At 66.9% G+C, this 219799-nt stretch carries 185 protein-coding genes, 1 pseudogene and 1 riboswitch (1 of these 187 cut by a window edge); of the genes and pseudogenes, 91 read left to right on the top strand and 95 right to left on the bottom strand.

The annotated features are described in order from the left end of the window. Positions 1-618 precede the first annotated feature (618 nt). The 9 genes from rpmH (at position 619) to ACKY0W_RS22245 (ending at position 7052) form a co-directional block, all read left to right on the top strand. Positions 619-762, top strand: a complete 144-nt coding sequence (gene rpmH, locus ACKY0W_RS22285; protein WP_024442093.1) for a 50S ribosomal protein L34 — start codon at positions 619-621, stop codon at positions 760-762. 17 nt (positions 763-779) lie between these two features. Further along, the gene (gene rnpA, locus ACKY0W_RS22280; protein ID WP_409435865.1) at positions 780-1178 is read left to right on the top strand and encodes a ribonuclease P protein component; all 399 of its coding nucleotides are present in this window, start codon (positions 780-782) and stop codon (positions 1176-1178) included. Further along, positions 1178-1501, top strand: a complete 324-nt coding sequence (gene yidD / locus ACKY0W_RS22275) for a membrane protein insertion efficiency factor YidD (RefSeq protein ID WP_409435864.1) — start codon at positions 1178-1180, stop codon at positions 1499-1501. The genes rnpA and yidD overlap by 1 nt, the downstream gene beginning before the upstream one ends. Before the next feature lie 43 nt (positions 1502-1544). Continuing rightward, entirely contained in the window at positions 1545-2585 is a 1041-nt protein-coding gene (yidC, locus tag ACKY0W_RS22270; protein WP_409437895.1) for a membrane protein insertase YidC, read from the top strand. Between the two features lie 54 nt (positions 2586-2639). Next, entirely contained in the window at positions 2640-3197 is a 558-nt protein-coding gene (locus ACKY0W_RS22265; protein WP_409435863.1) for a protein jag, read from the top strand. 80 nt (positions 3198-3277) lie between these two features. Beyond that, positions 3278-4003: a 16S rRNA (guanine(527)-N(7))-methyltransferase RsmG gene (gene rsmG, locus ACKY0W_RS22260; RefSeq protein ID WP_409435862.1), complete on the top strand. Its 726-nt coding sequence runs from the start codon at positions 3278-3280 to the stop codon at positions 4001-4003. Next, positions 4000-4998, top strand: coding sequence for a ParA family protein (locus ACKY0W_RS22255; RefSeq protein ID WP_409435861.1), 999 nt, complete (start codon positions 4000-4002; stop codon positions 4996-4998). The genes rsmG and ACKY0W_RS22255 overlap by 4 nt, the downstream gene beginning before the upstream one ends. Positions 4999-5041: 43 nt before the next feature. Then, positions 5042-6040, top strand: a complete 999-nt coding sequence (locus ACKY0W_RS22250) for a ParB/RepB/Spo0J family partition protein (RefSeq protein WP_409435860.1) — start codon at positions 5042-5044, stop codon at positions 6038-6040. A gap of 223 nt (positions 6041-6263) precedes the next feature. Further along, positions 6264-7052 (top strand): acetyltransferase, encoded by a 789-nt coding sequence (locus tag ACKY0W_RS22245; protein WP_409435859.1) that lies wholly within the window; start codon positions 6264-6266, stop codon positions 7050-7052. Between the two features lie 30 nt (positions 7053-7082). On the opposite strand, the gene ACKY0W_RS22240 is transcribed toward ACKY0W_RS22245, so the two are convergent. The 8 genes from ACKY0W_RS22240 to ACKY0W_RS22205 form a co-directional block, all read right to left on the bottom strand. Then, positions 7083-8303 (bottom strand): N-acetylmuramoyl-L-alanine amidase, encoded by a 1221-nt coding sequence (locus ACKY0W_RS22240; RefSeq protein ID WP_409435858.1) that lies wholly within the window; start codon positions 8301-8303, stop codon positions 7083-7085. A gap of 167 nt (positions 8304-8470) precedes the next feature. After that, positions 8471-8800 (bottom strand): thioredoxin, encoded by a 330-nt coding sequence (trxA, locus tag ACKY0W_RS22235; protein WP_308485036.1) that lies wholly within the window; start codon positions 8798-8800, stop codon positions 8471-8473. Continuing rightward, positions 8797-9798 carry a thioredoxin-disulfide reductase gene (gene trxB / locus ACKY0W_RS22230; RefSeq protein WP_409435857.1) on the bottom strand — a complete coding sequence of 334 codons (1002 nt, stop codon included), beginning with the start codon at positions 9796-9798 and terminating at the stop codon, positions 8797-8799. Before trxB ends, trxA begins: the two co-directional genes overlap by 4 nt. An 85-nt stretch (positions 9799-9883) precedes the next feature. Then, positions 9884-10315, bottom strand: coding sequence for a hypothetical protein (locus ACKY0W_RS22225; protein WP_409435856.1), 432 nt, complete (start codon positions 10313-10315; stop codon positions 9884-9886). Between the two features lie 124 nt (positions 10316-10439). Next, a complete protein-coding gene (gene sigM, locus ACKY0W_RS22220; RefSeq protein WP_409435855.1) occupies positions 10440-11012 on the bottom strand; it encodes an RNA polymerase sigma factor SigM in 573 nt (190 codons plus the stop codon). 86 nt (positions 11013-11098) lie between these two features. Continuing rightward, positions 11099-14482, bottom strand: a complete 3384-nt coding sequence (gene murJ, locus ACKY0W_RS22215; protein WP_409435854.1) for a murein biosynthesis integral membrane protein MurJ — start codon at positions 14480-14482, stop codon at positions 11099-11101. Continuing rightward, positions 14479-16770, bottom strand: a complete 2292-nt coding sequence (locus tag ACKY0W_RS22210; RefSeq protein WP_409437894.1) for a hypothetical protein — start codon at positions 16768-16770, stop codon at positions 14479-14481. Before ACKY0W_RS22210 ends, murJ begins: the two co-directional genes overlap by 4 nt. A gap of 62 nt (positions 16771-16832) precedes the next feature. Beyond that, positions 16833-17597 (bottom strand): NUDIX hydrolase, encoded by a 765-nt coding sequence (locus ACKY0W_RS22205; protein ID WP_409435853.1) that lies wholly within the window; start codon positions 17595-17597, stop codon positions 16833-16835. Positions 17598-17914: 317 nt separating this feature from the next. Between ACKY0W_RS22205 and ACKY0W_RS22200 the strand changes: the two genes are divergently transcribed. From ACKY0W_RS22200 to ACKY0W_RS22190, 3 genes are all read left to right on the top strand, one after another. Next, on the top strand, positions 17915-19372 hold the full coding sequence (locus ACKY0W_RS22200; protein ID WP_409435852.1) for a CCA tRNA nucleotidyltransferase: 1458 nt from the start codon (positions 17915-17917) through the stop codon (positions 19370-19372). A gap of 25 nt (positions 19373-19397) precedes the next feature. Then, a complete protein-coding gene (locus tag ACKY0W_RS22195; protein ID WP_409435851.1) occupies positions 19398-19928 on the top strand; it encodes a pullulanase in 531 nt (176 codons plus the stop codon). A 102-nt stretch (positions 19929-20030) separates the two neighbouring features. Continuing rightward, on the top strand, positions 20031-20906 hold the full coding sequence (locus ACKY0W_RS22190) for a PE-PPE domain-containing protein (RefSeq protein ID WP_409435850.1): 876 nt from the start codon (positions 20031-20033) through the stop codon (positions 20904-20906). 106 nt (positions 20907-21012) lie between these two features. On the opposite strand, the gene ACKY0W_RS22185 is transcribed toward ACKY0W_RS22190, so the two are convergent. Next, positions 21013-21786: a TIGR03084 family metal-binding protein gene (locus tag ACKY0W_RS22185; RefSeq protein WP_409435849.1), complete on the bottom strand. Its 774-nt coding sequence runs from the start codon at positions 21784-21786 to the stop codon at positions 21013-21015. Next, entirely contained in the window at positions 21773-23077 is a 1305-nt protein-coding gene (locus ACKY0W_RS22180; protein ID WP_409435848.1) for an MFS transporter, read from the bottom strand. Before ACKY0W_RS22180 ends, ACKY0W_RS22185 begins: the two co-directional genes overlap by 14 nt. A 128-nt stretch (positions 23078-23205) precedes the next feature. Here ACKY0W_RS22180 and ACKY0W_RS22175 point away from each other — a divergent pair, with 128 nt between their 5' ends. Next, the gene (locus ACKY0W_RS22175) at positions 23206-23811 is read left to right on the top strand and encodes a YqgE/AlgH family protein (RefSeq protein WP_409435847.1); all 606 of its coding nucleotides are present in this window, start codon (positions 23206-23208) and stop codon (positions 23809-23811) included. 27 nt (positions 23812-23838) lie between these two features. On the opposite strand, the gene ACKY0W_RS22170 is transcribed toward ACKY0W_RS22175, so the two are convergent. Then, complete coding sequence (locus ACKY0W_RS22170; protein WP_409435846.1) at positions 23839-24288, bottom strand: hypothetical protein; 450 nt, start codon at positions 24286-24288, stop codon at positions 23839-23841. Between the two features lie 25 nt (positions 24289-24313). Beyond that, positions 24314-25240 carry an LpqN/LpqT family lipoprotein gene (locus ACKY0W_RS22165; protein ID WP_409435845.1) on the bottom strand — a complete coding sequence of 309 codons (927 nt, stop codon included), beginning with the start codon at positions 25238-25240 and terminating at the stop codon, positions 24314-24316. 183 nt (positions 25241-25423) lie between these two features. Here ACKY0W_RS22165 and leuS point away from each other — a divergent pair, with 183 nt between their 5' ends. Both leuS and ACKY0W_RS22155 read left to right on the top strand, forming a co-directional pair. Then, positions 25424-28300, top strand: a complete 2877-nt coding sequence (gene leuS, locus ACKY0W_RS22160; RefSeq protein ID WP_409435844.1) for a leucine--tRNA ligase — start codon at positions 25424-25426, stop codon at positions 28298-28300. 5 nt (positions 28301-28305) lie between these two features. Next, positions 28306-29814, top strand: a complete 1509-nt coding sequence (locus tag ACKY0W_RS22155; protein WP_409437893.1) for a hypothetical protein — start codon at positions 28306-28308, stop codon at positions 29812-29814. Positions 29815-30065: 251 nt separating this feature from the next. Here ACKY0W_RS22155 and ACKY0W_RS22150 read toward each other — a convergent pair whose 3' ends face one another. Genes ACKY0W_RS22150 through ACKY0W_RS22130 form a run of 5 tightly spaced genes read right to left on the bottom strand, consistent with a single transcriptional unit; the run spans position 30066 to position 33545 of the window. Further along, on the bottom strand, positions 30066-30659 hold the full coding sequence (locus ACKY0W_RS22150; protein ID WP_409435843.1) for a hypothetical protein: 594 nt from the start codon (positions 30657-30659) through the stop codon (positions 30066-30068). Further along, positions 30656-31270 (bottom strand): hypothetical protein, encoded by a 615-nt coding sequence (locus ACKY0W_RS22145; RefSeq protein WP_409435842.1) that lies wholly within the window; start codon positions 31268-31270, stop codon positions 30656-30658. Before ACKY0W_RS22145 ends, ACKY0W_RS22150 begins: the two co-directional genes overlap by 4 nt. 24 nt (positions 31271-31294) lie before the next feature. Beyond that, a complete protein-coding gene (locus ACKY0W_RS22140; protein WP_409435841.1) occupies positions 31295-31984 on the bottom strand; it encodes a sensor domain-containing protein in 690 nt (229 codons plus the stop codon). Positions 31985-32010: 26 nt separating this feature from the next. Further along, positions 32011-32826, bottom strand: a complete 816-nt coding sequence (locus ACKY0W_RS22135; RefSeq protein WP_409435840.1) for a sensor domain-containing protein — start codon at positions 32824-32826, stop codon at positions 32011-32013. Then, positions 32823-33545: a sensor domain-containing protein gene (locus tag ACKY0W_RS22130; RefSeq protein ID WP_409435839.1), complete on the bottom strand. Its 723-nt coding sequence runs from the start codon at positions 33543-33545 to the stop codon at positions 32823-32825. The genes ACKY0W_RS22135 and ACKY0W_RS22130 overlap by 4 nt, the downstream gene beginning before the upstream one ends. Before the next feature lie 156 nt (positions 33546-33701). Between ACKY0W_RS22130 and ACKY0W_RS22125 the strand changes: the two genes are divergently transcribed. Both ACKY0W_RS22125 and ACKY0W_RS22120 read left to right on the top strand, forming a co-directional pair. Next, complete coding sequence (locus ACKY0W_RS22125) at positions 33702-34364, top strand: sensor domain-containing protein (protein ID WP_409435838.1); 663 nt, start codon at positions 33702-33704, stop codon at positions 34362-34364. Positions 34365-34404: 40 nt separating this feature from the next. Continuing rightward, the gene (locus ACKY0W_RS22120) at positions 34405-35076 is read left to right on the top strand and encodes a sensor domain-containing protein (protein WP_409435837.1); all 672 of its coding nucleotides are present in this window, start codon (positions 34405-34407) and stop codon (positions 35074-35076) included. 15 nt (positions 35077-35091) lie between these two features. Here the strand turns inward: ACKY0W_RS22120 and ACKY0W_RS22115 are convergent, their stop codons facing one another. From ACKY0W_RS22115 to ACKY0W_RS22075, 9 genes are all read right to left on the bottom strand, one after another. Further along, a complete protein-coding gene (locus ACKY0W_RS22115; protein ID WP_409435836.1) occupies positions 35092-35757 on the bottom strand; it encodes an SDR family oxidoreductase in 666 nt (221 codons plus the stop codon). Further along, the gene (locus ACKY0W_RS22110) at positions 35757-36269 is read right to left on the bottom strand and encodes a MarR family winged helix-turn-helix transcriptional regulator (RefSeq protein WP_406759512.1); all 513 of its coding nucleotides are present in this window, start codon (positions 36267-36269) and stop codon (positions 35757-35759) included. The genes ACKY0W_RS22115 and ACKY0W_RS22110 overlap by 1 nt, the downstream gene beginning before the upstream one ends. A gap of 57 nt (positions 36270-36326) precedes the next feature. Next, the gene (locus tag ACKY0W_RS22105) at positions 36327-37073 is read right to left on the bottom strand and encodes an amino acid ABC transporter ATP-binding protein (protein ID WP_409435835.1); all 747 of its coding nucleotides are present in this window, start codon (positions 37071-37073) and stop codon (positions 36327-36329) included. After that, a complete protein-coding gene (locus ACKY0W_RS22100) occupies positions 37070-38851 on the bottom strand; it encodes an ABC transporter substrate-binding protein/permease (RefSeq protein WP_409435834.1) in 1782 nt (593 codons plus the stop codon). The genes ACKY0W_RS22105 and ACKY0W_RS22100 overlap by 4 nt, the downstream gene beginning before the upstream one ends. After that, on the bottom strand, positions 38833-39630 hold the full coding sequence (locus ACKY0W_RS22095) for an LLM class F420-dependent oxidoreductase (RefSeq protein WP_409435833.1): 798 nt from the start codon (positions 39628-39630) through the stop codon (positions 38833-38835). Before ACKY0W_RS22095 ends, ACKY0W_RS22100 begins: the two co-directional genes overlap by 19 nt. 53 nt (positions 39631-39683) lie before the next feature. Next, positions 39684-40568: an alpha/beta fold hydrolase gene (locus ACKY0W_RS22090; RefSeq protein WP_409435832.1), complete on the bottom strand. Its 885-nt coding sequence runs from the start codon at positions 40566-40568 to the stop codon at positions 39684-39686. 24 nt (positions 40569-40592) lie between these two features. Continuing rightward, on the bottom strand, positions 40593-41684 hold the full coding sequence (locus ACKY0W_RS22085; protein WP_409435831.1) for an inositol-3-phosphate synthase: 1092 nt from the start codon (positions 41682-41684) through the stop codon (positions 40593-40595). Positions 41685-41763: 79 nt separating this feature from the next. Then, a complete protein-coding gene (locus ACKY0W_RS22080) occupies positions 41764-42306 on the bottom strand; it encodes a PadR family transcriptional regulator (RefSeq protein WP_047321095.1) in 543 nt (180 codons plus the stop codon). Positions 42307-42432: 126 nt separating this feature from the next. Beyond that, positions 42433-43284, bottom strand: a complete 852-nt coding sequence (locus ACKY0W_RS22075; protein WP_409435830.1) for a DUF1707 domain-containing protein — start codon at positions 43282-43284, stop codon at positions 42433-42435. A 111-nt stretch (positions 43285-43395) separates the two neighbouring features. Here ACKY0W_RS22075 and ACKY0W_RS22070 point away from each other — a divergent pair, with 111 nt between their 5' ends. The 7 genes from ACKY0W_RS22070 (at position 43396) to ACKY0W_RS22040 (ending at position 61571) form a co-directional block, all read left to right on the top strand. After that, positions 43396-43821, top strand: a complete 426-nt coding sequence (locus ACKY0W_RS22070; protein WP_409435829.1) for a DUF5318 family protein — start codon at positions 43396-43398, stop codon at positions 43819-43821. After that, a complete protein-coding gene (locus tag ACKY0W_RS22065; RefSeq protein WP_409435828.1) occupies positions 43814-46279 on the top strand; it encodes a transglycosylase domain-containing protein in 2466 nt (821 codons plus the stop codon). Before ACKY0W_RS22070 ends, ACKY0W_RS22065 begins: the two co-directional genes overlap by 8 nt. Positions 46280-46470: 191 nt before the next feature. Then, on the top strand, positions 46471-48885 hold the full coding sequence (locus ACKY0W_RS22060) for a transglycosylase domain-containing protein (RefSeq protein ID WP_409435827.1): 2415 nt from the start codon (positions 46471-46473) through the stop codon (positions 48883-48885). 23 nt (positions 48886-48908) lie between these two features. Further along, positions 48909-50525 carry a glycosyltransferase family 87 protein gene (locus ACKY0W_RS22055; RefSeq protein WP_409437892.1) on the top strand — a complete coding sequence of 539 codons (1617 nt, stop codon included), beginning with the start codon at positions 48909-48911 and terminating at the stop codon, positions 50523-50525. 114 nt (positions 50526-50639) lie between these two features. Then, on the top strand, positions 50640-56984 hold the full coding sequence (pks2, locus tag ACKY0W_RS22050; RefSeq protein ID WP_409435826.1) for a sulfolipid-1 biosynthesis phthioceranic/hydroxyphthioceranic acid synthase: 6345 nt from the start codon (positions 50640-50642) through the stop codon (positions 56982-56984). Between the two features lie 69 nt (positions 56985-57053). Beyond that, positions 57054-58469, top strand: coding sequence for a condensation domain-containing protein (locus tag ACKY0W_RS22045; protein WP_409435825.1), 1416 nt, complete (start codon positions 57054-57056; stop codon positions 58467-58469). A 102-nt stretch (positions 58470-58571) separates the two neighbouring features. Next, positions 58572-61571, top strand: coding sequence for an RND family transporter (locus tag ACKY0W_RS22040; RefSeq protein ID WP_409437891.1), 3000 nt, complete (start codon positions 58572-58574; stop codon positions 61569-61571). Between the two features lie 9 nt (positions 61572-61580). Here the strand turns inward: ACKY0W_RS22040 and ACKY0W_RS22035 are convergent, their stop codons facing one another. Both ACKY0W_RS22035 and ACKY0W_RS22030 read right to left on the bottom strand, forming a co-directional pair. Continuing rightward, complete coding sequence (locus ACKY0W_RS22035; RefSeq protein WP_409435824.1) at positions 61581-62672, bottom strand: PE-PPE domain-containing protein; 1092 nt, start codon at positions 62670-62672, stop codon at positions 61581-61583. 160 nt (positions 62673-62832) lie between these two features. Continuing rightward, a complete protein-coding gene (locus ACKY0W_RS22030; RefSeq protein ID WP_409435823.1) occupies positions 62833-64572 on the bottom strand; it encodes an AMP-binding protein in 1740 nt (579 codons plus the stop codon). Between the two features lie 222 nt (positions 64573-64794). Between ACKY0W_RS22030 and ACKY0W_RS22025 the strand changes: the two genes are divergently transcribed. Both ACKY0W_RS22025 and ACKY0W_RS22020 read left to right on the top strand, forming a co-directional pair. Then, positions 64795-65520: a sensor domain-containing protein gene (locus ACKY0W_RS22025; RefSeq protein WP_409435822.1), complete on the top strand. Its 726-nt coding sequence runs from the start codon at positions 64795-64797 to the stop codon at positions 65518-65520. A 33-nt stretch (positions 65521-65553) separates the two neighbouring features. Further along, entirely contained in the window at positions 65554-66351 is a 798-nt protein-coding gene (locus tag ACKY0W_RS22020; RefSeq protein ID WP_409435821.1) for a sensor domain-containing protein, read from the top strand. 6 nt (positions 66352-66357) lie between these two features. Here ACKY0W_RS22020 and ACKY0W_RS22015 read toward each other — a convergent pair whose 3' ends face one another. Then, on the bottom strand, positions 66358-67038 hold the full coding sequence (locus tag ACKY0W_RS22015) for a sensor domain-containing protein (protein ID WP_409435820.1): 681 nt from the start codon (positions 67036-67038) through the stop codon (positions 66358-66360). 153 nt (positions 67039-67191) lie between these two features. Between ACKY0W_RS22015 and rpsF the strand changes: the two genes are divergently transcribed. From rpsF to ACKY0W_RS21990, 5 genes are all read left to right on the top strand, one after another. Further along, on the top strand, positions 67192-67482 hold the full coding sequence (rpsF, locus tag ACKY0W_RS22010; protein WP_406759529.1) for a 30S ribosomal protein S6: 291 nt from the start codon (positions 67192-67194) through the stop codon (positions 67480-67482). Between the two features lie 77 nt (positions 67483-67559). Next, the gene (locus tag ACKY0W_RS22005; protein WP_406759530.1) at positions 67560-68069 is read left to right on the top strand and encodes a single-stranded DNA-binding protein; all 510 of its coding nucleotides are present in this window, start codon (positions 67560-67562) and stop codon (positions 68067-68069) included. Between the two features lie 32 nt (positions 68070-68101). Beyond that, positions 68102-68356, top strand: coding sequence for a 30S ribosomal protein S18 (gene rpsR, locus ACKY0W_RS22000; RefSeq protein WP_024442719.1), 255 nt, complete (start codon positions 68102-68104; stop codon positions 68354-68356). A 33-nt stretch (positions 68357-68389) separates the two neighbouring features. After that, entirely contained in the window at positions 68390-68848 is a 459-nt protein-coding gene (rplI, locus tag ACKY0W_RS21995) for a 50S ribosomal protein L9 (RefSeq protein WP_406759531.1), read from the top strand. 487 nt (positions 68849-69335) lie between these two features. Further along, positions 69336-72416: a replicative DNA helicase gene (locus tag ACKY0W_RS21990; protein ID WP_409435819.1), complete on the top strand. Its 3081-nt coding sequence runs from the start codon at positions 69336-69338 to the stop codon at positions 72414-72416. A gap of 155 nt (positions 72417-72571) precedes the next feature. Here ACKY0W_RS21990 and ACKY0W_RS21985 read toward each other — a convergent pair whose 3' ends face one another. Next, on the bottom strand, positions 72572-72940 hold the full coding sequence (locus ACKY0W_RS21985; protein WP_409435818.1) for a hypothetical protein: 369 nt from the start codon (positions 72938-72940) through the stop codon (positions 72572-72574). A 619-nt stretch (positions 72941-73559) separates the two neighbouring features. On the opposite strand from ACKY0W_RS21985, the gene nhaA reads away from it, so the two are divergent. The 4 genes and pseudogenes from nhaA to ACKY0W_RS21965 all read left to right on the top strand — a co-directional run bounded on the left by nhaA (position 73560) and on the right by ACKY0W_RS21965 (position 78211). Continuing rightward, positions 73560-74717 (top strand): Na+/H+ antiporter NhaA, encoded by a 1158-nt coding sequence (gene nhaA / locus ACKY0W_RS21980; protein WP_409435817.1) that lies wholly within the window; start codon positions 73560-73562, stop codon positions 74715-74717. A gap of 407 nt (positions 74718-75124) precedes the next feature. Further along, a pseudogene (locus tag ACKY0W_RS21975) lies at positions 75125-75301 on the top strand (DUF4236 domain-containing protein); the annotation flags it as partial. A 279-nt stretch (positions 75302-75580) separates the two neighbouring features. Continuing rightward, positions 75581-76825, top strand: a complete 1245-nt coding sequence (locus tag ACKY0W_RS21970; RefSeq protein ID WP_409437926.1) for a hypothetical protein — start codon at positions 75581-75583, stop codon at positions 76823-76825. Between the two features lie 495 nt (positions 76826-77320). After that, the gene (locus tag ACKY0W_RS21965; protein ID WP_409437890.1) at positions 77321-78211 is read left to right on the top strand and encodes an alpha/beta fold hydrolase; all 891 of its coding nucleotides are present in this window, start codon (positions 77321-77323) and stop codon (positions 78209-78211) included. A gap of 25 nt (positions 78212-78236) precedes the next feature. Here ACKY0W_RS21965 and ACKY0W_RS21960 read toward each other — a convergent pair whose 3' ends face one another. The 4 genes from ACKY0W_RS21960 to ACKY0W_RS21945 form a co-directional block, all read right to left on the bottom strand. Continuing rightward, entirely contained in the window at positions 78237-79253 is a 1017-nt protein-coding gene (locus ACKY0W_RS21960; RefSeq protein WP_409435816.1) for a CobW family GTP-binding protein, read from the bottom strand. Positions 79254-79311: 58 nt separating this feature from the next. Further along, positions 79312-80829, bottom strand: coding sequence for a serine hydrolase domain-containing protein (locus ACKY0W_RS21955; RefSeq protein ID WP_409435815.1), 1518 nt, complete (start codon positions 80827-80829; stop codon positions 79312-79314). A gap of 44 nt (positions 80830-80873) precedes the next feature. Then, positions 80874-81857, bottom strand: a complete 984-nt coding sequence (locus ACKY0W_RS21950) for a PE-PPE domain-containing protein (RefSeq protein WP_409435814.1) — start codon at positions 81855-81857, stop codon at positions 80874-80876. An 82-nt stretch (positions 81858-81939) separates the two neighbouring features. After that, on the bottom strand, positions 81940-82938 hold the full coding sequence (locus tag ACKY0W_RS21945; protein ID WP_409435813.1) for a PE-PPE domain-containing protein: 999 nt from the start codon (positions 82936-82938) through the stop codon (positions 81940-81942). A gap of 289 nt (positions 82939-83227) precedes the next feature. On the opposite strand from ACKY0W_RS21945, the gene ACKY0W_RS21940 reads away from it, so the two are divergent. The 4 genes from ACKY0W_RS21940 (at position 83228) to ACKY0W_RS21925 (ending at position 86590) form a co-directional block, all read left to right on the top strand. Continuing rightward, positions 83228-84211, top strand: coding sequence for a PE-PPE domain-containing protein (locus ACKY0W_RS21940; protein WP_065041914.1), 984 nt, complete (start codon positions 83228-83230; stop codon positions 84209-84211). Positions 84212-84275: 64 nt separating this feature from the next. Next, positions 84276-84608, top strand: coding sequence for a helix-turn-helix transcriptional regulator (locus ACKY0W_RS21935; protein WP_065041934.1), 333 nt, complete (start codon positions 84276-84278; stop codon positions 84606-84608). Positions 84609-84620: 12 nt separating this feature from the next. Beyond that, positions 84621-85106, top strand: a complete 486-nt coding sequence (locus ACKY0W_RS21930) for an SRPBCC domain-containing protein (protein ID WP_046286302.1) — start codon at positions 84621-84623, stop codon at positions 85104-85106. Between the two features lie 104 nt (positions 85107-85210). Continuing rightward, complete coding sequence (locus ACKY0W_RS21925; RefSeq protein ID WP_409435812.1) at positions 85211-86590, top strand: acyl-CoA dehydrogenase family protein; 1380 nt, start codon at positions 85211-85213, stop codon at positions 86588-86590. Here ACKY0W_RS21925 and ACKY0W_RS21920 read toward each other — a convergent pair. Then, positions 86573-88102 (bottom strand): bifunctional phosphatase PAP2/diacylglycerol kinase family protein, encoded by a 1530-nt coding sequence (locus tag ACKY0W_RS21920; protein ID WP_409437889.1) that lies wholly within the window; start codon positions 88100-88102, stop codon positions 86573-86575. The two genes, ACKY0W_RS21925 and ACKY0W_RS21920, sit on opposite strands and share 18 nt — an antisense overlap. Positions 88103-88299: 197 nt before the next feature. On the opposite strand from ACKY0W_RS21920, the gene ACKY0W_RS21915 reads away from it, so the two are divergent. From ACKY0W_RS21915 to ACKY0W_RS21905, 3 genes are all read left to right on the top strand, one after another. Beyond that, positions 88300-89946 carry a PfaD family polyunsaturated fatty acid/polyketide biosynthesis protein gene (locus ACKY0W_RS21915; RefSeq protein WP_409435811.1) on the top strand — a complete coding sequence of 549 codons (1647 nt, stop codon included), beginning with the start codon at positions 88300-88302 and terminating at the stop codon, positions 89944-89946. Between the two features lie 259 nt (positions 89947-90205). Further along, a complete protein-coding gene (locus ACKY0W_RS21910; protein WP_409435810.1) occupies positions 90206-96892 on the top strand; it encodes an SDR family NAD(P)-dependent oxidoreductase in 6687 nt (2228 codons plus the stop codon). A gap of 21 nt (positions 96893-96913) precedes the next feature. Next, positions 96914-104179: a beta-ketoacyl synthase N-terminal-like domain-containing protein gene (locus ACKY0W_RS21905; protein ID WP_409435809.1), complete on the top strand. Its 7266-nt coding sequence runs from the start codon at positions 96914-96916 to the stop codon at positions 104177-104179. Between the two features lie 231 nt (positions 104180-104410). Here the strand turns inward: ACKY0W_RS21905 and ACKY0W_RS21900 are convergent, their stop codons facing one another. The 9 genes from ACKY0W_RS21900 to ACKY0W_RS21860 form a co-directional block, all read right to left on the bottom strand. Continuing rightward, a complete protein-coding gene (locus tag ACKY0W_RS21900) occupies positions 104411-104902 on the bottom strand; it encodes a hypothetical protein (protein ID WP_409435808.1) in 492 nt (163 codons plus the stop codon). Next, positions 104899-105327, bottom strand: coding sequence for a nucleoside deaminase (locus ACKY0W_RS21895; RefSeq protein WP_409437888.1), 429 nt, complete (start codon positions 105325-105327; stop codon positions 104899-104901). The genes ACKY0W_RS21900 and ACKY0W_RS21895 overlap by 4 nt, the downstream gene beginning before the upstream one ends. A 479-nt stretch (positions 105328-105806) precedes the next feature. Continuing rightward, on the bottom strand, positions 105807-106439 hold the full coding sequence (locus tag ACKY0W_RS21890) for a sigma-70 family RNA polymerase sigma factor (protein WP_409435807.1): 633 nt from the start codon (positions 106437-106439) through the stop codon (positions 105807-105809). Between the two features lie 338 nt (positions 106440-106777). Beyond that, a complete protein-coding gene (locus tag ACKY0W_RS21885) occupies positions 106778-107488 on the bottom strand; it encodes a nitroreductase family protein (protein WP_409435806.1) in 711 nt (236 codons plus the stop codon). After that, positions 107485-107874 carry a Rid family hydrolase gene (locus ACKY0W_RS21880; RefSeq protein ID WP_409435805.1) on the bottom strand — a complete coding sequence of 130 codons (390 nt, stop codon included), beginning with the start codon at positions 107872-107874 and terminating at the stop codon, positions 107485-107487. Before ACKY0W_RS21880 ends, ACKY0W_RS21885 begins: the two co-directional genes overlap by 4 nt. A gap of 49 nt (positions 107875-107923) precedes the next feature. Further along, positions 107924-108853, bottom strand: a complete 930-nt coding sequence (locus tag ACKY0W_RS21875) for an NADP-dependent oxidoreductase (protein WP_409437887.1) — start codon at positions 108851-108853, stop codon at positions 107924-107926. A 138-nt stretch (positions 108854-108991) separates the two neighbouring features. Then, complete coding sequence (locus ACKY0W_RS21870; protein WP_409435804.1) at positions 108992-109426, bottom strand: cupin domain-containing protein; 435 nt, start codon at positions 109424-109426, stop codon at positions 108992-108994. 20 nt (positions 109427-109446) lie between these two features. After that, positions 109447-110367, bottom strand: a complete 921-nt coding sequence (locus ACKY0W_RS21865; protein WP_409435803.1) for an NADP-dependent oxidoreductase — start codon at positions 110365-110367, stop codon at positions 109447-109449. Between the two features lie 97 nt (positions 110368-110464). Next, complete coding sequence (locus ACKY0W_RS21860; protein ID WP_409435802.1) at positions 110465-111913, bottom strand: MFS transporter; 1449 nt, start codon at positions 111911-111913, stop codon at positions 110465-110467. A 376-nt stretch (positions 111914-112289) separates the two neighbouring features. Between ACKY0W_RS21860 and ACKY0W_RS21855 the strand changes: the two genes are divergently transcribed. The 12 genes from ACKY0W_RS21855 (at position 112290) to msrA (ending at position 126129) form a co-directional block, all read left to right on the top strand. Then, on the top strand, positions 112290-115055 hold the full coding sequence (locus ACKY0W_RS21855) for a helix-turn-helix transcriptional regulator (RefSeq protein WP_409435801.1): 2766 nt from the start codon (positions 112290-112292) through the stop codon (positions 115053-115055). Positions 115056-115510: 455 nt separating this feature from the next. Further along, positions 115511-117775 (top strand): LuxR C-terminal-related transcriptional regulator, encoded by a 2265-nt coding sequence (locus ACKY0W_RS21850; RefSeq protein ID WP_409437886.1) that lies wholly within the window; start codon positions 115511-115513, stop codon positions 117773-117775. 164 nt (positions 117776-117939) lie between these two features. Continuing rightward, positions 117940-119178: a thiolase family protein gene (locus ACKY0W_RS21845; RefSeq protein WP_409435800.1), complete on the top strand. Its 1239-nt coding sequence runs from the start codon at positions 117940-117942 to the stop codon at positions 119176-119178. Positions 119179-119227: 49 nt separating this feature from the next. Next, positions 119228-119626, top strand: coding sequence for a GNAT family N-acetyltransferase (locus ACKY0W_RS21840; protein ID WP_409435799.1), 399 nt, complete (start codon positions 119228-119230; stop codon positions 119624-119626). Between the two features lie 120 nt (positions 119627-119746). Next, a complete protein-coding gene (locus ACKY0W_RS21835; RefSeq protein ID WP_409435798.1) occupies positions 119747-120205 on the top strand; it encodes a DUF5709 domain-containing protein in 459 nt (152 codons plus the stop codon). 169 nt (positions 120206-120374) lie between these two features. Next, positions 120375-120848 (top strand): YkgB family protein, encoded by a 474-nt coding sequence (locus tag ACKY0W_RS21830; protein ID WP_409435797.1) that lies wholly within the window; start codon positions 120375-120377, stop codon positions 120846-120848. A 15-nt stretch (positions 120849-120863) separates the two neighbouring features. Then, positions 120864-122273: a dihydrolipoyl dehydrogenase gene (lpdA, locus tag ACKY0W_RS21825; RefSeq protein WP_409435796.1), complete on the top strand. Its 1410-nt coding sequence runs from the start codon at positions 120864-120866 to the stop codon at positions 122271-122273. A 148-nt stretch (positions 122274-122421) separates the two neighbouring features. Further along, entirely contained in the window at positions 122422-123192 is a 771-nt protein-coding gene (locus tag ACKY0W_RS21820; protein WP_409435795.1) for an SDR family NAD(P)-dependent oxidoreductase, read from the top strand. Between the two features lie 128 nt (positions 123193-123320). Next, the gene (locus ACKY0W_RS21815; RefSeq protein ID WP_409435794.1) at positions 123321-124097 is read left to right on the top strand and encodes an SDR family oxidoreductase; all 777 of its coding nucleotides are present in this window, start codon (positions 123321-123323) and stop codon (positions 124095-124097) included. A gap of 181 nt (positions 124098-124278) precedes the next feature. Beyond that, a complete protein-coding gene (locus ACKY0W_RS21810) occupies positions 124279-125049 on the top strand; it encodes an SDR family NAD(P)-dependent oxidoreductase (RefSeq protein WP_409435793.1) in 771 nt (256 codons plus the stop codon). A 37-nt stretch (positions 125050-125086) separates the two neighbouring features. Continuing rightward, on the top strand, positions 125087-125581 hold the full coding sequence (gene msrB / locus ACKY0W_RS21805; RefSeq protein WP_409435792.1) for a peptide-methionine (R)-S-oxide reductase MsrB: 495 nt from the start codon (positions 125087-125089) through the stop codon (positions 125579-125581). Continuing rightward, positions 125575-126129, top strand: a complete 555-nt coding sequence (gene msrA, locus ACKY0W_RS21800; protein ID WP_409435791.1) for a peptide-methionine (S)-S-oxide reductase MsrA — start codon at positions 125575-125577, stop codon at positions 126127-126129. Before msrB ends, msrA begins: the two co-directional genes overlap by 7 nt. Positions 126130-126545: 416 nt before the next feature. Here the strand turns inward: msrA and ACKY0W_RS21795 are convergent, their stop codons facing one another. Continuing rightward, a complete protein-coding gene (locus ACKY0W_RS21795) occupies positions 126546-127340 on the bottom strand; it encodes a DUF1906 domain-containing protein (protein ID WP_409435790.1) in 795 nt (264 codons plus the stop codon). Positions 127341-127534: 194 nt separating this feature from the next. On the opposite strand from ACKY0W_RS21795, the gene ACKY0W_RS21790 reads away from it, so the two are divergent. Continuing rightward, entirely contained in the window at positions 127535-128362 is an 828-nt protein-coding gene (locus tag ACKY0W_RS21790; RefSeq protein ID WP_409435789.1) for a carotenoid biosynthesis protein, read from the top strand. On the opposite strand, the gene ACKY0W_RS21785 is transcribed toward ACKY0W_RS21790, so the two are convergent. Both ACKY0W_RS21785 and ACKY0W_RS21780 read right to left on the bottom strand, forming a co-directional pair. Then, on the bottom strand, positions 128359-129570 hold the full coding sequence (locus ACKY0W_RS21785; RefSeq protein ID WP_409435788.1) for a PPE family protein: 1212 nt from the start codon (positions 129568-129570) through the stop codon (positions 128359-128361). The two genes, ACKY0W_RS21790 and ACKY0W_RS21785, sit on opposite strands and share 4 nt — an antisense overlap. Before the next feature lie 14 nt (positions 129571-129584). Then, on the bottom strand, positions 129585-129884 hold the full coding sequence (locus tag ACKY0W_RS21780) for a PE family protein (protein WP_409435787.1): 300 nt from the start codon (positions 129882-129884) through the stop codon (positions 129585-129587). A gap of 289 nt (positions 129885-130173) precedes the next feature. Beyond that, a riboswitch (M-box (ykoK) riboswitch) is annotated at positions 130174-130346 on the bottom strand. A gap of 468 nt (positions 130347-130814) precedes the next feature. On the opposite strand from ACKY0W_RS21780, the gene ACKY0W_RS21775 reads away from it, so the two are divergent. The 5 genes from ACKY0W_RS21775 to ACKY0W_RS21755 are packed head-to-tail and all read left to right on the top strand — an operon-like array spanning position 130815 to position 134710. Beyond that, on the top strand, positions 130815-131789 hold the full coding sequence (locus ACKY0W_RS21775; protein ID WP_409435786.1) for an acyl-CoA thioesterase: 975 nt from the start codon (positions 130815-130817) through the stop codon (positions 131787-131789). Then, on the top strand, positions 131789-132208 hold the full coding sequence (locus ACKY0W_RS21770; protein WP_409435785.1) for an SDR family oxidoreductase: 420 nt from the start codon (positions 131789-131791) through the stop codon (positions 132206-132208). Before ACKY0W_RS21775 ends, ACKY0W_RS21770 begins: the two co-directional genes overlap by 1 nt. Before the next feature lie 24 nt (positions 132209-132232). Beyond that, a complete protein-coding gene (locus tag ACKY0W_RS21765) occupies positions 132233-133153 on the top strand; it encodes an LLM class F420-dependent oxidoreductase (RefSeq protein ID WP_409435784.1) in 921 nt (306 codons plus the stop codon). A 28-nt stretch (positions 133154-133181) separates the two neighbouring features. Next, the gene (locus tag ACKY0W_RS21760) at positions 133182-133982 is read left to right on the top strand and encodes a DUF1906 domain-containing protein (RefSeq protein ID WP_409435783.1); all 801 of its coding nucleotides are present in this window, start codon (positions 133182-133184) and stop codon (positions 133980-133982) included. Continuing rightward, complete coding sequence (locus tag ACKY0W_RS21755; protein ID WP_409435782.1) at positions 133979-134710, top strand: hypothetical protein; 732 nt, start codon at positions 133979-133981, stop codon at positions 134708-134710. Before ACKY0W_RS21760 ends, ACKY0W_RS21755 begins: the two co-directional genes overlap by 4 nt. Here the strand turns inward: ACKY0W_RS21755 and ACKY0W_RS21750 are convergent. Both ACKY0W_RS21750 and ACKY0W_RS21745 read right to left on the bottom strand, forming a co-directional pair. Then, positions 134660-135277 (bottom strand): TetR family transcriptional regulator, encoded by a 618-nt coding sequence (locus ACKY0W_RS21750; RefSeq protein ID WP_409435781.1) that lies wholly within the window; start codon positions 135275-135277, stop codon positions 134660-134662. The two genes, ACKY0W_RS21755 and ACKY0W_RS21750, sit on opposite strands and share 51 nt — an antisense overlap. Continuing rightward, complete coding sequence (locus ACKY0W_RS21745) at positions 135258-136097, bottom strand: SDR family NAD(P)-dependent oxidoreductase (protein ID WP_409435780.1); 840 nt, start codon at positions 136095-136097, stop codon at positions 135258-135260. The genes ACKY0W_RS21750 and ACKY0W_RS21745 overlap by 20 nt, the downstream gene beginning before the upstream one ends. Before the next feature lie 120 nt (positions 136098-136217). Between ACKY0W_RS21745 and ACKY0W_RS21740 the strand changes: the two genes are divergently transcribed. From ACKY0W_RS21740 to ACKY0W_RS21720, 5 genes are all read left to right on the top strand, one after another. Then, positions 136218-137084 (top strand): LLM class F420-dependent oxidoreductase, encoded by an 867-nt coding sequence (locus tag ACKY0W_RS21740; RefSeq protein WP_409435779.1) that lies wholly within the window; start codon positions 136218-136220, stop codon positions 137082-137084. Continuing rightward, complete coding sequence (locus ACKY0W_RS21735) at positions 137081-137575, top strand: nuclear transport factor 2 family protein (RefSeq protein ID WP_409435778.1); 495 nt, start codon at positions 137081-137083, stop codon at positions 137573-137575. The genes ACKY0W_RS21740 and ACKY0W_RS21735 overlap by 4 nt, the downstream gene beginning before the upstream one ends. After that, positions 137572-138351 (top strand): SDR family NAD(P)-dependent oxidoreductase, encoded by a 780-nt coding sequence (locus ACKY0W_RS21730; RefSeq protein WP_409435777.1) that lies wholly within the window; start codon positions 137572-137574, stop codon positions 138349-138351. The genes ACKY0W_RS21735 and ACKY0W_RS21730 overlap by 4 nt, the downstream gene beginning before the upstream one ends. 90 nt (positions 138352-138441) lie before the next feature. Then, positions 138442-139674 (top strand): acyl-CoA dehydrogenase family protein, encoded by a 1233-nt coding sequence (locus ACKY0W_RS21725; RefSeq protein ID WP_409435776.1) that lies wholly within the window; start codon positions 138442-138444, stop codon positions 139672-139674. Beyond that, complete coding sequence (locus ACKY0W_RS21720; protein ID WP_409435775.1) at positions 139674-140798, top strand: acyl-CoA dehydrogenase family protein; 1125 nt, start codon at positions 139674-139676, stop codon at positions 140796-140798. The genes ACKY0W_RS21725 and ACKY0W_RS21720 overlap by 1 nt, the downstream gene beginning before the upstream one ends. Positions 140799-140807: 9 nt before the next feature. Here the strand turns inward: ACKY0W_RS21720 and ACKY0W_RS21715 are convergent, their stop codons facing one another. From ACKY0W_RS21715 to ACKY0W_RS21670, 10 genes are all read right to left on the bottom strand, one after another. Next, positions 140808-141122 (bottom strand): DUF732 domain-containing protein, encoded by a 315-nt coding sequence (locus ACKY0W_RS21715; protein ID WP_409435774.1) that lies wholly within the window; start codon positions 141120-141122, stop codon positions 140808-140810. A gap of 55 nt (positions 141123-141177) precedes the next feature. Further along, positions 141178-142353, bottom strand: coding sequence for a sodium-dependent bicarbonate transport family permease (locus ACKY0W_RS21710; RefSeq protein WP_409435773.1), 1176 nt, complete (start codon positions 142351-142353; stop codon positions 141178-141180). A gap of 51 nt (positions 142354-142404) precedes the next feature. Further along, a complete protein-coding gene (locus tag ACKY0W_RS21705; protein WP_409435772.1) occupies positions 142405-143730 on the bottom strand; it encodes a PPE family protein in 1326 nt (441 codons plus the stop codon). A 68-nt stretch (positions 143731-143798) separates the two neighbouring features. Further along, complete coding sequence (locus tag ACKY0W_RS21700) at positions 143799-145067, bottom strand: PPE family protein (RefSeq protein WP_409435771.1); 1269 nt, start codon at positions 145065-145067, stop codon at positions 143799-143801. A gap of 475 nt (positions 145068-145542) precedes the next feature. Further along, positions 145543-146571, bottom strand: a complete 1029-nt coding sequence (locus ACKY0W_RS21695; RefSeq protein WP_409435770.1) for a fused (3R)-hydroxyacyl-ACP dehydratase subunits HadA/HadB — start codon at positions 146569-146571, stop codon at positions 145543-145545. Between the two features lie 51 nt (positions 146572-146622). Then, positions 146623-148296, bottom strand: a complete 1674-nt coding sequence (gene cydC, locus ACKY0W_RS21690; protein ID WP_409435769.1) for a thiol reductant ABC exporter subunit CydC — start codon at positions 148294-148296, stop codon at positions 146623-146625. Continuing rightward, entirely contained in the window at positions 148283-149896 is a 1614-nt protein-coding gene (cydD, locus tag ACKY0W_RS21685; protein ID WP_409435768.1) for a thiol reductant ABC exporter subunit CydD, read from the bottom strand. Before cydD ends, cydC begins: the two co-directional genes overlap by 14 nt. A 56-nt stretch (positions 149897-149952) precedes the next feature. After that, entirely contained in the window at positions 149953-150996 is a 1044-nt protein-coding gene (gene cydB / locus ACKY0W_RS21680) for a cytochrome d ubiquinol oxidase subunit II (RefSeq protein ID WP_409435767.1), read from the bottom strand. 20 nt (positions 150997-151016) lie between these two features. After that, on the bottom strand, positions 151017-152486 hold the full coding sequence (locus tag ACKY0W_RS21675) for a cytochrome ubiquinol oxidase subunit I (protein ID WP_409435766.1): 1470 nt from the start codon (positions 152484-152486) through the stop codon (positions 151017-151019). A 115-nt stretch (positions 152487-152601) separates the two neighbouring features. Continuing rightward, on the bottom strand, positions 152602-153174 hold the full coding sequence (locus tag ACKY0W_RS21670; RefSeq protein ID WP_409435765.1) for a TetR/AcrR family transcriptional regulator: 573 nt from the start codon (positions 153172-153174) through the stop codon (positions 152602-152604). 148 nt (positions 153175-153322) lie between these two features. Here ACKY0W_RS21670 and ACKY0W_RS21665 point away from each other — a divergent pair, with 148 nt between their 5' ends. From ACKY0W_RS21665 to ACKY0W_RS21655, 3 genes are read left to right on the top strand one after another with little or no spacing between them, the layout of a single operon-like run. Further along, the gene (locus tag ACKY0W_RS21665) at positions 153323-153784 is read left to right on the top strand and encodes a hypothetical protein (protein ID WP_024441647.1); all 462 of its coding nucleotides are present in this window, start codon (positions 153323-153325) and stop codon (positions 153782-153784) included. Then, positions 153781-154224 (top strand): MmpS family transport accessory protein, encoded by a 444-nt coding sequence (locus tag ACKY0W_RS21660; RefSeq protein WP_409435764.1) that lies wholly within the window; start codon positions 153781-153783, stop codon positions 154222-154224. Before ACKY0W_RS21665 ends, ACKY0W_RS21660 begins: the two co-directional genes overlap by 4 nt. After that, a complete protein-coding gene (locus ACKY0W_RS21655) occupies positions 154221-157055 on the top strand; it encodes an RND family transporter (RefSeq protein ID WP_409435763.1) in 2835 nt (944 codons plus the stop codon). Before ACKY0W_RS21660 ends, ACKY0W_RS21655 begins: the two co-directional genes overlap by 4 nt. Here the strand turns inward: ACKY0W_RS21655 and ACKY0W_RS21650 are convergent. After that, on the bottom strand, positions 157042-157638 hold the full coding sequence (locus tag ACKY0W_RS21650) for a TetR/AcrR family transcriptional regulator (RefSeq protein ID WP_409435762.1): 597 nt from the start codon (positions 157636-157638) through the stop codon (positions 157042-157044). The genes ACKY0W_RS21655 and ACKY0W_RS21650 overlap by 14 nt on opposite strands. A gap of 92 nt (positions 157639-157730) precedes the next feature. Here ACKY0W_RS21650 and ACKY0W_RS21645 point away from each other — a divergent pair, with 92 nt between their 5' ends. Then, positions 157731-158903, top strand: coding sequence for an aromatic ring-hydroxylating oxygenase subunit alpha (locus ACKY0W_RS21645; RefSeq protein WP_409435761.1), 1173 nt, complete (start codon positions 157731-157733; stop codon positions 158901-158903). A 13-nt stretch (positions 158904-158916) separates the two neighbouring features. Here the strand turns inward: ACKY0W_RS21645 and ACKY0W_RS21640 are convergent, their stop codons facing one another. Together ACKY0W_RS21640 and ACKY0W_RS21635 are read right to left on the bottom strand one after the other, a co-directional pair. Next, positions 158917-160056 (bottom strand): epoxide hydrolase family protein, encoded by a 1140-nt coding sequence (locus tag ACKY0W_RS21640; RefSeq protein WP_409435760.1) that lies wholly within the window; start codon positions 160054-160056, stop codon positions 158917-158919. Continuing rightward, positions 160043-160645, bottom strand: coding sequence for a TetR/AcrR family transcriptional regulator (locus tag ACKY0W_RS21635; RefSeq protein ID WP_409435759.1), 603 nt, complete (start codon positions 160643-160645; stop codon positions 160043-160045). The genes ACKY0W_RS21640 and ACKY0W_RS21635 overlap by 14 nt, the downstream gene beginning before the upstream one ends. 81 nt (positions 160646-160726) lie before the next feature. On the opposite strand from ACKY0W_RS21635, the gene ACKY0W_RS21630 reads away from it, so the two are divergent. From ACKY0W_RS21630 to ACKY0W_RS21620, 3 genes are read left to right on the top strand one after another with little or no spacing between them, the layout of a single operon-like run. After that, positions 160727-162490: an N-acyl-D-amino-acid deacylase family protein gene (locus ACKY0W_RS21630; protein ID WP_409435758.1), complete on the top strand. Its 1764-nt coding sequence runs from the start codon at positions 160727-160729 to the stop codon at positions 162488-162490. Between the two features lie 36 nt (positions 162491-162526). Beyond that, entirely contained in the window at positions 162527-163030 is a 504-nt protein-coding gene (locus tag ACKY0W_RS21625; protein WP_409437885.1) for an SRPBCC family protein, read from the top strand. Continuing rightward, a complete protein-coding gene (locus ACKY0W_RS21620; RefSeq protein ID WP_409435757.1) occupies positions 163031-163975 on the top strand; it encodes an oxidoreductase in 945 nt (314 codons plus the stop codon). Here the strand turns inward: ACKY0W_RS21620 and ACKY0W_RS21615 are convergent. From ACKY0W_RS21615 to ACKY0W_RS21600, 4 genes are all read right to left on the bottom strand, one after another. After that, positions 163944-164564, bottom strand: a complete 621-nt coding sequence (locus tag ACKY0W_RS21615) for a TetR/AcrR family transcriptional regulator (RefSeq protein ID WP_409435756.1) — start codon at positions 164562-164564, stop codon at positions 163944-163946. The genes ACKY0W_RS21620 and ACKY0W_RS21615 overlap by 32 nt on opposite strands. Before the next feature lie 132 nt (positions 164565-164696). After that, positions 164697-165209 (bottom strand): YkgB family protein, encoded by a 513-nt coding sequence (locus tag ACKY0W_RS21610; RefSeq protein ID WP_409435755.1) that lies wholly within the window; start codon positions 165207-165209, stop codon positions 164697-164699. 44 nt (positions 165210-165253) lie between these two features. Beyond that, on the bottom strand, positions 165254-165901 hold the full coding sequence (locus ACKY0W_RS21605) for a nitroreductase family protein (protein ID WP_409435754.1): 648 nt from the start codon (positions 165899-165901) through the stop codon (positions 165254-165256). A 34-nt stretch (positions 165902-165935) separates the two neighbouring features. Then, entirely contained in the window at positions 165936-166484 is a 549-nt protein-coding gene (locus ACKY0W_RS21600) for a carboxymuconolactone decarboxylase family protein (RefSeq protein ID WP_409435753.1), read from the bottom strand. Positions 166485-166623: 139 nt separating this feature from the next. Between ACKY0W_RS21600 and ACKY0W_RS21595 the strand changes: the two genes are divergently transcribed. The 3 genes from ACKY0W_RS21595 to ACKY0W_RS21585 all read left to right on the top strand — a co-directional run bounded on the left by ACKY0W_RS21595 (position 166624) and on the right by ACKY0W_RS21585 (position 169526). Next, entirely contained in the window at positions 166624-167247 is a 624-nt protein-coding gene (locus ACKY0W_RS21595) for a TetR/AcrR family transcriptional regulator (protein WP_409435752.1), read from the top strand. Positions 167248-167349: 102 nt separating this feature from the next. Beyond that, a complete protein-coding gene (locus ACKY0W_RS21590) occupies positions 167350-167982 on the top strand; it encodes a DsbA family protein (protein WP_409435751.1) in 633 nt (210 codons plus the stop codon). 86 nt (positions 167983-168068) lie between these two features. Further along, positions 168069-169526, top strand: a complete 1458-nt coding sequence (locus ACKY0W_RS21585) for an aldehyde dehydrogenase family protein (RefSeq protein WP_409435750.1) — start codon at positions 168069-168071, stop codon at positions 169524-169526. 3 nt (positions 169527-169529) lie between these two features. On the opposite strand, the gene ACKY0W_RS21580 is transcribed toward ACKY0W_RS21585, so the two are convergent. After that, complete coding sequence (locus ACKY0W_RS21580; protein WP_409435749.1) at positions 169530-171578, bottom strand: MMPL family transporter; 2049 nt, start codon at positions 171576-171578, stop codon at positions 169530-169532. Between the two features lie 68 nt (positions 171579-171646). Here ACKY0W_RS21580 and ACKY0W_RS21575 point away from each other — a divergent pair, with 68 nt between their 5' ends. Continuing rightward, complete coding sequence (locus ACKY0W_RS21575; RefSeq protein ID WP_409435748.1) at positions 171647-172273, top strand: hypothetical protein; 627 nt, start codon at positions 171647-171649, stop codon at positions 172271-172273. Between the two features lie 76 nt (positions 172274-172349). Beyond that, positions 172350-172964, top strand: a complete 615-nt coding sequence (locus ACKY0W_RS21570) for a hypothetical protein (protein ID WP_409435747.1) — start codon at positions 172350-172352, stop codon at positions 172962-172964. A gap of 1 nt (position 172965) precedes the next feature. On the opposite strand, the gene ACKY0W_RS21565 is transcribed toward ACKY0W_RS21570, so the two are convergent. From ACKY0W_RS21565 to ACKY0W_RS21545, 5 genes are all read right to left on the bottom strand, one after another. Further along, positions 172966-173637, bottom strand: a complete 672-nt coding sequence (locus ACKY0W_RS21565; protein ID WP_409435746.1) for a maleylpyruvate isomerase family mycothiol-dependent enzyme — start codon at positions 173635-173637, stop codon at positions 172966-172968. Beyond that, on the bottom strand, positions 173630-174070 hold the full coding sequence (locus ACKY0W_RS21560) for an SgcJ/EcaC family oxidoreductase (protein WP_409435745.1): 441 nt from the start codon (positions 174068-174070) through the stop codon (positions 173630-173632). The genes ACKY0W_RS21565 and ACKY0W_RS21560 overlap by 8 nt, the downstream gene beginning before the upstream one ends. Next, positions 174067-175416, bottom strand: a complete 1350-nt coding sequence (locus ACKY0W_RS21555) for an NAD(P)/FAD-dependent oxidoreductase (RefSeq protein ID WP_409435744.1) — start codon at positions 175414-175416, stop codon at positions 174067-174069. The genes ACKY0W_RS21560 and ACKY0W_RS21555 overlap by 4 nt, the downstream gene beginning before the upstream one ends. Before the next feature lie 85 nt (positions 175417-175501). Further along, a complete protein-coding gene (locus tag ACKY0W_RS21550) occupies positions 175502-178456 on the bottom strand; it encodes an RND family transporter (RefSeq protein ID WP_409435743.1) in 2955 nt (984 codons plus the stop codon). Next, complete coding sequence (locus tag ACKY0W_RS21545) at positions 178453-178899, bottom strand: MmpS family transport accessory protein (RefSeq protein ID WP_409435742.1); 447 nt, start codon at positions 178897-178899, stop codon at positions 178453-178455. Before ACKY0W_RS21545 ends, ACKY0W_RS21550 begins: the two co-directional genes overlap by 4 nt. 123 nt (positions 178900-179022) lie before the next feature. Here ACKY0W_RS21545 and ACKY0W_RS21540 point away from each other — a divergent pair, with 123 nt between their 5' ends. Continuing rightward, on the top strand, positions 179023-179640 hold the full coding sequence (locus ACKY0W_RS21540) for a TetR/AcrR family transcriptional regulator (RefSeq protein ID WP_409435741.1): 618 nt from the start codon (positions 179023-179025) through the stop codon (positions 179638-179640). Positions 179641-179936: 296 nt separating this feature from the next. Here the strand turns inward: ACKY0W_RS21540 and ACKY0W_RS21535 are convergent, their stop codons facing one another. Both ACKY0W_RS21535 and ACKY0W_RS21530 read right to left on the bottom strand, forming a co-directional pair. Beyond that, positions 179937-180386 (bottom strand): hypothetical protein, encoded by a 450-nt coding sequence (locus tag ACKY0W_RS21535; RefSeq protein ID WP_409435740.1) that lies wholly within the window; start codon positions 180384-180386, stop codon positions 179937-179939. A 53-nt stretch (positions 180387-180439) separates the two neighbouring features. Then, on the bottom strand, positions 180440-181081 hold the full coding sequence (locus ACKY0W_RS21530; protein ID WP_409435739.1) for a class I SAM-dependent methyltransferase: 642 nt from the start codon (positions 181079-181081) through the stop codon (positions 180440-180442). 54 nt (positions 181082-181135) lie between these two features. On the opposite strand from ACKY0W_RS21530, the gene ACKY0W_RS21525 reads away from it, so the two are divergent. The 4 genes from ACKY0W_RS21525 (at position 181136) to ACKY0W_RS21510 (ending at position 188353) form a co-directional block, all read left to right on the top strand. After that, on the top strand, positions 181136-181936 hold the full coding sequence (locus ACKY0W_RS21525) for a rhomboid family intramembrane serine protease (RefSeq protein ID WP_409435738.1): 801 nt from the start codon (positions 181136-181138) through the stop codon (positions 181934-181936). Positions 181937-182082: 146 nt separating this feature from the next. Further along, positions 182083-184158 (top strand): acyltransferase family protein, encoded by a 2076-nt coding sequence (locus ACKY0W_RS21520; protein WP_409437884.1) that lies wholly within the window; start codon positions 182083-182085, stop codon positions 184156-184158. Positions 184159-184300: 142 nt separating this feature from the next. Continuing rightward, positions 184301-187822 (top strand): carboxylic acid reductase, encoded by a 3522-nt coding sequence (gene car / locus ACKY0W_RS21515; protein WP_409435737.1) that lies wholly within the window; start codon positions 184301-184303, stop codon positions 187820-187822. A gap of 354 nt (positions 187823-188176) precedes the next feature. Next, positions 188177-188353, top strand: coding sequence for a hypothetical protein (locus ACKY0W_RS21510; protein WP_409435736.1), 177 nt, complete (start codon positions 188177-188179; stop codon positions 188351-188353). A 139-nt stretch (positions 188354-188492) separates the two neighbouring features. On the opposite strand, the gene ACKY0W_RS21505 is transcribed toward ACKY0W_RS21510, so the two are convergent. The 3 genes from ACKY0W_RS21505 to ACKY0W_RS21495 are packed head-to-tail and all read right to left on the bottom strand — an operon-like array spanning position 188493 to position 191911. After that, positions 188493-189248, bottom strand: coding sequence for a L,D-transpeptidase family protein (locus ACKY0W_RS21505; protein ID WP_409437883.1), 756 nt, complete (start codon positions 189246-189248; stop codon positions 188493-188495). Positions 189249-189296: 48 nt separating this feature from the next. Beyond that, a complete protein-coding gene (locus tag ACKY0W_RS21500) occupies positions 189297-189779 on the bottom strand; it encodes a hypothetical protein (RefSeq protein ID WP_409435735.1) in 483 nt (160 codons plus the stop codon). 20 nt (positions 189780-189799) lie between these two features. Continuing rightward, positions 189800-191911 carry an elongation factor G-like protein EF-G2 gene (locus tag ACKY0W_RS21495; protein ID WP_409435734.1) on the bottom strand — a complete coding sequence of 704 codons (2112 nt, stop codon included), beginning with the start codon at positions 191909-191911 and terminating at the stop codon, positions 189800-189802. A gap of 173 nt (positions 191912-192084) precedes the next feature. Between ACKY0W_RS21495 and ACKY0W_RS21490 the strand changes: the two genes are divergently transcribed. Beyond that, the gene (locus tag ACKY0W_RS21490) at positions 192085-193131 is read left to right on the top strand and encodes a S1C family serine protease (protein ID WP_409435733.1); all 1047 of its coding nucleotides are present in this window, start codon (positions 192085-192087) and stop codon (positions 193129-193131) included. 17 nt (positions 193132-193148) lie between these two features. Continuing rightward, positions 193149-193826, top strand: a complete 678-nt coding sequence (locus ACKY0W_RS21485; RefSeq protein WP_406756648.1) for a YoaK family protein — start codon at positions 193149-193151, stop codon at positions 193824-193826. Between the two features lie 154 nt (positions 193827-193980). On the opposite strand, the gene ag85C is transcribed toward ACKY0W_RS21485, so the two are convergent. Further along, positions 193981-194973 (bottom strand): diacylglycerol acyltransferase/mycolyltransferase Ag85C, encoded by a 993-nt coding sequence (gene ag85C / locus ACKY0W_RS21480; protein ID WP_409435732.1) that lies wholly within the window; start codon positions 194971-194973, stop codon positions 193981-193983. A 201-nt stretch (positions 194974-195174) separates the two neighbouring features. On the opposite strand from ag85C, the gene ACKY0W_RS21475 reads away from it, so the two are divergent. Together ACKY0W_RS21475 and ACKY0W_RS21470 are read left to right on the top strand one after the other, a co-directional pair. Then, on the top strand, positions 195175-196398 hold the full coding sequence (locus ACKY0W_RS21475; protein ID WP_409435731.1) for a CoA transferase: 1224 nt from the start codon (positions 195175-195177) through the stop codon (positions 196396-196398). A 17-nt stretch (positions 196399-196415) separates the two neighbouring features. Beyond that, positions 196416-196871, top strand: coding sequence for a MaoC family dehydratase (locus ACKY0W_RS21470; RefSeq protein WP_409435730.1), 456 nt, complete (start codon positions 196416-196418; stop codon positions 196869-196871). Here the strand turns inward: ACKY0W_RS21470 and ACKY0W_RS21465 are convergent. Together ACKY0W_RS21465 and glnA are read right to left on the bottom strand one after the other, a co-directional pair. Next, positions 196859-197896: a MinD/ParA family protein gene (locus ACKY0W_RS21465; RefSeq protein ID WP_409435729.1), complete on the bottom strand. Its 1038-nt coding sequence runs from the start codon at positions 197894-197896 to the stop codon at positions 196859-196861. The genes ACKY0W_RS21470 and ACKY0W_RS21465 overlap by 13 nt on opposite strands. Before the next feature lie 117 nt (positions 197897-198013). After that, positions 198014-199438: a type I glutamate--ammonia ligase gene (gene glnA / locus ACKY0W_RS21460; protein WP_409435728.1), complete on the bottom strand. Its 1425-nt coding sequence runs from the start codon at positions 199436-199438 to the stop codon at positions 198014-198016. Positions 199439-199702: 264 nt separating this feature from the next. On the opposite strand from glnA, the gene gltB reads away from it, so the two are divergent. Both gltB and ACKY0W_RS21450 read left to right on the top strand, forming a co-directional pair. Next, on the top strand, positions 199703-204316 hold the full coding sequence (gene gltB, locus ACKY0W_RS21455; RefSeq protein WP_409435727.1) for a glutamate synthase large subunit: 4614 nt from the start codon (positions 199703-199705) through the stop codon (positions 204314-204316). Beyond that, positions 204309-205760 carry a glutamate synthase subunit beta gene (locus tag ACKY0W_RS21450; RefSeq protein ID WP_409435726.1) on the top strand — a complete coding sequence of 484 codons (1452 nt, stop codon included), beginning with the start codon at positions 204309-204311 and terminating at the stop codon, positions 205758-205760. Before gltB ends, ACKY0W_RS21450 begins: the two co-directional genes overlap by 8 nt. 16 nt (positions 205761-205776) lie before the next feature. Here ACKY0W_RS21450 and ACKY0W_RS21445 read toward each other — a convergent pair whose 3' ends face one another. The 5 genes from ACKY0W_RS21445 to ACKY0W_RS21425 are packed head-to-tail and all read right to left on the bottom strand — an operon-like array spanning position 205777 to position 210053. After that, entirely contained in the window at positions 205777-206598 is an 822-nt protein-coding gene (locus tag ACKY0W_RS21445; RefSeq protein ID WP_409435725.1) for an ABC transporter permease, read from the bottom strand. Then, on the bottom strand, positions 206595-207764 hold the full coding sequence (locus ACKY0W_RS21440; protein WP_409435724.1) for an ABC transporter substrate-binding protein: 1170 nt from the start codon (positions 207762-207764) through the stop codon (positions 206595-206597). Before ACKY0W_RS21440 ends, ACKY0W_RS21445 begins: the two co-directional genes overlap by 4 nt. After that, complete coding sequence (locus tag ACKY0W_RS21435; RefSeq protein WP_409435723.1) at positions 207761-208501, bottom strand: ABC transporter ATP-binding protein; 741 nt, start codon at positions 208499-208501, stop codon at positions 207761-207763. Before ACKY0W_RS21435 ends, ACKY0W_RS21440 begins: the two co-directional genes overlap by 4 nt. Then, positions 208477-209523 carry an acyl-CoA dehydrogenase gene (locus ACKY0W_RS21430; RefSeq protein WP_409435722.1) on the bottom strand — a complete coding sequence of 349 codons (1047 nt, stop codon included), beginning with the start codon at positions 209521-209523 and terminating at the stop codon, positions 208477-208479. Before ACKY0W_RS21430 ends, ACKY0W_RS21435 begins: the two co-directional genes overlap by 25 nt. After that, positions 209520-210053, bottom strand: a complete 534-nt coding sequence (locus tag ACKY0W_RS21425) for a DUF4242 domain-containing protein (RefSeq protein ID WP_409435721.1) — start codon at positions 210051-210053, stop codon at positions 209520-209522. The genes ACKY0W_RS21430 and ACKY0W_RS21425 overlap by 4 nt, the downstream gene beginning before the upstream one ends. 87 nt (positions 210054-210140) lie before the next feature. Here ACKY0W_RS21425 and ACKY0W_RS21420 point away from each other — a divergent pair, with 87 nt between their 5' ends. Then, positions 210141-210749 carry a TetR/AcrR family transcriptional regulator gene (locus ACKY0W_RS21420; RefSeq protein ID WP_409435720.1) on the top strand — a complete coding sequence of 203 codons (609 nt, stop codon included), beginning with the start codon at positions 210141-210143 and terminating at the stop codon, positions 210747-210749. 338 nt (positions 210750-211087) lie between these two features. Here ACKY0W_RS21420 and ACKY0W_RS21415 read toward each other — a convergent pair whose 3' ends face one another. Next, positions 211088-211948, bottom strand: coding sequence for an LLM class F420-dependent oxidoreductase (locus ACKY0W_RS21415; RefSeq protein ID WP_409435719.1), 861 nt, complete (start codon positions 211946-211948; stop codon positions 211088-211090). Positions 211949-212052: 104 nt separating this feature from the next. Between ACKY0W_RS21415 and ACKY0W_RS21410 the strand changes: the two genes are divergently transcribed. Further along, entirely contained in the window at positions 212053-212475 is a 423-nt protein-coding gene (locus ACKY0W_RS21410) for a hypothetical protein (protein ID WP_409437882.1), read from the top strand. A 22-nt stretch (positions 212476-212497) separates the two neighbouring features. Here the strand turns inward: ACKY0W_RS21410 and ACKY0W_RS21405 are convergent, their stop codons facing one another. Next, on the bottom strand, positions 212498-213133 hold the full coding sequence (locus tag ACKY0W_RS21405) for a TetR/AcrR family transcriptional regulator (RefSeq protein WP_406756663.1): 636 nt from the start codon (positions 213131-213133) through the stop codon (positions 212498-212500). A gap of 76 nt (positions 213134-213209) precedes the next feature. Here ACKY0W_RS21405 and ACKY0W_RS21400 point away from each other — a divergent pair, with 76 nt between their 5' ends. Further along, a complete protein-coding gene (locus ACKY0W_RS21400; RefSeq protein ID WP_409435718.1) occupies positions 213210-214688 on the top strand; it encodes a flavin-containing monooxygenase in 1479 nt (492 codons plus the stop codon). On the opposite strand, the gene ACKY0W_RS21395 is transcribed toward ACKY0W_RS21400, so the two are convergent. From ACKY0W_RS21395 to ACKY0W_RS21360, 8 genes are all read right to left on the bottom strand, one after another. Then, positions 214685-215404: a YggS family pyridoxal phosphate-dependent enzyme gene (locus ACKY0W_RS21395; RefSeq protein WP_409435717.1), complete on the bottom strand. Its 720-nt coding sequence runs from the start codon at positions 215402-215404 to the stop codon at positions 214685-214687. The two genes, ACKY0W_RS21400 and ACKY0W_RS21395, sit on opposite strands and share 4 nt — an antisense overlap. Before the next feature lie 13 nt (positions 215405-215417). Next, positions 215418-215891 carry a ribonuclease E activity regulator RraA gene (gene rraA, locus ACKY0W_RS21390; RefSeq protein WP_409435716.1) on the bottom strand — a complete coding sequence of 158 codons (474 nt, stop codon included), beginning with the start codon at positions 215889-215891 and terminating at the stop codon, positions 215418-215420. A gap of 6 nt (positions 215892-215897) precedes the next feature. After that, a complete protein-coding gene (locus ACKY0W_RS21385) occupies positions 215898-216377 on the bottom strand; it encodes a hypothetical protein (protein WP_409435715.1) in 480 nt (159 codons plus the stop codon). 100 nt (positions 216378-216477) lie between these two features. After that, positions 216478-217014 carry a copper resistance protein CopC gene (locus tag ACKY0W_RS21380; protein ID WP_409435714.1) on the bottom strand — a complete coding sequence of 179 codons (537 nt, stop codon included), beginning with the start codon at positions 217012-217014 and terminating at the stop codon, positions 216478-216480. After that, complete coding sequence (locus tag ACKY0W_RS21375; RefSeq protein WP_409435713.1) at positions 217011-217697, bottom strand: YcnI family protein; 687 nt, start codon at positions 217695-217697, stop codon at positions 217011-217013. The genes ACKY0W_RS21380 and ACKY0W_RS21375 overlap by 4 nt, the downstream gene beginning before the upstream one ends. Next, positions 217694-218353, bottom strand: coding sequence for a DUF6474 family protein (locus ACKY0W_RS21370; protein WP_409435712.1), 660 nt, complete (start codon positions 218351-218353; stop codon positions 217694-217696). Before ACKY0W_RS21370 ends, ACKY0W_RS21375 begins: the two co-directional genes overlap by 4 nt. A gap of 64 nt (positions 218354-218417) precedes the next feature. After that, positions 218418-218816 (bottom strand): transcriptional regulator, encoded by a 399-nt coding sequence (locus tag ACKY0W_RS21365; RefSeq protein ID WP_406756671.1) that lies wholly within the window; start codon positions 218814-218816, stop codon positions 218418-218420. Between the two features lie 342 nt (positions 218817-219158). Beyond that, a protein-coding gene (locus ACKY0W_RS21360) for a TMEM165/GDT1 family protein (protein WP_409435711.1) crosses the window boundary here: on the bottom strand, positions 219159-219799 show its 3' portion. The gene runs 49 nt beyond the window's last position; 641 of the gene's 690 nt are visible here — the last part of the coding sequence; its start codon lies off the right edge, out of view; it ends in the stop codon at positions 219159-219161.

The following is a 219799-nucleotide window of genomic DNA, read 5'->3' as shown; positions in this document are numbered from 1 at the left end:
AGCCCCATCCCCCTGGTTCGACGCCGTCTGGACTGGCACCGTGGTGCATGGATGCCGTACCCGGACATGCTATCCACACAGTTATCCACAGGTGTGGATGAGGTGCGCATTCCGCGGTGAGGCCCTCTAGGCCGGTTGCTCAGCAACGGTTACTCCAGACAAAAGACGCAATATCTGAAGCGCCAGCCGCTTCGTGATCTTCGGTTCGTGGTCGAGAACCGCTCCGGTTCCGAAACGGCGCTGGCAAGCAAGTTAACAGGTTTCTGGGCGGACGACTACTCATTTCGCCGAGATGAATCGAAAGATAACGAGCGTCTTGAGACCGACCGATACGGGTGTGACCAGTGTGAATAGTGGGCCAGTTTCAGAGGGGGGCGAGTCGAGCACCGGACGGTGATGACGCCGGGGTTTGACCCGGCGAACCTGCGTCAGTACCCTCGAACAGTCGCCCGAACGCTGGCGATACGGCAGCGACCGGCCTTTGGCCGGAGCCCGCGCCGGTTACGAGCAAGACGCAGAAGTTCACCGAGCTTACCGAGTGCGTCGCGTGCGGCAGGCACAACGGGCTTCCGGTGTGTCGGGCTTACGCGACGCAAGATGCAATAAGGAGAGTGTGCCGTGGCCAAGGGCAAGCGGACCTTCCAGCCCAACAACCGTCGTCGGGCCCGTGTGCACGGGTTCCGGCTGCGGATGCGTACCCGCGCCGGTCGTGCCATCGTCACCGCCCGGCGTAGCAAGGGCCGGCGTTCGCTGACCGCCTGAGCACAGGCAGCTCGGCGGTGCTCCCGGCTCAGTACCGGATGAGACGATCGGCCGACTTCGGTGCAACGGTCAAGCATGGCCGAAGGGCAGTGCAGCCGGACGTCATCTTGTACGACCGAGTCATATGCGACCGACGGACGGACGTGTCCGAGGAGTCGGCGGGTGATTCCGTGACGGCACTGACGCCGCGCGTAGGTCTGATCATTGCCAAGTCGGTCGGGTCTGCGGTTGACCGGCATCGGGTGGCTCGCCGACTGCGCCATGTAGTCCGTGAGGTGTTGGCGGACCTGGAACCTCAAGAGCACCTGGTGATTCGGGCACTGCCTGGCAGTAAGGGTGCGACTTCGGATGTGCTCGGCATCCAGTTGCGTGCGGGCTTGCGGTCGATCCGCCGAGCAGCGGGGGCGGTGCGCTGATGCACGGAATCGCGGTCGCGCCAGTGCGCGGATTGATATTCGTCATCGAGCTGTACCGGCATCTGATCTCTCCACTGCGCCTGCCCAGCTGTCGCTTCATGCCGACCTGCAGCCAATACGCGGTGGACGCATTGACCGAATACGGATTGATTCGGGGCAGCTGGTTGGCCGCGGTACGGCTGGCGAAGTGTGGGCCGTGGCATGAAGGCGGATGGGACCCCATTCCCGAACGGTCCCAGGGAGCTGCCGAGTGCGGCTGCTCGACCGGAGACGCCCTGAACAAGCGCGACAATCGAGCGGAGGGTGAATACCGTGTCCTTTGATCCGGGCAGCCTGGACTACGTGTACTACCCGGTGTCGGGCATTATGTGGTTGTGGTACAAGGCTTTTGGCCTTCTACTGGGACCGGCGAGCTTCTTCACCTGGGCCCTGTCGGTGGTCTTCCTGGTGTTCACGTTGCGGGCACTGCTCTACAAGCCGTTCGTCAAGCAGATCCGGACAACCCGCCAAATGCAGGAGCTGCAGCCGCAGATCAAGGCGTTGCAGAAGAAGTACGGCAAGGACCGCCAGAAGATGGCGCTGGAGATGCAGAAGCTGCAGCGTGAGCACGGCTTCAACCCCATCCTGGGATGTCTGCCGATGCTCGCTCAGGTCCCGGTCTTCCTGGGCCTGTTCCATGTGCTGCGGTCGTTCAACCGGACCAGTACCGGGATCGGCCAGCTGGGACTGTCGCCGGATCTGAACCGTCAGCTGGGCAACTACTTCTTCAGCGCCGCCGACGTGGGCAACTTCCTGGACGCGAACCTGTTCGGTGCCCCGCTGGGCGCGACGATGATCCAACGGACCGGGTTGGATGCCTTCACCGAGTTCAACCGGGTCTCCGTTATCGCGGTCGGGGTGCCGATTATGATCGCGGCCGGTATCGCGACGTACTTCAACAGCCGGGCGTCGGTAGCGCGGCAGAGTCCCGAAGCCGCGGCGAACCCGCAGACCGCGATGATGAACAAGCTGGCGCTCTACGTCTTCCCGCTCGGCGTCGTGGTCGGTGGGCCGTTCCTGCCGCTGGCGATCATCCTGTACTGGTTCTCCAACAACATCTGGACGTTCGCCCAGCAGCACTACGTGTTCGGTCTGATCGCCAAAGAGGAAGAAGCGAAGAAGGACGAAGCGCTGCGCCGCCGCGCCGCCAACGCCCCGGCCCCCGGGGCTAAGCCGAAGCGGGCCGGTCGGGCGGCGACCACGGAGGCCGCGTTCGACGCCGAGGCTGCCGCGGAGGAGTCGAGCACGACCGAGGCGCAGGCCGGCGAGACCGGGAGCTCTGAGGGCGCCAAGCGGAACACCGGCCGGCCCGCTGCACGCGGCGGACGCCCCGGTGCCGGGGCGAAGCCGAAGAAACGCAAGCGGTGACGGGCCGCGACAAGCCAACCGGCGCGTGAGCCGCCGGGCACGGAGGGAGACGACATGACTGACACGACCGATTCGGACACCACGGAGCGCGAGGCTGTGGATTCCGAGGGGGAGACCCAGGAGGGCCAAGCCGCCCCCGGGGTCGACCTGGAAGATCGACTGGTTGCCGAAGGTGAGATCGCCGGCGACTACTTGGAAGAGTTGCTCGACCTGCTGGACTTCGACGGGGACATCGACCTGGATGTCGAAGGTCGTCGCGCGGTGGTCAGTATCGACGGCGGTTCAGACCTGACCAAGTTGGTCGGCCGCAAGGGCGAGGTGCTCGACGCGCTGCAGGAGCTGACCCGGTTGGCGGTGCATCAGAAGACCGGTGAGCGCAGCCGGTTGATGCTCGACATCGCCGGTTGGCGCCGTCAGCGTCGCGACGACTTGACCGCCCTGGGCGACGAGGTGGCCCGGCGAGTCTTGGAGAGCGGTTCCGACGAGGAACTGGCCCCGATGAGCCCGTTCGAACGTAAGATCGTCCACGATGCGGTGGCCGCCGTAGCCGGTGTGCACAGCGAGAGTCAGGGTGTCGAGCCGTCGCGTCGAGTAGTGGTTCGGCGGGACTGACGAGACCCAGCGACAGGGAATCACAGCCATGTGATTCCCTGTCTGCGGTCCGACCCCGGGAAGCCGGAGGAATGTTTCACGTGAAACATGTCGAGGGAACACCGGCACCCGAGCCACCCCCTGAGGCGGCGGAAGTATTCGGCGACCGGCTTTCTGTCGCCCAGCATTACGCGGCTCTGCTGGCGGGTGCCGGCGTAGAGCGCGGGCTGATCGGTCCCCGGGAAGTCGAACGGCTTTGGGACCGCCACCTGCTCAACTGCGCGGCGGTCGGCGAACTGCTGGAGCCTGCGGAGCGAGCGGCAGACATCGGAAGCGGCGCCGGCCTACCGGGGATACCGGTGGCGATTGTGCGGCCGGACGTTCCCATGATTCTCGTGGAGCCACTCCTTCGACGCAGCGAGTTCCTGCGTGAAGCGGTCGCCGAGCTCGGTCTCGATAACGTGCAAGTGGTGCGGGGGCGGGCCGAGGATCCAGCGGTGCGCGAGGCGGCGGGGGACTGCGATGTCGTGATGTCGCGAGCGGTCGCGAGCCTGGACAAGATCGGCCGGTGGAGCCTGCCGCTACTACGGACGGGCGGGCGGATGCTGGCGATGAAGGGGGAGCGGGCACAGGCCGAGGTCGAAGAGCACCGGGGCGCGATGGCGAGACTAGGCGCCAAGGACGTAAGGGTGGTGAGATGTGGCGTGAACTATTTAACCCCGCCCGCGACCGTGGTGCTGGCACTGCGGGCAGAGCCTCAAGCGAGGCGCCCACGCGGTCGGATGGCGGGCAGCCAGGCGCGACGGTCGAGCAGGAGGCAGGCATGAGCAGAGCAGTCCCCCCCAGCGTCACGCCCCGGCCGGCGGCCGCCAAGCGTGGCGGTTCCGCGGAGGTGGTTTCACGTGAAACATCGCCCGGGCCGGTTTCACGTGAAACATCGCCAGATTTTGTCGACACCCCGATCGGAGCGGCGGCCGAACGCGCGATGCAAGTGCTGCACACCAATAACCGACTGCCCCGCCCGAAGCGTCGGCGCGTGTTCACCGTGGCCAATCAGAAGGGCGGCGTCGGCAAGACCACGACGGCGGTCAACCTGGCCGCGGCCCTCGCCGTGCAGGGGATCAAGACCCTGGTGATCGATCTCGATCCGCAGGGCAACGCGAGCACCGCGTTGGGTATCGCAGACCGCAAATCGGGGACGCCGTCGTCCTACGAAGTTTTGATCGGGGCCATTCCGGTGACCGAGGCGCTCCAGCAGAGCCCCCACAACGAGCGGCTGTACTGCATCCCGGCCACCATTGATCTGGCCGGCGCCGAGATCGAGTTGGTGAGCATGGTGGCGCGGGAGAACCGACTGCGGAACGCCCTGACCGATCTGGACAGCTTCGACTTCGACTACGTCTTCATCGACTGCCCGCCGTCGTTGGGCCTCCTGACCGTCAACGCGTTGGTCGCCGCACCGGAGGTGCTGATCCCGATCCAGTGCGAGTACTACGCACTGGAAGGCGTGTCCCAGTTGATGCGCAATATCGAGATGGTCAAGGCGCACCTCAACCCGCGGCTGGAAGTGACCACCGTGCTGCTGACGATGTATGACGGGCGCACCAAGCTCGCGGACCAAGTCGCCGACGAGGTGCGCCGCTACTTCGGCGACCGGGTGCTGCGCACGGTGATCCCGCGCAGCGTCAAGGTGTCGGAAGCGCCGGGCTACAGCATGACGATCATCGATTACGACCCCGGCTCGCGCGGGGCGATGAGTTACCTGGACGCCAGTCGGGAGCTCGTCGAGCGCGACCTGGCCGACGGCGGCGGACAACCGTGACCGCCGATGTACGACGACCCGGAGAAGAACAGGAGCGCCACCGATGACCGGACCGTCGCGTAAGAAAGGCGGCTTGGGCCGCGGCCTGGCCTCGCTCATCCCGACGGGTCCCGGTGAGGGCAATGAGGCCCAGGGCGACCGCAGCGCCGACCTGGGCCCGCGCATGGGCGCTGCCGCTGCCGATGTAGTCCTAGGCGGCTTGGGCGGCACAGTGCCGGCGGCCACGCCCGACGTGGGCGCGGTGTACCGCGAGATCCGGCCGGCGGACATCGAGCCCAACCCACGCCAGCCCCGGCAGGTTTTCGACGACGAGGCACTGGCCGAGCTGGTGCATTCGATCCGGGAATTCGGGCTGATGCAGCCCATCGTGGTCCGGGCCGTGCCCGGCTCGTCGCGCTACCAGTTGGTCATGGGGGAGCGGCGTTGGCGGGCTTCCCAGCAAGCCGGTCTGGAGACCATCCCAGCGATCGTCCGGGAGACCGAGGACGACAACCTGTTGCGCGACGCGCTGCTGGAGAACATCCACCGGGTACAGCTGAACCCGTTGGAAGAGGCGGCCGCCTATCAGCAATTGCTGGACGAGTTCGGGGTGACCCACGACGAACTGGCCACCCGCATCGGTCGTTCCCGCCCCTTGGTGACCAACATGATCCGGCTGCTGCGTCTGCCTATCGCCGTGCAGCGCAGGGTCGCCGCCGGCGTCTTGTCGGCAGGCCATGCCCGGGCGCTGCTCTCCCTGGAGGCCGGATCCGAGGCCCAAGAGGAGCTTGCCGCGCGGATCGTGGCCGAGGGTCTGTCGGTACGGGCCACCGAGGAAGCGGTCACTTTGGCCAACCGGGGTGGTGCCTCGACACCGGTCGCTCCGCGGCGCAAGCCCATCCAGATGCCCGGACTGCAGGACGTCGCGGAGCGGTTGTCGACGACCTTCGACACTCGTGTGACGGTCAGTCTCGGTAAGCGCAAGGGCAAGATCGTGGTCGAATTCGGATCCGTCGACGATTTGCAGCGGATCGTGGCGATGATGGACTCCAAGACTTCCTGAGGCGTTGTAAGCCCAGGTCCAGGGCCACACGGCCGTTACGTCACTGTGACGCTACGGTGACCCCGGGCCGGTGGCGGAACTGAAACATGTTGATTAACAGCAGCTTTCGAAATTTCAAGGGGCCGACCCACCGAATGACGCCGCGGGTGGCATCCGGCGGCTCGACCCTCCTATCCTTAAGGGGCTGCCGTCGGCAGCAGCACGGGTTGAGACCGGGAGTCCAGTGTCTGTCCGAATCGCACCCCTGAAGCTCGAGGGTTTCGAGCAGCTTCCCAAGCACGCGCGCCGCTGTGTCTTCTGGGAGGTGGACCCGGCCACCCTCGGTAGCGACGATCACCTCTCGGACCCTGAGTTCGAGAAGGAAGCCTGGCTCTCGATGGTGATGTTGGAGTGGGGGACCTGCGGTCAGGTCGCCACGCCGTCGTCCGCCGCACGCGGGATCGGGGATCCGCCGTGCCTCGGCTACGTGCTGTATGCGCCACCGCGTGCGGTACCGCGAGCGCACCGATTTCCCACCGGGCCGGTTTCAGCCGACGCCGTGCTACTGACTTCGATCGGTGTCGATCCGGCTCCGATGGCAGACGGCCTGCCCCGGGAACTGATCTCCCGGGTAGTAGAGGAGTTGATGCGGCGCGGGGTCCGTGCCCTGGAGGCCTTCGGCCGTACGTCCGCGGTCTCCGAACTGCTGGATGCCGACACCGTGCCGCCCGACGTCGCGCCGGTGTTGGAGGCGGTCGGTGACTGCTCGGTGGAGCACTGCATCATCGCGGCGGACTTCCTGACCGACGTCGGGTTCACCGTGGTGGCGCCGCACCTGTACTTCCCGCGGCTGCGACTGGAACTCGACAAGGGCCTGGGGTGGAAGGCAGAAGTCGAGGCTGCGCTGGAGCGCTTGCTGGAGAGCTCACGGTTGGAGCAACCGATCGGTGCGGGCGCCCCCGCGGTGTCCGGCTCGGCGACCGGGTCAATGCGGCGGTCCCAGCTGGGGCTCTCCTGCGTTGAATCTCGCTGAACCGCCGGGGGTCAGGAACCGCGCCGGGGGTCAGGAACCGCCGAGCTGACCGGTCCGCTCGACCGACAGCTCGTGGGCCAGCAGTTCGGCGAAGGTGAAGGTTCCGGTCGGCCGGTCGTTCTTGCCGAGTAGATAGAGCCGCTTGACCGCGGCGAGCATGCCCTCGGCGATGGCATCGCGGGTTGCCGGAGAGGCCAGCATCCCGCGATCACGTGGGCTGGTGATGTAACCGACGTCGACCTCGACCGTGGGCATGCGGGTCAGGCGCAGCAGGTCCCAGGTCCGGCCATGTGCCCGGCAGTCCTGTAATCCGGTGCGGGCCACGATCTCTCGCTGGATGAAGTCCGCAAGATTGCGGCCAATGGTGGACACCGAACCATGCGAGTTGCCGAAGTGGAATGACGCCACACCGTTGGCCGCCGGGCTGCCGTGGGTGGCGCAGCGCAAGCTGATCATAAGGTCGGCGCCCACGGCGTTGGCGGTCGCGGCGCGCTCGGCGTCCGACGGATTGCGGCCGCTTGGACGGGACAGGAAGGTGTCCATCCCGATGGCCGTCATCCGGCCTTCCAAACGACTTGCCAAGTCCCACAAGATATCTGCTTCACTGATCGGACCCGAGGGGGTCTGGGTGATCAGCCCGTGGTCACGACCACCACGGCCCGGATCGATGACGATCCGCTTGCCGGACAGCCGAGGTCCGGACCGCCGCACCAGCTCCTCCTCGCGGATCGCGTGGGGAGAGCCGCCGGACACCCGCGAGGCTAGGAAGTTCAAGGAGCGCAACGTTTCCGGCCCGCAGATACCGTCGGCGTACAAGCCGTACTCGCGCTGATAAGACATCAGCGCGTTGTGTGTCTGGATGCCGAAGTAGCCGTCGACCAGACCGGTATAGAAGCCCAGATCCTGCAGACGCGCCTGCAGCGTGGCGACGTCGTCGCCGTACATCGGCGCCCCGAACTGATGGTTGAGAATGCGGGCGCCCAGGCGGTAGGACGCCTCCTTGAGCGCACGGTAGGTGGCCTCGCCGATCACGCCGTCGACGAGCAGCCCACGCTGCTGCTGGAAGGCACGCACCGCCTGGTCCAGGGCGTCGTCGAAGACATCCAATGCCACGTGTTTGCCGGTGCTCAGGTCCGCATCGGGGCTGTCCACCAGCCCAAGGGCGGCCAACGCTGCCCGGATCTCCACCACGGCACCGCTGCGGTCGCCACGACGCAGGCCCTGCTCGGTGCCGCGATGCCGACCCGACATTACTGAGCCCCTCCGGTTGTCGCTGTTGGCAATGGACCGTCGCTGGTGGTTGCCAGCAGATTAGCCAGAATTGTCTCAGATCCCCGGCCAATTTTCGAAAACGGCAAGGCAACAAACGGCACCTAAGAGCCGAGGCTCACAAGCGCGTCGGACGGTGCCCGGAATCGCTAGGTGGCGTCGGCGAGCTCGCGCAGCAGGGCCGCTTTGCCCTTGGCGCCCACGATCCGCTTCACCGGCTGACCGTCCTTGAACAGGATCAGGGTGGGGATGGAGACCACGTTGAAATCCCGCGCGGTGTCCGGGTTGGCGTCCACGTCGAGCTTGGCGACGGTGAGCTGGTCAGCCTGCTCCGCGGCGATCTCCTCCAGCACCGGGGCCACCATCTTGCAGGGGCCGCACCAGGTCGCCCAGAAGTCCACCAGTACGGGCTTGCTGCTGGCCAGGACATCGGCGGCGAAAGTGGCGTCGGAGACGTTCACCGTGGCGTGGTCGGTCATCGAGGTGCTCCCATCAAGGTTTCGGTACCGGTTTCGTGGGCGTCGGCGGTATCGGCCGCGTCTTCGGATTCTGCCAGCCAGCGTTCGGCGTCGATGGCGGCCGCACAGCCGGTCCCGGCGGCGGTGATCGCCTGCCGGTAGGTGCGGTCCACCAGGTCGCCGGCCGCGAACACCCCCTCCAGGGAGGTTCGGGAGCCCGGCTGCTGGACCAGCACGTAGCCGTCCGGGTCCAGGTCGACGGCTCCACGTACCAGCGCCGAGCGGGGGTCGTGGCCGATCGCGACGAACACCCCGGTCACCGGCAGGGTGGTCTCCTCGCCGGTCGCGGTGTCGCGCACCCGCAGCCCGGTCACGGTCGCCTCACCCTCCACGGCCACCGGGACGCTGTTGGTGAGGAACCGGATCTTGTCGTTCTCGCGGGCCCGGTTGAGCATGATCTTCGAGGCCCGGAACTCTTCGCGGCGGTGCACCAGGGTCACGCTGCGGGCGAAGCGGGTCAAGAAGGTGGCCTCCTCCATCGCGGAGTCGCCGCCGCCGATCACGGCGATGTCCTGGTCGCGGAAGAAGAATCCGTCGCAGGTCGCACACGAACTCACCCCGCGGCCGAGCAGTTCCTGCTCACCGGGGATGTTCAGGTAGCGGGCCGCAGCGCCCATGGCCAAGATGACCGCTCGGGCGCGGTGCGTCTCGCCGTCGGCGGTGACCACGGTCTTGACCGGTCCGTCCAGATCCACCGATTCGACGTCCTCCATGCGCAGGTCAGCGCCGAAGCGCAGCGCCTGCTCGCGCATCTCGTCCATCAGCTCCGGGCCCATGATCCCGTTGCGGAAGCCGGGGAAGTTCTCCACCTCGGTGGTGGTCATCAGCGCACCGCCGAAGGCGGTTCCCTCGAAGACCAGCGGGGCCAGTTGTGCCCGCGCGGCGTAGATCGCGGCGGTATACCCGGCCGGGCCGGAGCCGATGATGATCACATCGTAGGTGGATGGTGTCTCAGACATCGAGGGCCTTTCCGCGGGGATCTGGTTACTGGGGCTAGCAACGTCAGCGTAGGCGGCGATTGTTCCCGAACCTCGACGGACGGGTCTAGGGCCGCCGGATGGTCGTGTCGGCCAGCAGTCCGGTGTCTGCGGAACTGCAGTGTGGAGCCACCGCCAAGGCGCTGATTGTGCCCTCTGGCGTGCCCGGCAGCAGCAGAACGACCCCGGGGTGACCGTTGATCGTGATCTCACGGGCCCCGAGCACGCGCGTCGAGGCCGGGTAGCCCAGCCCGGCCAGGCAACCGGTCCGGCGTGCCGGATCGGCCAGTGGGCCGTATTCGGGGCGTCGGTCCAGCAGCTCGAGGAGCTCTGGTTCGGACAGCGGCAGCACCGCCGTCGGCGCGGACGCCACCGTTATGGCGTCCAACGAACGGGGGCCGCTGGGAGTGTCGCCGGGGAACCGGATCAACGCGGTCGTGCCGACCCCGATCGCGATCACCGCGGCCGCACCGCCGGCCCAGGCGGCGATCCGATTCAACCGGGGTAGCGGCCTGCTCGAGTGCGCCGGTGGACCGCAGGGGGCCCGGGATTGTTCGTCGCCCGCATCAATTGGCATGCCGCCGCTTCCGCTCGCTCTGGTAACCCGCCCTCCGGCGCCAAGGCTATCCGGCACGGGCCGGCCGGACCGCAGCGCCGGGCCCGGGGTGCAGGGATCGTCCGAGCAGTACGGCCAACCGGGCACGGCCGCGGGCGCAACGACTCTTGACGGTGCCCGGGGCCACGCCGAACGCGTGGGCGGCGTCGGCCACCGAATATCCCTGCATGTCGACGGCGACCACCGCTGCGCGCTGCTCGACCGGCAGCCGGCGTAACGCGGCGCCCACCTCCAGTGCGGTCTCGATCTCAGCGGTGCGATCACCGACGACGGGGTGCGTGACGAGCAGCTCGGTGTGAGCAACCTTGTTGCGGCGCAGGCGATCCAGGCAGGCGTTGATCACGATCCGATGCAACCAGCTGCCGACGGCGGCGTTGTGGCGAAACGATCCCGCCGCCCGATGCGCCGACAACATCGCCTCCTGCAGCGCGTCCTCGGCGTCTTGCGGACAGCCGGTGGTGAGCCGCGCCAGCCGGCGAAGCCGGCGGTGGTGGCGGCTGTAGAGCTCGCCGAACGCGTAGCGGTCACCGGCGACATGCGCGGCCAGCAGTTCGGCGTCGCTGCGGTCCCGGTGCCCCATGGGCGGACAGTAACCAGCGGTGGCGTCGTCGGCACTTCACCCAAACGAGCTGTGCACAGGCGGGCTGGGCGGTATCGGCGACCCGCTTAGGAGGAGGCTCCCTGCACGGTGATCTCAGAGATCTGGGTGCGGCTTTCGCCACCGGTGTTGCCCATCGTGGAGATCCACACCAGCAGGTTCGACGTCGGAGACGACGAGTCGGCGGTGATCTTGTTGGAGCCGGGCTGCAGCGCCTTTGCGGGCGCCAGCAAGGTGGTGTCTTCCAGACGCGACGGCTTCGGGGTCGGGGCGGACCGCAGCTCCACTCGAGTGCCGGTACTGGACACGTTGAGCGTGACGGTGCCGATCACCGTGGGCTTGGGCAGTTGCAGCATCAGCCCGACGCCGTTCTTGAAATTCGGGAAGGGCACCGGATCGGAGTAGGTGTCCGTCGACCAGGCGGTGGCCGGATTCCCGTCGATCGCCAGACCGGCGTCCTGGGGCCGGTCTGCTTCACCACCGGGGGAGAAGACCGTCACCTGGACGGGCTTGACGATGCCACTGGGCCCGGTCGTGCCTGGCTGCGACGACGCTGACGGACTGCTCAAGCCCAGTTCAGTCTTGTCCAACCCGTTGACGTCACCGAAGATCCGGTTGAGCACCGAGGCCAACACCAGCAGCGCGACCAGGATGACGGCCCCGCCAATGCCCAGGCCGATCAGCACCCGGCGGCGTCGCTCGGCCCGCGTCTCGTCGTCCGGTGGTGTGGGTGCCGGACGAGGCGCGGGCTGCTCCTCGCCGACCGTGCCCAACAGCTCGGTCTGCTCGTGCAGGGCGGTCGCCTGCTGCAGCAGGTTCGACAGCGTCGACGCGCCGCGGATCCCGCCGTCGGGCTGGATCGCGTGGCTGGCTGCCGCCGAGATCTGGAACGGGATGTCAGGGTTGATCGAGTCGGGCTTGACCGGGTTGCCGGCATCGTCCCGATCCGCCGGTTCCAGTCCGCCGTCGGCCCCGGCATCGGTCAGCGGCCACCGGTTGACCAGCAGTGCATACAGGGTGGCACCGATCCCGCGGATGTCGTCCTCGGGCTTGGTGTCGGGCAGCGTGGCGGGGAAGGCCAGCGTGACGTCGCCGTCGATGCTGACCCGCACCCGGGCCGGGTGGTCGATCGACAGGGCCACGCCGCTGTGGTGGGCGGACTCGGCCGCGGTGGCCAGCGACCGGATCGCCCGCGCGGCGCCGATCGGTGATGGCGACGTGCCGGCCACCTCCTGCAGCGAGGCGCCGCGCACCCATTCGGAGACCACCAGCCCGCCCGCACCGACGCGCACCACGTCAAGCACGCGGGCGATACCGGGCAGGTTGATCTGGCTGAGCCGCTGGGTGCGCGACAGGACGCCGGTGAGCTGGTCATCGGCCATGGTCTGATTCGGGTCGACGAAAGTCAGCGCGACCTGTCGATCCAGCGCGGTGTCCAGTGCCTGCCAGAACTGCAGCACCGCAGTGCCGCCGTGGCGTACCAGCAGCCGGTAGCGGCCGCCGGCGATGCTCAGGCCGGGTGTCAGCAAGCTGTCATTGCCGGCTGACTCGGGGGCCTCGGCGGCCCGCTGAGACTGCTGCGGAGCAACGGTCCGCGACGCGGCCGCAGACCCGGCGCCCTCGGAAGGAATGTCGGCCACCTCCGCGCCTTTCGGTGTCCGGCCACCGGCGATGTGCTCCGGCGGCGTATGCGCGACGGGATCGTTGGGCACGTCCCCGCCGGTTGTGGGCAAACGGTTGTGCTCAGCGTACGGGACGGCGAGATCGGGAGAAGGCGGGTTGGGCATGCTGATTGAGGCTCCTCGGGCACCTATTCTTCGGCGCACCGCGGCCAGGGCGGCAACGGCCTCGGGCACCTGCGCGCGGACCATGACCGCGCCGATGATCGGCAACATCACCAGCGCCATGACCAGCAGACGCAACATCGATCCCGCCGCGCCGTGGTCGGTCAGCATCCGTAGGCCCAGCACTCGATCCAGCACCTCGGCGACCAGCCCGGCCAGCAGCGACGCCGTCAGCGTCACCAGCACGGTGCGGATCACGTCCGGCCCCACCAGATGCCCACTGACCGGGCGCAGGGAGCGCCGCAGCAGCACGTGCCCGAGGACTGCCCCGGCAAGAAAGCCCAGACCGTTGGCCAGGCCGAGATAGGCGGCCACCAGATCCGGGTTGTCGGTCAGGTGCGGGGCCGCCACCGACGCGACGATCTTCACCGCGGTGATCACCACGATGATGGCGATGGGAGTCCACGGTTGTTCCCGGGCGTAGAAGACCCGCAGCTGCAGCAGCACCATGGCGTACGGGATCAACGTGAAGGCCGACATGGCGACCGCGGCGCCGAGGTAGCCCGCGTCCACGTTGCCGAAGTTGCCGTAGGCGAACAGCGCGCTGCCGATCGCCGGACCGCCGACGGTCATCAGCGACACGATCGGAATAAGGGTGATCATCATCAGCCGGGTGGCCAGCGACAGGTCGGCCAGCACCGCGGGGTCGTCGCCGGCGGCGGCGTTGCGGCTCAACCGGGGCATCACCACGGTCAGCACCGTTACGCCGATCATGCCGAACGGCAGCTGCAGCAGCAGCCAGGCGTAGTAGTAGATCGCCGGGCCGGACGCGGCAGCGGTGCTGGCGATCTGATTGGTCACCACCAGGCCGACCTGGCTGATCAAGACGTAGAGCACCATCGCCGAGGCCATCGTGCCGAAACGCTTGAGCCGGTCGTCGATTCCCCACAGCGGACGCAGGCTGATCCGCTCGCGGCGGATCGCCACCAGCAGAACCGCGGCCTGAGCGACGACACCCGCCGTGGTGCCCAGGCCGAGTACCAGCAGCTTGGCGTTGCCCATCCGCACCGGGTCGACCGACAGTTCCCCCGGTACCAGCAGGTAGGCCCCCAGGGCGGCGATCGCGACGACGTTGTTGACCACCGGTGCCCAAGCCGGTGCCCCGAAGATGTTGCGGGTGTTCAGGATTGCCATGAACACCGAGGACAACCCGTAGCAGATAACCTGCGGTAGCAGCAGATAGGCGAAGGCGATGGTCAGTGGCTCGTTGACCTGGGGGTCGCCGCCCAGCATCAACCGCACCAGCAGCGGTGCCGCCGCCACCGACATCACCGTGGTGGCCAGCAGCAGCGCGGTGGCCAGCGTGACCAGCCGTCGTACGAACGCGGCACCGCCGTCGGCGTCGTCGCGTTCGGCGCGGGCCAGCACCGGCACGAAGATCGCGGTGAACGTCGCCTCCAGCACCAGGGCGGCGATCTGATTCGGCAGCTGGTTGGCCACCGAGAAGGCGCTCGAGAGCGCCGCGCCCAGAATTGCTGCCAACAGCACCACCCGGATGAACCCGGTGATCCGACTGACCAGCGTGGCCAAGGCCATTCCCCAGGAGCGCGACACCACCGCGGCGTCGGTCAGCTCGGCGCGTGCGGGTTGCTGCGCCGGCGTGCTCATCGGTCTCCGCCTGGGTTGGAGGGGGGCGCGGGCAAGTCGGCGCGGTCGGGTTGGCCGCGGAAACGGTGCCAGAGCCGACGCCCGGTCAGCACCGTCAGCGCCGCGGCGGCGGTCATGGTGATCAGGAACAGCACCATGCCGTAGGCGTTGGAATGCACCGACAACCGCACGGACTCACCCAGCGGCAGACCGTCGGGAGTTTGCAGCGCCGCGTCGACGACGAAGTGCTGGTTGACGCGCACCTCGACCGGAACCCGCAGCGGCAGATACCCCGGCGGCAGTTCCAGTTCCCCGACATCGGTCACCGTCATTCCGGGTGGGGCCTCGACATGCAGCCGTACTCGGATCGGTACCGCCAGATCGTTGCGCAACGCCAGCGGCAACGGGCTGTGCTCGGTGGCCAGCGTGTAAGAGTCGGCGGGGTTGACGATGGTGACCGCGCCGATCAGGTCGGTGACGGTGTTGCCGATGATCGCCAGCCGCTGCGCCGCCAGGCCGTTGCGGACGTCGACCGGCTCGGACTGGGTCAGCGCGCGCAGCATGCCCTCGGCCAGTGGCGCCGTGTACGCCTCGCCGGTCAGGCCGGTGCGGGCGTCGGTGGTCAGCGCCGAGGTCAGACCCGACAGCCGACCGATGTCGTTGGCCACCGCGCCGATGACGTCGGGGCTGAAGCCGCCGGCCGGTTGTTGGGGCGGTAGCGGATGTTCGGGCAGGGCTGTGACGGCACGCGATTCGGCGATCACCGCGGTCAGCGGCCGGGCCACGGCCAGTCCGGACCGCAGCGCGGTGGCCAAGGTGGTCAGCACGGCCTGGGCGTCGTCGGCGCGGGGCTTCCAGTACGCCGGCGGCATCAGAATCTCGTCGCGTAGCGCGCCCGGATTCTCCGGGGATTCCAGTCCGCGCCACAGCATGGAGCCCAGGGCGTCCTGGCGCCGGGCCAACGCCGAGTCGTGACGAAGCCGGACGGCCAGCGAGCCGTCCTGGTAGCTGGGTGCGACCGGATCGGTGCCCATCGCTGCCAGCGCGGCACCGACGGCGGGGTCGTAGGGCACGGCCACCAGCTGTGGGGACAGCCGCCGCGGGGTGAGGTCGGCGGTGGCGGACGCGCCGGCCGCGGTGTCCTGGGCCGCGCAGTCGCCGGCGGTGATCACCACCGTGTCGCCCTGCGCACCGATCAGGTCCGCGGCGCCGGCCGTGAGCCGGCCGTCGCCGAGCAGGACCGCACCACGGGTCGAGGTCACCTCGAGGATGCGGTCGACGATGTCGGCGGGCTTGTGTACCGCGATCTCGTCGAGCCGTGCGTCGCCCACCCGCGCCAGCGCGTCCAGGTCGGCCTGTGCGTAGGGGGTTGCCGTGACACAGGTGTGGTGCGCCAACCGGCGCAGCCGTTCCAGCCAGGTCCGGGCGGCGTCGCGGCCGGTGCCCGGATGCGAAGTGGCGCTGTCCGGGGAGTCGGCGACGACGTACCCGCTGGTCATCGCGTTGACGGTGACGACCAGGTCGGGGTCGACGGCCAGACACAGTGCTTGGTTGACCACGCCGTTTGCGTCGACTGCGGGACTGGTGGCGAATTCGGCGGCGGACAGCAGCGCATCGAGGCGCCCGCCGGGGGCCAGCGATGTCGCCAGGTCATCGTCGGTGAGCTGAACCGGCAGGGTGCCGCCGGGCGCCCCGGGGGTCAGCCGGGGCCGATCGGCCAGCGGCCAGAACATGGTGAGCCGCACCGGCTGGGAGATGTCGGGGGCGACGGCGCCGGCGGACAGGTCGGAGTCCGCGTCGGGCTTGGGCAGCCCGGTCACCGGGAGCAGGAAGCGGGCGTCGTCGAGCCGGGTCGGCTCGCCGTAGTCGGGCGTCCCGTTGACGTTGACCAGTACCGGATAGATGCCGGGGTGGTCGACGTTCAAGGCCGGTTCGCTCGCCGAGCGCAGCGGCGCCGACAGCGTGAAGCGGGCTTCCTGACCGCGCTGCAGTTCGGTCGCCACGGTGCTGAACGTGCCCACCGGGCGGTACTGGTCGTTGGCCCCGCGCAGGTTGGTGCGCAACCCGGCCGAGGAGGCGACGGCGCCGGCCTGCTCGAGGCGCACCATCACATCGCGGACCGGCCGGTCCCCGACATTGCTCACCGTGCCGGCGACGGTGACCAGGGGGGCGCTGGAGGTGGTGACAACCTCCGGGGTGACGCGGTCGATCCGGATCTGGACGAACGGAGCCACGTCGGGTTCGCCGGCGGGAGCGTGCGGGGCGGCGCCGCCGAGCGCTGTGCCGAGGGTCATCAGGAGGGCGGCCATCACCGCCGGGAGGGCCGCCAACCGCCTCGGCGAGTGACCCTCACCGCTTCGTCGCGTGCGGGTCACGGGTCTAGCCTGCGACCGTTCTTCCGGTCCGGCGAGTTCTCGCCTGTGCGAGTACGGCGGGCGCGGGAATGCGTCTGCGGGCGTCGCCAGGGTGCGGTCACCGGAAGGGGCGGCAGGGCGGCCGGGCCGTCGGCCTGCAGCCGGTCGATCAATTCATCGGCGACCAGCGCCAAGCGTCGTTCGTCGGCGTAGGCCAAGCGGGACGGCAGCTCCCGGATGGGCACCCACGCCACTTCGGCGACCTCCACGTCGTCGTCGCACAGCTCCCCGCTGGAGAACCGCAGCAAGTAGTGGTGCACGGTCTTGTGCACCCGGCGACCGTCGGTGACGAACCAGTAGTCGATGCTGCCCAGGGCGGCCAGCACGCTGCCCTGCACGCCGGTCTCTTCGGCGACTTCGCGGATGGCGGTCTGCTCGGCGGTCTCACCGACTTCGATATGTCCTTTGGGCAGTGACCACAGCATCCTGCCGCGCCGGTCGACGCGCCCGATCAGTGCCGCGACCTGTCCTTCCCGCGGACCGTCGATGCCGTCGACGACAAGTCCGCCCGCGGATGTCTCGTGCACCGTGCGCAACCGTTCCGGCCCGTGCCGCGCGGTGCGGGGCCGGCGCTGGGCCGCCCGACTGGGCGTCGCGCTCGGGATGGGGCTGGCATCGGTGGCCGGGGATTCGGCGTGGTTGATTTTCGGACCAGACGTGCGTCGACCACGGCGCCGCCTGCGGCGCCGTCCCGAATTGGCTTCTCCGCCGTCGGCCGACACCCATGCGATAGTAGCTGGCACGCTTGGGCCGACCTGCCTCCCTCGCCGGTGTCCCGCGCCGCCCGGTTTCGTTGTGTGCAGTCCGCCGAGTGTGCGGAATCCTCGGCGCGGCCCGCGAAAAACCTACGAAATCGCATACTCGGCAGCGGGCGGGTGATGACTTGCCCGGCTTCGCCGTCCTCGCGACCACCGCTGGGTTGATGGCGGTGGCCCGCTTCGCCCGGCTTCGCCGTCCTCGCGACCACCGCTGGGTTGATGGCGGTGGCCCGCTTCGCCCGGCTTCGCCGTCCTCGCGACCACCGCTAAGCTCATCGAACGTGCCTGATGCCCATCGCGACGACGCCGACCTGCTGACCACGGCGGCCGTTGAGCTGAACCGGCACGCCGAGTTGCTGCGCAGCCTCGGCGCGATGTTCGCCGAAGCCGGCCAGGAGATCTACCTGGTCGGGGGATCGGTCCGCGATGCGCTGTTGGGCCGGCCGAGCCCGGATCTGGATTTCACCACCGATGCGCGCCCCGAACAGGTGCAGCGCATTCTGCGGGGGCGGATCGAGGCGATGTGGGACACCGGCATCGACTTCGGCACCGTGGGCGCAACGCTGGGTGGCCAACGCGTGGAGATCACCACCTTCCGGGCCGACAAATATGACCAGGTCTCCCGCAATCCCGAGGTGCGCTTCGGCGATTCGCTCGACGAGGACCTGGTGCGCCGTGACTTCACGGCCAATGCGATGGCGGTCCGCATCACCCCGGCCGGACCGGGGGAGTTCCTCGACCCGCTCGGCGGCCTGGCGGCCCTGCGGGATCGTGTGCTCGACACCCCGACCGCACCGCAGGATTCCTTCGGCGACGACCCGCTCCGGATGTTGCGCGCCGCGCGGTTCGTCTCTCAACTCGGGTTCACCGTGGCGCCACGGGTGCGGGCCGCGATCGAGGACATGGCGCCGCAGCTCGCTCGCATCACCGTGGAACGCGTGGCCGCCGAATTGGACAAGTTGTTGGTGGGCGCCGACCCGGTGGCCGGTCTGGACCTGATGGTGGCCACCGGGATGGGCGATGTGGTGCTGCCCGAGGTCGGCGGCATGCGGATGGCGATCGACGAGCATCACCAGCACAAGGACGTCTACCAGCACTCGCTGACCGTGCTGCGCCAGGCGATCGACCTCGAGGACCGAGGACCCGAAGGCGGTCCCGATCTGGTGCTGCGCTGGGCGGCGTTGCTGCACGACATCGGCAAGCCGGCCACCCGCCGGCACGAAACTGACGGAGGAGTCAGTTTTCACCACCACGAGGTGGTGGGCGCGAAGATGGCCCGGAAACGGATGCGTGCGCTGCGCTACTCCAAGCAGATGATCGACGACGTGTCCCAGCTGGTCTACCTGCATCTGCGCTTCCACGGTTACGGCGACGGCAAGTGGACCGACTCGGCGGTGCGACGTTATGTCACCGATGCGGGACCGCTGTTGGGACGGCTGCACAAGCTGGTCCGGGCGGATTGCACCACCCGCAACAAGCGGCGCGCGGCGCGCCTGCAGGCCAGCTACGACCAGCTCGAAGAGCGGATCGCCGTCCTGGCCGAGCAGGAAGACCTACAGCGGGTGCGGCCGGACCTGGACGGCAACGAGATCATGGCGCTGCTCGACATCCCGGCCGGCCCGCAGGTGGGCCGCGCGTGGAGCTATCTCAAGGAGCTGCGCCTGGAGCGCGGGCCGTTGACTCGCGAGGAGGCGACCGCCGAGTTGCTGTCGTGGTGGCAGACCCAGGGGAACCGATAGCGGCAGCTGCGCGTCTGAGCAGGGTATGGACTACTGCCTGGGCGACGGTGAGGGCGCGGCCACGATGTGGACCGGCGCTGCGGACTTGGATCTTGACGGGGACGGGTTGGCCGACGCCATCAGCCTCGATTTCGACGGCGACGGCCTCCGCGACGACGCGCTAGTGGATCTTGACGGGGACGGGGTCGCCGATCATCTCCTGCTGGACCTCGACGACGACGGCACCCCGGAGGCCTCCTTCGTCGACGACGGCTCCGGCACCTGGGGGCACGGCGCGGTGGCGGTCTCGGCGGATCGATCGGGCGGGCTGCGCTGGCTGGGACTCGACGACGTCGAGCACACCGGCGGTCCGCTGGTGGATTTCGACGGCGACGGGCGTGTCAACGACCGGCTGCTGGACTCCGACGGCGACGGACGGGCCGATCGGGTGCTGATCGGCAGTGAGGCGGGTCGCTATGGGGCGGCCTACGTCGATACCGACGGTGACGGGCGGTGGAACGTCAGGCTCACCGACGCCGATGGTGACGGTGCCGCCGACGGCGCCACCGTGTTGTGAACTGCCGGGCATCTAGGGGTATCGCAGAACGGCGAAGCCGGAAATACTGAACCCCGGCGACATCTTTGCCTCGGGTAAGACACCCCACGGGGGGAGGCACTAATGAAGAAGATGCGGGTCGGTGCTCTCCTGGGGGCACCGCTGGTGGCCGCGCCGACGGTGATCGGGGCGGTCGGTGGCGCGGGCGTGGCCGCCGGTGCTGAGCACCGGATCCTCGAGTACGGCCTGACCGCAGAAGCCCTGGTCATGATCCCGGCGATGAACCAGGATTGGCTTGACCTGAGCAAAGAGCTCTACCTGGTGCCGAGCGGATTCGCCCCAGACGGGACGGCGACGTTTCTGCAGGTGCCGGAGACCAACGACCTGAACGCCAGCCTGGCCGGTGCCACCGGCATCCTGACGGCCGCGATCGAGGAACGCTGGGACGCCGGCGATTTCAGTGCCGCAGACCCGCTGTACGTTTTCGGCTACTCCCAGGCGTCGGTCGCCGCAGGCCAGGCTCAGCTACTGCTCGCCGCATACGGGATACCCACGGATGCACTGCATTTCGTGTTGGTGGGTGACAGTGCCGCGGAGGGCGGTTTCTTGAGCGGGTTCATGGACACGCTGCTCAGCTGGTTTCCGGAGTCCTGGCATGACGGCGTGACGGCGATGGCTACGCAGATCTTCACCTGGCTTCATATCGATGACGCGATGGGCCTCACCACCCCGAGCGACCTGTACCCGACCGACGTCTACAGCCTGTCAAGCGACGGATTCGCCAATTGGGATGGCGGACAGAACTTCCTAGGCATGTTCGTCGACCACCTGGCGTACCTGGGCTTGTCGCCGGAGGAGATCGCCAGTGCTCAACTCGACCCCGACCTCGGCTCGGCGCTGACTCAATACTTCGTGATCGACGGTGCCAACGTGGACATGTTCCAAGCCCTGATGAACTCGTTCGTGATGATCATGGACGGGCTGGTGGGGTTGCTGTAGCGCGCTCAGCGCCCCCGCGGTGCTGATGCGGCTCCGGCTCTCTTCGCGCAAGCGCTCATCGACCGGAGCTCGGCTGATTCGGCTCCGGCTCTCTTCGCGCAAGCGCTCATCGACCGGAGCCGGGAGGTCCCGCGAAGGCTTGGGCGATCTCCAACCAGCGCTGCGCGTCGTCGCCGTGGGCGGAGACGTCCAGGTCAGCCAGCGCGCGCCGTTGCGTGACCAGAAAGCAGAAGTCCTCGGCGGTGCCGGTCACCCGCTGGTCAGCGTTCACCGGGCCCCATGCCCACACCCCGCCCTCGGGCGCGTGTAGTTCCACGTGAAACGGTTCGGCCGGCGGCGTCAGGTTGTGCACGCTGAAGGCGAAATCCCGGGTCCGCACCCCCAGATGCGCGATCGACCGCAACCGCGCCGTCGGGCGTCGCCGCACCCCGAGAGCGTCGGCCACGTCCAGACCGTGCGCCCAGGTCTCCATCAACCGTGCGGTAGCCATCGAGGCGGCGCTCATCGGCGGGCCGAACCACGGCAGCTTGCGCCCGTCGACCACTTCGAGCAGCGCCTCGTGCAGCTTCGCGCGGGTGGAGCGCCAGTCCGCCAGCAGTTCGGCCGGCGGCAGCTGGGCCAGGTCGGCGGCGCCGGCGTCTACGAATCCGGCCGGATCCTTCATCGCTTCGGTGAGGGCGGCGGCAAAACCCGCCTCGTCGGTGATGGCGGTCAACGACACCCGGTCGGTCCACAGCAGATGACCGATCTGATGGGCGATCGTCCAGCCGGCCGCCGGTGTGGGCGTGCCCCACTGACTGTCGACAAGCGGGGCCACCAGGGCGTCGAGTTCGTCGCTTTCGGCACTCAGGTCGGCGACAATCGATTCAGTTTCGGCCATGTTCGTACTTTAGGCCCACCGGTTCGCGGCGCCGCCCGACGAACGCGTGCCCGGCCAAACCGGCCAGATACAGCAGGGTGCCGGCCACGATCAGCGACGGAGCCTGTCCATCGGGGGGAATCAGCGCCGCGGCCCCGGCCACGGCGAGGATGAACGACAGCCAGAACAGCGAATCCTGCACCGCGAAAACATGTCCGCGCAGGGCGTCGTCGACGTCGATCTGCATCGCGGTGTCGGCGCACAGTTTGACCACCTGCCCGGCCACTCCGAGCAGGAAACCGCACGACACCAGCACCGGCAGGTACAGCCCGACGGCGGCGAGCTGAATGACCGCAGCCGCCGCCAGGGCACCGTTGGTGGTGGCGTAGCGGCCCCAGCGGTGCACCGCCGGCGGGGTCAGCAGCGTGGCCAGAAACGACCCGGCGCCGGCTGAGGCGACGAACAAGGCCGTGGTTCCCAGGCCGGACACCGTGTGCTCGCCGACGTGCCGGACCAGCACCAGCACCAGCAGGGTGTTGATGCCGAAAGCCATCCGGTGCGCGGCCAGTCCGCACAGGGTGGCGGCCACGGTGGGCCGGTCGCGCACCGTGCGGATGCCGTGCATCCAGCCCGTCGTCACCGCATAGAGCACCGAGCCGTGAATTGCGCGCTTGGTGTCGTCGGGTCCGAGCACATGGGCCTCGAAGCGCACCGAGAGAACCAGAGCGACCGCGACCGGCAGGGCCACCGCGGCGATGATCGACGCCGCACCGCGATCGTCGGTGCCCACCAGCCAGCGCGGCAGCAGCATGAAGTTGGCGCCCAGAAAAGCAGCCACCGCACCGGTCGCGATCGCCAGCGCGTTCATCGTCACGACCTGGTCGCGCGGCACCACGTGCGGCAGCGCCGCCGACAGCCCGGAGGCGATGAACCGGGTGAAGCCGTTGGCGATCAGGGCCGCGCACAGCACCGGCAGATCACCGGCGCCGACGGCCAGAAGCGCCGCGATCCCGAGTACCAGCACCAGCCGGGCGATGTTGGCCACCACCATCACCTGGCGGCGGTCCCAGCGGTCCAGCAGGGCGCCGGCGAACGGCCCCAGCACCGAATACGGCAGGAACAGCACGGCGAAGGCGCCCGCGATCGCCCACGGGGAGGCGGCCCGGTCCGGGTTGAACAGCAGTGCTCCGGCCAACCCGGCTTGGAACAGACCGTCGCCGAATTGGCTGGCGGCGCGCAGTTCCAGCAGGCGGCGGAACTCCGGCAGGCCACGCGCCGACCGCCACAGTGATGCGGGTGCGCGGTTGTCCACCACAGAACCTCTTCCAGACTCGGGCGGCGGCGCGGCGCCGGCCCCAAACCAGCCTACAAATATTGCGGGTCGGCCGATGTTCGGCACAGCACAACACGAATGACGGCGGCGGGTGCCATGATGGAAAAATGGCCCAACCCGAAGACCCCGAGGACTATGTCGCGCCCGCTGCGCATCGGGTCCGGGCCGGCACGCTGCTGTTGGCCAACACCGATCTGCTCGAACCCACCTTCCGCCGCACGGTGATCTACGTGGTCGAGCACAACGACGGTGGAACCTTGGGCGTGGTGCTCAACCGCCCCAGTGAAACCGCCGTCTACAACGTGCTGCCGCAGTGGTCGGAGCTGGCCGCCAAGCCCAAAACCATGTTCATCGGCGGCCCGGTGAAACGCGACGCCGCTCTATGCGTCGGTCTGTTGCGGGTCGGCGTCGAACCCCACGGTGTGCCCGGCCTCCGCCACATCGACGGCCGCCTGGTGATGGTCGACCTCGACGCGGACCCGGAGACCGTCGCGCCGCATGTGGAGGGCGTGCGGATCTTCGCCGGCTACGCCGGCTGGACCATCGGCCAGCTCGAGGGAGAGATCGAGCGCGACGACTGGATCGTGCTGTCGGCCCTGCCGTCGGATGTGATGGTCCCGCCGCGAGTCGACCTGTGGGGGCGGGCCCTGCGACGGCAGCCCTGGCCCACCGCGCTGTTGGCCACCCATCCGATCGACATCAGCCGTAACTGAGCCGGCGGCGAGCGCCGCTCGAGCGACCTAGCCGCAGCCGCAGCCGCTGCCGCACCCGGAGGCCGGCTCCGGCGGCGCGCTCTCGGAGCAGCCACAGCCCGCTCCGCAACCCGTCTCTTCGACGGGCGCGCTGTCGCCGCAGCAACCGCCGGACCCGCAACAGCCGGCATCGGCCGCCGCGGTGGCCGATGCCGACAGCCGAGCCGCGTAACGGGCGCCCTGCCAGGCCCCGGCGGCCAGGGTGGCGAGCGCCCCGGTGATCGAGATGATCAGCGCCAGCAGTGCCATCGACGACGGGCCGGCCAGCACCAGCAGACCGCCCGCCCCCAGGATCACCCCGACCGCGACCTGGGCGGGTGCGACGGCTCGCAATACCAGTTGCTCGGGGTCACCGGTGAGGGGCCGCACCAGGGTCCGAACCCCGAACCCCAGCGACACCACGGCCGCAACCAGGCACAACACACCCATGATCAGCATGGGCTACACAATACGAGCCCGGCGATCAGCCCGTGGTGCCCACCTGGTGGCGAATCGTGCCCGATTCCACCGGAGGGTGGGGGGCATCAGATGGCGGAACGGTGCCCACCTGGTGCCGCACCGTGCCCGATTGCACCGGACCGCTGGGGGCGGGGGGCGGCGGGTTGGTACCGGGCCGCTCGACGCGGAAGCCGTTGATGATCCCGTCGGTCGCCGGAGCGGTGCCGATCGCCCGGCCGGCGCCGGTGGTCACCGTCAGGGACACCAGGTAGGCCGCATCGTCCGTCGGCACGATCACGTGACGGCGCGAGGTGTTCAGCGTCATGTCGGCGTCGCGATAGGTCCCCTCGATGCTCGAGGAGGGGAACCCGTTGAAGTCGTCGAGGGAGGCGTTGGTGGTCTGCCAGGCCATCAGCGTCTGGCTGTCGACGAACCCGTGGGTGATCGCTTCCTTCGGGTCGAACTGCCCGCTCAACCGGTACACCACGACCTGGGCATTGGGGGTGTAGAGCGATCCACTGCGCCGGTCGGCGATCACGGCGAACGCGTCGGGGACGTTGGGGTCGGGCACGTGGGACCAGCCCGCCGGCATCGGCAGGGTGATGTTGAACGCGTTGAACCCGGCGGGCTGCTGCGGCTCCAGCTGCACCTTCTTGGCCGCGAAGTACTCGCGCAGGGTGCCAGAGGTCGCCGGGACCAGACCGCTCGGCGGCGCCGGCGGTGCTACGGCAGCCGGAGCAGCCGGGAGGGCGGGCGCCGGCGCCGCGGGACGCGGCGCCGCCGCAAGCGGCCCGGTCACCGGTGCCGCCGCCGGCTGGGCGGGTGGGCTGTAGGGGCTCGGCTGCGCCGGGACCAGCGGATCGGCCGCCACGGCGGGAATACCGGCCAAGCCCGCCGCCATGACAGCGGCGCAGCCGAAGAGGAGTCGCCAACGGTGCGCGGTGTTCGTCATCTCCAGGGTCCTTCCGGGGCGGGCCGGGCAGCGATGCCCTGGCCGTGAAATGACGGTAGCCAGCCGCTGACAGGGTCGCCAGGGCCGCAACCGACCTGGAACGAAGCCCTCACCGGGTCGCAATCCAACTGATACCAAGCTGTGGCGATCAGACCGGGAGACGCCGCCCTTTACCCTGTTGAGGTGAACGAAGCCCCGACCACCCAGGGATCCAGCGACCAGGCGCCCCGGCACCGCTACAACGCGACGCTGGCCGGGCGTATCGAAGACACCTGGCAGCAGCACTGGGAGCAGGCGGGGACCTTCAACGTCGCCAACCCGGTCGGTTCGCTCGCGCCGACGGACGGTTCGACCGTGCCCGCCGACAAGATGTTCGTCCAGGACATGTTCCCCTACCCCTCCGGGGACGGCCTGCATGTCGGGCACCCGCTGGGCTACATCGCCACCGACGTCTACGCCCGCTATTTCCGCATGACCGGCCACAACGTGCTGCACGCCCTGGGCTTCGACGCGTTCGGCCTGCCCGCCGAGCAGTACGCGGTGCAGACCGGCACCCACCCGCGCATCCGCACCGAGGCCAACGTCGAGAACTTCCGCCGGCAACTGCGGCGCCTCGGATTGGGGCACGACAGCAGGCGCAGCTTCTCCACCACCGACGTCGACTTCTACAAATGGACGCAGTGGATCTTCCTGCAGATCTACAACGCCTGGTTCGACACCAGTGCGAACAAGGCGCGCCCGATCCCCGAGCTGATCGCCGAATTCGACTCCGGGGCACGCATCCTCGACGACGGGCGGGACTGGGCGCAGCTGTCGGCCGGTGAGCGCGCCGACGTCGTGGACGGTCACCGGCTGGTCTACCGCACGGACTCGATGGTCAACTGGTGCCCGGGGCTGGGCACCGTGCTGGCCAACGAAGAGGTCACCGCTGACGGGCGAAGCGACCGCGGCAATTTCCCGGTTTTCCGGAAGCGGTTGCGGCAGTGGATGATGCGGATCACCGCCTACTCCGACCGACTGCTCGACGATCTCGAACTGCTGGACTGGCCGGAGAAGGTCAAGACCATGCAGCGCAACTGGATCGGGCGTTCCACCGGTGCGGCGGCGTTGTTCGCCGCTCCCACCGTCGACGGTGATGTGGTGGGCATCGAGGTGTTCACCACGCGCCCGGACACGCTTTTCGGCGCCAGCTACCTGGTGCTCGCCCCCGAGCATGAGCTGGTCGACCGGCTGACCGTCGCCGCGTGGCCGGACGGGACGGATCAACGCTGGACCTTCGGAGCCGACACCCCGGCAGCGGCAGTCGCCGACTACCGCAAGGCGATCGCGGCGAAGTCCGATCTGGAGCGCCAGGAGAACAAGACCAAAACCGGTGTATTCCTGGGCAGTTACGCCACCAACCCGGCCAACGGGCAGCAGGTGCCGATCTTCATTGCCGATTATGTGCTGGCCGGCTACGGCACCGGCGCCATCATGGCGGTTCCCGGACACGACCAGCGAGACTGGGAGTTCGCCGCCGAATTCGGCCTTCCGGTAGTCGAAGTCATTGCCGGCGGCGATATTACGGAAGCCGCTTATGCGGGCGACGGCACTCTGGTCAATTCCGGCCCGCTGGACGGGATGAGCGTCGCCGATGCCAAGAAGGCCATGACCCAACAGCTGGAGGCGCAAGGCCACGGCTGGGCGCGCATCGAATATAAGCTGCGGGACTGGCTTTTCGCCCGGCAGCGGTACTGGGGCGAGCCGTTCCCGATCGTCTTCGACGCCGACGGCCGCGCGCACCCGCTGGACTCCGCGGCCCTGCCGGTCGAGTTGCCCGACGTCGCAGACTACTCACCGGTGCTGTTCGATCCGGACGACGCCTCCAGTGAGCCCTCACCCCCGCTGGCCAAGGCGACCGACTGGGTGCACGTCGAACTGGATCTCGGAGACGGACTGCACTCCTACACCCGCGACACCAATGTCATGCCGCAGTGGGCCGGAAGCTCCTGGTACGAGTTGCGTTACACCGACCCGCACAACGCCGATCAGTTCTGCGCTCCCGAGAACGAGGCCTACTGGATGGGGCCGCGGCCGGCCGAGCACGGCCCCGATGATCCGGGCGGCGTGGACCTCTACGTCGGCGGTGCCGAGCACGCGGTACTGCACCTGCTGTACTGCCGTTTCTGGCACAAGGTGCTGTTCGACCTCGGGCACGTCAGCTCGCGGGAGCCCTACCGTCGCCTGGTCAACCAGGGCTACATCCAGGCTGCCGCCTACACCGACGCCCGGGGGTCCTACGTGCCGGCCGCCGATGTCGAGGAGCGCGACGGAAAGTTCTACCTGCCGGGTGCCGACGGCGACACCGAGGTTTTCGCCGAATACGGCAAAATGGGTAAGAGCCTGAAGAATTCGGTGTCCCCCGACGAGATCTGCGACAGCTACGGCGCCGACACCCTGCGGGTCTACGAGATGTCGATGGGACCGCTGGATATGTCGCGGCCGTGGGCCACCAAGGACGTGGTGGGTGCGCATCGATTCCTGCAGAGGGTGTGGCGGTTGGTCGTCGACGAGGAAACCGGACAGACCCGCGTGCTTGACGGCGAACCGGACACCGAGACCCTGCGCCTGCTGCACCGCACCATCGTCGGGGTGTCAGAAGACTATGCGGCACTGCGCAATAACACCGCAGCCGCCAAGCTGATCGAATACACCAACCACCTCACCAAGGAGCATCGCGACGGGGCTCCGCGCTCGGCCGTCGAGCCGCTCGCCCTGCTGCTGGCACCGCTGGCTCCGCACCTGGCCGAGGAGCTGTGGCGGCGACTGGGCCACGATGCCTCGCTGGCCCACGGACCGTTCCCGGTGGCCGACCCGGCCTACCTGGTGACCGACACCGTCGACTACCCGGTACAGGTCAACGGTAAGAAGCGCGGCCTGGTCACCGTGCCCACCGACGCGGACGGCGACGCGATCAAGGCCGCCGCCCTGGCCGACGAGAAGGTGCAGGCGTTCCTGTCCGGTGCCACCCCGAAGAAGGTGATCGTGGTGCCCGGCCGATTGGTGAATCTGGTGGTGTGACAACGATGCCGGTGCTGCGGAACCTAACGACGCCATTCGTCCTGTGGTGGCGGTACTGGCCGCAGCTGGCAGCGTGCTACCTCGCTGGACTGGTCGTCCGCCGGGTGGTGATCGCCGCGGCCGCCTGGGCCGGACACAGCAATCCGTTGTGGGCGGCGCTGATCATGCCCGGTGCGGGGCTGGCGCAGCTCGGTTCCTACGTGGCGATGTTCCTGGTGCTGCGCCGCGGGCTACCGGAGGTGGCCGCGCTGCCGCGCCGGTCGCTGCGCAGTGTCGACCTGTTCACCAGTGTGATCGTGCCGTTCTTCGCTATCTATCTGGCCTGGCAGATGTTCAAGGAAGACTGGCTGGCCTATCAACGTCTGGCCCTCAATTACCGGGTGGCCGACGCGATGAACGGCATCAACACCGAGATGCTGCCGATCTCCCGAACCACCTGGGTGATTGTCGGCGCTGCCCTGGTGGCCCGCTATGTGTTGGGGCACTTCAGTAGTCGGTTGCCGACCGTACTGATCGCGCTGCGGGTCTACATCGACGCACTGTGGGTGTTCCTGGTGCTGACCTTCTCGCTGGCGGCGGGCATCACCGTGTTGATCAAACCCGGAGATTGGCTCAGTCACCGTCGGCTTGTGGTGTGGTTCAACACTGTTCGCGCCGATGCATTCTCGCATGTCCAACCGCTGCAGACGGCGTGGCAGGGATTCATGTGGCTGGTGCGGACGGCCTTCGGTGGCGCCGCGGTACCGCTGATGTGGTTGGCCGCGGCCGGGATCGTCTACGGGGTGTCCGCCCAGATCGACTGGCCGACTGTCCTGCGGCGGACCGGTGCGCCGGGGGAGACGGCGGCCGGGGTCACCGAGCGCTGGCGACAGACGCCCGAACAGCTGCGGACCCGGGCCGCCGAGTATGCCAAGTCCAAGACGGGGCGGTTCGGCCCGATCGTCGATGCGGCCCGGCTGATCCTGCACGGCGGTGTGGTGGGCCTCTCGGGTTATGTGCTGGCGTATCTGGTGTTGGCGTGGCTGGACATGCGGGGCAGCTTCTACCGCACTCAGTTGACCGAGGGCTACCTGTACCGGGGAATGGCGAGGGTCCTCGGACCGCACGGCCCGGAGTTCTGGTCGGCGTTCGGTGGGACCATGAGCCTGGCCTCGCAGCTGATCGTTCAGCCGTTGCGGATCGCCCTGGTCGCGGCGATGTTCGCCTACTGCGTGCGCCGGGCCAACCTGGCAGCCGTCACTACCGTCACGGGAAGCCCGGGCTCACAAGGCGATTCGCAGCATGATGCCGCCGTCGGTGTTGATCAGGTCGACCGCGGTCGGCACGGCATCCGACGGGAGCAGGAAGCTCAGCTGCAGCGGCCCGGCCTTGGTGCACCGGTCGGTGGCGTCGCCGACCAGTGGCGCGGCGTTTCCGATGGCCGCGGTCTGCCAGCGACGCCGCCCGTCGGTGATGACCGCGGTGCATTCCCCGGCGGGTGTCGTCCCGGTCCGCTCGAGGATGACAACGGTTAGCGCCGTGTGGGTGGGCAAGGTGTTCGTTGGCGCGTGCGGTACCGCGTTGAGGTGGTGGACCGAGCCCAGCCGCCAGGTCTGCCCGTAGGCCATGACGGAGTCACCCTTGGCGACCAGCACGGCCGGGGTGACGCGGGCGCGGTAGGCCGACCAGTCCGGGTACAACTCGGTGATCCCGAGGACCCCCGCAGCGATCGCAGCCACCGCGAGGCCGATCACGTTGCGCTGCCAGAGGCGAAGCGTACGGTCGCTCATCCGGTCACCTCGGGCGCCACCACCAGGACGGTGCCGTCGGCGGAATCCAGGTGGCCGCGCAGGTTGATCACCAACCGGTCATCGAGGCGGTCGTCGAGACCCGGCCAAACCCTCAGCTCGAACGGGTCGGCGCCGGGGGGGTCGAACAGTTCGGGTGGCACGTCGAAGACCCAGGCGCCGCGCAGGGTGATGCCGGGATCGGCCCGGTAGCCCAACGTGTAACTGGGGAATCGGTCGGATGGCCGATAGGTGTTGGGGCCGACCCGAAGTTCGACGCTGGGCATCACCGTCCGCTGCGTCGCGGACACACTCGCGCGCACCACCACCCATGCACCGGCGGCGGTCACCGGCGGCGGATTCGCCCACCGCGCCGAACCCTGCACCTCCCGTGTCAGCTGCACGTCGTCGACGGTGACGGTCAGGGAACGGCCACTGGTCTGCACGCCGAACCGGCCGGGTACATCGAACGGTCCATAGACGCGGGTGCTGTCCGGAAGGTGTTGCCACAGCAGCGCTGCGGCCACCAGGATCGGCGCTGCGGTCAGGGCAGCAGTCGCTGCGGGGCGGGATCGCCGGAGGGGTGTACTCATTTGACGGTCACCGGCAGGGTGATCTCGGCATAGTCGGAGCTGTCCACCCAGTCCCGGCCGTAGGTGACCAGCAACTCGGTGAAGCGTTTCTTGGCGACCCGCAGCGTCACGGTGAGATCTGGATGAATCGCACTATCTGGGATGCGCCACACGAACACGAGCTGCTCCTGCAGTCCCGGCCCCAGCTGGGTGATGGGGGAGCCGTCGATGAGACGAAACACCCCGACGGGGCTGCTTTGCGGCTGGTCGCGCAGCTGCAGTTCGCCCATCAGCCGGCCGGGGATGGTTCCGTCGTTGCGGACGGTGCTCACCACACCGAGGTAGCGATGGCCGGGTTGGGCCGGCGCGACGATCCGCCGTCCGGCGCGCAGCTCGTTGACCACCGAAGCGCGAGCGACGGTCAGGGTGAACTCGCCGTCGCTGTGCGCTTCGTCGGCCGCGAAGACGGTGGGACCGGAGTCCACCGTGTCCAGCCCGCCGAACAGTCCGGCAACGGCCAGGATCAGGCCGACCGTGAAGGTCCGCAGCTGACGCAGTTTGCGACGCTTGAGCTCACCGCGCAGCCATGGACCCAACGCTGCGATGCGTTGCGCAACCTTGTGCGGAGTCATGGATGTTTCTACTCGCCGTGCGAATCAGGCACGCACGCCGGCGACCTGACTGGTGATCCGCTCGGCGATGGTGGCGGCGGCGGGCCCGCCGTTGCCGTACTGACACACCTTGATGCTGTACAGCACGTTGCGCGTCACCCCGGCAACGTCCGAGCAGCTGTAGCCGATGGGCTGCTGGTCGGACAGCTGGTCCTCCACCCACCGTGCCGAAGTCGGGGCGACGGTCTGAATCCGGAACCGCCACTGCGCATCCGTGTTGTTCTTGATGCTGGCGATGACGCCGTTGCACTTGGCCATCGCAGCCTTGGTGAACACCTTCTGGAAGGTCTGCGTGGCCGTGGCGGCGTCGGCGTAGGTCGCCACTCGCTGCTGGACGGTGAATTCCCAGTTCTCGGCGTCGTCGCGGTCGGCGCGGAACCGGTAACCGGTGTAGTCGCGGCCGAAAGTTTCGACGTCGGGACCGGTCAGCATGGCGCACGCCGAGTGCTCGCCCAGGTCGTCGGACTGATAGGGCCGCCGGTTGGCCTTCTCCCAGTCGAACGTGACCCCGACGATGTCGCCGACCGAGGCCGGGGACAACAACAGTGACTCGACCTTGCCCGCAGGCACAGTGGCCTCGCCCGAGTCGGCCGCGGCGACCGGAAGGGGTCCGGCGATCAGCGTGCCCAGGCACATGATGCCTATTCCGAGAAGCAGTCCCTGCGGTGCTTTCATCGCTGCCGCCTTTCCTCGCATGCCGGTCACGGGTGGGGGATCCAGTCGTTGATCTGATTGCCGATCGCTGTCGCAGCCGGTGCCGCGGTGCCGAACTGGCATACGGTGACAGTGAATTCGACGTTGCTTCGGGTCCGCGCCTCATGGGCACAGGTCCAGTCGTTGGGCTTGCCGTCGGCGTACTGGTCCAGCGTCCATCGGGCGGTGTCGGCGGTGGTGCCGGCCAGGTTGAGCCGCCACGTGATGCGGTCGTCGTCACCCTGGCGATGCACCACGGCACCGTCACATCCGGCCAGGGCCTTCTTGTCGAAGGTCTTGCCGAAATTCGCCGTCGCGGTGGCGACGTCGGCGAAGGTGGCCACTTCCTGGGCGACGAAATGTTGCGAGCTGTCCTCGCCGTCCCGCACGCTCTGGCGCCGGAAGGCGGTGTACTCGCCTCCGTAGCTGTCGGTGTTGGAGCCGAACAACACCGCGCAACCCGCTTTGTCGCCCAAGCCACCTGCCGGCGCACCGGGCCTGGTGAACACCGTCTCGAAGCCCAGCTTCGCGTCGACGATCTTGTTGAGCTCCTCGATCGGAACCAGCAGTGCGCCAAGCTTGCCCGGTGTCACCAAACGCGGCCCGGCGGCCGGCGCCGGAGCCGGAGTCGTTGCGCGCTGCCCGCCCGACTCACCGGCCGGGGCGGCGGGCGCGGCTGGGTCTTGTTGGACGCTGGGCGGAGCCGCGGCCGCGGCCGGCGCAACCGTGGCAGCGCTGTCCTGGTCGGGGTCGTCACCGGCGCAGCCGGCGAGGGTCAGCGCGGCCAGCCCGACACAGCAGCCGGCGATAAGTCGGCGCGTCACGGCAGCTTGACCAGCATCTTGTTGGCCAGCTGAAGGCTCTGCTTGACCAGACCGATGTTGGATCGGCATGCCGACACCTCGACCACGACGTTGCCCTGCGACGTCATGGCGTGCGAGCAGGCGCCGCCGTCGTCGGTGATGTTGTTGACCAGGTAGATGTCGTCGGTGGTGGAGACCACGTTGTTGACGGTCCGGGTCTGGGTGGAGCCGCTGAGGTCGCCGGTCACCTTCTTGCGGGAGCAATCCGTCCAGTTCTGGATGGTGTTGGCCACCATGTTGGCCGCGGTGTGCTCGTCGTTGTAGCTGGAGGCCACCGAGATCACCGAATAGCTGTTCTTGGAACCGAATCCGGTGAGCTCTTGGTAGTTCAGCCCGGTGTAGCCACTGCCGTCATAGGTCTCGTCCAGGCCGGCATAGACCGCACTGGCGCATTGCGCGTCGGAGGTGCCGGCCGCGCCGGCGATCGGCGAGGTCGCCGTCTTGTAGACCGTCAACTCGACGGGCGGATCCGACGGCCACTTGACGATGGGCGAGGTTTCCGCCGAGGTCAGCTGGAGAGCGGCCAGGTCGACGTCGGCGGAGGGGGTGGTGTCGTCGATCCCCGGCGCGCCCGGGGTGGCCGAGGCCAGGCCGGGCAGTACCGTCAGCGCCCCGGCGGCGCAGGTCGCGATCGCGAGCGCCAGGTAACCGATTCTCCGGTCGGTGTCGTCCCGTTGCATTGCACGTCCTTAACGTTGGGGTCGGTCGGTTCGGTTATCGATGGAACCACATTGCGGACTCCAACGTGGAGGTCTCCGCGGGGAACACCGGATAACATGCGGTCAGCCCCAGCCGCCGGTAGGGGATCTCAACACGGCGAAACGGAATGGATTTCGATGCGAATTCACCTGGTCCCAGTGGTGGCAGTCTCGGTCGCGGCGTTAATCGGTGTGGTCGCAGACGGTTCGATCGCGCAGGCCGCGCCCAGCGCCGCGGACCTGGCTGACGTGCTGGTTCCCGCAGATGAGGTCAGTGAGCGGATGGACACCGCCATGCAGGTGATCAGTTCAGAATCCGGCACCCAGCCATTGAGCACGCCGACCACCACCCCGGCGAACTGCACGGCCGTGTACGCGCCCGGCTCGGCAGCGGCCTACGACGGCTCGGGCTACACGGACTTCGTCGTGCAGACCCTTCGTCAGCCCGGCGGCGAGGTGAACCCCAACGTGGTTGAGGCCGTCGCGGAGTTCCCCGACGCGAAGGCCGCGCAGACCTACCTCAATGACCAGGCCGCCATCTGGAAGAGCTGCAAGGGCACGCCGTTGACCGCTGACTACGCCAACGGATTGACCTCCGACCTCAAGGCCGGGGTCGTCACCGCAGGCGGCCTGGAGCTGTTCGCCACCCTGTTCGCGAATCCCATGAAGGGCACGGCCGGTTGCGAGCGGGTACTGCAGGCCAAGGGCAACTACGTCGTCGACGTCCGGCTGTGCACCGACGACAACCCGGGTGGCAAGGGGCGCAGCCTGCGTTCGCAGATTGTCCGGAACCTCGCGTAGCGCCAGCTCGCAAACTACGTCGACGAAAGGTCAGCTTTCCATGCGCAATTCGCACACTCTGGGCATGTTCACCGCCGGCATCGCTGCGGCCGGACTGTTGCTTGCGGCCCCGGCCCTCGCCGCGCCGGTCGACGCCGACGACCTGGCGGCACTGCAGCCCGATCCCGCCTCGCTCAACAGCATCTTCGCGGGTCCGGGACTGCGGAATCCGTCGCTGACGGTCACCGACCATTCCAACGGGCTGCGGAACTACAAGTCCATTGAGAAAGGCTGTGTCGGTGCGGTCTATCCGGCCACCGAAGCGACCTATGGCGGCAGTTCATTCCGAGGGATCGATCTGCAGACCCTCACCAGTGACACCACCGGCCCGGTTCGGGTGCGGGTGACCACCGTGATCGCAGCGTTCCCCACCGAGGAAGCCGCATCGGCCTTCGTGAGTGAGACCGCTCAGTCTTGGCAGAACTGCGCCGGTGACCAGGTGAACCTGACGCTGCCCGGACAGGACGACGAGCAGTGGTACGTGCAGACGCCGTCGGAGGCCGGCGACGGTTTCGCGGTGCGCACCAACCGGGTGTCGGACCACTCGACGTGTTCCCACGTCATCACTGGCAAGTCCAACGCGGCCATCGAGGTGTTGGCGTGCAGCAGCGGCATCGTGTCCGATCAGGCGCTCAAGGTCGCTGACCAGGTCCGGGCGGGAATCACGGGCTGACCCGAATCAACCTGGTCAGCGCGGCCGGACTACCACTTCCTGCAGCTGCGCCTCGGCGGGGGTGCGGATGGCGGCGGCCACCACTTCGGCGACGGTGCCGGGGCGCAGGAAGCGGGCCGGGTCGTACTCGCCGCCCTCGTAGGCGACCAGGTCTTGCTGCATGTCGGTGTCGACCCGGCCGGGGTAGACCGTGGTGACCCGCAGGGCCGGCTCGTCGCTGCGCAGTGAATCCGCGAAGGCCCGCAGCGCGAACTTGCTCGCCGAATACGACGCCATGCCTGCAGAGACGCGTTGCCCGGCACCGGAGTTGATGAAGACCACCTGACCGCGGGCCGCCCGCAGGGCGGGCAGCAGCGCCAGAGTCAGGGCCACCGCACCGAACACGTTCACTTCGAAGGTGGCCCGCCACTCCTCGATATAGGACTCGCCGGCCGCGCCGGGCAGCATCACCCCGGCGTTGTGCACCAGCACGTCGAGTTCGTCGACGATCTCGGTGGCCGCCTCGATCCCGTCAACGTCAGCGAGGTCGAGCGGCCAGGTGGTGGCGCCGAGCCGTTCGGCAACTGTGTCCAGACGCGTCGACGGTCGGCCGGCCAGCAACAGGGTGTGGGTGGGCGCCAGTGCTTCCGCTATCGCCGAACCGATTCCGCCGCCGGCGCCGGTGATCAGGGCGGTCGGCATCAACCGCAGTCCAGGGGGCAGCCCGCATCGTCGGCGGCTGCCGGATCGATCCCATCGCAAGTGGCCAGTCGCTCCAGCGGTTCCAGCGCGCGCGTCAGGGTGTCGAGTTCTTCCGGGCTGAGCTTGGACAGCATCGCCGCCAGGGCGGCGTGCCGGTTTGCCAGCGACTCACGGTGGCTCGCCAGACCCTCGGGGGTGATGTCGACCAGCACCGCCCGCAGATCCGAGGGGTCGCGGCTGCGCTTGACCAAGCCGATCTTCTCCAGGCGGCGGATCGCCACCGTGGTGGTGGGGGTGCGGACCCGCTCGTGGGCGGCCAGCTCGGTCATCCGGATGGGGCCCCGGTCCAGCAGCGTGATCAGGATCGACAGCTGAGCCAGGGTGAGTTCGCCGGTCGGGGTGCCTCCGCTGATGTCGCCGCGCCGCAGTATCGAGAACAGTTTGGACAGCGAACGGTGCAAGCCTTCCGCGATCGCCGTCACCTGCGGCGTATCGGCCTTGCTCTCCGTCATAGTTCGCCAGTCTAACCGGTGACTGTAAACAGGGTTGACAAGTCGGACAGGTTGCTGTCACAACACCTGGGAAAGAAACTTCTGCAGGCGCTGCGTCTCGGCGTTGTCGAAGATCTGATCCGGCGGGCCGCACTCCACGACCTTGCCCCGGTCCATGAAAACAACCGTGTCCGATGCTGAACGGGCGAAGCCCATCTCGTGGGTGACCACCACCATCGTCATGCCGTCGGCCCCGAGTTCGGCGATCAACGCCAAGATCCCCTTGACCAATTCCGGATCCAGCGCCGAGGTGGCTTCGTCGAAGAGCATCACCTGCGGCTGCATCGCCAGCGCCCGAGCGATCGCCACCCGTTGCTGCTGACCCCCGGAGAGCGCCGACGGGCGGGAGGCCGCCTTGTTCTTCAGCCCGACCCGGTCCAGCAGGCCCAGCGCGAGCTCGCGCGCGGCGTCGACGGACATCCCACGCAGCTTGCGTGGAGCCAGCGTGATGTTGTCCAGCACGCTGCGGTGCGGAAACAGATTGAAATGCTGGAACACCATCCCGATCCGCTGACGCAGCCCGTCGGGGTCGTCGGCCAACACCGATCGGCCGCCCAGCAGCACGTCGCCGGCGTCGGGCTCGTGGAGCCGGTTCAAGGTGCGCAGCATCGTCGACTTACCCGAGCCGGACGGACCGATCACTGCGGCGGTGGAACCCGCAGGCACGTCGAGGTCGACTCCGTGCAGCACCTGGTGTTTGCCGAAGGATAACTGAATCCCTTTGGCCGCCAACGACACCGGCTCGCGGTCCGTGGGCGCCGTCACGTCATCTCCTGACTGGAGATAGCCGGGCTGAGCTCGACGGCATCATCGGCTTCGGGGGGTCTGCCGCGCCGCAGGCGATGATCAACGACGTTCACCAGGTGCGTCAGCGGGATGGTCAACGCCAGGTAGAGGATGCCGGCGGCCACCAGCGGGGACAGGCTGCCGGTCTGGGCGTTGAAGTCGCGGCCCACCTGGAACAGCTCCCGCTGACCGGCGACCAGGCCGAGAAAATACAGCAGTGCCGACGCCTTGAGCAGGGCGATGAACTGGTTGACCAGCGCCGGCAGCACCCGCCGGATGCCCTGCGGGATCACCACCAGCCGCATGGCCGACGGGTAGCCGAAACCCAGTGCGCGCGAAGCCTCCAGCTGGCCGGACTCCACACTCTGGATGCCCGAGCGCAAGATCTCCCCGATGTAGGCCGCGGCGGTCAATCCCAGTGCCGCGATCCCCAGCGGGTAGGGGTTGTTGTGCGTGAGCCCGCCGACCAGCGGCCCGACCACCAGGCCGATCATCAGGATGATCAGCACCTCGGGCAATCCCCGGAAGATGTCGGTGTAGATCCGCGCCGGCCAGCGCAGCCATCGGGTCCGCGAGAGTCCGGCCACGGCCAGCCCCAGCCCCGCCACCAAGCCGATCGCGCCGCCGCTGACGGTCAGCAGCAGTGTGTTGGGCAGGCCGGTCTTGAGCAGATCCGGCAGGGCGCGCCGGTACAACTCCCAGTCGAAAAAGGAGTCGCGCAGCTGTGCCAGCGTCGATTTGGGCGTGTACGGCTCTGACTCGGGTCGGTGATGTCGGGCCGCGATCGCGGCGAAGTCCGGCAGATGCGGGGTGGCCGCCGACTTGGACCCCGGCTGCCAGTCCGGCGGCAACGGCCGCGGCACCCAGTCGGTGAACAGCTGCGGCCAGGTGCCGTCCTCGATGACCGCGTCCAGGCCGGAGTTCAGCGCCGAGATCAGCGCCTGGTTCCCTTTGGCCACCGCGTATGCCTCGAAGCCGGCCGGGCTGAAGGTGTAGCCGACGATCTGCGCCGGATCGCCAGGCTTCAACAGGTTCAGCGCGGTGAGCGACGGTGCCACCCAGGCGTCGACCTGGCGGCTTTTCAGGCTGGCGTACAGCGTGACCGAGTCGGGGAAGCGCACCGGTTCGACTTCCAGGGCGTCGACGGCGTAGGCGTCTTCGACGGTGCCCTGGACCACCGCGACGCGCTGGCCGCCGGACAGGGCGTCGAACCCGGTGATCCCCGACCCGGCCGGGACCACCAGTGCCATGTAGCCGAAGTCGTAACCATTGGTGAAACCGACTGTGCGGCGGCGCTCGTCGGTGGCGTTGATCGACGCCGACCCGACGTCGAAACGTCCCGACTCCACCTGGGCCAGCAGGCCGAAGAAGTCGGTGCCGACGAAGTGCACCCGCAGACCCAGCTTCTTGGCGATGGCCCGCAGCAGTTCATTGTCGAACCCGCTGTAGCGGCCCTTGGCGTTGATGCAGTTCGTCGGGGGGCTTTCGGTGAGCGTGCCGACCGTCAGCACCCCGGGGGTACCCAGCCCCAACTTGGTCACGTCGATCGAACTCAGCGGCTCGACCCCGGCCGTGGTGTATTTGTCCTCGCGCGGACGCTTGGCGTTGGCCAGTTTGACCGGCAGCGCGACGGCGGCCTGCTCCCCGGGCGGGGAGCACAGGTCCGGGGCGGCCCCGGCCGGCGGCACCGCCGCCAGACCGCCCACGATCACGCACGTGGCGATGAACGCCGCGAGCCTTATTGCTCGTCGCGCCATCGGCACAGCGCCTCGGCGGCGGTCAGGTCGTAGTCGGGGCCACTGCTGCCGATGGTCAACAAGCTCACCCCGAGGCCGGTCAACGCGGCGGCCTCGGCCAGCAAGTCGGCCACGGTGCCGCGTGTCTGGTCGCCGCCCAGCGCCGCCGAGTGCTCGATCGTGGCGGGGTCTCGCCCGATGGCGGCGCAGTGCTGCGCCAGCACGGCGGCCTTGTGCGGGTAGCTGTCGGCGTCGGCGAAGCTGTGCCACATGTCGGCGTGCTCGGCCACCAGGCGCAGTGTCTTGCGCTCGCCGCCGCCCCCGATCAACATCGGGATAGCTCGAGTCGGCGGCGGATTAAGTTGGGCCAGGCGGGTTTTGATCCGGGGTAGTGCACCGGCCAAGTCGTCGAGGCGGCTGCCCGCGGTGCCGAACTCGTAGCCGTATTCCCGGTAGTCCCGGTGCTTCCAGCCCGAGCCGATGCCCAGGATCAACCGGCCGTCGCCGATGTGGTCGACGGTGCGGGCCATGTCGGCCAGCAGCTCCGGGTTGCGGTAGGAGTTGCACGACACCAGCGCACCGATTTGGATGCGCGAGGTCTGCTCGGCCCAGGCCGCCAGCATGGTCCAGCATTCGAAGTGCGGTCCGTCGCGGTCGCCGTAGAGCGGGAAGAAATGGTCCCAGTTGAAGGCGATGTCGACCCCTAGGTCCTCGCAACGCCGGACCGCGTCGCGGATCGCGCTGTATCGGGGTGCGTGCTGGGGTTGCAGTTGGACGGCGATGCGGATGGGCCGGGCCATCTCGCCACCTTAGCCCCGGAATCGGCGGGTATCAGGCGAGTGAACCGACGGGTTCAGGCGAGGGTCATGCGAAGCAGCTCGACCAGGACACGCGGCCGATCACTTTGCACGGAGTGCCCGGCGCCGTCGACCACGTGGGTGGTCAGTCCCGGCGATCGTTGCGCGTACTCGGCGACGTCGTCGGCGGAGACGAATACCGAATCGCCGCCGCGGATCAAGGTGGTCGGTGCGGTGATCGCCGAAACATCGGTCCACAGCTCGGTGAAGTCGCCGACCGAGCGGATGGTGTCGTAGCGCCATGTCCAACTGCCGTCCGGCAGCCGGCGGGTGTTGTGGAACAGTCCGCGTCGCAGCGACTCCTGGTCCCGGTGCGGCGCCGCGGCCGTGGTGATGGCCAACAGTGACTCGAAGTCGGGGAAGGTCCGTTCGCCTTGGGCCAATGACACGGTCCCGCGGTCGGCGGCACTCATCTCGGCGTGGCGCTGCAACGCCGACGGTGTCACATCCACGATCGCCAACCGGCGCACCAGCTCGCCGGCGGTGGCCGCCAACCGGATCGCGGTCAGCCCGCCCAGGGACATGCCGACCACCAACTCGGCCTCCGGTGCCAGCTCGCGCAGTACCGGAGCCAGGGTGGCGGCATTGCGCTGGGGTGAGTAGTCGCCGTCCTCGCGCCACGCCGAGCGGCCGTGCCCAGGCAGGTCCACTGCCAGCGCGGGCTGGCCGAGCCCGAGGATGACGGTGTCCCAGGTGTGGGCGTTCTGCGCGCCGCCGTGCAGGAACACCACCCGCGGCGGTGCCGAACCCCAGCGCAGTGCACTGACTTCGCCGGCCTCGATCCGCTCGACGTCGGGCAATGCGCCGGGCAGACCGGCCTGCTCGGCGTTGCCGCGCAACATCGCGAACTCCGAGAGGCCGGCCAGCTCGTCGTCAGTCATGTCCCCCCGCAGAGTGGAAGTTGTCTAGCCGACGATGAATTCTTCGAGCTGGGCGCGCGCGATGTCGTCGGCCAGCTGCTCGGGCGGGCTCTTCATCAGATACGCCGATGCCGGCAGGATCGGTCCACCAATGCCGCGGTCCTTGGCGATCTTGGCGGCACGCACCGCGTCGATGATGATGCCGGCCGAGTTCGGCGAGTCCCACACCTCGAGCTTGTACTCCAGGTTCAGCGGGGCGTCGCCGAAGGCGCGGCCCTCGAGGCGCACGTAGGCCCACTTGCGGTCGTCGAGCCAGGCAACGTGGTCGCTTGGTCCGATGTGGACGTTCTTGTCCTCGACCTTGCCGGCCAGCGAGCCGGTCAGGTTGGAGGTGACGGCCTGGGTCTTGGAGACCTTCTTGGACTCCAGCCGCTCACGCTCGAGCATGTTCTTGAAGTCCATGTTGCCGCCGACGTTGAGCTGGTAGGTGCGGTCGAGGGTGACCCCGCGGTCCTCGAACAGCTTCGCCATCACGCGGTGGGTGATGGTGGCGCCGACCTGGCTCTTGATGTCGTCGCCGACGATCGGCACGCCGGCGTCGGCGAACTTCTTGGCCCACACGGGGTCGGAGGCGATGAACACCGGCAGCGCGTTGACGAACGCCACGCCCGCGTCGATGGCGCACTGGGCGTAGAACTTGTCGGCCTCTTCGGAGCCCACCGGCAGGTAGGAGACCAGCACGTCGACCTTGGCCTCGCGCAGGGCGGCGACCACGTCCACGGCTTCGGCGTCGGAGACCTCGATGGTCTCGGCGTAGTACTTGCCGATGCCGTCGAGGGTCGGGCCGCGCTGCACGATGATGTTGGTCGGCGGCACGTCGGCGATCTTGATGGTGTTGTTCTCCGAGGCGAAGATGGCCTCGGAGAGGTCGAAGCCGACCTTCTTGGCGTCCACGTCGAACGCGGCGACGAACTTGACGTCGCGGACGTGGTACGGGCCGAAGCGCACGTGCATCAGGCCGGGGACCGTGGAGGTGTCATCGGCGTTCTGGTAGTACTGGACGCCTTGGACCAGCGAGGACGCGCAGTTGCCGACGCCGACAATGGCGACCCGCACATCCGTCGTTTGCTCAGTCATTTTCGACGCTCTCCTTTTTCTGCTTTCACTGCTGACGTGCTGTGTTGTGTTTCCCCGATGCCCGCGTCCGTATGCAGGATCAGGGTTGTTCGGCCCGGCCCTGCGATACGCGTTCGGCCGCGATCAGCTCGTTGAGCCACTTGACCTCCCGCTCACTGGACTCCAGCCCGAGCTGGTGCAGTTGGCGGGTGTAGCGATCCAATGAGTTGCTGGCCCGTGCCACCGCATTGCGCAGGCCTTCTCGGCGTTCCTCCACCTGCCGGCGGCGGCCTTCGAGAATCCGCATCCGAGCTTCGGCGGGGGTGCGGTTGAAGAACGCCAGGTGGACTCCGAAGCCGTCGTCGGTGTAGTTCTGCGGGCCGGTGTCGGACACCAGCTCGTTGAACCGCTGACGGCCGGCGTCGGTCAGCCGGTACACCCGCCGGGCCCGGCGCACCGGGGTTCCCGTCGGCGCGGCGTCCTCGGCGATGACTCCGGCCAGCTGCATGCGCCGCAGCGCGGGATACAGCGAGCCGTAAGAGAACGCCCGGAACGCACCCAGCAGACCGGTCAACCGCTTACGGAGCTCGTAGCCGTGCATCGGAGACTCGAGCAACAAGCCCAAAATGGCAAGCTCAAGCACTCCAGTCACCTCCTAAGATGGCGTAGCTACGACCGGTCGACGGTTCGCGCCATAGTATCGCGCCGATATAACCAAGCCCAAGTGGCTACTGTTCGTCAGGTGTTCAGGCCGTAGGGGCCAAGAATTTCAGGACGGGTAATTGATGCGTTTGACGGTGCCGTCGCCCGTGAAAGCGATGTAGCCACTGCCGTAGTCGCTGGAAACGTATACCGACAGCGACAGCGCCCCCGGCGTCGTGGGATCCCGCGCCGGATCGACGATCAGATAGGTGTTTTTCACGTCTGCGGGTTTGATCCCGAGTGTTTCGGCGCCGCCGCGCAGGATCCCGACCACGGTCTTCACATCGAATGCGCCCAGATCGACCAGCGTGTCGTCACTGCTCTTCGACGAGGTGGACGGGTCATCCCAGCCGCCGCGGTAGGAGTAATCCAACTTGCGGCGCTCCTCGGTGGGGTCGGCCCGCTCCAGGGATGCGTATTCGGGATAGACCACCAGCCGGTAGCCCATGGTGTCGCCGAACTTCTTGCGAGCCTGCTCCAGCAGGCCGGTGAGCCCACCCAGGGAGTGCAGCTGTCGCGGCGGCGTGAGCACCACCGGCGCCACACCGTCCGGCTTGGCCCCGGGATCAGAGGTGAAACTCAGCGGAGAGCTGGTGTTTCCGTACATTGCCCAGCCCAGCAGCATGCCCGCCACCAACGCGGCGCCAAGTGTGCCCAGCGCTTTGAGGGCGACACCGCGCACGCCGAACTTGGTGGGACTGCCCAACGCCGGCAGCTTGACCGGAGCGGTCTCGGTCTGCAGGTCACCGACCAGCGAATGCAGGTCTCCCAGCGTCACGGCACGGGTGGCCGCGCTGATCCGCTCCTGGTGCTCGGCGCTGGACACCTGCCCCTCACCCAGAGCGCTGTCCAGGATCCGGCAGACGTCGTCCCGGTCGCTGTCTTTGGCCCGGGTGCCCGCGGTCTGCCGTGTCGCCACGGCGACGATAGTAAAAGAAGGCCGCCCTGCGGTGACGCCGAATCCGCCGCTTGACGCCGGTTGGGGCGTTGATCGCGACTGCCGGAGAGCACCCGACGTACTCTGGTCACCGTGCGATTGCAGCGACAGATAGTGGACTACGCGCTTCGGCGCCGTTCCCTGCTGGCCGAGGTCTACTCCGGGCGCACCGGGGTGACTGAGGTATGCGACGCCAACCCGTATCTGCTGCGCGCCGCGAAGTTCCACGGCAAGACCAGTGCGGTGGTCTGTCCCATCTGCCGTAAGGAGCCGCTCACCCTGGTGTCGTGGGTGTACGGCGAACAGCTGGGTGCGGTCTCGGGCTCGGCGCGTTCTGCCGAGGAACTGGTCCTGTTGGCCACCCGCTTCTCGGAGTTCTCGGTGTACGTCGTCGAGGTGTGCCGGACCTGCAGCTGGAATCACCTGGTGAAGTCATATGTGTTGGGCCTCGCGCGCCCACCGAAGGGATCCCGCGGTCGGCGTACGGCACGTAGCGGAGCCCGTACCGCCAGTGAGTAAGCATCACGACGACGGGTCCGATGCTGGCTCGGCCCGGCACTCCGACGCCGGCGGCCGCCGCCCACCGGCGGGGCCGGATGACCGACTGACCGCGATCATTCCGGCGGTCGACGACGCCGTGACCGCCGACCTGCGCGACCCCATCGACGCGGTTCGGGCGGCCCTCGACGGGGCGCCCCCGCAACGCGAGCAGACGCTGAGTGGCCGGATCCCGAGGCGCGAGCCCCCTCCGGAGAAGCCGACCGCGCCGCCACCGCGACGGGCGGAACCCGCCTCCGACCGGCCGGCCGCGCCGAATCCGCTGGAGTGGCTGCGTGCGCACCCGCCGAATTGGCGGTGGATCCGGCGCGGGCTCTACACCGCCGTGGTGGTGATGCTGCTGCTGCCGGTCATCACCTTCGCGATGGCCTACTCCATCACCGATGTGCCCTCGCCCGGTGACATCCGGACCAACCAGGTGTCGACGATCCTGGCCAGTGACGGATCCGAACTGGCCAAAATCATTCCGCCGGAAGGCAACCGCGTCGACATCGACATCAACCAGGTGCCGGTCTACGTGCGTAATGCGGTGTTGGCCGCCGAAGACCGCGACTTCTACTCCAACCCGGGTTTCTCGGTGTCGGGCTTCGCCCGCGCGATCAAGAACAACCTCTTCGGCGGTGACACCCAGGGCGGTTCGACGATCACCCAGCAGTACGTCAAGAACGCCCTGGTCGGATCCGAGCGGGCCGGCATGGGCGGATTGGTCCGCAAGGCCAAAGAACTCGTGATCGCCACGAAGATGTCCAGCGCGTGGCGCAAAGACGATGTGCTGCAGGCCTACCTGAACATCATCTACTTCGGCCGCGGCGCCTATGGGATCGCCGCTGCGTCGCGGGCCTACTTCGACAAGCCGGTCGAGCAGCTCGACATCGCCGAGGGTGCGCTGCTGGCCGCACTGATCCAGCGGCCGTCCACACTCGACCCCGCGGTCGATCCCGAAGGCGCTCTCGACCGGTGGAACTGGGTACTCGACGGCATGGTGGAGACCGGGGCCATCTCCGCCGGTGAGCGTGCCGCCCAAGAGTTTCCGTCCACGGTCTCGCCCGAACTGGCCCGCGCCCAGAACATCACCACCGGGCCCAACGGGCTGATCCAGCGCCAGGTCACCCAGGAACTGCTCGAGTTGTTCAACATCGACGAACAGACACTCAACACCCAGGGCCTGCAGATCACCACCACCATCGACCCGGCGGCGCAGGACGCCGCCGAGGAAGCGGTGGCCACCTACCTCAAAGACCAGATCCCCAACATGCGGACCGCGGTGGTGTCCATCGACCCGCGCGACGGCGCGGTGCGCGCCTACTACGGGGGCTCGGATGCCAACGGCTTCGATTTCGCGCAGGCCGGGCTGCAGACCGGATCGTCGTTCAAGGTGTTCGCCCTGGTGGCCGCGTTGGAGCAGGGCATCGGCTTGGGTTATCAGATCGACAGTTCGCCGCTGACCCTCGACAATGGCCGGACCAAGATCACCAACGCCGAGGGCGAGGGCTGCGGGGTCTGCAACATCGCCGAGGCGCTCAAGCGCTCGCTGAACACCGCCTACTACCGGCTGATGCTCAAGCTCAAGAACGGGGCGCAGGACGTTGCCGACGCCGCGCATCAGGCCGGGGTCGCCAAGAGTTTCCCCGGCGTCCCGCACACCCTGTCGCAGGACGGCGGCCCGCCCGAAGGCGGAGTGGTGCTGGGCCAGTACCAGACCCGGGTGATCGACATGGCCTCGGCGTACGCGACGTTGGCGGACTCCGGCATCTACCACCCGCCGCACTTTGTGCAGAAGGTGGTCAGCGCTGACGGCAATGTGCTGTTCGACGCGACGACCTCCGAAGACACCGGCGAGCAGCGCATCCCCAAGGCGGTCGCCGACAACGTCACCTCCGCCATGCAGCCCATCGCCGGCTGGTCGCGCGGGCACAACCTGGCCGGCGGACGGCCCTCGGCGGCCAAGACCGGTACCACCCAGCTGGGCGACACCGGGGCCAACCGGGACGGCTGGATGGTCGGCTACACGCCGTCGCTGTCGACCGCGGTCTGGGTGGGCACGACCGGGGGAGACGAACCCCTGGTGAATCAGTGGGGTGGACCGGTCTACGGCGCGGGCATTCCCGCCGACATCTGGAAGGCCACCATGGACGGCGCCCTGAAGGGCACCCCCAACGAAACCTTCCCCACGCCCACCGAGATCGGCGGCTACGCCGGCGTCCCGGCCGCGCCGCCACCGCCCCCACCGATGGATACCGGCCCGCCGTTGCCGCCGGAGGAGACCGTCATCCAGCCGACGATCGAGATCGCCCCGGGCATCACCATTCCGATTGGTCCGCCCACGACGATCACGGCCGCCCCGCCTGCGCCACCTGCGCCGCCCGCGCCCGAACCGGGCGGCCCGCCGCCGGCGGAGCAGCCGCCCGCTGCGCCGTAGTGCGTTTGTGACCTGGTTTCAACCCGATGGTGAGTCCACGGAAGTAGTCTGTTGGCCATGCGACTGCAGCGATGCGTGGGGGACGGCTGGCTGCTGAGCACTTCGCCGATCGCCGAAATGGGTTGTGCCCGACTCGGGATGGCGAAGGGCCGGAAGCCTGACTCCTACCCGCCGGGACGCCCTGGGCGCCGGTGAAAACGCAGGGCCCGACAGCGCCGGGTGCCGACAGCGCTGAGGAAGAACACTTCTTGACGACGACCAACGCCAAGCCCACTGACAAGCCGAACGGGGCGGGCGCCGAGGGCACCGCCGACAACTCCACCGACATCATCGATGACGAGGCGGATCGCCAGGAGCGTCTCGAAGCGGTCAAGGCCGCCATGGAGCGACCACGCCCGGAGAGCGAAAAGCCTCCCATCCCAGCCGAATCGCCGGCAGATCACGACGTCGAGCCGGACCAGCAGGAACTGCGGCGGCGGCGGAATTGGCTCTGGGCCCGACGCGGCCTGTACGCCGCCACCGCGGCACTCCTTGCGGTGCCGGTGGTCACCTTCGGGATGGCCTACCGCACCGTGGAGGTCCCCGAGCCCGGTGACATCCACACCACGCAGGTGTCGACCATCCTTGCCGCCGACGGTACTGAGCTGGCGAAAATCGTTCCGCCGGACGGGAATCGGGTTGACATCAGGCTTGACCGGGTACCGGTTCACGTGCGTGACGCGGTGTTGGCCGCCGAGGACCGCGACTTCTACACCAACTCCGGCTACTCCGTCTCCGGGCTGTTCCGGGCGGTCAAGAACAACCTGCTCGGCGGTGACACCCAGGGCGGCTCGACGATCACCCAGCAGTACGTCAAGAACGCGCTGGTCGGGTCCGAGCGGGCCGGCATGGGCGGATTGGTCCGCAAGGGCAAAGAGCTCGTGATCGCCACCAAGATGTCCGAGGAGTGGTCCAAAGACGAGGTACTGGAGGCCTACCTCAACATCATCTACTTCGGCCGCACCACGTACGGGATCGCCGCGGCCGCGCGGGCGTACTTCGACAAGCATGTCGAGGACCTCACCGTCTCCGAGGGTGCGCTACTGGCGGCCGTGATTCAGCGGCCGTCCACCTTGGACCCGGCCATCAACCGGGACCTGTCCGTCGAGCGGTGGAACTGGGTGCTCGACGGCATGGTGGCCACCGGTGCCCTGACGCTCAGTGAGCGGGCCAAGCAGTTCTTCCCGACCACGATCCCGCCCGATCAGGCGCGCAACGCCGACCAGGCCTCCGGGCCCAACGGGCTGATTCAGCGCCAGGTCACCGAAGAATTGCTCGACATGTTCCACATCGACGAGCAGACCCTGAACATGGAGGGACTGCGCATCACCACCACGATCGACATGAAGGCACAGCGGGCGGTGGAGAAAGCCGTCAGGGCGACCATGGCTGGGCAGAAACCGACCATGCGGACCGCCGTGGTCTCCATCGATCCACGCAACGGCGCGGTGCGGGCCTACTACGGCGGCGACGAGGTCGGCGGTTTCGACTTCGCCCAGGCCGGCCTGCAGACCGGGTCCTCATTCAAGGTGTTCGCCTTGGTAGCGGCGCTGAAACAGGGCATCGGGCTCGGTGAGCAGATCGACAGCGGCCCGTTGACGGTCGGCAAGACCAAGATCAGCAATGTGGGCGGCGCCAGCTGCGGAGTCTGCAACATCGCCGAGGCACTCAAGCGGTCGCTCAACACGGCCTACTACCGGCTGATGCTCAAGCTCAAGCACGGACCGCAGGACGTCGCCGATGCCGCACACCAGCTCGGGGTCGCCAAGAGCTTCCCGGGTGTCGCGCACACCCTGTCCCAGGACGGCCTTGGCGGACCCCCGGAGAACGGCATCGTGCTCGGCCAGTACCAGACTCGGGTGATCGACATGGCGTCGGCGTACGCCACCCTGGCCGATTCCGGGATGTACCACCGGCCGCACTTCATCGCGAAGGTCGTGGGTCCCGACGACCGCGTGCTCTTCGACGGCACAGTGCCCGCCAAGGACTCCGGCGAGCAGCGCGTCCCGAAGGCGGTCGCGGACAACGTCACCGACGCCATGAAGGCGATTCCGAGCTATTCGGGTGGGCACGACCTGGCCGGTGGGCGCCCGGCCGCGGCCAAGACCGGCACCACCCAGCTCGGCAACACCGGCGCCAACCGGGATGCCTGGATGGTCGGTTACACGCCGACCCTGTCGACCGCGGTCTGGGTGGGCACCACCACCGGTGACGAACCGCTGACGAACAAGTGGGGCGGGCCGGTGTACGGCGCGGGTCTGCCGGCCGACATCTGGAAAGCCAGCATGGATGGCGCGCTGTGGGGCGACCCGATCGTGCAGTTCCCCAAGCCCACCGAGATCGGCGGCTCCGCCGGCGTGCCGACCGCGGCGCCGCCGGCCCCGGACTGGAACTGGTATGCGCCGCCTCCGCCGCCACGGGACTGGGACGAGCCGCCACCTCCGCCGCCGGGCTTCCCGATGCCGGAGCCGTTCCCGCCGCCCCCACCGCCGCCGCCACCCCCACCGCCGCCACCTCCACCACCCCCGCCGCCGGAGCCGCCCCCGGCGCCGGAGGCTCTGCCGTGACGGAGGAGACGACCGAACGCACGATGCGCTCGCCCCGCCGGCTGGCGGCGGACCTGCGCAGCGCCGACGACCGCGACCTGCCCAGCCGCACCGATGTCGTCGGTCATGCGCTGTCGAACACCATCGGCGGGCCGGTCGGCCGCCATGCGCTGATCGGGCGAACCAGGTTCATGACACCGCTGCGGGTGATGTTCCTGATCGCGGTGCTGTTCTTGGCGCTGGGCTGGACCACCAAATCGGCGTGCCTGCAGAGCACCGGCAGCGGGAGCCCCGATCAGCGGGTGGCCAACTGGGACAACGAGCGCGCGTACTTCCAGTTGTGCTACTCCGACGTGGTGCCGCTCTACACCGCGGAGCTACTGGATCAAGGCAAGTTCCCGTACAAGTCCAGCTGGGTGGAGAAGGACTCGTCAGGGAAGGAACAGACCCGCTACGACGGACTGCCCGCCGTGCGCTACATGGAGTATCCGGTGCTGACCGGCTTGTACCAGTACTCGGCGATGGCCTTGGCGAAGACGTACACGGCGATCACCAAGGTGCTGAAGATCCCGGCACTGAGCGGGGTCGCCGAGGTGGTGGTCTTCTTCGACATCGTCGCGTTGGGTCTGGCGCTGGCCTGGCTGGCAACGGTGTGGTCCACCGCCGGGTTGGCCGGCCGACGCATCTGGGACGCGGCGTTGGTGGCGGCTTCGCCGGTGGTGATCTTCCAGATCTTCACCAACTTCGACGCATTGGCCACCGCTTTCGCGGGGGCCGGTCTGTTGGCCTGGGCACGGCGCCGCCCGACGATGGCCGGCGTGCTGCTCGGTCTGGGCACCGCCGCCAAGCTCTACCCGGTCCTGCTGCTGTTCCCGCTGCTGGTGCTGGGCCTGCGCACCGGCCGTCTGCGGGAAGTCAAACGCACCGCGGCGGCCACCGCGGTGAGCTGGCTGGCGGTGAACCTGCCGGTCCTGCTGTACGCACCGCGGGGCTGGAGCGAATTCTTCCGGCTCAACTCCCGCCGCGGCGACGACATGGATTCGGTCTACAACGTGGTGAGGTCGTTGACCGGCTGGCACGGGTTCGACGGCGACCTGGGGATGTGGCAGCCACCGACGGTGCTCAACGGTGTCGTCGCCGCGCTGTTTGCGCTGTGCTGCATCGGAATCGGCTACATCGCGCTGACCGCGCCTCGTCGCCCGCGCGTCGCGCAGTTGGCGTTCCTGATGGTTGCGGCGTTCCTGTTGACCAACAAGGTCTGGAGTCCGCAGTTCTCGCTGTGGCTGGTGCCGCTAGCGGTGCTGGCCCTGCCGCACCGCAGGCTGCTGCTGATCTGGATGACCGTCGATGCGCTGGTCTGGGTGCCGCGGATGTACTACCTCTACAGCGTTGCGGATCGCAGCCTTCCCGAGCAGTGGTTCACTGCCACCGTGTTGGTGCGCGACCTGGCGGTCATGGGGCTGTGTGCACTGGTGATTCGGCAGATCTATCGCCCGGAGCAAGATCTGGTGCGGGCCCACGGCTGGGCCGACGACCCGGCGGGTGGGGTGTTCGATCAGGCGCCCGATGTGCCTGCGCCGCGGCTACCGGCCTGGTTGCGACCGAAGCAGCGATATCGCTCGAACGGTGTTGAGACGAGAACGGACGCGCACCGGCCCTAGCGTCACGTGGGGGTTTTGGGGCGGACTCCCAGAGTGGCAGCGCCGCCGGTCGAAAGAACGTTCGTTTACCTCGCCGAATTATTTTCGTGACTTTGCTGTAATCTCGCGGGCGCGATGACTACCGCCCCCACATCCCCCGACGGTCCGTCCACGCCGCAGGTCGCCGTTATCGGACTGGCCTGCCGGCTGCCAGGCGGAATCGATTCGCCGCAACGGTTCTGGGAGGCCTTGCTGCGCGGCGCGGACTTCATCGACGAAGTCCCCGCCGACCGATGGGATGCCGACTCCTACGGCGGCCCCGAGTCGGGCCCAACCGTACCCCGCTGGGGTGCCTTCCTGGCGGATATCGGCGGATTCGACGCCGAGTTCTTCGGCATGACCGAGGCCGAGGCCACCGCGATCGACCCGCAACACCGCCTGCTGCTGGAGACGTCGTGGGAGGCCGTCGAGCACGCCGGTCTCGACCCGGCGGACTTGGCTCGATCGCAGACGGGCGTGTTCGTGGGCCTGACCCACAGCGACTACGAGCTGCTGGCCGCCGAGTGCGGCGCTGCCGAGGGTCCGTACGGATTCACCGGCACCAGCACCGGTTTCGCTTCCGGTCGGGTTGCGCAGGCGCTGGGGCTACACGGCCCGGCGCTCACGGTGGACACCGCGTGTTCGTCGGGGCTGATGGCCGTGCACCAGGCCTGCCGCAGCCTGCAGGTCGGTGAAAGTGAGCTCGCCCTGGCGGGCGGCGTGTCGGTGATGCTCGAACCCCGCAGATCGGCCGCCGGGTCGCCGCAGGGCGCGTTGTCACCGACCGGGCGCTGCCATTCCTTCGATACCGCCGCCGACGGTGTCGTATCGGGTGAGGGCTGTGTGGTGCTGCTGCTCAAGCGGTTGCCGGATGCGGTTCGCGATCACGATCGCATCCTGGCCGTGCTGCGGGGGACCGCGGCCAATCAGGACGGCCGCCCGGACGCGGCCGCGGTGCCGCCAGAGTCGGCGCAGGTTGCGATGTACCACACCGCGTTGGCCGCCGCAGGCGTCGACGCCGGCACCGTGGGCCTGGTCGAGGCACACGGGGTCGGCAACCCGATCGGGGATCGGGTCGAATACACCGGACTGGCCGCGGTCTACGGCATCGACAACCGCTGCCTCCTGGGATCGGTAAAGACCAACTTCGGGCACTGCCAGTCGGCATCCGGACCGCTGAGCCTGATGAAGGCGATTCTCGCGCTGCAGCACGGCACGGTTCCGCAAAACCTGAACTTCACTCGGTTGCCCGACCAACTGGCCGCGATAGCGACCAACCTTCTTGTGCCGCAGAAGAATATGCCATGGCCCGAAACCGGCGAGCTTCCGCGGCGGGCCGCGGTGTCTTCCCATGGCCTGTCGGGTACCAACGTGCACGTCATCGTCGAACAAGCACCGGCGGACACTGCCCCCGAACCGGCGGCAGAACCCGACGAAGCGGCGCCCCGGCTCTTCCCCCTATCGGCGACCTCCGCGCCCCAGCTGCGGGTGACATCAGCCCGGCTGGCGGACTGGCTCGACGAGCACGCGACCGCGATGACCGGTTCCGGCTTCGCCGATCTGGGTTACACGCTGGCACGGCGGCGAGCCCACCGCCCGGTGCGGACGGTGGTGGCGGCCGGCAGCGTCGGCGAACTCGGTGCGGCGCTGCGTGAGGTCGCCGGTAACGACCTGCCATATCAGCCGGTCATCGGACCGGACGACCGTGGGCCGGTCTGGGTATTCTCCGGCCAAGCTCCCCGGTGGGTGGGGATGGCCGAAGCGCTCGCCGAAGAACCGGAGTTCGCCGCGGCGATCGCCGAGATGGAGCCGGTAGTCGCTGAGGAAGCCGGGTTTTCACTCACCGAGGTGATGTCCGCGTCGCAGCCGCCCACCGAAATCGACCGGCTGCAGGTGGCCACCTTCGCCACCCAGGTCGGGCTGGCCGAAGCCCTGAAGGCTTATGGGGTTCGGCCGGGTGCCGTGATCGGGCATTCGCTCGGGGAGACCGCGGCGGCCGTCGTCGCCGGCGGTCTGACGCTCGAAGACGGGCTCCGGGTCGCCTGCCGGCGCGGACGACTGTTGTCGGCTATCGCCGGCAGCGGTGCCATGGCTGCAGTGGAACTGCCGGCGCAGCAAGTGCTTTCGGAGTTCTCCATCCGCGACGTTTCCGACGTGGTGCTCGCCGTGGTCGAGTCGCCGGTGACCACCGTGATCGGCGGAAACGGCGGCATGGTGCGTGACTTGGTGACCGCCTGGCAACAGCAGGGTGTGGCGGCTCGCGAGGTGACGGTCCCCGTCGCCGCGCACACGCCCCAGGTGGAACCGATCCTGCATGACCTGACCCAGGCCCTTGCCGACCTGAAGCCGACCGAACCGGACATCCCGTACTACTCCGCAACGCTGTGGGCGCCGCGTGATCGGCCGGAATTCGACGGCCAGTACTGGGCGGACAACCTGCGTTACATGGCGCGGTTCGCGGCGGCGGTGCAGGCCGCGATCAAGGACGGCTACCGGATCTTTGCCGAGCCGGCGCCGCAGCCCTTGCTCACTGAGGCCATCGAGCAGAATGCCAGCAGCGGCGATACCTCGATTGCCGTGTTGTCGCCTACCCGCTTCCAGTACCAGGCAGGGACGTGGCCGGGATTGCGCGGCTTCGTCGCCGACCTGCACAGCGCGGGTACCGCGGTGGACTTCGCCGTGCAGTACCCGACGGGACGGCTGGTAGAGGCGCCGTTGCCGAGCTGGAACCATCGCGCGCTGATGTTCAGCCGCGAGGCAGCAGACGCCAAACCGCAGGGCGCCGCGGTCCGGGCGGTACACCCGTTGCTCGGGTCGCACGTGCACCTGTTGGAGGAACCCGAGCGCCACGTTTGGCAAGGCGATCTCGGCACCGTGGCGCACCCGTGGCTGGACCACCACCGGTTGGACAACGTGGCCGCGGTGCCCGGCGCCGCCTACTGCGAGATGGCCCTGGCGGCGGCCCGGGTCAGCCTGGGCGGATCGGCCGAGGTCCGCGACGTCCGGTTCGAACAGGCGCTGCTGCTCGACGAACATACGCCGGTGTCCTCGGGTGCCGCGGTGGCCGCGCCCGGCGTCTTGACCTTCACCGTGCACACGCATCAGGAACGGGCCCGCATCGGCCGGGCAAGCGCGGTGTTGCAGGCTCTGCCGGATGCTCCGCAGCCGCATGCCCACGACGTGGCGGCGTTGCTGGCCGCCCACCCGTCCCGCATCGACGACTCCGAGCTGCGAAAGCTGTTGGACGGCGGAGGTATTCAGTACGGCCCTGCGTTCGCGGGCCTGACCGCGGTCCATGTCGGCGACGGGCAACACCGCGACGCTGCCACGGTGCTCGCCGAGGTCGCGCTGCCGGGACAATTGCGCGCTCAACAGGCGCCCTATGAAATCCATCCCGCATTGCTTGACGCGTGCTTCCAATCGGCTGCCGTTCACCCCGGCATACCGCGCGCAAGCGACGGCGGCCCACTGCGGCCGGTCGGCGTGCGCAGGCTGCGCCGTCACCACCCCACCCGCACAGCGCAGTACTGCCTCACCACGGTGACGGCACGCCGCGCCGACGCATGCGAGGCCGACCTGGAGTTGATGGACGCGGCGGGCAACGTGTTGCTCAGCGTCGAAGGACTCCAGCTCGCCGCAGACAGCTCCGAGCACGAAACCGCTGAGCGCACCCTCGACGAGCGGTTGCTGGCCATCGACTGGGAGCGCCGCGACCAACCGGACGCCGCCCAGGCCGCCGCGGGGAGTTGGCTGCTGCTGAGCATGGCCGACGCCGCAGACCCCCTGACCACCGATCTCGATGCCGCACTGAAGGATGGTGGGGCGCAGTCCGATACGGTCTTGGTGCCGATTGACGGCGATCATGTGGCTGACGCGGCAGCGCTGAGGGGACGCCTGGCCGACGTCCTCAACGAGGCGCTGGGCGGACGCACCGGGATTGTCGTGGTGACCGCACCGTCGGTCGACGGGTGCCACCCACCGCAACGGGGCCGGGACTTCGTGTCCTACCTACTGAACGTCGTTCGCCAGTTGGCGGTGCTTCCCGGCGAATCCCCACGGTTGTTCGTGGTGACCAGAAGCGCCGCGACCGTGCGGCCAGGTGATCAGGCCAACCTGGAGCAGGCCGGCCTGCGCGGGCTGCTGCGGGTCATCGATTCGGAGTATCCGCACCTGCAGGTCACCCAGATCGACGTCGAGGGCAGCGCCGCAGAAACCGATCAGGGTTTCGCCGCGCGGCTCGCGGCGCAACTTCAGAGCGGGTCCGAAGAGGACGAGACCGCTTGGCGCGACGGTGCTTGGTATACCGCGCGGCTGCGCCCCGGACCGCTCAGCCCTGCCGAACGGCGGACCACCGTTGTCGAGCACGGACAAGATGGCCTGCGGCTGCAGCGCAGCAGTGCCGATGAGAGCGATTCGCTGGAATCGGTTGCGCACCCGCGGGTTGCACCGGGTCCAGGACAGATCGAGGTTGCGGTGGCGGCCTCCGGGATGAACTACGCGGAGGCGCACTCCGCCGAGGGGCCTGCTCGGCAGCTGGGCACCGACTTCGCCGGGGTGGTGGTCGCAGTCGGTCCCGACGTCACCGGTCACCGGGTGGGCGACCACGTCGGCGGAACCTCTCCTGACGGCTGTTGGAGCACGTTCATCACGTGCGATGCCCGCCTGGCCGTCACCCTCCCTCCGGAGGTGCCGCTGTCGGAGGCCGCCGCGCTACCGACCGCCTACGTCACCGCCTGGTACGGGCTGCACGAGCTGGCGCGGATCACGGCAGCAGACAAGGTGCTGATCCACTCCGCAGCCGGCGCCGTCGGTCAAGCCGCCATCGCGATCGCGCGAACGGCCGGCTGCGAGATCTTCGCCACCGCAGACACTCCGCAGCGTCGACAGCGGTTGCACGACATGGGTATTGAACATGTCTATGACTCCAGCAACCTTGAGTTCGCCGATCGGATCAAAGCGGATACCGATGGCTACGGCGTCGACGTCGTACTCAACTCGCTGTCGGGCGTGGCGCAACGTGCCGGGCTTGACCTGCTGAGCTTCGGCGGCCGGTTCATCGAACTCGGCAAGCAGGATGTCTACGGAGACAGCCGGATTGGGCTGTTCCCGTTCCGCCGCAACCTGTCGCTACATGCGGTCGACCTGGCGCTGCTGGCGCATAGCCACCCAGAAGTCGTCCAGCGCATGCTGACCACCGTCTATCAGCGCGCGGCGGAGGGCGTACTTCCGCAGCCGCCGACCACGCACTACCCCTTGCTCGAGGCGGCTGCTGCGCTGGCGCAGGCGGACGGCGCCGACAGTGCGGGAATGGTTCTGCTGGACGCCCCACAGACCGGCGTCAGCGTGGCGGTGGTCCCGCCGGAGCAGGCTCGGTTGTTCCGGACCGACGGTTCGTACATCGTCACCGGCGGCACCGGCGGCGCCGGACTGTTCCTGGCTGCCGAGATGGCGGCGGCGGGCTGCGGCCGAATCGTGCTCAACGGGCTGTCGGCACCGCAGGGCCAAGCGCGACAGGTCATCGAGCAGCTGCGCGCTGGCGGCACCGATATTCAGGTGGAGTGCGGCGACATCGCCGACCCCGCGACGGCGCGCCGGCTGGTGGCAGCGGCGACCGAATCCGGACTGCCGGTCCGCGGCGTGCTGCATGCGGCCGCCGCGGCTGCGGAAGCCGCGTTGACCGACATCACCGACGAACTCGTCGATCGTTGCTGGGCGCCGAAGGTCTACGGCGCGTGGAACCTTCACCAGGCCCTGCAGGAGGAAAGCGCCGCGCAGCCGCTGGACTGGTTCTGCGCGTTCTCCTCGACCGCCGCGCTCATCGGCCCGCCGGGGCAGGGTGCCTCGGCGGCCGCGAACAGTTGGTTGGACGCGTTCGGATGCTGGCGGCGGGCCCGGGGCTTGTCGGCGACGGTGATCGGCTGGGGGCCGTGGGCCGAGACCGGGGGCGGCACCGCTTCAGCCGATGACGCCCAAGCCGCGATCACCTCCGCAGAAGGCGCCCGCGCCTTCCGTGCGGTACTGAGCTATGACCGCCCGTACACCGGCTATGCACCGATTACCCGAGCACCGTGGTTGGCCGCATTGGCGCACCGCAGCCGATTCGCCGAAGCGTTCCGGGCGGTGCGCCACAACAGCCCCGACGCCGAGCGGTTCCTGGCCGAGCTGAAAGAGCTGCCGCGTCACGAATGGCTCAGCGCGATACTGCGTCTGGTGTCCGACCAGATCAGCCTGCTGTTGCGCCGTACCGTCGACCCGGATCGGGCGCTGCCCGAATATGGCATGGATTCGTTGGCCAGCTTGGAGTTTCGCACCCGGATCGAAACCGAAACCGGAGTACGTGTCGGTCCCGCCCAGCTCACCACGGTGCGTGGCTTGGCCCAGCATGTGTGCGATCAGCTGGCGACCCGGTTGGAGGACCCGGAGCCACGCGGTGGCAAGTGAGTTGAACCGGCTGGCGATCTCCCCCATCGACCAGCCGAGGTGTTGTTCGCCCGAGCAGAGGAGAAGACGTTGCGGGTAGGGCCATTGGCATTAGGGACGCTGGCTGACTGGGAACCCGACGCGGGTCCGACCGTGGTGTGGGGACCGTCAGCCGCCGCGCTGGCCGCGGCGCGGCGCGCGCCGGTCAATGCCGTGCCGGCCAGCTACATGCAGGAACAGCACATCCGCGGCTATATCGACCAGACGGCCGCCGGACTCGACTACTCGCGCCTGATGGTGCTCAGCTGCGACATGCAGGGCAGGTGCGACCGGCGCGCCATCGACTACATCATCAATGCGCATCTGCGGCGGCATGAGACCTACCGCAGCTGGTTCGAGCACGCCGAGGACGGGCGTCTCATTCGCCACGTTGTCGAGGACCCCGCCGACATCGCGTTCGTCCCGGTCGATCACGGCGAGCTGACGTTGCCGCAAGTCCGCGACCTGCTCAACGACACGCCCGATCCGCTGCAGTGGGACTGCTTCCGGTTCGGGATCATCCAGTCCAAGAGCCACTTCACGTTCTTCGCCAGCATCGACCACGTCCACGTGGACGCGGCGGTCGCCGGGGTGACGTTGATGGAGCTCTACATGATGTACAACGCACTGGTGGCCGGCGGCGCGCCGCTGGAGCTGCCCGCTGCGGGTAGCTACAGCGACTTCTGCGTCCGTCAGCACCAGTTCACATCTGCGCTCACGCTGGAGTCGCCGCAGATCCAGGCGTGGCGAAGCTTCGCCGAAAGCAACGACGGAAGCCTGCCCGGTTTCCCGCTGCCCCTCGGCGACCCCGCGCAGCCCTGCGAGGCGGCCATGGTCACCGTCACCATGCTGGGTGAACAGCAGACCGCCGAATTCGAGTCCGCCTGCATGGACGCGAACGCCCGCTTCGTCGGGGGAGTGTTGGCATGCTGTGGCTTGGCGCAGCGCGAATTGACCGGCGCGGACACCTATTACGGGCTCACCCCGCGCGACACCCGCAATTCTCCGGGGGACGACCTCACGCTGGGCTGGTTCACCGGCCTGGTCCCGATCACGGTCCCGATCGGTGACATCTCGTTTGAGGAGGCGGCCAGCGCCGCGCAGGTTTCCTTCGACTCGGGCAGAACGTTGGCGGAGGTGCCCTACCAGCGGGTGATGGAGTTGGCGCCGCAGTTGCGTAAGCCGCCACCGAATTTCCCCGTCATCAACTTCCTGGACGCCGGCGCCGCCCCGCTGTCGGCCTTGATCGCCGCGGGTTTGGATGATCTGAACATCGGCGTCTTCAGCGACGGCCGGTACTCGTATCAGATGTCGCTCTACGTGATCCGGGTCGAGGAGGAGACGGCGGTCACGGCGATCTTCCCGGACAACCCGGAGGCTCACGAGTCGGTGGCGCGCTACCTGGCGATGTTGAAGTCGGTGTTCGAGCGGGTCGCCGACGCCGGCGATTGGGAAAATGTCGCCTGATCTCATTCTCGTTGGTCGCGACCGCCAAGCCCAGCAGGTGCTGCCGGAGGTGAGCTCATCTTCAGCCGGCTAGGCGAGTTCGTGGTGCGGCGACCGTGGCCGGTGATCGGCTTCTGGGCGCTGCTGGTTGTGCTGCTGCCGCTGTTCGCGCCGTCGCTGACCGAGATGGCGCAACGCCACCCCGTGGCGGTGCTGCCCGCCGACGCCCCGTCGGTCGAGGCCGCCGCCAAGGTCTCCGCCGCCTTCGACGAGGACGGCTCGGAGAACGTGCTGACCGTTCTGCTCACCGATGACCAGGGCTTGGATCGAGCCGATGAGAAGGTCTACCGCGCGTTGGTGGACCGCCTGCGTCTTGATACCGAAGACGTGGTGATGCTGCAGGACTTTCACACCACCCCGGCGCTGCGGGAGGTGCTCGTCAGCAGTGACGGCAAGGCATGGATCCTGCCGGTCGGGCTCGCGGGGGACTTGGGCACTCCCGAGGCCTACGCGGCATACGCCCGAGTCGCCGGGATCGTCAAGGAGACCGTTGCCGGATCGACGCTGACCGCCGACGTCACCGGCCCGGCGGCCACGGTCGCCGACCTGACCGACGCCGGAGCGCACGACAGGCTGGCGATCGAGCTGGCGATCGGTGTCCTGCTGCTGTTCATCTTGGGCGTCATCTACCGCAACCCGCTCACCATGTTGCTGCCCCTGATCACCATCGGCGTATCGATGGTGGCCGCGCAGGCGGCAGTCGCGACGGCGTCACTGGTGACCGGAATGGCCGTCTCCAACCAGGCCATCGTGATGCTCAGCGCCTTGATCGCCGGCGTGGGAACCGATTACGTCGTCTTCCTGGTCAGCCGCTATCACGACTACATCCGGATGGGTTCCGGTACTGCCGAGGACTGCCAGCGCGCGGTGCAGCGGGCGCTGGCGTCGATCGGCAAGGTGATCGCCGCGTCTGCGGCCACCGTTGCCATCACCCTGCTGGGGATGGGCTTTGCCAAACTCGGGGTGTTCGCCACGGTCGGCCCGGTGCTGGCGATCGGGATCGCGGTGGCGTTCTTCGCCGCGGTGACGTTGCTTCCGGCCATTCTGACGCTGGCCGGGCCGCGCGGATGGGTGGCGCCGCGCCCCGAACGCGCTGCGCGGTTCTGGCGCCGCACCGGGGTGCGAATCGTTCGGCGCCCCAAGACGTATCTGGTCGGCAGCCTGGCGCTGCTGCTGGCGCTGGGCAGTGCGGCCGGGCTGATCCGGTTCAACTACGACGACCGCAAACAACTGCCGGCCTCCGTCGACAGCTCGGTGGGGTATGCGGCGCTGGACCGGCACTTCCCGGTGAACCAGACGATCCCCGAGTATCTGCTGGTCCAATCGCCCAACGATCTGCGTACTCCGCGGGCTCTTGCCGACATGGAGCAGATGGCGCAGCGGATCAGTCAGATCCCGGGTGTGGCCGCGGTGCGTGGCGTTACCCGGCCGAGCGGTGAGTCGCTCGAAGAGGCCAGGGCCACCTATCAAGCCGGTGAGGTCGGGGGCCAGCTGGGTGACGCCGCGGGCTTGATCGCCGAGCGCGATGGTGACCTCAACCGGCTGACCACAGGCTCCAGGAAGCTCGCAAACGGCCTCGGAGATCTGAACACCCAGGTCAGCCAGTCGGTCGCCAGCGTGCGCAGTCTGGTCGACGCGTTGGCGTATCTGCAGACGCAGTTCGGGGGCACCAAGACATTCGGTGAAATCGACCAAGCCGCAAGGTTGGTCAACAGTATCCGGGCGCTCGGCGACGCTCTCCAGGTGACCTTCGCCGGACTGGCGTCCAGCTTCGACTGGGTCGATCCCGTCACCGAGTCTCTCGATACCAGCCCGACATGCGACGCCAATCCGATTTGCGGAACCGCGCGAGCCGAGTTCCACAAACTGCAAAACGCCCGTGCCGCAGGCACTCTCGATGAGATCTCCAGCCTGTTTCGTCAGCTGCAGTCGGCGCAGCCCTCGCAGACCCTGTCGTCGGCGGTCAACGGGCTGAGCCGCTCTTTGCAGTCGGCCTCGCAGTCCCTGCATGCGCTGGGATTCGACAATCCTCGCCGGGTGCAGCGCAAGATCATCGAGATGCAGAACGGCACTTCCGAGCTCGCCAGCGCCGGCCGCCAGGTGGCCGACGGGGTGCAACTCCTGGTCGACCAGACCAAGGAGCTGGGACTGGGCCTGGACACCGCGTCGGCGTTCCTCATGACGATGGGCCACGACGCTTCCCCGCCGTCGATGGCGGGATTCAATGTGCCCCGGCAGGTTCTGGCCACCGAGGAATTCAGGACGTTGGCTCACACCTTCGTTTCGCCCGACGGTCATTCGGTGCGGTATTTCATCCAGACCGATGAAGATCCGTTCAGCACCAAAGCCATGGACCAGGTCAACACCATCCTTGCGACCGCCCAAGCGGCGCAACCCAATACCGTGCTGGCGGACGCCTCGATCTCGATCTCCGGGTACCCGGTCACCCTGCGTGATATTCGCGACTACTACGACCGGGACATCCGGCTCATCGTCATTCTGACGACGCTGGTGGTGCTGATGATTCTGACCGCCCTGCTGCGCTCGGTCATCGCCCCGATCTATCTGGTGGGCTCGGTGATCATCTCCTACCTGTCGGCGATCGGGCTCGGGGCGCTGGTCTTCCAGGTCATATTGGGGCAGCAACTGCATTGGAGCGTGCCAGGTCTGGCGTTTGTTGTGCTGGTGGCCGTGGGCGCCGACTACAACATGCTGCTTGCGTCCCGATTGCGCGACGAATCACCGCTGGGCGTGCGTACCAGCGTTATTCGCACCGTCGGGTCGACCGGCGCGGTGATCACCGCAGCGGGCCTGATTTTCGCCTCCGCCATGTTCGGGCTGCTGTTCGCCAGCGTCGGCGCTGTGGTGCAGGGGGGCTTCGTGATCGGAGCCGGCATCCTTGTCGACACGTTTGTGGTGCGCAGTATTACCGTGCCCGCCGCCGCAGCACTGCTCGGACGGGCGAACTGGTGGCCCGCGCGTCCGTGGCTACAACCCTTGCCCGACAACCCGAAACGGAGCATCGCCAAGGGCGGCGCGATCGAGACGGTGGCCGAGGCCTGACCTTTTGCGTCAGCCGGTGAAACCGAAGAAGTTGCGAAGCTTGCCGACGGTGTCGTCGACGGCGCTGTTGGTTTCTGGTCCCAGAATCTGCACCACATCCATGCCCGCCGGGTCGACCGAAATCGGTTTGGTGGCGGGGTCGTCATTGCGGGAGTAGCCGGCGTCGACCTGGGGCTGCAGGAAAGCGTCAAGCTGGTCGACCAGATCGTCCGGCACGCCGGCGAAGCGCAGCGGCAGCGTCAACGGCAGGTGATTGATCGGAATCAGGTACGACGTGGTCGTTGCGCCCCGGGAGTTGACGGTGGCCCGGATGTTCTGGGGTGGCACATCTGCCGGAGTCGTGAACGCGGCAGGAGTGTGCACAATCGCAGACCCCAGAAGGGCGTTGGCGACCGACCACAGATTGTCCGGCCGGTCGGGGAAGTCTGCCATGCCGTCGTAGGCGGCGACCACCCGGTTGGTGTCGTACTGGCTGTCCACCTCGGGGGGCATGACGTAGTCGTCCAGCGGCAGGCGGCTGCCCGGCGGGAAGAGTCCGCCGAGAAAGCTCTTCCCGAAAGCGTGCTTGCCCATAGGGGAGCCGAACGTCGAGAACTGCAGCATGTGGGGTGGCGGCGCGTTGGGATCGCTGGCGAGCCGGACCTGCTCCTTGTCGAGCGCCATGGTGCCCTGCGACAACCCGACCACGGCGGCCGGCTCGGTTCCGCTACGGATCACGGCATCCAGGCTGTCGGCCGCCGCGTCGACAGCGGCGGCCACGGTCACGTTGTCGCGTTGAGCGTCGGGCGCGAACATGGTGGGCACCCACCTGAACATGGCACCCGCCGGGTAGTCGATGATCTCGCGCTTCCTGTTGGGGAAGTAGCCGGCGCCGGCGCGCTTGGTGTAGTCCGCCCACGGGATGCCGGGGGGCCGGGCGCCGCCGACTGCGTAGACCACGTCAGCGGCCGCCGCATCACCCACGGGCGCCGGGGTCGGTGCGATCCATGGATTGTCCACCGGGGGTACGGGTGTGGGTGCAGCAGTGGCGACGCTGGAGCTCAGCCCACCAGCCGTGCCGGCCAGCCACACCGCGAGGGCTCCGGCGACCAGTCGCTTCATCGCTAACTCCTTACAGCTGTGCGCGGCGTCCGTTGGACCTGCCGGCAACCCCGGCCGGGGTAGCCGTCAGTACGCGCAAGGGGGGTGCCACCACTTTCTCACAGACCTACGCTGCCGGCAGGGGGCAAGACTCCACCGCCGGCAGCGCGTGACCGTGGGCTCAGCGGTCCATCCGGATGAACTGCTGACTCTGGTACTGCTCGACGCAGGCGGCCCGGCGAACCTTGCCGCTGGTGGTGATGGGAATCGAGCCCGGACCCACCAGCACCACATCGGCGACGGTCACTCCATGGGCCTGGGAGATCGCAGCCTGCACATCGTTCTTCAGGACGGCCAGCCGCGCTGCGGTGTCCTCGGTGGATTCGCCGCGATCCCGAACTTCGATGATGGTGACCAGGGTCTCGTCCTCGTTGACGGGAACCGCGATGGCCGCGACGCGACCCCCGCTGATCTCTTGAAGGGTGGCCTCGATGTCCTCGGGGTAGTGGTTGCGCCCGCGAATGATCAGCAGATCCTTCATGCGGCCCACGATGAACAGCTCGTCCTCGGAGATGAATCCGAGGTCGCCGGTCCGCAGCCACGGTCCGTTCGGGGTGCCCTCGGACGCTCTGACCAGTGTCGCGGCGAACACCTCTTGGGTCTGTTCCGGCTTGTTCCAGTAGCCGGCGGCCACGTTGGCGCCGGCCGTCCAGATCTCGCCGACAGTTCCCACCGCGCACTCGGCGCAGGTTTCGGGGTCCACGATGCGCACCGCCGGCGACTTCGGCACGCCGTAGGTGAGCAGGGGCGTGCCCTCCTCGGTGGCAGAGCGCTGCGCACTGCCGCGCGTCAACTTCTCCGACTCGAAGTAGACGGTCTGGGGCGGGCACTCCACGTCGAGGGTGGCCACATACAGCGTGGCCTCGGCCAGCCCGTATGCGGGGTGCAGCGCCCGGGCACGGAAGTTGTGGGGGGCGAATCGGTTGAGGAAGCGCTCCAAAGTCGCGGGGTGGACGCGTTCGCTGCCGCTGACGATGCCCAGCACGTCGCCCAGGTCGCGGCCGGCCAGGTCCTCTTCGGTGGTCTTTCGCACCGCCAGTTCGAAGGCGAAGTTCGGCGCCGCCGAAAATGCCCGCGGGTGGCTGGCCATGGCTTGGATCCAGCGCGCGGGGCGCTGCAGGAACGCGACGGGGCTGGTCAGCTCGCATCGGTAGCCGCCGAGGACCGGCGCGATGATGCCCAGGATCAAGCCCAGATCGTGGTAGAAGGGCAGCCACGACACGATCGTGGTGTCGGGCGGTGCCACCCCGTTGAACTCCGGGAAGTAGCCCGCCATGAACTGCCGGAAGTTCACCTGAAGGTTGCGGTCCGTCACCATCACGCCAGCAGGAAGCCGAGTCGAGCCCGAGGTGTACTGCAGATACGCCACACCGCCGGAGTCGACGGGTTGCTCACCCATGGCGACGCTGGCGTCCAGATCCAACGCGTCGACAGCGACGACGGTCGCCGTGGCGTCGGCTCCGGATTCGCGCACATACTCGGCGACCAGGTCTGCGGCCCCGGTCGTGGTCAGGACGACGGACGGTGCGGTGTCGGTGAGCACGGCGCTGACCCGCTCATCGTGTGCGCCGGGATGCGGCACCGGCAGCGGCACCGCGATGAATCCCGCCTGGATGGATCCGAGGAAGGCCGCGACGTAGCCGAGACCCTGCGGGGCGAGGATGACGGCCCGGTCCCCGGCGGAACCGTGTTGCTTGAGTTCGCGCGCGACATTGAGAGCCCGCCGATAGATCTGTGACCAGGACAGCGTCTCGGCGACACCGTCCCAGTCCTGCTCGTAATCGGTGTAGGTATAGGCGGGGTCATCGGGGGCAAGGAAGGCGCGTTCGCGCAACAAAGTTAATAGGGAAACATCAGGCATGGCGGTGAGGCTACCGTCACAATGCGAGATGTGCCGCGCAACAGTGGGCGGGAGGACCTTGTACCTCTATTTCGCCGGCGCGACCTGCACCCCCGCTGGAGTCGCCTCCGCCCCCGGCAGCAGCCGGCCGGCACGCCCGCTACCGCCGGACAGCAACCCGGTCAGCCGCTACGATCGTGACGATCCGGACCCGAGCTGCCACCGAGAGATGCGGGACGCCCGATGAACCGTTCAGTTCAAGCCGCGGCCTGCTGCACGCTGGCCCTGCTGGCAACCTTCGGCTGCAGTGCGACCACGGGTGAAATCCCCGTCGACGCCATGATGGCCAACGTGTCTTCGGCCCCCAGGACGCCCGGTGCGGCGCCCACGGACGGGCTGCCACCCGGGCGGGTCGGTGCTCTGCTCCTTTCCGACGACGATGTCAGCGCCATCGTCGGGCTGCCGATGCACGGAAACGGCAGTTGGCAGGTACCCGGCGCCGAGGTCACGTTGCGGGATCGCAACGACTGCAAGGCTCTTACGCTCTCCGGCAAAGATTTCTGGACCTCGGACTACACCGCGTATCGACAGGTCTCACAGCAGGACAGTGACGACATGAACTTCTTCACCTGGCAGGGTGTGGCCGCCTACCCGAACGGGCGAAGCGCGTCGCGGGTGTTCCACCGGACAATCAACGCCGATCTGCAGGCGCGCTGCCGGACGGCGACGGTGCCCGCCGAGAGCGATGAGCATGCGAACTGGCACGTCGATTCCCTCACGGTGACCGACTCGAAGTTGTCCGTCATCGTTTCCGAACAGCGTGACCAGACGAACACCGGATGGCGCTGCGCAACACAAATTCGTTTGCAGCGCAATGTGATACACCGTGACGGGGCGTGCCAGACCGGCAACCCCTCGACAACCACACAGCAGATAGCGGATATGACCGCGAACCGGATCGGGGGCTGACATATGAACGACGGATCGCCGAGGAGCGAGGTGATGAAGCGGGTATTGGCCGGAGTGGGCGTCGCGGGCCTGGCGGCGATGGCGATGCTGGGGTGTTCGCACGGCGGTGACCAGGATGGCGAAGCCGGCCAGGCCGTCAAGCTGCCGTCGCCCGGTGACACCACCAAGGCCCAGACCTCAGAGGCGCTGGCTCCCACCGGTGAACCCGCCGGCCGGTCCTCGATGCCCCCGGTTCCGCCGCCGCTGGTGCTGCCGGATCGGTTGCGCACCCTGTTGGTGCCCCCGGACGTGTCCGGCCCCATCGTCGGTTCACCGTTGGGTTTTGAGAAGCGCTTCGACCAGCCGGCGCCACCGGTGACGCCGGACGGGCACGCCGAGTGCGCGGTGCTGCTCGGCCCGGCCATGCCCGCCTTCGGCTTCGAGTGGACGGCCTACAAGGGCGCCCAGCAGAAGGACCGGGAAGAGGACGCCGACATCGTCGTCGGCCAGGGGGCGGGTTCCTACCCCGATGCCGATAAGGCGCGAGCCGCGTTCGGCGCGGCTTTCCCCGCCGAGCTGCGCACGTGCGACGGGGTCGCCGTGCACAACCCGCGCGATACCGACGCAGGCGTCACCTGGCAATTCCACGTCACCACCGTCGACGGCACCCGGGCGCAGTGGAGCCGGGTGCAACTGGCCGACGGCAAGCCGCTCGACTGGAGCTGCGCCTACGAAGCCGACGTCAAGAGCAACGTTCTGCTGCACACCTCGGTATGCCGGCGCGGCGCCGGCGCGGCTGAGGCGGCGGCGAAGCTCGCCGAGCGGCTGATGGTCTGGATTCCGGCCACCTGAGCGGGGTCAATGCACCCGATCCAGGACGTGCTGGCTGAGCCGGTCCATGGTCACGGCGGCGTTGCCCCACTGGCTGCACAGCACCTCGACCATGAAGTTGGCCCCGACAGCGACGAGGACCGCAGAGGTGAACCCCATATTCGCGCCGTTGTAGCGAGCCGAGAGCAGCCAGGAGGCCACTGTCGTGTCCGGGCTTAATTCGACGTGCACCAGGTCCATGGTGACGCCCGCGTCGACGTCGGTCCCAGCCATCCGTGCATTGAGGCAGCGGTCGACCGCCGGCCGGTTGTAGGTGTTGGTGAACGCCTCGCCCGCTTCGGCCACCGAAGGAAAGGTCGTCACGGCCACGATCGCGGCTGCTTCGTGTGCGCGGTTCTCCCACCGCTGTGCCCGGTGAGACGCGTAATTGCTGCCGACCACCTCGGTGGTGCCCACCTCGTAGAACGCCCGGCAGTCATCGCGCTGTCGCAGACGCTCCGGCTGTGATGGCACCATGCCCACCGGGCCCGTGCTGGACATCGGCATCCCGGCGAAGGTACTGACCTCGTCGTCGGACGGGATCAACATCGCGACCTGGCCCGGCTGCACCCAGTCGCCGTCGGCGGCCGCCGGCGCCGGCCCCGGCAGCGCGCCCAGTGTGGCCAGGACAATTGCCGATATCACGAACCACCTGCCGTGACGCACCATGGCGGTGAGCCTAATCGGACTTGATGAGCAACCCGCCGATTTCACTCCGGCCGTCCGCCTCCGGTAACCTAGCCCGGTTGCCGACGCAGGCGACCCTCCTGCCGTGGATACCTCCACGGCCGCACTACGACCATAGGAGGTGATGAGGTTCCCATGCGTCCATACGAAATCATGGTCATCCTTGACCCCACTCTCGACGAGCGCACCGTTGCCCCGTCCCTGGAGACGTTCCTGAACGTCATCCGTAAAGACGGCGGTTCGGTCGACAAGGTCGACATCTGGGGCAAGCGCCGCCTGGCTTACGAGATCGCCAAGCATGCCGAAGGCATCTACGCGGTCATCGACGTCAAGGCCGCTCCGGCCACGGTGTCCGAGCTTGACCGTCAGCTCAGCCTGAACGAGTCGGTGCTCCGCACCAAGGTGATGCGCACCGACAAGTCGTAGCCGACTGTCGCAGCCGTTGCGTAGGCTCATGCTGCGAATGCAGCATCAAGCGTTGACACCGATCCTAGGAGGGCCCCGTGGCTGTAGGTGACACCACGATCACCATCGTTGGAAACCTGACCGCGGATCCCGATCTGCGGTTCACCCCCTCGGGGGCGGCGGTCGCCAACTTCACGGTGGCGTCCACTCCGCGGGTCTTCGACCGGCAGAGCAACGAGTGGAAGGACGGCGACGCGCTGTTCCTTCGGTGCAACATCTGGCGCGAGGCCGCCGAGAATGTGGCCGAGAGCCTCACCCGCGGATCGCGGGTGATCGTCACCGGGCGGCTGCGGCAGCGGTCCTTCGAGACTCGCGAGGGCGAGAAGCGCACCGTTTACGAGGTGGAGGTCGACGAGGTCGGCCCCTCGTTGCGGTATGCCACCGCCAAGATCAACAAGGTCAGCCGCGGCGGCGGCGGAGGCGGTTTCGGTGGGGGCGGCGGCATGTCGGCCCCGGCGAGCCCCTCCGGACCGCCCGCGGAAGACCCGTGGGGCAGTGCTCCGGCGTCCGGCTCCTTCGGTGGCGCCGACGACGAGCCGCCCTTCTGACCAACGAACCACAGCACGAAAGAGATAGGTAGATGGCCAAATCCAACAAGCGGCGTCCGGCTCCTGAGAAGCCGATCAAGGCTCGCAAGTGCGCATTCTGCTCCAACAAGAAGCAGGTGATCGACTACAAGGACACCTCGCTGCTGCGCACCTACATCAGTGAGCGGGGCAAGATCCGCGCCCGTCGTGTGACCGGCAACTGCGTTCAGCACCAGCGCGACGTCGCGCTCGCGGTGAAGAACGCCCGCGAGGTCGCGTTGCTGCCCTTCACCTCGTCGGCGCGCTAGCCGACCACTCAATCTTGGAGAAAGTACGAAACGATGAAGCTCATTTTGACCGCTGAGGTGGACCACCTCGGAGCGGCCGGAGACACCGTCGAGGTCAAGGACGGATACGGCCGCAACTTCTTGCTCCCGCGGGGGCTGGCCATCGTCGCCACGCGCGGCGCGCAGAAGCAGGCCGACGACATCCGCCGGGCCCGCGAGACCAAGCAGGTGCGCGACCTGGACCACGCCAAGGAGCTCAAGGAAGCTCTGCAGGCGCTGGGCACCGTCACGCTGCCGGTGAAGACCTCCGGCGACTCGGGCAAGCTGTTCGGCTCGGTGACCGCCGCTGACGTGGTCGCCGCCATCAAGAAGGCCGGCGGGCCCAACCTCGACCGGCGGATCGTCCGGCTGCCCAAGGCCCACATCAAGGGCGTCGGCAGCCACGCGGTGTCGGTGCACCTGCACCCCGACGTGAACGTCGACGTCACTCTCGACGTCGCCGCGGCAAACTAAGCACGTATCTCAGCAGCCCCGGTAGCGCCCTGATCGGCGCCGCCGGGGCTTTGCTGTGTTCGGTTGGGGACCAGGCCGGTTAGTGCTGGCTAACTTTCAGGGAGCGCCTCGACGTGTGGGTTGTTTACCTTGTTGTGGAATCGCGTCTACCTGCCTGCAAAGCAACACGCCCAAGGCGGCAACCTGTTACGACACGCCGATGAGATTGTCTTCCACAATGAAAACACCCCTCGTTACCACTCTGACCTGGACGGACGTCCGTGGGTGGAAGAACAATCCACAAGTCTTCCCCACCGTCCCAAACAAATGGGGGACCGGTGTGCACACTTAATCCACACCTTTGTGAACAAGCTCGTTTTGTACGGCCGCCAGCAACGCCTACCGTCAACGCGGCACGACACAACGGGGGTGTCGGTGCCACCGGATATGTTCGGGCCAACCAATGCCGAACAGACGTTCGATCGTGCCAGTGGACGAGGAGGGGCGCATGGCAGTAGTCGACGACCGTGGTCACTCTGAGCTTGAGGAGCCGCCACGCGAGGACGTCGGCCGCCAACCGCCCCAGGACATGGCTGCAGAGCAGTCGGTGCTCGGGGGCATGCTGCTGAGCAAGGACGCCATCGCCGACGTGCTGGAGCGGCTGCGGCCCGCTGATTTCTACCGCCCCGTGCACCAGAACATCTACGACGCGATCCTGGACCTCTACGGGCGCGGTGAGCCGGCCGACGCGGTGACGGTGGCCGCCGAGCTCGACCGCCGCGGCCTGCTGCGCCGGGTGGGGGGCGCCCCGTACCTGCACACGCTGATCTCCACGGTGCCCACCGCGGCCAACGCCGGCTACTACGCCACCATCGTCTCGGAGAAGGCGCTGCTGCGCCGACTGGTGGAGGCCGGTACCCGGGTGGTGCAGTACGGCTACGCGGGCGCCGAGGGCGCCGATGTCGCCGAGATCGTCGACCGGGCCCAGGCCGAGATCTACGAGGTAGCCGAGCGGCGGAGCTCCGAGGACTTCGTCCCGCTCGAAGACCTGCTGCAGCCCACCATGGACGAGATCGACGCGATCGCCTCGCACGGCGGTATCGCGCGCGGTGTGCCGACCGGCTTCACCGATCTCGATGAAGTGACCAACGGGCTGCACCCGGGACAGATGATCATCATTGCGGCGCGGCCCGGTATGGGGAAGGCACTGGCCCTGAAAACCCCGTTGCCGACCCCGACCGGCTGGACCACGATGGGCGATGTCGCCGTCGGTGATGAGTTGCTGGACGCTGACGGGCGGCCCACCCGCGTAGTGGCCGCCACGGGCATCCTGTTGGGCCGGCCCTGCTACGAGGTGGAGTTCTCCGACGGCACGGTGATCGTCGCCGACGCCGAGCACTTGTGGCCCACGAACGCGGGTGTGCGCACCACCGCGCAGTTGCGCTGCGGGCTGGACAGGATCGCCCCGGCCGGTTCGGTGACGCAGGCCGGTGGCGGGACTACCACGTTGCTGGCGTCGGCCCTGAGCCTGACCTCGGTGCGGCGGGTGCCCAGCGTCGCAGTGCGCTGCGTGCAGGTCGACAACCCGGCGCGGCTCTACCTGGCCGGTCGTGGCATGGTGCCCACCCACAACTCCACGCTGGCCCTGGACTTCATGCGGTCGTGCTCGATCAAGAATCGGATGGCCAGCGTCATCTTCTCGCTGGAAATGAGCAAGTCCGAGATCGTCATGCGACTGCTCTCCGCTGAAGCCAAGATCAAACTCGGCGACATGCGCTCGGGACGGATGACCGACGACGACTGGACCCGGCTGGCGCGGCGGATGAGTGAGATCAGCGAGGCGCCGCTCTACATCGATGATTCGCCGAACCTGACCATGATGGAGATCCGCGCCAAAGCCCGCCGGCTCAAGCAGAAGGCGGACCTGCGACTGGTGGCGGTCGACTACATGCAGCTGATGACCTCCGGCAAGAAGGTCGAATCGCGCCAGCAGGAAGTGTCGGAATTCTCCCGGAACCTCAAGCTACTGGCCAAAGAGCTCGAGGTGCCGGTGATCGCGCTGAGCCAGCTCAACCGTGGTCCCGAGCAGCGCACCGACAAGAAGCCGATGCTCGCCGACCTGCGCGAATCCGGCTGCCTGACCGCCTCGACGCGAATCCTGCGGGCCGACAACGGGTCCGAGGTCACCCTGGGTGAGCTCATGCGCACCGGGGAACGCCCGCTGGTGTGGTCGCTGGATGAACAGCTGCGGATGGTGGCCCGGCCCATGACCAACGTGTTCCCCAGCGGGCACCGCGAGGTCTTCAAGCTGCGGATGGCCTCAGGGCGTGAGGTCGAGGCCACCGCCAACCACCCGTTCCTCACGCTGGACGGTTGGGTGGCGTTGGGCGACTTGAGCGTCGGGGACCGGCTGGCGGTGCCTCGGCGGGTGCCGGAGCCGGTCGACACCCAGCGGATGGAAGACTGCGAGGTCATTCTGCTGGCGCACATGATCGGCGACGGATCGTGCGTCAAGCGCCAGCCCATCCGCTACGCGTCGATCGACGAGGCGAACCTTACCGCCGTGACGGTTGCGGCCATGCACTTCGGGGTGGCGGCGGTGCGCGACGAATACCCGGCCGCCCGGGTGACCACGCTGCGCCTGCCGGCGCCGTACCGGCTGACGCACGGCAAGCGCAATCCGATTGCGGCGTGGCTGGACAAGCTGGGGCTGTTCGGCAAGCGCAGCTACGAGAAGTTCGTGCCGCAAGAGGTTTTCGCGTTGCCGAACGATCAGGTTGCGCTGTTCCTGCGGCATCTGTGGGCGACCGACGGGTCGGTGATCTGGGACGACAAGCGCGGTGTTGGGCGGATCTACTACGCGTCGACCAGCCGGCAGCTGATCGACGACGTGGCGGCCCTGCTGTCTCGGGCCGGGGTGTTCGGCCGCATCAAGAGGGTGCCCAAAGCCGGCTACCGCGACAGTTGGCACCTGCACATTTACGGGGCCGAGAACCAGGTCCGGTACCTGCACAACGTGGGGGCTCACGGCGCCAAAGCGGAGGGGGCCAAGGAGATTCTGGCTCACCTGCAAGGTGTGGCACGCAACCCGAACCTGGACACCGTCCCCAAGGAGGTATGGGGTCGGGTGCGCCGGGCGCTGGCTGACCAGCAGATGACCCAGCGCGAGTTCGCCGCGGCAATGGGCACCAAGTTCTGCGGGTCGACGATGTGGAAGCACGCGCCGAGCCGCGACCGCTTGCACCGCGCTGCCATGGTGCTCGAAGACCGCGACATCCACGATGTTGCGACCAGTGACGTGTTCTGGGACACCATCGTGGAGATCACCAGCATCGGCGAACACGATGTGTTCGATGGAACCGTTACCGGCACACATAACTTTGTGGCACAAGGGATTTCAGTTCACAACTCGCTGGAACAAGATGCCGACATGGTGATCTTGCTGCACCGTCCGGATGCCTTCGAGCGTGACGACCCACGTGGCGGCGAGGCGGACCTGATCTTGGCCAAGCACCGTAACGGGCCGACCAAGACGGTGACCGTGGCGCACCAGCTGCACCTGTCGCGGTTTACGAATATGGCGCACTAGGGTCCGGCAGGTGTGGCGTCTCACGCTGCGTGTCATATTCTCAGCGCCGGTGCCACGTGCTTGTCACATGTCTCACGAACGTGTCGTACAGATATGTGTATATGTCAGGACGGTCGGCGTTCGACTGAGGAAGCCCGGTGTTGTGTTGGCGACGACTACGCCTGACCCAAACTCGGGCGGTAGTCAGCCGCCTCAGACTCGGCAGCAAGCAACGCACCCAGCTCACCCTCCTGCTGGGCGACAAACACACCGATCACCTGCCGGCATACCTCCGGCACGCTCACCCCACGTATATCCGCAATACGTTTCAGCCCGAACAGCATTGACGTAGACACATGAAACTGAACAGCGAACTGACCGCATGAACCATCCTCAGGCGGCAACCCCGGACCCACCACCACAGGTTCATCAACCCCGTACTGGCCCACCTCAGCACCCCGAGCCCGCTCGACAACCCCACCACGATCGCCGCCACCAACGCCGTCGGCCGGATCCCGGAACTCCTCATGACTGAACAAACCCATTCCGCCTACGCTAGACCCCGCAGAATTTCACTGCAGCCTCCACGCGAATCGCCGGCTTCAATTACGCGACCCCTCAAGACTTGACTGCGGCCAGCAGATGCGGCCAGAGGCTCGGATAGATCCGACATGGCGTGATCTCAGCACCGTCACGGGACAGAACAATGGCGGACGGCGCGCGGGCGTAAATGATCTCGGTCGCGCCGGTTAGGTCGCCGACGGGGCACCGCCGAAGAAATGACACTAGCTTGAGACAAAGCGAGGTGACATCACGTGAGACAACCTGCATCGCCGCAGGTCTGACTGTCGTCACATGACACGGAGCGTGGAACTGGGGGGTCTCCGCCGATGTCATTTTCTCAGCGGTGATGTCACCTCGATGTCACTTGTCTCAACTCGTGTCACTTGGGTGAGGACATCGGGAAGGTTCGATAGCCGATTAGCTATCGCGAGCTTGACGGCGGCAAAACTTTCGCCAGCCAACAAATGCCTGCTCGCCAATGGATGAAGGCGCAGGTGGCCGTGTCTGGCCTGTTCGTGAAGGCTCGCTACGATCGTCACGCCGCCGACCGCCGGCGGATGCGTCGGGAAGTGAGCACGTCACGTGCGGGTAGTGCGGCGAATGTTTGGTTCACAGCTGGCTCCCGGGGTGGCGCTGCTTGTAGCGACGGCAGCCGCTTTGATATGGGCCAACTTGGCCGCCGACACCTACAGCAGCTTCTGGGCGCTGGAGTTCGGGTGGTCTGGCCTGGGGCTGCGCATGGATGGGCAGCACTGGGTCAACGACGCTCTGATGACGGTGTTCTTCTTCGTCATCGGTCTAGAGCTGAAACACGAACTGACGCAGGGGTCGCTGGCCCACCCACGACGCGCACTGGTCCCGGTCATCGCAGCAGTCGGCGGCGCGGTGGTGCCGGCCAGCATGTTCTTAGCCATGACCTGGGGAACCGATGCGGCAACAGGCTGGGGTGTGCCAATGGCTACCGATCCTGCATTCGCGGTCGGCGTGTTGGCGTTGGTAGCCCCCCGCGCCCCAGCGGGATTGCGGGCCATGCTGCTGGCGATCGCCACGGTCGACGACGTGCTGGCGGTCTTGGTGATTGCCTTCGGCTACGCGAATGGCCTGGCCTGGGGCTGGCTGGCAGCGGCGATAGCTGGATGCGCGCTCGTGGTAATCATGCGCCGCAGCGGTGTGATCGCCATCTGGCCGTATCTGCTCGTCGGAGTGCTGGTGTGGTTCGCCACCTTCCACAGCGGCATCCACGCCACTATCGCCGGTGTGGTACTGGCCTTGTTGACACCGGCGGTCCCGGTAGCAGGCCGACCAATCCTCACCGATCTACTGCGAGTAGCGGGCCCGGTGAGTGCCTTCGTGGCCGTGCCGATCTTTGCCCTCGCCAATACCGGCCTGCCCCTTGGCCACTCGACACTGAGCGAGGCTGCACAAGCACCGGTTTTCTGGGCAGTACTGCTGGCACTTCTCGTCGGAAAACTTCTCGGCGTGGCCGGTGCTACCGCGGCTACCGTCGGCTGCAAGCTCGGCCACCTGCCCGACGAGGTCCGCCCGGGCCATGTGGTTGGGTTGGGCTGCATCGCCGGACTCGGCTTCACCGTGGCCTTGTTTGTCACGGACCTCGCCTACACCGACACAATCATGATCCAGCACACGAAGATCGGCATATTCGCAGCGTCGGTGCTCGCCGCAATCACCGCCGCAATCACCCTCGCGGTCACCGATCTGCGGAATCGCTCCATCGCACGACCAGCTAGTCAGCACTGACCGGCGGCGTCCGCCCGTCAAGGGATCGGAACGCCCCGTTTGCTTCAGGAAGATCGATGTCCTGCCAAACCGCAGTCGCCGCATTGGGCTGACTAGGAATCGTGACGATCGGGGATCGGTCCATCACGTGACGCGAGTACGGCGCCGGGGGCTCGAGTCCGTTGAGGGTCAGGCCGCACTGGCGGTGCCCCCGCGGCCAGCGCCGTCGGGCGGGTGGCCCCCAGAGCCACCACCAACAGCGTCAGCGCCCGTGCGAGCGGTGCTGGTGCCGTTTCCAAATCCCGGATGAGTTGGCCAGCTCGAACAGCTGAGCACAGCCGCGCGCGAGTACGACGGCGGAGGTCCAACTTTCTAGCGGAACGTCCGGTGGCGTCAAGCGATAGCTGGTAAGCCAGTTTCATCGGCTGATGGATCCGACCAGGCGACAGGGGAAGCGCGTGGGTTTCTACGTTCGCAAGAGCATCAAGGCGGGCCCATTCCGGTTCAACTTGAGTAAGTCGGGGCTAGGCATCAGCACTGGCGTACCCGGGTTCCGAGTGGGTGCCGGGCCCCGGGGCAACTACGTTCACATGGGCCGCAATGGGATCTACTATCGGGCGTCGCTCAGCGGCGGTCAGCGAGCTGCGGCATCTGTACCCCCGCATGCCACGGAGCCCTCCCCGGGCGCGCGACTCCCGGCGTACAGTCCTGGTGAAATCGTCATGGGGGATACCACCGGAGTGACCGCGTTCACTCTGGAGCCCACGGGGCCAGATGACCTCGTCCAGCAGCTAAACACCGCTGCAGGCCGCTTTGTGTGTTGGTTGCCCACTGCCATAGCTGGCGCGCTTATTGCTCTCGCTAGTCCAGGAATTCTGGGATTGGTGATCGTGGTGCTCCTGATCCCGGCTTGCACGTGGCTTTACTTCAACGATCAGGGTCGTCGCACAGTCGTGCTGTTCTACGAAGTCGAAGATACGGCCGAACAGTGGTTTCAGGCCCTGGTCAACCAGTGGCCATGGCTGAGCCAGTCGCGACGGCTCTGGCGCATTACCGAATCTGGCGACGTCAATACCCTCTATCAGTTCAAGCGCAACGCCGGGGCCTCGCGATTGGTGGGCACCCTGGCGGCGACCGCTGGGGTTGGTGGTCCTGCGGAGCTCAAAACCAACATCGAGGTTCCATCCATCGTGGCCGGCCAATCTGCCCTCTATTTCCTTCCGGACCGACTGCTGATGCGTGACGGCAAGCGGTTCGCCGACATCAATTACGAACACCTGCAGGTCTTTCCGAGCACCCAGCGATTCGTCGAATCCGATGAACCGCCCGCGGATGGAACAGCAGTCGACACCACGTGGCTCTACGTCAACAAAGGCGGTGGCCCGGATCGCCGATTCAACAACAATCGGCAATTGCCCGTCATGCTCTACGGCCGGATTGCTCTGTCCACCTCAACCGGGCTGCGGTGGATTATCCAGATCTCCCGTCACCAGGCCGCGGAGCCTGTAGCCCGGGAGATTTCGAACGGATCCCAGTTCGCCCACCAGGTCAATCGGACGCAGGACCGAGCCATTTCGACGAACGCCGCACAAATAGTGGCACGCGCCGACCAGCAAAATGCGCTCTTCCTGAAGGGCGATGCGCAAGGCATCTACGGCCAGTTTCCGCCGGAGCCGCTCGAGGACGCCGTAGGCCAGGACGAGGTCGGGCCCACGCCGAAGCTGAAACTCGTTTCCCGCACCGGAAAGCCCCGGTTGTGGCGAGACCATCCAGGGCGTGACGAAATAATGATTCAAGTCGATATCCGGCCGGTTATACCTGATACTCGTTGGTGGACGTACTTAATGAAAGCTGTTGCCGATCAACAAACAAAGATCCAACTCGGCGCTGTTGCTCGTGGCGGCATAGCGACTTCAGCAGAGAATATTGCGGCCGTTCCGGCGAGCATCGCGGCGATAGATGCAGCAATTGCGAGCGCCAATGAGTCCTTCGTCAGCGCTGTTGCGCGGGACGAAGTGGAGAGCTACGTGGCAGCGCAGCGGTCAGCCAGACTGGCTAAAGCTCATGACCTCGCTGAACTCGATCTGGAGAGCCTGTCGGAGCTATTGGCTAAGCCGGACCCGGACTAGTTTCCTCTCGACGTGGCACGCGGTTGCGTCGCTTCGTGGGGCGACGGTATGGCCGCCTCAATGGCCTGGGACGGCAGCACAGCCTTTGGGCAGCCGGCGATAGGTTCGGTGCACGTCACTCGGCCGGTCAAGATCGCCTAATTCTGCAGCGTCGCAACCGCCGCAACTGGCGGCGCATGCCCGCGGCCGCCGACTATCTCCGGGGCTGGGCGCGGAACCTTCCTCGAGCCGGGCGCGAACATCCTCGGTGTCGAGGTGCGTGCCAATCGCAACACGTTGGCTTGGCCGCGGCCCCGGCATGTCGGTGTGGATCACCGCCGCTCCGGCATAGGGAAGTCGAGGCCAAGCCGTGAACCGGTACTAGCTGACAGATGGCTGCAGACCGCACCACCTCGCTAACCTCGATACGTGCCAGAGTCAACGACCCCCCCACCCGCACGAGGGCGTCCTCGCGAAGATCGAGCCAGCTCTGACGGCGGCGATGCCCCCAGCCCGATCGTTCTCGATGTAGAGGGCTCCGGTGTCCAACCGCCGGTTACCCCACGGGTGCGTCGGCTGTTCTGGCTACTGGAGCGAATCGCGCCCGCGATCGGGTCACGCTGGGCGCTGGAGCTGTGGTGCACCCCGCCGGTCCTTGAGTCCAGCCTGCGCATGCCGCCCGGCGTCCCGCCCGGCGAGCCGTTGGAGGCGCACTGGGACGGGCACCGGATCGTCGGCGAGTCCTGGGGCGAGGGGCCGCCGGTCTACCTGGTGCACGGCTGGGGCGGGCGTCGTCCACACCTGGGCATGTTCATCAAACCCCTGGTCGAATCCGGGCACCGGGTCATCGCGTTCGACCTGCCCAGCCACAACGAGTCAGAGCCGGGCGTACTCGCCCCCGGTCGCACCACCGCCATCGAGTGCGCCGAAGCTGTCGCCGCCATGATCCGGACCCACGGGCCAGCTCGCGCGGTGGTCGCCCACTCCCTCGGGGCCAACGCGACCGCGTTCGCGGCGTCGTGGGGCGCCACGGTCGGACGGTTGGTGTTTCTCGCGCCGATGGGTGAGTTCCCGGTCTACCTGGATCTGTTCGCCGCGCGCCACAACTTCGGCCGCCGGATACGCGCCGGCCTGCATCGCCGCCTGGAACGCCGTATCGGCATGCCGCTCGAGGACACCAACATGGTCCGGATCGCCGAGCGCACCGACTACCCGCCGCTGCTGCTGATCCACGACCCCGATGACCCCGACACGCCCTATGTGACGAGCGAGAAGGTCGTGGCGTCATGGCCGGGCGCACGCCTGATGACGACGGCGGGCCTCGGCCGGTTGGCGCATTTCCGCATCTTGAGGCATCGCCCCGCGATCCGCGCGGGGATCGACTTCATCGGCCCCGCAGCGGAGTGAAAAACCCTGGTTGTACGGCTGCGACCTAAATGCTGTACTGCCGCAATCGCTGCAACCGCCGCATGCCCGCGGCGGACACCTTCTCCCCGGCGGGCCGCAGTGCCTCTTCAATCCGGGCGCGAACGTCCGCGGTGTCGAGATGCGTGCCTATCGCGACGAGGTGGCTGGCCCCTGAGCTCGCCGCCGCGGTCACCACGTGCACGGACGTGCCGACGACGTTGACCAGGTAGTGACGCTTGCCGATCGCCACCGTGCCCTTCATCCGGTAGACCCCATGCGGCGGCTGTTCGAGCAGGTCGATGAGCGGTCCCGGGTCAACGGCGCCGTCGCCGACGACGGTCACCGAGTCCGCATGCACGTGGTCGTGGTGCTCGCCGGCGTCGTCGAGGAGCAGCTCCCGAAACGACATCTGCCCGGACTCGCCGCCGTCGCTGATGTCGTAGAGCAACCGGGGATCCACGCGTCCGGCCATCGCACCCACCACGTGAGCGTGGGGATTGAGTTCGCGCACGCGGGCTTCCACCCGAGCAAGGGCTTCTTCGCGGGCGTCCTCAGCGATCCGATCGAGCTTGTTGACCACGACCAGGGAGGCCACGCCGTAGCGCTGCGGCGGGGCCGACTCGGTATCGACCGTGTCGAAGTGTTCCGCTACGTCGATGACGTCGACGACACCGCCGTGGCGTATCCGCTCCACCCCGCTGAACCGAATCACCCGCGAGACATCCGCGGGTTCGGCCACCCCGCTGGCCTCGATGATGATCGCGTCGAGCGCCAGCTTCGGGTCGGCCAGCTTCTCCAGCGCCTCGTCCAGTCCGCCCTCATCCGGCAGGTGGCAGATGCACCCACCGGCGATCGACACCGGCTCGTCGACCTGGCCGGTGACCAGGCCGGCATCGACGTTGAGTTCGCCGAAGTCATTGATAATGACCCCGATTCGCGCCCCGGGGGCGCGCAGCACATGGTTGAGCAGCGTGGTCTTTCCCGCCCCGAGGTAACCCGTCAGCGCGATGACGGGGATAGTGGGAGCGTTGCGATCGGCCACCCGGCCATTATCGCCAGGTGCGCGCGGCCGGCTGTGACCACGGGTAGAAGTTGACCCGTCAGCTGCCGTACAGATGCAGCGCCCGGCCGGTCACGGTGGCCACGTCGCCGCTGAGCCCTGCGATGGGCGGTCCGCCGCGCTGATGGATCACGTTGGCGAGCACGATCACGTAGGTGTCCGACCCCGGGTCGATCCACAGCGTCACTCCGGTGAACCCGGTGTGCCCGAAGCTGCCGATCGGAAAGATCATCCCGCGCGGCCGGGAGTGCGGCGTATCGATGTCCCAGCCGAAACCACGGAGATCCTGTCCGCTGATCGCCGGATAGTGCGCGGCGAGCAGGGGGTCAGTCGTATTGGGCGACGTTGCATTGTCCTGTTGCGCAGCGGCGTTCGCGGCCACGAGCTGGGCTGGGTGGTGCCCGGGTTGCTGGGGTGTCGTCATCAATTCCAGGGTCGATTGCCGCAGCGGAAAGGGGCTCGGGCGCCCGGCCAGCCGATCGAGGAGGGCCTGGGCGTACCTGCCGATATCGGCGGCGGTCGAGAACACTCCTGCGCTGCCGGCCACCCCGCCCATGCGGCGTGCCGTCGGATCGTTCACCGTGCCGCGCAGCAGCTGATCGAAGTCCGGGTTGATCCCGGGGGTGTCCTCGTCATGCGCCGTGGGCGCGATGCGGGCCAACAGGTCGGTGCTCCAGCTACCCGACGGGCACTGGCCGTCGGAGGGTGCGCTCGCGTCCAGTGCAATAGCGGTGCCGCGGATCTGGTGGGGCCCACAGGCTTTGGTGGCGGGCAGGTAACGGGTGTCGGTCATGCCCAGCGGCGCAAAGACGTTGTCCTGCACGTAGGTGTCCAACGGTTGGCCGGTCATCGTCTCGACCAGCACGCCCAGGATGATGAAGCCGATGTCCGAGTAGTGAAAGATCTCGCCGGGACCGAACTCCAGCGGTGCGGTCAGTGCCCGATGAACACCACCCGCCTTGTCCGCCTCGGTCAGGCCCCACGGCCCCTGGTGGCTCAGATCGCCCCCGATGCCCGAGGTGTGGGTGAGCAGCATGCGTAACGTCACCTGGGCGCGCCGCGGATCGTTGGTCTCGTTGAACTCCGGCAGGTAGGTCTGGATGGGTTCGTCGATTGCCACCCGGCCCTGTTCATACAGTTGCAGGACCGCGACGGTCGTCGCGAGACATTTCGTCAACGACGCGATGTCGAAGATCGTGTCCTCGGTCATTGGCTCGGCCGGTGAGGGCGAGCCGTCAAGAGCGGGTTCGTCTGCGAGCCTGCGCGCGCCGAAAGCCTGGCTGAAGGCGATCGTGCCGGCGTGCCCGACCCGGACTACCGCACCCGGCAGCCGGGGAACCGCGACCGCGTCGTTGATCAGCGCAGAGATCGGCGCGACCAGCTCCTCACGAGGTAGGTAGGGCGCATCCGCGCGAGGTATGACGGGCACCGTGGCGGACGGGGTGCGGGCCGGCGGCGGCGGATGCCCCGGCTGGCTGCACGACGGGACCGCCCCAAGTATGAGCGCGACGCTTCCCACGGCGCAGGCGTGGGTGATGCGCGATCTCGACACCGTCACAGCATCGACGGTAGCCAGCTGCGAGGAGCGTCGCGACGGCCGCGTTAAACCTCCGCCGGGAACCAGAAGTCGAGAGTGTCTTCCACCCCGCCCCAGTCGATGCCCAGCCAGTCACCGAAGAAGTCCTCGATGTTGCCGAAGACGCTGTAGAAGGACGCCACCAGCGAGTAGAACAGGCCCTCCCACCAGCCGCTGTCGATCAGGCCGTGGGGCCACGCGTTGAGCCAGGCGCCGAACTGGTCGAAGTCGCCGGAGATGTTGATGTCGGTGAGCAGGCCGTCGATGGTCGCCGTGTGGTTGGCCACCTGATCGGGTGTGAGCCCCAGATACATCATGTGCTCGTAGAGGATCCCCAACGCGGAGGTGGACGTGTGGTCGGCGACCGGGTCGCCGGGGATCGTGTACACGGTTGTGGTAAACGCGTTGGTCGGGGTCTGCAGACCGGACAACAGGCCGATGTCGAAGAAGTCGCCGGGTGAAGACCCGCCGCTTCCTATTGGCTGCAAGTCATCACCGGCATCCAGCGGGTTGCCGATGAACACGAAGTGCAGCAGCGACGGGTCGATGCCCTCGTGAGCCAGCTGGGCCATCGCGATCGAACCGGCCGTTGCGCCCTGCGACCAGCCGAACACCCACAGCGGGTGGTCGGCGTCGTAGGCGTCCGGGTTGGCGGCGAGTTGGGCGTGCACCTCCCGCACGATCTCGGCCGCTCCGACAAAGCTGCTGTGGCCCTGCTGAACCAGTGCGGGGGTGGACAGCAGCAGCAGCGGCGCGTCGCATCCCGCGGAGCCGACCAAGCATGCACTCGCGTCGTCGTCGAGGTCGAACCCCAACGGCCGCAGGAAGAGATCGGCCGCGGTCTGGGCGAATGTCGCAGACGGTGTCGACAGGATCGTCGGGCCGACGAAGATCGCGGTGTCGGCCAGCAGGTTCACGTCGATATGCGTGGCGTGCACTACCGGAGCGGACAGCACACCGCCCGCCACCGTGCTGGCCACCGCGATCGGCGCCAAGGTCTTGGTCAGCATCGTGGGACGTCCGTTTACCACTGGCTTGCCGCCTTTCCGAATCATTCGCGAATCACAACCTCAAAATCGGTGACGAGTGGCGCTAGGCCGTCGGGAACCAGTAGTCCAGGGTTTCTTCGACCCCGCCCCAGTCCAGGCCCATCCAATCGCCGAAGAAGTCCTCGAGCTTGCCGAAGGCGCTATAGACGAACGCCACGGCGGAGTAAAACAGGCCATCCCACCAGCTGCTGTCGGCCAGTCCGTGGCCCCACGCGTTGAGCCATGCGCCGAACTGGTCGAAGTCAGTAGAGATGTTGATGGTGGTGAGCAGGTCGTCGGTGGTGGCGGTGTGGTTGGCCACCTGATCGGGGGTGAGCCCCAGATACATCATGTGCTCGTAGAAATCGCCGTACGGCGAGGTGGACGTGTGGTCGGCGTTGGGGTCGCCGGGGATCGTGTAGATCGTGGTCGTGAATGCGTCGTTGGGCGTCTCTTTGCCGTACAGCATCCAGGTGTCGGAGAAGTTGCTGTGCGCCGAGCCGTCGTCCTCCATATGTGGATATTTGCCGTCGGGAGCGGTCGGGTCGCCGATGAACACGAAGTGCAGTACCTGCGGGTCGACGCCGTCGTGGGCCAGTTGGGCCATCGCGATCGAGCCGGCGGTGGCGCCCTGGGAGTAGCCGAAAATCCACAGCGGATGCTCGGCGTCGTAGGCGCCCGGATTGGCGGCGAGTTCGGCCTGTACCGTCCGCACGATCTCGGCCGCACCGGCAAAACTGCTGTGTCCGACCTGGATAAGGCCCGGGGTGGCCAGCAGCTGCAGCGGCGCGTCACAAGCGGCAGACCCGATGAGACACGACGCGGGGTCGTCGCCACCGTCGAAGCCCAGCGGCCGCAGGAACAGGTCGGCCGCGGTTCGGGCGAATGTCGCAGACGGCGTCGACAAGATCGTCGGACCGACGAAGATCGCGGTGTCGGCCAACAGGTCGACGTCGACCTGCAGGTTGACATCGGTATGCGCGGCATGGACTACCGGGGCGGCGAGCACACCGCCTGCCGTGATGCCGGCGATCGCGATCGGTGCGCAGAGCTTGGTCAGCATCGCGGGGCGTCCTTCACCACGGGCATGCCGCCTTTCCGAATCATTCGTGCCAGACCTACTCCGATGGTCATAGCTAAAAATCACACGAGTAAATCGAAAGCTAAACCTGAGGGCGATCATGGCAGGGTTAATCGGAGCAAGTCAACGGCTCTCGGATCAGATCGAACGTGCTGGGCAACGGCGTTCTCCCGGAGCGGTATGCCAATTGACGTGTCTGCGGCGAGGCTGCCACTATGGGATCTTCAGGATCTCTTCCCTACCTCATACATAAGCCTTAGGATACTCGGGCATGAACGCAACCAAGGTTTTCGCGCCGCTTGCTGCCGCAAGCGTGATCGCGGCCGGCGTCGCCGGAACCCCGGTCGTCCAAACGGCGCACGCGCGCCAAGTAGCCCTGCTGTCGGACACTGCGATCTTCGTCGGCGGGACCATGCTGACCACGCCGTCGGCGCAGTTCGCCCACACCGCGGCCGATCTGTTCCTGCAGCCGCTGGGCTTCGACGCCGGCGACGACGCGAGCGTGTGCGTGATCGGCTCCGCCGGCTGCGATTCTGCGCTGCAGGTGCTGACCACCCCGCAACTCATCCTGCAGGGGCACAGCAGTTTCGCCGGGGCGGCACTGATCGTCCAGGCTGTGGAGGCCGAATTTGCCGCCAACCCCGGCGCCTACGACGAAGAGCACCCACTGTGGGTCTTCGGCTACTCGCAGGGCGCCACCGCCGGCTCGATCGCGATGGCCCAATTGGCCCATGAGGGTGTCATCCCGTCGGGGGCGTTGCACTTCGTTTTCATCGGTGATCCGTCCAGTACGACCGGCGTGTGGTCGGATCCCTCCGGTGCCACCAACACCTCCGACCTTTACCCACTGCTGAACGGCTTCCATACCCCCAACGACGCCTTCACCACCACCATCTACGAGTTCCCCGGTGACCCCGTTGCCGACTACACGTCGAACTCCATGCTCGGATTGCTCTGGGAGCACGTCATGTACATGGGCCTCACGCCGGAAGAGGTCGCCAACCACACCTTCAGTACCGACGGGTTGATCACCAACATCGACCTCTCCGGTGACATCGACCAGTTCAGCACCTGGATCAGTGCGCTGACTAGCGGCGGGTTGATCGAGAGTGGGGTGTTCGTGGGACTGGTCAACTCGATCGTGGAGATGATCTACAACGCTTTCGGCAAGATCGAGGAGTTCTTCACCGATTGGATGGGCATCGACTGGGGCGGCGTCGAGGACACCCTCGACTACTGGTTCCCGGCGGTCTGATCCAAGCCGGCTTCGCCGGCTCTCCCCTTGACAATGTACAACCAATCGGTTGTACGATTATCGGGTGATCACGCTCGACGACGACCGGGTGGACGCCCTGTTCCACGCACTTGCCGACCGCACACGACGCGACATCATGCGCCGGGTGCTGGCCGGCGAGCACTCGGTCTCCGACCTTGCGGTGAAGTACCAGATGAGCTTCGCCGCGGTGCAGAAGCACGTCGCCGTCTTGGAGAAGTCCGGCCTGCTCACCAAGCGCCGCAGCGGCCGCGAGCAGTTGGCCCGCGGTGACGTCGCCGCGGTGCGGTCGGTGGCGGCCATGCTCACCGAGTTGGAACAGGTTTGGCGTGGTCGCATCGCCCGTATCGACGAACTCATCTCGTCCGAGGAGCCCTAGGAGGCCCGCACCATGCCTGTGATCGACGTACAACACGACATCGACGCCTTGACCTTGACCATCACCGCCGACTTCGCCGCTCCCGTGCAACGAATATGGCAGATCTACGCCGACCCACGCCAGCTGGAAAAGGTCTGGGGGCCACCGACATTCCCCGCGACCGTGGTCGACCACGACCTCACCCCCGGCGGACGCACGAACTACTTCATGACCGGTCCCGACGGTGAGAAGTACGCAGGATACTGGCAGATCATCGCCGTCGACGAGCCGCGGAGCTTCACCTTCGACGACGGCTTCGCCGATCTGGACTTCAACCCCGATCCCGGCATGCCGACCTCCAGGAACGTCTACACCTTCATCGAGCACGACGGTGGAACCCGCGCGACGTACACGAGCACGTTCACTTCCGCCGCAGACCTGCAGAAGGTGTTGGACATGGGTGTCGTCGAAGGTTCCACCTCGGCGCTGAACCAGATCGACACCCTGATCGCCTCCTGAATCACGGGGACGGAGCCGGCCGACGCGTTTGACCCGGCGATGGAGCGGCAATTCCAGGTGTTCGGGCGGCTACAGCGGGCCGCAAGGACGGCAAGGACCCTGCGATGGCCTTCGACCTCACGCCGACCACGGCACAGCACGACCTGGCCCGCCGCGCCCATCAGTTCGCCGATTCGGTTATCCGGCCGGTCGCACTCGACTATGACCAGCGCCAGGATTTCCCGTGGCCGGTGCTCGAAGAGGCTGCCGCGCAGGGCTTCTACAGCCCACTGTTCTACCGCGACCTGATCGGCGACTCGACGGGGTTGTCGTTGCCGATGTTCATGGAAGAGCTGTTCTGGGGCTGCGCCGGAATCGGGCTGGCGATCGTGATGCCGGCGCTGGCCCTGTCGGCGATCGGGCAGGCCGCCACCGCCGAACAGATGCTGCAATGGGCGCCTGAATGCTTCGGCACTCCAGGCGATCTCAAACTCGCAGCGCTGGCGATATCGGAGCCCGAAGGCGGCAGCGATGTTCGCAACCTACGCACCACTGCCCGCCGCGACGGCGACGACTGGATCATCGACGGCCACAAGATGTGGATCGGCAATGGCGGTATCGCGAACGTGCACGTGGTCAACGCCGTTGTCGACCCGGACCTGGGCCACCGCGGCCAGGCATTATTCATCGTGCCGGGTGGCACGCCCGGGCTGGACATGGTCCGCAAACTCGACAAGCTGGGCTGCCGGGCCTCCCACACCGCCGAACTGCGATTCGACCACGTCCGCATCCCGTCCGAGAACCTGCTTGGCGGGCCGGACAAACTCGAGCACAAACTCGCCAAGGCCCGCGAAATCCTGGCAGGTGCACCAACATCCGGCTCCGCGACCTTGGGGACCTTCGAGCAGACCCGGCCGATGGTCGCCGCGCAGGCCATCGGCATCGCCCGTGCCGCACTGGAATACGCGACCGACTACGCCACCCGGCGGGAGGCATTCGGCGGACCGATCATCGACAACCAGGGCATTGCGTTCCCGCTGGCGGAGCTGGCCACCGCGATCGACGCGGCGCGGTTGCTGACCTGGCGCGCCTCCTGGATGGCGGCCAACGGGATCGGATTCAGTCGGGGCGAGGGATCGATGGCCAAGCTGGCCGCCAGCGAAGTCGCAGTCCGGGTCACGGAGCGGGCCGTTCAGACCCTGGGCGGCTGGGGATACATCACCGACCATCCGGTGGAGAAGTGGTATCGAGACGCCAAGCTGTACACCATCTTCGAAGGCACCAGCGAGATCCAGCGGATGGTGATCGCGCAGGCTCTGGGCGCCGCGGTCGGCACCCCGCCGCTGCACGTCGAGATCGAGCCGTCCGGCGGACCGCTCAACCGCATGTTCGGTCGCGGCACACCGCTGCGTACCAGGGCCGCCGCCGGCGCGCTGGCGATGCAGGACCGTATCCCCGCACCGGTGCTACGCGCCGCGATGAAAGTTCTACGTCCGCCGCGATGACCGGCCCGGTCGCTGCCGCGAGCCAGAGGGCATGGGCCGAAATACCTGTAATGCGCGGTAGCACGCGGTGAATTCGGCTTCCGCGCACGGGTTGTCGACCTCCCCATCGTGGGCGATCGGCGCGGGTCCGTCGACTGCGGTGAAGCGGAACTGCGGAACCCGCAACTCGTGGTAGAGCCGACTGCGCTGCAGCCGCCCGCTCAGCAGTGCCGCCACGACGCGCAACGTGGACCACGGCCGGCCGGTCTCCAGGATCCGCACATCCAGCAGCCCGTCGTCCATCCGGTGCCGTACCGCCGGCGCGAAGCCCTCGGGCTGATACGTCGAGTTGCCGAGGAAGAACAGCGACGTCTGCAGCGTCTTGTTGTCGTAGGAGATGCGCACCGGCCGTTCACGCCGCAGCGTCATCAGCATCGCGTACGCGCTGGCCACCGGCTTTCCGAGCTTGCCCTGCAAACGTTCCCGGCGGCGCACGAATGTCGGGTAGGCGCCGATGCTTGCCGTGTTGATCACGGTTGTCTCGTCGTTGAACCGCACCACATCCACCCGCGACAAGCTGCCCTCGGCGATGGCCCGGATGGTCTTCGCGGTGGTGTCGCAGCCGATGTCCTTGGCGAAGTGGTTCAACGTGCCGCCGGGAAACACCGCCAGTGGCAGGTCGTGTTCCACCGCCAAGTGCGCGGCTGTTGCGACCGAGCCGTCGCCGCCGGCGATAGCGAGCACCTCGGCGGAACCGGCGGCGCGGCGCAACGATTCGGCCAGGTCGTCCTCGGGTCCGACCTCGACGATGGTGACGGCCGGCAGGGCGTCGCGCACCTGCGCCGCGACTTCGCCCGCACGCCCGTCGCCGGACGCGGGATTGACCACCAGCGTCACGCCCTTGCCGTTGGGACGTGCGGGGGCGGGGACTCGCAGGGCCGTGGTGTGCGGCGCGGGCGGGGAGGCTATCGGCGGGACCAGCCTTGCCCCGGCCACCGCGATCGACGCACCGATGCCCAGCCCGGCGAGTACGTCCCCGGGATAGTGGACGCCGGTGGCGACGCGGGACAGACCGACCAGGCCGGCCAGCCCCGCGACGGGCAGGCCCAGCAGCGGGTTCTCCAGGCCCACCCCGGTGGCGAACGCCGCTGCGCTCGCGGAGTGTCCGGATGGCAGCGAGTTCGACAGCGGTAGCCGGTGGGCGCGGCGCAGCAGGGGCACCAGCAGGATGTTGGGGCGTGCGCGTGGTCGGATCCGTTTGATCACTTGGTTGGTCACCAAACTGGTCAGTGCCAGGCTGGCCACGCCGCGTGCGGCGCCCCGCTGAGTTGCCGGGCCCCCGGTCGCGGCCATGGCGGCTGCCAGAGCCAGCCACAGTTTGGAGTGGTCGGCGGCGCGGGTCAGGACCGGCATGGTGGTGTCGAGTAGTCGGCTGGGCGACTGGGCGATTGCCTCGAACACCTCGGCGTCGAGCTCGCCGAGACCGGCGGTGATCTGGCGCAGCCCGGAACGTCGGCGCAGCAAGGGCGCCATCGGTAGTTGACCCACGGCAGCGATTCCTCCGTCCACCGGCGCCGCCGCTGGCGCCGAATGGCAGCCCTATACCCGTTTGACGGTGGGGAGACTCCCGGCCATCGCGGTCCATGAGAAACTCTCATCGTTTTCTCCGGTTCGTGCGCAGGCCCCTCGGCGCGAGCGCTCACAGCACCGGTGATCGAGAGGAACCGACTGTGAACGAGCGACCTGGCGTAGTACTGGATCAGCGGACCGACGCGAGCCCGGGCCTGGGTTGGCGCCCCGTCGCCGCGTCCGCCGCGTTCGCCCCGCAGGACATCGCCGACATGATCGGCGACGTACGCATCCCCCTGCACGTGGTGCGCGAAACGGCCACCGGGATGCTGGGCCTGGCCCGAGGCGGTGAGGTGGTCGGGGCCGGGGAATCGGAATTCGCCCTGGAAGGAACCCTGCCCGCGATCTACCCCGAGTGGCTGGGAGACCGCGAATTCTGCGAGGCGCACGGCGTCCGCTTCCCCTATGTCACCGGTGCGATGGCCAACGGCATCGCGACGCCGGCGTTGGTCATCGCGATGGCCGAGGCCGGCATGATGGGCTTCTTCGGTGCGGGCGGGCTCTCCTATGAGGCGGTGGAGCGGGGGCTGGCCGAGATTCAGGCGGCGTTGGCCGGCCGGCCCGGTCTTGCCTGGGGAGCCAACCTGATCCACTCGCCCAATGAAGCCTCCCTCGAGACACGCGTCGCCGAACTGTTCATCGCGCGCGGCGTTCCCGTCGTCGAGGCCTCGGCATTCATGAAGCTGACCCCCGCGGTGGTGCACTACGCACTGTCGGGACTGGACACCGATCCGGCCGGCAACATCGTGCGCCGCAACCACGTGATGGCCAAGGTGTCGCGGCCCGAGGTGGCGCGGATGTTCATGGAGCCGGCGCCGGCGGCGCTGGTGTCCGCCTTGGTGGCGGCCGGAAAGCTGACCCAGCGCGAAGCCGACCTATCTCGGTATGTGCCGGTGGCCGAGGACATCACCGTCGAATCCGACAGCGGCGGGCACACCGACAACCGCCCGCTGCCGGCGCTTTTCTCCGAGATCGTCATGCTGCGCGATTCGCTGGCCCAGCAGCACCAGCTGAACTGCCGGGTGCGGGTGGGTGCTGCGGGCGGCCTTGGCGCACCGCAGGCCGTCGCCGGCGCCTTCGCGATGGGCGCGGCCTACGTGCTGACCGGGACCGTCAACCAGGCCTGCGTGGAGTCGGGCCTGTCAGCGCCCGGGCGCGCCATGCTCGCCAAGGCCGGCATCGCGGACGTGATGATGGCCCCCGCCTCGGACATGTTCGAAATGGGCGTCAACCTGCAGGTACTCAAACGGGGAACGATGTTCGCCCCGCGCGGCAAGAAGCTCTACGAGTGGTACGCAGGCAACCCCGACCTGGCCAGCGTGGTCGCCAAGCACGGTCCCGAGCTGGAGAAGATCCTGGGCACCACCGTCGCCGAAGTATGGGCGGACACCCAGCGGTACTGGCAACAGCGTGACCCGGCGGTCCTCGAACTCGCTTCCCGGGACCCGAAGTACCAGATGGCACTGGTGTTCCGCTGGTATCTGGGTCAGTCGAGCCGGTGGGCCATCAGCGGCATCCCCGAGCGAGTGCTGGACTACCAGATCTGGTGCGGCCCGGCCATGGGCGCCTTCAACAGCTGGGTGGCCGGCAGCCACCTGGAGGCGTGCGAGAACCGCCAGGCCGTCCAGGTCGCCCTTAACCTGCTTGAAGGTGCCGCGCACGTGACCCGCGCCGGTGCGGCGCGCTCCTGCGGGGTGCCTGTCCCGTCCGACGCGTTCGCCTACAGGCCCCGACCGCTGGCGGTCTGAGCCGCTCGGCGCCACGCGCCGGCTGGCCGTTTTCTAGCAGTTCAGCGGCCCGCTGGCGTGACATTCGGACGCACGACTGTAATGCACCGCCAGTCCAGCGCGGCCCTCTTCGATGTGTGATGGCGACAACACTCTGATATTGTCCCGGCAGCGTCTGGCCATCGGGATGATCAGCGGACCCCCAGCTGCAACTCACCGTCTCTGATGGCGAAACTTAGGCTTTCGATGCTTTGTGTCAAGGTTGTTCTTAAGGAGACCTGTGGTAGCCAAACATCCACCTGTCGCAGTGGTCGGCGTCAGCGCGCTGTTTCCCGGGTCCGAAGAAGCCGAGCGATTCTGGCGCAACATCGTTGAGGGCGCGGACCTGTTCTCCGACATACCGGAGTCGCACTGGCGGATCGACGACTATTTCGACGCAGATCCTCGCACGCCTGACAAGGTATACGCCCGTCGCGGGGGGTTCTTGCCCACCGTGGACTTCTCGCCGATGGATTTCGGCATTCCGCCGAACGTTGTGCCCGCGACCGACACCGCCCAGTTGCTGGCGCTGAGGGTCGCGCAGCAAGTGCTGGAGGACTACGCCGGCGGCGACATCTCCGGTATCGACCGCGAACGTGTCAGCGTGGTGCTGGGTTCGTCCGGCGGAACCGAGATGTCCGGCTACATGAGCGGTCGCCTGCATCGGCCGATCTGGGAACGCGGCCTGCGCGCAGCGGGCCTCTCCGACAACGAGCTCACCGCGTTCAGCGAGCGCGTCGCGTCGGGCTACACCCCGTGGCAGGAGAACACGTTCCCCGGCCTGCTTGGCAACGTCATCGCCGGGCGTATCGCCAACCGGTTTGACCTCGGCGGCACGAACTGCGTTGTCGACGCCGCATGCGCCAGTTCACTGGCCGCGATCGAGATCGCGCTGCACGAGCTGTACCTGCGCGAGGCCGACATGGTGATCGCCGGCGGCGTCGACGCCTTCAACGACATCTTCATGTTCATGTGCTTCGCCAAGGTCACCGCGCTGTCGCGTACCGGCGACTGCCGTCCGTTCTCCGACCAGTCGGACGGCACCATGCTCGGCGAGGGCCTGTCCATGCTGGCGCTCAAGCGCCTCGACGACGCGGAGCGCGACGGCGACCGGATCTACGCCGTGATCCGCGGCATCGGCACATCCTCGGATGGTCGGGCCAAGAGCATCTACGCCCCCAGTCCCGATGGTCAGGCCAAGGCCCTGCGCCGCGCCTACGAGGCCGCCGGCTACGGACCCGAGACGGTCGGCCTCGTCGAAGCCCACGGCACCGGCACCAAAGCCGGCGACGTCGCCGAGTTCACCGCCCTGCGCCGGGTGTTCGACGAGTCGGGCCGGGCCGACCGGCAATGGTGCGCCGTCGGCTCGGTCAAGTCCCAGGTCGGGCACACCAAGGGAGCTGCCGGAGCCTGCGGCCTGTTCAAGACCGTGATGGCACTGCACCACAAGACCCTCCCGCCGACCATCAAGATCGACCGGCCCAATCCCGGGCTCGAGATCGAATCGTCGCCGTTCTACCTGTCGACGCAGACCAAGCCCTGGATCGCCGACCAGAATGTGCCGCGACGCGCGTCGGTCAGCGCATTCGGCTTCGGCGGTACAAACTTCCACATCACGCTCGAGGAATACTCCGGCGCCGGAAAGCATGCACCGCGCTACCGCTCCTGGGACTCCGAGCTCGTGGTCCTCGGCGCGGAATCCGCGGCCGCGCTGGCCGCGCAGGCTGGGGAGCTGGCCGCCTCGCTGGTCGACTCGCCGGACATGCTCGGCTACCTCGCGCGCAGCACGCAATCGGCATATGACGCCACCCGCCCGCACCGCCTCGCCGTCGTCGCCAACAGCGTCGAGGGCCTGCGCACGATGCTCGGGGAAGCCGCGGCCAAGCTGCAAACCTCCAGCGGCGAGACGTCATTCAGCTCGCCCAAGGGCTACTACTACTCCTGCCAACAGGCGGGCCCGGTCGCGCTGCTGTTTCCCGGGCAGGGCAGCCAGTACGTCGGCATGGGTGCTGACATTCCGCAACTCTACGAACCCGCCTTGGCGCCTTGGGAACTCGCGCGTGCCGACCTGCTTAACGCAGACCGCGACCTGCACGATGTCGTCTGGCCCAAAACGGCATTCAGCGAGGAAGACCGCGCGGCCCAGGCCGCCGAGCTGACCAAGACCGAATGGGCACAGCCGGGCATCGGCGCACACAGCCTCAGCCTGCTGGCGATAGTGCGCTCGCTGGGCGTCGCGCCGGTCGCCGTCGGCGGCCACAGCTTCGGTGAGGTCAGCGCCCTGTGTGCCGCGGGGGTGATCAGTGACGACGTCGCACTGCTCATCGCCCGCGCGCGCGGCGCGCTGATGGCCCAGGCTGCCGCCAGCAGCGACGGAGCGATGTGCGCGGTGACCGCCCCTGCCGAACAGGTCAGCAGACTTCTCGGCGAGTGGGGCTTGTCAGTGGTCATCGCGAACCACAACGCCCCCAACCAGGTTGTGCTTTCGGGCGACAGTGCGGCCATTGCCGATGCCGCGCAGCGCTTCAGCGCAGCGGGGATGAATGCGCGGCTCCTCGACGTCGCCACCGCCTTCCACTCCGAGATCGTCAGCTCCGCGGCGGCCCCGTTCGCCTCGTACCTGGCCGGCATTCCGTTCGGTGTGCCGCAGGTGCCCGTCTACGCCAACGCGACGGCTCAGCCGTATTTCGGTAGCGCCGAGGCGATGCAGGCCACGCTGGCCAACCAGATCGCTCAGCCCGTGCGGTTCGTCGAGCAGGTGCAGGCCATGTGGTCCGCCGGCGCCCGAACGTTCGTCGAGGTCGGCCCCGGCAGTGTGCTCACCAACCTCGTCGGCAAATGTCTGACCGGTCAGGACCACGTCGCGGTCTCCCTGGATGCCAAGGGCAGAAACGGGATTCGGTCGCTGTGGATGGGGCTGGCCCAGCTCGTGGCCGCCGGCGTCCCGATGAACTTCGAAGCCCTGTGGGCCGACTACCGCCAGGGTGACGATCCGCGAACCCGTCCGGCGCCCAAGTTGACGATGAAGCTCAACGGGACCAACTTCGGCCGACCCGACATCAACGACGAGCCGGTGCAGCGGCCCTCGGAAAGATTTGAGAAATCCACCCCCCGCAGTGACCACAACGGCCACGCGACCGTATCGGAGCCCACTATGACAGCAGCTCATCCACCCGTTCCCGCGGCGAACGGGTGGCCGGCACATGTCCCAGCGCACGTCCCGGTCCCGGTCCAGGCCGCCGCAGTTCCGATGGTGACCTCGCCGCTGATGTCGGGTCCCGGAGCCGAGATGGTGACGCACATGGTCGGTGCGCTGGGCAGCATGCAGCAGACCATCGCCCACCTGCAGGGCCTGCTGCAGACCCTGGTCTCCAGCACCGGGATGACGCCGATGCCGGTCAACCAGCTGGCCTTCCCCACCGCGACCACGGTGGTGCCGCCTGCGCCGGTGGCCGCCTACGGTGTTGCAGCCCCTCCGGCCCCGCCAGCGTTCGCCCCGCCGCCCGCGCCGGCCATGCCCGCGCCGCCTGCGGCTCCGGCAGCCCCGATCAGCGTTCCGCCCGCACCGGCACCTGCACCTGCACCCGCAGCGCCTGCGCCGGTGGCCGCGGCTGCGCCGGTCGTCACGATGCCGGCACCGCCTGCGCCGGCTCCTGTTCCGGTTGCTGCGGTGGCTGTTGCTCCGGCGGCGGGTGTGGATTTGGTCGGGGACATGTTGGCGGTGGTTGCTGACAAGACCGGCTATCCGGTGGAGATGCTGGATTTGTCGATGGCGCTTGAGGCCGATCTGGGGATCGACTCGATCAAGCGGGTGGAGATTTTGTCGGCGGTGCAGGATCGGGTTCCGTCGTTGCCTGAGGTGGAGACGGCGACGATGGCGGCGTTGGTGACGTTGCAGGAGATCGTGGATTACCTGCAGTCGCTGATGGGCCCGGCGGCCCCGCCGGCTGCTGCCGCCGCTGCGCCGGCTCCCGCGGCCGTGGCGCCCGCGGCGGCGGGTGTGGATTTGGTCGGGGACATGTTGGCGGTGGTTGCTGACAAGACCGGCTATCCGGTGGAGATGCTGGATTTGTCGATGGCGCTTGAGGCCGATCTGGGGATCGATTCGATCAAGCGGGTGGAGATTTTGTCGGCGGTGCAGGATCGGGTTCCGTCGTTGCCTGAGGTGGAGACGGCGACGATGGCGGCGTTGGTGACGTTGCAGGAGATCGTGGATTACCTGCAGTCGCTGATGGGCCCGGCGGCCGCCCCGGCTGCTGCCGCCGCTGCGCCGGCTCCCGCGGCCGTTGCTCCTGTTCCGGTTGCTGCGGTGGCTGTTGCTCCGGCGGCGGGTGTGGATTTGGTCGGGGACATGTTGGCGGTGGTTGCTGACAAGACCGGCTATCCGGTGGAGATGCTGGATTTGTCGATGGCGCTTGAGGCCGATCTGGGGATCGATTCGATCAAGCGGGTGGAGATTTTGTCGGCGGTGCAGGATCGGGTTCCGTCGTTGCCTGAGGTGGAGACGGCGACGATGGCGGCGTTGGTGACGTTGCAGGAGATCGTCGACTACCTGCAATCGCTCATGGGATCGCCACCACCGGATCTGGTGGCGACCAACGGATTGTCGGCAGGTGATCGCGCCCCTTTTGAGTTGACCGGGGCGGAGGTGGCGCGCTACGCGGTACGCGCCACCGCCGCTCCGGTGAGCGGGATGGGCATGCCCGGCCTCTATGCCGCCAGGACCGTCGAGATCGTGACGGCCGAGGCGGCGCAGGCCAGCCTGACCGAGATGGCCGAGGCCCTGGCCGCAAGGCTGCGGGCTCACGGCATTCGCGCGACGATCGCGGCCCGGCCCAGTGCCGACGCCGAAGCGGTCATCCATCTGGGCGGACTGCGGCCGATCGCCACTCGTGACGAGGCGCTTGCCGTCAACCGGGTGCTGTTCGCCGACGCACAGTGCGTCGCAGCGCAGTTCGCAGAGCGTGGCGGTGTCTTCGTCACCGTCCAAGACACCGGCGGAACATTCGGTCTGCTCACCGATCCCGGCCTGCGGGCCTGGTCGGGCGGGATCGGTGCGCTGGCCAAGACGGCTGCCCAGGAGTGGACCAGCGCGCAGGTCAAGGCAATCGACATCGCCGTCGGGCACCGTTCCCCGGATGTCGTCGCCGAACAGATCGCCGACGAAGTCCTGTCCGGCGGGATGGAACTCGAAGTGGGCCTGGGCAGTTCGCACGGGCGAACCACAGTCGTCGCGGACGCGCAGCAGGTGAGCACTCGCACGCACCGCATCGGTGCGCACGACGTGATCGTCGTTTCGGGCGGTGCCCGCGGGGTCACCGCCGGTTCGGTGATCGCCCTGGCGCAGCAGACCCAGGCGGCTTTCGTCTTGATCGGACGCACCGAACTCAGCGACGAACCACCGGAAGCGCACGGGCTGACCACCGACGCTGAGCTCAAGCGGGCGCTGCTGGCCAGCGCCGGGGCGCAAGGGCTCAAGGTCACACCGAAGCAGTTGGAGCAACAGGCCCAGCGCATCCTGGCCGACCGCGAGGTGCGGGCCACCCTGGCCGCGCTGACCGCGGCCGGCTCCCGCGTCCGCTACGCCGCCGCCGATGTCCGTGACACCGCGCAGCTGGGTGCGTTGCTGGACCGGGTGCGAAGCGAGTTCGGTCCGATCACCGGGCTGGTGCACGGTGCCGGCGTGCTGGCCGATGCGCCATTGCACAAGAAGACCCTTGACGGGTTCGACCGGGTCTTCGAGACCAAGGTCGGCGGCGCGTCCGCGCTGCTGGATGCGACGGCCAACGATGAGCTCAAGGTGATCTGCCTGTTCTCGTCGGTGGCCGCGCGCAGCGGAAACGTCGGTCAAAGCGACTACGCCATGGCCAATGAGATCCTCAACAAGGTGGCCCTGGCGGAGCAGGCTCGTCGCGGACCGTCCTGTGTGGTGCGGGCGTTGGGTTGGGGCCCTTGGGATTCCGGAATGGTGACCCCCGGGCTCAAAGCGATGTTCGAGTCCCGGGGCATCTCGCTGATCCCGCTCGCCGACGGCGCACGTGCGTTCGTCGCCGAGGTTCTGGACGGCGAAACCGGCAGTTCCGAGGTGACCCTCGGCGACGGCGTGCTGGCCGGGCTGCCCACGCATCCGATACCGCCGGAGGGTCGGGTCGCGCGGGTGCTCGCCCAGGTGGCGCAGCAGCCCTATCTGCTTGACCACCGGGTTCAGGGCAACGTCGTGTTGCCGGTCGTGCAGGCACTCGAATGGTTCATCCGGATGGCCGAGGCGTGCCGGCCCGGGCACTATGTGGACCGGGTGCTCGACCTCAAGGTGCTGCGCGGCGTGACGCTCTACGAGTTCGAGAAACACGGCAATCCCCTGTTGGTGCGGTGCGTGCCCGTCGACGATCGGCCCGAGCTGCTGACGTTGACGCTCAGCGACATCGAAGACTCGACCGCGTACTACTCGGCCAAACTCGAGATGCGTTCGGGCGCAGCCGTGGTCCCGAACGCCCCGATGTCGGCACCGGGCGATCGCCGGATCGACCGCGAAGGCTGCTATACCGGTGGGGCACTGTTTCACGGAGCGGCCTTCCAGGTGCTCGACGCCGTGGACTGCGCCGAAACGACCGCGACGGCCAACCTGTCCGGATTGACGTCGGTGGGCTGGCCGGGGGAGGGCTGGGCGACTGACCCGGCCGCCGTCGACGGGTGCCTGCAGGCGGCACTGGTCTGGAGCTACCAGCTGCTCGGCCGCAATGTCCTTCCGCTGCGGGTGGGCGAGATCATCCGGTACCGGTCCGGCGCGCTGGGTGCGGGACTGCGGTGCGTGCTCACCGGCGGGGACGCCAAGACCAGCCGCGCCGTCTGCGACCTCGATCTGGTCGATGCCGACAACCAGCTGGTGGTCAGTCTCAAACGACTCGAGTTGTATCCCTACGGCGGCTGAATCGACGGCGGCTGATACGAAGTGAAGTTTGATCCCATCGCGATCGTCGGGCAGGGCTGTGTCCTGCCCGGGGGACTGAATGCGGGTGAGCTCTGGACGACGGTGCGCGACGGCCGCGACGCGCTGGGTTCGCCCGGCCCGGATTACTGGGGCGTATCGCCGGCTCGCGTCCTGTGCGCCCCGACGGACGCACCCGAACTCGACCACACCTGGTCGGACCGCGGCGGCTATGTCCGCGGCTTCGACGACGCATTCGACCCCCGCGGACTGCTCGTCGACGCCGACGATCTCGCCGGCCTCGACCCGCTCTACCGGTGGGGCATCGAGGCGGCCCGCCAAGCACTGGACAGTGCCGGATGGCGAGCAGGTGAGGTCCCGGGCTCGGCGGGGATAGTCCTGGGCAACCTGAGCTACCCCACCAAGAAGATGACCGACCTCGCCGAAACCGTCTGGCGGGGACAACAGCCCGGCCTCGAATCCGGGGTGGACTGGCGCAATCGGTTCATGTCCGGGCTGCCGGCGCATCTGATCGCCCAGGCACTGGGTTTGACGGGGGGAGCCGCGGCTCTCGACGCCGCCTGCGCCTCGTCGCTGTATGCCATCAAGCTGGCGTGCGACCGGCTGCACGACCGCACCGCGGACGTCATGTTCGCCGGCGGCATCAACGGTGCCAGCGATCTGCTGCTGCATGTCGGCTTCACCGCGTTGCAGGCGCTGAGCCGAACGGGGCGGTCGCGGCCGTTCAACAACGGCGCCGACGGGCTGGTCCCCGCCGAGGGGGCGGCCATCCTGGTACTGCGACGGCTTGACGACGCGATCGCCGAGGGCGACACCATCCTGGGCGTTATCCGGGGCGTCGGCTTGAGCAACGACGGCCGGGGGCATGGGTTTCTGGTGCCCTCGCAGGACGGCCAGGAGCGCGCGATGCGACTGGCCTACGAGATGGCCGGCCTACAGCCGCGAGACATCTCGCTCATCGAATGCCATGCCACCGGGACATCGCGCGGCGATCTGACCGAGATGATGAGCATGGCGCGCATCTTCGCCGGTCTCACCGACGTGCCCATCGGATCGCTGAAATCCAATCTGGGCCACTCGATCACGGCATCGGGTGCGGCGGGAGCCATCAAAGTGCTCGCGGCGATGCGAGCCGGCATCCGCCCGCCGACCCTGCACGCCGACGATCCGCTGCCCTTCATCGCCGACTCACCGTTCCGGCTGCTCACCGATGCCGAGCCGTGGGACAGTGACGGCCCGCGCCGCGCCGCGGTCAACAACTTCGGCTTCGGCGGCAACAACGCCCACCTGCTGCTCGAAGAATGGGTCGAAGTTAGCGGTCCTACGCCGGTCGCGCCGACCACCGCCCCCCCGCCCGAGCAGGAGATCGCGATCGTCGGCCTGAGCCTTCTGGTCGGCGACGGACACGGAACCGCCTCTGTCGCAGAGCACTTGAAGACATGTCGGCCGATACCCACCGGCACGGTCGATGGAAGACGCGGCGCACGCATGGATGAGGTCTGTCTGGACCTGACCCAAACCCGCTTCCCGCCGGCCGACCTCAAACAGACCCAGCCCCAACAACTGGCACTGCTCGGCGCGGCCCTGGGCATCGGCGAGCTGATCAAGTCCTTGCCGCCGGACACCACCAGCGTCATCGTCGGAATGGGCTGCGACGCCGAAGTCACCCGATTCGGAATGCGCTGGCGGTTGGCGGACGAATGCGACGACCCCGATCAGCTCGCCGCGGCGCGCGACGGTGTCGTCGCGGGGTGGACCGCCGCGGGGGTCGTGGGCGCCATGCCCAACATTGTGGCGAACCGGCTGAACAGCCAATTCGATTTGCGTGGACCGAGTTTCACGGTGTCGCGCGAACAGCTCTCGGGCACCACGGCACTCGAGTTGGCTGCCCGGGCGTTGCGACGCGGCGAGGTCGACGCGGCCGTGGTGGGGGCGGTGGACCTCAGCTGCGAACCGGTGCACCAGGCCGCGGCGCGTGCCTTACTGCACGCCGACGAGCAGATACCCGGCGACGCGGCCGTTGTTCTCGTCCTCAAGCGCGCCGCCGATGCGCGCCGCGACGGTGACACCGTGTACGCGACCCTGCTCCCCGATCAGCAGGTAGACGCCGAATGTCTGCACCTGGGCACCGCTGCTGGTGCGGTGAACCTGTCGGCCCTGTTGGGTCACGCACACGCCGCCTCCGGGCTGCTGCATGTGGCCGCCGGCGTGCTCTACGGAGCCCTCGGCGTGTGGCCCGACGGCGAGGCCTGGACCTCCGAGCAACGGCTCGTCGCCGTCGAACTCACCGGAATGGCCGAGCAGCGACAACACGTCACGCTGGTGTCGTCGGCAACCGGGCCCCAGGCCGCGACCTTGCTGGCGCCGGCGGTAGCCAACGCCGGCGCGAAACCGATCCGGCTCAACTTCCCCGCGCACCTGCCCGCGGTCCACCTGCCACCACGCGTCACGGCCCCAGGAACGAACCCCCCTCATCAACTGGAGCGATTCATGCCAACCCAACTCCCGATGCCTCCGGCCCTGGCAACCGTCGCGGAGTCGCTGGCCCGGCTGCCGTTGGCTGTCGCCGCGGCAACGCCGTCGCGACCGGAGCCGCAGCCGGCTGCGGCCGCGGCTGAAAGCGCGGCACCCACCGCCGGCACCATGTCCGCAGGCGCGAGCCGGGCCATCCAGCCCGTCAAGCCGACCGACAAGGTGGTCCCGGCGCCGACGGTCAAGCGCGAGCCGGTAGGGCTCAAGCTCGACAAGGACGGCCTGCGGGTGCACTCCTCGGGGAACATCTCCGAGATCTTCGGTCCGGCGTTCGCCGAGCAGGACCAGTACCCCCGACAGGTCCGGATGCCCGAACCGCCACTGCTGCTGGCGGACCGGCTACTGGGCATCGACGCCGAACCGGCCCGCCACGGCACCGGAACGCTGTGGACCGAAACCGATGTCACCGCCGACTCATGGTGGCTCCAGCAGGGCCGGATGCCGGCCGGCATCATGATCGAAAGCGGGCAGGCCGACCTGATGCTCATCTCCTGGATGGGCGCGGATCTGCTCAACAAGAGCGAGCGGGTCTACCGGCTGCTCGGCTGCGAGGTGACCTACCTGGGTGGCCTGCCCGAGATCGGCGACACCCTGCGCTTCGACATCCATGTGGACGGCCACGCCCGCCAGGGCGATGTGCGGCTGTTCTTCTTTCACTACGACTGCACGATCGACGGTGTCGAGCGGATGTCGATGCGCAACGGCCAGGCCGGGTTCTTCACCGACGAGGAGTTGGCGGCATCCGGCGGGGTCCTGTGGCGCCCCGAGGAGCAGACCGTCAGCGGGCCGATGGAAGTTACTCCCGCCCAGACCTCGCGCACCTCACTGCAGCGTGCCGATCTGGAGGCGATGGCGTCCGGCGACATCTGGCGCACGTTCGGCGAGGGCTTCGAGCGGGCGGGCAGCCACACCCGCACCCCGAGCATTCATGCCGACGACATGCTCTTCGTCGACGAGGTCACCGACCTCGACTTCACCGGAGGCCCGTGGGGCCGCGGATACCTGCGGGCCGTCGCGCCCGTCACGCCGGAAAACTGCTTCTTCGCCGGCCATTTCAAGAACGACCCGTGCATGCCCGGCACGCTGATGTACGAGGCGACCATGCAGACCATGGCGATCTACATGACCGCCCTGGGCATGACGCTCGACTGTGACGGGTGGCGCTTCGAACCGGTGCCCTTCGAGACCTACAAGCTGCGCTGCCGTGGCCAGGTCACCCCGCAGTCGCGTGAGGTGGTCTACGAAGTGTTCGTCCGAGAGGTGATCGCCGGACCCGAGCCGACCCTGTTCGCCGACCTGCTCTGCACCGTCGACGGGCTGCCCGCCTTCCACTGCGAGCGGATGGGCCTGAAGCTGTCACCGGGCTGGCCGATGGACCTTGGCGCCAAAGAGCTCGAAGGCTACGTCGAACCCAAACCGGTCGCCGAAGCCAACGGATTCCGCTACGACTACCAGGCGATGCTCGCCAGTGCTATCGCCAAGCCCTCCATGGCGTTCGGGCCGCTGTTCGAGAAATTCGACTCGCCCCGCAAGGCGGCCCGGCTGCCCGGCCCGCCGTATCACTTCATGTCCCGAGTCACCGAGCTGGTCGGTGAGACCGGCGTGATGAAGGCCGGCGCCGAAGTCGTCGTGGAGTACGACGTTCCCGCCGACGCGTGGTATTTCGCCGAGAACGGCGCCGCGGGCGGACAGGAGACGATGCCCAACGCGGTGCTCATGGAGGTTGCGCTGCAGCCCTGCGGCTGGCTGGCCAGCTACGTCGGCTGCCCGCTGGACGGTGAGGCGGACCTGTTCTTCCGCAACCTGGACGGAACGGGAACCCAACACCGTGAGGTGACGCCGGCGACCGGAACGCTGCGCATCAAGGTGAAGCTGAAGAGCCTCGCCAAGGCCGCGGGCACCATCATCGTCAGCTTCGACGGGGAGATCACCGCCGACGACGGACCGGTCTACACCTTCGACACCGTGTTCGGCTACTTCAAACGCGAGGCGCTGCAGAACCAGGTGGGTCTCCCGGTCAGCGACGAACAACGTGCCGCACTGGCGCAACCCTGCGAGGCTCCGCTGGTCGACCTGACCACTCAGCCTGCCGAGTTCTTCGGCGCGGGAGCGCGGTTGGCAGAACCGATGCTGCTGATGGTTGACCGGGTCACCGGCCGCTGGCCCACCGGCGGCGCCGCCGGGCTGGGCCAGTGGCGCGGGGTCAAAGACGTCAACCCCGGTGAGTGGTACTTCAAGGCGCACTTCTTCCAGGACCCGGTCCAGCCCGGATCCCTGGGCATCGAAATGCTGTTGCAGGTCTTGCAATTCGGGATGCTCGACCTCGGGCTCGGCAGGGAGGCCGGCCCGTCGGCACGCTTCGAGCCGGCGGCCCTGCACGACGCCATGACCTGGCGATACCGCGGCCAGATCATTCCGACCAACAAGCAGATCACGGCACAGGTGGAGATCACCCGGATCGTCCGCGAGGACGCCGGCATCCTCGCGGTGGCCGAGGCAGCGCTGTGGGTCGACAACAAGCGCATCTACACCGCGAGCAACCTAGGTATGCGCATTGTCGCCGGCACCGGAGACGGGCCGTCCCCGGCCGATTCCGGCGAGATCACCACTTGCGCCCCGGCACCGGTGACCGTCGCAGCCGCGACCACCACGATGGAAGTCGCGCTGGATCCGGTCAACGACTCCTGGATCGTCGATCACTGCCCGACGTATGTCATCCCGTCGTTGCCGATGATGTCGGTCATGGACCTGTTCGCCCAGGCGGCAGCCCGGGCCACGGGCGGAGCCAAGGTCGTCGAGATCACCGATGTCCAGATGGTCCGGTGGGTGGTGATCGACTCCCCGAAGCAGCTGCGGGTCGTGCTCGAGCAGACGCAGCAGCCGGGGCATTTCCAGGGCCGGCTGGAGGTCTGGCGGGATGCACCGCGAGCGGAGTTGTCCCGCTGGGAGATTCACGCGCACGCCGTCGTCCTAACCGCCGCGCAGTACACCGGTGAGCCTGAGCCTCCCGCCCCACTGGAGGGCGCGGTGCCCTATGCCGACCCCTATGACGGAACGGTGTTTCACGGTCCGGCCTTCGCGACTCTGACCGAGGGTGCCCGCATCGGCCGCAACGGCTCGACCGGAACGCTTGCGATCGACCGCTGCGGGGTTCCGGTCGGCGAACTGCAGCCCGGATTGCTGGATGGCGCGTTGCACGTGGTGCCGCACACCGCGATGAGCGTGTGGACCACCGACACCACTGATCCCGCGTCGTACGCCGACGCGAGCGACCCCGATGTCGGGTTCCCGCGCCGCGTCCTCTCGGCGCGGTTCTACTCCGACACTCCCGTGGCGGGAACCGTGGATGTCGAAGCCCGATTCGTGGGATTCGATGACGACGAAGGTCGCATGCCGACGTTTGATCTGTGGCTCAGTGCCGGTGGAAAACCCTGGGCGCGCATCCGGATGGCCGAGTTCCTGCTGAGCAAGGGACCGCTGGCCGAGGTCGGCGGTCCAGAGCGGCGCGCGTTCATGGGTGACCGGCAGGCTGTCCCCGGATTGTCGCTGAGTGAGCGCCTCGGCCGCGGCGTCCTCGAGCTCGACACTGCCCGGATGGCAACGCTGGACTGGTTCAAGGGGACCCTGCAGGCCGTGTACGGGTCGGACAGTCAAGGCGATTCATTGATGGTCGACATCGTGACCAAGGAGGCGGTGGCCGACGCCGTCCACAATGCGGTTCATCCCGCACAGGTTCAGATCGTCGACGGACAGGTGAGCTGCCCCGCGCTGCCGCTGGAGCGCATCACCGTCGAGGTCGAGAACCTGGGTCCGGGGTCGTGCCGCGCGAGCGCGTCATCGGCCACCGACTGGGAGCCGGTCCGAGCCTGGTGGACCGAGAGCGCGGGCATGCCGGACGGGTGGTTCGGCGAGTTGGCCCTGGGGGCGGTGCTGTCGCGCTACGTGCGGCACGTCGTGGTGACGGATCCGGCCGCGATGGCAGCGGTGCGGGGTCGGCCGGTCCTGTTGCTGGCCAACCACCAGGTGCAGGTCGAGTCGCTGCTGGGCACCACCATCGGATCGTGGTTGACCGGTACGAAGGTGGTCACCATCGGCCATGCCAAGCACGAAACAGGCTGGGTCGGCAATCTCCTGCGGATGATCGACGCGGCGGCGGGCAAAGAGCTGGGGCATCTCCGCTATTTCGACCAGCAACAGCCCCAGGAGTTCTTCGGGCTGGTCGACGAGCTCAAGCGGGAGGCCGCGGCCCTCGGGGTGTCGGTCATGGTGCACGCCGACGGGACCCGCAGCGTGAGCTCGGGCCAGCGGGTCGAGAGGTTGACGTCGACCTTGCTGGACATGGCGATCGAGATGTCGATGCCGATCGTGCCGGTGTACTTCGCGGGCGGCTTGCCCGAGGAGCCGTTGCCGCACAAGCTCGAAGTGCCCTACGGCCATGCCGCTCAGGACTACATATTCGGCAGGCCGATCCTGCCCGAGGAGCTGCGCGGTCGGCCCTACGCCGAGTTGCGGCGCTACGTCATGGACGCGATCAATGCGCTCGCACCGTTCAGCGATGCTCCGCACGCCCCGAACTACGACGTGGAGAGCCGGATCACGGCGGCCGCTCCTGGCGCCTCGCCGCTGGAGTCGGTGTGGTTCTGCATTGAGGACGCCCTGGACTCCCTGCCGGTCGATTGGCGAAACCTGATCGCCGACGAGGAATGGGAGACGGTCCGGGCCGGCGATCCCAGCTGATATGTAGGGAATTTTGTCCAGGCGCAAGGGTGAGGCGCCGTCGGGGAGCGGCCCCGACGGCGCCGCGTTGCTTCCTCGGCGGGTCTGTGTGGTGAGCGTGTCGTTGGCGACGCACGGTCAGGCTGACATACGCGGGTCGGTTACCGCAGGACGGGGTTTCGGCTGGATCGCATCCGCTTGTCTAGGGTCGAGCGTCGACCCGAAGGTCACTCATAGGTAGCGGGGCGATTGTCACTTCTGGTAGTCGAGGTTGCCAAAAATATTCTCCGAGTAAAAGCTGCTGCAAACGGTTCCGCAGTGGTCGGTGGCCTTCAATGCGGTGCCGACGGTATGGATCATGGAAGTAATGAGGACCACGACTATAGAAGTAATCGACAGCCACCACGCTATAGTGTACAAAGTTGTTCGGCTTCCTCGGATAGACTCGAGAATCTGGATACTCTCGTCTGCCTTGGCCCAGCGAAGTGCGATGATTCCGAGCAGAAACGTGCACGAAAGAAGCAGTGCGACGTAAACAACGTCGAGTACCAAGTGCATGATATTTAGTGAAACGTAATTCAGCCACACGGACAGCGCAGTCAGCGTCATCGCGTTGAAAACGAGAAGCGCTGAAGCCTTGGAATCGAGAATCGACAGCAGTTCGTATTGCTTTTGAACCCGAGGATCGGCTGTCTCGAAGGCTCCGGGTGCCTCCTCGCATTCACCGACGTCAGCGTCCGTCATGATGCACCTATGTCCTCGCTCCACACCGTCGGGTGATGTCGAATAAATTCTTGCATCAACTCAACGCAGACCCGCTCATTCAAGTTGACGACGTCCACGCCCCGCGATTCCAGTAGCCGCACTTCTCCTTGAAATGTCTTCGCCTCGCCGACTACCACACGGGGAATGCTAAACAGCAGAATTGCGCCACTGCACATCGCGCATGGTGCCAGAGTGGTGTACAGCGTGCAATCCCGATAACTTTGCCGCCGGCCGGCATTGCGGAGACAAGAAATCTCACCGTGCGCTGTGGCGTCATGTCGTTGAATTCGCTCATTGTGCCCACGACCAACCACGGCACCGGATCCGTCAACCAAGACAGCACCAATCGGAATTCCCGAGTCCTCGCGAGACAGTCGAGCCTGTTCTATGGCGTACTGCATCATTTGTTGGTCGTGGGTAAGCGGCATCGCCTGAGGATAGCCGCTCAAACGGAATTGCACGGTGGAAGCGGAGAGCACGGCGAATACACATTGCACCGGGACGGACAACGATCTCGAGGTCCGGGGCCTTGTTGACGCCGCCCGAGGCAGGCGGCTAGCTTAGTGGCGATCGCGGCACGGCCGTCCAGCTACGCAGCTGGGCGTAGATCGGCCTCAACGAATCAAGACCAACCAAGTCTTTGCAGACAGGAGCCCACTTATGGCGTCAGCATCTCTGGGCGTCTACACGTGCCTTGCGTGTGTCGTGATGCTTACCCTGGCACTCTTCTTGTCCAGCAAATCCTGAGCTCTCGACTCAAGCGCCTGGCTCTCGGCTACGGCGGGGTTGAGGCCGAGCGTGAACGGGTGACGGCCTCGTCATCGACGTCTGGCTGCGTAGGGGCTGACCGGCTGGGGCGCTCTGGCGTGAGGCCAGCAGTGCCTCACGGCTGCGCGTCGGGCCCGGCTGCAAGCAGATTGCGCAGCTGCTGTCGTCCGCGGTTGAGCCTCGAACTCACCGTTCCCTGCCGGATCCCCTGCACGGCGGCGATCTCCTTGTAGGAGTAGCCGATTACGTCGGCAAAGTAGACAGCGACGCGAAACTGTTCCGGAAGCCCGGCCATGGCCGCCTTGATGTGCGAGTCGGGAAGCATTGCCAGCGCCTGATCTTCGGCTGACTGCAGGCCCATTGACCGGTGCGACGCGCTGGCCAGCAACTGACGGTCAGTGACCTCGCCCGCCGGGAACTCCGTGGGTGCACGCCTGCTCCTCCGGTAGTCACTGATGAAGGCGTTGGTCATGATTCGGAACAGCCACGCTTTGAGGTTGGTCCCGGGCAAGAAGGAATGCCTACCGGTATAGGCCTTGAGTGCCGTCTCCTGGAGGAGGTCCTCGGCATCCGCATGCCTTCGGGTCAGGCGAAGGGCATGTCGGTAGAGCGGCTCGAGCAGCGGGACCACATCGCGATCGAACTCGATATCGCTGCCGGGTCCGGCTGTGGCATCGCTACCCTCAGCAGGTCCGGCCGCTCCAATCAGTTCCCGAGCGTTGCCACGGGCTAGGAGTTGTCCGGCCAACTCGGCTCCGTCCCGGTGTCAGCCGGCGGGTCAGCCGCCTGCTGTGGTTGCACGCTGACCAGTTCAAGGCCCAGATCACGTACCCGGTCGAGAAGACCGAAAAGCTGTGACTGGTCACGGATTTCCCCGGAAAACCCCGTTACGGCCGCGCCGCACTCCAGCCGCATCCCCTCGAATGCCGACCCGAGTCGCTCGGTAACACAACCGCGAACGCAGATTCGGTACATCGTCGGTTCCACTGGTCCTCCGCTCGTATCAGATGTGTCAGCGTTCCTCGCAGTGGGGTGAGTGGTCATCGCCCCGCCAGGCAATTCACCCGGGTGACCGCGTGAGCCCACTCATGGGTGCTCCTGCGGCGCGTCGCGATAGACCGCAGCCTTCCGGTGCCACCGGTCGAAGTGCAGCACATCGTCGAGTGGAATCCGTTTGGCAGGACGAAAGATCGTGCCGGTGTAGTAGGCGGTGGGGATAGTTGTGGCGTGGTAGACGTTGTCGGGCAGCCCGAGGATGTCGCGCATGTCAGCGTCGGCCATCAGCGTCACGCCGGTCCATGTGGTGCCCAAACCCCGAGAACGCGCGGCGAGCATATAGTTCCACGTGGCGGGCATGATCGAACTCCAATACAGGTTGGCGTTCTCGGCGGTCAGTGTGCGTTCGCCGTCGATGACCTCGACGCACGGGATCATCAAGACGGGGATCTCACCGATGTGCTCGGCCAGATACGCCGCACTGTCGGATACTTTGCGTTGCTCGTGATTTCGGTCCGGGTCGTCCTTGAACCGGTCGGCGACCGCAAAAGGCGACGCGACGATCTTGTCCCACATGCGGCTGTACACCTCGGCGATCGCCCGGCGTTGTCCGGCGTCGGTGACGACGATGAAGCTCCAGTTCTGCGCATTGGCCGATGTCGGTGCCTGCACCGCTATCTCGAGGCATTCCCGGATCAAGTCGAGGGGAACAGGTTTGGTCAGGTCGAGACGTTTGCGCACCGAGCGGGTCGTGGTGAGCAGCTCGTCGGTGGACAAGCAGACGAGGGGGTAATTGCTCATGGCGACACGATCGCGGTGACTTCGACTTCCACGCGCAGGTTGGGCCACACCAGCCCGTCGATGACGCTGAGCATCGCGGCGGGTTGGTGATGGATGAACTCCTTGCTCACCGCCAGGTAGGCGGGAATAGTGTCGCGGCTGGTGAGCCACTGGCGCATGTAGACGATGTCGGTGAGTTCGGCGCCTGCGTTCGCCAGCGCACTTTCTACGTTGGCCCAGCACTGCCGGGCTTCTTCAGTGAAGTCCTCGGGAGGAGTGCCATCGACGCGCAGACCGGGTGTTCCCGAGACGAACACATTCACACCGCTTCCGGACACGGCAACAGCATCTGCGTATTTGGCGATATGGGCGGCTACGCCGGTGAAGATCGGGGTAATGGTGGTCATTTTCAGCCTCCTCGTCGGTAGCGATTCCTTCGGTGTGAAGGTGGATTCCTTATGTGTCGTTCGTGAGCGCGACGGCCCTGGGCTCCAGGCCGGCGACGACGTCGGCGAGAGCGGAGGCGGCCCGGTCCAGGCTGAGTGATCGTGGGGTGGGCATGCTGAGCCGGCCTGACCCGAGCAGCGCGGTGAGGCGCTCGAGCTGAGCTCCGTCCGAGCGGACGTACACCGCGGTGACGCTGATGCCGCGGGTCGAAGAGGGCGGGTCCGAGGTGATGGTGGCCAGTCGGCCACCATCGGCGAGCGCGGTCATCGCCGTGGCGGCACCTCCGGGGACGGCGTTCGCGACGGCGTCGATAGTGTTCCTCGCCAGAGTCCGTGCGTGGCGCGGCCACATCGGATCTCGATAGTCGAACACTTCACGAGCCCCGTGGGCACGGATTCGGTCGGCACTGCGAGGGCTTGCGGTGGCGAGTACATCGACCCCACGCAAGGCCGCCAACTGCACCACGAGACCGCCCGTGAGCCCACCGGCGCCATGGACGAGCAACGTTTCTCCGCCGTAGAGGGCCAACGCCTCGGCGACCACCTGTTCGGCGATCAGCGCCGGCACCGCAAAGATCGCCGCGGTGTCCCACGAAACGCTGGGCGGTCTGTGGGCGAGCGCTCCCATCGGTGCTATCAGAAGCGGCGCCCAGGCGCCTTGGTCGCGTAGCGGGACGGGGTGACCCAGCACCGCGTCGTTCACACTGAATCGGTTCGAGTGACCGCCGAGGGCTGTGATGACTCCGGCAGCCTCGACGCCGAGCGCCATCGGCGGTGTGACTCCGATGTCCCAGCCGCCGGCGCGAACAATGTTGTCCCAGTTGCCGACCCCGGCGCTGCGAACGTCGATGAGGACTTCGTCGGTAGCCAACGGCCGCGGCTCGTCGACTTCGAGCATCTCCAGTTCGGAACCGAAGCTGCGGATACCCGCCACGAGCATGGTCACGGTGATGCGCCTGAACGGTGACAGATCCCGGCGACAACTCGGACCGGAGCGCAGCTGTGCATGGAGACCTCCAGGAGGCGAATGATGCGTCGGACTGTCCCTGCAGGCCCGCCGTCGACGCTGTGGCGTGCTTCAGCTTCCCGCGGTGTCTTCGGTGGTGAGCGGGCCGTCACCGGTATCGACCAAGAAGACCGCCAGAAGTTCGGCAGGCTCGGTGGCACTAGCGTTTTCGCTGATCGTGTGGTGTGCCCCGGGAGTTTCAGTCCAGGTCTGACCGGCGTGATAGACCCGTGGCGCCTCGCCTTCGAGTTGGCTGCGGATCGCGCCGGAGATCACGTAGGCCATGATGAAAGCCGACTTCGCGTGGTGGTGGGCTGCACTCTTGGCCCCGGGCGGATAGCTGACGGACACCGCTTCCAATGATTTGCCCGGAATATCGGTAGGTTGGTCGAAAACAGTTCGGACAACCGGTTGTTGAGCTGAACTATGTGGCGCCGGATCAGCGTGGGCCGCGGGAGCGATTATCGCGCTGGCGGCCAGCGCCGCGAGAGGTACTTTGAGGGCCATCTTTGAACTCTTTCCGGTTATCAGTCTTCGGTGACGCGCAAGATCGTTTTGCCGTGAATCCGCTTCTCGGGAGCGAAGGCGGCGGGAGTCTCGGCGAGCGGCAGCACTGCGCCGACGATCGGCTTCAGTCGACCATCCCGTACCCGCGCGGCGAGGTCTGAGAGCCGGGCGCGGTCCGGCTGCACCAGTAGGAAAACTGCCCGGCCGTCGCGAGGCATAATGGTGGGCGGTTCGGCGATGGTGACGAGCGTTCCGCCGGCCCGCACCAGAGCCGCCGAGCGCGCCAGAATATCTCCGCCGATCACGTCGAAAACCACGTCGACTTCTCCTGCATCTTCGAGCTTTTCGGTCTCCAGATCGAGGAAGGTGTGGACCCCAAGTTCGGCCGCCTGGGCTCGATCGGCAGTGCGGCCGGTCCCGATGACGCGCGCACCGATCTCGCGGGCGAGCTGCACCGCGATGGACCCGACCCCGCCCGCGGCGCCATGGATCAGAACCGTTTGTCCTGCTGCAAGCCGGCCATGGTCGAACAGGCCTTGCCAAGCTGCCAACCCGGAGATCGGCAGTGCTGCGGCCACCGTGTGGTCGATGTCGACCGGCAGCGGGGCCAGATCGCGGGCTTCCACGGCGGCGTATTCGGCGAGTGAGCCGTTGCGGGCCCAGTCGATAAGGCCAAAAACGCGCTGGCCGACACTCAAACTGGCGGTGCCGTAGCCTAACTCGACCACGACGCCCGACAGTTCATGGCCGGGAATGCTCGGTGTCCGATCCCGGCCCGCGCGGTCGACCCAGGTACCCGGCCACTCAAGCTCCCCGGGTGTGAAACCCGCGGCGTGTACCCGGACGACGACCTCGCTGTCGGCGGCCTCGGGATAGGGCATGTCCGTCAGTGACAGGCCGGCGATACCGGCGTCGCGATCCTTGACAGTGATGGCTTGCATGGCAGGTCCTTCCTGAAGTTGTTGTCGAGCCTGTATCGGCGCGGGGTGATTCGGCATCACCCGGCGGATCAATTCACCCGGGTGACTACAGCGCGAGTCATCGGGTGGATGGCCTGCTGGCCAGAGCGGGTTGCACGCCGGGCCGGTCGCGGCACAACGCCGCGATGTCGCATGGGACCGGGCGGTACTCCGCAGGGGGATTGGTGATCAGCAGCGCAGCGCACAAGGTCGCAAGGACGAATAGTGCTGCGCACAACTGTAAGACGTGAGTGAATCCGGTCGCGCTCACGGCGCCCATGCTGATCAAGCCGATGGATCCGATCGACACCAGTGCGGTCAGCCGAGAGACGGCGTTATTGATCGCCGATGCCAGGCCACTGTATTCGGCCGGAACGGAGGCCAGCGTAAGAGACGTCAGTGGGGTGATGCTCATGACCAGACCGATCGCCAGCACGGTCATCCCAGGGAGCAGATCGGTGACCGCATGAAATCCTTCGGATTTGGGGCGGATCAACAGCAGCCCTATTCCGGCCACGGCGGGCCCCCCGATCAAAAACATGCGCGGGCCCACCCGGGCAGCGAGGCGCCCGACACGACTGGCGAACAGGAACGAGAGGGCCGGGATCGGTAGGGTGGCCAGTCCGGTTGCGGTGGCGGAGTAACCACCGATCTCCTGGGTGTAGAGAACGATGGACAGTGATCCCAACGTCAATGCGCCGTACACGAACCCGGTGACGAGGTTGGCGGCAGCGAAGTTCGGAAAGGTGAACAGCGGCAACGGAAGCATCGGCGCGGTGCTGCGCTGCTGCCAGCGCACGAAGCCGGCCAGGGCGGCCAGCCCGATCATCGATGGTGCGATGACCATCGGCGACGTCAGCCCGCGGCGCTGCGATTCGATCAACGCGTACACGGTCGTAGCCAGTCCTACCGCAGACAGGCCCATTCCGGCAATGTCGATACGTGCTCCCTCGACTCGTCCCGACATCGGACAAAGCCAGAACGTCAGCACGAACCCGACCGCCATGGGAATCGCCGACAACAGGAAAATCCAACGCCAGCCGAGTACGTCGACGCATGCACCGCCAAGCAGCGGACCCAGCGCGAAGGCGGTTCCCGTCCACCCGGTCCAGACGCCGATCGCCGCGGACTGCTGCCCCTTGTCGAAAACCGTGTTGATCAGCGCCAGCGATCCGGGCACCAGGAATGCCGCACCGAGCCCCTGAATGAGGCGCGCAATGATCAGCGTCGCCGGTGAGGTGGCCAGCGCCGCGAGCGCCGACCCCGCCCCGAACGCCAACAGTCCGAACCGGATCACCGGAACGCGTCCGAACAGATCCGAGATGGACCCGCCCGGCAGAATCGCCGCTGCCATCGTCAACAGGTAGCCGTCGACCACCCATTGCTGAAGCGCCAGACCGCCGCCGAGGTCGTGCTCGACGTCTGGCAACGCCAAGTTGATCACGGTGGAGTCGAGGAACGCGACCATCGAGACCATCACCGCAACCACCATGGCGCGACTGGTTGGTGCCGCGTCGCGCAGCGTCACCGGGCGAGCCCGTCGGTGCGGAGCGGTGACTGTGCGGCAGGAGCAGGGTGTGTGTCATTCATCGGTGTAGTGCCTTCCGCTGCCGATCGGACCTCGGAAGTCAGTAGTGCGATCGCCAGCTGCCTTAGAGCAGCATTCGACGGCTGACCATAAGTCGTCATCACCCGGCGCGCTGACTCACCCGGGTGATTCTCCGAGCCGGTAGCCGCGTGCGGTCGAACGCGTTTGCGGACGGGGCCGGCGAAACACGCCTACACTGCCGAAAAGCGCAAGCGGTGACGAGGATTGTGGACCACACATCTTGGAGGTCTTCCACCCGCCTACTCCGTGTTGGCGGGTGGCGGTTCGTGTGAGCACCGCGAGGGCACCGGGGCGGATGCCCAGACCGCCGATCCGCGGGCGGGCAAGCGAGCTGAAGGTGATCGAGGCGCTGATCGGGGCGGTCGTTCAGGGACGTGGCGGAGTACTGGTCATCGAGGGGCCGCCGGGCATCGGAAAGAGCCGCTTGTTGACCGAGGTATTGGCGCTCGCCGAGAAGGCCGGCGTTCGGGCACTATTCGGCGAGGCGTTCGAGTACCAGCAGACGGTGCCATTTTTCTCGCTGTTCATGGCCACCCTGCGTGCCGATCCCCCCGTCGGTGATGCCGGGGCCTTGCGCAGTTTGGGGGGCTCGGCTGATTTCCGCTATTGGGTGGTGCGCGACCTGCAGGCCGCGATACAGACCGCCGCATCCCAGACACCGGTGGCAATACTCCTCGAAGATATCCATTGGGCCGATAACGCCACTCTGCTGGCGGTGCGTTCGCTGGCGGCGACGCAGCCCGATTCTCCGGTCCTTTGGGTGCTCACCGCTCGAACCGGCGCCGGGGGGCCGGCCGTCCGCGAGACGCTGACCGCACTGGAACATGGGGACGCCCGGCTTCTGAGGTTGGCGCCCATGACGCCGGGGGCGGTCACCGACATTGTGCAAGATGCCGTGCGAGCCAATGCGGATGTGTCGCTCCTCGGTCTGGCGGACAAAGCCCACGGCAACCCGTTTCTGCTCACGGAACTGCTGCGCGGGCTGGATGAGGAGGGCAGGCTCGATATCGACGGAGGCTGTGCCGTCGCCACCGGCGACACGTTGCCGCGACGGCTCAGCAACACCATGCAGCAACGACTCGACCAGCTCTCCGACACTGCCAGTCAAGTCGTGCGGGTGGCCGCGGTGCTGCCTGACCGGTTTTCGGTTCGACTGCTCGCCGCGATGCTAGAACGCCGACCGGCGGCCCTGGTAGCTGCGGTAGAAGAAGCAGTCCGCGCCGACCTGCTCGTCGAAGACGGGGATCAGATGAGGTTTCGTCACGATCTGCTGCGCGAAGCGACGCGGCAGTCGTTGCCTCAGTCGCTGCGCCGAGCGATGGAGCGGCAATCGGCCACCGTGATGCTGGACATGGGCGCAGCTCCCGAGGAAGTCGCAACCCAACTTGCCCGCAGCGCTGAGGCCGGCGATCGTGCCGCGATCGCCGCGCTCCGACAAGCCGCCCAGTCGGTGGCGAACAGCGATCCAAGTGCGGCGTCGGATCTGAGCAAGCGCGCGCTGGAGCTGTTGCCCGCCGACGACGCCGAGCGCGGATCCCTGGTAGGGGAAACGGTGGGGTGGCTAAATCGGGGCGGCCGCTATCGCGAGGCCGAAGAATTGGCTGACGTGGCGCTCACGGAGGCGGCGTCACCCGAGGTAGAAGCCGAGATCCGTCTCCGGCTCCCGGTGCACACCAAGCACACTGACCAGCGCCGGGTAGCGGAGAATCGGCGGGCGCTCAAGTTGAGCGGCATCAGCGACATCACCCGGGCCCGGCACATGGCGTGGCTGGCGTACAACCTGGTGTTCGACGAAGGTGGGCATCGGCGCGCGGCCGCCGACGCGGCTACCGCTGCCGCGGCAGCAACCGGTGATCTCGAGGCCACGATCATGGCCGACGTGACCCTCGCTTTGCTCGATGCTGGCGAGGGTTACACGTCCCGCGCACTACGCCGTTTCGAACAGCTCAGCGCCCTCGCCCACACGAATGAAACGGCGTTAGCGCATTCCTATGCCGGAATGTACGAGGCAAACCTGCTGGCAGTGGTCGGCCGGCTGGACGACGCGACGGCCCGAGTCGCCGACGGCATAGAGCAAGCCTGCCGGGAAGGCAACGCGATGGCCCTCGATCTGTGGGCTGTCTTCAGCGGGCTCGTCCACCTCGCTGCGGGCCGGCTGTCGGCCGCTCGAGATGCCACGGTGTCCCTTCCGCCCCCGCAGCCGACGGGGGCAACCGAGCATGACGTACTTCGCATGGTGATTCTTGCAGAGGTGGCGGCGCATACCGATGACCGGAACTTGCTGCAGCAGATGGTCAACGATGCGCGCGATGCCCACGCCACTGGCTCCGCCGGCATACGTCGAGGGTCGGCGTATGTGCTCGCGCGGGCGGCGTGGCAGCGCGACGACGTTCATGACGCGATGCGCTGGCTCGGCGACGTCATCCTACTGGCCACGCCATTTTTCCCACATGCGTTGGTTCGGCTGATCTTAGGTGCGCGGGTGGCCTCGGCCGCAGGTGATGCCGGCTTGCGCGCGCGGGTCCTTCAGGCCACCGAGGTGCTTGAGCGTGAGCGGCCCGCGCTGCCGCTGTTGGCGACGGTGGCCCGGTATGCCAGGGCGATCCTCGAACACGATGCACAGGCGTTGGTGGCTGTTGCGGAGTTGCTCCGCGCGTCGTCGCGGCCGCTTCTTCATGCCAGCGCAGCTGAGGATGCCGGGGGTGAGTTGAGTCGTGCGCAGCGCAATGCTGAGGCGCTCGATCAGCTCAATGCCGCGTTCGAGGCCTATATCGAATGTGAGGCGATCGCCGATGCCCGCCGGGTCGGTCGGGCGCTGCGGCGGTTGGGTGTCCAGCGGCGCATCGTTCTGCATTCTCGGGCGAGAACCGGCTGGGACAGTCTGACCGATTCCGAGCTGAAGGTCGTCAATCTGATCGCCGAAGGCGCGACCAACCGTTCCGTCGCGCAGGAACTGCATGTTTCTCCGCACACGGTGAAAACCCACGTGCGCAACGCCTTCGCCAAGCTCGGCGTCACGTCACGGGCCCAACTGACACAACTCATGCGCGATACAGATTGACGGTTCCGTCAGATATCGGTGTCACTAGCTCTACCCCACGCCGGCGTTAAAGATCACCCCCAGGGCGATGGTCTCGGACATGTGGTGGTGCCAAGGTAGTCAGTCAGAGCACTGTGCTTCGACGCGGCGTGGTCAGTGGCCGGAGCCGCTATAGCGAAGGGTGAGAGGAGGATGCGGTGAGCAGGTACAGCGTGAACACCACCCACCCGACCAACATCGGCTCGGCGACGGTGCACGGCCTCGTCATGTCGGACGGGCACCGCCGGCGTGCGTTTGCAGTGATCGCGCCGAACGCATCTGATTCAATGGCGGTAACGCCATCGCCGGTGGCAACGAGTCCATCCGAATCTGGAGGGAGCGACCGGGATGCCGAGAATCCGGCGTTCATCCAGGACGCGTCAGCAACGGGTTACACAGCCCTGCCACGGGATTCGGCGAGATCGCGGAGTTCGGTCATGACCGACTCCTCGGGGCACAACGACGACGATGCCGGCGAAGCAGCCCGAGCGGTCCTGCTCGACACCAAGCTGCACGTCCCAACGATCGGGCCAGAGCTTGTCCTCCGGACGGCGTTGCTGGATGCACTGTCGGCGGGCAGGAACCGCAAGCTGACTCTGTTGAGCGCGCCGGCGGGCTGGGGAAAGACGACATTGCTAGCGCAGTGGGCTGCGGGTGCTGCTGAGCACGAGCGGTTCGGCTGGCTGTCATTGGATCCGTCCGATTCCGACCCCGTGTGGTTCTGGATGTACGTGGTCGCCGCGCTGCAGAAACTCAGTCCCGAGGTGGGGGCCCGCGCGTTCGAACTGCTGGCCATGGGTGCCGATCCGGTACAGGTCGTATTGCCCACATTGCTGAATGAACTGGACAGCATCGCCGTTCCGGTGGTGCTCATCCTCGATGACTACCACTTGGTGGCAAGCCGAACTGTGGACGAGCAGCTGGCGTTCGTCATCAGCCGGATGCCGTCGAACGTTCATCTGGTGCTGGCGACCCGATCAGATCCGCTGTTGCCGCTGGCGCGGCTTCGGGCCAGTGGCGAGCTCGCCGAAGTACGAAGCGACGATCTACGTTTCAGAGCGGACGAGGTGGACCATCTGCTCAACACGGTGCTCGGTCTGAAACTACCCGATGCGGATATTCGCGTGTTGCACAAGCGGACCGAAGGCTGGGCCGCCGGCCTCTACCTCGCCGCCCTCTCGCTGGCCGGTCGTTCTGATACCGCATCGTTCATCAAGACTTTCGCTGGGGACAACCGCCATATCGTCGACTATTTGATGGCCGAGGTGCTCGATAGTCAAGCGGCGGGCATGCGCAGCTTCTTGCTTCGCACCTCGGTGTTGGGGCGCCTCAGCGGTCCACTGTGCGACGCGGTGCTGCAAACGACGGGATCGGCCTCGGTCTTGGAGACGATCGAGCGCGAAAACCTGTTCGTTGTCCCCCTGGACATGTCGCGCCACTGGTATCGGTATCACCAGTTGTTCGCAGAGCTGCTGCGCACCGAGCTGCGCCGCAGCGAACCGGATCTCGTCGCTGACCTGCACCGCCGCGCCGCGAGCTGGTTCGAGGCGGAGGGGCTCATGGATGAGGCGATCCGGCACTTCGCCGCTGCCGGTGACATCACGCACAGCGCGGAGCTGATCGCCGCGGACTGGGTCAATGAGTTCAACGGGGGCGGGCTGTCCACCGTCACGGGATGGCTTGATCTACTGCCCGACCAGACCGTTCTCCACGAGCCACGGCTGAGCGTGGCCCGCGCCTGGATCGCGTTGAGCACCGGCCGACTCGATGACGGCGCCGAGTGGACCGACGTCGTCGAGTCTGGAACCCAGCCCGACGACGAAGCTATGGCCGCTCAAGTGGTCGTGCTGCGCGCGGTCCACTCGTTCAAGACCGCTGACGTCCCAGCCGCCCTCGAACAGGCTCGCCGAGCGACCACGCTGGACCTCAGCGATGCGCCGCTGTGCCGCTCAAGCGCCTACAGCGTCTACGGCGCCGCGCTGTACTTTTCGGATAGCACTCGGGAGGCGCAGGTCGCCTTCAGGCGGGCGTGGCAGCTCGCCGAGCAGGCGGGTGATCGTCGCGCGCGAACCTACGCGCTGGGCTACCTGGCGCTGATCGCCGCCGAGGAAGGTAAGTCCGCCGACGCTGAACGTCAGATCCGTCGTGCCTCCGGCAGTTCTCGGAACCTGGCGGATGGGGAAAACTTCGTGGACGTGATGGTGTCACTTGCCGCAGCTCAACTTCTGGACATGCGCGGTGACTCGACCGCCGCGGTAACCGCCGTGGACAGGGCCATCATGGCGGCCCGCCAGGGTGGCGCGATCCTCGAGGTCGCCAAGGCGCTGTCGGTCAAGGCGGAGATCTTCGAGGGTCTCGGCGACCGCCAGTCCGCGAAGGCCGTCCTGGACGATGCTCACAACCTGGTGCGCGGTCGTGCGGACATTGGAATCGCCCCGACTTTACTCGTTTCAGGCGAACGAAGCGCCGATGCCCAGAAGCGTTCTCGTGACACGGTGAACATGGTCAACGAGGAGTTGACCCCCAAGGAGCTCGAAGTCCTTCGTCTGCTGGCCACCAGACTGTCGCGCCGTGAAATCGGTGCGAGACTCTACATCTCACTCAACACCGTCAAGACTCATCAGCGCGCCATATATCGCAAGCTGTGCGTCGAGCACCGCAGCGCGGCGGTACGGCGGGCGCGAGAGCTCGACTTGTTGTGACGGCGTACCGGGCGTCAAATCACCCGGGTGAACCGCGGTTGGGGTGATGGCGACTCACCCGGCAACGCGGCAGTCTGAGCCGACAGCAGACTTCGGCGGGCGGCGGTCCGACGGCACGCCATCGCCGTTATAGCGGGCGAGTATTGCGGCGGAAGGGAGCGCCCATGAGTGAGGCGTATGTCCTCGGCGGAGTCCGTACGCCGTTTGCGCGCTACGGTGGAGCGCTATCGGCGATTCGTGCCGACGACCTGTTGGGAATGACACTCAAGGGCGCCTGCGACCGGGTGGGCGTTCCGTTGGACGCCGTCGAAGATATTGTCGCCGGCTGTGTGAATCCCTCCCATGAGGGGATGGGCGATATCGCGCGGTGGGCCGCACTTGCAGCGGGATTTCCCGACAGTGTCGCAGGTGCGACCGTGAATCGGTTCTGCGGCTCGTCATTGAGTGCGGCGGTGAGCATCAGCCACGCCATCAAGGCCGGTGATCTGGGCCTGGGAATTGCGTGTGGGGTCGAATCGATGTCGCGGTCGGGTTGGGCGCTGATGAAAGGGGATGCGGCATTCAGCCCTCGTGGTCCGGTGCTGATGCTCGACACCATGTGGAGTGGTGCCGGTGGACCGCCGAATCCGGTATTGCTGGCCCGCAACGCCTACATCAGCATGATCGAGACCGCGCAGAATGTCGCGGACCGCTATTCGTTGAGCCGCCAGGAGATTGACGCGTATGCGCTGCGCTCACAGCGCAATGCCAAACATGCTCGCGACCGAGGGAGGCTGGCCAAAGAGATCATGCCGGTGCCGATCGCGGCAACCAAGAAGTCCGCGGCGCGTCTGGTTGAGCATGACGAGTTCATCCGTGATGACACAACCGCGGAGGCGTTGGCTGCGCTGCCGGTGCAGCCGGGAACCACGCAGATGACGGCAGCCAACTCTTCGCCCCTGAGCGACGGTGCGAGCGCGGTGTTGATCGGTTCGAACGAACGCGCAGCCGAATTGGGCGTACGCCCGTTGGCCAGAGTGGTCTCCAGCGCCATCTACGGGATCGATCCGCTGATCATGGGGATAGCTCCGGCCTGGGCGATCCCGGCGGCCATCCGGCGCGCCGGATTGACCCCGCAACAGATCGACATCTGGGAGGTCCACGAGGCGTTCAGTGCACAAGCCCTGGGAGTACTGCGGGAGTTACCCCGTCAGCTCGACGGTTTCGTCGTGCCAGACGACAAGCTCACCCCTAACGGCGGCGCAGTGGCGATCGGGCACCCGTTCGGCGCGGCCGGGGCGCGGTACCTGTTGACGTTGTCCACCGAGCTTCGGCAACGCGGTGCGCGCTACGGCGTGATCGGGATATGCATCGGCTCGGGACAAGCGGTGGCGGTCGTCGTGGAAAATCCCGAAGCCGCATAGCTTTCTGTGATTCGGCGAAATGTGATGACTGGGAAAGGAACACGTGACCATGAGCGAATCGCCGACGCCGATGGGCATCATCGAACGCAGTGCCCACGACGGATTTCAGACGCGCATCAGTGACAACGTCGAAAAGGGTCGGTTTGAGACGACCGCCGGCGACCAGGTGATCGGCTGGCAGCCCTACCGTCGCTACCGCGGCCACATCGTGTTGCTGGCCACCGAAGTTGACACGCAATGGCGTGACCGGGGTATCGCCTCGGCCCTGATCGGCGGCGTGCTCGCACTGATTCGAGGGGCCGGACATACGGTCATTCCGCGGTGCAAGATCACCGCCGACTACATTCTGCGTCACCCCGAACATCAGGACCTGGTGGCCGATCAATATCGGGTCTTGCTCCAGCCGGTGTCGCGACCCGCTGGGCCGTCCGTTTCGGACAGTGCCTAGCGGGAGACCGCCGCAGAACAACTAACGATCTCCTGGCCCATGCCGATCACCCGGGTGAACTACGAGATCGGGCGACGACAGTTCACCCGGCCGCACGGCATGCTCGCACTGTCTCTGTGAATGGAGGATGCGCTGATGGCGATTTCTGAATTCGACGATATCGAGGCGCATCTGCTCGATCCGGAGGAAAGCCTGGATTCCGAACAGACCGGCATCGATCTGGACGAAGGCTATTCTCCCCCGGAACGCCCAAGTGAACTCCGCGCCTGGGGCCTGTCGACGTGGGAAGCCCGTCACGGTGAAAGCCTGGCGCGCCGCCTGGCCTATGAGCTGCCTGACGTGGCTGACGACTGGGGCGGTGACGGTATCGGTGACAGCGTCGACAGCGCCGGCGAACCAATCGACGACCAGGTCGGCGACATGCGGGCGGGCCGACTCGTGGCTTTCGGCTTCGACCCCACCGATCCCGGTAGCGACTACCTCGCCCGTGACGTAGGCCGTGACGGCGGGGCTGCGTCGGCCGAGGAGGCCGCCATGCACATCGTCGTCGATGACGACGCTTTCGGCGCCGACGGATAGTCGCCCACGGATGGCCGAGCATGTGCACCACGGCAGGCGGCGTCTTTGCGGCCGCTCACCCGGGTGAATTGCCCGCCCGGGTGAGGACAACTCACCCCGCGTGCACCGATGGTGATGGCAACGGAAAACACCGAACGGAGAACTCATGTCACTCGACGGGGCCACCACTATGACGATCGATGGCACTGCAGCAGAACGCGCGGCCGACAAGGCGGCCGTTGTTGCCCGGTATGGGCTGGTGATCGTCATTGCTTGGTTCGGCGCGATGAAGTTCACTCATTATGAGGCAGAAGGAATTTCACACTGGGTGGCCAATAGTCCCCTGATGAGTTGGACATACAACATCATGTCGATCGATGCCTTCGGACGATTGAACGGAACTGTTGAGCTGGTTACCGCGGGATTGCTGGCGGTCAAGCCGTGGTTCCCCAAGGCTTCCGTCGTGGGCGGTGCCGTCGCCTCCCTGTTCTTCGTGACGACACTGAGTTTCATGGTCACGACGCCGGGAACCGGTGAGGATTCAGCCGGCGGATTTCCCGTCCTGTCGGCCGATGGCGAGTTCCTGATGAAGGACATCGCATTGCTGGGATTGGCGCTATGGCTGTTGGCCGACGCGATCGACGCAACCCGCCTCAGGCGATAACCGGTAGGACCTGAGATGACAACGTCGGCCGCGGACCACTACGACCTTGTCGTCCTCGGTGCGGGATCCGGGGGGTATGTCGCTGCTATCCGTGCTGCACAACTCGGCATGACCGTCGGAATCGTTGAAGAGCGTTACTGGGGTGGAGTGTGTCTCAACACGGGCTGCGTTCCTTCAAAAGCGTTGCTCCGCAATGCTGAGATTGCCTCCATCGTCACCCAGCAGGCCGAGTTGTTTGGCATCGCCGGTGACGTGACTCTCGACTACCGTCGCGCGGTGTCGCGTAGTCGCGAAGTCGCCGATGCCCGTGTTCGTGGCGTGCACTTTCTGATGCGCAAGAACGGAATCACCGAGATCGATGGACGGGGTCGATTCACCGGTCCGCGCAGTCTTCACGTGGATCTGGGCCACGGCGAAACGAAAGCCGTGACCTTCGACCACGCCGTTGTCGCGACCGGATCCCGCGTGCCGACACTGCCGGGAGTGGCTGTCAGCGACAACGTCGTCACCTACGAGCAGCAGATCCTCAGCACCGACCTACCCGAGTCCATCGTGATCATCGGAGCAGGCAGCATTGGCATGGAGTTCGGCTACATCCTGCACAGTTACGGCGTACACGTCGAGATCCTTGAGTTCGCCGATCGCGTCCTTCCCAACGAGGATCCCGACGTCTCTCGCGAGCTCCAGCGGCAATATCGCCGGCGCGGAATCACAGTTCACACATCGACCCGGGTCGACAAAGTTGTCGACCACGGCGACCACGTCGTCGTCAGCCACACCCGAGCCGACGGAACGACATCCACCGCGCGGGCCACGCGGGCGTTCATCTGCATCGGATTCGCCCCGAACGTCGAAGGAATCGGCCTCGACGCCGCGGGTGTGCGTCTCACCGCTCGGGGGGCTATCGAGATCGACGACTACATGCGTACGTCGGCGCCGCACATCCATGCCGTCGGCGATGTGACCGCCAAAGTCCAGCTCGCCCACGTGGCTTCGGCACAAGGGGTGATTGCTGCCGAAGTCATCGCGGGCGTGGAAACGATGCCGTTGGATTACCGGATGATGCCGCGAGTGACCTTCTGCCAGCCGCAAGTCGCCAGCTTCGGCTATACCGAAGAGCAGGCTCGCGCTGCCGGCTATCGAGTGTGGATCGCCACCTTTCCTATGCAGGCCAGCTCCAAAGCACACGGCCTGGGTGAACGTGGCGGCTTCATCAAGGTTGTCGCCGACGGTGCGCACGGCGAGCTTCTGGGAGCGCATCTGGTGGGCAGCGAAGTCAGTGAGCTCCTGCCCGAGTTGACGCTGGCGCAGCTGTGGGATCTCACCGCTACCGAGCTGGCACGAAACGTCCATACCCATCCGACACTCGGTGAAGGGCTCCAGGAGTGCTTTCACGCCCTGAGTGGCCACGCCATCAATCTGTAGCGCGCACTTCGCGATCGGCGCGGCAATCACCCGGGTGAACAGGAGATCAGGGTGATGACAGCTCACCCCTGGCGGCAGCAGCCTCGGTGGTGACAAGCCAACTGGGACCGTCGGCGCCGCCGGCAGAACCAGGAAGGAACGCGAGAAGATGCATTTCTCTGCCAAGAAGGTCATTGTTGTCGGCGGCAGCGCGGGTATCGGGCGGCAGGTTGCGACCGATGTCGTCGACCACGGCGGCAGTGCAGTAATCGTCGGACACGCGAAATCCCGCGTCGAAGACACCGTCGCCGAGTTAACTGGCAGGGGTGGCCAGGCCTGGGGCATCGTCGCCGAGCTGACAGATCGCACCGCCGTCGCTGACGTGCAGCGCGCGCTGTCCACAGATCACAACGATGCGACGCTGCTCGTCAACGCTGCCGGATTCTTCATACCCAGGCCCTTTCTCGAGTACGACCCTCAGTTCTACGACTCCTACATGGAGATCAACTACGGCTTGTTCTTCCTGACCCAGACGGTCGTCGCCGGCATGGTTTCCCGCGGCGAGGGCGGCTCCATCGTCAACATCGGCAGCATGTGGGCGCACCAGGCCATCGGCAAGACACCCTCGGCTGGGCACTCCATGCAAAAGGCCGGGCTGCATGCACTCACTCACAATCTGGCCATCGAGCTTGCCGGGCAAAAGATCCGCGTCAACGCGGTGGCGCCGGCCGCGGTAAAGACCCCCGCACTCGAGCGATGGGTTCCGAAGGACGAGATCGCCGCCACGCTGGAGACTTTCGCCCCGTTTCATCCGCTGGGACGAGTCGGAACCCCAGCTGACGTCGCCAACGCGGTCACCTATCTGCTTTCCGACCAGGCCAGCTGGATCACCGGAGCCGTCCTCAACGTGGACGGCGGCGTTATGGCAGGACGCAACTAACCCGCGCGTCGACAAGATATCCCGAACTGTGCCGACGCTTCGGCCTGAGGTTTCCCGGCGAACGCATCCGATGGCCCCGGAGGATTCGGAACTGCATTCTTAGTCAACGCAACTGTGAAAGGTTCATCATGAAGGTCGTCGTCGTCGGAGGACGTGGGCTGATCGGCTCGAAGGTGGTCTCCAAACTCAGCGTGCGGGGACATGACGTGATCGCCGCTTCACGCCGATCAGGCGTCGACGCGCTCAGCGGTGAAGGCCTCGCTGACGCTGTCGCCGGTGTGGATGTCGTGGTCGACGTCGCCGACTCGCCGCTGTTCGACGATGAACCGGTGATGCACTTCTTCACGGCCGCCACGGCCAATCTCCTTGCCGCTGAGCGGGGAGCGGGGGTAAAGCTCCACGTCGCATTGTCGGTGGTCGGTGCGCAAAGCATGCCAGACAGCGGATACAACACCGCGAAAGCAGCCCAGGAGAAGCTGATCAAGGAGTCGGGACAACCCCATTCCATTGTGCGAGCAACTCCGTTCTACGAATTCGCTGTTGGCCTAGCCGATTCCGCGACGGAAGGAGACCTCGTCAGGCTGCCGCCGGCGTTGTTCCGGCCCATCGCCGGCAGTGATGTCGCAACCGCGGTGGCCGGCGCGGCTATCGGGCGCCCTATCAACGGAATAACGGAGATCGCTGGGCCGGAGGCAATCGGGATGGACGATTTTGTCCGCGCGGGCCTTGTCGCCAATGGTGATCGACGTCAGGTCGTGACCGACGCGAGAGCGCGCTACTTCGGCGCGCTGATCGACGATGACAGTCTTGCTCCCGCCGCTGACGCCACCATCTTCTCTACGCGATACGCCGACTGGCTGGCCACACATGCCGGTCGCTACGCCCACAGGCCACCACAGGACTAGCGAGCCGCCCAGCCCCGAAGTTCAGACATAACTGCCAACCACCCGGGTGACGACGGCCCCGGGGTGATGACACGTCGCCCCGATCGGCCGCAACCTCGAACAGGAGCGAACCGCGCGGCGACTGCGAAGCCAGCCTGCGCCGACCGGCGGGCGCCAGACCGAATAGAAAGGAAGTCAGGACATGCACTTCGAAGCCGAGAAGGTCATCGTGGTCGGCGGCAGCGCGGGAATGGGACGCCAAGTCGCGTTCGACGTCGTCAACCACGGGGGTCAGGCGGTGATCATCGGACGCTCCAAGGCACGAGTCAACGACACCGTCGCGGAGCTGAGCAGCCGGCGTGAAGCGGTTTGCGGAATCACCGCTGAGCTGACGGATCGTGCCGCTGTCGAAGATGTCCGGCGTGTGCTGTCGAGCGAGCACGGCGACGCCACGCTGATGGTCAACGCCGCGGGATTCTTCGTCCCCAAGCCGTTCCTCGAGTACGACCCGCAGTTCTACGACTCATATCTGGATCTGAACTACGCGCTGTTCTTTCTGACGCAAACGGTGGTATCGGGCATGATCGCCACGGGCCGGGGAGGATCGATCGTCAACATCGGCAGCATGTGGGCACATCAGGCCATTGGGCTGACCCCATCGTCGGGCTACTCCATGCAAAAGGCCGGGCTGCACGCCCTCACGCGCAATCTGGCGATCGAACTCGCTGAACACAAGATCCGCGTCAACGCCGTGGCGCCGGCCGTCGTCAAGACCCCACTGTATGAGGGATTCCTCCCCATGGACGAGATCGACGCCACCCTAGCGACATTCGCGCCGCTTCATCCGCTGGGAAGAGTGGGCACACCCGCTGACGTAGCCAGCGCCGTCACCTATCTGCTCTCCGAGCAGGCGAGCTGGGTCACGGGGGCAATTCTCAATGTCGACGGAGGTGTAATGGCGGGCCGCAACTAGCACGCTGACCGACTGTCCATCCAACCAAGGAGCGCATATGCCCAACGAATACCGTAAGGATCAAGCCGCGATCGACGCGTTGAACGCTGATCAGTACCACGTCACCCAGGAGAATGGGACCGAGCGCCCGTTCTCGGGAGAGTACTTGGCCAATAAGGAGCCAGGCATTTACGTCGACATCGTCTCCGGCGAACCGCTGTTCGCCTCGCTCGATAAGTTCGACAGCGGCACGGGCTGGCCCAGCTTCACCCAGCCTATCGACGCGGACAACGTCGTGGAGAAGCGTGATCGGAGCCATTTCATGGACCGTACCGAGGTGCGATCCGCGTGCGGAAACAGTCATCTCGGCCATGTATTCCCCGACGGCCCAGGCGAAACCGGATTGCGCTACTGCATCAACTCGGCTTCCCTGCGGTTCATCCACCGTGACGACCTTGAGGCCGAGGGCTACGGGCACTACGTGAAGCTGTTCGCCAAGCCGGCGCCGACAGGCCGCGAGGCAGCGGACGCAAGTGAGCGCCGGTCATGGTAGAGCGCGACAAGGTTGCGGTCCTGGCCGGTGGATGCTTTTGGGGCGTACAAGATCTGATACGGGAACTGCCGGGTGTGGTCTCAACCCGAGTCGGCTATACCGGAGGGCGGAACGCGCACCCCACCTACCGCAACCACCCCGGACATGCCGAAGCGATCGAGATCACCTACCGTCCGGACAAGACCGACTACCGGATGCTGCTGGAGTTCTTCTTCCAGATCCACGACCCCACCACGAAAAACCGCCAGGGGAACGACGTCGGCAGCAGCTACCGATCGGCGATCTTCTATCTAGACGATGACCAGCGCCGGACTGCGCTGAAGACCATCGCCGACATCAACGAGTCGGGACTGTGGCCCGGCAAGGTGGTTACGGAAGTGAGCCCGGCCGGCGAGTTCTGGGAGGCGGAGCCGGAACACCAGGACTACCTGAGACGTCACCCGGGTGGCTATACGTGCCATTACGTTCGGCCCGATTGGACGGTGCCACCCCAGGCTGATTCCCGGGCGGCACACGCGATCGGAGACGGCGTCATCGGAGGTGGTTGATATGGCAAGAGTGCGAAGAAGGTTCGGCGCAACGACTGCATCGCGACCCGCGATTCGCCATGCATCGACCGAATCCCACGCCCACTGCGACGGTCCGGTCTCCTCGGATGCGGAGATGGCCTGGCTGCTCGCAGACACGACAGACTGTCTGGCCAGCGCGGACCGTACCCGATTGTTCGTTGAACTAGGCTGTGGGGAAAGCTATCTCGCCATCGAACGTATCCTCAAAGCCCAAGTGTCGGAACAGGTCGCGTTACCTTACGCGGTGCTGGCCAAGCTGACCCATTGGCTGAACGGCCACGCGGGCAGCCCAGAAGAACCGTGCTTGCGGGAGCTGGTCAGCGAAATCCTCCGCCAGCGGCGCGAGGCGCATTGCCAGCCCGGTGACAGTGCCGTGTTGCCGGTGGTTTACGGCCTTACGGATGTAGATTCCACTGGCCGCAGTCCTGGGCCAGGACGTCGCTGACGTCGACTTCGATCCCGCCGACGATCGGTCCCGGGTTCGAGGCGGTACTCACTATCCGCTGGTAAAGCACAGCCCCGGGGTCGATCTGACCACGCGACCAGGATCGGGTCTGCCAGGCCCACCGCTTACCGGGTGTGCGTGAGACCCCGATGACACCGTCTTCGGCCGCCCACTGGCATGGTCTGATGCCGCCATAGATCCCGGTGCGCTGTACGCCGATCACCGAATTAATTCCTTTAAACCATTGCAATGCCACGGTATTCCAGGTGTTGCGGTCGATGTCGTCGTCGACGCTGAAGAAGACCGGTGCGCTTTGGCCCCCGCCGGCTGCGGTGTGCAGTTGCCAGGCGGTGCGCGCATCGGCGACCCCACCGGGGTATCCGCGGGTGAAGTCCGACGGGGCCGTCCCGCCGGGTTTGCCGTACTGAAAGTTGCTGACGATCACCAGCCCCGCGGCGGTCAGTGACTCGGCGTAGGGCCGGGTGATCGGCTTGGCACCGAAGTTGGAGCCGGGCCGCGACGTCGACACGTAGTTGATGACGCCGGCGTGGCCGGCGGCCCGGATGTCCTGCGCCGGAATCTGGCGCATGGCGTAGTCGATGAGCGTGGGCGCCGCGGCCGAAGCCGTCGGTGCGCCGGCGGACGCGGCGCCCAGTCCGGTGAGTGCCGCTGCGGATGCGTACCGCAGTGCGTCACGTCGGGAAACATGGTTCCGAGGGCGGGAAGTCCGCGGAGAGTCAGGCACGGCCCGATGTTAACAATGTGACTGCTGTTAACGGTGCTGCCCGCGCCGAGAGCGCCCGGCCGTCTTTCCGCGAATATCGCCGGGTCGTCCGGAAAGCGGGCCATCGCCAGCTACGGGAAAGCTACGATGCGTCGGTGTCGACGCCCGTGAGCAGCACGTTGTCAGCGACTCCGCGTGGGTCTGGGGCCAGGAGGGTGATCACCGGCTGGTGCCTTGTAGCGATCTGGCTCGCCGCGACGGTAACGGCTGCTCTGAGTGCCGGATCATCGATATCTCCTGTGGCCGAGGCCATCTCGGGTGCCTCGTTGCTCGTGTTCGTGTTGCTCCATACGCTGACGCTCTACAAGCCCGTCGGAGCCGCCGCCTACTTCGCCATCGCGGTGACCGTGGGTTTCGGTCTCGAGGCGTGCAGCATCGCGACCGGCTTCCCGTTCGGCTTCTACGTCCATTACTTAGAGGGTCCCCGCGCGCTCGGCGTGCCGTTCACCGTTGTGGCGGCCTGGGTGATTCTGGCCTGGCTGGCCTGGATTCTGGCCCGGGTGCTTGTGGGGGAGTGCCGGAGTCGCCGCCTATACGTGATCGTGACGCCCATCGTCGCCACCCTCGTCGTCGCCGGTTATGACCTGGTGATCGATCCGATCGGGGCCTACGCGCGTCACCTGTTCTCCTATCGGTCACCCAGTGGGGTTCTGGGCGTGCCGTTGAGTAACTACACCGGTTGGTTGATCACGGGATGGCTGCTGTTCCAGACGTTCGCCTTGATCGAACGCCGGTGGCGACGGGAACCCACTTCCTCAACCCGATCTGCGCTGCTGATGCCGGCCGTCGTCTGGTTCGGCATGGGCCTGCAGGTGAACCTCGGACTGTTGCGTGCCGGCGACGCCACGACGACCATTGCCGGCACGCCCGTCGCACTGGCTGATATCTACGAGACGTGCTCCGAGATAACCTGGTTCATGATGGGCTTGGTGGTAGTCCTCAGCGTGGTCCGGTTGGCCGCCACCGACAGCAGGGCCAGCTAACCGACCACGACGGGCCGCGGCATCACGGTCAGCTTGACGCCGTAGCGCGGCGTGCCGAGCCCGTAGCTGCCGTTGCGGCCGCCCCCACCAGGAGGAATCGGGGGAGGCATGGCGGTCATCGACCTGCTTTCCGGGGCGACGGTCCATCCGCTACCGGTCCCGGCGACGGGAGCACCCGTCGGGACGGACGCCGCCCAACTGGGTGGCGCCGACAACGAACCGACCAGGGTGGCCCGGCCCACTCCAGCAGCCACCGGTGAGCTGCTGCCACCGGCAGCAGCGCGGGCGGCGGTCTCCAGCCCACCGGTGGCCGTCGATGCCAGCGTCATACCTGAGCCGGGGCCCATTCCGCCACGTGCCAGGGCAGCCGTGCCGCCATCCATGCCGCGTGCCAGGAACCCGAGTGTGGCCAGTCCGGAAAAGCCCTCGATGTTGCCGCCGGGGTCGAAAATACCGGTTGCGGCGATGGTGTTCCACAACTGGGCATTGATGTTCAAACCCGAACCGTCATCGTGGCCCCACGTTCCGTCGAAGAGGCCATCGAAGAACTTCGTCCAGTGCCAGTCCGGATCCGTCGGACGCGTGCCCTCCGCCGGCGACGCCATGTTCCGCAACGCATTGGGCAGCTGGGCGTGAGCATCCGTGGGGTCTACACCACCGGCGGCCGGCCCACCTTCGTCCTGATGGGTGGTTTCGGGAGCATCGGCGAAGGGGATCAATTGCGTGGCAGTGGCCGAAGCCGCGGCGTAGCCGTACATCGCCACGGCGTCTTGCGCCCACATCTGGCCGTAGCGAGCTTCAGCGGCGGCAATGGCGGCGGTGTTCTGCCCCAGAGCGTTGGTCTTGACCAATGACGCCAACAGCACACGGTTGGTCTCGATCGCCGCCGGTGGCACCGTCATGGCGTGGGCACAGGCGTACGCTTCGGCCGCCGCGTAAGCCTGCGCCGCGGTCTGCTCCGCTTGCTCGGCGGTCAGGCTCAGCCACAGAAAGTAGGGCTCCGCCGCCGCCGCCATCGCCGATGCGGATGGCCCCGACCACCCTTGACTGGACAAGTTCGCCACCAACCATTCGAAAGATGTTGCAGCCGAACGTAGTTCCGCGGCCAGCAGGTTCCAGGATGCCGCGGCGGCCAGCATAGGTCCTGATCCTGCTCCCGCATACATGCGCGCCGAATTGATCTCTGGTGGCACCGATCCGTAGTCCATTGTCCCAAACCCTTTCAGTAGACCGAGATGACGTTCGCAGCGTCGGTCGCTGCGTATGACTGCGCGCTGCGCTGCAGTGTCTTCACAAACATCTCGTGCACTACCGCGGCGCGCTTGCTGATCACTTGGTACATCTGTGCGTGCCGTGCGAACTGAGCTGCGGTGAGCGCAGAGACCTCGTCGGCGGCGGCCGGAATAACGCCGGTGGTCGGTGCTGCGGCAGCGGCGCTCTGCGCGGCCACCGTCTCTCCGACACCGCGCAGATCAGCCGCTGTCGCGATCAGTTCTTCGGGAAGTGCGGACACAAAAGACATAGGGGACTCTCCTTCGAGAGGACATGACGAATTACACTGCTACACCTGAGCATTCGCGCGCCAAAGGAGCGCGGGTCCACGATGCGGACAGCGCTGATGCGGTGCGGGCGAACCGATTCAGAAGGTGAAAGCGGCGCCGGGGCAGGATTCGAACGAAATGGTCGTCGATCTCGGATAGGGACTATCGCTCGGACTCAATGTCGCTCTCACCTCCTCACGGCCAGGGCACACGGGGATGCCGTTGTGGCGGGCACAGCGGGACAAACCGAACCAGCGCAGAGTCGGCCGGACGGCACCCCTCTCGACAGAGTTTTGGCACTGCACGGCGTATCCAGTCATAAGCCGAAAGCCACTTGGGCTCAACCCTTAATCCGGGAAGAGCTGTCCTGACCCTGGGCGTCTCTCGACGTTTGAGGTCAGTGGCCTGTATCCGTACAGACGCCTCACCTAGCGAGGTGCGTTCGCGGCCATGGTGGCACCAATGTTGGTCAGAGTCAACTCGAATGAACAGCCCAGCGACCCAAAATGTGTTGCCCCAAATCAACATTGTGCATTGGAATCAGTTGTGCGCTCGGCATATTCGCGGTACCGAAAAGTTTGCCCGTCGGAGGAAAGCCAGCCCTAGTAAGAACTTCGTGGCGACGGTGTTAGCGAACTATAAGAAATACCAACGCTTCCCGTTGGCCACGCGCCGATCGGATGGCAGATCCTGGTCGTAGGACGCCGATTCGATGAATCAGAACGGTGAGGCCTCGGCGATCTTCGGAGTGTCTGTGGTCGATCTCTGCGCAGCTGGTCGCTCGAGCGGCGTGAGGGCCATGCCCTTGACCTGAGTCACCGGCCTTTACTTAAATGGGCTAGCAGTCACATCACCGGCTACCCGAGTCGGCAGTCCGCCGCGGACGGGCCACAGCGGGTGAGGAGGAACTTGTGCAGACGTCGGCGTCCGAGGTCTCCGCCCACTCCGATTACAGTGGTCCGCTGCTCGGCTCTGGCAGCCCACTGGAACGAGCCACGCTCGATGCGTTGGACAGGCTGCAGCAGGTGCTGACCCTGCAACCTTCTGGCGCCGACCGTTTCCTGGCGGACAACGAGGCCGGCCGGTTCGGCCGGATCTTCGGCGGCCAACTCATCGCCCAGGCGATGGCAGCAGCTGCGGCGACGGTCCCCGAGCTCACGGCCCATTCGATCCATGCATCGTTTCTGCGGCCCGGCGACTCAGCGGTACCTCTGGAGATCGCCGTCGACCGCACTCGTGATGGGCGCACCATGTCCGCACGGCAGGTCACCGTGCAGCAGGGTGGCCGCACCCTCATGGTGGCGACGGTGTCCTTCGACACCAGCCCCGACAGCACGGACGCCGCCTCCGCGCCCCTGCCGGGAGCCGAACCTGAAGCGCTTCCACTGCTCCAACACTGGGTGCAACACGCTCCGCCGTACCTGGCCGGGCGGGGAGCCACCTGGATCGAACGGCCCCCGCCGCTGGAAGTCCGCACCGCCGAAGCGCCCGTCTTCCTCGGCGGTGCACAGGCGCCGGGTCCGCGGGCGCATTGGATGCGACTGCCGCGCAGGATCGACGGCGACTCGCAGCTACACGCCGTGCTGCTTGCCTATGCCAGCGATTACCTCCTGGTGGACACCGCGTTTCGTGCCCACCCGCAGCCGGTCGACCATGCCACGCACACCGGCCTGACCCTTGATCACAGCGTGTGGGTGCACCGCCCAGTCCATTTCGATCGATGGCACCTCTATACCCAGCACACGGTGGCCACGGCCGGACACCGTGCCCTGGTGCACGGCACCATGGTGGACGTCACGGGCCGCCATGTGGCCAGTACCGCCCAAGAAGTCCTCGTCCGGCCGATCGCCGAGGCACAAGGACGGCAGAAACCCGAGGGCCAGTAGTGGTCCTGCGCAGAGAGGCGTCGACACTCGAAGGACGCGTAGCCGTCATCACCGGGGGCGGTTCGGGGATCGGCCGAGGTATCGTGGAGACTTTCGCGGAGTTCGGCGCCCGGGTGGTGATCTGGGAACGCGACACCCAAGCGGCCCGGGCAACCGCGAAGCTGGTCGGCGGTCACGCCTGCGCAATCGATGTCCGCGACCCTGATCAGGTCGATGCGGCACTGGCAGAAACCCTTGCCACGGTGGGCCTGCCGACGGTATTTGCGGGCGCTGCAGTATTTCTGGCCGGCAGCCTGAGTTCGTACGTGACGGGTCAGGCGCTGCATGTCGACGGCGGAACGCACGCTGCGGGTGGCTGGTACCACCATCCCGACAATGGCGACTACATTCTCGGTCCGTCGCGGCCGACGACCACTTAGCAACTCCACGCGAAGGAGAGCCGGATGCGGTTCGCGTTCACCTACCCGATCATCACCCATCCTTGCGATACCGAGCTGGTCTCGGCGCAGGGGGTGACCGCCGTTGCGCGGGCCGCCGAAGCCGCCGGGTTTGACGCCATGGGTTTCACGGACCACCCGGCGCCGACCCAGCGCTGGCTCGATGCCGGCGGCCATGACAGCCTTGACCCCTTCGTGGCGATGGGGTTCGCCGCGGCGCACACCGAGAAGATCCGGTTCGTTCCGAATGTCGTCGTCCTGCCGTACCGCAATCCGTTCGTGGTGGCGAAAGCGTCTGCGACACTGGATCGTTTGTCGGGGGGAAGGTTCACTCTGGCCGTCGGCGTGGGCTACCTCAAGGGTGAGTTCGCCGCTTTGGGGGTGGACTTCGATGAGCGCGCGGCCCTGGTCGAAGAGAGCCTGGATGTCATCCGAGCCATCTGGACCGGCGACGACGTCTCATTCGAGGGGCGGCATTTTCGCGCTCGCGGGATCACCGCGCATCCGCGACCGGTCAGCAGGCCCCATCCGCCGATCTGGATCGGCGGCAACACCGGCAGAGCTCGTCAGCGGGTGGCGACGCGGGGTGAGGGCTGGGCGCCGTTCCCGGCGCCGCCCGGTCTGGCCAGTACCGCCCGCACCGCCGAGTTGAGTTCCGTGGAAGCGCTGGCAGCAGGCATCGACGATCTGAAACGGCGCTGCGACGAAGCCGGCCGTGACTGGTCGACCATCGACGTCTGCTTCTCGAACCTTGTCGGCGGTCGTCTCGGCTACCACGACTTCGATCCCGGCGCCTATCTGGACGGGCTGGGCCGGCTGGCAGAGGTCGGCGTGACCTGGGTGCAGGTCGCCATTCCCGGCGACAGTCTCGGTCACGCGGTGCAGGCCCTAGGCCAGTTCGGCGAATCCGTGATCGGCGCGTTCTAGGTACTTCAGGCCGGTACCCTTGCCAGTTGTGACGCGTTCCGCTTCGCGGCGCGACGTGCTCAGGTATGCCGCGTTACTGGGCCCAGCACTGGCCCTGCCCGGCGCCCTCGGGGCGACGGTCGGCGCTGCGCGGGCCGGTGCGGACGGGCTGCAGGTCATCGATTTCGCCCACCGGCTGGTGTCGCCCGAACAGATCAAGGCCGCCGGATTCGACGGGGCGCTGGTCTACGTCTCCGAGCTCCGGCCGGGCGCCACCTTCGACTTCAAGCCCGTCACCCGCGACTATGCCGATGGGCTCCGCGCCGCCGGGCTGCAGGTCGCCAGCTGCTACCAGTTCGGCAAGCCAGGCTGGACGCAGTCGCCATCGGACTTCACCAGGGGCTACGACGGCGGCGTGGCCGATGCGCAGACGGCGCTTCGGCTGCATGCCGCGGCCGGTGGACCGCCGTCAGCGCCGATCTTCTTCAGCGTCGATGAGGACATCGACGCCGCAGCATGGAAGAGCCTGGCGGTCAAATGGTTTCGCGGAATCAATTCCGTACTGGGTGTCGACCGCACGGGAATATACGGCGGTGCCCGGCAATGCACCTGGGCGATCAACGACGATGTGATCGGGAAATCGACCAGCCCGGGTCACCGGTGGGCATGGCAGACCCGGGCATGGTCGCACGGAGACCGCGAAACGGCAGCCGTACTCTTCCAACGAGAAATCGTTACCGCGACCGAGCCGGGTTTCGTCATCGACGGCGCGCACGTGGACGTCAACGACGTCCTCGCCGCGGACTTCGGTCAGTGGGACCTCACCCGACAACAGGGGGAACTTTCGTGATCGGCACATCCTGGGACGCACCACGAGTGGCCCGGTGGTCCGGCATACTAGGCGTCTTCCTGCCCGCGACCACGTTGCTGGCCTATCCGATCTGGTCTTTCCCGGGGACCCGAACGCAGTCGATCGACGTGGCGCGGTGGGCCGCGGCTCACCACGACCGGTTAGTCGTGGCGATGGCGCTCAATACCGTCGGCGTCGCGCTCTTGTTCGTCTTCGGCGCCGCGGTGTGGGCGTACCTACGGGATCGCGTTCCCATGAAATCGATCCTTCCGACCTGTTTCGCCGCGGGATTCATCGGCTGCCTGACCCTGCTGCTCAGCGGGTTCACGGCCTTTGACCTCCTGCTGTACCGGCGCCGCAGTGCCGACGCGGCGTCAATGCTCTACGACCTGACGTTCGGATTGCTGGCCATGTCGGGGATGCCCCTGGTGGTGGCGCTGGGCGCATTCGTGATCTCGGTGTATGCCCGGCAGGCGTTGCCGGCGTACGCCGGGCACCTCGCGCTCGCCGCCGCGGTGGTCCATCCGGCGCTGCTTCTGACGTTCGTCTTCCGCACCGGCCCGCTGTCGCTGGAGGGATTCGCGATCACCGCAATGCCGGCGTTCTTGTTCGCGTGGATCCTCGGGACCGCGCTGGCGATGCCACACTCCAGCGATAGCGCCACGGCGAGTCCCGCGTCAGCGCAGCGGCGCGGGCCCGGCGTGCGCACCACTACGCCAGGGCGCTAGCAGCAGCTCGCAGGCGCGCCGCATGTCGCGTTCGGCCTGCGCAGGGGTCGTTTCACCCATCACCGCCCAAGACAAGATCCCGTAGGCGCACTGCTCCACCAGGAGCGCCAGTTGGGTGTCGGGCGGTGTGGGCCGGGAGATTCCGGCGACGGCCAAGATGTTGGCGCGCAGGTCGAAGTCTCCGGTTGCAGTCGATTCGGATCGCCGGGCATTGACCGAGGTGATCATTGCGCGTGCCAGCCGTGGGCGCGCGAGCATCGATCGGCAGACGCCGACCATGAGATCGGTGACGTCCGTAGCCGGACAGCCCGTCAGCGGCTGCGAAGGACCGGCAGTCTGGGTGTAGTGCAACAACAAGGCGCTGAACAAATGATGCTTGGTCGGGTAGTAGCGGTAGACGGTCGCGATCGACACCGCTGATTGATCGGCCACATCCTGCATCCGGACGGCCTCCAGGCCGTCGCGGGAACCGAGTCGGGCCGCGGTGGCAAGGATGCGCTCACAGCGTTGTCGTTGTGCGGGCGTATTGGGGGTGGCGGCTTCGCGCTCAACCGGCGGGCGGGGCATCAGTGCCTCGGGGGGCCGCTGCGAGCAACTTCTGCATCAGCCGATGCGAGGCGAGCACCGCTTCGGCGCGATCCGCGGTGGCGTGCAGGGCGGGGCTGTCGGCGTGGGCCGAGATGACGTGCACCGGTCCGCGGGAGAGCTGGTCGAGGCCTTCACGGGCGACATCGGCCGGATCGGACACCCGCAGCCCCGGCACGTCGAAGTTGAGGCCGGCCCGTGCCATGGCCGGCGTCCTGGTCACACCGAGCACCAACTCCAGGACGTGCACGTTGTGGTCGCGCAACTCCAACCACAGGCCCTCGGTGTAGATCCGGCTGAACGCTTTCGCGCCCCCGTAGACGGTCTGCCGCGTCGAACCGAGATACCCGGTCAGCGACCCGACCAGCAGCAGACCACCGCGCCGCCGGACCCGCATCGGCCTGCCAAAATGGTGGATCAGCGCCAGCGGTGTCCGCACGTTCAGGTCGAGGACGCGCTCGAAGGCAGCCGGATCGCCGTCGAGGAACTCAGCGCTGTGGGTGTTGGCTCCCGCGTTGTAGATCAGCAGCCCCACCTCGACGTCCGACGTTGCCTCGCTGATCCGCGTGACGGCATCGGCGGCGGTCAGATCCAGAGCGAGCTCCCGGACGTCAACGCCGCGCGCCCGGCACCGATCCGCGGTGTCGCGCAAGGGCTCTGATTTGCGAGCGATCAGGACCAGATTGATACCGGCCGCGGCCAGCTCGAACGCGAACTCGGCGCCGACACCTTCCGAGCCTCCAGCGATCACAGCCCAGGGGCCGTACTGCTGCGCCCATTCGGGTTGATCACCGCTGGACAAGAGACACCTCCGTAACTAAAATTCATTCTAGTTTTATCAAACGAGGCTACCTCACCCTCGTGGCGCAACGGAAGGCGCAGAGTCAATGCGATACAACGGTCACCGGAATCGGCCCTGCTGATGCGGCTGGGTTTGGCCACGCCGGTCGTCATCCAGATCCCCGGTGTGGCATCGAGCTGGGAAGCCGAGGGCAGTGTTGACGACCTTGGCCGGATCGCCTCGGACGCCGACGAACTCGGGTTCGCCTACCTCACCTGTTCGGAACATGTCGCGGTTCCCGCCGAGGCCGCGGCCGGCCGCGGGGTGACCTACTGGGATCCGTTGGCCACCTTGTCGTTTCTGGCCGCCCGCACCCATTCGATTCGATTGGTGACATCGGTTGTGGTGCTGGGCTATCACCATCCGTTGGAGATCGCCAAACGCTACGGAACCCTGGACCGGCTCAGCGGTGGTCGGCTGACCTTGGGTGTCGGAGTGGGGTCGCTGCGGGAGGAGTTCGACCTGCTCGGTTGCGCGTGGGAAGACCGCGGTGCCCGGGCCGATGACGCGATGAAGGCATTGCGGGCATCGCTGTCGACCACCCGCCCCGCCTATCACGGCACCTTTTATCGGTTCGACTCGATGATCGTGCAGCCCTGCGCCGTGCAACAGCGGGTACCGATCTGGGTGGGTGGACGCACCCGGCGCTCGCTTCGAAGGGCGGTGGGCCTGGGTGAGGGCTGGACGCCATTCGGTCTCACCATCGACGAACTGGTGAAACACCTTGACGCGGTGGACCTGCCGGACGAATTCGCAGTCGTCTTGTCGACGCCCCCGCTGGATCCGATCGGCGCCCCGCAGCAAGCCGTCGATCGGATCGGCAGATTGACCGACGTCGGCGCGACCGATGTCAGCTGCGTGATCTCGGCCCGTTCGGCGGCGCACTTCCGCGACCAGCTGAGCGCACTCGCCGAGCTGGCCGACCTACCGCGTCCGGGGCGACGATGAGCGAACAGCGGCTGACCGACCTAGAGCGGCGTCTGCAGCAGATCGAGGACGAGCGCGCCATCGAGCGGCTGATCGCGTCTTATGGACCGCTGGTGGACGCCGGTGACCCCGAATCGACCGCAGCCCTATGGCATCACGACGGTGTCTACGACGTCGAGAACTGGCTGATGAGCGGCCGCGAGCAGATTGCGGCCATGGTGCGCTCGCGTGGCCACCAGGATCTGATCGCTCGAGGATGTACGCACTTTCTGGGCCCGGCGGTGGTCACCGTGGCTGGCGACGAAGCGGTCGCGGTGTGTGAGTCGACGCTGCTGGTCAAACAGGGCAGCGAGTTTCGCGTCGCGCGGGGCGGCGCCAACTACTTTCACCTCAAGCGGGTGGCCGACTCGCCCGGGCAGTGGCAGATCGTCAAGCGGATCACCCGCATGCTCGATGGCGCCGCCCAGAGTCGGGAGTTGTTGACCGACGGCATGGCGGGACGAATCCGATGACGCCGGTTCTGAGTGGGAGAACCGCCCTGATCACCGGCGCGGGCGCCGGCATCGGTGAGGGGATCGCACGACGATTCGCCGAAGAGGGCGCGCATGTCGTGGTCGCCGAGCTCGACGAAGAGTCTGGGCGTAGCGTGGCCGCGTCGGTCGACGGGCTCTACGTGCCGATGGACGCAGCAGATCGGGCAAGCGTCGAAAACGCTGTGGCGGAAGCAATTGCGTCGTACGGGTCGATCGACATCCTGGTCAACAACGCATGGGGTGGTGGTGCGCTCGGCCGTGTCGAGCACAAGACCGATGCCCAGCTCACCGGGGCACTCGCTGTCGGCTACATGGGCCCTTTCTGGGCTATGCGAGCCGCTCACGCCGACATGAAGGACCGCGGCTGGGGCCGAATTATCAACATGTGCAGCCTCAATGGAGTCAACGCCCACATCGGGACCCTGGAATACAACGCCGCCAAAGAAGCGCTGCGTGCCCTGACCAGAACCGCCGCTCGTGAATGGGCGCCGAACGGCATCACCGTCAACGCGATCTGCCCAGCGGCCAAGAGCAAGCAGTTCTACCAGGCGATGAGTGAGCACCCCGAACTGGAACCGTTGGCCGACGCGATGAATCCGATGGGACGTATGGGCGATCCGTACGAGGACATCGCACCGGTTGCGGTGTTCCTGGCCGCCGACTCATCCCGGTATCTCACCGGCAACACACTTTTCGTCGACGGCGGAAGCCACATCAACGGCGTGGCCTGGGCGCCGAGCCTGCCAGACAGTTAGCTGCCGCGAGGTAGCCGGAACCGTCCTTCACTACTCGGCGGCTAGACTGCGCGCAAAAGCGTCTATCCGCCGGCACGGCAGGGGAGATTAATGGATCTGCGGTGGTCGGAGGAAGACCGGGCATTTCAAGCCGAGGTACGGGATTTTCTCGACCAGAAGCTGACACCGGAGCTGCGCCGAGCGGGCCGGCTGATGACCAGTGTCTACGCCGACCACGAGGCCAGCATGGCGTGGCAGGCGATTCTGCACGAGCGGGGTTGGGCGGCGCCCGCGTGGCCGGTGGAGCATGGCGGCTGCGATTGGAGCCTCACCCAGCACTACATCTTCAGTCGCGAGTCGACCCTTGCCGGCGCGCCGTCGCTGTCACCCATGGGAATCCGGATGGTCGCGCACGCGATCGTCCGGTACGGCACGGACGCACAGAAGGACTATTTCCTGCCCCGGATCCTGACCGGCGAGGTGTTCTTCTGCCAGGGGTACTCCGAGCCGGAGGCCGGATCGGACTTGGCGGCCTTGTCGATGGCGGCCACCGTCGACGGCGACGACCTGGTCTGCACCGGCAGCAAGATCTGGACCACCCACGCCGGTGAGGCGAACTGGATGTTCGCCCTGGTGCGCACGTCCCGGACCGGTAAGAAGCAGCAGGGCATCACGTTCTTGCTGATCGACATGACCTCTCCCGGTATCGAGATCCGGCCGCTGGTGATGACTTCCGGCGAAGAGATCCAGAACCAGGTGTTCTTCGACGAGGTGCGGGTCCCCAAGACCAACGTCATCGGGGAGATCGACAGCGGCTGGACGGTCGCGAAATATCTGCTCGAGTTCGAGCGCGGCGGCGGCGCGGTGGCGCCGGGCCTGCAGGTAGTGGCCGAGGAGGTTGCCACGGCTGCCGCGAATCAGCCGGGGCCCGGCGGCGGCAAGCTTGCCGACGACGACGCCTTCATGCGCAAGCTGGCGGACGCGCGGATTCGCGCCGAGGTGTTGGAGATCCTGGAATACCAGGTGCTCACCGCCGTCGCGCAGGGGCGCAATCCCGGGGCGTCGTCGTCGATGCTCAAGATCTTGGGCACCGAGCTGAGCCAGGAACTGACGGCGCTGGCGTTGGAGGCGGCCGGGCCGCGCGGACGGATCTACCAGCCGCACGTCACCGCGCCCGGCGGGCCGATCGCCGACTACCAGCCTCCCGCCGACGGGTATGCGTCTGGCGATCCGTGGCAGGCGGTGGCCCCGCTGCGCTACTTCAACGACCGGGCCGGATCGATCTACGCCGGCAGCAACGAAATTCAGCGGAATATTCTGGCCAAGGCGGCATTGGGGCTCTAATGGACTTCAACGTGAACAATGAGCAGCAGATGCTGCGTGACGGCATCACCAAGTTCCTCGCCGCACGCTACGACCTCGAGACGAGCCGCGCGGCAGCCAAGACCGGCGCCGGATGGCAGCCCGAGATCTGGCGCGCCTTCGCCGGCGAACTAGGCATTCTGGGTGCGACGTTCCCCGAAGAGTTCGACGGAATCGGCGGCGGTGCTGTCGAACTCATGGTCATCACCGAAGCGCTCGGGCACGCGCTGGTGATCGAACCCTATGTCGACACCGTCGTCGTCGCGGGCGGACTGCTGCGCCGCTCCGGCAGCCCGGTCGCAGCCGGTGTGCTCAAGGAGCTCGTTGCCGGTACCGCGGTAGCGGCATTGGCTGCAGCGGAACCGGATTCAGCCGACCGTTGGCAGGACGCGAAGACCCTGGCGCGCCCCGATGGTGACGGTTGGGTGTTGAACGGCGCGAAGATCATGGCCGTGGCGGCGCCCCTGGCAACGCATCTGCTGGTCACCGCGCGTATCGAGGGCGAGGACGGAATCTCGTTGTTCCTCACCGACGCCGACGCTGCGGGCATCACGCTGCACCCGTATCGAACCATCGACGACCGGAGCGCGGCTGACGTCACCTTCACCGATCTGCGCCTTGGCGCGGATGCGTTGCTGGGTGAGCGGGGCGGGGCCTGGCCCTCGTTGGCGCAGGCCCGTGACGAGGGCGCCGCCGCGATCTGCTCCGAGGCGGTTGGTTGTATGCGGAAAGTCCTGGCGGACACCGTCGAATACTGTAAGCAGCGTCAGCAGTTCGGGCAGCCCATCGGCAGCTTCCAGGTTCTCCAGCACCGCATGGTCGACATGTTGATGGAGGTCGAGCAGTCGGCTGCCGCGGTCTACCTGGCGATCCTCAACCTCGAGGCCGACGAAGCCGCCCGTGCCCGTGCGGTGTCGGCGGGCAAGGTCACCATCGGCCGGGCGGCCCGATTCGTCGGCCAGGAGGCGGTGCAGTTGCACGGTGGTATGGGCATGACCGAGGAGTTGGCGATCGGCCACTACTTCAAGCGGCTCACCGCTATTCAATACGAGTTCGGAACCACCGACTCGCACCTCGCCCGCTACGCGGAGCTGACAAAGGCGTAGTTGGGCCGGCTACTTCTTCAAGTGCTGTGGGCAGTAAGCGTTCGCGGCCGCCGCCGCGAACTGCGAAGCGGCATCCATGGTCAGCCCTGGGTTGTCGGCCGTGAGTTGTTTGACGACCTGCAATCCCGTCTCGCCGTTGTTGGCCATGCTGCAGACGGCATGACCGGCCACAATGGCCTGATCGCTACTGGCGAAGGTAAGTCCGACGGCTCTTACCGCAGTCAGGAAGGCGGCGTCGCCGCCGCCGGCATCGGGATCCGCGTACGCCGGTGCGGCACAACCGATGACGGCGGCTACGCCCAAGATTGATAACACGCTGCGCATGCCGTTCCTCCTATTCTTCACTCGACTGCCTGAGATTCCATGCTCTGCAATCCCTCTACTGCGATGTGATGAGACGGGCGATCTCGATGTAGAGCGGGATGCCGATGGTGACGTTGTAGGCGAACGTCAGACCCAGTGATGCGGCCAGCGGCAAGCTGGGGCTGGCTTCCGGAATCGCCAGCCGCTGGATCGCCGGCACGGCGATGTACGACGCCGCGCCGCACAGCACTGCGAACAGGACATAGGTGCCCAGCTGGAAGTGGATGCCGGTCAGCTGCGAATAGGTGTGTGCCACAAACAGGCCCAGCGTCGCGAACAGGTTGGGAACCAGTAGGCCGAAGAGGATGAAGCCGCGGCCGGCCGTTTTCAGGTCCTTCAGCTTGCGCGCGGCCGTCAGGCCCATCTCGAGCAGGAAGAGGCACAGGACGCCCTGGAACGCGGTGACGAAGACCGGGTCGTCGACTCCGGTGACCTTCGAGCCCTGCAGACCGCTGATGAAGCCGATCGCGATACCACCGAGCAGCAGGCAGATGCCCGGGTTGAGGAAGACCTCCCGCACCAGTTCCCGGCTGATCAGCCGTCCGTTGGAGGTCACTTCGGCCCCCGCGTGACGCTCGAGGCTGGTCTCGATGGCCAGGCCGCCGGTGGGATCACCGGCCTGGGTGGCGCCGACGGCTGCCGGGACAGAATCGGCCGGCACCGTGTAGCCCGGCTCGTGAGGCATGTTTCCGGCAGCGTCCATCCCCCGGTGGCGCAACCGGGCGACCAGGAACAGTGCCACCAAGCAGCCGGGGATCTCCATGATCGCCAGCATGACGGGCATGTAGGCATCGAAGGCCATGCCGATGGTGGCCAGCACGCCCATGCAGGTGGCGAAGGTTCCGGCCGAATCGGAGCCGTAGTACCCGGCGACCGTTGCGCGGTCGACTTCGCGCATCTTCGTGAGGTACTTCAGCAGCACATAGGCGATCGTGCCGATCACGAAGTTCAGGACGAAGCCGGTGAGCATGAATCCGAGGATTCCGCCGATCTGCGAGATGTCGATGCCGGCGAGCTCCTCGCCGCCGTGCCAACCGATGGCCAGCAACAGGTACATCGTCAGACCCTGATACACCGCGTTCGGAAACTCGAACGGCACCTTGGCCAGCGCGAGAAGGAAGCCGAAGTAGAAGAACAGCAACAGTGGCTTGAACAGGTTATGCGTGAAGTTCTGCCAGAACTCGAGAAGCATGACTCTCTCTTTCGGGGAAGGTAGGGGAGGGTTCGGCGCCGCTGGTAGGCGTCAGCTGAGGGGGGTTGCGGCCTTCTTGGCGCCCTTGAGGTGCACGGCGTGAACGCCGGGCTTGCGGGACAGCTCTTCAAGCAGTTCGTCGAGTCCGGCCTGGTCGACGTTCCAATGCTGGACCGCCTCGGGCTGGCTCTGCAGCTTGGCGATCACCGCGTCGAGCTTGACGGGAGTCTTCGCCTTGCCGCCCTGAATCCGGATCCGACCACTGCCCGCGGTGGCGGTGCGGGGGCGGGCACTTCCCAGGGCGCCGCCGGCCATGCTGCCCAGCGCAGCCTGGTTGAGCATGCCGCCGGCCATCCCCGAGGCGGGGGCGGCGGCCAGGGCTGCGGCGGGGGCGCCGGTGGCCGCCAGCCGGATCGCCGGGCTGGCAGAGGCCCAGCTCGGCGGGACGGACAGGTTGCCTACCAGGTTCGCCTCGGACATGGTGGCCGACACCGACGAGGTCAGGCCGGCCACGCCTCCCATCCGCAGCCCGGCGCCGAGGCCGCTGAGCGGCAGGCCCTCGAAAACCCGGCCTACCGGGGTTCCGAACTTGAGGAAGTTCTGGATGGGGAAGTTAGTCAGCAGCGAAATGTCGTTGAACGGCGTGGTCAGCCCCGCCGGACCCTTCAGAGCCGCGAACACCGAGGCGAAGTTGGCCGGAGCACTCGGATTGCCGGTCAGCTGGATGAGCGCGTTGTTGACGAAGTTGTTGTACTGGGTCGCCAGGTTGCCCAGGAAATCCATGATCGAGTTGCCGCCCGAGGTGGCTGCCGCCGACCCCGCGTTGGCCGCCGATGTGGCTTCGGCGGTCCCGGTGGTGGTCTGCGGTGGCTCGGTGAACGCGGTGGTCTTGGTTGCCGCGGCGGCCGATGCGGCGTAGGTCTGCATGGCGGCGGCGTCCTGCGCCCACATCTCCAGGTACTGGGCTTCGTTGGCCGCGATGGCGGCGAGATTCTGGCCGAGGAAGTTCGTGGCGTACAGCATCTGGTTCTGGGTGCGGTTGGCCGTAACGACTTCCGGCGGAACGGTCGCCGCGTGCGCCGCTTCGTAGGCGGTGGCCGCGGCCTGCGCCAGCGTGGCCGCCTGAGCCGCGGTGGCCGCGGTGGTCGACATCCAGGCGGTGAAGGGCTGGGCGGCGGCCGTCATCGCCGCTGCCGACGGACCGGTCCACGATTCACTGGCGAGCGAGTCGAGCACGGCGTTGTATTCAGATGCGGCGGTGCTTAATTCGCTGGCAAGACGCCCCCACGCCGTGGCGGCGGCAACAAGCGACGCGGATCCGGGCCCGGCATACATCTTGGCCGAGGTGACCTCTGGCGGGATCAAAGAGAAGTACATGTCGACACCTTTATCTGGTCGCGTGCGACCGGGTCAGCTGGGGGAGGCCACGTTTCGTCATCGTTGGGTCACTCATCCAGTGCCGGAATGACGATGATGGTGGCGGCCGCGGGATCGGCCTCACCGGGCGGAATGGGGCCGAAGGCATCGGACCCGCCGCTGTTGCGCAGCGAACGGGTTGCTGCGCCGACAGTTTGGGTGGCGGTGGTACCCATACCGCGGCCCAGCAGGCTGGACAGCGCCATCTCACCGAACATGGCGTCCTGGCCGGCAACCGCAGCCATCGGAGCGGCCTCCAGCGTCGCCGGCAAGGACGAAGCCATGCTGACCAGCTTGGTCGCCGGCGCTGCGACCGCCCAGGAAGCAGGTACCGACAACTTCCCGACTGTCGCGGCGTTGCCCAGCACGCCTGTGGCACTGGTCAGGCTTGCCGCCGGTAGTGCCGTTTGTGCGAGAGGTGCCAGCGGCAGCAGCGCCCCGGTAATGGCTTTCGGGCCGGCGAAGAACGACTGCGCAGCCATCCCATTCATGATCCACGAGTACATCTGTCCGAACGCCAGCCAATAGCCACCGGGGATTGTCGACCAGCCGAGCGGGGTCGTGGCCCCGGTCAGTGTGCTGAAGATCAAGTTCCAGTTGTCCAGGAATGAACCCGATGTTGTCGCCGCAGCGGTGCCCACCGGGTTGGAGGCCAACGACTGCAGTGCCTGGGGCATCGCGTTGAGCATCTGGGAAACCTGCTGCCCGATATTGGAAGCCGTCGAGTTTCCGGTTGCTTCTGCCGCTGCCGCTGCCTGATTGGCCGCGCCGGTCGGATTGGTGGTCTCCGGGGGCTGGTTGAACGGTGTGAGCTGCGTTGCCGCTGCGGCCGATCCGGCATAGCCGTACATCGCCCCGGCGTCCTGCGCCCACATCTCCGCGTAGTGAATCTCAGTGGCCGCGATCGCCGGCGTGTTCTGCCCGAGGAAGTTCGTCGCGACCAGGGTCGCCAGCTGCGTCCGGTTCGCCGCGACCACCGGCGGTGGCACCGTGGCGGCGAAGGCTGCCTCGTAGGCCGCGGCCGCGGCGCGGGCCTGGTTGGCCGAGAGCTCGGCCTGCGTTGCGGTCGTGCTCATCCACGTCACGTAGGGCTCTGCTGCGGCGGCCATCGAGGTGGACGACGGCCCTGACCATTCCCCCGTGAGGCTCGAGACCACGGACTCGTAGGCCGAAGCCGCAGAACCCAATTCCGCCGCGAGTGCGTCCCAAGCCGAAGCGGCCGCCAGCAGGGGGCCGGAGCCCGCACCCGCGTACATCCGGCCGGAGTTCATCTCCGGTGGCAATGCAGCAAAATCCATCTCGGGTGACTCCTTACGTCACGCGTCCTGACTGCCGACGCTCGAAAACTCGCCATCGAAACCCAAACCCTAGACGGCCGTTGTCTATTCGAGGTTCCTGCGATGTAAACAGCGTGCGACCATTTTCAGTTAATAGTGGTACCAGTAGATCTTTGAAAACTGTTGTGAGGCAGCTGTCATCAAGCTATCCGCAGCGATTACCCGCTTACATCAGGCTTTTGACGGTCTTTATGCCGTTAATTCCAAACGGGAGAAATCGCAGCCGGTTTCGAGTTTTCCGGCTGCGTCATCAGCCGGATTGCCGAAGCCAGTCCACGCCTCTTCGTTCGGGCGGAATTCTCTTCACAATCGTCATCTCAGTCGACTGATAGTACGCAGGGGTTGCTGGAAACTACCTGTATGCGAACTGGGTCTTCGCTGTCGCTGTGCTGCTGGCGGACTGTCAGGCTTGCGGTCGCCCGTACTCGGGCAGAGGTCAGCGGAAGCGGACGTGCATGGTCGCGAGGCCGAAGATCTTCCGGTTTTCGGACTTCGCGGCGACCAGGATGATACCGCTGCGCGTTGCGGCGTCCAGCGACTTGATCCGGCCGCTGAATTCGATGTCGGAGCCTTCTTTGGCGGACACGATCGCGGGTGCGGACAGTCGTACGGCGTAGCGAGTGACGGCTCCCGGGTCGCCGGTCCAGGAGGAGGCGAAGCCCGCGCCCAGGCCCATAGTGAGCATGCCGTGCGCGATCACGTCGGGAAGGCCGGCCAGCTTGGCGATGTCCTCGTCCCAGTGGATGGGGTTCGCGTCGCCGGCGACACCGGCGTAGTTCACCAGGTCACCCCGGGACAGCCGGGTGTGATGCACCGGCAGGGCGTCGCCGACCTTCACCTCGTCGAAGGACGGTGTCGCCGGGGTGCGGGTCAGGCCACCCTCGGATATCCGGATCTCGCCTGCGGGCCGCACCGTCTTTTCATAGCGGGCGGCCGATTCGCCGACATCGAGGATGTTGACGTCGTGCATCATCGCGCGCTGCACAGCGGTCTTGACTTCCGGGCCGATGTCCTCGGCGGTGACTCCGACCACGGTGGTGTGCAGGGTGTGCACCACTTCCCCCGCCGTGTCGGTGAAGGTGTTGGTGACGGTGATCAGGTCGCGGCCGGCGATCCGGCGTACCGAGGTCAGCTCGACGTCGATGGTCAGTTCGTCGCCGTCCACGATCGGACGGTGCTGCTCGAAGACCTCTTCGGTCTGCATGTAGGTGTCGTAGCCGACAACGACGGATTCGAACATGCGCCGGTTGCACGCCATGCCGGGGGTAGAGGTGAACGTCAGCGGCGCCACCAGGCCCGAGTAGCCCATCTCCGCGGCTGCGGCGACGTCCCAGTGCGCGGGGTGATAGTCCTGCACGGCGCGCGCGTACTCGCGGACCTTCTCGCGGCCCACCAGGTAGGTGCCGTCCATCTGGTAGTAGTGGCCGACCCGGGATTCCAACGCGGACGTCTCTGCTGCGGTCATGAGTTGACTCAACCGTTCTGTCGGCTGGTTGCGGAAGCCGACTAAAGCACCCTAGCGGGTCTCCGCCATCGGCTCAGCGGGGATCACGAGCGCGGCGAAGCCGGGCGCTGCGCCCCCGTCAGGCAGGTGATGGGTGGCCACCACCACCGTCCGGTCGGCTCCGAACAGCCCGGGTGCGGCCAAGACGGCCCGGAGCAGGTCGTCCGCGTCGGTGGCATCGAGGTGCTCGGTGGGTTCGTCGAGCAGTACGACCCGGGCCGGCGAGAGCAGGGCCCGGGCCAGTAGCAGGCGCCGTCGCTGCCCCGCCGACAGAGCCTCGGCGCCGCCGGCCAGCACGGTGGCCAAACCGTCCGGAAGACCCGCCAGCCACTGCCCGAGCCCCACCCGGCTCAATGTGCTGACCAGCTCGTCGTCGCGGCAATCGCCCCGCGCCACCAGCAGATTGTCCCGGACTGTGGTCGCGAAGACGTGTGCGTCTTCGGCGAAGAAACTGATCGCGGATCGCAGGTCGGCTTCGGAAAGCTCCTGCAGTACGGTCCCGCCGACGGAAACGTGACCGGTCAGCGGTGCCAGCAGGCCGGCCAGAGTCATCAGCAGCGTGGTCTTGCCGGCTCCGCTGGGACCGGTGATGGCCAGCCGGTCCCCGGGCGCCAGCTCAAGCCGCACTCGCACGGACTGATCCCGTCGATATCCGGACCGCAGATCGGCGCTCAGTGGCGGCGTGGTGGCCGAATCCGGCCGCAGGACTGCCGGCGTGTCCGCCGTCACGGGATCGGCCGGGGCCAGGTCGATCAGCCGCCGCGCCGCGATCCGTGCACGGGTCAGGGCGACGGCGGCGCCCGGTAGTGCGGTGGTCGCCTCGAACGCGGACAGCGGCAACAACATCAGAATTGCCACGGTGGTAGGTGCCACGGCATCGGCCAGCCCGATCCCGGCTACCACGGCGCCCAGCACACTGAACCCGATCGCGGCGGTGGGCAGCGCAGCGGCGATCGCGGCCGGTTCGGCGGCCCCGTCCAGGGCTGCGCCCCACGCCTGCTGCCGGCGTTGGGATTCGCCGATGACGGCGGGAAGCCGCCCGGCGATTCGCAGCTCAGGGGCGTGGTCGAGTGCGTCCATGGCTGCGACGTCACGCTCTGCGAGGTGGTCGCGGGCCGTGTGTTCCTGCGCCGCGGCGGCCCGCGCGGCCAGCCACGGCGCCACCACACCCGCAGCCAGCAGGCAGACCGCCAGGACCATCGCTGCCGCCGGCGAGATCACCGCGATCACCGCGGTGGCGACCATGCCCAGTACCGCCGCGACCCCGATCGGTAGCAGGGCACGTACCAGGACGTCTGCCAGCGCGTCGACATCGGCGCCCACCCGCGCCACCAATTCACCACTGTGCAACCGCACCGCGTTCTGTACTGGGCCACGGGCCAGTCGCCGGTAGAGCTGTCCGCGGGCGGTGCCTGCGGCCCGCAGCGCCGCGTCGTGACTCACCAGCCGCTCGCAGTAGTGCAGTACGCCGCGCGAGATCGCGAATGCCCGCACTGCCACCACCGCGATCGACAGGTCCAGCACCGGCGGCATCTGCCAGGCCCGAGTGATCAGCCAGGCCGAGATCGCGGCCAACGCGAGCGCGCTGCACAGCGACAACGTCCCGAGCAGGCCGGCCAACAGCAGCCGGGGCAGGCGCGGGCGCAGCAGCCCGACGGCCTCCCGCAGCGGATCAGACCGGCGCATGATCTGCCGCTCCCACACTGTGCACGGTGACGACGTGGTCGCCGATTGCCAGCACCGGTGTTCGGTGGCCCACCACCACGACCGTCGCCCCGGCGCGCGCACGTCGCACCAGCTCGGCCAGGACCCGTCGTTCGGTGGTGGCGTCCAGGTGGGCCGTCGGTTCGTCGAGCAACAGCACCGGCGCTGTCGAGCCCAGCGCTCGGGCCAGCCCCAGCCGCTGCCGCTGCCCCAACGACAAGCCGACACCACCGCGACCCAACCTGGTGTGCAGCCCGTCCGGCAGCCCAGCGATCACGTCATCGAAACCTGCGGCGGCGCAAGCGGTATCGGTGTCGATGAGATCGCCGAACAACGCGAGATTGTCCGCCACCGTGCCCGGGACCAACGCCGGACGCTGTGGCAGCCAGGACAGTTGGGCCCACCATGCCGGCTGGTCGAGGGCGGGGATGTCGACGCCGCCCACCGTGATGCGTCCGGAGCTGGGTGCGGTGAGGCCGGCGATCGCCGCCAGCGTGGTGCTCTTGCCGGCGCCGTTGGCTCCGGTCAGCACGGTGACCTGGCCGGGTTCGATCACTGTGGTCAGGCCGGCCGGCGCAGCGCCGTCTCGGCCGGCAACGCTGAGCCGATCGAGGCGAATCGGGGCACCACATGCGGCTACCGTGCGGGTTCCCGGCGCTTGGCGGGGAGGTTCACCGATCAGCGCAAAGGCCTTCTCGGCGGCGGCGCGCCCATCCTGAGCCGCGTGAAACTCCACCCCGATCCGGCGCAGCGGCCAGTACACGTCGGGTACCAGCAGCAACACCGTCAGCCCGGCGGTCAAGGTCATCTCGCCGAACACCAGTCGCAGGCCGATGCTGACGGCCACCACCGCCACGCTCAGCGTGGCCAGCAATTCGAGCACCAGCGCCGACAGGAACGCGATCCGCAGGGTGGCCATCGTCGACCGGCGCTGCGCGTCGGACAGTTCGGCGATACGGCGCTCCGGCCCGGCCGCCCGCCCCAGGGCACGCAGGGTCGGGATGCCGGCGATCAGGTCCAGCAGACGTGCCTGCAAGGTTGTCATGGCCGCCAGGGCCGCCGCCGAGCGATCCGCGGTGGCCAGGCCGATCAGCACCATGAACACCGGGATCAGCGGCAGCGTGATCATCACGAGCACCGCCGCGCGCCGGTCGTAGCAGGCGATCACCAGCACGGTCACCGGGGTCAGGATCGCCGCCAGCAGGAGTGCGGGCAGGTAGGCGGTGAAGTAGGGACGCAGTCCGTCCAGTCCCCGGGTGACCACGGTTGCGGCGGCGTCCCGTTCGGTGGCCAGCCGGCGGGGGGAGCGCGCGGTGACCGCGGTCAGCACTTGTCCGCTCAGCTCGCCGATCACCGCGCTGGCTCCGCGCTGGCCCAGGCGGGCTTGCAGCCAGTGCGCCAGGGTGCGCACCGTCCACAACAGCGCGAGTGCCGCCAGCAGCGGTGACCAGTGCGCGATGCTGCGTGTCGACGGTTCGGTGATCACGTGAGACACGATGTCGGCCAACACGATCGCGGACCCGATTGCGCAGGCCGAGATCACCACCCCGCAGCCCACCATGGCCAGCAGAAAGCGGCGCACCGCCGTCGATGCCTGCCAGAGCCGTGGGTCCAGCGGCGCCCGAGCTCCCCGGGCGCTCAGGACGGCTGCCTCGCCAACCCGATGGACGGCGGAATCTGATCCGCTGAGATCCGTTGCCGGAACACCCAGTACGTCCAGCCCTGGTACACCATCGCCAGCGGGGCGAATATCACCGCGGCCCAGGTCATGATCTTCAAGGTGTACGGGGTGGACGAGGCGTTGTAGATCGTCAGGCTCCACTGCGGATCCAAAGTGGAGGGCAGCAGGGCCGGGTACAGGGCGCCGAACAACAAGACGACCACCGCCGCGACGACGACGGCGCTGCAGGCGAAAGCCCAGCCGTCGGACACCCGGCGCCACACCAGCGCCACCGCCGCCACCTGCGCCACCACCGCGACGCCCAGCACCAGCCACGTCCACCCGGTGCCGTAGGCGAGTTGGGTCCACACCCCGAAGCCGCCGACCAGCGCGGTCACCGGTAGCGCGAGCCGGGTCGCGAAGCGGTGCGCGTCATCACGGATTGCCCCGGAGGTCTTCAACGCGGTGAAGACCGCGCCGTAGAACAGGAACAGTCCGCCGGTGGCCAGACCGCCCAACAGGGTGTAGGCGTTGATCACGTCGCGCAGCGCCAGGCCGACATGGTGATCGGCGTCTACCGGCAGGCCTCGGACCAGGACCGCGAACGCCACGCCCCACAGAATCGCCGGCAGCCAGGAACCGGCGGCGATGCCGAAGTCCGCCCAGGCTCGCCACTTCGGGTCGTCGACCTTGCCGCGCCACTCGATGGCGACGGCCCGCACGATCATGCCGAACAGGATGGCCAGCAGCGGCAGATACAGCGCCGAGAACACCGTGGCATACCAGCCCGGGAACGCGGCGAACATCGCGCCGCCGGCGGTGATCAACCAGACCTCGTTGCCGTCCCAGACCGGTCCGATGGTGTTCAGCGCGGCCCGACGGTGCGCTTCCGCTGAACCACCGGTACTGACGCGGCCGAACGGTGCCATCAACATCCCCACCCCGAAGTCGAAGCCCTCCAAGACGAAGAATCCGAGAAACAGCACCGCGACCAGTACGAACCACACCTGTTGTAGGTCCATCGCGATGACCTCCTTCTACGTCAGTAGGCGAACGACAGTGGCGCCACGTCGTTCTCGCCGGGCGGCGCCGGCGGAGCGGGTTCGGCGTCGTGCTCCAGTGGTCCCTCGGCCACGTAGCGTCTGATCAACCAGAACCAGATCACCGCGAGCACCGCATAAACCAGGGTGAACATCACCAGCGAGGTGACCACCACACCCACGCTGTTTCCCGACACGCCCTCGGCGACGGTCAGCCGTACATTCGGGTCCCCGGTCGGGTTGGGTACGACAACCCAAGGCTGGCGGCCCATTTCGGTGAAGACCCAGCCGGCGCTGTTGGCCAGGAACGGGGTCGGGATGGTCAGCAGGGCCAGCCAGGAGAACCAGCGCTGGTTCGGGATCCGCCCGCGGCGGGTCAACCACAGCGCGGCAAGCGCGAACAGCACCGGCAACAGCAGCAGGCCGATCATCGCGCGGAACGACCAGTACGTGACGAACAGGTTCGGCCGATAGTCGCCGGGACCGAATTTCTGCTCGTAGTGCTGCTGGATGTCGCGGACCCCGTCGAGCCGAACGCCGGTGAATCGGCCCTCGGCCAGGAACGGCAGCACATAGGGCACCTCGATCACCCGGGTCAGGTGGTCGCAGTTGTTCTGCCGTCCGACGGTCAAGACCGAGAAGCTCGGGTCGGTGGCGGTGTCGCACAACGATTCCGCCGACGCCATCTTCATCGGTTGCTGGACGAACATCAGTTTGCCCTGTATGTCGCCGGTGAAGAACAGTCCAACCGCGGCGACCAGTGAGACGAGGCACCCGAGGATGGTCGCCGGCCGGTACAGGGTGGCTGCGTCACTGCCGGCGGTCTGAGGGGCGCCGCCGGCACGGGACCGGACCATCCACCAGGCGCTGACCGCGGCGACGAACGTCCCGGCCGTCAAGAACGCGCCGGCAACTGCGTGCGACAGCGCGGCCTGGGCGGTGTTGTTGGTGAACAGCGCCATGATGCTGTCCAATTCGGCGCGTTTGGTCTCCGGATTGAAGTGAGCGCCGACCGGGTGCTGCATGAAGGAGTTGGCGGCGATGATGAAGAACGCCGACACGTTGGTGGCGATGGCGACAACCCAGATGCACGCCAGGTGCACCACCCGCGGCAATCGGCTCCACCCGAAGATCCACAGCCCGATAAAGGTGGACTCGAAGAAGAAGGCGGCCAGTCCCTCCATCGCCAGCGGTGCGCCGAATACGTCGCCCACGAACCGCGAGTACTCGCTCCAGTTCATGCCGAACTGGAATTCCTGCACGATCCCGGTGGCAACTCCCAGCGCGAAATTGATCAGGAACAGCTTGCCGAAGAACTTCGTCAGCCGATACCAGGCGACGTTGTCGGTGAGCACCCACACCGTCTGCATGACCGCGACCAACGGGGCCAAACCTATGGTCAGCGGCACAAAAATGAAGTGATAGACGGTGGTGATCCCGAACTGCCACCGCGATACGTCGACAACATCCATGGGCGATCTCCCGGAGCTGCAGGACAACTACTACGACAGAGCGTAGTAGCTCTGGCGGGTGGCAACAGACCGTTGTTATGCAGATAACGATGCCACCGTGACGTGACTTGAGTTGCTAAAACGGGGCGGTCACGCCGTGCTCGAAGATTCGGGTGAGCGTCGGCACGATGCTGTGGCGGGAGATGAGGCCGTGTGCTGCGTCGCTGCAGGCTTTGACCATCATCCCGAACAACGCGATCCGGATCCATTCCGTGCTGAGGCCGGGGTCGAAGACGCCTTCTTCTTGACCGCGCGCGATGAGTTCAAGGATCGGCGCGGAGTTCGGCAGGTCCTCGGCGGGGACATCGCGCAGTACCGCGGGGTCTGCGAACAGGAACACGATCCGATCGCCTTCGGGTACCAGGGTGGTGATCACCCGCCGCATCGCCTCGATGGCCGGGCCCTCGGCCGTCGCTGCCGTCGCGAGGATGTCGCTGATGACCCGGATCGAATCCAGGGTGGTTTCGTAAATCAGCCGCTCGCGGTCGTTGAAATAACGGTGCAGGGTCGAACGGGCGACCTGGGCGGCCGCAGCGATCTCGGGCAACGTGGCAGTGCGGTCGCGGGCCAGCACCGATGCCGTCGCCTCGAGGATCGCCGCCCGCGTGCGTGCTTGCGAACCGGTCAGCCTCCGGTCATCGACGTCCATGACCGGATGATATCTTGTCGCGCGTCCATATATCGGACGTTGACGTCCCATTAAAGGGCGTATAGTGTCCGCGTTCGGGTGGAGTTGTCCATCCAGAGAGTGCGGCCGCGCGCTGCGTGCGCGCTACAGATCGGGGGCGGGCGTTGCCATGAGCTGGACCATGTTCGGCACCAATTGGCACCTCTTCGGTGACCTTGCGGTGGTCGCTTTCGTGGCGTTACTGGTCTTCGCGACCGGGACGTTTCGCTACATCCGGCGATTGCGCAACCGGCCGCCCCTCCCGATCAGCGAAGGAATCGGCGCCCGAAAATTCGTACTGGCCAAGGTCCGCAAGGGTGAGGCGCTGGAACCGCAGGAGCTGGAGTTCGCCACCCGCACGATCGACGATCAGCGAAGCCCGCTGGCCTTCTGCATTCCCGCCACGATCTTCTCGCTCGGATGCTTCTACGTCCTCGGCAGCCTGGAGCAGCTACACGGTGCCACTCCATCCGAGCGGACCTTCCTGGGGCTCATTCCGATGCTCGGCGCATTCAATGTGACCGCCCAGCTGCTGCGGACGGCGAAACTGAAGAAGCGGCTCCCGGCGCTGCCCGGCGAGGCGGACGAATGAGCCCCCGTGCACCGCGGCGGTCACTGCTGGCACGCGCCTGGATGCCGTTGGTCGCGGTCATCGCGCTCGGCCTAGGCGCGCTTGGCATGTGGAAGGTTCACCAGATGTCGGCACCGGGGCCGGTGCTGACCGTCAATCCGCCCCAGGCAGCAGAGAAGTTCAACCCGAAGAAGCTCACCTATGAGGTGTTCGGCTCCGTCGGCGCGGGCGCCCTGCTGTCCTATGTCGACATCGACGGGCACCCGCACACGGTCGAGCTGGACACCCTGCCGTGGGCCCATGAGGAGACGACGATGCTCACGGTGGTGTCCGGCAGTATCTCGGCGCAGGTGCGCGGCGACTATGTCGGTTGCCGGATCCTGGTCGACGACGTGATTCGCGACGAGCGGACCAATGCCCATCCCAACGCGGACATCAGTTGCCGGGTGAAGTCCGCATGAGCGGACATCGCGCGGCCCGCCCACTGGCGGCCCGGCTGGTCCGTGTGCTGTCCGTTCCGATCATCGTGTTCTGGGCACTGTTGGCGGTGGTGACGAATACCTTTGTGCCGCAGGTGGAGAGGGTCGCCGAGGAACTCGCCGGCCCGATGGTCCCCACCTATGCACCCTCGCAGGCCGCGATGCTGGCGATCGGGGAGAAGTTCCAGGAGTCCGATTCGACGAGCATGACGATGCTGGTGCTGGAAGCCGATCGTCCACTGGGGGAGCAGGACCACCGCTACTACGACGCACTGGTGCGCACGCTGCAGGCCGACACCGAACACGTCCAGTACGTGATGGACACCTGGGGGAAGCCGATCACCGCGGCCGGGGCCCAGAGTGTCGACGGCAAGGCCGCCTACGTGCTGCTGCGACTGGCCGGCGACATCGGGCAGTTGCAGGCCAACGACTCCGTGGCCGCGGTACGGCACACGGTAGCCACCTCCGACCCGCCGTCGGGGCTGACCGTCTACGTCAGCGGCGCGGCACCGCTGGCCGCCGACACCGTCGCGATCGCGAATTCGAGCCTGAACAACATCACGATCGCGACGATCTTCCTCATCATCTTCATGCTGCTGCTGGTCTACCGGTCCTACATCACCATGCTGGTGCCGCTGTTCGGGGTGCTGATCCTGATGCTGGCGGCCAAGGGGGTCATCGCGACCCTCGGCCACTTCGGCTACATCCAGCTGTCGTCGTTCGCGGTGAACTTGGTCGTTGCGCTGACCCTGGGCGCGGGAACCGATTACGGCATCTTCTTGATGGGCCGCTACCACGAGGCACGGCTGAACGGCGAGAGTCGTGAAGACGCGTTCTACACGGCGTATCGCGGTGTGTCGCACGTGATCCTGGGTTCCGGGCTCACGATCGCCGGCGCGGCGTTCTGCCTGAGTTTCGCCCGCTTGAACTACTTCAACACGATGGGGCCCGCGGTGGCGCTCAGCATGGTGCTGACGGTCACCGGCGCGTTGACGCTCGGACCGGCGATTCTGAGTGTGGGCAGCCTGATCGGGCTGTTCGATCCTCGCCAGCAGGTCAAAGCACGGCTGTACCGCCGAATCGCCACCAGCGTGGTCCGCTGGCCCAAGCCGATCCTGACGGCCAGCGTCGCCGCGGTGGCTGCGGGGGCGATCTTCGTGCCGACCTACCAGGTCAGTTTCGACGACCGTACCTATCAACCGCGCAACTCCGCCGCCAATCTGGGCTTCGCCGCTGCCGACCGGCACTTCGCCAAGAGCAAGCTGTTCTCCGAGATGCTGATGGTCGAGTCGGATCATGACATGCGCAACTCGGCAGACTTCATCTCGCTGGACCGGGTGGCCAAGGCCCTCATCAGGCTTCCGGGCGTCGCGATGGTGCAGAGCATCACCCGGCCCATGGGGCGCGCGCTGGAACACGCGTCGCTGCCCTACCTGTTCACCACCCAAGGCAGCGGCAACGGCCAGCAACTGCCGTTCACCCGAGAGCAGAACGCCAACACCGAACGGCAGGCGCAGATCATGGCGCATTCGGTGGAGGTGCTGCAGAGCACCATCGTCTTGACGCAGAAACTGGCCGACGAGATGCATGCCACGGTGCTCACCATGGAGGAGATGCAGGCGCTCACCGAACAGATGGATGAGGAGATCTCCAATCTCGATGACTTCATGAGGCCCATCCGGAGCTACTTCTATTGGGAACCACACTGTTTCGATATCCCGGTCTGCTGGGCATTTCGGTCACTGTGGGACATGATGGACAGCGTCGACAAACTGGCGGCGAACATCAAAGACGCGGTATCACATCTGGAAGTCGTCGATACGCTGCTGCCGCAGATGGTCGCACAACTGAACAAGATGGCCGACGACCAGATCGCGTTACAAGCATTGATCGTGAACACATACGGCCCCACGAGCATTCAGGCCGAGAATACCGATCAGACTTTCGGTGACATGATCAACGTCGGCAACGACTTCGACGCCTCCGGAAGCGACGACTTCTTCTACATACCCCGACCGGCATTCGACAACGAGGACGTCAAAACCGGGATGCAGCTGATGATGTCCCCGGACGGCAAGGCCGCTCGGTTCATCGTCACCCACGAAGGTAACGCGATGGGTCCCGAGGGCGTCGAGCACGTCGAGAAGTTCCCCGAAGCCATCAAGATCGCGCTGAAGGAGACCTCGCTGGCCGGCGCGAAGATCTATATCGGCGGCTCGGGCTCGAACAACAAAGACATTCAGCAGTACTCACGATCGGATCTGCTGATCGCCGCGATCGCAGCCTTCGTGCTGATCTTCCTGATCATGCTGGTCATCACCCGAAGTCTGGTGGCGGCGTTGGTGATTCCCGGCACCGTGGCATTCTCCTACGCCGGCGCGTTCGGGTTGTCGGTATTGATCTGGCAGCATCTGATCGGGCTGCATCTGCACTGGCTGATCCTGCCGCTGACCTTCATCATCCTGGTGGCGGTCGGCTCGGACTACAACCTGCTGCTGATCGCTCGGCTCAAAGAGGAACTCGGTGCCGGGCTCAACACCGGTCTCATCCGAGCGCTGGGCAGCACTGGTGGCGTGGTGACATCGGCGGGCCTGGTGTTCGCCTTCACCATGCTGGCGATGCTTGCCAGCGATCTGCGGACCATCGGGCAGCTGGGATCGACGGTGTGTATCGGCCTGCTGCTGGACACCTTAATCGTGCGGTCGTTCATTGTGCCGTCGCTGGTGCGCATCTACGGGCCGTGGTTCTGGTGGCCGACGATCGTGCGGCAGCGGCCGCTGCGGCAACGGCTGCAGGTGACTACGTCGGTGTGATCGCCGGAGCCACCCAGCGTCGCAAGAACCCGCGCAGCTGCGCGCCACGACGCGGTGGGCGGCCTGGGTCGATGACCAGCGACTGCAGCACGCGCAACATGAACTCCACCAGCTGATCCAGGTCGTCGCTGGCGAAACCCGCGGCGGCCCAATCGACGTCGAACCGTTCGACGATCGAGCGCCCGAACGTCAGCGCCGCGTCCGAGGTGACTCCGGCGGAGAACGCGCTGGCCTTGCCGGGCGTCATCAGCAGGCTCATGTAGCGCTCTTCGGGAAGGAGTTCCAGGGTGTGCGCGATGCCCTCCACGACGGACTCGGCGGGATCGTGGATGCCGCGGACGTGGTCGGCCAGGCCGTCGAGGAAGGGGCCGACCTCGGCGACTGCGGTCGCGATCAGCAGCGCCTCGGTACTGGGGAAATAGCGATACACCGTCTGGCGGGTGACGCCGACGTCCTTGGCCACATCGGAGATCCCGAAGTTCATCCCGGACTGATCGATTCGCCGCCGCGTCGCGTCGAGGAGGCGGGCGATGGCCTCGTCATCGTCGGCCGGCTTTGCGCCCGACCACCCGTGGGTGCGCATGTGCGAACGTTACCGCCCGCCCGGCGCTCCCACTAGACCATACATAACTATTATGTGTATGGTCAGGGCGGCGATGCCGAAAGGAGCTTCTGGTGACGATCCCTCCGCAAGAGCGCACCGGTGCACTGGACACCGAACTCACCCGGCGGGCACTGCGGTTGGTGCTCGACAAAACCACCGAGATGGCAGACGACGTGCTGCGCGTACCGCTGCACTACTACCGGGACGCAAAGGTCACCGAGATCGAGGAGTCCCAGATCCTGCGGCGCACTCCGCTGGCGATCGTGCCGAGCGTGCAGGTACCGGCGCCCAACGACTACGTCGTGCGGTCGGTGCTGGGGGATTCGCTCCTGGTCACTCGGGACAAGGACGGCCGCAGCCACGTCTTCCTCAACTACTGCCGCCATCGCGGCGCGAAGCCGGCCTGCGGGGAGGGCAGTGCGGCGCGGTTCACCTGCCCGTATCACGCATGGACCTACCGCAACGACGGAAAGCTGCTGACCGTGCCCGGCAGCACCGGATTCACCGGTATGGCTAAGGAAGACTATGGGCTGGTCGAATTGCCCAACACTGAGAGTCACGGATTCATCTGGGCAGTTCTGACGGTCGGTGCCGACATCGATGTCGAGGCGCATCTCGGTGACGTCGGCCCGGACCTGGAAGCGGTGGACTACACCTCATTCGGCTACCACGACCTCCGCGAATTCGAGTCCGAGGTCTCGTGGAAGGGCGCCTTGGAGGCGTTCGCCGAGAGCTACCACTTTCCGTTCGTGCACGGCGAGAGTCTCATCGGCCAGAACACGCTGGCGAACACGTCGATCCACGACCGCTTCGGCAGGCATCACCGAATGGGCTTCCCGTTCAACTGGATCACGAACCTGGAAAGCGACGCGAACGCCTCGTGGGACGTGCGCGACAACATGGGGCTGATCTACTGGATCTACCCGAACATCATCTTGGCGAACAGCTCGGTGGGTGTGGAGGTCATCGACATCCTGCCCGCCGGTTCCCCGACTCGCTGCACGGTTCGGCACAGCTGGCTGGCCCGGATGCCGGCCGTCGACGACGCCACGCGCTCCGGTTACGACATGATCTTCGCCGCGGTCCACGAGGCAGTGCGCGATGAGGACTTCGCCATGCTGCCGCAATGCGGCGAGGGGGTCCGGCAAGGCCAACATGACCATATGATCATCGGCCGCAACGAAATCGGCGTCCAGCACATGATCCGGGTCTTCGCTGAGGAACTGGGTATCGCGCTGAGCTGAAGAGTCACGCGCTCTAGAACACCGCCTGCTGCAGCAGCACGTCGGCGAAGGCCGCCAGGTCAGCGGCGAAGATCGCGGGCTGTTCGAAGGCGGCGAAGTGCCCGCCGCGGTCTGCGACGCTGTAGTGAACGAGGTTGTAGCGGTTGGCGGCCCACGCCCGCGGCGTCTGCAGCAGCTCATACGGGTAGACCGCGTAGCCGGTCGGCACGGCGACGCGTCCCTGCCACGAGCTGAGCGCGCCGTTACCGGCGCGGGCGGACTCGCAGTACAACCGAGCTGACGACGTCCCGGTCACCGTCAGCCAGTAGAACATCAGGTTGTCGATGAGCCGATCGGTGCTGATCGGCATGCCCTCTCGAATGTCGCACCAGGCGTGGAACTTCTCCAGAATCCAGCCGGCCAGGCCCACCGGTGAATCGTCGAGGCCGAAGCCCAGCGAATGGGGGCGGGTGGCCTGCTGATTCAGGTATGCGGTGCCGTCGGTGGTGCGCTGTACCGAGTCGATGATCGCCGCCTGCTCGGCCGGTGTCACCGCGGCCATCAGTTCGGGGTTGTCATGATCGGGCGGAGCGAAGCACATGTTGGTGTGGATGGCCGCGACGCGCCCCGCGTAGTGTTCGCCGAGGTGGCGGGTGACCAGTGCCCCCCAGTCGCCGCCCTGGGCGACATAGCGGTGATAGCCCAGCTGCCCCATCACGTCATCTGCGGCAGCCGCCACGGCCGCGACGTCGACACCGGTCCGACGGGTGGGCCCGGAGAACCCGTATCCGGGCATCGAGATGACCACGACGTGGAATCGCTTCCGTAGCAGCGGCACTGCGTCGAGGAACTCCACAATCGAGCCGGGCCAGCCGTGGGTGACCAGCAGGGGGATGGCGCCGGGCTCGGATGACCGGACATGCAGGAAGTGCACGCGCAGCCCGGCGGCCTCGGTGACGAACGAGCCGAGCGCGTTGACCTCGGACTCGACGCGTCGCCAGTCGTAGTTGTGCAGCCAGTGCTCCACCACGGACCGGAGGAAGCTTTGGTCGGTGCCGTAATCCCAGGCCGCGCCATCGATCTCCGCCGGCCAGCGCGAGTTGACGAGCCGGCGGCGCAGGTCATCGAGCTCGGCATCGGGGACGCGCAGCGGGAACGGTTCAGGGTGAGTCACGGTGGCCTCCGGTCAGTCCGTCGATGATGTGGTCGCTGACGAAGCGGCGCACGGCGCGGGGATTGTCGAGGTTTACCCGCATGGGCGGGAGCAGCTCGAAGCTGAACAGCATCCGCACGATCCATTCGCCGGCACGGCCCGCGTCGAGGTTCTCGTCGACTTCGCCGCGGCGTTGCGCGGCGCGGACCAGCGGCATCCACAGCGCCACGGAGCGGTGCATCAGGTCGTCGCCGCCGTGTTCGAGCAGCAGGACCAACACGCTCTGATTGATGGTGCGCGGCTCGGCCGCCGATCTGCGGCGATGCGCGGAAATCAGTACCGCTGCGGCCGCAACCTGCTCGGCCAAGGTGTCCAGCTCATTGACCTCGGCGGCCATGGTCTCGATGAACGCCGCGGACAGATGGTCCAGTGCCGCGGCGATGGCGTCATCGCGGGTTCCAAAAGCGTTGTGCACGGTGCCGCGTGACACGCCTGCCGTTTCGGCGACCGCGGTGAGGCTGAAGCGCCGGGGCCCGAGATGGCGCAGGGTTTCGGTGGCGGCCAGGAGCAGCGGCGGGGGGAGCGGTTTCGACGATTTCTCACCGGGCACTTGCACACATTATCGAGATGTGTACAAATTGATCAACACCGTTCTTGGGTGTGCCCGGCACCACTATTGAAGGAGACGGCCGTGTACGACCTCACGATCACTGGTGGCACCGTCGTCGACGGGACGGGCGAGCAGCGCTATCTCGCCGACGTCGGCGTCCGGGACGGACGGATCGTGGCCGTCCAGCGTCGCACCGGAACCGATGATCCGGGGCTGACAGGTGCAGCGGCCGAAACGATCGACGCCACCGGCAAGGTCGTCGCACCCGGGTTCGTCGACATCCATACCCACTACGACGGGCAGGTCAGCTGGGACAGTCTGCTGGAGCCCTCCAGTGGTCACGGTGTGACCACGGTGGTGACCGGCAACTGCGGGGTCGGCTTCGCCCCGGTTCGGCCGGGCCGCGAGGAGTGGCTGATCAAACTGATGGAGGGCGTCGAAGACATCCCCGGCACCGCCCTGACCGAAGGCATTACCTGGGGGTGGGAGAGCTACCCCGAGTACCTCGACAAGCTCGAGAGCCAGAGTCTCGCCGTCGACGTAGGCAGTCAGGTCGCGCATGGCGCGATCCGCGCCTACGCCATGGGAGATCGCGGCGCCCGCAACGAGCCGGCCACCCCCGACGACATCGCGGCAATGAGCCGGCTGGTGCAGGAAGCCATTGAGGCTGGGGCGCTGGGATTCTCGACGTCACGCACCCTGGCGCACCGGGCCATGGACGGCGAGCCGGTGCCAGGAACCTTCGCCGCCGAAGACGAACTGTTCGGACTGGGCCGGGCCATGGCGGCCGGCGGACAGGCGGTCTTCGAACTGGCGCCGCAGGGGGCGGCCGGTGAGGACATCGTTGCGCCGAAGAAAGAGCTCGAATGGATGCAGCGCCTGGGCGCCGAGATCGACCGGCCTGTGTCGTTCGCATTGATTCAGGTCGATGCCGACCCGAATCTGTGGCGCGAACAGCTGGACATCTCCGCGGCCGCGCATCAGGCCGGCAGCGCGCTCTATCCGCAGATCGCCGCGCGACCGTTCGGCATGCTGCTGGGCTTCCCCGGGCATCACGCGTTCACCCACCGGCCGACCTACCGCCGGCTCAAGGCCGAAAGCAGCCGCGCCGAACTGGGTAGGCGGCTCGCCGAACCGGCGGTCAAGGCGGCGATCCTGTCCGAAGACGATCTGCCGGTGGACTCGTCTGTGCAGTTCGATGCGATGTTCGCGCTGGTCCAGCATTCCCTGCACCGCATCTATGACCTGGGCGACCCACCGGACTACGAGCCGACCCCGGACCGTGCGGTCGCGGCGATCGCCGCGGCGCGCGGAGAAGATCCGCTCGCAACGCTCTATGACCTGATGTTGGAGGCCGACGCCGGCGCCATGCTGATGCTGCCGTTCTTCAACTACGCCGACGGCAACCATGACGCGATCCGCGAGATGCTCACCCACCCGGCCGGTGTACTGGGACTCTCCGACGGCGGCGCACACTGCGGAATGATCTGCGACGCCTCCTATCCCACCTACCTGCTGACGCATTGGGCGCGCGATCGGCACCGTGGTGACAAGCTGCCACTGGAGTATGTGGTGCGCAAACAGTGCCGCGACACCGCGCAGCTGTTCGGCCTGGGCGATCGCGGGGTCATCGAGGTCGGCAAGAAGGCGGACATCAACGTGATCGACATGGATGCGCTGACCCTGCTCCCGGCTCGGATGGCCTATGACCTGCCGGCCGGCGGGCGCCGCCTGCTGCAGGGGGCGAGCGGGTATGTTGCGACGATCGTCAGCGGTACCGTCACCCGGCGCAACGGAGTCGACACCGGCGCGCGGCCGGGGCGTCTGGTGCGCGGAGCGCGCTAGCAAGCCACCACCGAAAGGAACCAGCAGTTGTCTCGGATGCACCCGTGTGAGCAGGTCGGCCTCGATTTCCTCGAGCGCGCGCCGCAGCGGTTTCGCAACAGCGTCGATCTGGCCGTGACGCCGGACGAGATCTGGGAGGTGCTGGCCGACGCCGAAGCTTGGCCGCATTGGGCCAGTGTCATCACCAACGTGACCTGGACCAGTCCCGAGCCGCACGGCATCGGTACCACCCGCGTCGTCGACATGCGAGGAGGCATCGTCGGCGATGAGGAGTTCCTGGCCTGGGAGCCGGCACGACACATGGCATTTCGCTTCAACGCGAGCTCGACTTCGGCGCTGGCGGTGTTTGTCGAGGATTACCTCATCGAGCCCACCCCGACGGGCTGCCGGCTCACCTGGACCCTGGCCAATCGGTTGACCGGCCCGGCAGCGTGGTTCTCGCCGATCAGCGGGCCGCTGATGAATCTGGGTTTTCGCCGCTTCCTGGCCAACCTGCGCCGCTACACCGACCAGCGTTTCGCGACCGCGGGCCGCGGGTAGATGAGCGCATCCGGATGGTCACCGGAGCAGGGTGCTCCGCAGGCCGGCCGGGTAGCCGTCGTCACCGGCGCGAACACCGGGGTCGGCCTCGAAGTCGCGCGGGGACTGGCGATCCTGGGCGCCACGGTCGTGCTGGCCTGCCGCAATACCGACGCCGCTGCCGCGGCCCGGCAAGACATTCTCCGGTCGGCCCCGGCCGCACGCGTCGACGTGGTTCGCCTGGACGTCAGTGACCTGGCATCGGTGCGGGCTTGCGCGGACGAGCTGCGCGCCGGCTATCCGGTGATCGACATCGTGGTCAACAACGCCGGTGTCATGCACCAGACCCGGAAGTTGACGGTCGATGGCTTCGAGGGGGATTTCGGCACGAACTTCCTTGGGCCGTTTGCGCTCACGGGGCTGCTGCTGGATCGCGTGCTCGCCTCCCCGGCGGGACGGATCATCGCGGTGAGCAGCAAGACCCACCGCAGTGGCCGGATCGCGTTCGACGATCTGCAATCGACGACCTCGTTCACTCCGGCGAGGGCCTACACCCAGTCCAAGCTTGCCCAATTGATGGCCACCTACGAACTGCAACGGCGGCTGGAATCGGTCGGCAGCCCGGCGATCGCGCTGGCGGCACACCCCGGTGGCACCCGCACCTCGATCCTGCGCGAGCAGTCCAGGGCGGTGCGCTGGGTGTTCAACAGCCGGTCTCGCTATGTGACGGGGTGGTTCACCCAGGGTCCCGCGGAGGGGGCCCTGCCGATGTTGCGGGCAGCGACCGACCCGGCCGCCACCGGCGGTCAGTTCTACGGCCCGGGCGGGCGTTTCGAACAGATCGGCCCGCCGGTGTTGGTGCGAGCCGCCGGACGAGCCGGTGATGCCGACGCCCAGCGGCGGCTGTGGACTGTCGCCGAAGCGCTCACCGGCGTCACGTACTCGCTGACGCGCGATTCGGCGTAGCGCTGCGCGCCGCGCTCACCGCCGGGGCGATCCACCGGCGCAGCAGGCGCCGTAGTTCCTCGCCCGGCGCGGGCAGCGGCGCCAGGATGAACGACTGCAGCGTGCGCAGCACCATCTCGATGATGTCGTCGATGCCCTGATCGTCGAAGCCGGTCCAGTCGACGTCGAGACGTTCGAGCAGGGAGTGCCCGAAGCTTCGGCCGGTGTCGGTGGTGACGGTCACGGCGAAGGCGCTGGCCTGTTGGGTGCGCAGCAGCAGACCGAGATAGGGGTCGACCGGGAGGCGCTCCAGGGTGAGTGCAACGCCCTCGGCGACCGCTTCGCCGGGATCGGTCATTCCGGCCAGGGCTTGGGCGAGCTGGTCCAGAAAGGTGCCGGCACCGTCGACGGCGGTTGCCGCCAGCAGCTCCTCGGTGCTGGGGAAATAGCGGTAGACCGTCTGCCGGGTGACGCCGAGCGTGCGTGCGACGTCGGCGATGCTGGTCTGCTCGCCGCGTTCGTCGATGGTCTGGCGGGTGGCTTGCAGAATCCGTGCCACCGCCTCTTCGTCACTGGCGGGCACATTCCCGCCCCAACCGCGGGTGCGCATCAGAACCTCCGTGCCAGGGTGCGACGCCGATTCATAGCCGGAACGGTAATCGATCCGCCTGCCGCACAATCGCCATGGACCGAGCGAGCTTGCGGCAGGCGGATCGATTCGTTCCCGTCCTCCTTGGTCATCTCATCGGTTCGTCGAGGCTGCGCGACGAGCGATTGCCTCCATGGTGTCGGCCAGTGTCAGAAGCGACACTGCCAGCAGCGCAACGTCTTTGACCAGAAACTGGCCGGTCATCGACAACAGGGGGAATCCGCCGGCGGACGCTTCCGCTACACCCGGCGTCGTCACCATGAACGACAGGGTGCTGAGGAAAAGCGTGATAGCCAACACGCTTCCCAGCAGCGACAATTTCGGATACCACGGTCTTACCGCCAGCAGCAATGCGGTGACCAGCTCTACGACGCCAAGAACAGACGAGAACGTCTCCACGCTGAAAATGCCATAGAACCAACCCATAAACGGGCTGTTGGCTACCAGGGGCGCGATGTTGTTCGCTTCGTAGGAGTGGAACTTGAGAACGCCGATCCATCCGATCACGAGCGCCAAACCGTAACGGGCAATGTTGTTTCCCGTTGCTCGTACCACTGGCGTTGCGTTGAGGGCGGACGTCACATACGTGTTGGATTCGATGGACATGGTGGAGGCCTTTCGTTGGTTTTTCGGATGACGAGTGGTGGTCTTCAGGAGAAGGTGAAGAGCTGTTCGGCCTCGATGCGCGAAATCGGATTGCCGTACGTCTTCGCGGGGTCGGGGTAGCCCAGGGCCAGCAGCACCGTCGTGGTGTATCCGCGCTCCCGGATCTTGAAGGCCTTGTCGACGCTGGCGGGGTCGAATCCCTCGAGCGGCGTGGCATCGAACCCGAGCTCGGCGGCGGCCATCATGGTCATGCCGAGGGCCAGATAGGTCTGCTTCTCCATCCAGTGGCCAAGATCCCGGTAACCGTTGGCGCGTAGGTGCAGGAAGTCGCGGGCCATCGATTCCCAATGCGCCTGCTTTTCCGGGTCTGGGAACCGCCCGTCGGCCTTCTCTTTGCCGAACACCTGCTCGAGGTGGCTGTCTGGCAGGTCCGTCCGGGTGGTGAAGATGATGGTGTGCGACGCATTGAGAATCTTGTCGCCGTTGTCTTGGAACCGTTCACCGAGATTGTTCGCGAGCCGCGCTTTGCCTTCCGGCGTTGCGAGCACATAGAAGCGGCTGGCTTGCACGTTCACCGACGAAGGCGTCGAGCGCAGGAATCTGAGTAGCTGTTGCAGGGAGTCCGAGGGGATGGTTCTGCTGGAGTCAAAGGCTCTCGTGAGGTGCTTGCTCATCAGTGCATCGAGGTTCATGTCAGTTCGCTTTCTCTGCAATGGGTTATGGGTTTCAACGGGGGGTGGCGGCCGGACTGGCCGACGGAATGTCGACCACGGTCTGGTTGACGTTGTTGATGTAGTTGGTCAACAGGGCCTGCACGGCGACCGTGACGATCGCCAAGATCTGCGGGTCGCCGTACCCGGCGCCCCGCACCGCTGCCAGTTCGGCGTCGCTGACCTTGCCGCGGGTCTCGATCAACCGCGCAGCGAAGCGAGCGACGGCAGCGCGCTTGGGGTCGGTCGAGCTTCCTGCTCGAGCCAGCTCGATGTCGTCGCTAGACATCCCGCCGAGCTCGGACGAGACATACGAATGAATCGCCAGGCAGTAGTCGCATCCGTTCGCCTCGGACACCGCGAGCGCAATGGTGTGGCGCGTCTTCGCGTCCAGAACTCGGCTCAAGGCGGTTTGCAGCGTCATGACGACGTCGAGGACGGTCGGATTCGACGCGAGCATCGCGAACATTCCAGGGACGAAGCCGAACTGATTCCCGACGTTGTCCAAGACGGTCTGTGCTCCAGCGGGCAGCACTTCGGGAGCGGGAGTGGTCAAACGTGACATGGCGGATCAACCTCCAGTAGGTGGGAGTGAGCCCCGGTGGGCGGGGCGCGGTATCAAATTTTGGGCTAGTTAGCCCACTTCTGGAGTAGACAGGATTCGAGAGTGGGCTGTCAAGCCCAATTCCGGTATTGTTTGGCGCATGAAGGTCTCAGCAGCTGCCGAGGAGCCCCGGAAGCTCACCGAAAAAGGGCAGGCGACGCGGGCGCGGATCCTCGAGCACGCCGCCGGGCTCATCTACGCCAATGGCGTCGCCGCCACGAACAATGAGCAACTCCGTCGGGTCGCCGGTGTTGGCGGGTCGCAGCTCAACCACTATTTCCCGACCAAGGAAAGCCTCGTCCTGGCGGTGATCGAGTGGCAGGCCGAACGCATTCTGTCGGCCTATCGGGCGGAACGATTCGCCGGCTTCGACACCTTCGAAGCGCTTCGGGACTGGGTGGATTCCTACGTCAATGACGAGAGCGCCTACCGGGACGGCTGCACCCTCGGCTCCCTCGCCAGTGAGATCATCAAGACCGACCTCGACGTTCACGATGCGCTCGCTGGGGCCTTTGATCAGTGGCGCGACATCTTTCGCGATGGAATCCAGCGCATGCAGGACCTCGGTCGAATCGGCGCCGAGGCGGACCCTACGCAACTGGCCGATCTGCTGCTGTCGGCATTTCAGGGCGGGATGCTGCTTACCCAGGTCAAGCGGGACGTCGGTCCGTTGAAGAACGCGCTACATGCGGCAATCGACCACGTGCAGACCTTCGCCAAATAGCCGATAGAAATTGGGCTTGACAGCCCAGTGTCCTCAGGCGTCTAATCGGGAAATGGGCGGAGCCGCCCAAAATTGCTCGATCCCGACGATCAAGGAGGCGCTGTGACCGATACTGCGACCGCAGCAGTGAGAAAAGACCGAGCGGACTTCTGGTTCGACCCGCTCTGCCCCTGGTGCTGGATCACCTCTCGCTGGATCCTCGAGGTGGCGAAGGTGCGCGACATCGAATGCCGGTTCCATGTCATGAGCCTTGCGGTGCTGAACGAGGGCCGAGAGGGCCTCCCTCAGCGGTACGTGGAGCTGCTGACCCGGGGCTGGGGGCCGGTGCGGGTGCTGATAGCCGCCGCGCAACGGCACGGCGACGCGATCCTGCTGCCGCTGTACACGGCGATGGGCACGCGGATTCACAACGAAGGCCGCACGGATATGGCCGAGATTGTTGTCGAGGCGCTGACCGAAGCGGGGGCCGACGTCGATCTCGCGGACGCGGCGACGTCCACCGACTACGACGCGGCGTTGCGCAAAAGCCACCACGCGGGCATGGACAAGGTGGGTCCCGACGTCGGCACCCCGACCATCCACGTCAACGGGGTCGCGTTCTTCGGTCCGGTGCTCTCACGCATTCCACGTGGCGAGGACGCCGGGCGGGTGTGGGACGGCGTCGTCGCACTCTCGTCCTATCCGCACTTCTTCGAACTCAAGCGGACCCGGGACGAGGATCCCGAATTCGGCTGAGCTCGCAACGCCCGCTGTTGACCACGCCGTGTCCGCAATGCTAAGCAGGTGCACAGCATCTGCCGCCGCGACCAAAGGACCCGTCAATGACAGTGCAGTCGGTAATCGATGATCTTGCGAAGCGGCCCGGTACCGGTGAAGTCATCCCGGTCATCGACCCGGCCACCGAAGAGCAGATCACCGAGTTCCGCGACGCCGGCCCCGAAGCCGTCGACGACGCTGTCGCCCGGGCCAAGGCCGCCTACCAATCCGGCGTGTGGACGGACCTGCCGGCGCGGCAGCGGGCCAAGGTGCTGTGGCGGCTCGCCGATCTGATCGACGAGCACGCAGCGCAGTTCGCCGAGCTGGAGTCCCTGGACGCCGGCATGCCCCCGGCCCAGGCCGCGATGATCGTGTCCACCTGCGCGGAGTTCTACCGGTATTACGCGGGTTGGTGTACCAAGCTCAACGGCAGCAGCTACCAGGTGCAGATGGAAGGCGGGGTCAACAGCACCTACGCCAACATGCACGCCTACACCGTGAAGGAACCCTACGGCGTGGTGGGCCTGATCTATCCCTGGAACGGTCCGCTGTTCAACGCCTGCGCCAAGGTCGCGCCGGCGCTGGCGGCCGGCTGCAGCAGCGTCGTCAAGCCGGCGGAGGAGACGCCGCTGTCGGCGGTGCTGTTGGAACGGCTGATCGCGCAGGCCGGGGTTCCCGACGGTGTCACCAACTTCGTCATCGGCTACGGCGCCACCGCCGGCGCGGCGATCACCAGCCACCCCGATGTGGAGAAGGTCGCCTTCACCGGCTCGACGGAGGTCGGCAAGGAGATCATGCGCAACTCCGCGGACAACCTGAAGAAGGTGACGCTGGAGCTGGGCGGCAAGTCCCCGGTGCTGATCTACGAAGACGCCGACCTGGACATGGCGATCATGATGGCCGCGATGGGCATCTTCGTGCACTCCGGTCAGGGCTGTGTCTGCGGATCCCGGATCTTCGTGCAGCGCAGCGTCTACGAGCGTGTCGTCGCGGGCATCGCCATGATCGGCGAGAACTTGGTACTCGGTGGTCCCAAGGACGAGGGCGCCATGATCAGCCCGCTGGTCAGCGCCAAGCAACTCGAGCGCGTCATGGGCTACATCGACCAGGGCCGCAAGGACGGTGTCGAGGTGGTGTCCGGCGGATACCGGGTGGATCGCAAGGGCTACTTCGTGAAGCCGACCGTCCTGACCAATGTCGACCCGACCACCAGCCGGCTGTACCGAGAAGAGATCTTCGGACCGGTCGTCACCATCTTGCCGTTCGACGACGATGACGAAGCGGTGGCGATGGCCAACGACACCTGCTATGGCCTGGCGGCCACGGCGTGGACCACCAACCTGGCTCGCGCCCACAACCTGGGCAAGCGTCTGCAGGCCGGCACCGTGACCTTGAACTGCCAACTGGTCTTCGATCACAACGTGCCGTTCGGCGGCTACAAGCAGTCCGGTATGGGCCACGAGTTCGGGTACGAGGGGATCGACGGTTACCTGAAGACCAAGTCGATCTGGGCGGCCCTGTAGGGGTCAGCGTGGCAGGGTGGGCCACCAGACCCGATCGCCGATCAGTGCGAACAGCGCTGGAATCACCAGGGTGCGGACGACGAACGTGTCCAACAGGATTCCCAAGCCCACGATGATGCCCAACTGGGTCAGCACGATCAACGGAAGCACTCCGAGTACGCAGAACACCGCTGCCAGCACGATGCCGGCACTGGTGATGACTCCACCGGTGGCTGACACGGCACGCACCATGCCGTCGCGGGTGCCGTGTTCGGGGGTCTCCTCACGGGCGCGGGTCACCAGGAAGATGGTGTAGTCCACCCCCAGCGCGACCAGGAACAGGAACGCGAACAGCGGAGTGCTGTTGTCCAGCGCGGGAAATCCGAACAGGTGCAGGCTGGCCCAGCAACCCAGCCCGAGTGCGGCGACCGCGCTGAGCACCGTCGCCGCCACCAGGACCGGCGGGGCCAAAACTGCCCGAAGCAGCACGAACAGCACGGTGAGCACCACCAGCAGGATCAACGGAATCAGCACCGCGCGGTCACGCACCGCCCCGTCGCGCACATCGAGGGCCTGCGCATCGGCGCCACCCACCAACGCCCGCGAGTCCACCGCGCTGACCGAATCGCGAAGTCCGGCAATGGTTGTGAAAGCCGCTTCTGTTGCCGGGGCGGCGTCGAGCACCACCGACCACATGGTTCGGCCGGTCTCGGACGTACCGGTCTGGACCACCGAGACGACGCCGGGGATGGCGGTGATCGCCTGTTTGAGTTGCTGCGACCGGGCGGTGGGGCCGATCACGATGGTCGGACTCGCCGCGCCGTCGGGAAAGTGCGCTGCCAGCGTGTCGAAGCCGATCACTGAGTCGGCCTGTAACCGGAACTGCTCCGTCTGCGACAACCCGATCCCGGCACCCAGCAGGCCGGTGGCGGACACCGCCAGGACGGTGATCGCTGCCGTGCACACCAAGGCCGGGCGGCGTGAGACGGCTTGGGCGACGCGATGCCACGGGCCGGCCGGCGTACCGCCCTCGTCCGTGGCTCGGGGAATGAACGGCCAGAACACCTTCCGGCCGAACAAAGCCAGTAGCGGAGGCAAGACAAACAATACGAACGCGGCGGCCACGACCAGCCCGCAGCTGGCGCAGATCCCGAGACTGCGGGTGCTTGGGGTGACCGCCAAGATCAACGTCAGCAGGGCCAGCACCACGGTGGCGTTGCTGGCCAGGATCGCCGGAGCGGCGGCGGCCACCGCACGCCGCAGGGCGGCGCGATGCGCGGGTTCGGTGCGCAGTTCTTCGCGGTAGCGCGAAATCAGCAGCAGCGCATAGTTGGTTCCGGCTCCGAAGACCAGGACACTGGTGATGCCTGCGGTGGAGCCGTCAAAGGTCACGCCGGCGGCGCGGGCGACGTCGGACCCCACCACCGTGGCCACCCGGTCGGCGAACGCGATCACCATCAGCGGTACCAGCCACAGCACCGGCGAGCGGTAGGTGACGATCAACAGCAGCGCGACCACCAGGGCGGTGACCGCCAACAAGGTGACGTTGGCGCCGGTGAAGGCATCGGCGATGTCGGCACCGAACGCCGGCCCGCCGGTGATGTGGGTCGACAGTGTCGTTGGCGAGCGGTCGTTGGCGGCCGCGCGCAGGGCTTTGACTGCATCGGTGAGCGCGAAACCGGACAACTCGGAACTCAGCGGCACCGTCGCCAGGGCAGCCTGCTGGTCGGTGGACAGCAGGACCGGTGGGGCCGGGCCGGTGAGCACGTCCGGCACCTGCGTCATACGGGCGCGAGCCGCATTCACCGCCGCGAGGTCGCCTGTCGTCAGCGGCGCGCCGTCGGCGCGGGTGGCGACCAGCAGGGCGGTCACCTGCTCCCCTCCGGCGAAGGTGGACAGTGCCGCGGCGGCGCGGGCCGATTCGGCGCTGGCCGGCAGTGACTCGGGAGATTGGGTCGCGCCGGCGTTGTCGTTGCTGAGCACCATCAGCGCGACGGCGATCAGGAGCGGACCCAGGGCAACGAGCCAGGAACGGCGGCCGGTGACGGTGGCGGACAATCGCTCCCAGACCATTCGGCGAGCATGGCACCGAATTATTGGCCGAACAACCGAATGCGCTCTGATCGCTTACTGTGAGGCTCGTGACCGGCAGTGCGAAGACGGCGATCTCGCGGCGCGTCTTCCTGCGCGGTGCAGCCTGGTCGGTGCCGGTCTTCGGCGCTGCGCTTGCCGCCCCGCGTGCGCTGGCGGCGCCGGTGGGATCGCCGGGGTGCGGCGATCCGAACGAGCTGGTCGGCAACTGCGCTGCGGAGCTGCCGGAGGAATTCAGCTGGACCAGCTTCTCCACCACCAGGGCGATTGGCGGTGGAACCAACTACGCAATCCAGTTCACCACCAGGATTCAGCCCGGGCCGCCGGTGCCGGCGGAAGCCACCGGCTACCGCATCGACAGCCTCAGCATCGCCGGTACCAAACCCGACGGTTCCGCGTTCTCGGTGGTGCCGTCGATCGGGGAGACCGGTGTGCGGGCAATTTGGATCCGGACGATGGACTCATCGCTCGGTTTCGTGCTGGATGTGCCCTGGGATGCCAAGCAATTGGTCCGCACGTTCGCCTACACCTACAACGTGGCCTACCTGAATTTATCCACCGAGATTCAAACCTGTACCTACGTGACGACGATGCAACTGGCCAACAACGGAGCCGTCGACGGCGGGGTCGGTTCGGTGGCCTTCTCCCCGCCGCGGCTGACCTCCTGCGGCGGGTGAGTTCGGCAGACCGGGACCGGGGCATCGAATCATCGACCGAACAACGAAAGTCGCTTCGGTCGGTACTGTTGATGCCATGACCGACTCGCCGTCGATTACGCGGCGCATCTTCATGCGCGGCGCGCTCTGGTCAGTCCCGGCGCTTGGTGTTGCACTCGCCGCGCCGCGGGCGCTGGCGGTGCCACCCGGCTCGCAGGATTGCGGCGATCCGAACGAGGTGATCGAGAACTGCGTCGTGCAGCTGCCCGAAGAGTTCACCTCGACGAGTTTCAGCACCACCGCCGTGGTCGGCGGCACCAACTACTCCATCTTGTTCAGTACCAATATCCGGTCGGGGCCGCTTCTGCCCCCAGCCGCTACCGGTTACCGAATCAATAGCATCGGCCTGGACGGCACCAAGCGCGATGGGGTGCCATTCTCGATCAAGCCACACATCGGAGAGAGTGGCCCGCGGGTACTGGGCGCACGGTCCGGGTCATCACTGGGTTTCGTCGTCGACAACCCGTGGGCGGCTGGACAGCTGGTCCGCAACTTCGCGTACACCTTTGACGTGGTGTACCTCAACGGGCTGACCGAGATCCAGACCTGCTCGTACGTGACCGCGATGACGTTGGCCGAGAACGGCATGATCGTCGGAGGGGTGGGGTCGGTGTCGTTCTCCCCGCCGCGGTTGACCTCCTGCGGCGTGTGAATCAGCAGACCGGGATCGGCTGATCGTCGTCGCGGTGGCCGAAGACACCGAAGCTGTCGACCAGCTGCGCCGACGGTTCGGGGGACCACTCCCACCCGGCGATCTGACTGCGGGAGCGCCTGCTGAACAGGCCGCGCATCAGCTCATAACCGTCGGCCCGTAATTCGGTGACGGATTCGCCTGAACCGCAACGCCATTCCTGACCAAGATCGTCCTTGATCACCAGGGTGGCGGTGTCACGCAGCCGTCGACTGGGCAAGTTCCCCAGGACGTCCAGGAACGGCTGCCAGTGTTCACGGTCGATCCGGGGCAGGCTCAGCGCCTCGCGCAGGTCGCCCTCATGGCAGATCGCGTCCGCGGCGAGGTTGGGCCCGGCGAACCGATCAGGCAGACTCGCCTCGGCTGCCGGGGACGCGTGCTCCCACTCGTCGAGCAGCTCGTCGACCGGGCGGTCGCGACGTTCGGCGACGTGCCGTGCGGTCCAGGACTCGCCCGGTGCCCCATCGAGTCGCTGCGCCAAGACATCTGCGGCGCCGCCGGTCAGGTGGGCCAACACGTCGTGCACCGACCATCCGGGTGTCGCTGGAACCGCGAGGCGCAGCTCGTCAGCGGAGAGTTCGGCGGCCAGGGTGCTGATCCTGCCGCGTGCGGCCCGGTAGATGGCGTCAAGCATGGGAGCCTCCTGTGTCGCGGCGTCGGGAAACCAGTGTGTGCATAAGACTTTGGGCCAGGCGTCGGTGGGTGGTGTTCTGCGAGGAGGCCAACCGCCAGCCATCGCCGGTCCGGACCGCGACACTGGTGTTGATCCGCACACGGCCACGTGCCTTCTTGGTCACCACGGCGTGGCAGTGAATCAGCGCCACGTCCGGTGTCACAAACCGCAGCCCGCGGACTTCGACTTCCAAGCGCGACCCTCGCAGCAGCTTGGCGAACAGTGGGCCGTACGCCGTGGCGATCGCCTCCCGACCTTGGTGGTGGGCACCCAGGAAGGTCACGTAGTCCGCGTCAGGGGTGAAGACGGCCGCATACGCCGCCGGATCACCTGAGTTCCAGCCGGCGACCTGGTGGGCGAGCAGCTGCCGGATAGCGGCCTCATCGTCCGTCATGAAGCGAATCCGGTGCCCCGCAGGTTGGCCCGCAGGATGCGGGCCAGCAGCACCGGATCACGCAGGCGCGATGGGGAATCCACCAGATTGCGCACCCGCAGGAAACGCTCGGTGACAGCGATGTCGCGCGATGCGGCGGTCCCCACCGCGTCGGTGAACCACCCGCCGAGCCGGCGGCGGATCGGGTGCGGGCGGTCGTGGGCAGCGGGACGATCCTGGGCCGCGTTGGCTGCCCAGATCGGTGCGATCTGGGCAGCCGCCGCGCGGAAGAAGCGCTGCGACAGTTCCGGACCGCCGTCCCGGAGACAGTCGCGCAGCGCCAGCGCCTGCAGTGCTGCCACGGTCATACCCTGTCCGTGCAGTGGGTTGAGCCGGCAGAGCCCGTCGCCGACCACCACGAGCCCTTCGGGGAAACGCTGCATCTGGTGGTAGCGGTGCCACAGCGCGCCGGTGTCGTGGGAGACCGCGATGTCACCCGCCGGTGTGGCAGCTCGCAGTCCGGCCATGATGGATTCCGGAAGAAGCTGCTTGGCCGCGGTCCGCATGGCGGTGAAATTCCTTGGGGGAGAGCCATAGTCACTGTGTCGGGCAATGGACAGCATCCACGTGTCGTGCTCGTAGGCCACCAGCAGCAGACCGGGATAGGCGCGCCCGGAGTTGACGAAGACCATCTGGTTCTGGAGCCGTCCGGGTGGGATGCGCAGCAGTTGGCTGGAGTAGGCCCAAGCGGGGCGCAGGCGGTGGTCCGGCACGCAGCCGAAGCCCTGTCCGGCCAGGAATTCCGCAGTCCGCGAGGCCCGCCCGGTCGCGTCGATGACGAGGTCGGCGTGCAGCACCTGGGTGAGCTTGTTGTCCCGATTCGTCACTCGCACGCCGCGGACAACCCCTCGATCGTGCACCGGTTCGATCGCGTCGTGGCCGTCGAGGAACGCGACGTTGGTGAGCTTGTCGACGCGTTGGCGCACGTGGAACTCCATGAACGGCCGGCTCGCACTGTAGATCGCCAGGGCCCGGGGATCGGAGAGTGTGCCCGTGCGGTTCAACTCATGACGGCCGATGCGCGCGTACCGTCCAGACAGGTCGCAGTTGTCGATCACCACCGCGCCGGCGGTGGCGAGCTCGTCGAGGATCCCCGGAAACAACTCGCCGAGGATCCCGGTGCCGCGGGTGAGGAAGCTGTGCAGATGCCGCCCCTGCGGTACCCCCTTGCGCTGAGCGGGGTGATCGGGGAGCCGATCGCGGTCCACGAGCGTGACGGAGGCGTAGGACTCCGAGGCAACCCGCGCCGCCAGCAGGCCGGCCATCCCGGCTCCCAGTACGACTGCTGACCTATCCGAACTGACCATCGCAAGCCCCTCTCCATGACGCAAGGGACCCACGATACAGACAAATTAAGAAAAATAAGAGTATCTTGGCGTAACAGTAAGATTCTTAGCTCGCGGGGATCGGTGATGTGGGTTCGGGCGCCGGCGATTCCAGCGCGAGCGTGAAGGTGCCTTCACGCTCGTCCTCTAACGTGCGGCCAACTTCACGTTCGGCGGGGTGGGCGGCCGGTTCCGGGGCCGGGCGCCGGTGCACGTTGATCGGCCACCAGAACCACCTGCCCAGCAGCGCTGCGATCGACGGGGTGATCAGGCTGCGGACGATGAACGTGTCGAACAGCAGGCCCAGCCCGATGGTGGTGCCGATCTGTCCGACCGATCGCAGGTCGCTGGCGATCATCGCGATCATGGTGAAGGCGAACACCATGCCAGCTGCGGTCACCACCTTGCCGGTGGCGCCCATCGCCCGGATCAGTCCGGTGCGCAGACCCGTCGCAGATCCGCTGTTGATCTCCTCCTTCATCCGCGAGACCACCAGCAGGTTGTAGTCGGAGCCCACCGCAAGCAGCACGATCACGCTCATCGCGATCACCAGCCACTGCAGCTCGATGCCGAACACGTACTGCCATAACAACACCGACAATCCGAACGAGGAGGCCAGTGACAGCACCACCGTCCCCACGATCACGATCGAGGCCACCAGGGCCCGGGTAATCAGCAGCATCACCACGAAGATCAACACGATGGCCGCGATCGCCGCGATCAGCAGGTCATAGTGCGCCCCGGTCTGTATGTCGGCGTAGGTGGCGGCGGTGCCGCCCAGGTAGAACTTCGCCTTGGCCAGCGGCGTGCCCTTGACGGCTTCCTTGGCGGCCTGCAGCTCGGCGCCGACGTGCGAGATCCCGTCGACGGTCGCCGGGTCGGTGTCGTGGGTGATCAGAATGCGTGCGGCCTGGCCGTCCGGCGACATCATCAGCTCCATCCCGCGCTGAAAGTCGGGACTGTCGAACGCCTCCGGCGGCAGATAGAACATGTCGTCGTTGCGGGCATCGTCGAACACCTGGCCCATCACTGCAGCGGTGTCGGTCATCTGCTCCAGCTGGGTCACCACCTGACTGAAGCTGCTGTGCATGGTCAGCATCAGGTCGCGCATGTTGGTGGTGATGGCGATCATCGGCGGGATCTGGTCGGCGATCGCCGGAGTGATCTCATCGACGCGGTCCAACTGACCGGCCAATGACGCGGTGTTCTCCGCCAGCTTGTCGAAGCCGTCGGTGGCGTCGAACATCGAGCGGAACGCGTTGCACACACCGATGTTGAAACAGTGCGGTTCCCAATAGAAATAGTTGCGCAGCGGGCGGACCTCGTCGTCGAAGTCGGCGATCCGGTCCCGGACTTCCTCCATCGTGCCCTGCATATCGTGGGCGGCCTCGTCGGTGCCGTGGGTGGCATCGGAGAGTTGCACGGTCAGTCCGTGCAGCCGGTCCATCACCGTGATCATCGAGGAGAGCTGGTCGGCCATCGTCTGGGTGTCATCGAGGCGAGCCTTGAGGAACTGCAGGTTCTCCCGCATCGTGACGCCTTGTGCGCTGATCTGAAACGGCACCGATCCATGTTCCATGGGCGGTCCCAGCGGACGCGTGATGCTTTGCACCCGTTCGATGCCGGGCACCCGGAAGATGTTGCGCGCGATGCGGTCCAGCACCAGCATGTCGCGGGGATTGCGCATGTCGTGGTCGGACTCCACCATCAACATGTCGGGGTTCATCCGCGCGGAGCTGAAGTGCTTCTCGGCTGCGGCATAGCCGATGTTGGACGGGACGTCGGCCGGGATGTAGTGCCGGTTGTCGTAGCTGGTCTGATAGCCGGGCAGCACCAGGACACCCACGGCGGCAATTGCGATGGCGGCGGCCAGAATCGGCAGTGGCCAGCGCACCACGGCGGTGCCCACCTTGCGCCATCCGCCGGTCTTGGTGGCCTGCTTGGGGTCCAGCAGCCCGAATCGGCTACTGACCGCAAGTACCGCCGGAGCGAAGGTCAGCCCCATCGCCAGGATGGTGAACATGCCCAGCGCGCACGGCACCGCCAGGGTGTTGAAGTAGTTCAGCCGGGTGAAGTGCAGGCACAGCATCGCCCCGGCGATGGTCAGGCCGGAGCCTCCGATGACGTGGCTGACGCTGGACAGTGTTGTGTTCTGGGCGGTTTGGCGCTCCTCGCCGGCATTGCGTGCCTCGTGGTAGCGCCCGATCAGGAAGATCCAGTAGTCGGTACCGGCCGCGATGGCCAGCGCGGTGAGGATGCTGACCACGAAAGTCGAGATCGCGAAGACGTGGGAGTTGCTCAGCACCGCGATCAGGCCACGGGCCACGCTCATCTCGGTGACGACCACCAGCAGTCCGATCAGTGTGGTCGCGATCGACCGGTAGACCACCAGCAGCATCACCGCGATGACGGCCATGGTGATACCGGTCATCTTCACCATCGAGGCGTCGCCGGCCTCGTTGGTGTCGGCGACCAGGGCGGCCTGCCCGGTCACATAGGAGCGCAGTCCGGCCGGTGGGTCGGATTCCTCGACGATGTCGCGCACCGCGTCCACCGATTCCACGCCCTGCGCCGAGCCCTGGTTGCCCGCCAGATGCACCTGCACGTAGGCGGCCCGGCCGTCTTCACTCTGCGAGCCCGCCGAGGTGACCCGGTCACCCCAGAAATCCTGCACGTGTTCGACGTGCGCGGTGTCGGCCTGCAGGGTCGCCACCAGCCGGTCGTAGTAGCGGTGGGCGTCCTCTGCCAACTCGTCATCGCTCTCCAGCACGATCATCAGCACGCTGTCGCTGGTGAACTCACCGAATTTCTCGCCGATGTGCTTCATCGCGATCACCGACGGCGCGTCCTGCGGGGAGAGCGAGACGGCGTTACGTGCGCCGACGACCTCCAGCTGCGGCACCAGCAGATTGGTCGCGGCCGCCGCGGCGAGCCAGAACAGGATGATCGGGATGGCGCACGCGCGGATCAGCCGCGGGAACCACGGAGCTTTGGCTCCGGCGGGGGTGTGGTGGCCGCTCATGCCGCTTTCACCACGCAGAATGTCGCGGCGCTGTGGCCGTCGGCCTGGTGTTCGTCGCGGAGTTCGCCGTTGACGGTGATCCGGCAGCCCAACTCGGCGCTGTCACCCTGGGCCATGACGTTGGCGAACACGCTGGGCTGCGTGGTGGTCAACGTCAGCGACCAGGGCAGTGAGTGGAACTGGGCTTCCTGGGACTGGGCGCGCTCGTCGACGTAGCTGACCATGCCCGACGTCGACTCGGGGCCGTAGAGCTCGTAGGTGACGTATTTCGGCACTGTGGAGACGATTTCGCCACCAGTGCCGCCGGCGACCGCCGCCCCGTCCGCGCCGAAGACGCCGTGGAACCGGTAGATGACCAGCCCGCCGATCGCGGCGACCGGGACGATCACCAGCACGATCCACAGTCGCTCAAGCGGCCCGCGAAGCTTCTTCATTGCGCTCATGACCGTTAACCTTACGACCGTAAAGAAACGAGTGTAAAGTTAAACAGTGCCAGCTCACACTTGCGCGCGAGATGTTATGCAGAACGCAAGTGAGGACAGCTAACAAACCGTTAGGATCACCGCGTGCCCACTCCCCCTCGTCGGCGCAATTTGCGAGGTCACGGCGCGCTGCTGCGCGACGAGATCCTGGCTGCCGCTGTCCGGGTCATCGACGGTGCGGACAGCGAAGCCGAGGTTTCGCTGCGCGGCATCGCCCGGGAGGCCGGAATCGCCGCACCTTCGGTGTACGCGCACTTCGACGATCTGGACCGGGTGCTGGAGGCAGTCGCCGAGTCGAGCTGGGTTCAGGTCTCCGACGAGATCGCCGAGCACGTCCAGCAGGCCACTGACCCGCGGGAACGCCTCCTCATCGGTTGTCGGGTGTATGTGTCGTTCGCACAGCGCCATCCGCTGCGCTACGCGCTGATGACCCAGGACGGTCACGCCCCGCCGGCGGCCCGCCGCGCACTGGCCGTGGTGACCAGAGGATTGCTGGCCTGCCGGGGGGAGGCGCCGGAATCGGACTCGGATCCTGATTCGGACCGGATTGCCGCGGCATTGTCGGTGGCGCTGCACGGCGTTGCGATGCTGCACCGCACCGACGCGCCGAATCTGTGGCTCAGCGATTTCAGCACCGACGAGGTGATCGGAACGCTGGTTGACGGCGCCACCTTACTGCTGGCTGAGGCCGAACGCGTCTGAGCTGAAGGCCATGACGACCTGTCCATGGCAGCGGTGGGATCCCGCACGACTTACAGGAAATTATCACTGAATGCTCAGCTCAGACGCCCTAGGCTTCGTCCCACCCTGAACTGGTGTTACGTGCGGTGCCGTTGACCGCCGGCCAAGATGTGGGACTGGCCGTCGGAGGCGCCGTGCAGGACCTGTTCTGATCGTCGCCTGATCGAGCCGCCCGGCCGAGTGGGAATTTGGCGACGCGTCCACGGCGTGTCACGTCGTGAGTTTCACACTCGCGCGTGGAGCCGGCGGCTGGAGCGTTAGCCGCCGCTCGGGGCTGGGCTCGGGGCCGGGGGCCGAGCCTGCGGGACGAAGCCTTTGAGCACATCGGGCAGGCCCACCGACTGCTGCGGCACCGGTGCACAGGTGGGCGGGCATTCGGTCAGCTGCCAGGTCTGGCAGCGGTCGGTCCGGAACGCGGTGTCACTCGGCTCGATCAGCACGACCTGGGACTTCTTGGTCATCGCGCTGTCGAGGGTCTTGTCGCCGCCGATGCGGCGCCAGTAGCAGGCGGCGCCGTCACGCGGGCCGTCGGAGCGATAGGTGCCCGGCACGATGTCCTTGCCGACCGCGAAGGTGCCATCGCCGTCGATCACCTGCTTGGGCGCCGGCGGGGGAGGAGGGGCCGGATCGGCTCCGGCGATCCCGGCCGCGGCGCACCAGGCTGCCAGCGCGATCGCCGTCGTGCTGGCCAGCTTCATCGGTCTCATACCTAACGAAGGTACCGCGACGGGGCTGCGGGGGACGGGTCGTCGCGAGCTGGTTACGGCTTGACCCCGACCGTGATCAGGTCCGACACGACCAGTGTCCAGGCTGGACGCGCCACGCGATGCTGGTCGGGAACGGTGAAACCGGCGTCGGTGAACAGCGTGCGCATTTCACTGGGCGTCGGCTGGCGTGCCGGGTTCCACCGGATTCCGGTCAGCGCCTTGAGTGGATCGGACAGGCGGGGGCTCATCGCCGTGACCGCCACCGTCCCGCCCGGCGCCAGCACCCGGTAGAACTCCCGAACCGCGGCCGGCTGATTGAAGAAGTGAAACGCCGAGCTGGTGACCACCGCATCAAGCGCGCCATCTTCGAACGGCAGCTGCTCGGCGGGCCCGGTCAGCCACTGCACGCGCGCCGAGCGCTCCCGTGCCTCGTTGAGCATGCCGTCGGACATGTCCACCCCGTAGACCGCCTCCGGGGACAGCTCACGTTCGATGCGGTCGGCCAGGATGCCGGTGCCGCAGGCGATGTCGGCCACCCGGGCCGGCTTGTGCGAGCGCAGCGCGGCAATCAGCTCGTCCTGGGCCGGACGATAGACCCAACGTTGCAGAAACTGGGCGTCGTAGGCCGGAGCGGCGAAACTCCAAAACCGGGTGACGACGTCATTGAACGCTTGGCGTGGAGCTTGGGACGACATGATGTGAAATCTACCGGCAGCGCCCCGGCAAACGTGCTCTGAGAGGGTATAGCCATGACCGTCTGCTACCGGCACCCCGACCGGGCCACCGCACTGCGCTGTACCCGCTGTGATCGCTACATCTGCGGCGACTGCATGCGTAGCGCGGCCGTCGGTCAGCATTGCGTGGAGTGCGCGCAGGCGGGCGGAACGCCGGTGCGCCGGGCGGCGCGGCCCCTGGTTCGCGCGGCCTCGGGAGTACCGGTGGTCACCTATGGGCTGATCGCGCTGAGCGTGCTGGCCTTCCTCGCGCAGCTGTCGTCGCGTGAGCTGGAGTCCGAGTTGGTGCTCTGGACACCGGCGGTGGCAGACGGGCAGATCTACCGCTTGCTGACATCGGCGTTCCTGCACTACGGACCGATGCACCTGCTGCTCAACATGTGGGCGCTGTACGTGGTGGGCCCCGAGCTCGAGGGCCTGCTCGGCCGGGTGCGATACAGCGCGCTATACCTGCTCAGCGCGCTCGGCGGCTCGGTTGCCGTCTACCTGTTGGCACCGATCACCACCGCGACCGCCGGCGCTTCGGGCGCCATCTTCGGCTTGTTCGGCGCCACGCTGGTCATCGGGCGCCGCCTGCGGATGGACGTCCGCGCGGTGGGCGCGGTGATCGTGGTCAACCTGATCTTCACCTTCACCATTCCGCACATCAGCTGGCAGGGACACGTTGGTGGTCTGATCACCGGGGTGCTGGTCGCGTTCGCCTACGTCTATCCGCCGCAGGCGAGCCGGACCCGGATCCAGGCGGCGGCCAGCCTTGCGCTGCTGGCGTTGTTCATAGCGCTGATCTGGTGGCGCACTGCCGAATTGGTCTACTGATCGCGAGCGTGTCATCCGGCTGAGACGACCGCTCGCCCCCTAAGCTTTCGGTGGTCCACCAGCGAGAGGATCGACCAATCGGCGCCAACGGCGACCAAGATGACATGAGTCGACCGGCCGGGAACCGGACTCGCCAGGCCACCTCTATGCGCACCTCGGGTAAATCGCGCTGGGTTGCGCCGGCCCCGCGTGCCGCCCGGTTGACCACCGCGCGCGCCGCGGATCGGGTTCGGCGGGAGCGTCGACGCCCGGGCATTCACGCCCTGGACGGTCTGCGTGCGATAGCCGTCGCGTTGGTGTTGGCCGACCACGGCGGCATCCCGGGACTGTCGGGCGGGTTCCTGGGCGTGGACCTGTTCTTTGTGCTCAGCGGATTCCTGATCACCTCGCTGCTCATCGACGAGCTGGGCCGGACCGGCCGGATCGACCTCACCGGTTTCTGGATCCGGCGCATCCGCCGGCTGCTGCCCGCTCTGGTGCTCATGGTGCTGACCGTCGCCATAGCCCACGAGCTGCTGCCGTCGGAGGCGGTGGTGGGCCTGCGCGAGGACGCGATCGCCGCCTTCTTCTGGGTCGCCAACTGGCGGTTCGTCGCTGAGCACACGGACTACTTCACCGAAGCCGGCACGCCGTCGCCGCTGCAGCACACCTGGTCGCTGGGCGTCGAGGAGCAGTACTACTTCTTATGGCCGCTGCTGCTGATCGCGATCGCGTTGCTGCTGGGGGCCCGCGCCCGTCGCCGCGGCGGGTGGGCCACCGTCGGCGGGGTGCGACTGACGGTTTTCCTGTTGGCCAGCGCAGGGGCGGCAGCGTCGGCGACGGCCGCGGAGATGCTGGCCTCAGACGCCACCCGCGATCGCGTCTACTTCGGCACCGACACGCGCGCGCAGGCCCTGTTGATCGGTGCCGCGGCCGCGGCCCTGCTGGTGGGGGACTGGCCGGCACTCACCGCCGGCTGGTCGGTGGTGCGCACCCGCCGCGCGCTGTGGGTCGCTCGCCTGCTGCCGCTGGGCGGGCTGGCCGTACTGGCGACGGCGGCCCACCGCGCCACCGGCACGGCCGCGGAGTTCCACGGCGGCCTGCTCACGCTGGTGGCCGTCGCTGCGATCGCGGTGATCGCCCCGATCGCGCTGCATCAGAGCGGTCTGGTCGCCCGGACGTTGGCCTGGTCGCCACTGGTGTGGCTGGGGACCATCTCCTACGGCGTGTACCTGTGGCACTGGCCGGTCTTTCTGGTCCTCAACGGCGAGCGCACCGGGTGGTCGGGGTGGGCGTTGTTCGCCGTGCGGTGCGCCGCCACGCTGCTGCTGGCGACGGTGTCATGGTGGGTCCTTGAGGAGCCGATCCGCCGCTGGCGGCCGGCGCGGGTGTCGCTGCTGCCGCTGGGGGCCGCCGTCAGCGGCACTGCGGTGGCGGTCACGGTGCTGGTGGTCCCGGTCGTCGAGCGGCCCACAGCCGAGAATGGTGTGACCCCGGATGTGGCCGCGGCCGCCGCGGTGTCTCCCTCGCCGCCTGCGCGGCTTTCGGAGTCCAAAAAGCCACCACCGCAGGCCGCGCGACGCGACCCCAACCGGCCGCGCACCGTGTCGGTGTTCGGTGATTCGATCGGCTGGACCCTGATGCACTATCTGCCGGACACTCCCGGTTACGACTTCATCGACCACACCGTCGTCGGCTGCAGCATTGTGCGCGCCGGCCCGTACCGCTGGGCCGGCAAGGTCATCGACCAGGGCAAGGAGTGCGACGGCTGGCCGGCACGCTGGACTCGGCAGGTCAAGGCCGACCAGCCCGATGTCGTGCTGTTGTTCGTCGGCCGCTGGGAAACCGTGGACCGAGTCAACGAGGGCCAGTGGTCGCACATCGGCGACCCGACTTTCGACGCTTACCTGACCGCGGAGCTGCGCCGTGCGCTCGACGTGCTCCAGGCCGCCGGCAGCCGGGTCGTGGTGACGACCGTGCCCTACAGCCGCTACGGCGAGCGGCCCGACGGCAGCCTGTGGCCTGAAGACAAACCGGAGCGCGTCGACCGCTGGAACGCCCTGCTGCGCCGGGAGGTCGCCGGGCGAGAAGCCGTGACAGTGATGGATTTGAACAAGAAGCTGGGGCCGGCCGGCACCTACACCGCCAAAGTCGACGGCATCAAGGTCCGCAGCGATGGCATTCACCTCACGCCCGAAGGGGTGAAGTGGCTGCTCCCGTGGCTGGAGGAATCGCTGAGCTGACGCTCACTGGCAAACAGCCGTGAGTGCAACGTCACACCAGCTCAGGGATCCTAAATTAAGTTAGTTTTGCTAACGTAGTTTACATCGGCGCAGACCGCGCCCCTGAAAATCACTTTCACGAAATATCCGTTAGAGGTTCGCTATGTCGACTGTTTCCACCACCGCTGACGAGGAGCAACTCGCCCGCCGCATCGCCGACCTGGTCGCCACCGACCCGCAATTCGCCGCCGGCCGACCGGACCCGGCCGTCGCCGCCGCTATCGAAGGGCAGTCACGGCTGGCGCAGATCGCCCGGACCGTCTTCGACGGCTACGCCGAGCGGCCTGCGCTCGGGCAGCGTGCCGTCGAGTACGTCACCGATCCGGCCACCGGCCGCAGCACCGCAGCCCTGCTCCCGCGCTACGACACCATCACCTACGGCGAGCTCGGTGAGCGAGTCCGCGCTGTGGCTGCCGCCCTGGCCGCCGGCGCCGTGCGGCCCGGTGACCGGGTCGCGGTGCTGGGCTTCACCAGCGTCGACTACACCGTCATCGACGTGGCGCTGGGCCAGATCGGTGCGGTCTCGGTGCCGCTGCAGACCTCGGCGGCGATCAGCACATTGGTGCCGATCGTGACCGAGACCGAGCCCCGGGTAATCGCTGCCAGCGTGGACTCGCTGCCCGATGCGGTCGAGTTGGTGCTGACCGGTCCGGCCCCCACCCGCCTGGTGGTCTTCGACTACCACCAGCAGGTCGATGACCACCGCGAGGCGCTTGCCGACGCGCGGGCTCGGCTGGCCGGCGTCGAGGTGGTTGTCGAGCCGCTGGCCGACCTGATGACCCGCGGCCACTCGCTGTCCCTGCCGACCCAGGCGCTTGCGGAAGTCGGCGACGACGCCAACCCACTGGCACTGCTCGTCTACACCTCCGGCAGCACCGGCGCCCCCAAGGGTGCGATGTACCCCGAGAGCAATGTGTCCCGGATGTGGGTGCGGTCGACGAGGAACTGGTTCGGCCCGACCGCCGTCTCGATCACGCTGAACTTCATGCCGATGAGCCACATCATGGGCCGAGGCATCTTGTACGGCACCCTCGGCAACGGCGGCACCGCCTACTTCAGCGCGCGCAGCGACCTGTCCACCTTCCTCGAGGACCTCGCCCTGGTTCGCCCGACCGAACTGAACTTCGTCCCCCGGATCTGGGAGATGCTCTACCAGCACTTCCGCAGTGAACTCGACGGGGTGAGCGGAGACCGGGCCGCTGCCGAAGCGCAGGTCTTGGCACAGATGCGCGCCGAATTGCTCGGCGGGCGATGCGTGTTCGCGATGACCGGCTCGGCGCCGATCTCCGACGAGCTGCGGTCCTGGGTCGACAAGCTCACCGAGCAGCATGTGCTCAACGGCTACGGCTCCACCGAGGCGGGCATGGTGCTCTTCGACGGCGAAGTGCAGCGGCCGCCGGTCCTCGATTACAAGCTGGTCGACGTGCCGGACTTGGGCTACTTCGGCACCGACACCCCGCATCCGCGCGGCGAACTGCTGCTCAAGACCGAGAACCTGTTTCCCGGCTACTACAAGCGGCCCGAGGTGACCGCCGAGGTGTTCGACGCCGACGGTTACTACCGGACCGGCGACGTGGTCGCCGAGATCGCGCCGGACCACCTGGTCTACGTCGACCGGCGCAACAACGTGCTCAAGCTGGCCCAGGGCGAGTTCGTCACCCTGGCCAAGCTGGAAGCGGTGTTCGGCAACAGCCCGCTGGTTCGCCAGATCTATGTCTACGGCAACAGCGCGCAGCCCTACCTGCTGGCCGTGGTGGTCCCGACCCCGGAAGCTTCGGCCCGCTTCGACTCCGGCGCCGCCCTCAAGGCCGGGATCGCCGAGTCACTGCAGCAGGTGGCGAAAGACGCCGACCTGCAATCCTATGAGGTTCCGCGTGACTTCATCGTCGAGACCGAGCCGTTCACCCTGGAGAACGGACTGCTGACCGGGATTCGCAAGCTGGCCTGGCCGAAGCTGAAGGCGCACTACGGCGACCGCCTTGAGCGTCGCTACGCCGAGCTGGCCGAGGGACAGGCCAGTGAGTTGAGCGAGCTGCGTCAGCACGGTGCTCAGCGCCCGGCGTTGGAGACCGTCAGTCGTGCCGCCGCGGCGCTGTTGGGAGCCTCGGCCGGCGACCTGGCCCCAGAGGCACATTTCACCGACTTGGGCGGCGACTCACTATCGGCGCTGACATTCGGAAATCTGCTGCGCGACATCTTCGACGTCGACGTTCCGGTGGGCGTGATCGTCAGCCCGGCCAACGATCTGGCGGCCATCGCCGACTACATCACCGCCGAGCGCAACGGCTCCAAACGGCCGACTTTCGCCTCGGTGCACGGCCGCGACGCGGTCGAAGTGGCTGCGGCCGACCTGACCCTGGACAAGTTCCTCGACGAGGCGACCTTGGCCGGGGCTTCGTCACTGCCCGGCCCCTCCGAGCAGGTGCGCACAGTGCTGTTGACCGGCGCAACCGGCTTCCTCGGCCGCTACCTGGCGCTGGAGTGGTTGCAGCGGCTGGCCCCGGTGGACGGAAAACTGATCTGCCTGGTGCGTGGCAAGTCCGACGAGGATGCCCGCCGCCGGCTGGACAACGTCTTCGACAGCGGAGATGCGCAGCTGCTGGCCCGTTACACCGAACTGGCCGCCAAGCATCTCGAGGTGATCGCAGGTGACAAGGGCGAAGCGAATCTTGGTCTGGACCAAGAGGTTTGGCAGAGGTTGGCGGACACGGTCGACGTGATCGTCGACCCGGCGGCCCTGGTCAACCACGTGTTGCCCTACAGCGAGTTGTTCGGGCCGAACGCGCTCGGCACCGCCGAGCTGATCCGGGTCGCGCTCACCAGCAAGATCAAGCCGTTCACCTACTTCTCCACAATTGGTGTGGGCGACCAGATTCCGCTGGGCCAGTTCACCGAGGACGCCGACGTCCGGGTGATGAGTGCGGTCCGGGCGATCAACGACGGCTACGCCAATGGTTACGGCACCAGTAAGTGGGCCGGCGAGGTGCTGTTGCGTGAGGCCAACGACCTGTGCGGCCTGCCGGTCGCGGTGTTCCGCTGCGACATGATCCTGGCCGACACCAGCTACGCCGGCCAGCTGAACCTGCCCGACATGTTCACCCGGATGATGTTCAGCCTGGTTGCCGCCGGGGTGGCGCCCGGTTCGTTCTACGAACTGAGCGCCGACGGTCAGCGACAGCGCGCGCACTACGACGGCCTGCCGGTGGAGTTCATCGCCGAGGCGTCCACCGCGCTGGGATCCTTCGCGAGCGGCGGGTTCACCACCTATCACGTGATGAACCCGTACGACGACGGTCTGGGGATGGACGAGTTCGTCGACTGGCTGATCGAAGCCGGTTACCCGATCCGGCGGATCGCCGACTACGGCGACTGGTTGCAGCGGTTCGAGACCACCCTGCGCGCACTGCCGGAAAACCAGCGCCAGGCATCGCTGCTGCCGCTGCTGCACAACTACCAGAAGCCGCAGCCGCCGATCTGCGGATCGATCGCACCGACGGACAGGTTCCGGGCCGCGGTGCAGTCGGCCGGGATCGGGCCTGACCCCGAGCATCCGGACATCCCGCATGTCACGCCGGCGGTGATCGTCAAGTACGTCACCGACCTGCAACTGCTCGGGCTGCTCTGACTGAAGCGCTGAATAGCGCTTGCTGCGAAGGGGTTTCGGGAAGGTGCTGGTCGCCGTCAGTTAGACGGCCGGCGCCATCGGAACCCGTTTGCGTTTGACGGTCCAGTATTTCGATGCCACCATGGTGAACAATGCCACGACATGCCCGTGTGTCCCGACCGGAAGGAGGTGAGGGCGAAGTGAGTTCTAGTGACGGTCCGCATCCGTATCCGTGTTCCACGATCGATCTGTTCCTCACCGGTTCCGGCGCCTCCGCTGCGGTATTTTCCAAAGTATTTTCGAAGGCCTGAACCACGAGTTCCGCCGACCCGTACGGGTTGTGTCGGCCGGTGAGTTTCCCGGCAGGAGAAAATCATGGCTTTCATCACCATCAGTGTTCTGGCTCTCGACGGCTCGACGAACCACCAGGCGGGAAACCGCATGGTGAACCGGCTGCGCAACCGTATGGCCGCTCGTCGCGAAGTGCGTCGTGAGCAGCGTGCTCAGCGTTACGTGGCGCACATGCCCACGGCGGTCCTCGGCGCCTGCTGACGCGGTGCGTCCGAGGCCGAAGCCGAGGCGATCGTAAACGCGGAGACCCGTCCCCGCGTTTACGATCGCCTCGATTGCTTTAGGCCCTAGGTAACCAAGGCGACCCGCTGCGCCCGGCTCCGCCGCGCTTGCGATCGCCTTAGGCCTGCACGATGATTGGGTCGCCCAGGTGCACCGAGTTGAAGTACCACGCGGCGTCGTCGGGACTGAGATTGATGCATCCGTGGCTGACGTTCGAGTAGCCCTGTGAACCCACCGACCAGGGGGCGGAGTGCACGTAGACGCCACTCCAGGTAACCCGAACGGCGTACTCGCCGTTGAGCAGGTAGCCCTCCGGGTCATTGAGTGGGATGCCGATGGTGCGCGAATCGAACTTGATGGTGCGCTCTTTCGACAGTGCGGTGAAGGACCCGACCGGTGTGGGGCGCTTGGGTTTACCCATGGACGCCGCCATGATTCGTTGGATCTCGCCGTTGACGCTGACGGTGAAGGTGTGGTCCGAGATGTCGGCGAGCCCCACGACGGCGTCGCCGGTCTCGAAACCCGTTGACATCCCGTGGGCGTCGACGTTGATCTTGCTGTGCGGTGACCAGTAGCCATCTGGGACCCACTGCACGACATCGCTGCTCGTCCACTCGAAGTGGCCGGCATTGTTGCCCGTGGAGTTGATGTGGATCCCACGTTCGGCGGCAGCCCGGTCCGCGACCGGTCCATTGAAGGTCACGATCACCGGGTAGGCCACCCCGACGACTGAGCCGGCGGCCGGCTCGATCGCTGCGACGGCCAGTCCCCGTGCCGGCGACGTCTGAGCCGCTTCGCTGATTCCGGCCGACGCCCCAACAGACACGAGTGCCAGGGCCATCGACCCGGCAATCGCCACAATTCCCCGCCTCACATTGCGCATGGCATCCATTGTGCCAACAGCTACGGCATCAGCGCAGGTTTAGCCGTCGTCCGACGCGGTGAGCAGGTCTCCCCAGGCGGCCTCGGTCCCGGTCGAACCGATGTTGTGGATCGCCAACATCGACCCGCCGGCCAGCGCGATCACTGCGGTGACGACGCCCAGTCGCAGCAGCGAACCGACTTTGCTGCCGCGTGACAGCGCCACGTGCAGTCCGGCCAGCAATGCCGCGGCGACGGCCAGGCCCAAGGCCATGTAGAGGCCGTACTCGCCGGCGGCCATGTGGGCGTCCAGCTCTGGCGACCCGGCGAACTTACCGGTGTCGGCCAGCCACTCGCCGGCAGTGACTGTCAGCGGCGTAACGAGCAGCGTGATGGCGGAAAACGTCACCACCAGCCAGACCAGTCGCCGCCGGGCCGCCGGCCATACCGCGCACACGATCAGCAGTATCGCGGTCAGTGGCACCAACGAGACCACCACGTGCAGCAGTACGACGTGCGCGGGCAACCCGGCGATTGTCGACATGGACGTCCTCTCTCCGACGATCAGGCGGTGCTGGCAGCATGCGCGACCGCAGACTCCGGCAGCGGTTCATAGCGGGCGAAGCCGCGGGTGAACGAACCGGCACCGTGGGTCAACGATCGCAGGTCGACTGCGTACCGGATGAGCTCGGTCTGCGGTACTTCGGCCTTCACGCTTGTGCGGTCCGCACCGACCTTGTCGGTGCCCAGGACCCGGGCGCGGCGGGCGGACAGATCACCCATCACCGCACCTACCAATTCGTCGGGGATCACCACGGTGACGTCGTCGATCGGCTCGAGCAGTCGCACCCTACCGGCCGTCGCGGCGTCGCGTAGGGCGGCGGCGCCCGCCATCTGGAAGGCGAAGTCAGACGAGTCGACGCTGTGCGCCTTGCCGTCGGTCAGGGTTACCCGGATGTCGACCACCGGATAACCGCCGCCGGCGTCGAGCGTCAGCCCGCGCTCCATCTGGGCACGAATGCCCTTCTCCACGCTGGGGATGAATTGGCGGGGCACGGCTCCGCCGACCACGCGGTCGACGAACTCGAAGCCGGCGCCTTGAGTCACCGGCTCCACTTCGATGTCGCAGATCGCGTACTGGCCGTGGCCGCCGGACTGCTTGACATGGCGGCCGTGGCCTTTGGCGTTGCTGGAGAACGTCTCTCGTAGAGCCACGCGCAGGGCTACGGTATCCACCGACACCGCGTAGCGGTGGGCCAGCGCATCAAGCACGATTCCCGAGTGTGCCTCGCCCATGCACCACAGCACGGTCTGGTGGGTTTCCGGGTTCCGCTCGATGCGCAGGCTGGGGTCCTCGGCGGCGAGCCGGGCCAACCCGACAGCCAGCTTGTCCTCGTCGGTCTTGGCGTGCGGAATGACCGCGACCGGCAAGAGCGGATCCGGCATGGACCAGGGTTTGCACACCAGCGGTTCGTCCTTGCCCGACAGCGTGTCCCCGGTTTCGGCGTGGCTCAGCCGGCCGATGGTGCAGATGTCTCCGGCCATCACCACGGTGGCCGGACGCTGCTGCCTGCCGAGTGGAAACGCCAACGTTCCGATCCGGTCGTCTTCGTCGTGGTCGGTGCGACCGGTCCCGTCGCCGAAGAATCCAGCGCAATGACCGCTGACATGAATCCCGCTGTCGGGCTTGATGGTTCCAGAAAACACCCGCACCAGGCTGACCCGGCCGAGGTAAGGGTCCGATGTTGTCCGGACGACCTCAGCCAACAGTGGCCCGTCCGGGTCGCAACTCAGCCCGGCACGAGCCACGCCGTTCGGGCTGAAAACCTCCGGGAGCAGATGTTCCGGCGGTGCGGGGAAACCGGTCGAGACGACCTCGAGCAGTTCAGGGATGCCGATGCCGGTGCTGCCGCATGCGGGGATGACCGGGAAGAATGAGCCGCGCGCCACGGCCCGCTCCAGATCGGCGGCGAGCACCGCGGGTTCGATCTGTTCCCCACCCAGGTAGCGGTCCAGCAGCGACTCGTCCTCCGACTCCTCGATGATCGCCTCGATCAGCGCGCCACGCTGCTGCGCTCCGTCGGGCAAGTCGACGGATTCGGCTGCCAGCAACCCGATCACGCCGTCGCCCCGGCCCGGCGCGGGTAGATACAGCGGCAGCACCGTATCGCCGAACGCCGCCTGGGCCGCGGCCAGGCGGGCCGGGAAGTCGGCCCGCGCGTGGTCCAGCTTGGTGACCACGACCGCGCGCGGCATGCCGACCCGACTGCACTCCTGCCACAGCGTGGCGGTCGCGTCGTCGATGTCTTCGTTGGCCGCGATCACGAACAGTGCGCAGTCGGCGGCCCGCAAGCCGGCACGCAGTTCTCCGACGAAGTCGGCGTAGCCCGGAGTGTCGATCAGGTTGACCTTGACGCCGTCGTGCTCCAACGAGGCGCACGCAACCCCGACCGAACGCTGCTGACGGAGTTCGGCGTCGTCGTAGTCGCAGACCGTGCTGCCGTCGGCGATGCAACCGGCTCGGGTCAACACGCCAGCGGTCACCAGCATCGCCTCGACCAGTGTGGTTTTGCCGGAGCCGGGTGGACCGACCAGCACGACATTGCGGATGGCGGCCGGGCTGGCCGCGGTCGGGGCGGAACCGGCGCCCCGTGCTGTTCCGGTCTTGTCTGCCATGGCAGCCTCCTCCGCAGATCAGCCTTCCCTCAACGGGCGCTGAGCACAAGAGTTGCACCGCGGCGACGATTGCCCAGCTGGCGTATAGCGTTTGCCAGCCGGATTGGCTGTTCCGGTAAGCTGGGGATTCTTGTTTCGCGAGTCCCGCGGCACGACTGCAGGAGGTACGACGAATGAGCGGAGCGCATCGCCCTGTCCGGTGGCGGCTGCTCAGCGCGATGGCCGCGGCGGTCGCCACGGCCGGGCTGGTGGCGGCGCCGGTCCAAGCGTCGCCCACCCTGCCCGCTTTTCCGCTCGACCCTGCGGCGATGATTGCGCAGGTCGGTCCTGCGGTGGTCAACATCGACGCCCAGATGGGCTACCAGAGCGCAGTCGGCGCCGGAACCGGCATCGTGTTGGACCCCGGCGGCGTGGTGTTGACCAACAACCACGTCATCGCCGGCGCCACCGGGCTCACGGCGGTCTCGGTTGCCACCGGTCAGACCTACGAGGTCGACGTGCTCGGCTTCGACCGCAGCCACGACGTCGCAGTACTGCAATTGCGCGGCGCCGGCGGCCTACCGGCTGCGAACATCGGCAACTCCTCGCGGGTCGCCATCGGCGACCCGGTGGTCTCGTTGGGCAACGCCGGCGGCCATGGCGGTGCGCCGACTGCGGTGCCGGGACGGGTCATCGGTCTGAACCAGACCGTCTCGGCCGCCGACGAGTTGACCGGCAGCACCGAGACCCTGACCAACATGATCAAGGCCGACACCGCGATCCGTCCCGGTGACTCGGGCGGTCCGATGGTGAACGCCGCCGGACAGGTGATCGGGATGAACACCGCGGCGTCGGACAACTACAAGTTCGCCCAACCGGGTGGCGAAGGCTACGCCATCCCGATCGATCAGGCGATGGCCATCGCCGGCCAGATCCGGGCCGGTGTCTCGTCGAACACCGTGCACATCGGTGAGACGGCCTTTATGGGTGTCGGTGTGATCGACAACATCGGCGGCGCGCGGGTCGCCCAGGTGCTCGACGGCACCCCGGCCGCGGCCACCGGTATCGCCCGCGACGACATCATCACCTCGGTCAACGGCCGGCCGGTGAACTCGGCAACTGACCTGACCGATGTACTCGACCAGCGTCACCCGGGCGACACCGTCACGCTGACGTGGCGCAACCCGAGCGGCGGAGAACACAGCGCAACCGTGACCCTGGTTCCAGGTCCGGTCGGCTGACACATATTTAGGCGCGCGTGCTAGATAAACGCTATGGCAGTGAAGCAAGACTGTCGTGGGTTCTTGCTGGGCTGGCCGGGGTTCTGGCCGCCACGGCGTACACCCACTCCGAGGGGTACTTCGTCACCTTCATGACCGGCAACGCCGGGCGTGCGGCGCTGGGCTTGTTCACCGACAGCCAGTGGATGTCGATTTCCGCGGCGGCCCTGCTGGTGTCCTTCATCGCCGGCGTGGTGATCGCCTCGCTGTGCCATCGCCACATCTGGCGCAGCCGACCGCACGGCGCGTTGCGGCTGACCGGCGTGTCGCTACTGGCCGCCACCGTGACCGACTGGATCGAGGGCGGGCCGGCACTGCCGGTCCCCCTGCTGCCGATCCTGCTCGTCGCGTTCGGCGTGGGCGCACTGAACACCACGTTCGTCCGCGACGGCGAAGTGTCGATCCCCTTGAGCTACGTGACCGGCACAGTGGTGAAGCTGGGGCAGGGCATCGAGCGCCACATCAGCGGCGGAAGCATCCACGATTGGTTCTTCAATTTCATGCTGCTGACCGGATACATCTCCGGGGCGGTGGTCGGCGGCATCATCAGCGTGTTCGTCGGTGGTACCTGGATGTTGGCTACCGCCACGGTTATCTGCCTGATGGCCACCTGGTACAGCCACCGCTATGTCGACCGCCGCGGCTTGTGGCGCTGACCGCTCACTACTCCTAGTCCCACGCCGAAGCCGGCGTTTTGCAGGTCCGCTCTTGGGCTTTGTCTGTGAAACGTCGGCTTCGTTGCACCGTTTCCCCACATACACGTCGGCGGCAGTGCTGGATTGCACTGCCGCCGACGTGTTGGGGGATTGGTTAGGTCGGGTCGACTCCCACACCCAGCACCCGCTGGATGTCGGGCTTCATTGCGACCAGCTGCTCGTTCCAGTACGGCCAGTCGTGCGTCCCGTTGGCCGGGAAGTTGAACACGCCGTTGTTGCCACCGGCCGCCGCGTAGTTCTGCTGGAACTGCTGGTTGGTGCGCAGTGTCAGGCTCTCGAGGAACTTGGCGGGCAGGTTGTTGCCGCCGAGGTCGCTCGGCGTGCCGTTGCCGCAGTAGACCCAGATGCGGGTGCGGTTGGCCACCAGCCGCGGGATCTGCACCATGGCGTCGTTACGCTTCCAGGCCGGGTCGGACGACGGGCCCCACATGCTGTTGGCGTTGTAGCCGCCGGCGTCGTTCATGGCAAGCCCGATCAACGTCGGCCACCAGCCCTCGGACGGGTTCAGGAACCCCGAGAGCGCCGCTGCATAGGGGAACTGCTGCGGGTAGTAGGCAGCCAGGATCAGCGCCGAACCGCCCGCCATCGACAGGCCGACCACCGCGTTGCCGTAAGGCGAGACACTCTTGTTGGCCTGCAACCAGGCGGGCATCTCCCGGGTCAGGAAGGTCTCCCACTTGTAGGTGTAGTTCTGGCCGTTGCCCTGCGACGGCTGGTACCAGTCCGAGTAGAAGCTGGACTGTCCGCCGACCGGCATGATCACCGACAGCCCGGACTGGTAGTACTCCTCGAACGCCGGGGTGTTGATGTCCCAGCCGTTGAAGTCGTCCTGGGCGCGCAGCCCGTCGAGCAGGTACACCGCGTGGGCGCCGCCCGGCTGGAACTGCACCTTGATGTCCCGGCCCATCGCAGCCGAGGGGATCTGCAGGTACTCCACCGGCAGGCCCGGGCGGGAGAACGCGGACGCGTTACCCGTACCACCGACAGCCCCGACGAGGCCGCTCAGCAGCGCGGCCCCCACCGCCGCGACCATCAGCCGGCGCGGTAGCCGACTCGCCGCGTTACGCAACTTCTCAACGCTCTTCATAGCCCTTGTCCCATCCCAATGTCGTGCGGTCTAGCCCTTCTGAACGGAGTCAAACACGGTGTGCCGCCGTGACCTGTTCGCCGCCACGGGTTTTCATATCGCGGTTCGGCAACGATTGAGATTCAGCGCGGACTCGCCACCGGCCGGGTGGCCTTGTGGGTGGGCATATAGTCGACGTAATTGATCGACGGAGGGCAGGTCATGCAGGCGAGTGCTCGGGTCTTGGGGACTGCTGGGACTCCGTTGGCCGGGGTGCGCGTCATCGAGATCGCCAGCTTCGTCGCGGTCCCGCTCGCCGGAATGACGCTGGCGCAGCTCGGTTGCGACGTGGTGCGTGTCGACCCGGTCGGTGGTGCGGCCGACTACCGGCGCTGGCCGGTCACCGACGACGGCACCTCTATCTACTGGACGGGCCTCAACAAGGGCAAGCGGTCGGTGGTCGCAGATCTGCGTTCGCCCGAGGGGCAGCGCGTGGTGCAGCAACTGATCGCCGACAGTGGTGTGTTGCTGACGAATATGACTGGCCGGCAATGGCTTTCCTACGACACGCTCGCGGCGCTGCGTCCTGACCTGATCCATCTCGAGGTGCTCGGACGCGCCGATGGCTCGACCGCCGTGGACTACACGATCAATGCGGGTGTCGGCTTTCCGCTGGTTACCGGGCCTGGGGACCACGCCGCCCCGATCAACCACGTGCTGCCGGCCTGGGATATCGCCTGCGGGCTGCACGCCGCGCTGGCGGTGTCCGCCGCGCTGCACCGCCGGGACCACACCGGCGAGGGCTGCCGGATAAGCCTGGCGTTGGAGGACGTGGCACTGGGCACCGCCAGCGCCCTGGGCTTCCTCACCGAGGCCATGGTCAACGGCGCCCGCCGGGAACGCATCGGCAACGCGGTCTACGGCCAGTACGGGCAGAGCTTCGCCAGCGGGGACGGGGTGTCGTTCATGGTCGTCACGCTGACCGATCGGCACTTCCGAGATCTGGCCGAACTGACCGGATCGACGAAAGTCCTTGCCGCACTGTCCCAGGCGCGCGGTATCGATTTTGGCGACGAGGGGCAGCGCTATCGGCACCGCGACTTGCTGACTGGGCTGTTCAGCGGGTGGTTCGCCGAGCGACCGGCAGCGCAGATCGAAGCCGCCCTGGCCGGAACATCGCTGCTGTGGGACCGCTACCGCAGCTTTGCGGAGGTGGCCGCCGACGAGCGCCTGCGCGGCAACCCGATGTTCACCACGCTGCACCAGCCCCGGGTGGGGGAGTACTTGGCGGCCGGCCTGCCGGCGTCGATCGACGGCTCCCACCCGCCGGCCGTAGCGGCACCTGCGCTGGGCGCCGACACCGGACCGGTGCTGGCCGACCGACTGGGAATGAGCACCGACGATATCGACCGGCTGCGCCAAAGCGGCGCGGTGGCAACGGATTAGCAAAGGAACGGGACCAAGTGCGTACTTTCGGATCGATCGATGAACTTGCCGCATGCCAGGGTCAGGTGATCGGCCACAGCGATTGGGTGACCATCACCCAGGACGCGGTCAACCTGTTCGCCGACGCGACCGGTGACCATCAGTGGATTCACGTCGACCCGGAGCGCGCGGCCACCGGGCCCTTTGGGACCACGATCGCCCACGGCTACATGACACTGGCCATGCTGCCGCAACTGATGGCGCAGATCAGCCGCCTCGACGGGGTCAAGCTCGCGATCAACTACGGATTGAACAAGGTGCGTTTCCCGGCGCCGGTGCCGGTCGGCTCCAAGATCCGGGCCGAGACCTCCCTGGTCGAGGTGGCCGACGTCGGCGGTGGCGCCCACCAGGTGACCTACTCGACCACGGTGTCCATCGACGCCCATGCCAAGCCGGCCTGCGTCGCTGAGAGCGTCGTGCGTTACGTGCTCTGAGGTCGGCCCGGCTTCGCGTCCCGGCGTTGGGGGCGGGACGCGAAGTAGTGCGCGACGATCGCCGCGATCTGCAGGAATCGCCGGCGGGTCGCCGGCGCCATCTCGCTCATCACGTCGATCACTCCGCCCGGGCGCAGGTGCGGGTCGAACGGCACCTCAACCACCGCCTGGCCGTGCTGCAGGAACTGGGCAGTCAGTGTCGAGCGGGTGCGTCGGTCGGCATGGCCGTCGGAGTCGTTGAGCACCACCACGGTGCGCTGCAGCAGCCCGCCCTGGCCGCGGTCGGCCAGCCACTCCATGGTCTTGGCGGCCGCGCCGGCACCGTCCGCCCACGGTGACGAGACCACGATCAGGGCGTCCAGGTCTCGCAGCGCCTCCTGGGTCACCGGCGAGTCCATCGTCGAACCGCAGTCGATGATCGAGATGGTGAAGTGCCGGTCCAGGCGCAGCGCGGCCTCCCGGTACAACGCCGCGTCAAGGATCCGGCGACTGCCCGCGGCCGGCTCGCCCACCAGGACGTAGAGTCCCGCCGCATTGGCGCCCACTCGGCCGCTGATGTCGGCGAAGGACTGCATGCTCTGATCGGCGGCCAGATCCCAGTAGGAGCTGGTGGCATGCGGGTCGATACGGCTGCCCAGCCGGCCGAACGCGGTGTCGGCATCCACGGCCACCACGTGGTCGGCCCGGCGCAGTGCGGCGAACACCGACCCGACGCTGGCCGCCACCGTCGTCTTGCCGACACCGCCTTTGCCCAGCACGCCCACCTTGTAGCTGCCGTTGGGCAGCGACCGGATGGCCGCCTGGTAGGCCATCTCCTCCCGCTCGGCCGGTGACGGGCCCAGGTTGACCAGCCCCAGCGTCGCGGACAGGACCACCCGGCGCCAACCGCGGGCAGGTTGCGGACGCGGCATAGGGACCGCCGGCGGGTAGGACGGCTGCGGCTGCGGCGGAGGCGGCGTCCAGGGCCGGGGCTGTTGCTGCTGCGGCGGCACCCGCTGCCGCAGGAAGTCGTCCTCTGCGTTCATCGGCTCCTCGAGGCATACGCGGCATGGCCAGCTGGCCCAACACACGCAGCTTAGTCGCGAGGACTCCCATCACCGGTGAGCCCAGCCCGACAACCGCGCGTCGCGCTTGCGTCCCGATCAGCAGTCGTAATAGAGGGCGAACTCGTAGGGGTGCGGGCGCAGGTTGACCGGGGTGATCTCGTTGTCCCGCTTGTAGTTGATCCAGGTCGCGATCACGTCGGGGGTGAAAACCCCACCTTCGGTGAGATATTCGTGGTCGGCTTCGAGGTTGTCCATCACCTCGGCCAGGGTGGTCGGCGCCTGCGAAATCGAGGCCGCCTCGTCGGCCGGAAGGTCGTAGAGATCCTTGTCGACGGGGGCGGCCGGCTCGATCTTGTTCTTGATGCCGTCGATGCCGGCCATCAACATGGCCGAGAACGCCAGGTACGGATTGCCGGAGGAGTCCGGGCAGCGGAACTCCAGCCGCTTGGCCTTGGGATTGGTGCCGGTGATCGGGATGCGCACGCAGGCCGAGCGGTTGCGCTGGCTGTAGACCAGGTTGATCGGCGCCTCGTAGCCCGGAACCAGGCGCTTGTAGGAGTTGATGGTCGGGTTGGTGAACGCCAGCAGCGACGGCGCGTGGTGCAGGATTCCGCCGATGTAGTGCCGGGCGGTGTCCGAGAGTCCGGCATAACCGATCTCGTCGTAGAACAGCGGCTCGCCGTCCTGCCACACCGACTGGTGGACGTGCATACCTGAACCGTTGTCCCCGAAAAGCGGCTTCGGCATGAACGTCACCGTCTTGCCGTGCGCCCAAGCGGTGTTCTTGATGATGTATTTGAACAGCATCAGGTCATCGGCGGCGTGCAGCAGGGTGTTGAACTTGTAGTTGATCTCCGTTTGCCCGCCGGTTCCGACCTCGTGGTGGCCGCGTTCGACAGTGAACCCGGCGTTGGTGAGATTGGTCGACATTGCGTCGCGCAGATCGACGTATTGATCGGTGGGCGCGACCGGGAAATAGCCGCCCTTGGGGCGAACCTTGTATCCCAGGTTGGGGCTGCCGTCGGCTTCGGTTGTGCGGCCGGTGTTCCACCAGCCGGCTACGGAATCCACTTTGTGGAAAGAGCCGTTGATCTGTGAGTCGAAGCTCACTGAGTCGAAGATGTAGAACTCGGCTTCGGCGCCGAAGTAAGCGGTGTCGGCGATGCCGGTACTGGTGAGATAGCTCTCGGCCTTGCGCGCGATGTTGCGCGGGTCGCGCGAGTACGGCTCGCGGGTGAACGGGTCGTGGACGAAGAAGTTGAGGTTCAGCGTCTTTGCGGCCCGGAACGGATCGATGCGGGCGGTTTCCGGGTCGGGCAGCAGCAGCATGTCCGACTCGTGGATGGACTGGAAGCCGCGGATCGACGAACCGTCGAAGGCGAGGCCGTCCTCGAATACGCTTTCATCGAGCGCAGCGGCCGGGATCGAGAAATGCTGCATAACCCCCGGCAGGTCGCAGAATCGAATGTCGACGTACTCAACGGACTCGTCGGCGACGAGCTTGAAAATGTCGGCGGCCATATTGGTCTCCTTCGCGTGCAGACAGCCAAACGATAGGCAGTGCACATTTCCTGGACATCATCCAGTTATTGCGTTGGCGTAACACAAACCTCACGGCAAGCGTGCTGTCCAGCGAACTAGCACGTTTGCTGGGTCGGGGTATATCGTGGCGTTGCCTGTGAGATTTTTCAGGCAGGAACGCCGTTCAACGTCGCACGGACCAATCCCCTTGACCGCTTGTCCATTGAGGGCAACGGGCAGGGATGTGCGAAGGGTTAGGTGGCGATGGCACCCAGTCGGGTGGGGCTCTACAACCCCGCGTTCGAACATGACGCGTGTGGGGTGGCCATGGTGGTCGATATCCATGGCCGACGCAGTCGCGACATCGTCGACAAGTCGATCACGGCGCTGCTCAACTTGGAGCACCGAGGAGCTGCCGGAGCCGAACCGAACAGCGGCGACGGGGCCGGGATTCTGATCCAGATCCCGGATCTGTTCCTGCGGGCCGTAACCGATTTCGAGCTGCCTCCCGAAGGCAGCTACGCCACCGGGATCGCCTTTCTGCCGCAGTCGGCCAAAGAGTCGGCGGCAGCCTGCGTCGGCCTCGAGAAGATCGTGGAAGCCGAGGGCCTGCAGGTGCTCGGCTGGCGCGAAGTGCCGATCGACGACTCGTCGTTGGGTGCGCTGGCCCGCGACGCGATGCCCGGCTTCCGGCAGCTGTTCATCGGCGGGGCGTCTGGCATGACTTTGGAGCGGCGTGCCTATGTCGTGCGCAAGCGCGCCGAACACGAGCTGGGCAGCAAGGGCCCGGGTCAGGACGGACCGGGACGGGAATCCGTTTATTTCCCAAGTCTTTCCGGCCGAACCATGGTGTATAAGGGCATGCTGACCACGCCGCAGCTCAAGGCGTTCTATCCGGATCTGGCAGACGCGCGGATGCAGAGCGCGTTGGGCCTCGTGCATTCCCGGTTCTCCACCAACACTTTTCCCTCGTGGCCGCTGGCACACCCGTTCCGTCGTATCGCGCACAACGGGGAGATCAACACCGTCACCGGCAACGAGAACTGGATGCGCGCCCGGGAGGCGCTGATCCGTACCGAGGTCTTCGGCTCCGGACGCTCGGGGGGCGCGAAAAGCACAGTCGACAAGCTGTTTCCGATCTGCACGCCGGGCGCGTCCGACACCGCCCGGTTCGATGAGGTACTCGAGCTGCTGCATCTGGGGGGCCGCAGCCTGCCGCACGCGGTGCTGATGATGATCCCGGAGGCCTGGGAACGCCACGAAAGCATGGATGGGCCGACGCGGGCCTTTTACGAGTACCACGACTCGCTGATGGAGCCGTGGGACGGCCCGGCCTCGATGACCTTCACCGACGGCACCGTGGTGGGTGCCGTGTTGGACCGCAACGGCCTGCGGCCATCGCGTATCTGGGTCACCGCGGACGGGCTGGTGGTCATGGCGTCCGAGGCCGGGGTACTCGACCTGGACCCGGCCACGGTGGTGCACCGGCAGCGGTTGCAGCCCGGCAAGATGTTCCTGGTGGACACCGCCGCCGGGCGGATCATCTCGGATCGCGAGGTCAAATCGACGCTGGCCGGTGAGCGGCCGTACCAGCAGTGGATCGACGAGTGCCTGATCGGAATCGACGAGCTGCCCCCCGGTGACGCACCGCGGATGGAGCATCACCGGGTTCTGTTGCGGCAGCATATGTTCGGCTACACCTATGAAGAGCTCAATTTGGTACTCGCGCCCATGGCGCGTGCCGGCGCTGAGCCGATCGGATCCATGGGTACGGACACCCCGGTGGCGGTGCTCTCGGCGCGGCCTCGGCTGCTGTTCGACTACTTTCAGCAGTTGTTCGCCCAGGTTACCAACCCACCGTTGGACGCCATCCGCGAAGAGGTGATCACCAGCCTGCAAGGTGCGCTCGGGCCGGAAGGCGACCTGCTCAACACCGATGAACCCACCTGGCGGCAGATCGTGCTGTCGCAGCCGATCTTGAGCAACTCCGAGCTGGCGAAGCTGGTGAAGCTCAGCCCGGACCAGCGGATCGGTTCCCGGGGCCCGCACGGCCTGTCTACGGCCGTCATCAGCTGTTTGTATCCGCCTGCCGCGGGCGGTGCCGGGTTGCGCGCAGCGCTCAAGCAAGTGTGCGCCCGGGCCTCGGAGGCGATCGCCGAGGGCGCCAGCTTCCTGGTGATCTCCGATCGGGAGTCCGACGAGACCATGGCTCCCATCCCGTCGCTGTTGGCCACCGCGGCCGTACATCACCACCTGGTCGCCGAGCGGTCCCGCACCAAGGTCGGCCTGGTGGTCGAGTCCGGTGACGCCCGAGAGGTGCACCACATGGCGGCGCTGATCGGGTTCGGCGCCGCCGCGGTCAACCCGTACCTGGCGTTCGAGTCCGTCGAGGACATGCTCGACCGGGGCCTGATCGAAGGCCTCGAACGCGACAAGGCATTGTCCAACTACGCCAAGGCCGCCGGCAAAGGCGTGCTGAAAGTCATGTCCAAGATGGGGATCTCGACGCGGGCGTCCTACACCGGGGCGCAACTGTTCCAGCCGATCGGCATCTCCCAAGACGTCCTCGACCAATACTTCACCGGTCTGTACTGCCCGATCGGCGGGATCACCCTGGACGACATCGCCGCCGATGTCGCCGCCCGCCACGCGCTGGCCTACCTGGATCGCCCGGAAGAGCGGGCGCACCGCGAACTGCCGGTGGGTGGGGAGTACCAGTGGCGACGCGAGGGCGAACACCACTTGTTCAACCCGGAGACGGTGTTCAAACTGCAGCATTCCACCCGAACGGGCCAGTACTCGGTTTTCAAGGAGTACACCAAGCTGGTCGACGACCAGAGTGAACGGCTGGCCACGCTGCGTGGTCTGCTGCGATTCAAGGCCGGTGAGCGGCCACCGGTTCCCGTCGAAGAGGTGGAACCGGCCACCGAGATCGTCAAGCGGTTCGCCACCGGCGCGATGAGTTACGGCTCGATCTCCGCGGAGGCACACGAAACGTTGGCGATCGCGATGAACCGGATCGGCGGCCGCTCCAACTGCGGTGAGGGCGGCGAGCATTCCGGCCGCTTCCTTCCCGATGCAGATGGCTCCTGGCGGCGTAGCGCGATCAAGCAGGTCGCCTCGGCGCGATTCGGCGTGACGAGCGAATACCTGGTCAACTGCACTGATCTGCAGATCAAGATCGCGCAGGGGGCCAAGCCCGGTGAGGGCGGTCAGCTTCCGGGCAACAAGGTGTATCCGTGGATCGCCGAGGTTCGGCATGCCACCCCGGGTGTCGGGTTGATCTCTCCGCCGCCGCACCACGACATCTACTCCATCGAGGACCTCAAGCAGCTGATCCACGACCTGAAGAACGCCAACCCGGAGGCCCGCATCCACGTGAAGCTGGTCGCCGAGAACGGTGTCGGAACCGTGGCGGCCGGCGTGTCCAAGGCACACGCCGACGTGGTGTTGATCTCCGGTCACGACGGGGGCACCGGTGCAGCGCCGCTGACCTCGCTCAAGCACGCCGGAGCGCCGTGGGAGCTGGGGTTGGCCGAAACCCAACAGACCTTGCTGCTCAACGGACTTCGGGACCGAATTGTGGTGCAGGTGGACGGCCAGCTCAAGACCGGTCGCGACGTGGTGATCGCGGCGCTGCTGGGGGCCGAGGAATTCGGTTTCGCCACTGCGCCATTGGTGGTGTCGGGCTGCATCATGATGCGGGTCTGCCACCTGGATACCTGCCCGGTAGGTGTGGCAACTCAGAACCCGCAGTTGCGTGAACGGTTCAATGGCCAGCCGGAGTTCGTTGAGAACTTCTTCTGGTTCATCGCCGAAGAGGTTCGCGAGTACCTAGCGGCATTGGGGTTCCGCACCATCAACGAGGCTGTCGGGCAGGTGAACGCACTGGACACCACGCTGGCGCGGGCCCACTGGAAGGCCCACAAGCTAGACCTCGCACCGGTTCTGCACGAACCGGAATCAGCATTCATGAACCAGGATCTGTACTGCACTTCCAGTCAGGATCATGGTCTGGACAAGGCATTGGACCAGCAGCTGATCGCCATGAGTCGCGAGGCTCTGGATGCGGGCGCCCCGGTCAAGTTCAGCAGCGCGATATCCAACGTCAACCGGACCGTCGGGACGATGCTCGGCTATGAGGTCACCAAAGCCTATGGTGCTCAGGGGTTGCCAGAGGGAACCATCGACATCACCTTCACCGGGTCGGCCGGCAACAGCTTCGGGGCATTCCTGCCACCGGGGATCACCCTGCGGGTCTTTGGCGACGCCAACGACTACGTCGCCAAGGGTCTGTCCGGTGGTCGGATCGTGGTCCGTCCTCCGCTGGACGCGCCAGACGGCTACGTCGCCGAAGAAAACATCATCGGCGGCAACGTGATTCTGTTCGGCGCCACGTCCGGTGAGGTGTTCCTGCGCGGGGTGGTCGGGGAACGGTTCGCGGTCCGCAACTCCGGTGCGGTGGCGGTGGTCGAAGGAGTCGGTGACCACGGTTGTGAGTACATGACCGGGGGCAAAGTGGTGGTGTTGGGTCCGACCGGGCGCAACTTCGCCGCCGGCATGTCGGGGGGCGTGGCCTACGTCTATGACCCGGACCGGCAGCTGGGCTACCGGCTGAACACCGAGATGGTGGACCTCGACACATTCGACGATTTCGACGCCGACGATGTGGCTTGGCTGCGTGACGTGTTGGCGGCGCATATCGCCGCCACCGACTCGGTGCCCGCTCGCGCGATCCTGGCCGATTGGGCCAACCGCGGACGGGACTTCGTCAAAGTGATGCCGCGCGACTACCGGCGGGTTCTCGCCGCGGTCGCCGAGGCGAAAGCCAGTGGCACAGACCCAGAGGAGGCAATTATGGCGGCGGCTCATGGCTGACCCGAGAGGATTTCTCTACAACCCCGAGCGCACTCTGCCGTCGCGCCGCCCGGTCTCCGAGCGGCTGGGCGACTGGAACGAGGTGTATCAGGACTTCGCCGAGGACACCCTGCGCCAGCAGGCCGGACGCTGCATGGATTGCGGTATTCCGTTCTGCCACCACGGCTGTCCGTTGGGCAATCTGATCCCGGAGTGGAACGACCTGGTGCGTACCGGGCGCTGGCGTGAGGCATTCGACAGGCTGCACGCCACGAACAACTTCCCCGACTTCACCGGGCGGCTCTGCCCCGCGCCGTGCGAACCGGCCTGTGTGCTCGGCATCAACCAGCAGCCGGTGACTATCAAGCAGGTCGAGTACGAGATCGTCGAACGCGGCTTCGCCGAAGGCTGGGCGCAGCCGATCCCGCCGTCTGTCCGCACCGGGAAGTCGGTCGCGGTGGTGGGCTCGGGGCCGGCCGGGTTGGCCGCCGCCCAGCAACTCACCCGGGGTGGGCACACGGTCACCGTTTTCGAGCGCGACGACCGTATCGGTGGGCTACTGCGTTACGGCATACCGGAATTCAAGATGGAGAAGCGCGTCTTGGACCGGCGTTTGGAGCAGATGGCCGGCGAGGGAACACTATTCAAGACGAGTGTCAACGTCGGGGTGGATCTGACGGTCGAGCAGCTGCGCGAAGAATTCGATGCGGTTGTGTTGGCCGGCGGCGCTACCGCCTGGCGAGACCTACCGGTCCCGGGCCGGGAGCTCGACGGCATTCATCAGGCGATGGAATACCTGCCGTGGGCGAACCGGGTGCAGGCCGGCGACCTGGCGGAGCCGCCGATCACCGCGCACGGCAAGAAGGTGGTCATCATCGGTGGGGGTGACACCGGCGCCGACTGTCTGGGCACGGTGCACCGCCAGGGCGGGACGTGCGTGCACCAGTTCGAGATCATGCCGCGTCCTCCGGAGATCCGTGATCCTTCCACCCCGTGGCCGACGTACCCGTTGATCATGCGGACCACATCTGCGCACGAAGAGGGTGGTGACCGGGTGTTCTCGGTCAACACCGAGGCGTTCACCGGCCGCGACGGCCGGGTGACCGGGTTGCGGGCCCACGAGGTGCGCCGCCGGGGTGGTGGCTTCGAGAAGGTGGAGGGCACCGACTTCGAGCTCGAAGCCGACCTGGTGCTGCTTGCGATGGGATTCGTCGGGCCGGAACGTTCGCCGCTGCTGGCCGATCTGGGCGTGGAGTTCACCGAGCGCGGCAGCGTGGCCCGCGACGCGGAGTACGCGACAGCGATACCGGGTGTCTACGTCGCCGGCGACATGGGCCGAGGCCAGTCCCTCATCGTGTGGGCCATCGCCGAAGGGCGCGGTGCCGCTGCGAGTGTGGACCGGTATCTGATGGGCCGCACCGCATTGCCGTCGCCGATCGCCGCGACCGCGGCCCCGCTTCGCTGAGCCGGCCAGCCCGCATTCAGCTCGCGGCGCTCCGGCGTGGCGCGAGCAGGATGCGGGCGGCCAGGTCGAGCAGGTAGCCGAGGACGCCGATCACGGCGATCACCGCGACGACCTGGTCGTAGGCGAGCTGGTCGCGGGCGTTGAGGATCTGATACCCCAGTCCTGATCGCACGCCGAGCATTTCGGCGGGCACCAGGACCACCCAGGCGATGCCCAGAGCCAGTCGCAGACCGTTCTGTACCTGAACGCGAACCGCCGGCAGGACCACAGCGGTCAACTGCTCGAACCGGCTGGCGTGCAACGACCGCGCGACATGCAGGTAGCCCGGGTCGATCGCATGCACTCCGGCGACGGTTCCGAGCAGCACCGGCCAGACCGCCGCGGCGGCGATCAGGAAGATCACCGGCTGGCTGCCGATGCCGAACACCGCCACGATGATCGGGGTCCACGACAGTGGTGAGATCATCCGCAGGAACGCCACCACCGGCCCGGCCGCCCGCTCTGCGGTGCGACTCAAGCCGACGAGCAGGCCGGCCGGGATGCCGACCAGTGCGGCGATCAGCAGGCCGATCAGCAGACGGTAAAGGCTCACCGCGGTGTCGGACACCAGCACGCCCCGACCGACCAGGTTCGCCAGTGCGACAACGACATGCTGCGGTGCGGTCTGTCGCAGCAGCGACGCCGGGGCGCAGAGCACAGAAGTCGCGGCCCACCACAGCGTGATGGCCACGCCGACGCTGGCGACCGGGGGCCAGACCCGCGGCCACCACAGCGACCGTGCACCCGTACCGGCATCTGGGGCAGGTTGGTCATTGGGCTGCACTGCGATGGTGGTCATAAGGCATGTACCTGTTCTTCTCGGTCCAGTGATGCGGTCAAGCCGAACGCCCCCGGCCCACCGTGTTGCGCCAAGGCGGATCGCACGAACTGGTCGTCGACCAGGTCAGCGTGCACCCGGGCCGGGTCTAGCCGGTCCAGGAAGCGGCGATCGCCGTCGATGACCGTCTCACCCATCGCTTCTACGAGGCGGTGGGTGAAGCCGGCAAAGGGGAACGGGGTGAAGCCGAGCCGCTGCGGTTGCCAGTCCGGATGCGCCAGCGGATACGGGGGATCGGGATAGGTCAACGCCAGCTGAACCGCCGGCACGGGTTGCGGGAGGTAGCGGCCGCCGCCAAGTGCTTTGGCCGCCTTGACCCGGTCATCGTTCAGAAGCAGCTGGGCACCGACCACGGCGTCGGTCACCTGTTGGATGGCGTTGGGCCGCTGGGCGATCACGTCGTCTCGGGTGATCAGTGCACAGCAGGCGTGGTCACGCCACACGTCGCCGAGGAAGGTGTGGATCCGGCCGATCTTCTTGATCTGCGCGACCGCGTTGAACGGGTCCGCGACGACGTAGCCGCCGATCGAGCGGTTGGCCAGCGCGGGCACCATGTCCGACGGGCTCATCACGATCAGCTCGACGGTGCGTGCGGAGCGAGAAGCGCTGCGCCGCACCACCGGTCGCAAACCGTGTGCGCGCAGCAGCTGCTGCAAGACAATGTTGTGGATGGACCACCAGAACGGGATCGCGACTTGGGTACCGGCCAGGTCTGCCAGGTCCTCGATGTGCGGGGCCACGGTCAGCGCCGAACCGTTGGTGTGATTCCAGCCCAATACCCGAACTCCACCGCCCAGCGCGTAGCGCAGCTGGACGGCCATCGGCATCAGCAGATGCACCACATCCACCTTGCCCGTGACGAAGGCCTCGCCCAGCGCTGCCCAGCTGCGGAACAGCACCGGTTTGGCCGAACTGACCAGCCCAGCCGGATACAACGCTGCGCTGTGCGCCAGCAACAGGGGCGCAGCGTCGGTGATCGGCAGATAACCGATACGCAGCGGGCCGCCGGTGTCGGCCGCGCGGCTGGCGGTTGCGCTGCGGGCCAGGTCACCGATACCGAAGGCGCCGCCGGCCGCCGCAGCTGCCGCCGCGCCGATCAGCAACCTGCGTCGGGTCAGTGCGGTCACGACCGCGCCCCGGCGACGCCGATGGGTTCGGCGTCGTAGTGCGCGAGGATCTCCTGGCGCAGGCCGGTGTGACCGCCTGGTGCGGTGCTGCTGACCGACCACTCACTTCGCAGGCGCCCGTCGGCGCCGAGCAGCACAACCCGCTCGGCCAGTCGTAGTGCCTCGTCGACATCGTGCGTGACCAGCACAACGGTCACCCGCAGCTCGGCCGCCAACTGGGCCAGCCAGCCCTGCAAGTCGGTGCGGGTGGTGGGATCCAGTGCGCTGAAAGGCTCGTCGAGCAACAGCAACCGCGGGTTGGTGGCCACCGCACGCAAAATGGCCACGCGTTGCGCCTGACCTCCGGACAGTTGATCGGGATAGCGGTCGGCCAGCTGGTCGACACCGAAGCGGGTCATCAACTCAGTGGCGCGCGCCTGGTCGAAGTCCGCTCGGTGGGCGGCGAACCGCCTTGCGTAGGCGACATTGTCGGCGACGCTCAACCACGGCATCAGCAGCGGCCGCTGGAACACCACCCCGGTGCGTTGCCGGTTGCCGTCGGAGTTCCAGGTGACGGTGCCGCCGTCCAGTGACTCCAGTCCGGCCAACACCCGCAGCAGTGTCGATTTGCCGCTGCCACTGCTGCCCAGGACCGCGACGAACTCACCGTCACCGACCGAGAAGTTGATCTCGCGCAGGACGGTGACGGCTCCAAACCGTTTGCTGCCCCGGGCTACTCGTACCGACTCAGTTCCCACCGCAGTTGTCCTTCCGATGGCGATTGGATAGGGAGAAAGGCCGCTTCCCGGAAGCGCCGGTTGGCCGCGCTGCGGGTGGCGTAGCCGGCACCGCCGGCCAACGTCGATTCCAGCCGGGTGGCGTCGACCGCGGTCGTCGCGGCGTCCAGGCGCAGCCGGATGATCTCGGCGAGGCCGGCTGCGTGCGAGCGGCCGGTCAGGGTGAGCAGCTTGTCGCGCAACCCGTGAAGCTGTTGGCCGAGTTCGGCGTGCTCGGCACCGAACTGCTCGGCCAGCCTGCCGCTGGCGTGGCCGGCGCCCTCGATCGCGGCGGCGGCCACTCCGACACAGAAGGCCGTCTGCAGCAGCAGAAATGTCGGCCGAATGGTGCTGACGAAGGAAGCCAGGTCGTCGGTGAGGATCTGCTCTGGAGGGACCGGGACATCGTGGAGGCGAAGCGAGGTTGAGGCGGTGGCTCCCAGCGCCATCAAGTCGGGAGCCGGGTTGATCGTGATGCCCGGATCATTCGCATCGACCACCGCTACCAGGGTTGCTCCATCGGGTCGGCGGGCCGGCAACACGATCAGGGAATCATCGAAGACGTTGGACGCCCAGTGAATCGGCCCGGTGATGCGCAGGTCGTCACCGGAACCGTCGGCGACCAGTGGAACCGGGCCAAGGCCGGCGACCTGCTTGAGTCCGGCCGCCATCGCCGTCACTCCCGCGCGGGCACCGCTGCTCAGCGCCGCCAGGCGTTCCGCGCGTGCCGGTGCCGGTGCGTGGGCCAAGTAGGTCACCGCCATGGTGTGTGCCCACAACGAGAATCCGACCGCCAGACTCGCCGCCGCGGTGTGTTCGATCATCGAAACCAGCTCCGGCAGACCGTCGTCGCGCAGTGCCGACTCGAAGAAGCCGGCCGACCCGAAACGAGCCAGGTCGGCGCGGACGTCGAGCCCACCGGAGTCGAGCGCCTCGGCGCGGTCCGCCACGATCGCCGTGAGGTCGGCCAGCGCGGTCTGCACAAGGTCCGCCGGAGCGCTCACCGCTGCTCGCCTTCCAGGCGGTGCAGTCGGTCGATCGGAGTGGTGACGGCTTCACGAGCGCGGCGGACCGCGGACTCGTCGGGGGCGTCGTAGAAGCACAGGCACTTGTCCATGTCTTCGCGCACGTAGGTCCGCAAGAAGGTCACCTCGGGGACGTCGGCATACTTCGGCGACTTGGCTTTCTTACGGGCCAAGTAGGTGTCCATGTCCAGATCGGCGGGCAGGTCCCATTCGACGAGATAGCCGGCGGCGGGGCGGGCGGCCTTGAGTTGCGCGAGCTCGGCGCCGACCAGCCGTACCGGGTGTGGGCCACTGACCTCGTCCACCGACAGTGTGGTCGCGTCGATCGAAGGCGCCTGACAGGAGCCGAATTCCGCGATCGCGAAGATCCGGTGTGCCTCACCGGTCACCTGGGCCTCGATCAGTTCACCCCCGTCTTGATGGAGGACAGCGTCGAGTTCCTTGATCGCGCGGTCGGCGTCGGAACGGTCGAGGCGCAGCGGAGCGATCTCGTAGAGGTACAGGGTCATGGGGTTGTCCTTTCGCCGTCGGATGGCTACGACGGTGCCAGCGATAGACAACCCTGTCTATCGAGGCGACTGGGTTAATCTGCTGCCATGACGCGCACGACCGGCCCGGGCCGGATTCAGGCCTCGCAGGCCGCCCGTGGTGCGCCGCCCGCGCAACGTCTTCTCGAAACAGCGACAGAACTCTTTGCAGCACAAGACATTAGGGAAGTGGGCATCGATCGGATCCTGGCCGAAGCCGGGGTGGCGAAGGCGAGCCTCTACAGCCTCTACGGCTCCAAGGAAGCGCTCGTGCTGGCCTACCTCGCCGCTTTGGATCAGGCTGATCGCAAGCGATACCACGGGGCCGCGGCTCGACTGGACGATCCCATCGAGCAGATCCTGCTGTTCTTCGATCTGGCCGCGGCGGCCGCCAAGAAGCGTCGGTACCGCGGGTGCCTGTACGTCAACGCGGCCGGCGCGTACGCCGGTACCGAACTTGAGCCGGTGGTGGCCCATCGTCGCTGGATGCATGCGACGTTGGCGGGTCTCCTTGCTCAAGCCGGTGTTACCGACGCGCAGGATCGCGCGGGCGACCTTCAGCTGCTCTACGACGGCGCGCTGGTCGGCTCCAAGGTCGAGCGCTCCGTCGCGCCGATCGTCCGAGCGCGCAAACTGGTCGCGGAGCGTATCGGCGCTACATCCCCACAGACCACTTAGGCAACTTCTGCCCCAAGTGTCGGCGCGTCGTGTTTTGTTTGCCATGCGCCGGGTGTCTAATGGTCAACTATACGATCCGCGTTAACAGTGTGTTAACATGGTCCGCATTATTCCAATCTGGTCCGAGCCGGGGCGGGGGTCAGCGCCGTGTACATCAACCCGATATACCGATACCGGATGGGCCGTATGGCCTGGTCACTGCTGCGGCATCCACGCAGGAGCCGAGAGTTCCCCGCGAAGCACGAACGCTTGGTCACCGCCGACGAACTTTTGCGCTTCGCGACGTAGGAACCCGAGGCGGCCGGCGCCAGCTCCCGGGAAGAGTTTGCTGACCGTTATCAATTCGTAATCGGAGCCATCAGGCTGGAATCACGGATCGCCTCCGCCAACGGTTCGAGTACTGCCGGGTCGTGGGGCGTCGGCAGGTAGACGATCGCCAGGTCCAAACCCTCAGCGCCGAGTGCTGCAGCGTCCTCGATCACTCGCCCGTAGTCGAGATCCGGCTCCAAACGCAGGTGCGCCGACAAGGTGATCTGCTCCGGGGCGCGTCCGATATCGGCGCAATGGCCGGCCAGCACGTCGCGCTTGCGGGCGAACTCGGCGGGAGTGCCGCCCACGAAATTCCAATGTTGGGCGTATTTCGCGGCGATCTTCAGCGTGCGTTTCTCGCCGTTGCCGCCGATGCAGATCGGTGGGTGTGGGCGTTGGGGGCCCTTGGGCTCGTTGCGAGCGTCGGTGAGTTGATAGTAGGTGCCGGAAAAGGTGGTGGTGTCCGTGCTCAACAGGCTGATGAGGACCTGGCAGGCCTCCTCGAAGCGGTCGAAGCGCTCGCGGATGCTGCCTAACTCGATGCCGTAGGCCCCCGACTCCACTTCGTTCCAGCCCGCGCCGATCCCCAGCTCCAACCGTCCGCCGGAGATGATGTCGAGGGCGGCGGCCATGTTGGCCAGTACGGCGGGGTGACGGTAATGGATGCCGGTCACCAAGGTGCCCACGCGCAACCGAGTGGTGGCCTGGGCCAGCGCCGTCAGGGTGGTCCAACCCTCCAGGCATGGCCCGGTCGGATCGGAGAAGATCGGGTAGAAGTGGTCGAAGGTCCAGCCGGACTCGTAGACGTCGATGTCGTCCGCGGCCCGCCAGACGGCCAGCATGTCAGCCCAGGTGGTGTTCTGCGGTGAGGTCTTGAACGCGAAGCGCATCCAGCCGAGCTTAGCGGCGGGTCGAGAGCCGTGAGTCCAGCGGCGATCGCAAGGCCCGCGGAGCCGCAATCTCAGTTGTCGGGAAGTAGGCTCACCCGGTGGTCATGAATCTGGACATCGACACCAAGGTGACGTTGTTGTCGGCGGGCCTGATCTTTCTTCTCGCACTGTTGTTGGGTGTGTGGAAGTACCAACAGATCGCTACCTCGGAGAATCGCCAGGCGCACGTCTACGTTGACATCGCCCATCGAGCGGCGTTGATGTACTCCTTCGCGACCATGCTGGTCGCGGTGTTCGTAGAACTGAGTGCCTGGCCGACCTGGGTGAACATGGTCGCGGCGATGGTCATCGTGTTCTTCTTCGTCGTCGCGATCGGCAGTTACATGCTGCACGGCGCCTTGCGCGACACCACTAATCAGTTCGAGCACCTCGGTTGGCGTCTGCACGCCGGCATGTTGCTGCTGATCATCGGCGAGGTTGGCGGCTTTGCGGTGTTGCTGGCCGGGTTCGGCGTCGGCGGCTTCTGAACGCGCCTGGCTCCCGTCGGCGTCAGGACGCCTGGCCGTAGATGCTGCTGACCCAGACGTGGGTCAACGTTTCGACCACCTGATCGTGCGGCACTGACGGCTGCTCGGCCATCAACGCGGCCATCATGGTCCGCTCGTTCATCTGATTCAGTGACGTCGCGAGATTCAGAGCGTCGATGGTCGTCGGGGCCGCGCCGCGGTCGCGTTCGGCGGTGATCATCGCGGCGGTCTGGTGGATCCATTTCTGCATGAAGGCGTTCCACGTCGCCCGGAACTCCGGACTGGTGGCCAGCGCCTCTGTGCCGGCCCGGGCGATCGCCCGGTGCGAGCTGAACGCGACGAAGAACGCTTTGATGCCGTTGCGCCAGATCCGCCGCGGGTCGGTCGGCAGACGTTGCACCGCTCCGACGAACTCGGAGTCGGCCGCCGCGATGAGCGGCTCCAGCAGCGAGAGCAGCACCGCGTCCTTCGACTTGAAATAGAAGTAGAACGTGGGTCGCGAGATTCCGGCGCCTTTGGCCAGGTCGTCGACGGAGATCTCGCCCAGCGGGCGTTCCTCCAGCAGTCGTTCGGCCGTTGCCAAGATCGCCTGCTCGCGATCGTCGCCGGACGGCCGCGTCCCACGGCGTCCATGACGGGTCGCATTTGGGCTGGCCATGGCGGCTACTTTACACGATGTCGAGTTAATCAACAGGGTGTTGACTGACTCAACACCCCGTTGATAGCCTGGCGCCATGACTGAACACCTCGATGTTGTGATCGTCGGCGCCGGCATCTCCGGTATCAGCGCGGCCTGGCACCTGCAGGACCGCTGCCCGAACAAGAGCTACGCCATCCTGGAAAGCCGGGACAACCTCGGCGGCACCTGGGACCTGTTCAAGTACCCGGGCATCCGCTCGGACTCCGACATGTTCACCCTGGGCTTCCGGTTCAAGCCATGGCGGTCGGCGCACTCGATCGCCGAAGGCGCAGACATCTGGAACTACATCAACGAGGCCGCTACCGAGAACGGCATCGACAAGCACATCCGCTACCGCCACCGGGTCGTTTCGGCTGACTGGTCTGACGCCGACAACCAGTGGACGGTCACCGTCGACAACAACGGCAAGCAAGAGCAGATCACCGCGTCATTCGTGTTCGCGTGCAGTGGCTATTACAACTACGCCGAGGGCTACTCGCCGGAGTTCCCGGGCGCCGCGGACTTCAGCGCCGCCGGCGGCCTCATTGTGCACCCGCAGCACTGGCCGGAGGACCTGGACTACGCCGGCAAGAAGATCGTGGTGATCGGCAGCGGCGCCACCGCGGTGACGTTGATTCCCGCGTTGGCGAATTCCGGAGCCGGACATGTGACGATGCTGCAGCGTTCGCCGACCTACATCGGCGCGCTGCCCCTGGTTGACCCGTTCGCCGTGCAGGCAAACCGGTTCCTGCCGACCAAAGCGGCGCACTTCGCCAACCGCTGGAAGGCGATCGGCTTCAGCACCCTCCAGTACCAGCTGGCGCGGAAGTTCCCGAAGTACATGCGCAAGACACTGATGACGATGGCCAAGCACCGGCTGCCGGAAGGCTTCGACGTGCAGAAGCACTTCGGGCCGCGCTACAACCCGTGGGACGAGCGGTTGTGCTTGGCGCCCAACGGCGATCTGTTCAAGACCATCCGCAGCGGCAAGGCGGACGTCGTCACCGACACCATCGACACGTTCACCAAGACCGGAATCCGGCTGAACTCCGGCCAGGAACTCGAGGCGGACATCATCATCACCGCGACCGGCCTGAACATGCAGCTGCTGGGCGGGGCGTCGCTGCTGCGCAACGGCGAGCCGATCGATCTGCCCAAGGCGATGACCTACAAGGGCTTGATGTTCTCCGGCGTGCCCAACGCCGCGGTGACCTTTGGCTACACCAACGCGTCGTGGACGCTCAAGGCCGACCTGGTCTCGGAGTTTGTCTGCCGGGTGCTCAACTACATGGATGACAACGGTTTCGACCGGGTCGAGGCCCAGCACCCCGGTACCGCGGTGAAGGAAGAGCCGTTCATGGACTTCAGCCCCGGCTACTTCCGCCGGGCTATGGACGATCTGCCGCGGTCCGGGTCGGAGGCCCCGTGGCGGCTCAAGCAGAACTATCTGTTGGACCTGCGGCTGATCCGGCACGGCAAGGTGGACGAGAAGTCGCTGAAGTTCAGCAAGCACCGCGCGCCGGTGAGCGTCTAGCTGGGCTCTGGCCAGTAGTAGGAGTCGGGGTAGGGTCGGGACCCGAACAGCGCGGTCCCGATCCGCACCTCGGTAGCGCCCTCGGCGATCGCCAGCGGGAAGTCGCCGCTCATCCCCATCGACAACCGCGGCAGGTCGTGGCCTTGTTCGGCGGCGGTATCGCGTAGCCGGCGCAACCGGCCGAAGCAGCCGCGGACGGTGTCGGGGTCGTCGGTATTGATGGCCAGCGTCATCAAGCCGCGTACCCGCAAGGTGGAGTAGCCGGCCAGCTCGTCGAGGAACGGCAACAGCTGGTCGGGATCCAGACCGTACTTGCTGGGCTCGTCGGAGGTCTTGACCTGCACCAGCACGTCGATGACGCGGCCGGAGGCGCGCAGGTGACGGTCCAGCGCCACGGCCAGCTTGGACCGGTCCAGGGACTGCACCTCGGCGGCCAGCCGCGCCACCACGCCGGCCTTGTTCGTCTGCAGGTGCCCGATCATCACCCAGTCGATTCCGCAGTCGGACAATGGCCCTGACTTGTCCTTGATCTCCTGGACCTTGTTCTCGCCGAACCGGTGCAAGCCCAGGTCGACGGCCTCTCGGATCAGCTCGGGACCGAAGGTCTTGCTCACCGCCAGCACATCGACTTCATCCGGCGAACGCCCTGCCGCCCGGCATGCGTCGTCGACGCGCGCGCGGAGCTGTTCCCAGCGCGCCCGCAAGGTGGCGTCCATCGGTGTGCCGGTCCTAGACGACGACGATGCCGTCGTCGTCGCTGTGGGCGATCGCGCCGGGCACGAAGGCGATGCCGCCGAACTCGACGACAACGTCGCGTTCGCCGGCGCCGGTCTTGGTGCTCTTGCGGGGATTGGTGCCCAGCGCCTTGATGCCGATGTCGAGGGTGCGCAGGGTCGAGGCGTCGCGCACCGCGCCGTGCACGATCAGCCCGGCCCAGCCGTTGCTGCGGGCCAGTTCGGCGATGACGTCACCGACCAGCGCGGTATGCAGCGAGCCGCCACCCTCGATCACCAGCACCCCGCCGTTGCCCGGTTCGGAGAGCACCGATTTGAGCAGCGCGTTGTCCTGGAAGCAGCGCACGGTGCTGATCCGGCCGGCGAACTCCGTGCGGCCGCCTAGTTGGCGGAACTGAACGTCGCAGCTGCGTACGTCGGGGCCGATCTCGTCGACCAGGTCGGCGGTGGGCCGGAAGCGAGCCGTCACCGCCGGTCAGCCTCGGCGCGCACGCCGCAGCCGGCGAAGCAGCAGCAGTGCAAACACACCGAGGATTCCGGCAGCCAGCAGCGGGCCGGGCGAACGTCGTGCCGGCAACACGGACGGGCTCAGCGGATTGCGGGCCGTGTCCACCGTGGACTTCGCCTGGGCAGCCGTTTCCTTGGCGCGCTCAGTGAGTTGGCCCGAGCCGTTGGCGGCAGCCGCTGGCGGCGTGGGGACCGCGGCGGGGGTGGCAGGTGCCTCCGGTGCACTCTTGGCCGGTGCCTTCTTGGCGGGTGCCTTCTTAGCAGCCTTGGCCGGCGCTTTCTTGGCAACAGCCTTCTTCGCCGGCGCTTTCTTGGCGGGTGCCTTCTTTGCGGGAGTCTTCTGCGGCGCCGGACCGGGCGGCTCAGCCGGCAGGTCGGCTCCAGCCGGAGCAACCGGCTCGGGCGCAGCGGCGGGTTCGTGGTCGGGCTGGCCTTGCGGTTCGGTCATACGGCAGCTCCTCTGCGGCTTTTCGTCTCAGATCAACTCGGCGACACCGGCAACGTTCCCATCATGCCAGCATCTGTCAGCGGCGACCGCTGGCCGAAAGTCAGGATCGCGGCCGGTTGAACCACAGGCCGGCCCCGACAAGTGCCGCCGCGCCGACCACGAAGGGCCAAATCGGCAGGTCACCCTGGGGGTCGGCGTAGCGGCGCGGAACGGCGGGTGCCGTCTCATTGCGGTCGGTCACCGCGGGGCCAGGCTCCCCGGTACCGGCCACCGTGAGCTCGAAGGGCCATGAACCGGACACCACATGCCCGTCGGCGGAGGTGACCCGATAGTGGACGGTGTAGGTGCCGGCGGGTCCCAGCGGGCGCACCGCGACGCTGGCCAACGCGCCGTCTACCCGGGTGTCCCCGGTGGACCATAGGTGCCCGTCGGGTCCCACTACCGTCATGGCCGCGAAGTCGGACTGCAGTTGCTCGTTGAAGGTGGCGCTGACGCGCTCTGGCCCGCGCGAAAGCTGCGCGCCCCTGGCCGGGTCGGTTGACACCAGCACGGCGTGCGCGGCGGCTACCCCGGTTGCCGCGAACAACATCCCCAGCAGGAACACTCCCGCCAGTGCGCCGCGCAACGCCCGGCTCACGCTCGCCGCCTACCCAGGGCGATCGTGGCAGCCAGTACAGCGACCAGCAGCGCGGCGCCCCCGAGCAGCCGGGCCGGGTTGTCGGCGTGCTCGCCCGGGTGCTCACCGGCCTGCGATTCGTCGGTCGGTGCCGGTGCGGCGGAGACCGACGGTGCCGGGTGGTGCGCATGGTGTTCGGGTGCCTGTGCCGGCCCCTTCGCCAGGTGCAGCGACGGCACCGGGTGCTCCGCCTCGCCGCCACCGGGCGGCGGGGGCTGGTCCCAGCGCACCACGGTCCCGTCGGCGTAGCCCTGTGCCGAGGGGAAGTCCACGGTCTCGGTGTCGGGCAGTTTCATCTTGATCTGGAACAGTCCGAACTGGTCGGCACCGATGCCGGCGCCCGGCGCCGCGGTCCAGGTGACCGACCGCACCACGCCGGTCTTGGCGTCGCGGTCCAGTCGAGCGGTCCAGCCCGGCTTAGTCTCGGTGCGCGCCGCTGCCACGTCGGGCAGTGTCACGGTGAGTTCCGTTGTGGCAGAACCGGTCGGCGACTCGTTGGGAACCTCGAAGGTAACCATCGCGAAGTTGCCGCGGACCGCGCCAGGGCTGCTGGCGTGCACATGCGCCCAGGCCGGCGTGGCGCCGGCGAACGAACCTGCGGTGATCGCCGCGGCCAGCGCCAGGGCCCGCATCCGCGCGCTCATGACGGCAGCCCCAGCCGGGCCATCAGATCGGCGTCGATCCCGTCGAGCTGGTCGCTGATCGAGGCGGAGGCGACGCGGCGCCGCTCGCCCGGCATGGTCTCGATGGCGGTGACGGCCGTCGACAGGTCCGACAACCGTTCGGTGATCGCCGCGACGAACTGCTTGGTCTCGGAGTCCTTGGGCTTGCGGTCTTGCACCAGGCGCAGGGTCTTCTCCGCGCCGGCGATCCGCGCCGAGAGCCGGGCTCCGTTGCCGGAGAATTCGCCGATGCGGGCCAGCGGCACCCCGAGCCGGGCGGCGCGCTGCTCGTCGATCAGGCCGCGTACCGCCATCGCGGCGCGGTACACCAGCGGCACCACCACTGGCGCCAGCATTCGGGTGACCACCAGCGTCCGGCGGACACGCGCCGGAGAAAGCAGCCGGCCGTCGCGAGCGGCTTTGAGTTGGCTTTCGGCCGTTTTGCGCGCGGTGCGATCGCGGTTGCGGTCCGACTTGATCTGGGCATTGAGCGCGCGAGCGTCCGCGCGCTGGGTGGCCTTGAAGCGTTTCGCCTCGCCCTTGGCGGCCAGCCGGGCCTCGAGTCTGGCCCCGGCCTTCAGCGCCCGCGCTTCGGCGCGCCGGGTCGCGCGGCTCTTGCGTTTTCTGAACAGGCCCATCGCGGCCGCCTCCCCGGTGTCTCGCTGGAACCGATCAAGCCACCCTAATCGCGGCGCCGGCGCCTCAGGCGCTGAGGTGCTCCTTGCGGCGGAGCTCATCGATGCGGGCCAGGACGTCCTCCTGGGCCTCGGGCGAGAGCCCGACGGCCTGGGTCGCGATGCGGCGCACCCCGGCATCCCGGATGCTGTCCAGCCACGACAACTCGGCGTCGAGCTTGGCGTAGTAGTCGTCGTCGGTGAAGAACCCCGGTTTGATCCGGAAGAAGTTGGCCAGTGCTGCCATGGTGGCGGTGGACGGGTTCGTCCGGTTACCCGAGCGCAACTGGGAGAGGTAGGGGGCCGACATCGTGACGCCCTCCGCTTTGAGCGCCGCGATTACCTCGGCGGACGTATGCGGTCCGCGGCCGGGTGGATACACCACATCGAAAAGGCGATTCAAGCGGACAGCGAACGTCGCGCTCATCGATAGGACCTCCAGGGGGGTAGGCAGGCGGTCGACAGGCGCTCCGCGAGGGGGCATGCGGTAGCGCCTGATGATTTGCTGATCATCGTAGCGATAGTTACCGACACAACCAAGGGTGTTTCCGTAGCGAATTCGATCTTGAAGCATGAGATCGGGCTTGGTGCAGTTCATTCGGCCGGCCGGACCGATCACTGTGGCTGGATTTTCTTGTCGCACCAACACAATTGCGTCGTCATCGGTGAGCGAAGGATTCCACCAATACTCCGCTGCTGGTCCTCGCCTCTGGAAGCACCTCCGGTGAAGTGAAGTTTGAACCGTGCACTGAGCTGTCGGCGGGCTTTGCTAACGCGTGGCGGAATCGTCTCCGGCGGGCTGGCCGGAACACCGGAGGGAAGCTCGCCACAGCGCTGAACCTGCCGCCACCGACACCAATCCGGCGACCGAGGCGATGGCCACCGGCCGCCAGCCCAGCGCCTCGTCGAAGAGGATCCACAGGCCGCACGCCAGGAAGAGCAGTGCGGCCGCGGCATGCAGCAGGTGTTCGGGCAGCCGGCGGTGCAGCACCGTCCCGGCCGCGATCGCGACCGCGTCGGCCAGCACCATCCCGATCGTCGCGCCAAGCCATACACCCAGCCAGTTGCGGTCACTGGCCAGCGCGACCGTCGCCAGCATCGTCTTGTCGCCGAGCTCGGCCAACAGCACCGAGGACACCACCGCGAACAGCGCGAATCGCGGCTCGCGGACGGTGGCTTCTCCGGTCCCGGAGTTGGTTCCCTCGCGCCATGTCCACGCGGCGAAACCGATGAAGGCAACGCCGGCGACGGCGGCGATCGGGCGGGCGGGCAACGTCAGGCCGAGAAAATGCCCCACCGTCACCGAGATGCCATGGATGGCGAACGCCGCGATGGCGACCCCGCTGAGAACGACCCACCAGCGATGCCGCAGCGCATAGGTCATGGTTATCAACTGCGATTTGTCGCCGA

Origin of the sequence: Mycobacterium sp. SMC-14, from assembly GCF_046250075.1 — a bacterium.
Classification (GTDB): Bacteria; Actinomycetota; Actinomycetes; order Mycobacteriales; family Mycobacteriaceae; genus Mycobacterium.
The sequence above is the reverse complement of the archived record's forward strand: the minus strand, read 5'-3'. Positions and strand labels throughout refer to the sequence as shown.

Bases quoted from the DNA above. Each gene is read 5' to 3' on its own strand.
- yidD (WP_409435864.1), top strand. From the start codon at position 1,178: ATGCACGGAATCGCGGTCGCGCCAGTGCGCGGATTGATATTCGTCATC.
- yidC (WP_409437895.1), top strand. From the start codon at position 1,545: ATGTGGTTGTGGTACAAGGCTTTTGGCCTTCTACTGGGACCGGCGAGC.
- ACKY0W_RS22265 (WP_409435863.1), top strand. From the start codon at position 2,640: ATGACTGACACGACCGATTCGGACACCACGGAGCGCGAGGCTGTGGAT.
- ACKY0W_RS22255 (WP_409435861.1), top strand. From the start codon at position 4,000: ATGAGCAGAGCAGTCCCCCCCAGCGTCACGCCCCGGCCGGCGGCCGCC.
- ACKY0W_RS22250 (WP_409435860.1), top strand. From the start codon at position 5,042: ATGACCGGACCGTCGCGTAAGAAAGGCGGCTTGGGCCGCGGCCTGGCC.
- ACKY0W_RS22240 (WP_409435858.1), bottom strand. From the start codon at position 8,303: ATGTCGGGTCGGCATCGCGGCACCGAGCAGGGCCTGCGTCGTGGCGAC.
- trxA (WP_308485036.1), bottom strand. From the start codon at position 8,800: ATGACCGACCACGCCACGGTGAACGTCTCCGACGCCACTTTCGCCGCC.
- trxB (WP_409435857.1), bottom strand. From the start codon at position 9,798: ATGTCTGAGACACCATCCACCTACGATGTGATCATCATCGGCTCCGGC.
- sigM (WP_409435855.1), bottom strand. From the start codon at position 11,012: ATGGGGCACCGGGACCGCAGCGACGCCGAACTGCTGGCCGCGCATGTC.
- murJ (WP_409435854.1), bottom strand. From the start codon at position 14,482: ATGAGCACGCCGGCGCAGCAACCCGCACGCGCCGAGCTGACCGACGCC.
- ACKY0W_RS22210 (WP_409437894.1), bottom strand. From the start codon at position 16,770: ATGGCCGCCCTCCTGATGACCCTCGGCACAGCGCTCGGCGGCGCCGCC.
- ACKY0W_RS22195 (WP_409435851.1), top strand. From the start codon at position 19,398: ATGGACTACTGCCTGGGCGACGGTGAGGGCGCGGCCACGATGTGGACC.
- ACKY0W_RS22190 (WP_409435850.1), top strand. From the start codon at position 20,031: ATGAAGAAGATGCGGGTCGGTGCTCTCCTGGGGGCACCGCTGGTGGCC.
- ACKY0W_RS22185 (WP_409435849.1), bottom strand. From the start codon at position 21,786: ATGGCCGAAACTGAATCGATTGTCGCCGACCTGAGTGCCGAAAGCGAC.
- ACKY0W_RS22175 (WP_409435847.1), top strand. From the start codon at position 23,206: ATGGCCCAACCCGAAGACCCCGAGGACTATGTCGCGCCCGCTGCGCAT.
- ACKY0W_RS22170 (WP_409435846.1), bottom strand. From the start codon at position 24,288: ATGCTGATCATGGGTGTGTTGTGCCTGGTTGCGGCCGTGGTGTCGCTG.
- ACKY0W_RS22165 (WP_409435845.1), bottom strand. From the start codon at position 25,240: ATGACGAACACCGCGCACCGTTGGCGACTCCTCTTCGGCTGCGCCGCT.
- ACKY0W_RS22155 (WP_409437893.1), top strand. From the start codon at position 28,306: ATGCCGGTGCTGCGGAACCTAACGACGCCATTCGTCCTGTGGTGGCGG.
- ACKY0W_RS22150 (WP_409435843.1), bottom strand. From the start codon at position 30,659: ATGAGTACACCCCTCCGGCGATCCCGCCCCGCAGCGACTGCTGCCCTG.
- ACKY0W_RS22145 (WP_409435842.1), bottom strand. From the start codon at position 31,270: ATGACTCCGCACAAGGTTGCGCAACGCATCGCAGCGTTGGGTCCATGG.
- ACKY0W_RS22140 (WP_409435841.1), bottom strand. From the start codon at position 31,984: ATGAAAGCACCGCAGGGACTGCTTCTCGGAATAGGCATCATGTGCCTG.
- ACKY0W_RS22130 (WP_409435839.1), bottom strand. From the start codon at position 33,545: ATGCAACGGGACGACACCGACCGGAGAATCGGTTACCTGGCGCTCGCG.
- ACKY0W_RS22125 (WP_409435838.1), top strand. From the start codon at position 33,702: ATGCGAATTCACCTGGTCCCAGTGGTGGCAGTCTCGGTCGCGGCGTTA.
- ACKY0W_RS22120 (WP_409435837.1), top strand. From the start codon at position 34,405: ATGCGCAATTCGCACACTCTGGGCATGTTCACCGCCGGCATCGCTGCG.
- ACKY0W_RS22115 (WP_409435836.1), bottom strand. From the start codon at position 35,757: ATGCCGACCGCCCTGATCACCGGCGCCGGCGGCGGAATCGGTTCGGCG.
- ACKY0W_RS22110 (WP_406759512.1), bottom strand. From the start codon at position 36,269: ATGACGGAGAGCAAGGCCGATACGCCGCAGGTGACGGCGATCGCGGAA.
- ACKY0W_RS22100 (WP_409435834.1), bottom strand. From the start codon at position 38,851: ATGGCGCGACGAGCAATAAGGCTCGCGGCGTTCATCGCCACGTGCGTG.
- ACKY0W_RS22095 (WP_409435833.1), bottom strand. From the start codon at position 39,630: ATGGCCCGGCCCATCCGCATCGCCGTCCAACTGCAACCCCAGCACGCA.
- ACKY0W_RS22090 (WP_409435832.1), bottom strand. From the start codon at position 40,568: ATGACTGACGACGAGCTGGCCGGCCTCTCGGAGTTCGCGATGTTGCGC.
- ACKY0W_RS22085 (WP_409435831.1), bottom strand. From the start codon at position 41,684: ATGACTGAGCAAACGACGGATGTGCGGGTCGCCATTGTCGGCGTCGGC.
- ACKY0W_RS22055 (WP_409437892.1), top strand. From the start codon at position 48,909: ATGCGCTCGCCCCGCCGGCTGGCGGCGGACCTGCGCAGCGCCGACGAC.
- pks2 (WP_409435826.1), top strand. From the start codon at position 50,640: ATGACTACCGCCCCCACATCCCCCGACGGTCCGTCCACGCCGCAGGTC.
- ACKY0W_RS22035 (WP_409435824.1), bottom strand. From the start codon at position 62,672: ATGAAGCGACTGGTCGCCGGAGCCCTCGCGGTGTGGCTGGCCGGCACG.
- ACKY0W_RS22030 (WP_409435823.1), bottom strand. From the start codon at position 64,572: ATGCCTGATGTTTCCCTATTAACTTTGTTGCGCGAACGCGCCTTCCTT.
- ACKY0W_RS22025 (WP_409435822.1), top strand. From the start codon at position 64,795: ATGAACCGTTCAGTTCAAGCCGCGGCCTGCTGCACGCTGGCCCTGCTG.
- ACKY0W_RS22020 (WP_409435821.1), top strand. From the start codon at position 65,554: ATGAAGCGGGTATTGGCCGGAGTGGGCGTCGCGGGCCTGGCGGCGATG.
- ACKY0W_RS22015 (WP_409435820.1), bottom strand. From the start codon at position 67,038: ATGGTGCGTCACGGCAGGTGGTTCGTGATATCGGCAATTGTCCTGGCC.
- rpsF (WP_406759529.1), top strand. From the start codon at position 67,192: ATGCGTCCATACGAAATCATGGTCATCCTTGACCCCACTCTCGACGAG.
- rpsR (WP_024442719.1), top strand. From the start codon at position 68,102: ATGGCCAAATCCAACAAGCGGCGTCCGGCTCCTGAGAAGCCGATCAAG.
- rplI (WP_406759531.1), top strand. From the start codon at position 68,390: ATGAAGCTCATTTTGACCGCTGAGGTGGACCACCTCGGAGCGGCCGGA.
- ACKY0W_RS21990 (WP_409435819.1), top strand. From the start codon at position 69,336: ATGGCAGTAGTCGACGACCGTGGTCACTCTGAGCTTGAGGAGCCGCCA.
- ACKY0W_RS21985 (WP_409435818.1), bottom strand. From the start codon at position 72,940: ATGGGTTTGTTCAGTCATGAGGAGTTCCGGGATCCGGCCGACGGCGTT.
- nhaA (WP_409435817.1), top strand. From the start codon at position 73,560: ATGTTTGGTTCACAGCTGGCTCCCGGGGTGGCGCTGCTTGTAGCGACG.
- ACKY0W_RS21950 (WP_409435814.1), bottom strand. From the start codon at position 81,857: ATGCTGACCAAGACCTTGGCGCCGATCGCGGTGGCCAGCACGGTGGCG.
- ACKY0W_RS21945 (WP_409435813.1), bottom strand. From the start codon at position 82,938: ATGCTGACCAAGCTCTGCGCACCGATCGCGATCGCCGGCATCACGGCA.
- ACKY0W_RS21940 (WP_065041914.1), top strand. From the start codon at position 83,228: ATGAACGCAACCAAGGTTTTCGCGCCGCTTGCTGCCGCAAGCGTGATC.
- ACKY0W_RS21930 (WP_046286302.1), top strand. From the start codon at position 84,621: ATGCCTGTGATCGACGTACAACACGACATCGACGCCTTGACCTTGACC.
- ACKY0W_RS21925 (WP_409435812.1), top strand. From the start codon at position 85,211: ATGGCCTTCGACCTCACGCCGACCACGGCACAGCACGACCTGGCCCGC.
- ACKY0W_RS21920 (WP_409437889.1), bottom strand. From the start codon at position 88,102: ATGGCGCCCTTGCTGCGCCGACGTTCCGGGCTGCGCCAGATCACCGCC.
- ACKY0W_RS21900 (WP_409435808.1), bottom strand. From the start codon at position 104,902: ATGACGGACGCTGACGTCGGTGAATGCGAGGAGGCACCCGGAGCCTTC.
- ACKY0W_RS21895 (WP_409437888.1), bottom strand. From the start codon at position 105,327: ATGATGCAGTACGCCATAGAACAGGCTCGACTGTCTCGCGAGGACTCG.
- ACKY0W_RS21885 (WP_409435806.1), bottom strand. From the start codon at position 107,488: ATGAGCAATTACCCCCTCGTCTGCTTGTCCACCGACGAGCTGCTCACC.
- ACKY0W_RS21880 (WP_409435805.1), bottom strand. From the start codon at position 107,874: ATGACCACCATTACCCCGATCTTCACCGGCGTAGCCGCCCATATCGCC.
- ACKY0W_RS21875 (WP_409437887.1), bottom strand. From the start codon at position 108,853: ATGCTCGTGGCGGGTATCCGCAGCTTCGGTTCCGAACTGGAGATGCTC.
- ACKY0W_RS21870 (WP_409435804.1), bottom strand. From the start codon at position 109,426: ATGGCCCTCAAAGTACCTCTCGCGGCGCTGGCCGCCAGCGCGATAATC.
- ACKY0W_RS21865 (WP_409435803.1), bottom strand. From the start codon at position 110,367: ATGCAAGCCATCACTGTCAAGGATCGCGACGCCGGTATCGCCGGCCTG.
- ACKY0W_RS21855 (WP_409435801.1), top strand. From the start codon at position 112,290: ATGCCCAGACCGCCGATCCGCGGGCGGGCAAGCGAGCTGAAGGTGATC.
- ACKY0W_RS21850 (WP_409437886.1), top strand. From the start codon at position 115,511: ATGACCGACTCCTCGGGGCACAACGACGACGATGCCGGCGAAGCAGCC.
- ACKY0W_RS21845 (WP_409435800.1), top strand. From the start codon at position 117,940: ATGAGTGAGGCGTATGTCCTCGGCGGAGTCCGTACGCCGTTTGCGCGC.
- ACKY0W_RS21840 (WP_409435799.1), top strand. From the start codon at position 119,228: ATGAGCGAATCGCCGACGCCGATGGGCATCATCGAACGCAGTGCCCAC.
- ACKY0W_RS21835 (WP_409435798.1), top strand. From the start codon at position 119,747: ATGGAGGATGCGCTGATGGCGATTTCTGAATTCGACGATATCGAGGCG.
- ACKY0W_RS21830 (WP_409435797.1), top strand. From the start codon at position 120,375: ATGACGATCGATGGCACTGCAGCAGAACGCGCGGCCGACAAGGCGGCC.
- lpdA (WP_409435796.1), top strand. From the start codon at position 120,864: ATGACAACGTCGGCCGCGGACCACTACGACCTTGTCGTCCTCGGTGCG.
- ACKY0W_RS21820 (WP_409435795.1), top strand. From the start codon at position 122,422: ATGCATTTCTCTGCCAAGAAGGTCATTGTTGTCGGCGGCAGCGCGGGT.
- ACKY0W_RS21815 (WP_409435794.1), top strand. From the start codon at position 123,321: ATGAAGGTCGTCGTCGTCGGAGGACGTGGGCTGATCGGCTCGAAGGTG.
- ACKY0W_RS21810 (WP_409435793.1), top strand. From the start codon at position 124,279: ATGCACTTCGAAGCCGAGAAGGTCATCGTGGTCGGCGGCAGCGCGGGA.
- msrB (WP_409435792.1), top strand. From the start codon at position 125,087: ATGCCCAACGAATACCGTAAGGATCAAGCCGCGATCGACGCGTTGAAC.
- msrA (WP_409435791.1), top strand. From the start codon at position 125,575: ATGGTAGAGCGCGACAAGGTTGCGGTCCTGGCCGGTGGATGCTTTTGG.
- ACKY0W_RS21785 (WP_409435788.1), bottom strand. From the start codon at position 129,570: ATGGACTACGGATCGGTGCCACCAGAGATCAATTCGGCGCGCATGTAT.
- ACKY0W_RS21780 (WP_409435787.1), bottom strand. From the start codon at position 129,884: ATGTCTTTTGTGTCCGCACTTCCCGAAGAACTGATCGCGACAGCGGCT.
- ACKY0W_RS21765 (WP_409435784.1), top strand. From the start codon at position 132,233: ATGCGGTTCGCGTTCACCTACCCGATCATCACCCATCCTTGCGATACC.
- ACKY0W_RS21750 (WP_409435781.1), bottom strand. From the start codon at position 135,277: ATGCCCCGCCCGCCGGTTGAGCGCGAAGCCGCCACCCCCAATACGCCC.
- ACKY0W_RS21740 (WP_409435779.1), top strand. From the start codon at position 136,218: ATGCGGCTGGGTTTGGCCACGCCGGTCGTCATCCAGATCCCCGGTGTG.
- ACKY0W_RS21735 (WP_409435778.1), top strand. From the start codon at position 137,081: ATGAGCGAACAGCGGCTGACCGACCTAGAGCGGCGTCTGCAGCAGATC.
- ACKY0W_RS21730 (WP_409435777.1), top strand. From the start codon at position 137,572: ATGACGCCGGTTCTGAGTGGGAGAACCGCCCTGATCACCGGCGCGGGC.
- ACKY0W_RS21725 (WP_409435776.1), top strand. From the start codon at position 138,442: ATGGATCTGCGGTGGTCGGAGGAAGACCGGGCATTTCAAGCCGAGGTA.
- ACKY0W_RS21720 (WP_409435775.1), top strand. From the start codon at position 139,674: ATGGACTTCAACGTGAACAATGAGCAGCAGATGCTGCGTGACGGCATC.
- ACKY0W_RS21715 (WP_409435774.1), bottom strand. From the start codon at position 141,122: ATGCGCAGCGTGTTATCAATCTTGGGCGTAGCCGCCGTCATCGGTTGT.
- ACKY0W_RS21710 (WP_409435773.1), bottom strand. From the start codon at position 142,353: ATGCTTCTCGAGTTCTGGCAGAACTTCACGCATAACCTGTTCAAGCCA.
- ACKY0W_RS21705 (WP_409435772.1), bottom strand. From the start codon at position 143,730: ATGTACTTCTCTTTGATCCCGCCAGAGGTCACCTCGGCCAAGATGTAT.
- ACKY0W_RS21700 (WP_409435771.1), bottom strand. From the start codon at position 145,067: ATGGATTTTGCTGCATTGCCACCGGAGATGAACTCCGGCCGGATGTAC.
- ACKY0W_RS21695 (WP_409435770.1), bottom strand. From the start codon at position 146,571: ATGACCGCAGCAGAGACGTCCGCGTTGGAATCCCGGGTCGGCCACTAC.
- cydC (WP_409435769.1), bottom strand. From the start codon at position 148,296: ATGCGCCGGTCTGATCCGCTGCGGGAGGCCGTCGGGCTGCTGCGCCCG.
- cydB (WP_409435767.1), bottom strand. From the start codon at position 150,996: ATGGACCTACAACAGGTGTGGTTCGTACTGGTCGCGGTGCTGTTTCTC.
- ACKY0W_RS21675 (WP_409435766.1), bottom strand. From the start codon at position 152,486: ATGGATGTTGTCGACGTATCGCGGTGGCAGTTCGGGATCACCACCGTC.
- ACKY0W_RS21670 (WP_409435765.1), bottom strand. From the start codon at position 153,174: ATGGACGTCGATGACCGGAGGCTGACCGGTTCGCAAGCACGCACGCGG.
- ACKY0W_RS21665 (WP_024441647.1), top strand. From the start codon at position 153,323: ATGAGCTGGACCATGTTCGGCACCAATTGGCACCTCTTCGGTGACCTT.
- ACKY0W_RS21660 (WP_409435764.1), top strand. From the start codon at position 153,781: ATGAGCCCCCGTGCACCGCGGCGGTCACTGCTGGCACGCGCCTGGATG.
- ACKY0W_RS21655 (WP_409435763.1), top strand. From the start codon at position 154,221: ATGAGCGGACATCGCGCGGCCCGCCCACTGGCGGCCCGGCTGGTCCGT.
- ACKY0W_RS21650 (WP_409435762.1), bottom strand. From the start codon at position 157,638: ATGCGCACCCACGGGTGGTCGGGCGCAAAGCCGGCCGACGATGACGAG.
- ACKY0W_RS21625 (WP_409437885.1), top strand. From the start codon at position 162,527: ATGCACCCGTGTGAGCAGGTCGGCCTCGATTTCCTCGAGCGCGCGCCG.
- ACKY0W_RS21620 (WP_409435757.1), top strand. From the start codon at position 163,031: ATGAGCGCATCCGGATGGTCACCGGAGCAGGGTGCTCCGCAGGCCGGC.
- ACKY0W_RS21615 (WP_409435756.1), bottom strand. From the start codon at position 164,564: ATGCGCACCCGCGGTTGGGGCGGGAATGTGCCCGCCAGTGACGAAGAG.
- ACKY0W_RS21610 (WP_409435755.1), bottom strand. From the start codon at position 165,209: ATGTCCATCGAATCCAACACGTATGTGACGTCCGCCCTCAACGCAACG.
- ACKY0W_RS21605 (WP_409435754.1), bottom strand. From the start codon at position 165,901: ATGAACCTCGATGCACTGATGAGCAAGCACCTCACGAGAGCCTTTGAC.
- ACKY0W_RS21600 (WP_409435753.1), bottom strand. From the start codon at position 166,484: ATGTCACGTTTGACCACTCCCGCTCCCGAAGTGCTGCCCGCTGGAGCA.
- ACKY0W_RS21595 (WP_409435752.1), top strand. From the start codon at position 166,624: ATGAAGGTCTCAGCAGCTGCCGAGGAGCCCCGGAAGCTCACCGAAAAA.
- ACKY0W_RS21585 (WP_409435750.1), top strand. From the start codon at position 168,069: ATGACAGTGCAGTCGGTAATCGATGATCTTGCGAAGCGGCCCGGTACC.
- ACKY0W_RS21580 (WP_409435749.1), bottom strand. From the start codon at position 171,578: ATGGTCTGGGAGCGATTGTCCGCCACCGTCACCGGCCGCCGTTCCTGG.
- ACKY0W_RS21570 (WP_409435747.1), top strand. From the start codon at position 172,350: ATGACCGACTCGCCGTCGATTACGCGGCGCATCTTCATGCGCGGCGCG.
- ACKY0W_RS21565 (WP_409435746.1), bottom strand. From the start codon at position 173,637: ATGCTTGACGCCATCTACCGGGCCGCACGCGGCAGGATCAGCACCCTG.
- ACKY0W_RS21560 (WP_409435745.1), bottom strand. From the start codon at position 174,070: ATGACGGACGATGAGGCCGCTATCCGGCAGCTGCTCGCCCACCAGGTC.
- ACKY0W_RS21555 (WP_409435744.1), bottom strand. From the start codon at position 175,416: ATGGTCAGTTCGGATAGGTCAGCAGTCGTACTGGGAGCCGGGATGGCC.
- ACKY0W_RS21550 (WP_409435743.1), bottom strand. From the start codon at position 178,456: ATGAGCGGCCACCACACCCCCGCCGGAGCCAAAGCTCCGTGGTTCCCG.
- ACKY0W_RS21545 (WP_409435742.1), bottom strand. From the start codon at position 178,899: ATGAGCGCAATGAAGAAGCTTCGCGGGCCGCTTGAGCGACTGTGGATC.
- ACKY0W_RS21535 (WP_409435740.1), bottom strand. From the start codon at position 180,386: ATGAGACCGATGAAGCTGGCCAGCACGACGGCGATCGCGCTGGCAGCC.
- ACKY0W_RS21530 (WP_409435739.1), bottom strand. From the start codon at position 181,081: ATGTCGTCCCAAGCTCCACGCCAAGCGTTCAATGACGTCGTCACCCGG.
- ACKY0W_RS21525 (WP_409435738.1), top strand. From the start codon at position 181,136: ATGACCGTCTGCTACCGGCACCCCGACCGGGCCACCGCACTGCGCTGT.
- ACKY0W_RS21520 (WP_409437884.1), top strand. From the start codon at position 182,083: ATGCGCACCTCGGGTAAATCGCGCTGGGTTGCGCCGGCCCCGCGTGCC.
- car (WP_409435737.1), top strand. From the start codon at position 184,301: ATGTCGACTGTTTCCACCACCGCTGACGAGGAGCAACTCGCCCGCCGC.
- ACKY0W_RS21510 (WP_409435736.1), top strand. From the start codon at position 188,177: ATGGCTTTCATCACCATCAGTGTTCTGGCTCTCGACGGCTCGACGAAC.
- ACKY0W_RS21500 (WP_409435735.1), bottom strand. From the start codon at position 189,779: ATGTCGACAATCGCCGGGTTGCCCGCGCACGTCGTACTGCTGCACGTG.
- ACKY0W_RS21495 (WP_409435734.1), bottom strand. From the start codon at position 191,911: ATGGCAGACAAGACCGGAACAGCACGGGGCGCCGGTTCCGCCCCGACC.
- ACKY0W_RS21490 (WP_409435733.1), top strand. From the start codon at position 192,085: ATGAGCGGAGCGCATCGCCCTGTCCGGTGGCGGCTGCTCAGCGCGATG.
- ag85C (WP_409435732.1), bottom strand. From the start codon at position 194,973: ATGAAGAGCGTTGAGAAGTTGCGTAACGCGGCGAGTCGGCTACCGCGC.
- ACKY0W_RS21475 (WP_409435731.1), top strand. From the start codon at position 195,175: ATGCAGGCGAGTGCTCGGGTCTTGGGGACTGCTGGGACTCCGTTGGCC.
- ACKY0W_RS21465 (WP_409435729.1), bottom strand. From the start codon at position 197,896: ATGAACGCAGAGGACGACTTCCTGCGGCAGCGGGTGCCGCCGCAGCAG.
- glnA (WP_409435728.1), bottom strand. From the start codon at position 199,438: ATGGCCGCCGACATTTTCAAGCTCGTCGCCGACGAGTCCGTTGAGTAC.
- gltB (WP_409435727.1), top strand. From the start codon at position 199,703: ATGGCACCCAGTCGGGTGGGGCTCTACAACCCCGCGTTCGAACATGAC.
- ACKY0W_RS21450 (WP_409435726.1), top strand. From the start codon at position 204,309: ATGGCTGACCCGAGAGGATTTCTCTACAACCCCGAGCGCACTCTGCCG.
- ACKY0W_RS21445 (WP_409435725.1), bottom strand. From the start codon at position 206,598: ATGACCACCATCGCAGTGCAGCCCAATGACCAACCTGCCCCAGATGCC.
- ACKY0W_RS21425 (WP_409435721.1), bottom strand. From the start codon at position 210,053: ATGACCCTGTACCTCTACGAGATCGCTCCGCTGCGCCTCGACCGTTCC.
- ACKY0W_RS21420 (WP_409435720.1), top strand. From the start codon at position 210,141: ATGACGCGCACGACCGGCCCGGGCCGGATTCAGGCCTCGCAGGCCGCC.
- ACKY0W_RS21415 (WP_409435719.1), bottom strand. From the start codon at position 211,948: ATGCGCTTCGCGTTCAAGACCTCACCGCAGAACACCACCTGGGCTGAC.
- ACKY0W_RS21410 (WP_409437882.1), top strand. From the start codon at position 212,053: ATGAATCTGGACATCGACACCAAGGTGACGTTGTTGTCGGCGGGCCTG.
- ACKY0W_RS21405 (WP_406756663.1), bottom strand. From the start codon at position 213,133: ATGGCCAGCCCAAATGCGACCCGTCATGGACGCCGTGGGACGCGGCCG.
- ACKY0W_RS21400 (WP_409435718.1), top strand. From the start codon at position 213,210: ATGACTGAACACCTCGATGTTGTGATCGTCGGCGCCGGCATCTCCGGT.
- ACKY0W_RS21395 (WP_409435717.1), bottom strand. From the start codon at position 215,404: ATGGACGCCACCTTGCGGGCGCGCTGGGAACAGCTCCGCGCGCGCGTC.
- ACKY0W_RS21385 (WP_409435715.1), bottom strand. From the start codon at position 216,377: ATGACCGAACCGCAAGGCCAGCCCGACCACGAACCCGCCGCTGCGCCC.
- ACKY0W_RS21375 (WP_409435713.1), bottom strand. From the start codon at position 217,697: ATGAGCGCGCGGATGCGGGCCCTGGCGCTGGCCGCGGCGATCACCGCA.
- ACKY0W_RS21370 (WP_409435712.1), bottom strand. From the start codon at position 218,353: ATGGGCCTGTTCAGAAAACGCAAGAGCCGCGCGACCCGGCGCGCCGAA.
- ACKY0W_RS21365 (WP_406756671.1), bottom strand. From the start codon at position 218,816: ATGAGCGCGACGTTCGCTGTCCGCTTGAATCGCCTTTTCGATGTGGTG.